Raw genomic sequence first — 226,413 nt, 5'->3', positions numbered from 1 at the left:
AACCGCGCACCGGCGCTCGCTCCGCGCTGCATCACGAGCAGGGCGGAGGTGGGCGGGAGCGCGTGCACCGCCGCGACCTCGTCCGGAGTCAGCCCGACGGGAGCCGATGCCTCGATCTCGACGGGCTCGATCGCCCCGAAGCTCATCGTGGTGTCGGGTCCCCCCGCGAAGCGTCCGACCTGCGGGTCCTCGCCGCTCATGCCACCTCCCGGGCCCATCTCGCACCTCGACGCCCGGGGTTCCTCGGGGTCAGCCACACCCTATGCGGACCGGGCGGGTCGGCGCAGCACGTCGGCACCACGTGGGAGCCCGCGGCACGCTGCGCGGATCGCACAGAACAGGATCAATCGCCCTGCGGAGGCACCGGCGTCGCGAACACGGGATCCGGCACGACACGGATGGCGTCCACCTCCACGAGCTCCTGACGCTCGACGGTCCCTCTGCCTCCGTTGTTGCGCACCTGCGCCATCGCTCCCCCGGGGATCTGCAGCGCCGGGGCGATGATGTCGGGGTCGCCGATCGCGACCCAGCGGTACGGCGCCGTGAGCTCGACGCCGTCGAGGACCACCGCTCCACCCGTGCCCGTGAACGCGCTGCTCGCCGTGACCCGCTGGTCGTTGAGCTGCACCGCCTCCGCGCCCGCGTTCCGCATCTCCTCGAGCATGTTCAGCATCGTGATCGGCTTGATGAAGCCGTCCGGCTCCGTGAGGGTGACCACCACACCAGGGCCCTCCGCGGGCAGACGGCCGGTGAGGATCCCCTGCGTCTCGGCGCTGCGGCGCAGAGCGTCGAGGGCGGCCTGCCGGCGGTCCGAGCCCGAGAGCAGGTCGTCCCGCTCCCGCGCGAGGTCCGCGGACTCCCGGGCGAGGGCGTCCCCGCGGTTCGTCGTCTCGTCGAGGATGCGGACGAGGTCGCCCTGCCGCATCCCGCCGAGGTCGGCCTCACCGGACTGGCGCACCTGCGCCACCAGCGCGAAGCCGAGCACCGCGCACAGGACGCCCGCGACCAGCTGCGCGCGGGTGGACCGCGGCTTGAGGGCACGACCGAGGACCGCCCAGCCGCTCTGCTCGTTCGGCTCGGCCCGGACCGGGTCGTCCACCGGGTCGTCGTCCGCCGGCTCAGGAGGGGGCGTCGGTCCGGCGGGCGCCGGCTCGGGCTCGTCGGCCGCCTCGGGTTCCTCGTCCTGCGGCACCTCGGGCGGCACGGACCTGGTGGGCGCGGTGTCGTCGTCGTCCGGCACCACCGGGGGCAGGGAGTTCTCCTCGTCGTCCGGTACCACCGGCGGCAAGGAGCTGGTCGGCGCAGGTTCCTCGTCCTCCGGCACCACGGGAGGGAGGGAGTTCGGCCGCGTGGGCTCCTCGTCCTCCGGCACGACCGGGGGCAGGGAGTTCTCCACGTCGTCGGGCGGCATCGGACCGTCGGCGTCCCGCTCGTCGCTCGTCGGAGTCACGCTCATGCCTTGAACAGGTGCCGGCGGATCGCCGCGGCGTTGGAGAAGATCCGGATGCCGAGCACGACGACGACGGCGGTCGACAGCTGCGTGCCCACGCCGAGCTGGTCGCCGAGGAACACGATGAGCGCCGCGACCACCACGTTGGACAGGAAGGAGATGAGGAAGACCCGGTCGTCGAAGATCCCGTCGAGCATCGCGCGCAGGCCGCCGAACAGGGCGTCGAGGGCGGCGACGACCGCGATCGGGAGGTAGGGCTGGAGCTCGACGGGCACGGTCGGCTGCAGGAGCAGACCCCCGACGACGCCGATGACCAGACCGATGACTGCGATCACGTGCCGTCCCTCCGTGTCGGACCTGCAGACCCTGCCACAAGGCTCTGTCCAGATGCATCCCTGACCGCGCCGGACTGGGGCTCGGGCGCGGAGGTGGCGTCCGGAACCTCGGCCTCGTGGAGCGTGACCAGGCCGGTCCCCGGAAGCTCGAGCTTGCTCTGCGACGTCATCTGGACACCGATCCCGTACGTCGTCCGGAGCGTCGCCAGGTGCTGACCTGCGCTCGCCCGCGCGAGCTCCGTCTGCATGCTCACCGCATCGCCCACGGCGTCCACCGTGTACGGGCTGCTGAGGGCGACGAGGTCGACGAGCACCGCGTCCCCCGCGCTCCGGATCGCGGTCATCGCGGTGAGGCGCTGCCCGTTCACGGCGACAGCCTCCGCCCCGGCGGCCCACAGGCCGTTCACCACGACCTGGAGGTCGACGTCCTGCACCCGGAGCTCCGGGTCCTCCTCGTCGCGGTTCTCGGCCTGCGCGTCCGTGAGCACGAGCCGCAGACCGGGCCCCGTCACCGCCGTCACACCGGAGTGCACGGAGTCCCCCGCGATCTCGTCGCGCACGGACTGGCCTTCGTCGCCGAGGAGCTCCTCCTGGAGCCTCGCGATCTCGTCGGTCATCGCGGTGATGTCCGCCTGCTGCTCGTCGGCCTCCGCGCGGCGCTGCTCGATCTGCGCCTCCAGGAGCTCGCGCGCGGCCAGCACGGCCCCCGCCGGCTGCCGCAGGGCGAGCGTCGCGGCCGTCGCGCCCAGGCCCAGCCCCATGGCAAGAAGGACCATGCCGGCGGTCGAACGCCAGGTCCGTCTGGGGCCGGTACCCGCGGCGCGACGAGCGGTCGCCTCCGCGTACCCCGGGTCGAGCGGGCGTCGGTAGACCTCGTTGAGCAGCGTCATGGACGCGTCCGGGCTGCGCGGCGGCTCGCTGGACCCGTGCCGCGTGCTCATGAGCGTCCCGCGTCGTCGCGCAGGAGCTGGCGCGCCTGCGCGAGATAGACCACCGCGGAGAACCAGTAGAGCGCGACGCCCCAGAGGGCGCAGGCCCACCCGGCGACCCCGGCGACGGTGCCGACCCACGAGTCCCACTGCGCGAGGAGGAGCAGCGGGAACGCGTAGAGCAGGGCGAAGGTGCCGGCCTTGCCCGCCAGGTGCACCTGCAACGGCGCGTACCCCGCACGCGCGAGGACGATGAGCATGACGGCGAGCACGACGTCGCGCAGGACGAGGACCCCGAGCAGCCACCACGGCACCACGTCGCGCCAGGCGAGGGCGACGAGCGTCACGATGATGAAGAGGCGGTCCGCCGCGGGGTCCAGCAGCTGACCGACCCGGGACACCTGCCCGAGCCGCCGGGCCAGCACCCCGTCGAGCCAGTCGCTGGCGCCGGACACGGCGAGCACGGCGAGGGCCCACCCGTCCTCACCCTGGGCGATGAGCAGCGCGAACACGGGGACCAGGAGCAGACGCACCAGGCTGATGGCGTTCGGCACGGTCAGCACGCGCGTGGAGACGACGTCGTTGCTCGCCACTGCCTCCCCCGTCACCGTCCCGTCCTGGCGGCGTCGATCCTATGCGTCCGCCGGGCTTGCCCTCGACGACGGCGCGCCCTCGGCTGCGGCGCAGGTCAGCGGGTGCGAGAGTTCTGTGATGGTGCACCGCAACGACCCGGACGTGATCGCGCGCCTCCTGACGACCCCGGGACGCTGGGCTGTCGTCGGGCTGTCCACCAACACGTCGCGCGCGGCGTTCGGTGTCGCGCGGTACCTGCAGTCGCACGGCCACGAGATCGTGCCCGTGCATCCGCGAGCCGAGACCGTCCACGGTGCAGCGGGCGTGCGTTCGCTCGCCGACGTGGCCGGCCGTATCGACGTCGTCGACGTGTTCGTGAACAGCACCCTGGCCGGGGCCGTGGTGGACCAGGCGATCGCCGTCGGTGCCCGGGCGGTCTGGCTGCAGCTCGGGGTCGTCGACGAGGACGCCGCGGCGCGCGCACGTGCGGCCGGGCTGGACGTCGTCATGGACACCTGCCCCGCGATCGAGGGTCCGCGCCTCGGCCTGTAGACGCTGTGCGCGAGGTCACCCGCGGGCCGCCTGCCGCTCGGGGCCTCCGCCCGGTAGACTCGTCGATGAATCTGGAGTTCGTCGCGTCCCCCTTCGAGGCGTCGTCACCACCGCTCAGCCGGTCGTGACCCGCCTCGCGTCGTGTGGTCTAGGCATCGCGTGAGCGGTTGCCACTGGGTGGTCCGGGGCTGCGACCCGCTGTTCGCCGTCCCGGTGCACGGTTCAGGGCTCCGCCCCGCGATGATCGGTTCCCCCTTTCAATGAGTTCTGTTGCGCCCTCTTCCATGCCCGAGAACGGCACCTTCGACGAGCTGGGTCTCCCCCCGGCACTCCAGGCCGCCATCGCGGACCTCGGCTTCACGACTCCGTCCGCCATCCAGGCGCAGGCGATCCCCGCGCTCCTCGGCGGCCGCGACATCGTCGGCGTCGCCCAGACCGGCACCGGCAAGACCGCCGCGTTCGGCCTGCCGCTGCTCGCCGCGATCGACTACGACATCCCCGCCGTCCAGGCCATCGTGCTGACCCCGACGCGTGAGCTCGCGATGCAGGTGGCCGATGCCATCCAGTCGTTCGCCACCCACCTGCCCGGCCTGAACGTGCTCGCGGTCTACGGCGGCTCGCCGTTCCTGCCGCAGCAGCGCGCCCTCGCCCGCGGCGCCCAGGTGGTCGTCGGCACCCCCGGTCGCGTGCTCGACCACCTCGAGCGCCGCACGCTGAAGCTGGACCAGGTCCGCTTCCTCGTGCTGGACGAGGCCGACGAGATGCTGCGCATGGGCTTCGCCGAGGACGTCGACAAGGTCCTGTCCGCCGCGCCGCGTGAGCGTCAGGTCGCCCTGTTCTCCGCGACGATGCCCCCGCAGATCCGTCGCGTCGCCGAGCAGCACCTGAACCGCCCGGTCGAGATCACGGTCTCGCGCCAGGCCTCGACCGTCACGAGCGTCCGCCAGACGTACGCCGTCGTGCCGCACCGCCACAAGACCGGCGCGCTCGCTCGCGTGCTCGCCGTGTCCGAGGCCGACGCGGCCATCGTCTTCGTCCGCACCCGCGGTGCCGCCGAGGAGGTCGGCAGCGCGCTGATCGAGCGGGGCATCTCGGCCGCGTACATCTCCGGTGACGTCGCCCAGACCGAGCGCGAGAAGATCGTCGACCGTCTCCGCACCGGCGCGCTCGACGTGCTCGTCGCCACCGACGTCGCGGCCCGCGGCCTGGACGTCGACCGCATCGGCCTCGTCGTCAACTTCGACGTGCCGCGCGAGCCCGAGATCTACGTGCACCGCATCGGCCGGACGGGCCGCGCCGGGCGTGAGGGTGAGGCGCTCTCGTTCGTCACGCCCGCCGAGCAGTCGCGCCTGCGTCAGATCGAGCGGACCACGCGCCAGTCGCTCCTGCAGGTCGACATCCCCTCGCCGGCCGAGGTCTCCGCGCACCGCGTGCAGGCCCTCCTGGCCCGCACCGGCGCCCGCGCCGAGCTCGACCGCCTGGACCTCTACCGCGAGGCCATCGCCGTGCACATGGCGCAGAATCCCGACGTCGACCCGTTCGAGCTGCTCGCCGTGCTGACGGCCCTCTCGGTCGGCGACGAGGGTCCCGTGGCGGTCCAGGGCGACGACCTCGACGACGCCCTCTCGCGTGCGCACCTCACCGGTGGCGGCCGCGAGCGTGACGGCGAGCGCAGCTACGACCGTCCGGAGCGCGGCGAGCGTCGCCGTGCGGACACGCACATCGCCGGGGGCTCGCCGCGCTGGCGCGTCGCCGTCGGCCACCGGGACGGTCTGCAGCCGGGCGCCCTGGTGGGCGCGCTCACCGGTGAGGGCGGCCTGACCGGCAAGGACGTCGGCAAGATCGACATCTTCGGCAGCTTCGCGCTGGTGGACATCCCGGACGGCCTGTCGGCCGACGTGATCGACCGGCTGGCCCGCACCCGGGTCGCCGGACGCCCGCTGCGCATCCGCCTCGACTCGGGCCCCCGCCCGGGCCACGGCGCCTCGCGCCCCACGCACGGCCCGGCCCGCGGCCGCAGCTGATCGCACGCACAGACGCCCCCGTCTCCCGCTCCGGGAGGCGGGGGCGTCGTCGTCCTACCGGAGGACCGATCCCGGGCGGCCCTGCCGAGAGGCTCCCCGGAGCAGGGTGATGTCCGCCTCGCGGAGCACCTCCCCCACGTCGCGGAAGCCTCGGATGCTTCCGAGCACCCCGATGGCGACGCGCGAGCCCAGCTCCTGACGCAGCTGGTCCAGCAACAGCGAGAGGCGGCTCGGCACACCGCCCGGTCCGACGTCGTCGAGGAGCACGACGAAGTCGTCCTCGGAGATGCGCGCGGGCGTGTCCCCCTCCCGCAGCGGTCGGCGCAGGCGGCGGACCAGCTCGCGGTGCAGGTCGAGCCGCGCGTCCCCGTCCGCCTCCACGTGCCCCTGCGTGGGGATCGCCGGCCCGTCGAGCACCCGCACGAGGGCCAGCGCGCAGTCGTACCCGGGCGACCGCCTGGTCCGGAGCACCGCGGCGCCGAGCCGGTCCAGGAAGAGCAGCCGGTTGACCAGCCCGGTCTCCGGGTCACGGAGCGCGTCACGCTGCAGGGCGATCTCCTGCTCCTTGCGCTCCGTGACGTCCACCAGGGCGCCCACCAGCCGTGCGGGGCAGCCGGCGTCGTCGAGCACTGTCACAGCCCGGCAGAGCATCCAGCGGTAGTCGCCGGAGGACGTGCGGACGCGGTGCTCGAGCTCGAGCGGGGAGCCGGCACCGGCCAGCTGCGAGGCGATCGACGCGGACAGCTCGTCGCGGTCGGCGGGGTGAACCCGCTCGAGCCACTCCCCCGGCGAGTCGCCGATGACGTCATCGTCGTACCCCAGGGTCTGCTTCCAGCGCGGCGAGTAGTAGACCGTGCCGGCGGACACGTCCCAGTCCCAGGTGCCGTCGTGCGCGGCCATGGACGCCAGCGCGTAGCGCTCCTCGCTGGCGCGCACGGTGTCCGCCAGGGAGCGTTCCCGCGCGGCGGCCTGTTCCAGCGCGCGACGCTGCTCGCGCAGGTTCGCCAGCAGGCGCTCCTGGTCGAGCGCGACCGCCAGCAGCGCGGCCCAGTGGTTGAACCGGTCCCGGGCGCTCGTCGCCCGCGTCTCCACGGTGCCGTCGATCGCCAGCAGCCCCCAGTCGCTGCCCCCGAACGTCACCGGGACGACGAACGTCAGCTCGTTCGAGCCGACCGTCCCTGCCCTGGTCAGCGCCGCCGGGGGGAACTGGCTGGCGGTCGTCCGGACGCCGACGAGGCGCGACAGGGTGCCCGACGTGTCGTGCACGCCGACGATCTCCATCTCCCGGTCGCCGGGACCCCGGTCGGCGCCGAGCCAGAGCCCGAGGCAGGCATGACCGCGGACCCCGCGCGGCAGCCAGCCGAGGGCACGCGGGCTGGCTCCGTCGCCGCGCAGGAGGTCCATGTCGACCTCGTACTGGTCGACGATGGTGCGCTCGAGCTGCCCGCTCCGGGCCAGCATCGCCCGCGTGCAGCCCCGGGTCAGGGCGAGGAGCACCTCGGTGACCGCGCGCCGCACCGCCACCTCGTGCTCCGGGTGAGAGAGCGCTTCCACCACGTCGGCCTCCACCCCGCGGAGGCAGGTCACCAGCTGCTCGAGCGCCTCGGGGTGCGGCTGCATCGCCGCCGTGACGTCGGCGAGCCGGGCCAGGGTGGCCGTCCCGGGCGTGGTCCCGCGCTCTGCCGCGGTCTCGATCGGCTCGACGACGGCGTGCCACCACGTCTCGCGTGGGGCCACGCCGGTCCGACGGGCACCGCCGACACCCGCAGGGCCGACGAACGCCGTGCCGGCGAGCGCCCGGAGCACCTGGTACCCGCTGCGGCTGCCGGTCCCGGCGCCCGTGGCCGGAGCCGACTGCGCGGACTCGGTGCAGCCGCAGGACTCCCGCAGGACCAGGGTCGACGGCGCCCGGTACTCCCCGCCGGGGACCTCCTCGCCGCGCATGCGGGACAGCAGGAGCGACACCGCGGTCTCGCCGACGCGGTCGTAGTGCGCGTCGACGGTGGACAGCCGGGGCGTCACGCGAGCGCCCGAGTCGGCGTGGTCGAACCCGATCACGGCCTGGTCCCGCGGGAGCACGAGGCCGGCCGCACGCAGGGCGCGCTGGAAGCCGATGGCGTTCCGGTCGGTGGCCGCGATGACGGCCGTGGTGGGTGAGCCGGCGGCGAGCATCCGGGCGGCCGCGTCGGCACCACCCTGCTCGTGGTTGTCCGACGACTCGTAGATCCACGCGTCGGGCGGCTCGATGCCGTGCTCGGCGAGCGTCGCGCGGTAGGCGGCGAAGCGCTCGCGCATGTCCCGCTGCGTGAGGCAGCCGATGAAGCCGATCGCCGTGTGGCCGTGACCGAGCAGGTGCTCGACGGCGGCGCGCACCCCGCCGAGGTTGTCCGGGAGCACGACCGCGTCGTCGGCCGACTGGGGCTCCTCGCTGACGAGCACCACGGGCAGCCCCCACTGCTGGACCGAGGCGAGCCGGTCGCTGCGCAGCGCCTTGCCCACGACGACGAGCCCGTCCACCGCGCCGAGGGCGACGGGCGCGTCGAGGATCGACTCGTCCGGGTACCGCTCCCGGTCCAGCCCAGCCGGGTACGTCTGCACGGCCACGACGCGGTGCCCGGCCGCTCGTGCTGCCCGGGCCACGCCCGCGATCAACGCTCCGAAGTAGAACCCGCCGACCACCGGCGAGAGCACGCCGATCGTCCGCCGTGCCGTCGGTGAGACCGGTCCGCGCCGCACTGTTCCCATGACCCCACATCCCTCGCCCACGTCGTCGGAGCCGAGATGATGCATTTCACCCGCATCGGGCGACACACTAGGTGATCGTGGTCACACCTGCATATGACTCTGGAGCACCCGGCTCTTCCGCGTCGCCGTCGACGCCGTCGTCCGGGCCGTCCTCCCCCAGCCCCTCGTCCGCCCCTGCGCGGCGCCCGACGATCACCGACGTGGCGCGCGCCGCGGGCGTGTCGATCGCCGTCGTCTCGTACGCCCTGAACGGCCGGCCGGGCGTCTCTGCGGCCACCCGGGAGCGCGTGCTGCGCGTCGCCGACGAGTTCGGCTGGCGGCCGAGCGCGGCCGCCCGGTCGATGCGGACGGGGCCGCGCGCCATCGGTCTCGTCTTCGACCGCGGGGCGGCCGGGCCGGTGGCCCAGGCGACCGGCGTGCTCGAGTTCGTGATCTCGCTCCAGGAGGTCCTGGCCACCCGCAACCTCGCGCTCGTGCTCCAGCTCGTCGACGGACCGGAGGCTGCCGTCGCCCTCTACGGCGAGTGGTGGGCGGAGCGTCGCTTCGACGTCATGGTCGTCACCGACGTGCTCCTCGAGGATCCCCGGCTCGACGCCCTGCGCCGCCTGCGCGCCCCCGCGGTGGTCGTCGGTGCAGGTCAGAGCGACGTCGACCTCGCCGCCGTGACCCTGGACGACGCCGAGGCCTTCGGGCGCGTCGGCCGCTACCTGCTCGAGCTGGGCCACCGTCACGTGGCCCTGGTGAGCGGTCCGAAGGAGCTGGTGCGGACGCGGGAGCGGCTCGGGGCGCTCACGGGCGTGCTCGACGCGGCCTCCGGGGTGCTGGTCCACGAGGCCACGGGAGGCACGGCGGAGGAGGCCGCGGTGGCGACCCGCCGGCTGCTGACGGGGGGTCGCGCGCCGACCGCGATCGTCTACGACTCCGACCAGATGGCCGTGGCGGCCCTCGACGTGGCCCGCCGCACGGGCCTCGCGGTGCCCTGGGACCTGTCGATCGTCGCGGGCTCGGACTCGGCCCTCTGCCGCCTCGCCACGCCCTCGATCACGACCCTCCCCTCGGCCCAGCGGGACCTCGGAACAGCGACCGGCGAGGCAGTCCTCGCAGTCCTGGACGGGGACCTCCGCGCCCGCCGCGCCCTGCAGATCGGAGGCCTCGCAGTGCGCGGCAGCACCGGTCCGCGGTCCAGATGAGAACGCTCTCATGCGTGTCACAGTTCGGTAACGGGGACTACCTAAACGATTCGCCCCGTGCCGCCCGGAAAGTCCGCGTGGTGATCTAGCGACCAGTCGCCGTGGACTTCCCCGGACGACTTGCGCCCGGACGGGATGGCCGACCGGGCAGTTCGATCGACACCCGGAGGACTACGTGTCCACACACGGCAAGAGAGCGGTGAGGCAGCGCCTGCGCGCGGCCACGACCGCCGCGGCAGCGATGGCGCTGCTCGCAGCACCCCTGTGCATCACGACGAGCGCCAGCGCCGCGGAGGCGCACGTCGACAACCCCTACGCCGGTGCGACGCAGTACGTGAACCCCACGTACGCGGCAGCGGCTGAGAGCGCTGCCACACGTGCCGGCGACGCCACGCTCGCCGCGAAGATGCGGACCGTGGCCAAGCAGCCCACCGCCGTCTGGATGGACCGGATCAGCGCGATCACCGGCAACGCCGACGGCAACGGCCTGAAGTTCCACCTGGACAACGCCGTCGCCCAGAAGGGCTCCGGCCCGATCGTCTTCAACCTCGTCATCTACGACCTGCCCGGCCGCGACTGCTACGCCCTGGCGTCCAACGGTGAGCTCCCCGCCACCGACGCCGGCCTGGCCCGGTACAAGACCGAGTACATCGACCCGATCGCCGCGCTGCTCAGCGACCCGAAGTACGCGGACATCCGCATCGCGGCGACGATCGAGCCCGACTCGCTGCCCAACCTGGTGACCAACATCTCGGAGGCCACCTGCCAGCAGGCGGCGCCGTACTACAAGGCCGGCGTGAAGTACGCGCTCGACAAGCTGCACGCCATCCCGAACGTCTACAACTACATCGACATCGGCCACTCCGGCTGGCTCGGCTGGGACAGCAACGCCGGTCCGGCCGCCACCCTGTTCGCGGACGTCGCCAAGTCCACGACCGCCGGGTTCGCCTCGATCGACGGCTTCGTCAGCGACGTGGCCAACACGACGCCGCTGAACGAGCCGTTCCTGCCGGACTCGACGATCTCGGTGGGCGGCACCCCGATCCGCTCGAGCTCGTTCTACGAGTGGAACTTCGACTTCGACGAGGCCGACTTCACGGCGCACATGCACCGACTGCTCGTCGCGGCCGGCTTCCCGTCGTCACTCGGCATGCTCGTCGACACCTCGCGCAACGGCTGGGGCGGCCCGGCGCGTCCGACCGCCGTGTCGACCAGCACCAACCACAACACCTACGTCAACGAGTCCAAGGTGGACAAGCGCGTCCACCGCGGCGCCTGGTGCAACCCGCTCGGAGCGGGCATCGGCGAGCTCCCGCAGGCGTCCCCCGCCGGCTACGCCGGCTCGTACATCGACGCGTTCGTCTGGATCAAGCCCCCGGGTGAGTCCGACGGTGCGTCGTCCGACATTCCGAACGACCAGGGCAAGCGGTTCGACCGCATGTGCGACCCGACCTTCGTGTCGCCCAAGCTGTCCAACCAGCTGACGGGCGCCACGCCGAACGCGCCGCTGGCCGGCCAGTGGTTCGAGGACCAGTTCAAGACCCTCGTCGCCAACGCCTACCCCGTCCTCGCGGGTGGCACGACTCCCCCGGTCGACACGACGGCGCCCTCGGTGCCGGCGGGCCTGACGGCCGGCACGCCGACCTCGACGTCGGTCCCGCTGTCCTGGACCGCGTCGACCGACAACGTGGCCGTGACCGGCTACAACGTCTACCGCGGCACCACCCTGGTGGGCACCTCCACCTCGACGAGCTACACCGTGACCGGCCTGACCGCGGCCACCGCGTACTCGTTCACCGTCCGCGCCAAGGACGCCGCCGGGAACCTCTCGGCTGCTTCCACCGCGGTCTCCGCCACGACGGCGACCGGCACGGTCACCGACACGACGGCGCCCTCGGTCCCGACCGGTCTGACGGCCGGCACCACCACCACGACGTCGGTCCCGCTCTCATGGAACGCGTCGACCGACAACACCGGTGGCACCGGCGTCGCCGGCTACGAGGTCTACCGCGGCTCCACGCTCGTGGCGACGACCACCTCGACGAGCTACACCGTGACCGGCCTGAGCGCCGCCACCGCGTACTCGTTCACCGTCCGCGCCAAGGACCTCGCGGGCAACGTCTCGGCGGCGTCCTCGGCCGTCTCGGCGACCACCCAGACCGGCACGGTCACCGACACGACGGCGCCCTCGGTGCCGGCGGGCCTGACGGCCGGCACCACCACGACGACGTCGGTCCCGCTGTCCTGGACCGCGTCCACCGACAACGTGGCCGTCACCGGCTACGACGTCTACCGCGGCACCACGCTCGTGGCGACGACCACCTCGACGAGCTACACCGTGACCGGCCTGTCCGCCGCCACCGCGTACTCGTTCACCGTCCGCGCCAAGGACGCCGCCGGCAACGTCTCGGCACCGTCCGCTGCCGTCTCCGCGACCACGCAGTCGGGGTCGTCGACCGGCACCTGCTCGGTCAAGTACACCGCCAGCAGCTGGAACACGGGCTTCACCGCCTCGGTGAAGGTCACCAACACCGGCACGACGGCGTTGAGCAGCTGGACCCTCGGGTTCACGTTCGCCAACGGCCAGACCGTCACGCAGGGCTGGAGCGCCGACTGGTCGCAGTCGGGCACGGCGGTCACCGCCAAGAACGCGGCGTGGAACGGCACCCTCGGTGCCGGCCAGAGCACCGACATCGGGTTCAACGGCTCCCACTCGGGCACGAACAACGCGCCCACCGCCTTCACGCTCAACGGTGCGACCTGCACCAACGCGTGACCTGACGGCATGACGAGCGGGGGTCCTCCAGCCAGGAGGGCCCCCGCTCGACCGTTCCGACCGACCACCTGAGGAGAACCGTGTCGTCCACCCATCGCCTGCGCGCGCTCGCCACCAGCGTCGCCGCCACCGCCGCCCTGACGGCCCCGCTCGTGCTAGGCGCCGTCCCCGCCCATGCCGCAGCCGGGGACGACTGGCTGCACGTGTCGGGCAACAAGATCGTCGACGAGGCCGGCAAGGAGGTGTGGCTGACGGGCACCAACTGGTTCGGGTTCAACGCGAGCGAGCGCGTCTTCCACGGCCTCTGGTCGGGCAACATCACCACCATCACCAAGGGCATGGCCGACCGCGGCATCAACACCGTCCGCGTGCCCATCTCCACGCAGCTGCTGCTCGAGTGGAAGGCCGGGACGTTCCTGAAGCCGAACGTCAACACGTACGCCAACCCCGAGCTCGAGGGCCTGAACAGCCTGCAGATCTTCGACCACTGGCTGACCCTGTGCGAGAAGTACGGCATCAAGGTCTTCCTCGACGTGCACAGCGCGGAGGCGGACAACGCCGGCCACGTCTACCCGGTGTGGTGGAAGGGGGCGATCACCACCGAGGACGTCTACGCGGGCTGGGAGTGGGTGGCCGAGCGGTACAAGACCAACGACACGATCATCGGCGCGGACGTGAAGAACGAGCCGCACGGCACGCCGGGTGCCACCGAGCGCGCCAAGTGGGACGGGTCCAGCGACAAGGACAACTTCAAGCACTTCGCGCAGACCGCCGGGCGCAGGATCCTCGCGATCAACCCGCACTGGCTGATCTTCGTCGAGGGCATCGAGGTCTACCCGAAGCCGGGAGTGCCGTGGACCTCGACGGGGCTCACCGACTACTACGGCACCTGGTGGGGCGGGAACCTGCGCGGCGTGAAGGACTTCCCGATCGACCTCGGCGCGAACCAGGACCAGCTGGTCTACTCCCCGCACGACTACGGACCGCTGGTGTTCGACCAGCCGTGGTTCCAGGGCACGTGGGACCGGACCACGCTCGAGCGTGACGTGTGGGACCCGAACTGGCTCTACCTGCACAAGCAGAACACCGCGCCGCTGCTCATCGGCGAGTGGGGCGGCTTCATGGACGGCGGCCGCAACGAGAAGTGGATGACCGCGCTGCGCGACCTCATCGTCGAGCGGCGGCTGAGCCACACGTTCTGGGTGCTCAACCCGAACTCCGGCGACACCGGCGGCCTGCTCAACCACGACTGGACCACCTGGGACGAGCCCAAGTACGCGCTCCTGAAGCCCTCGCTGTGGCAGGACGGAGGCAAGTTCGTCAGCCTCGACCACACGGTCAGGCTCGGCGGGGCGGGCAGCACCACGGGCAAGTCCCTCGCCGAGGTCGGCGGTCAGCCGGGCGACGGCACCGCTCCGACGGTGCCGGCCAACCTCGCCGTGGGGACGCCGTCCACCACGAGCGTGCCGCTGACCTGGTCCCCGTCGACGGACGCCGGGTCGGGGGTCGCGGGGTACGAGGTGTACCGCGGGACGACCCTGGTGGGGACGACGACGTCGACCGCCTTCACCGTGACCGGGCTGACGGCGGACACGTCGTACTCGTTCACCGTGCGGGCCAAGGACGTCGCGGGGAACGTGTCCGCCGCGTCGACGATGGTGACCACGCGGACCGCCGTCGGGGGCACCGCCGACACCGTGGCACCGACGGCCCCGACCGGTCTGGAGGCCGGCACGGGGACGACGACCTCGATCCCGCTGCGCTGGACGCCGTCCACGGACAACGTGGCGGTGACCGGGTACGACGTCTACCGGGCGGGCACGCTCGTCGGCAGCAGCACGACGCCGAGCTGGACCGCGACCGGCCTGGCGGCCGGGACGTCCTACGTGTTCACGGTCGTGGCGAAGGACGCCGCCGGCAACCGGTCCGCGTCCTCCTCCGCGCTGACCGCGTACACGGCTCCGGACGTGGCCACCGGCTCGTGCGCGGTGACCTACGCGGCGAACAGCTGGAGCTCGGGGTTCACCGGGTCGATCCGGATCACCAACACCGGGACCACCGCGCTGACCGGGTGGACGCTCGGGTTCGGGTTCGCCGACGGCCAGACCGTGACGCAGGGCTGGAGCGCGGCGTTCACCCAGACCGGGTCGTCGGTGACCGCGACCGGGCTGGCCTGGAACTCGACGCTCGCGCCCGGGGCGAGCACCGAGATCGGGTTCAACGGCTCGCACACCGGTACGAACACGGCCCCGCGCGCGTTCACGGTGAACGGCGCAGCCTGCACCGTGCGATGACGCCCTGAGGCGCCGGGGGTCCGGTCAGGCGGACCCCCGCGCCTCAGGAGACAGCGTCCTTGACCGCGGTGACCAGCTCGTCGACGTCGGCCTCGGTGGTGTCGAACGCGCACATCAGCCGGACCTCGCCCGTCTCGACGATCCAGTCGTAGAACCGCCACCGGCGGCGCAGCACGTCGGCCACCCCGGCGGGGAAGATCACGAAGATGCCGTTCGCCTGCGTGGGCCGCGTCACCTGCACCCCCGGCAGGTGCTCGATCCCGGCGCGCAGCCGGGCAGCCATGGCGTTCGCGTGCCGGGCCGAGCGCAGCCAGAGGTCGCCCTCGAACAGGGCGACGAGCTGCGCGGACGCGAACCGCATCTTGGACGCGAGCTGCATGTCCATCTTGCGCAGGTACGTCAGGCCGCCGTCCGCCGCGGGGTCGAGCACCACCACGGCCTCGCCGAAGAGGAGCCCGTTCTTGGTGCCGCCGAGCGACAGGATGTCGACGCCCGCGTCGGTGGTGAACGCGCGCAGCGGCACGTCGAGGGCGGCGGCCGCGTTGGAGATCCGGGCCCCGTCGAGGTGCAGCCGCATCCCGTGCGCGTGCGCCTGGTCCGCCAGCGCGCGGACCTCGTCGGGCGTGTAGACGGTGCCCAGCTCGGTCGCCTGCGTGATCGAGACCACGCCCGGCTGCGCGCGGTGCTCGTCGCCGAACCCCCACGCCTGCGTCGCCACGAGCTCCGGGGTCAGCTTGCCGTCGGGGGTGGGCACGGTGAGCAGCTTGATGCCGCCCATCCGCTCGGGGGCCCCGTTCTCGTCGGTGTGGATGTGCGCGGTCACGGCGCACACGACGGCGCCCCAGCGCGGGAGCACGGACTGCAGTGACAGCACGTTCGCCCCCGTGCCGTTGAACACGGGGAACGCCGTCGCCTGGTCGCCGAAGTGCTGGGCGACGACCTCCTGCAGCCGGGTCGTGTACACGTCCTCGCCGTACGCGGTCTGGTGGCCACCGTTGGCCTCCGCGATCGCGGCGAGCACCTCGGGGTGCACCCCCGCGTAGTTGTCGGAGGCGAAGTCTCGGCGGTCGGCGTCATGCAGTCGGGTCACGGGTCCATCTTCCCCGACGTCAGGGCCGCACCTGCGCACGACGGGCACGTGCGGCATGATCCGACCAGACCAGAAGGAGGACGACGGTGCACCAGCACGACGCAGCCCCGGACGACGGCCGTCGGGAGACCGACAACGAGCGCGCGGACCGCAACTGGGACGAGCTCATGCAGGAGCTCCGGGTCACCCAGACCGGCACGCAGATCCTCACGGGCTTCCTGCTGACGATCCCGTTCCAGCAGCGGTTCGCGGACCTGGACGCCTACCAGGAGGACCTGTACCTGGTCCTGGTGCTCCTGGCCGTGCTGGCGACCACGCTGATCACCGCCCCCGCGAGCCTGCACCGCGTCCTGTTCCGCCAGCGCCTCAAGCCGGAGCTCGTCTCGGCGGGGAACCGGCTCGCGCGTGCGGGGCTGGTGGTCCTGGCCTTCGTCATGGCCGGCAGCGCGATGCTCGTGTTCGACGTCGTCCTCACCCGGACCGCGGGCTGGACGGTGGGGATCGTCGCGATCCTCGTCATCACCGCGGTGTGGTGGGCGTTCCCGAAGCTGCTCGCCCGGGGCGCCCGGGACTGACGGCGCGTCAGGCCGTCGCGGACTCCTGGCAGCTCGCGCACGTGCCGACCAGCTCGATCGTGTGGTCGACGTCGTCGAACCCGTGCGCCGCGCCCACCTGGGCCGCCCACGCCTCCGCCTGGCCCGCCTCGATCTCGACCGTCCGCCCGCAGGAGCGGCACACGAGGTGGTGGTGGTGGCTGCGCTGCTCGCACCGGCGGTAGACGGACTCCCCGTCCTCGGTGCGCAGCACGTCGACGTCACCGTGCTCGGTGAGGCTCTGCACCGCGCGGTACACGGTGGCCAGGCCGACGCTCGAGCCCCGCGCACGGAGCATCTCGTGCAGCTGCTGGGCGCTGCGGAACTCGTCGACGTCCTCGAGGAGGTCGAGGATCTCGGCGCGCTGACGCGTCTGCCGCGGCACGACCACCATCAGAGCGACCCCCTCTTGCTGAGACTGGTTCCCACTATAACGCGACCGAGCCCCCGATCCCGAAGGATCGAGGGCTCGGTCGAGGTGCTGAGGTCAGCCCTGGACGGCGCGCTTGAGGGCGCTGCCGGCCGTGAGCTTCACGCGGTAGCCCGCGGGGATCTCGAGCTTCTCACCCGTCTGGGGGTTGATGCCCGTGCGGGCACCGCGCTCGGCGCGGGCGACGGCCAGGAAGCCGGGGATCGTGACGGCCTCGCCGGCGCTGAGGTTCTCGACGAGAACCTCCTGGAAGGCCTTGAGGGCCTTGTCCGCGTCGGTGTTGGACAGGCCGGTCTTGGCCGCGACGGCCTGGACGAGCTCGGTGCGGTTCACGCTCACTGGATGTGCTCCTCTGTGTTCACTCGGACATGCAGGCCCACTTCCGGGCCATCCCCCGGGCGCGCGGCAGAACCGCGGCAACCGGGGACGATCGGCTGACACTAACCCGGGACAGGCGTGTTTCCGTGCATCGGGCGTGTCGCGTCACCTGTGCGTTCGCGCCAGGAGCCCCTCGACGGGCAGCGTGGTGATCACCCTGGCGGGGTCCAGGTGGTGCTCCGCGGCGCGTGCGCAGCCCGCCATGAGCCAGTCCAGCTGGCCGGGGGCATGGGCGTCCGTGTCGATGGAGAAGTCGCAGCCGGCGTCGATCGCGACCGCGAGGAGCTCGTGCGGAGGATCGAGCCGGTCGGGGCGGCAGTTGATCTCGACCGCGACCCCGTGCTCCGCGCAGGCGTCGAACACCGCGCGGGCGTCGAACTCGCTCTGCGGGCGGCTCTTGCCCTTGATCTGACGGCCCGTGCAGTGCCCCAGGACGTCCGTGCGCGGGTTGCTCACCGCGGCGATCATCCGGCGCGTCATCGGCCCCGACTCCATGCGGAGCTTCGAGTGCACCGACGCGACGACGACGTCGAGCTGGTCCAGCAGGTCGGGGTCCTGGTCCAGCGCGCCGTCGTCGAGGATGTCGACCTCGATCCCGGTCAGGACGCGGAACGGGCCCACCGCGCGGTTCAGCGCCGCCACCTGGTCGAGCTGGGCGCGCAGCCGCGACGCCGACAGGCCGTTGGCCACCGTCAGCCGCGGCGAGTGGTCCGTGATCGCGAGGTAATCGTGCCCCAGCTCGAGGGCCGCCAGGACCATCTCGTGGATCGGCGTCGCCCCGTCCGACGCCTCGGTGTGGGAGTGCAGGTCGCCGCGCAGCGCCTCGCGCAGGGCGACCGCACCGGGGTCCGCGGCGGCCGCGCGCGCCTCCGCGTACTCGGCCTCGAGACTGTCGAGGTACTCGACGCGCTTGCCACGGAGCACGTGCGTGACGACGTCCGCCGTGCGCGCACCGACCGACGGCAGGTCCGCCAGCGAGCCCGACGCGGCGAGCGCCGTCAGGCGGTCGGCCGCCTGACGTTCGACACTGACGGCGGCCTTGCGGAAGGCCTCGCTGCGGTACGGGCTCGCCTGGGCACGCTCCAGCAGGAAGGCGATCCGTCTCAGTGCGGCGACGGCATCGGCCTGCCGGTCCGCCGCGCTCACGACGCCTTGGCCTTGGCCTTCTTCGCCTTGGCCTTCGGCTTCTCCTCGTCCTTCGCCGGCTCCTCACCACGCGCGCCGCGGGCCTTCTCCACGCTGCGCTGCAGCGCCGCCAGCAGGTCGACCACGTCGCCACCACCGTCGGCGCCGGCCTCCTCACCAGCGGGGACGGGCACCGCACGCGTGCTCCCGGAGGACACCTTGGCCTCGATGAGCTGCTCGAGCGCGCCCGCGTAGCGGTCCTCGTACTGCGACGGGTCGAAGTCCGCCGCGAGCGACTCGACCAGGGACGCCGCCATCGCCAGCTCCTGCGGGCGCACCGACACGTCGTCCTCGAGGATCGGGAAGTCGGCCGCACGGACCTCGTCGGGCCACAGGAGCGTCTGCATGACGATCACGTTGTCGCGTACCCGCAAGATCGCCATCGACTCGCGCTGACGCAGCGCCACCTTCACCACCGCCACGCGGTCGGCCTGCTCGAGCGCCCCCCTCAGCAGCGCGTACGGCTTGGCGGCCGTCTTCTCGGGCTCGAGGTAGTACGTCTTCTGCAGCAGGATCGGGTCCACCTGGTCGACCGGCACGAACTCGAGCACCTCGATCTCGCGCTCCGTGGACAGCGGCAGGGACTTGAAGTCCTCGTCGGTCAGGACGACCAGCTCGCCGTCGTCCGTCTCGTACCCCTTGGCGATGTCCGACATCTCGACGGGCTCGTTGTCGATGCTGCAGAACTTGCGGTACCTGATCCGCCCGCCGTCCTCCTTGTGCACCTGGTGCAGCGTGACCTCGTGCTCCCCCGTCGCCGAGTACAACCGCACCGGGACGTTGACCAGCCCGAACGCGACGGCACCCTTCCAGATCGCTCGCATGGCCGTGTCCTCCGTCGATGGCAGCAGGGCGTGTGGATGTTGACCGCGCCTCGCGCGACCTCCTATGGGCAGGATGGACCCGTGGAGCCCATGCTCGCCACCCCTGCGACCGGTCCGGCGGAGCTTCCGCGCGGGCCGGAGTGGGCGTTCGAGGTGAAGTGGGACGGTGTCCGGGCGCTCGCGGACACCACGTCCGGCCGGCTGCGGCTCTGGAGCCGCAACGAGCGGGAGATCACCGTCGCGTACCCCGAGCTGGCGGGACTCGGTGCGGTCCCGGACGCGATGCTGGACGGCGAGATCGTCCTCATGGCCGACGGGATCCCCTCGTTCACCGCCCTCGCGGAGCGGATGCACGTCCGCGAGACCCGCCGTGCGGAGGCTCTCGCTGCCCATCGTCCGGTGACGTTCCTGCTGTTCGACGCGCCGCGGCTGGGCGGCGTCGATCTCACGGGCCGGACCTACGACGAGCGCCGGGAGGCGCTGAGCGGGCTCCATGTCCCCGAGAACGTGCAGCTCTCCCCCGTGTACCCCGACGGCGCCGAGCTGTGGGAGGTCACGAAGGGACTCGGCCTCGAGGGCGTGGTCGCCAAGCGCCGGACGTCCACCTACGCGCCGGGCCGGCGCTCCCGCGACTGGGTCAAGGCGCCGCACCGCCGCACCCGGGCCGCGCTCGTCGGTGGCTGGCGCGAGGAGACGAACGGGTCGGGCCGGATGGGAGCGGTGCTCTTCGGTGCGCGCGACGCCCACGGGGCCCTGCGCTACCTCGGCCGTGCGGGCAGCGGGCTCACGGGCAGACGCGCGAGCGAGCTGCAGGAGCTCCTCGTGGCCCGAGCGGACTCGCCCTTCGACGACGAGGTGCCCCCGATCGACGCGCGCGGCACCCGCTGGGTCGAGCCGACCGTGGTCGTCGACACGCTCTACCTCGCCAGGAACCCCACGGGTCGGCTGCGGCAGCCGGTCGTGCGGGCCGTGCGCACCGACACCGACGCCGACCCGTGGGAGCAGCCATGACACCCGAACGGCAGATGGTCGACGTCGAGGGCCGCCAGGTCCGGGTCAGCCACCTGGAGAAGGTCATGTACCCGTCCACGGGGATGACCAAGGCCGAGGTGATGAACTACCTGGTCCAGGTGGCGCCGGCGATCCTCCCCCAGCTGAAGGACCGACCGGTGACCCGGATCCGCTGGCCCGGGGGCGTCGACGGCGAGAAGTTCTTCGAGAAGAACACCCCGCGGGGTGCCCCGGACTGGATCCGTCGGCAGACCCTGCGCGCGGCACCCGGTGCCGAGGACGAGGGTGCGGAGCTGGAGCTGCCGTTCCTCGACGACCTCGCGGGCCTGGTGTGGGCGGCCAACCAGGGCGCGCTCGAGCTGCACACGCCGCAGTGGCGCGTGGGTCCGCGCGGGAAGATCCACAAGCCCGACCGGCTGGTGGTGGACCTCGACCCGGGCGCGCCTGCGGGGCTGGCAGAGTGCGCCGCCGTCGCGCACCTCGTGGCGGACCGGCTGCGCGAGGACGGGCTCGGGACCACGGTGCCCGTGACCTCCGGGAGCAAGGGCATGCAGCTGTACGCGCCCCTGCCCGGGAAGCAGACCGTGCTGGAGGTCCGGCAGTACGCGCGTGACATCGCCTACGAGATCGCCGCCGCGCACTCGGAGCTGGTGGTCGCGGTGATGAAGAAGGACATCCGCGGCGGGAAGGTCCTCATCGACTGGTCCCAGAACCACCCTGCGAAGACGACCATCACCCCGTACTCGCTGCGCGGCCGGGAGGTGCCCCACGTCGCGGCGCCTCGGTGGTGGGAGGAGATCGGGCCCGGACTCCAGCAGCTGACGCCCGACGACGTCGCACGTCGCCTGGCCGACCGCGGCGACCCTTTCGCCTGACCCGTTCGGATGGCGGCACCCGCCCACCTTTGACACGGTGGTGGCAGTCGGGCAGAAACCCCGCGCCCTCGACCGAAGGAATGCCCCATGGTCTTGCCGAAGTACACCGTCCCGTCCCTCACCCTCCAGCAGGGAGCCGACGTCGCTGCCGTGCTCCAGCAGCGCCTGGACGCCCTGAACGACCTGGCGCTGACGCTCAAGCACATCCACTGGAACGTGGTCGGCCCCCACTTCATCGCGGTGCACGAGATGCTCGACCCGCAGGTCGACGCGGTGCGGCTGATGGTCGACGCCATCGCGGAGCGGATCGCCACGCTCGGCGTCGCACCGGTGGGCACCCCCGGCGAGCTGGTGAAGAACCGCACGTGGGAGGACTACTCGATCGGTCGCGACAGTGCGATCGCGCACCTCGGCGCCCTCGACGTCGTCTACGTCGGCGTCATCGAGGACCACCGCAAGGCCGCCAAGGACGTCGAGGAGATCGACGACGTCACCAACGACCTGCTCGTGGGGCACCTGCACGAGCTCGAGCTGTTCCACTGGTTCGTCCGGGCCCACCTCGAGTCCGCCGGCGGGGTCCTGACGACCGGCAACGCACAGAGCGAGAAGACCGCCGCGCGGAAGGCGTCCGCGAAGGACACCGCGTGAGTGCATCCCCCAGCGCCCGGCCCGTCGTCGAACCCGGCGGCGGGCCGGTGCTTCGTACCGCCCGACCAGGCGGCCCGTCCGGCGCCTCGACCAACCCGGCGTCGTCCGTGCCGCGCACCCACCTCGCCGCACGGATCGAGAGCGGGTTCGACCGGGCCGTGGCGCACCAGCTGCGCGGCCGGGGCTGGACCGTGCGGATCGAGCCGTACGCGGGGTACGGCGGCACCGGGTGGGTGCGCATCCTCGCCCGCACCCTCCTGGCCGCCCCGCACGTCCGCGACGAGGACCTCCCGGGCGCCGGCGGGAGCGCGCAGGCCGGCTCGCGCTCGGCCACGGCGCTGCGCGGGTGGCGCAGCTTCGCGACCGCCCAGGTCTCGGGCGCCGAGCTCGAGGTGCAGGTCGGCGACCGGACCCACCGCGTGGTGACCGACCGCGGCGGGTACGTCGACACGATCCTCGAGTCCGACCTGGCCCCCGGCTGGCACGACGTCCGGCTCACGACGACCGACGGCGCCACGGCGACGGCGCCCGTCCACGTGATCGGACCTGACGTGCGGCTCGGCATCGTCAGCGACATCGACGACACCGTGATGGTGACCCGTCTGCCCCGCCCCTTCGTCGCCGCGTGGAACGTGTTCATGCGTCACGAGAACGCCCGCGAGGCCGTCCCGGGCATGGCCCGGCTGTACGCGGAGCTGCGCGCGGGCGACCGCGAGGTCCCCGTGGTCTACCTCTCCACCGGCGCCTGGAACGCCGCGCCGACGCTCGCCCGCTTCCTGCGGCGGCACCGCTACCCGGCCGGCCCCCTCCTGCTCACGGACTGGGGGCCCACCAACAGCGGGTGGTTCCGCAGCGGTCCCGCGCACAAGGTCGCCCAGCTGCGGCGGCTCTTCGCCGAGCTGCCGGACGTCCAGTGGGTGCTCGTCGGCGACGACGGCCAGCGGGATCCTCAGATCTACGCCGGTGCGGCCCAGCACTTCCCGGCGCGGGTCCGGGCGATCCTCATCCGGCAGCTGACGTTCGGGGAGCACGTCCTCGCGCACGGCGTGCCCGTGCCGACGACGGACCAGGTCCGGGCCGAGCAGGACGCCGCCCGGCGCCCGGACGGTATCCCGGTGATCCAGGGCGAGGACGGCAAGGCTCTGTTGCAGGGCGTCCGCGAACGCGGCGTCGACCTGTCCTAGGCCGCTAGAGCCGCTCGGGGTCGTCCCACTCGTCGCTGCTGGCGATGGCCTCGTCGTCGGCCTCGAGCTCGACGGCGTGCAACGAGCGCGGGGCGTGGTCGGGGTTGCCGCCGGAGCGGGCGTCGGCGGCATCGAGCTCGGCCTGGGCACGTGCGGGGTCGGCGAGGTGCTCGGCGGAAGGGTCGGACGTCAGGTCGCGGTCGCGGCTCATGCTTCGGTTCTACCGCTCGCGGTCCCCCGGCGCACGCGCGGACCAGCACCTGGTCCGGCGCGTCCCGCGCCTCGCACCCACCGGGACTAAACGATTCACGCTCTGCTGCTCGTTCGAAGCGCTTCGATACGGTCGCGGCGGTCGTCGCTCGGCGTCGATCCCAGGGACCCCCGGCACAGCCGCCGGAGGCCCCTCACCGCCATCACGAAGGAGTGCTGCGGATGTCCGCCCCCTCGCTCGTCGCTCGCACACCCGCCCGGCTCGCGGCCGTCGCCGCCGCCGGCGCCCTGGTCGCCAGCGCACTCGTCGCCGTCGCCACCCAGGAAGCCGCCCACGCCGCCGTCTCCCCCTACACCTGGGGCAACGTCGAGATCGTCGGGGGCGGCTTCGTCCCCGGCATCGTCTACAACCAGTCGGAGAAGGGCCTCGTCTACGCCCGCACCGACATCGGCGGCGCGTACCGCCTCGACCAGACCACGAAGCGGTGGGTCCCGCTGCTCGACCACGTCGGCTGGGACGACTGGGGCCACAACGGGGTCCTGTCGCTGGCCACCGACCCGGTGAACCCGAACAAGGTGTTCGCCGCGGTCGGCACGTACACGAACGGCTGGGACCCGAACAACGGCGCGATCCTGCGCTCGTCCGACCGCGGCGCCACCTGGGCCAAGACGACCCTCCCGTTCAAGGTCGGCGGCAACATGCCCGGCCGCGGCATGGGCGAGCGCCTGCAGGTGGACCCCAACGACAATCGCGTCCTGTACTTCGGCACCGAGGGCGGAAACGGCCTGTGGCGCAGCACCGACTCGGGCGTCACGTGGGGCAAGGTCTCCAGCTTCACCAACGTGGGCAACTACGCGCAGGACCCCAGCGACCCGAACGGGTACCTCACCACCAACCAGGGCGTCGTGTGGGTCACCTTCGACCCCACGAGCGGCACCAAGGGATCGCCGACGAGGACGATCTACGTCGGCGTGGCCGACAAGGAGAACACCGTCTACAGGTCCACGGACGCCGGGGCCACCTGGACGCGGATCGCGGGGCAGCCGACGGGGTACATCGCGCACAAGGGCGTGTTCGACGCGGTCGGCAAGCAGCTCTACATCGCGACGAGCGACACCGGCGGCCCGTACGACGGTGGCCACGGCGACCTCTGGCGGCTGGACGCGGCCACCGGCGTGTGGACCCAGATCAGCCCCGTGCCGTCCTCGAGCACGGACAACTACTTCGGGTACTCGGGTCTGACGATCGACCGGAAGGACCCGGACACGATCCTGGCGGTCACGCAGATCTCGTGGTTCCCGGACATCCAGGTGTTCCGGTCCACCGACCGCGGCGCCACCTGGTCCCGGATCTGGGACTGGAACGGCTACCCCGACCGCACCCTGCGCTACACCCAGGACATCTCCGCCTCCGGGTGGCTCACGTTCGGCAAGCAGTCCGCGCCGCCGGAGACCAGCCCGAAGCTCGGCTGGATGACCGAGTCGTTCGAGATCGACCCCTTCGACTCGAACTCGTTCCTCTACGGCACGGGCGCCACCATCTACGGCGGCTCCAACCTGACCGCGTGGGACACCGGCGGCAAGGTCGCCATCTCCGTGAAGGCGCAGGGTCTGGAGGAGACCGCGGTGCTCGACCTGGCGGCCCCTCCGGGCGCCACGGAGCTGGTCTCCGGCCTCGGGGACATCGGCGGGTTCGTGCACACCGACATCACCAGGGCGCCGTCCGCCTACTCGGCCATCGCGCCGTTCATGGGCTCGGTCAACGGCACCGACTTCGCCGAGAAGACGCCGGCCACGATGGTGCGCGTCGGCTCCGGTGACGCCGGCAGCTCCCACATCAGCGTCTCCACCTCCAGCGGGAGCTCCTGGTGGGCCGGCCAGGAGCCGGGCGGCGTGACGGGCGGCGGGAACGTGGCCATGAGCGCCGACGGCAGCCGCATCGTCTGGAGCGCCGACGGCGCGGGCGTCCACACGTCGTCGACGCTGGGCTCCAGCTGGACGAGGTCGACGGGCCCGGCCACCGGTGCCCGCGTCGAGTCCGACCGGGTCAACCCGTCGAAGTTCTACGCGTTCTCCGGCGGCACGTTCTGGACCTCGACCGACGGCGGCGCCACCTTCACCGCCTCCGCGGCCACGGGGCTGCCGACCGCGGGGAACGTGCGGTTCGCCGCGGTCCCCGGACGGGAGGGCGATGTCTGGCTCACCGGAGGGACGACGACGGGCACCTACGGGATGTGGCACTCGACCAACTCGGGCGCGTCGTTCACCAAGATCGCCGCGGTCGACCAGGGCGACGCCATCGGGTTCGGCAAGGCCGCTCCCGGGGCCGGCTACCCGGCGATCTACACGTCGTCCAAGATCAGCGGGGTCCGCGGGATCTTCCGCTCGATCGACGCGGGCGCCACGTGGGTGCGGATCAACGACGACCAGCACCAGTGGGGCTGGACGGGGTCGGTCGTCATCGGTGACCCCGACGTCTACGGGCGGGTCTACGTGGGCACCAACGGCCGCGGGATCATCGTCGGCAACCTGACGGGCACCGACCCGACGACGTCACCGACGCCGACGCCGACCACCCCGACGCCGACGGCCACTGCGACGGCGACGGCCACCCCGACGGCCACGCCCACCCCGACGGTCACCCCGACTCCCACGCCCACGCCCACGGTCCAGCCCGGCGTGTGCTCGGTCAGGTACACGACCAACGACTGGAACACCGGGTTCACCGCGTCGGTGCGCATCACCAACGGGAGCAGCACGGCGATCACGGGCTGGAGGCTCGGGTTCACGTTCCCCGCGGGCCAGCAGATCACCAACCTGTGGTCGGGCGCCTACACGCAGTCCGGGGCGACCGTGACGGTGACCAACGCCGCGTGGAACGGCTCGATCGCCCCGGGCGGCAGCGTGGAGCTCGGGTTCAACGGGTCCCACACCGGGACCAACACGAAGCCGGCCGCGTTCACGGTGAACGGCGCCACCTGCGCCAACGGATGAGCTGCGGGGTGGGGGGCGCGTGACACGGACCCGCCGCCCACCCCGCTCCCGGGCCCGGCCCGCCGCACCGACCCCGCGGCGGGCCGGGACCTCGGTCCCTTGACGTAAGGAAGATCACACCCTGACGGACGGAAGGTATCTCGACGTCAACATACGATCGAAAACGTGCCAGAACGCGAAGAGACCATCGACGTCGTCCTCGTCGGGGGCGGGATCATGAGCGCGACCCTCGCCGCGCTGATCACCACCCTCGAGCCCACGTGGACGGTCGAGATCCACGAGCGGCGCCCGGCTCTCGCCGAGGAGAGCTCGAACGCGTGGAACAACGCAGGAACGGGCCATGCGGCCCTCTGCGAGCTGAACTACACGCCCGAGCGGCCCGACGGCTCGATCGACATCGCCAAGGCCGTGACGATCAACGAGCAGTTCGAGCTGTCCCGCGAGCTGTGGCACCACCTGGCGACCCACGACCGCCTCCCCGGCGGCGACGGCTTCCTGTCGACCACGCCGCACATGACGTTCGTGCGCGGCGCCGACAACGCGGACTACCTGCGCCGGCGCTTCGAGACGCTGCGCAAGCACCCCCTGTTCTCCGACCTCGAGTTCAGCACCGACCCCGCGCAGATCGCGCAGTGGGCGCCGTTGCTCGTGGACGACCGCGACCCGGCCGAGCCGATCGCGGCGACGCGCGCGGCGGCAGGTACCGACGTCGACTTCGGGCGGCTGACCCGCGCGATGATCGGTGACGCGGTCGACCGCGGCGCGCGGCTGCACCTCGAGAGCGAGATCACCCGGCTGCGCCAGAAGAAGGACGGCACCTGGTCGCTGCGGGTGGCCGACCGGCGCTGGAACGGCCACCTGCGCACCCGCAAGGTCCGCGCGCGGTTCGTGTTCGTGGGCGCCGGCGGTGGCGCCCTGCCGCTGCTGCAGAGCTCGGGGATCCCCGAGGCCAAGGGCTTCGGCGGGTTCCCGATCAGCGGGCAGTTCCTCAAGACCACCAACCCGCAGATCGTCGCCCGGCACCAGGCCAAGGTCTACGGCAAGGCCGACATCGGCGCTCCCCCGATGTCCGTGCCGCACCTGGACACCCGCGTGGTCGACGGCGGCACCGCGCTGCTGTTCGGGCCCTACGCCGGGTGGAGCATGAAGTTCCTCAAGGGCGGCTCGTGGACCGACCTGATCCGGTCGATCCGCCCGGGGAACGTGGTCCCCATGCTCGCCGTGGGCCTGCGGAACCTCGACCTGCTCCAGTACCTGATCGGTGAGGTGACCGCCACGGACACCAGCCGTCTGCGCACGCTGCGCGCGTTCATGCCGACCGCGCACCCGCGCGACTGGGAGCTGGTCACCGCCGGGCAGCGCGTCCAGGTGATCAAGAAGGACAAGGCCAAGGGCGGGGTGCTGGAGTTCGGCACCGAGCTGGTCACGTCCGCGGACGGCTCCATCGCGGGCCTGCTCGGCGCCTCCCCGGGGGCGTCCACGGCGGTCGCGACGATGCTCGACCTGCTCGCGCGGTGCTTCCCGGAGCGCTCCGACGCCTGGCAGCCGCGCCTGCGCGCCATGATGCCGAGCCTGGGTGGCGCCGCGTGGGACGAGTCGTTCGAGCTGGAGCACCTCGCGGACGACGAGCAGGTGGGGTCCGAGCGCTGACCGTGATGCGCGAGGATGGGGCTGTGACCGACCCCGTCGAAGCCGTCAGCGCAGAGATGCGCCACGCCAAGGTCCGCGCGGCCACCGACCACACCACGGTCGGCCAGGTGATCACCACGGACGACGGGCGCGTCACCATCGCCTGCGCGTGCGGCATGGAGCTCACCAACGGCCCCACGTGGTCGCTCGACGAGCACATCCGCCTGCACCGCGCCGAGGCCCGGTTCCTGGCCCTCGCCGCCGTCGCCCCGCAGGGCATCCCCCGTCTGGTGCGCTGGCCGCTCTAGGCGGTCGCGTGCTCGAGCTCGTCCTCGTCCTCGTGCTCGTGGGGCAGCCCGAGCTCGTGCGCCCGTTCGTGGGCCTCCCGCGCGGCGATCCGTGCCTGCACGTCGGCCCGGCGCAGCGGCGGCACCGTGGTGGGCGGCTGGCGGCGCTGCGGCAGCTCGTCGAGCAGGCGGGCGGTGATCGCGGCGACCTCCCGGACGGCGGCCTCGAACGGCTCACGCGTGGCGTCGCTGAGCGACTGGACGCCCGTGACCTTGCGGACGTACTGCCGCGCGGCGGCCTCGATCTCCTCCGAGGTGGCCGGCGGCTCGAGCCCTCGGAGCGTGGTGATGTTCCGGCACATGGGAACGACGCTACGCCGCGACCCCGACACGCGTCTCGAGGTCGAGCAGCGTCAGCTTGGCCGCCGCGCCACCGGCGTACTGCCCGGGCGAGCCGTCGGAGCGCACCACGCGGTGGCACGGAAGCACCACGGGCAGCGGGTTGAGCGCGCACGCGGTGCCGACCGCCCGGACGGCGCGCGGGCTCCCCGCCAGACCGGCCATCTCGGCGTAGCTGGCGGTGTGCCCGTACGCGATGTCGGGCAGATGCAGGACGACGTCGCGCCGGAAGCCGCGCAGCAGCTGCAGGTCGAGCGGCAGGTCGAAGGTGGTGCGCCGCCCGGCGAAGTACTCGTCGAGCTCCCGGGCCACGTCGTCCAGCCGCTCCGGCGCCTCGAGCACCCGCGGGCTCACCGTGGAGGCGAGCGCGGTGAGGACGGCGTCGTGGTCCTGCACGCCGAACGCGACGCGGACCAGTCCGACGGGCGTGCGGGCGAGCAGCAGCGGGCCGACCGGGCTGTCCACGGTGCGGTAGGCCACGTCGAGCAGACCGTCCGCCGCGGCGCGGGCCGCCAGGTCACGGTGCAGCCGGGCGAGGTCGGCGTCGTCCACGTCGAGAAAGTAGGTCATGACTCCTCCTGGTCGATCGCCGGGTAGGTCCTGCGCAGGGTCGCGACGCCGTCGGACGCCGCCCGCCGTGCCGCAGCCGCGGTACCGCCGACGAGGGCGGCGACGTCGTCGTAGGGCAGCCCGCCGAGATGGTGGTAGGCGACCACCTGCCGCTGCTTCGTCGGCAGCGCGGCCAGGGCCGACCACAGGTCCAGGTCGCGCCCCTGCGCGGCGACCGGGCGGTCGGGGACGTCGGCGACCGGGAGGGCGTGCCGGGCGGCGCGCCGGACGATGTCGATCGCCTTGCGGTGCGCGATCGTCACCAGCCAGGCCTCCACGTTGGCGTCGGGCGAGAGGTCCGGGTAGGAGCGCAGGGCAGCGAGGAACGTCTCCGACCACGCGTCGTCGGCGTCGACCGGACCCACCACCGCGCGGCACACACGCAGGACGGTGGCACCGTGGACGGACACCACACGCTCGAAGGGTTCCTTCACGCTCACAGTGTGCAGACGCGCCAGGTCCCCCGCGCGTGAGGTTCGACTTTTACAGTGGGCCCATGACGAACCTCGAGGTGCGGCCCGTGCCCGAGCTCTGCGACCTCGTCCCGTCCCGTGGGCCCGTCGTGGAGCTGCACGAGGCGCGCGACGTCCCGCTCGGTGGCGTGCGTGCCATGCGGGTGCGGCGGACCCTTCCCCAGCGCGCCCTGCCGATGGTCGGCGCCTGGTGCTTCCTCGACGAGTTCGGCCCGCAGCACGTCGACATGCGGGTGCTCCCCCACCCGCACACCGGCCTGCAGACGGTCACCTGGCCGGTGGCCGGCGAGATCCTGCACCGGGACAGCGTCGGGTCCGAGGCTGTGGTCCGCCCCGGGCAGCTCAACCTCATGACGGCCGGGCACGGGGTCTCCCACTCCGAGTTCTCGCTCGGCTCCGAGCCGCTGCTGCACGCGGTCCAGCTGTGGGTGGCGCTGCCGGACGGGGTGGCCGACGGCGCACCGGGGTTCGTGCAGGTGAGCGGGCTGCCCGTGTGGGACGCGCCCCGCGCCCGCGCGACCGTCTTCGTGGGCGACCTCGACGGTTCCTGGTCGCCTGCGCGCGTGCACACGCCCCTGCTCGGCGCGGACGTCGTCGTGGATCCGGGCGCGGACGTCGAGATCCCGCTGGTGCGCGGGTTCGAGCATGCCGTGCTGCTGCTCTCCGGCACCGCCGAGGTGGCCGGGACGCCGCACACCACCAGCGGCCTGCTCTACCTCGGCGACGGACGCGACCACGTGCGGGTCCGGTCGCGCGACGGCGCCCGGCTCCTGCTGCTGGGCGGCGCCCCGTTCGCGCACGACCTGGTGATGTGGTGGAACTTCGTCGGTCGCACCCATGCCGACATCGCCCAGGCGCGCGCCGAGTGGGAGTCCGACGACCGCGCCGAGCGCTTCGGGGTGGTCGCCGGCCACGACGGTGCACGGATTCCCGCCCCCGAGCTGCCCAACATCCGCCTCCAGCCGCGCCGTCGGCTCCCCCGCACCCCGCAGGAGAACCCGTGACCGACCTGTCCCACCTGCCGACCCGCTCCCGCCTGGTGGCCAACGCGCTCGCCGACGCCGGCGTGGTCGGCAGCGTCGTCGCGCTGCCCGACTCCGCCCGGACCGCTGCCGAGGCCGCAGCCGCGCTGGGGATCGAGGTCGGGGCCATCGCCAACAGCCTGGTCTTCTGGGCCGACGAGCGACCGTTGCTGGTCCTGACCAGCGGGCGGCACCGCGTGGACACCGCTGCGCTGGCACGCCAGCTGAGCCGCTCGCACATCGGACGAGCGACCCCCGAGCAGGTGCGAGCCGCCACCGGCCAGGCGATCGGCGGCGTCGCGCCGCTCGGTCACCCGCACCGGATCGAGACGGTGGTGGACGTGGCGCTCGCGGACTACCCGCAGGTGTGGGCGGCCGCAGGGACGCCGCACACCGTCTTCCCGACCACGTTCGACGAGCTGGTCCGCATCACCGGCGGCGCCGCACTGGTGGTGGGCGACTGACCCGGTCGCCCGCACCGCAGCACACTGGGCACGACGAAGGGAACCGCGTGGAAGGCACCTCGACCCGCAAGCCGGCGCTCCTGACCGTGGACGACGACCCGGCGGTCAGCCGCTCCGTGGCACGGGACCTGCGGCGGCGCTACGGCGACGCGTACCGGGTGGTCCGCGCCGACTCCGGCACGCTCGCCCTGGACGCCCTGCGCGAGCTCAAGCTCCGGGGCGACCAGGTGGCGGTCCTGCTGGCGGACCACCGCATGCCGGGGATGACCGGCATCGAGTTCCTCGAGCAGGCCATGGACATCTACCCCCAGGCGCGCCGCGTGCTGCTCACCGCGTACGCCGACACCGACGTCGCGATCGACGCGGTCAACGTGGTGGACCTCGACCACTACCTGCTCAAGCCCTGGGACCCGCCGGAGGAGAAGTTCTACCCGGTGATCGACGCGCAGCTCGAGGCGTGGAACGCGAACCCCCCGAGGACCGTCGCCGAGACGAAGGTGGTGGGGCACCGCTGGTCGGCGCGCTCGTCGGAGGTCCGCGAGTTCCTCGCCCGCAACCAGGTGCCCTACCGCTGGTACTCCTCCAACTCGCCCGAGGGGAGGCGGCTGCTGGACGTGGCGGGAGCCGACGAGAGCCGGCTGCCCGTGCTCGTGACCACCGAGGGGACGGTGCTGCTCTGCCCGACGGACGGCGAGATCGCTGCGCAGGTCGGGCTCGCGGTCAGCCCGGCCGAGCGGTTCTACGACCTCGTCGTCATCGGCGGTGGCCCCGCCGGCCTCAGCGCGGCGCTGTACGGGGCGTCGGAGGGGCTGCGGACCGCACTCGTCGAGCGGAGCGCGACCGGCGGCCAGGCGGGACAGAGCTCGCGGATCGAGAACTACCTCGGGTTCCCCGACGGGGTCTCCGGGGCGCAGCTGACCGACCGGGCCCGCCGGCAGGCGCTCAAGTTCGGGGCGGAGATCGTGATGACCCGGGACGCGGTCGGGCTCGAGGTCAAGGGCGCGGCCCGGTCGGTGCGGTTCGACGACGGCACCTCCGTGGACGCCCACACCGTGATCGTGGCCAGCGGGGTCGCCTACCGGGAGCTCGACGGACCCGGGATCGGCGCCCTGACCGGCCGCGGGGTCTACTACGGGTCGGCCCTCACGGAGGCCACCGCCTGCGAGAACCAGGACATCTACGTGGTCGGCGGCGCCAACTCCGCGGGCCAGGCGGCCATGTACCTGTCCCGGCACGCCCGGTCGGTGACGCTCGTCGTCCGGGCGGCGTCGCTCTCGTTGTCGATGTCCCGGTATCTGGTCGAGCAGGTCGAGTCGAACGAGCGCATCCGCGTGCGGACGCAGAGCGAGGTGGTCGAGGCCGTCGGCGACGACCACCTCGAGCGGATCGTGCTGCGGGACACCGCGACCGGGCAGAAGGAATCTGTGGACACCGGTTGGTTGTTCGTGTTCATCGGGGCCGCTCCACTGACCACGTGGCTCGACGGCACCGTCACCCGCGACGAGCACGGCTTCGTGTGCGCAGGCCATGACCTGCTGGTCGAGGGCAAGGTGCCGGACGCGTGGCCGCTGGACCGACCCCCGTACCACCTGGAGACCAGCGTCCCCGGGGTCTTCGCGGCCGGCGACGTGCGCGCCGAGTCCGCCAAGCGTGTGGCGTCCGCCGTGGGCGAGGGCGCCATGGCCGTGATGCTCGTCCACCGCTACCTGGAGCAGCTGTGACCACCACCGAACCGATCGCGACGACCGTCCGCACGCAGCTGGCGTGCGACATCGACGAGCTGCGCACCCTCTTCCTGTTCGAGCACCTGAGCGACGAGCAGCTGCTCTGGCTGTGCTCACGCGGGCACGTGGAGGTCATCGACCCGGGCGTGCTCTACCGCGAGGGCGATCCCGCGACGGACTTCTACGTCATGCTCGAGGGCTCGCTGGCCATGTACCGGCGCGTGGGGGCCGACGACGTCGAGATCGCGCGGACGAGCCAGGTGGGGGTCTACGCGGGTGCCTGGGCCGCGTACCTGGGCGAGCGGGTCCCCCAGACCTACACGCAGACCCTGCGGGTGCTCGAGCCGTCCCGCTACTACGTGCTCGCCGCGGCCGACTTCGCCTCCTTCATGGACGACTGGTTCCCCATGGCGGTGCACCTGCTCGAGGGGCTGTTCTTCGGTCAGCAGAGCTCGCAGGCGGCGACCGGCCAGCGTGAGCGGCTGCTGGCGCTCGGCTCGCTCTCGGCGGGACTCACCCACGAGCTCAACAACCCGGCGGCCGCCGCGACCAGGGCGACGTCGACCCTGCGCGAGCGCGTCGCGGGGATGCGGCACAAGCTCGCGATGCTCGCGTCCGGGATCTACGACCGGGAGCAGCTGGAGCAGATCATCCACCTGCAGGAGAAGGCCGTGAAGGCTCTGGCGCGTCAGCGCGCGTCCGAGGTCGTCCCGACCGCCCTCGAGGTGTCCGACCTCGAGGACGCGCTGGGCGAGTGGATGGACGAGCACGACATCAGCGGCGGCTGGGAGCTGGCCCCCAACTTCGTCGCCGCCGGCCTGGGACCCGAGTGGCTCGACGCCGTGGCCTCGTGGGTGGGGCCCGACGTGCTCGAGGGCGCCGTGCGGTGGCTCTCGTACACGCTCGAGACCGAGTCGCTGATGAACGAGGTGGAGGACGCCACCTCGCGGATCTCCGCGTTGGTCGGTGCTGCGAAGCAGTACTCGCAGATCGGCCGCGCCCCCGACCAGACCGTGGACGTGCACGAGCTGCTCGACAGCACCGTCACCATGCTCGAGCGGCAGCTGGGCGAGGGCATCACGGTGGTCAGGGACTACGACCGCACGCTGCCGCCCATCCACGTGTTCGCGGCCGAGCTGAACCAGGTGTGGACCAACCTCATCGACAACGCCGCGCAGGCGATGGAGGGCGCCGGCACCCTCACGCTCCGCACGCGCCGGGTCGACGACTGGCTCGAGGTCGAGGTCGGGGACACCGGACCGGGCATCCCGGACGGCGTGGTGGACCGGATCTTCGAGCCGTTCTTCACCACCAAGCCCGTCGGCTCCGGCACGGGGCTCGGGCTGGACATCTCGTGGCGGATCGTCGTGGGCAAGCACCACGGCGACCTGACCGTCACCTCCGTGCCGGGCGACACCCGCTTCCGCGTCCGGCTGCCCTACTCCTCGACGGAAGGACCCACCCCGTGACCGAGACCCTCATCGACCCGACCGTCCCCCCGAGCGGCACCGGCTGCGTGGAGTGCGACGCCACCGACGGCTGGTGGTTCCACCTGCGCCGCTGCGCCACCTGCGGTCACGTGGGCTGCTGCGACACCTCGCCGTCCCAGCACGCCACCGCGCACTTCCGGGAGACCGGCCACCCGGTGATGCGCACGTTCGAGCCCGGCGAGGACTGGTTCTGGTCCTACCCGGCTGACGACTACACCGACGGCCCCGCGCTCGCCGCACCCGAGCACCGCCCGCTGGAGCAGACCGTGCCCGGCCCGTCGGGTCGCGTCCCGGACGACTGGCGCCGCCGCCTGCACTGACGTCCTCGACGGGTAACCCGCGCGATCGTGGCATACGCTGCGGTCGCACCACGGCGGGCGCCAGCGCCCGACCGGCGCACCGGGTTCAGCCTCGAGCCCACGTACCGAGCTTCCGCCCCGCCTGCTGGGGCTTCGCGGAGGATGTCGTGCCCACTCCCACTGCCGCTCGTGCCGAGGTCGGTCGGTTCAGCTACACGGCTCCGACGGGTCGATGGACCTGGTCGGACGGGATGTTCGTGATCCACGGCATGTCACCGGGCGACGTGGTGCCGACCCTCGCGCTCATGTCGAGGCACATCCACCCGGAGGACCGCGGTCAGGTCCTGGACGCCCTCGGCCGGTGCGGTGTCGACGGGGAGCCGTTCGGCTGCCACTACCGGCTGCTCGACCTCGGCGGGGCCGAGCGCTCCGTCACCCTGACCGGCGCCGGCGCCACCGACGACGGCGGCCTGCGGACCGTCACCGGGTTCCTCGTGGACATCACCGCGGCCCAGCGAGACGCGGTCGCGCACCGCGTGAACGAGGAGCTCACGCAGGCGCTCCGCTCCCACGCCGTCATCGACCAGGCCAAGGGCGCCTTCATGCTCGGCTACGGCATCGACAGCGACTCCGCGTTCGAGCTGCTGCGCTGGGGCTCCCAGCAGCGCAACGTCCGGCTGCTGACACTGGCGGAGCGCATCGTCGCCGCGGTCGAGGTGGGCGGCGGCCTCGGCTCGGACACCCGCCAACGGCTCGACGACTTCTTCTTCGCCAGCCTCGACGAGAGTGCCGGCGAACCTGCTGCCCAGCGCACGAGCCCGACCCTCGGGATCACCTTCGACACCGCCGGTGACGTCCCGCTGGTCAAGGTCGAGGGTCCGGTCGACCTGGCGACGGCGCACCAGCTGACCGCGGCCGTCACGCAGCTGATGATCGCCGCTCGCGAGGTCGGCGCGATGGTCGTCGACCTGCGCGACGTGACCCATCTGGGCTCGGTCGGTGTGTCGGCTCTGACCGCCGCCCACCGGCGGAGTGCGTCCGCAGGTGTGAGGATGCGTATCGTGCTCTCCCCCGGGACCAGCCTCGGCCTGGCCGGAGCGCACGGGCTGGACGTCATCAGCGCACCCGCCGACGACGGCGCGAGCACGAACGGACGCGCGATCCCCACGAGCTGAGGAGCGGAGCCGATGGCGCCCGACGCCTACGTCGACCAGGACGCCGTGCTCTCTGCCTTCGACGTCTCCCCCGGCGTCCAGCTGGTGGTCCGTACCGACGACCTGCGGATCGTCGCCGCGAACCAGGGCGCCCGTGACGCCCTCCAGCGTGGCCCCCTGCTCGACGTCAGCCTGTACGACCTGCGCGACCCGGGCCTGGAGGCGCTGGTCGCGGCCCTGACGCAGGTGGCGCGCGGCGGGGAGCCGTTCCACGACGACCAGGTCTCGGTGGTCCCCGACTGGTCGGACCCGGCGTCGGGGATCTGGCTCGACCTGACCGTCACGCCCTGGCGTGACGCCGACGGGACCGTGCTGGGCGCGGTCGCCGCGGGGATCGACATCACCACCGCCGTCCGGGCCGCCACGCTCGAGCGCACGGGAGCCGCGACCGCCGACCGACGTCTGGCGCGTGCGCGCGAGGTCGTCCTCCGGCTGCAGGGTGCGCTGCTCCCGTCCACGGTCCCCCTGCTCCCCCGCGTGGACGTCGCGGCGTCGTACCTGGTCGCGGGCCTGGAGCAGGCGGCCGGTGGCGACTGGTTCGACTCCGCGACGCTGCCCGACGGGCGCGTGTCGCTGACCGTCGGCGACGTGGTGGGCCACGGCGTGGAGGCGTCCGCGATCATGAGCCAGCTCCGGGCGGTGCTGGCGGCCCGCCTCCTGGAGGGCGCCGGGATCCCGAGCGCGCTCGAGGCCGTCGAGGCGTTCGCCGGGCGCGTCTCGGGCGCCTTCGCCGCCACCCTGTGCGTCGCCCTCCTCGATCCGCACACGGGCGACCTCGAGTACGCCACGCGCGGCCACCCCGCCCCCCTGGTCGTCGGCCCGGACGGTGCACACCTGCTGCCCACCACCGGCGACGGGCCGCTCGGCTCCCGGACCAGCGGCAGCGTGCTGACCGCGAACCTGCCGGACGGGCACGCGATCCTCCTGTTCACCGACGGGCTCGTGGAGAACATCCACCGGCCGGTGCGGGACGGGCTCGCAATCCTCGAGCGCACGGCGTTCGACGCGTACCGCGACTCGGCCGGAGGGCAGTCGGTGGCGGGGCGCATCTGCCAGGTGGTGCCCCGCGTGCTGACGGACGACGGGTTCACGGACGACGTCACCGTGCTCGCCGCTCACCGCCGACGCGCCCCCGAGCCGCTCGACCTGAGCGTCCCCGCCGACCCGCGCCAGCTGGCCGGGGCACGCAGCGCGGTGGACGGCTGGGGACTCGGCATCGGTCTGGGCTCCCGCGACCGGTCGGCCCTCGTCCTCGGCGTCAGCGAGGTGATGGCCAACGCGATCGAGCACGCCTACCGCGGGGAGTCAGACGGGACCGTGGACCTGCACGCGACCATCCGGGACGACGCGATGATCGAGGTCGTGGTGCGGGACCACGGGCAGTGGCGGGAGCCCGACCGCGACCCCGGAGACCGGGGCCGCGGCTTCAGCATGATGGCGTCCGCGGGCCTCCAGGTGGACGTGGTGACCAGTCCCGACGGCACCACCGTGACGCTCGAGTGCCCGGCTCGTCGGCCCGCGCCCGTCGACCAGGCGGACGCCGTCGCGGAGTCCGTCCGGTTGGCTGCCGCCCCCCTGGTGATCAGCGCGGACCCGTCCGAGGCGCACGTGGTGCGCGTCGGGGGCGCGGTCGACCACCGAGCGGCAGCGGCGCAGGTCGAGGCCGAGGTGCTACGACGCTCCCGCAACGGGCTCGTGCCGGTGACGGTCGACCTGGAGGGCGTGGTGCACCTCGGCAGTGCCGGGGTCCGCGTCCTCGAGTCGCTCCTGCGGACGACGGACCAGCTCAACGTCGTCGCACCGCCCGGGACCCCGGCGGCGCAGACGCTCGATGTCGCAGGGACACCGTTCCGACCCTCGCTGCCCTGACGGTCCCGCTCGTCACGTCTCCGCGGCCGCCACCGCCGCGTCGGAGCCCTGCACGCGGATCTCCACCCGCTGGATCGTGCCAGTGGGGATGCTCGACGAGGCTCCGAGCCCCCGAGCGCCGCCGTTGAGCGCGCGCCAGGTGGCCACCACGGTGCTCCTCCCGTCCGCGTCCACCAGGACCAGCTCGTACGTGGCGTCGGTACCGTACGGTCCGGGATCGGCGGGGTAGCGGCACTCCCAGTCGATCCGGGTGCCCCAGGCCTTCTGCTGCAGGGTGAGGTTCGCGGTCACGGCCACGGACCCGACGGGTTCCAGCTGCAGGGCGGTGATCTGGCTGGTCGCCGACGGTGACTGCGACGCGACCGGTGCTCCCGCGTCGACGGGCCGACCGAGGAGGACGCCGGCGATCCCGCCGAGCAGCAGCAGGGCCGCGGCTGCTCCGACGAGGCCCGCCGTGCGGCGTCGACGGTCCCGGTGCGCGGCCCGGGCGAGGGTCGCCAGCTCGACCACCTCGGCGTCCGGCGCACCGCCGAGTGCCTCCGCCTCGTCCGGGGTCACCATCCGGAGCAGCCCCGGCAGCCCGACGAGGTCGGCCACGGCCGCCTGACAGGCGTCGCACGTGCGCAGGTGCTCCTCGAAGGTGCGCCGCTCCTGCGGGCCGAGCGCTCCGAGGACGTAGGCGGCGTCCCAGTCACGGAACGGGTCGTCGCCCGGGCCGTACCGCTCGTCCGCGTCCCGGCCGGTCATGCGGACACCCCTCTCTCCTGGAGCGCGAGCCGGAGCGCGCGCAACGCGTAGTGCAGGCGGGACTTGACGGTGCCCTCGGGGATCTCGTGCTCGGCGGCCAGCTCCGCCACGGACCGACCCCGGTAGTAGGCACCCACGACGACCGCCCGGTGCTCCGGCGTCAGCTGCTCGAGGGCGTCCGCGACCAGCCAGCTGTCGAGCACGGCCTGCGACCCGTCGGGCTGGACCGAGTCGGGTGTCTGGTCGGTGGTCCGCTCCCGCACGTGCCGCGCGCTCCTGCGGTCGTCGATGACGAGGTTGCGCACCACGGTGTAGAGCCACGCACGGGTCGCGTCCTGCTCCCTGGCCAGCACCTCGGGGTGCTTCCACGCCCGCACCATCGCCTCCTGCACGACGTCCTGAGCGAGTGCGTGGTCGCCCGTGAGGCGCACGACGTAGTGCTGCAGCGGGCGCGCGTAGGCCTGGTGGAGAGCGCGCAGGAGCGCGTCGGGTTCCTCGGCCACGCCGCCTCCTTCCCCGCTGTCGCGTCGTCCTACCCGGTCAACGATGCACCCGTGCCCGAGGTTCACCGCACGGTGAACCTGCACGCTCCCCGCCTCGTGGTCCCAGGTAGCAGGTCCCGGGGGCGGGACCGGCACCGACCAGAGGAGACCACCGTGCGACGGACCATCACCCTCACGATCACCGCTCTCGTGGCAGCGGCCACCCTGACCGCGTGCGGGGGCTCCGGCGACGACACCGAGGAGCCCGCGAGCGAGGTCACCACCTCGGAGGAGTCCCCCGCCGAGGAGACGCCCGCCGAGGAGATGTCCACCGACCTCGCGACGGCGGAGTCGTCGCTGGGCACCATCGTCGTGGACGGCAACGGCATGACCGCGTACTACTTCCTCAAGGACACCAAGGACTCCGGCACGAGCGCCTGCTCGGGCGACTGCGCGACCGCGTGGCCGGCCATCACCACGGAGTCCGACACTCCCACGGTCACGGGAGTGACGGGTGAGGTGGGGACCATCACCGGCACCGACGGCGCCCAGCAGATCACCATCGACGGGCGGCCGATCTACACGTTCGCCCAGGACACCGCACCGGGCGACGTCAAGGGTCAGGGCGTGAACGACGTCTGGTACGTCATCGCCCCGGACGGGTCGGAGATCGACGACGACTGACACAGGTACCGGGCGGCGACCTCCGCGGTCGTCGCCCGGCGCCCCCGCCGCGGACCCTCAGCCCGCGGCGTCCGCCGGGTGCGTCTCGACGTTGAGGACGTTCCCGTCGGGGTCGGCGAACCAGGCGGCCCGCATCTCTCCGTCGGACAGGACTCCGTCGGTCCAGGTGACGTCGCCGGGCAGGTCGAACGTCTGGAGCTCCACGCCCGCAGCACGCAGCGCGTCCACCTCGGCGTCGAAGGCGTCGGTCGGGAGCTGGAACGAGATCGCGGTCGCCCTGTTGGTGCCGGCGTAGGCGGACGGGTACACGAGGAACCCGCCGTTGGACGTGCCGTAGACGACGCCGTCGGGCACCTCGCCCGCGCTGGTGAAGCTGAGCGTCCCCTCGTAGAACGCGCGTGCTCGCTCCATGTCGGTGACGGCGAGCACGGGCATCGAGGCGTGGTCGGAGAGCATGGGTGTCCTCCCGTGCGGGCCCGCCGTCCGTCGGCGGACCGGCACATCGACGCTAGAACCACGCCGGACATCCGTCCAGGGTCCCTGCACATCTGTGCAGCACCTCACCCACCCGCGGGTCGCCGGCAGGGCTACCGCTGCACACCCTCCGGGCACCACGATCGACGGGTGAGCACCGCGACGCGCGCGGCGGACCTGCCGCCGCAGTGGGGGCTGGCTGCGCTCGGCGCCGTCGGCCTGGCGGTCGCGGCCGCGCTGGCCGGCTACGCCCAGGTGCACCCCGGCGACGGTGCCGCCCTCACCACCCTCGGGTTCAGCGGCATGCTCCAGATGAAGTCGTGGCTCACCACCGCCGCCGCCGCCCTGGTCGTGGTGCAGCTCCTGTCCGCCCTGGCGATGTGGGGCCGGCTGCCGGGCGTGACGGACGCCCCCGGCTGGGTCACCGGCCTGCACCGCTGGAGCGGTACGGTCGCGTTCCTGCTCACGCTGCCGGTGGTGTTCCACTGCGTCTGGTCGCTCGGGTTCGAGGATGAGTCCACCCGCGTGCTGGTGCACTCGGTGGCGGGCTGCGTGTTCTACGGGGTCTTCGCCGCCAAGATGCTGGCGCTGCGCCTGCACCGTCTGCCCTCGGCCGCGGTCCCCGTGCTGGGCGGCCTCCTGGCGGGCGTCCTCGTGGTCCTCTGGTTCAGCTCCGCGCTCTGGTTCTTCGGCCAGAGCGGGTACGTGAGCTACTGACGTGGACACCCCGGAGGTCGGTCGGCGGTCGGTGCTCGAGGGCGCCGGCGTCGCTCTCGCGGCCGGCGCCCTGGGGTACGTGGGGTTCGCCACGCTCGGCCCGGCACCGGGCGCGGACGACGACGACCAGTACTCCACCGGCTCGGACGTCGAGCAGGACGACGACGTCGACTCCCACCGGCTCGCCGCCGTGGACGACATCCCGGACGGCGGCGGCATCGTCATCGCCGACGAGAAGCTCGTGCTCACGCGCGACGGCGACACGGTCCGGTGCTTCTCGGCGGTCTGCACGCACCAGGGGTGCCTGGTCGGCGGCGTGCGCGACGGAGAGATCCGGTGCCCGTGCCACGGCAGCGCGTTCGACGCCGCCACCGGAGCGGTGGTCCAGGGGCCCGCGACCGAGCCGCTCGAGGCCGAGGAGATCGAGGTCACCGACCAGGGCGAGGTGCTGCGCGCATGAGGTCGTTCTGGACGCGGCTGCCCACGCTCGTGTGGATCGCGGGTGCCGGACTCACCGTGGGTGCGCTGCTCGCCGCCCTGCGGGGGTGACGGCCGACCGCCTCCGGGCTACTGGTCCAGGACGAACGTGACCTCGAGGACCACCTGGTAGGCGGTGATCTTCCCGTCGGACACCTCGACCTTCTGGTCCTTGACCCAGGCACCCTGCACGTTGCGCAGCGTGGTCGATGCCCGCTCGATCCCGCCGCGGACGGCGTCCTCGAAGCTCGTGTCGGAACGGGCACTGATGTGCGTGATGCTGGCGACGGTCGTGGACATGGGGTCTCCTCGTCGAGTCCGTGTGCGGACCTCCAGCCTTCACCCGAGCCACCGCCGCCGCAATGGGGATGCGGCCCCTGGACACGCGAAGCCCCGGTGGTACGTTTCCGGAGTATTGGGACTTCGGGCGGCAGCGTCTCTCCCCGCCCCAGCCCCGTGACAGATCTCAGCCGACGATGGCGAGGGGACGGTCATGACAGAGGACCTGGCAGGGTTCGAGGAGATGGGGCCGATCGACTACGTGGTGGTCGCGTTTCCCCGGGCACACTTCACCGGTGAGGCGTTCCCCCTCCTGATCGACCTGGTCGAACGCGGCATCATCCGCATCCTCGACCTCGTGTTCATGCAGAAGGCGGCGGACGGCACGGTCACCGCGCTCGAGCTCTCCGAGCTGCGCGACGGCGGCGTCGACCTGACGATCTTCGAGGGCGCGTCGTCGGGCCTGCTCGATGACGACGACCTGAGCGAGGCGGCGAACGCGCTGGAACCCGGTGACGCGGCCGGGGTGTTCGTCTACGAGAACGTCTGGGCCGCACCGTTCGCGGTCGCCCTCCGTCGCGCCGGCGGCCAGCTGGTCGCCGGCGGACGCATCCCGGTGCAGGCGATCATCGCCTCCCTGGACGCCACCGAACCCGTCGCCTGACCCCGTCGAGGAGGACACCATGCCCGGACTGATCCGAGGCGTCGCACGCACCGCCGCCATCGCGGGGACGGCCACGGCCGTGTCGAACCGGGTGTCCCGGCGCCAGGCCGGACGCTGGGCCGCCCAGGCGGAGCCCGAGCCGCAGTACGCCGCTCCGCCGCCTGCTCCGGCCTACGCGCCGCCCCCGGCCCCCGCGACACCCGACATGGACGAGAAGCTTGCCCAGCTCGCGCAGCTCGGCGCGCTGCGGGACTCGGGCGTGCTCAGCGACACCGAGTTCGAGGTGCAGAAGAACCGCATCCTCACCAGCTGACGCCACGCCCGCGCGGGCGGTCCGACCCGGCGAGCAGGCGGTGCGTCGTCGGGCGTCTGCCCGCGGCGGCTCCTAGCGTGGGGGCATGCCCCGATCCATCGCCACCACACGCACCGTCGACCTCGCCGGACTGCTCGACTTCGTCCGCGACCGCCACAGCTTCGTCCTCGTGACCACCCGCGGCGACGGGCGGCCCCAGGTCTCTCCGGTCTCGGGTGGCGTCGACGACCGCGGCCGGCTGGTGATCTCCACCTACCCGGGACGGGCGAAGGCGGTCAACGCGGAGCGGGACCCGGCGGTGAGCGTGTGCGTCCTGTCCGACGACTTCGGCGGCGCCTGGGTGCAGGTGGACGGGGACGCCGAGGTACTGCACATGCCGGAGGCCGAGGACGCCCTCGTGGACTACTACCGGTGCATCGCCGGGGAGCATCCCGACTGGGAGGAGTACCGCGCCGCCATGCGGGTGCAGGGCAAGTCCCTGATCCGGATCACGCCCACCCGGTGGGGCCCGGTCGCCACCGGCGGGTTCCCCGCCGACGTCGCCGCCCGCCTGGACGGCTGAGCGGCCCTCACCGCGCGAGTCGAGCCCGCCAGCGGTACCACGGCGGGGACACCTGCCAGTTGAGCCGCAGCGTCCGCCACGCCCGGTCGAACCGCCGCACGCGCTGCGCGTGGCCCCGCAACGACCGGGCGGACACGCCCACCCGCAGCGCGGGGTCGAAGCGGATCCGGCGGCCGGGTCCGAGCGCGAAGGCGAGATCCAGGTCGTCGTGCACCTCGGGGTCGTCGCGGCTGACCAGCGTGCGGACCGCCAGCCAGGACGAGCGGCGGATCGCCATCGACGACCCCCACAGGGTCGTGTGGCCGAGCGCCAGGTGCGCGAGCACGTAGTACGAGCCGAGGTAGGCACCGCTGGCCGCCCCGCGCGCCCACGCCGGCAGGTCGACGAACTCCCCCGAGCCGGTCACGGCGTCGAGGTCCGGGCGCTCCGCCATGCACGTCGCGATCCGCTCCACCCAGTCCGGGTCGGGACGCGAGTCCGCGTCGAGCCGCGCGATCACCTCTCCGTCGACGTCGTCGTACCCGGTGGCCGCCGCCGAGGGGATGCCGATCCGGGGCTCGGACACGACGCGGGCGCCCCACGCCACCGCGACTGCCGCGGTCTGGTCCGTCGAGCCGTTGTCCACCACGAGCACCTCCCGCGGGGTGACCGTCTGGCGAGCCAGGAGCGCGAGGCACTCGGCCAGGGCGACCGCGTCGTCACGCGCGGGGATGACCACGGAGACCGTGGGCAGCGTGGGCCCGGTCACGATCGCCGAGCCAGCACGACCGCCGCGACGACGCTGCCCGCGAGCCCGGCAGCGAGGTCGCCGACGGTATCCGCATAGCCGACGTAGATGCTCGGGTCCAGGAACGTGTGACCCGCCCACTCGCCGATCTCCCACAGCACCGCCGCCGTGGCACCGAGCCCCGTCACCAGGACGATCCGGTCCGGTGCGTCCGCGGGGTCGGTGATCACCCGCCAGCGCACCAGCGCGAGAAGGACCATCACGGCGACGAGGCCCGTGGCGACCGCGTGCACCGCCAGGTCGAGCCAGTCCACCGCGGCGTACCACTCCAGCTGGGCCGCCCACGCCGCGAACAGGAGCGTCACGCAGTACGCGACGTCCAGCCCGGCCGGAGCGCCGATCGCGCGCGGGATCAGCGTCCCGCCGAGCACGAGGAGGAAGAGCGCGCACGCGACGAGCCCCGCCCGCCAGGTGCCGACGACGACGCTCGCCACCGCCATCGCCCGGACCACGTCGCCCGCGACCACCAGCCAGTCCCCACGACCGCCGCGCGCCCCCGACGCAGACTGCCGCGGCCCGACGACGCCGTCCACGATCCGCACGGGGAGCTCAGGCCGCGGCCGGGTCGAGCACGACCTTGATGCAGCCGTCGGCCTTCTTCTGGAACATCTCGTAGGCCTCGGGAGCCGTCTCGAGCGGCACCCGATGGGTCCGCAGATCAAGGACGCCCAGGGGGTCCGCGGCATCCGACACGAGAGGCAGCAGGTCGTCGATCCACCGCTTCACGTTGGCCTGTCCCATCCGCAGCGTCAGGCCCTTGTCGAACAGCTGCATCATCGAGATCGGGTCCGCCGCTCCGCCGTAGACACCGACGATCGAGACCGTGCCGCCGCGCCGGACCACGTCGAACGCTGTCTGCAGGGCCGCCAGGCGGTCCACACCGGCCTTCTCGATCATGGTCGCGGCCACTCCGTCCGGCAGGATCCCCGCCAGCCGCTGCGCGCCCGCGGCGACAGGTGATCCGTGCGCCTCCATGCCGACGGCGTCGATCGCGGAGTCGACTCCCCGCCCTCCGGTCAGCGCGCGGACCGCGTCCGTGACGTCGTCGACCTTGCTGACGTCCAGCACGTCGATCCCGTGCCGTGCGGCCATCTGCAGCCGTTCGGGGACCAGGTCGAGGCCGATCACGCGGGAGGCCCCACGGTGCGCGGCGATGCGGGCCGCCATCTGGCCGATCGGACCGAGACCCACGACGGCGACCGTGCCGCCGGCCGGGACGGCGGCGTACTCAACCGCCTGCCACGCGGTCGGCAGGACGTCCGACAGGAACAGGTACCTCTCGTCAGGGCTGCCGTCCTGGGGGACCACGACCGGCCCGAACTGTGCCTGAGGCACCCGCAGGTACTGCGCCTGCCCGCCCGGGACCTGCCCGTAGAGCTTGCTGAACCCGAACAGTGACGCGCCCGTGCCCTGCGAGCGGACCTGCGTGGTCTCGCACTGCGCGAACAGTCCCCGGGAGCACATCCAGCACGTGCCGCAGGAGATGTTGAACGGGATGACCACCCGGTCCCCCGGTCGGAGCGTCCCGCCGCCGGGGCCGACCTCCTCCACCACGCCCATCGCCTCATGGCCGAGCACGTCGCCGGCGTCGAGGTACATGCCGAGCACGGCGTACAGGTGCAGGTCGGAGCCGCAGATCGCGGTCGACGTGACGCGGACGATCGCGTCGGTCGCCTCGACGATGCGGGGATCCGGCACCGTCTCCACGCTCACCTTCTCGTGGCCTTGCCAGGTCAGTGCGCGCATGTCGGGGCCTCGGTCTTCTGCTCGTGGAGGGTGTCGGTCAGGGTGCGGTGAAGCCGATGGCCTTGTGCGTCCCGTCGCAGTACGGCTTGATCGCGGACGCGCCGCAGCGGCAGAGGGCCACGGTCGAGCGACGGCGCGGGATCGGCTGCCCGGTGTCGTCGGTGATCGTCACGTCGCCCCGGACGAGGATCGGACCGTCCGGGCACGCCACGATCGACGGCGTCCGGCCAGGTCGGCGGTCCGCGGGCCGGTCGGAGGCGGTCATGCGGTCCGCAGCGAGGAGACGCCGGCTTCCCAGGCGGTGAGCAGGTGCTCGCCGACCACCTCGTCGAGGTACAGACACGTCGCGGCACCGAACAGGACGTCGTGCAGCAGCTCCGGCTCCTGCTGGACCAGGGCACCCGCCAGGTCGCGCCCGGCGATCTGCTCGTGCACGGCGTCCGCCTCGACGTGCTCGTCGAAGTACTCCGTCGTGCCCTGGTCGAAGCCGTGGCGGCGGAACCCGTCGCCGTAGAGCCTGTTCGGCAGCGAGGACGTCATCTCGAAGGCGGCGAGGTGTCCGGCGGTCGCACCCCGCCACCGCCTGTGCAGCCCGAACAGGGACATCACGTTCACGCCGGCCAGGGTGACCGCGGGGACCTGCTCGATGTAGGCGCCGTACTCCGCGTCCAGCGCCGCGCCCCGCATGGTCCGCGCGAACAGCTCGCAGTGCATCCGCTCGGGGTCGCCACCGCCGTACTCGTCGGCCTGGATCTCCACCAGCGCGGACTTCGGGCGTCCGACGAGGCGCGGGATCGCCCACGTGTGGGGGTCCGCCTCCTTGAGCTGGTAGACCGACCGTTGCACCAGGAGCTCGCGGAGCTGCTCCAGGCTCGCCCGCTTCGCCACGTACCGAGCGACGCTGGGCCCTGGGCTCGGCGCCGTCAGAGCGAACAACGCCTCGGCGACCGCTCCCCGTTCAGGTGCGATCTCCTCAGGGACGTCCACACGCTCGGACAGGTGCTGCTCGAGCGCGGACTCGATGAGTCGCCGGGCACCCAGCACCTCGGGCGCCCACTCCCAGTCGTCGTCGACGCCCTCGAAGCCCCGGTAGAAGAGCTCGTACATGACGTAGAGCGTCAGCTGGACGTCCTCGTCCGACAGCAGGTCGACGGAGTGCGCGAGCACCCGCCGGGTCAGGGGCGCCAGCTCTCCGGCGCCCGCAGCCCCGTCGAGAGGAGTGCTCAGAACCTCCGTCACGGCACGACTCAGAGGCCCTCGCGGGCTGGGTAGTTTCACGGCCGGTCCTTCTCGACGCGGGAGTCCCTCCAGCCCGAGCCTGGAGCGGGGGACGCCTGCGAACAGCCTCACACGTGTCGCGGCAGCCGCAACCGGGGACAGGGGTGGTGGCGGGGGCGCGGGCCTCGGCTCGCCCGCACAAGGCGTGCCCTCGTCGCCCGGTGGTGCTCTCGCACCCGAGCGCCCCCGCCACGACCGTCAGGCGACGGCGTCGCTCCCCGACGTGATCGCGGCCGTGTCACCGGCGTGCTGCACCTCGATGCGCCGCGGCTTGGCGTCCTCGGCGACCGGGATGGTCAGGGTGAGCACCCCGTCGGAGTAGGTCGCCGAGATGGCGTCCAGCGCGAGGCCGCGACTCACGGTGAGCTGTCGCGCGTAGGTGCCGACCGGGCGCTCCTTGGCCAGCCACTGCACGTCCTGCTCGGCGCGAGCAGTGCGCTGCGCGCGGATGGTCAGCGTGCGGTCCTCGACGTTCACGTCGATCGTTCCCGGGTCGGCGCCCGGCAGGTCCACGTGGAGCACGTAGTGGTCGCCCGAGCGGTACAGATCCATCGGCATGGTCGCCGACGCCCGTTCGGCCGTCAGCACCTGGGCGAACAGGCGGTCGAACTCCTGGAACGGGTCGAATCGCGTAGCCATGACCCCACCTCCTCTGCGTCGAGGGCGCCGGACCGTCCGGGCCCCGGGTGTCGTCCGACTCCGTGGCCGGACTGGCTACAACAGAAGAAATAGCACTCTCGCCCTGGGAGTGCCAGTGGTGGGGACGGGTCGTTCGCGCGCGGCGAACGCCCGCCGTCAGGCCTCGCTCACGTCGTGCATGCCGGCCGCGACACGGTCGCGTGCGACCGCCGCCAGTTGCTCCAACAACTCGATCTGGGCGAGCCCGCGCCGGTCGAGCTCCTCGAACCGTGCGCGCTCCAGACCGAGCGCGCCGCTCCAGGACGCGAGCGAGTCCCAGAGGCCTCGCTTGGCATTGACGCCGCCGCGCAGGAGCTCGAGCTCGAGCAGCGCGGACAGGGGCGACGCCGAGGTGAGGCGCCCGTTGGGCTTGAGGCGGCCGACCCGCTCCCCGGCCGCGGCTCCCACGGACTTCCACCGGCTCAGCCGGAGCCCGAGACTCTCCGAGAGCTCGAGCAGGAGCACGCGCTCCCCCTCCAGCTCCTCCGCGAAGCTCCCGATGGGGCCGCCCAGCGGTGTGCTGTCGTATGCCCGCGCCATCCGCCGCGACCTGGCGATCGCCCCGGTCGCGCCGGCGACGTGGTCGGACAGGTAGATCCTCAAGAGCCGGGGGTCGACGTCGACCCGGTGCGGAGCCATCGGTCCTCCTCGGAGTGCGCGCGCTCGGACGGCGATGGGGCCCGACCGTACCCGCGCCAGCACGGGACGCAACCGGCGGGGTCCCGCTCCGCCGAACCAGCAGGAGCTGGACGACTCGGGTGGCGAGCGGGGAACGACGGGCTTAGCGTCCGACGAGCCGGATCGACATCGTCACCGGCACACCGTCACCCGGGACAAGAAGCGTCGCCGGGGCAGGGCACGGGCCCGGGCGCAGGAGCGCAGGCCCGCGCACACGCTTGATCGCGGTTCGGCCGCGATCGGCCTGGACCCATGCGGACGGATGCGCGGCAGAAACCCCGCGCCCCTCAACCCCTCTCGGATCGGTTGCGCCCGGCCACGGCGGCTGGGCTGTCCGCCGTCCGACGACTCGAGATGAGACCGCACCATGACCGACGACTACACCAGCAGCTATCCCCTCCCGGAGAACGGGAGCACCGCGGACACCGCGAAGGAGCAGGCCAGCACCCTCAAGGCGAAGGCAACCGACGCCGGCGGGCACCTGCTCGACGACGCGAAGGGCGAGGCCGCGGCGGTCACCCACGAGGCCCGGCGCCAGCTGGGAGACCTCTGGTCGCAGGCCCGCACCGAGGTGACCGGGCAGGCCGCCACCCAGCAGTCCCGGCTCGCCGGCGGACTGACCTCCGTGGGCGGTCAGCTGTCGCAGATGGCGTCCGCCCCGACCGAGCAGAACCTCGCCACCGACCTCGTGCGCGAGGTGGGCGACAAGGTGGACGCCCTCGGCCGCTGGCTCGAGGGCCACGGGCCGGACGAGGTGCTCGACGAGGTCCGCAGCTTCGCCCGGCGCCGCCCGGGCACGTTCCTCGTCATCGCCGCCGGGGCCGGCGTCGTGCTCGGCCGGCTCACCCGCGGCCTCAAGGACGCGCCGCCCGCCACGCCCGCCCCCGCGCCGGTGCGCACGTCGGTGACCGAGCCCCTGCCTGTCTCGGCGTACTCGGACCCCGTGGAGGAGCGTCCCCGCTTCACCGACGAGCTCGCGACGCCGGTCCCCGGCGCTTCCATGTGGGACCAGCGATGACCGACCCCGTCGGCGCTCCCCCGCGACCGTCCGTCGGCGACCTGCTCGGCGACGTCACACGCGACATCTCGACCCTCCTGCGCCAGGAGGTCGAGCTGGCCAAGGCGGAGATCCGCCAGTCCGCGAAGGCGGCGACCAAGAGCGGCTCGATGTTCGCGGGCGCCGCGGTGGCCGGCCACTTCGTCCTGCTGTTCCTGTCGATCGCCCTGTGGTGGGCGCTCGGCGACGCGATGGAGTCCCTGGGCTGGTCCGCGGTGATCGTCGCGGTGCTCTGGGCGATCGTGGCCGCCGTCCTCGCCGCGCGCGGTCGCGCCGAGACGAAGCGCGTCTCCGGTCTGCCGCAGACCACCGACACCGTCAAGAAGATCCCGAACGCCCTGCAAGGTCACGAGGAGAAGAACGCATGAGCACCGACCCGGACCAGATCCGCGAGGACATCGAGCGCACGCGTGCTGAGCTCAGCTCGGACGTCGACGCCCTGACCGACAAGGTCAGCCCCAGCCAGGTGGCGCAGCGGCAGGCGGACAAGGTCCGCTCCGCGGTGACGGACGTCAAGGACCGCGTCATGGGCGGCGTGTCCAGCGGCGCCGACTCCGCAGGCCACGCGGCCTCGAACGTCGGTGACGCTGCCTCGCAGCTCCCGCACGCCGCCAAGGACAAGACCCGGGGCAACCCGCTCGCCGCCGGTCTGGTGGCGTTCGGCGCGGGGTGGCTGATCTCGTCGCTGCTGCCGAGCACGCGGCAGGAGCAGCAGCTGGCGCAGTCCGCGAAGGAGCAGGCCGCGCCGTTGGTCCAGGAGGCGAAGGACGTCGCCCAGGGCTTCGCCGACACGCTGCGTGAGCCGGCGCAGGAGGCGGCGGCCGCGGTCAAGGACCGTGCCGCGGAGGCCGGGTCGACACTGCGCGACGAGGGCCGCTCGGCCGTCGACGACCTGCGCGCGGACGCCACCGACGCGGCGGACGCCGTGAAGGGCGCCCACGCCGCCGACGACACCCCGCGCGGCTACTAGAGGACCCGCGCGACGGGGCACGGCGTGGTGCCCCGTCGCGCGTCCTGTCCGTCAGCATCGACCGGAGGCCTTCGCGATGACCACGCACGACACGAGCAGCACGACGAGCACCGAGAAGGCCGCGGCGCCCGCTCCGGAGGACCCGCGCAAGCCCGACTCCCCCGACGACATGACCAGGCGGTCGTGGCTCTACGTGCTGCGCAAGACCCTGCGCGAGTTCGGCAAGGACCAGTGCACCGACCTTGCCGCGGCGCTCACGTACTACGCCGTCCTCGCGATCGCACCTGCCCTGCTGGCGATCGTCTCGATCCTCGGCCTGGTCGGGGACCCGCAGAAGATGGTCACGGACGTGCTGAAGATCGCCAGTGATGTCGGTGTGAGCTCGGTCGACGACACCGTGAAGCCGATCCTGACCCAGCTCACCGAGGCACCGGCCGCAGGGTTCGCCCTGGTCCTCGGACTGGTCCTGGCGCTCTGGTCCGCCTCCGGCTACGTCGCCGCGTTCAGCCGTGGCATGAACCGCGTGTACGAGATCGACGAGGGCCGCCCGATCTGGAAGCTCCGGCCCACGCTGCTCCTGGTGACGGTGATCCTCGTCGTGGTCGCCGTCGCCATCGTGACGGCGGTCGTGCTCTCCGGAGGCGTCGCGCGTTCGGTGGGGTCGGCCATCGGGCTGAGTGCCGTGACGGTCACTGTCTGGAGCGTCGTGAAATGGCCGGTCATCGTCGCGCTGGTGGTGGTGGCGATCGCGATCCTCTACTACGCGACCCCGAACGTGCGGCAGCCGACGTTCCGCTGGATCAGCCTCGGCGCGATCGTGGCGCTCGTCGTGTGGGTGCTCGCCTCGCTGGGGTTCGGCTTCTACGTCGCCAACTTCGGCAGCTACGACAAGACCTATGGCTCCCTGGCGGGGGTCATCGTGTTCCTGCTCTGGCTCTGGATCACCAACCTGGCCCTGCTGTTCGGTGCCGAGCTGGATGCCGAGGTCGAGCGTGGGCGGCAGCTGCAGGGCGGCATCGAGGCCGAGAAGACCATCCAGCTCCCGCCGCGGGACACGCGCGCGAGCGAGAAGAAGCAGGCCAAGCAGGAGGAGGACGTGCGGCTCGGCCGCGCCCTGCGCAAGTCGCGCGGCGCGAGCACCCAGGACGACGACGCCTGACGAGGGGAACAGCCATGTACCTGCACGTACAGCGACTCATCAACGACATCGAGGCCGACGAGCCGGACCCGGCAGCCGCCAACGCCCTGCAGGAAGGGCTCGGAGGTCAGTTCGGCGAGATGCGCACGATGATGCAGTACCTGTTCCAGAGCATCAACTTCCGCGGCCCGAAGGGGAAGCCGTACCGGGACCTGCTCCAGGGGATCGGCACCGAGGAGATCAGCCACGTCGAGCTCATCGGCACCACCATCGCGCGCCTGCTGGACGGCTCCCCCCGCTACAACGGCAAGAAGTCGGACCCGCTGGACAAGCCCGGGGCCGGCGGTGCCACTCCCTTGGAGTCCGCGCTGGACCAGGGAAACATCCACCACTACCTGGTGGCGGCCCAGGGCGCGCTGCCCGTGGACTCCGCGGGCAACCCGTGGTCCGGCTCGTACGTCTACAACTCCGGCAACCTCGTGCTCGACCTGCTCTACAACCTGATGCTGGAGTCGACGGGCCGGCTGCAGAAGTGCCGGATCTACGAGATGACCGCGAACAAGACCGCCCGCTCGACCATCTCCTACCTGATCGTGCGCGACCAGGCCCACGAGAACGCCTACGCCCGCGCCCTGGAGACCCTCGGTGTGAACTGGGCGTCGGTCCTGCCGATCCCCAAGACCGACGCGGAGAAGTTCCCCGAGGTCAAGAAGCTCCTCGACCTGGGTCTGCAGAGCAAGCAGTACTCGTTCGACCTCACGGCCGCGTCCGAGGCGGGGAAGATCTTCCAGGGGATGTCACCCTCCAAGGACGGCACCGAGCTGGACGCGACCGAGCAGGCGCCCCCCGGCGTGCCGAGCACCATCGCGGACGAGCGCTTCGAGGAGTTCTCCCCCGGGCTGGACACCGACCTGCTGGCCCTCATCCAGGCGACCGCGGACCTGGAGATGGCCGAGCTGCAGCCGCCGCTGTACGGGCCGGTGACGCCGACGAAGTCGGCGAGCGGGACGAGCTGATCAGCGGTGCGGCTCGTCTCCCCCGGGGGCGACGAGCCGCACCCGCCCGACCCGCACCAGCTCGATCGCGGTCACGTGGATGCCGTCGGGGAGGTCCCGGACGGCGGGGTCCACCCACACCCCCGTGCTGCGGCGCCACGGAAGCAGCTCGAACCGCACGCCATGCTCGGCGACCTCGCTCGCCCACGGGGTGACGTCGACGTCCCAGACGCGCCCGTGCCAGAAGTGGTCGCTGATCAGGACGTCGCCGACGTAGGCCCTGCCGACGTCGCCGGTCCAGGTCATCCGCAGGAGCGCCCGGTCGGCACCCTCGAGCAGGTCGGCCGGTACGTCGACGTGGACGACCGCGGCGCCGCTGAAGTCGGTCGGAGCGCTCAGCCGGTTCATCGGCCCACCGCGCACGGGATCCGGCACCGCGGACGCCTGCGGCCGGAGCTCGGACACGAGCGTCGTGCGTCCGACGTGCCGCGCGTCGAGCGTCCACGTCCGCCAGGGCCCGTCGTCCCTCGGGTCGCTCAGGTCGGCGCCGTCGGCGTCCAGCGACGGCGGGGCCGGGAGGAGCGACACCGTGCGGTGCCTCTCGTCCGGGTGGACGACGAGCTGCCCGCCGAGTGAGTACAGGGGCGCGTCGGAGAGGACCAGGCGCTCCCGGCCCGGCAGGTCCAGGAGGTACAGCCTGTCGGCGCTCGCCGGGTCCAGGACCAGGATGCGCGCGCCCGGCAGCTCGATCACGCACTGCGGTCCCGCCGGTGCGGTGAGCGCGACGACCGTCGCGTCGCCCCGGTGCTCGCCGGCACCGGAACCACGGACGTCGACGTGGCCGTCGAGCACGAGCTCGACGGGGATGCCGTCGTAGGCGCCGAGCACGAGGATCTGACCGTGGTCGTCGCTCACGCGGGTGATCACCTGGGCAGTCGCGCTGCGCAGGACGATCCCGGGCGTGACCGGGTAGCGCAGAGGCCAGACCAGAGAGACGCCGGCGGGGATGTCGATCGGACGCGCCGGGACGGTCACCGTGTCGTCGTCGAGCTCGACCGCGAGCTGGACGCCGCGCTGCTCGGCGAGCGGCTGCTTGGCCGGCTGGTACGTCGAGACGAAGACGTACCCGCTGTGGCCGTCCGACCGGACCGCCCACCTCAGCTCGTCGGGGTCCTCGCTCCCGCCGCCGACGGTCGTCGCCATCGGCGCGATCCGGTGACCGTCCTCGCGCAGCCAGAGGTGCTGGCGACGGAGCTGATGGTGGTGCGGCCGGATCTGTCCGTGCTCCCCGACGGGTGCGGCGAAGTCGTAGGTCACTCGCGGCACGTCGTTGGGGTACCCGGTGGCGTGGGACTCCTGCTCCGAGCCGTGCAGACCCGAGCGCTGCGTGCCGCCGGCGTACATGTAGTAGCCCTGCCAGATCGAGCCGCTGCCCACCTTGGCCAGAGCCAGCGCCTCGATGTCGCGCGGTGCGACGAGGGGCCGCCGGTGGTACGCCACGTGCATCCCCCCGCCGAGCTCGCACGTCACGAACGGCACGGCGTCGTCGTCCTTGAGCGGCAGGGCTGCGGGGTCGACCGTGATCCCGTCCAGCGCCTCACGCACGTCCGCGCCCACGGACAGGTCGTCCCGGACCGGGCTGTAGCGGAAGTGGAACGACGCGAATGCCGGCCATTCCGTCTGCTCGTCGTCCCAGAAGCCGTCCGAGTACGCGCTGTACACCGGCAGCAGCATCTCGGGCACCTGCGCACCGCCCCACCCGGTGGCGGTCCAGATCGGGACGCGCAGCCCCAACCCTTCGGCGATCTCCCGCAGCCGCGCGAGGTGCTCGGGCTGGTCGTACAGCTCGTTGTCCAGCTGGACCGCGACGATCGGGCCACCCTCGGCGTGCGTGAGCCCGACGAGCTGGGCGACCGTCTGGGCGTAGAGCGCCTGCACGAGCTCGAGGTAGCGGGGATCGTTCGTCCGGGTGTCCACACCGCGGTCGACGAGCCAGTCGGGGAAGCCGCCGTAGCGCGCCTCGCCGTGCGCCCACGGGCCCATCCGCACGACGACGTCGAGGCCGTGCTGCGCAGCCAGCTCGATGAACGCACGCAGGTCGAGCGACCCGTCCCACCGGAAGTCCCCGGGCACCGGCTCGTGCGCCTGCCACAGGACGTACGTCGCGACGGACGTCAGACCGCCCGCGCGCGCGTGACCGAGGATCTCGCTCCAACGCTCACGCGGGATACGCGAGTAGTGGATCTCGCCCGTGATCGGGAACCAGGGCACGCCGCCCCGCTCCACCCACCGGCTCGTGACCTCGATGGCGTCGGGCCCGGCTTCGACGTCGCCGACGCGCAGGTGACCCCGGCGAGGCGCGGCAAGTACCGCGGCGGTGATCCGGCGGTGGGCCACGACGGTCATGACTCTCCTCGAGGGGTTGCGGCGATCGCGACGGCGAACGCGTTCAGCGGGTCGCGGACCAGCACGTCGCCGGCGATCGAGACAGCCCGGTCGCCGTCGTCGTCGAGGAGCGCGAGCTGCGCCCGGAGCACGCGGACGCGCGTGTCGTGGGCACATTGGACGTCCTGGGTGAACAGGAGCATCGTCGGCAGGGAGGTGGCGAAGTAGTCGACCTGCGCCCGCACCGTAGCCTGCTCGGCGGCGTACGACGCCAGACCGTCCCGGAGCTCCTGTGCGTCCTGCGTCCTCCCCAGCCGGCGCAGTGCGGTCACCGCCGCTGCGGTCCGCTCGGAGTACCGCTGCACCTGCATCCCCTGGAAGTCACCCTGCTGCGACGCCGCACGCACCCACGCCCACCGCGCGCCATCGGGCCCGTGGGCGGCGGCGAGGGCGTCTCCCAGCACGAGGTACAGGTCCGCGGTGTTGGCCAGGGCGTGCCGGGCCTCGCCGAGGTTCGGTGGCGGGTCGATCGCCGCCTGGGCGTGCGCGACCGCAGTGGCGGGGTCTCCGGACGCCAGCGCGGAGCGCGCGAGGCTGAGATGGGCTTCCTCCCACGCCGCCAGGACGCGGCCCTCGCCACCTTCCCAGGGCTGGAAGGACCGGTCGGTGAGCACGTCCAGCGCGTCCGACGGACGGCCTGCAGCCGTGAGCAGCTCGGCAAGCTGGACCGACAGGTCGTCACGCGACTGCACCAGGTCGGGACGCTCCAGGAGGTCGGCGATGCGCTGTGCCGGGTCGAGCCCCCGCCGACCCGCGAGCTGGTCGGACTCGAACAGGAGCCGGGCGTCGTCCGGGGCGAGCGCGCGCGCCCGGGCGTAGTAGTCGGCCGCGAGCTGCGGCTCGCCCTGGACGTTGTGCGCCGCGACGCCGAGGTTGCGCAGGACCACCGGACCGGCATCCACACCGACCGCCGCGACCTCCCACGCCTCGATCGCCTCGTTGCGCCGGCCGACCGCGTAGAGCAGGTGCCCGTGGAGCTCGGCGAGCAGGGCGTCCTCGGGCATCGCGCGGCGCAGGCGCTCCAGCACGTCGCCGTCCTGCGGCGACGGGAAGCACCAGGTGCGGTCCGTCCGGCGCGCCCTCGCGAGCGTCTGCTCGGCGTCGGCGCGTCGACCCCGACGCAGCTCGAGGTCGGCGCGGTACAGCAGCGCGAGGGGGGCGACGTTCGTCTGGCCGGGCGTGAGCGGCAGGGAGCCGATGCGCTCGAGCAGCTCGACGGCCGCCTCGTCCTCGCCGAGGCTGAGGAACTCCCGGACCACGTCCAGCGCGATGGTGGGATCCGTGGTCGTCGAGAGGTCGAGCCCCACCAGCGTCCCGAGCTCTCGCGCCCAGGCGTCGAGCGGGTTGGCTGCCAGTGTTCCTTCGACGAGGCTGCGCGCACGGCCCAGGTCACCGAGGCGGCGCGCGGCCACCGCGGCGAGGTTCCGGCCCTGGTTGTGGCCAGGGTTCCGGAGCAGCAGCTGCGCCAGGTCGTCCGAGGCCTGCGAGGTGCGGTCCTCCGCGAGGTCGAGCCGTGCCGAGGCGACCGTCGCAGCGTCGAGCCAGGACGCGTCCCACATCGCCGTCGCGAGCGCGGACCTCGCCTCGTCGGCGCGGCCGGTCCGTGCGAGCACGACGCCGAGCCGGTAGTGGGCCTCGCCGTCCCGGGGGTTCGGGTTGCGGACGGTCAACCGCGCGACCGCCGCCCGCAGGTGCTGCTCCGCCTCCTCGAGCCGCCCGTCGTGCTGACGTCGCGCGGCCAGCGCGACACGGGAGCGGGTGTCCCCGGGGTCGCGCCGGAGCGCCTCGGCCCAGTACGGCTCGGGTGACCGGGTGGCGTGGCGGTACTGCGCGAGGTGCACGCCGGTCAGGTACAGCTCGTCGGCCGAGTCGATCTGCGACGGTGGCGCAGGCTCGGTCGCCGCGTCGACCCGGGCCGGCTGGTGAGCGTCGTCGGCCGGGCGTCGAGGACACCACGTCACGAGCGTGTCGCCCTCGTGCTGGACGAGGATCTCGCACGCCTCCGGACGGATCGGCGCCGCGAGCGTCACCTCATGGACGTACGGCGCACCCGGTGCAAGATCGACGCGCTCGTCGAGGAGGACGTCGCCGCCGGCGCGGACGAGCACCCGGGTGCCGGGACGTGCTGAGGTCGTCGCCACACCGACGCGCAGCACCGTGTCGACGACGTCGAGACGCACCGCGGCGTCCCGCGTCGCCTGGTGCACCGGGCCGATGTCCTGGATCGGGTACCAGTACTGGGAGAACGTCTTGGTCTCCCCCGGCTTCAGGAACGCGAAGTCCGGCTGGTTGTCCGTGAACACGCCTGCCATCAGCTCGACGTAGGGCCCGTTGGTGTCGGTCAGCTGCGCGTCCCAGGCCCACCCGAACGGGGCGTTCCCCCACGTCCACTGCTTCTTGCCCGGGGCGAACCGATGGTCCGCCCAGTGCACGAACCCGGCGCGGACACCGTGGTCGTACCCGCCGAAGAAGTCGTCCTGGGTGCCCAGGCACATGTAGGACGTCGGCACCGGGATGTTGCGGTACCAGTCCAGGCGGCCACCGTCGGGGCGCTCCGGGATGCGCTGCCCGGGATAGTCCACGCCGTAGTAGCGACCCGTGGCCTCGGGGAACGTGGTGATCGCGCGCTTGGCGTGGTCCGCCACCACGTGCACGTCCGTCGGGAAGAACGACTGGTAGTCGTCGTTGACCGCGGCGGCGACGTTCGCCCACCACAGGAAGGTCTGGACGTCGTCGGTCCGGTTGACCACGTGTCCCCGCACCTCGATCAGGGCGCTCCCGGGACGCAGCCGCAGACCGTGCATCCCCTGCATCCTGGCGAAGGGGTCGTGGTCGGAGCACCAGACCGTGACCGAGCCGTCGGGCTCCTCCTCGATCGTCGCCTCGCACGGGAGGTAGGTGGAGGGTCGGTGGTGCTGGGGCCAGTTGAACTCGACACCGCCGGACAGCCACGGACCCGTCAGGCCGACGAGCGCCGGCTTGATCACGTCGTTGCGGTAGAAGAAGTCGTAGCCCCGCGTCTTGTCGAACCCCACCTGGATGCGCCCACCGAGCTCGGGCAGGATCATCAGCCGGACGTACTCGTTCTCGAGGTGGACCGCGTCCCACGTCCGCGCGGACTTCACCTCGGCGACGCTCTCGACGAAGGGCAGCGGGTACACGGCGCCCGACGACCCTTGGTACACCCGCTGGTCCAGGTACGCGGGATAGCGGTCGGGGGTGCCGGCCTCGTAGGTGTCGATGGCGATCGCCTCGCGCCATGCGCGCACGGGACGTCCTGCGATACCGGCTGGTGCGTCCGGCAGGACGATCCTGGACTCGTCGCTGAGCATGAGAACGAACCTAGGGCAGGTTGACGCGTACGCCGATGCACGTTCCACTGGCGCCCATGGACGAATCGCCGATCGGCGCCGTGCGCGAAGGGTTCGTCGGCCAACGCATGCTCGTCGTCCCTCGCCCTGCCGTCGAGCGGGCACTGACCCACCGGGTGACCGGCAAGCTCCTCGTCACCGACGCCGGCTTCTTCCCCCACGCTGCCCGCCATGGGCGATCCCGGCCCCAGGGCGCCGCCGAGCACGTCCTGCTGGTCTGCACCGACGGTTCGGGGTGGTGCAGGACCCCCGACGGGACGGCGACCGTCGGTCGCGGAGACGCCGTCCTGCTGCGCGCGGGACGACAGCACGCGTACGGCGCCTCGGAGACCGACCCGTGGACCTTGTGGTGGCTCCACGTCACGGGGTCCGACTCCGGGGACCTCGTCGACGCGGCGCTCGACGCCGCCGGCGGGCCCGTCACGCACCTGCGAGACGCCGCGCCGGTCGCCAGCCTCGTCTCGCAGGTGATCGACGCCCTCGACGGGGGCACCACCACGGCGACGTTCGTCCGGGCGTCCGGGTCGGCCTGGCACGCACTCGCTCTCCTCACGGCGACCGGCCGACGCGCACCCGGCCCGGGGCTCAGCCCGGTCGACCGCGCGGTGGAGCACCTGCGCGCCACCTCCCCCACCCGCACCTCGACCCCGGCGCTCGCCGCGATGGTCGGGCTGAGCCCCTCGCAGCTGAACGCCCTCTTTCGCCGACAGCTCGGAACATCTCCCCTGGAGTACCAGACCCAGCTGCGGATGGCCCGCGCCCGTGAGCTGCTGGACAGCTCGACCATGTCGATCGCGTCCGTGGCGCGGGCGGCGGGGTACGACGACCCGCTGTACTTCTCGCGCCAGTTCACCGGCGTCCACGGCCTCTCGCCGAGGGCCTACCGCGGCCGCGCGACCGGGGCGTGAGCCCGGCGCGGCGGCGTGGCCTTGTCGGGTGGCGGTGCTGCGACCTAGTGTCGAGAGCGGACGGATGGCGGGGGCCAGCGATGACATCCACGACCGGGGTGCAGCCTGCGCGCACAGGCGTGCTGCTCGTCGGGTTGGCGGCACTCCTGTCGGCGTGTGCTCCGACCAGCGCAGGGGGGCCTATTGACGCTCCCGGCGCTCCGCACGTCGACACCGCCCCGTTCGCGGGACTCGCCCAGTGCGGTGACCAGCCGTTCGTCGCCGTGTTCCGGGGCTTCACCGCCGAGGGCGCGCTGGTGGAGCAGCTCGGGTCGTCGCCGTCATCGGACATCTACGGGGTGCGGCCGGACGGCTCCGTGGCACCGGTGACCACGGACCTCGGCTCGTACGAGTTCGGCATCGCCGCCGACGCCGCGACGGTCTACGCCTCGCCGGCCCCGGCCGTCGCGCCGACCGCGGCGCTGACGCCACCGACCGACCCCGTGCTCGCGATCGCCCCCGCCACCGGGGAACAGACGCTCGTGCTCGAGGCAGGCGACGTCGGTGCGGTGGCGCCCGCCCCGGACGGCTCCCAGCTCGCTCTGACCGTCTTCTCGGCAGCAGAGCCACCCGGCACCGGCGCCGAGCTGCCTGTCCTGGTGGACCTGCCCGCCGCGTCGGCCGCACGGAGCCTGGCGCCGACAGCGGCAACGGGCCGTGCCGGACCGGTCGCGGTCGTGACACGGGAGCTCACGTGGAGCCCCGACGGCCGGCAGCTGGCGTTCGTCACGACAATGCCGGATGCGAGCCAGGAGATCCGGATCGCGGACGCGTCGACGGGTGAGACCACGACACGTCACCGGTCCGACGCGATGATCGCGCTGCTCTCGCTGGACTGGTCTCCCGACGGCATGACGCTGCTGGCCGTCGAGGGGCGCGCGCCCACTGACGCCGGGCTGTCACGGGACAGGGCCGTCGAGATCGACGTCGCCTCCGGCCGGTCGTCCGTCGTGCTCCGGGGTGTCCGCGGCGACCTGGTGTACTCGGCCGCCGACGGATCCCGGCTGACGATGCTCGACAACAGCTCCGAGTCCTCCGCCGTCGCCCGCACGTGGTCCCGCGGGCCGGGCGGTCGCTTCGTCGAGATCTCGTCGTCCGAGATCGGGTCCGACCTCGGCGTGACGAGCGCGGATCGTCTGGACATCCCTCGGTGCGCCCTGCCATGAGTGCCCGACGCCCTCGCCGGGAACGCCTGTCGTGGCTGCTGGTGCTCCTCCTGGCACTCGTCGCCTCACTGGCGGCCCAGCCACCAGCCCAGGCTGCGACCCTGCGGACCAAGGTCTTCGACTTCAACGCCTGCGACCAGTACGGGCGCAACGCCGAGTGCGACGCCACCGCAGCTCAACGCGCGGCCGCCATCGCGACGAGCGTGGTGAGCGGCGCGAGCAACGTGGTCACGCTGCAGGAGGTGTGCCGCTATACCTATGACCAGCTGCTGCTGCGTCTCGGCTCGGCCTGGCGCGGCACGTTCTTCCAGACCGTCTCGATCGGCGACAACCGCTGCGCGCCGGGCGCGCGGAGCTGGGGCATCGCGCTGCTCGCCCGCGCCCCGCAACCCACGAACGTGACCGCGACCCTGCTGCCGAACCCGCTCGCCGAGTCCGAACGGCGCTACCTCCTGTGCGGCGATGTCGTCATCGGGGCCGTCTTCCGGGTGTGCAGCTCGCACTTCTCCGTCAAGACGGTGGCGTCCACGGAGCAGGCGACCGCCGTCGGGAGCCAGCTCGCCACGCACGCGGGCAGCGGCGGCGCGGCAGTCCTGGGCGTCGACACCAACGTCGATGTGCGCAGCTGCCCCGCTGCCGCCGCGCTGCGTCCGCTCTACTCGAGCGCCTTTGGCGGCACGTCGAGCGCCACCTGCCAGACGGGGACGGGCGCCATGGTGGAGGCCGACCAGTACCGCCCTGGCGGGGACGGCACGTACAACGCCCCGACCTGCGGACCCAGCAAGTGCGACGACGTCTTCTTCACCGCAGGGCGGTGGCGGCAGAACTACCGCGGCGTCGTGTCGTCGTCGTGGCTGTCCGACCACGAGATCCTCCGCGGCGAGGGCACCCTGAACTGGTAGGGCGACCGGTCCGCGCAGGTGCGGACTACGCCGTGCGCACCGGATAGCGCAGGTGCGTCACCCCGACGCCGTGACTCACGGTCGGGTTCCCGAGGATGGAGGGCGTGCCGACGAGGTGGTCGAAGAGGCGAACCCCGGAACCCAGCAGGACGGCCGCGACGTCGACGCTGATCTCGTCGAGAAGACCGGCGTTCAGGCACTGCTGGATGGTGTCGGCGCCGTGCACCCCGACGGACTTCTCCCCGGCGGCTGCCTTCGCCTGCGCCACCGCGCTCTCGAGGCCGTCCGTCACGAAGTGCACGGTGGAGTCCGGTCGCGGCCACCCGGCGGGCACGTGATGCGTCAGGACGAACGCGGGTCCCCACGCATGGTTGCCGCCCCAGCCCTGTGCGACCTCGAACGTGCGTCGACCGGTGAGCACGGCTCCGAGCCCGGAGGCAAGACCGCGGATGTGCTCGGCGCTCGCCTCGGACACCCGGAACGTCATGGGGTCCGACCCCCCGGTGTGGATCTCGACGTCCCCGGAGCCGAAGTACCAGTCGAACACCTCGGCCACACCGTCGTCGGGGTCGGCGACGTAGCCGTCGACCGACATGGACATGATCGCGACGAGCTGGCCCATCTCGCTCTCCTCGGTGCCGGGCGGTCCCGATGACCAGCCTCCACTCTGTCCACGAAGGGCACCACGCGAGTTCGACAGGCCGATGTGGCTCGTGACTCTTGGCAGACCCACCCCGTAGCAGCCAGAGTCGTGCCATGCCCACGGCCGGAGCGCTCCCCGCCATGTTCGAGGGCGAGGTCCTCGCTCCAGGCTCGCCGGGATACGACCTGGCGCGGGCGGTCTGGAACGGCGCCGTGGACCGCCGCCCGGCGTACGTGGTCCGGTGCGCGGGCGCCGAGGACGTGCGCACCGCGGTCCGGGTCGCGCGAGAGCTCGGCCTCCCCCTGGGTGTGCGGGGCGGCGGGCACAGCGCGGCGGGGTGGGCGGTGCCCGACGGCGGGCTGATGATCGACCTCTCGCGGATGCGGGGCGTCGTCGTCGATCCCGGAGGCCGCACGGCGCAGGTGCAGGGCGGGGCGCTGCTCGGGTCGCTCGACGCGGCCACGCAGCCTTACGGGCTCGCGACGACGGCGGGGATCGTGTCCCACACCGGCATCGGCGGGCTGGCGCTCGGTGGGGGTGTCGGTTGGCTCGCCCGGCAGTTCGGGCTGACCTGCGACAACGCGCTCGGGTACGAGATCGTGACAGCCGACGGCGACCTCGTCCGCGCGACTGCCGACGAGCATCCCGACCTGTTCTGGGCGCTGCGGGGCGGCGGCGGCAACTTCGGCGTCGTCACGCGGTTCGACCTCACGCTGCACGACGTCGGCACGCAGGCCCTCGTCGCCGAGGTGGACCTCGACCCGGCGAGCGGCCTCGACGCGCTCCGGACGTGGCTGGCCGCGTCGGACGCCGCACCGCGGCGCGCGACCCTCGTTGCGGAGGTCCGCGCAGGGGGTCCGCTCACCCTCGGGTTCGTCTGGGTCGGACCACCCGGCGACGCCGCACCGATGGTCGCGCAGCTCGACGGTCTGGGCACCCCTCTGGCCCGACGCGTCGCGCCGATCGGCTACGTCGACCTGCAGCGCCAGTCGGACGTCGGCGCGGCGCACGGCTTCCGGCGCTACGCGAAGAGCCACTACGTCACCGAGCTCCCCGACGCGGCGCTCGACGCGTTCCTCGCACACACCGCGGCGGACGTCGGTGCGGCGAGCCTCACCGCCTACGGCGGCGCCATCACGGACGTCGACCGGGACGCCATGGCGTTCGCACACCGCGACACGCGGTTCGAGTACGACGTCGGGGCCAAGTGGGAGGACCCGGCCGACGACGAGCGCCACGCCGCGACGTGCCGTCGGCTCGCCGCGACGATCGAGCCGTGGAGCGTCGGCGTGTACGTCAACGCGCTCGGGGCCGAGGGCGCCGCGGGCGTGCACCGCGCGTACGGAGCCATGACGTACGCCCGGCTCCAGGAGGTCAAGGGAGCCTGGGACCCGGACAACGTCTTCCGGCTCAACCAGAACATCCCGCCGGTGTGACCGCGACCTGTCCCGGACTGGCCGCCCCACCTGGGCAGAAGGTCCCGGGGTAGGCCCGCGCTGCGGACCTAATGTGCGCCCTGTATCCATCGTCGACGTCGACCGATGGGCATCGTGCCAACGTCGGCACCCGGCCTCCGTTGCACCGAGTCGCACCTCTGGAGGTCTGACGTGCGCGAGGTCACTGACGGCGCCCGGTTCACCGTCACGGTCGACGACCGCGAGATCGAGGTCCTCGACGGGCTGACGATCCTGCAGGCCCTGGCCAACGAGGGGATCGACGTCCCGTCGCTGTGCCACGACATCCGGCTCAAGCGGTCGAACGGCAGCTGTGGCCTGTGCGTCGTCGAGCTCGGGACGTCGACCCCGAGGGACGTGAAGGCGTGCCTCACCCCCGTGACCCCCGGCATGGTGATCACCACCCACTCGCCGCGCCTCGACGCCTACCGCAAGGTGCGCCTCGAGCAGCTGCTGTGCGACCACAACGCCGACTGCGTGGCGCCGTGCGTCGTCGCCTGTCCGGGCAGCATCGACATCCAGACGTACCTGAGCCACGTCGCGGACGGCAACTACGAGGCCGCCATCCGCGTGATCCGGGACCGGAACCCCTTCCCGTCGGTGTGCGGCCGCGTGTGCCCCCACCCGTGCGAGTCGGAGTGCCGGCGCAACCTCACCGACGAGCCGGTCGCCATCAACGCGGTCAAGCGGTTCGCGTCCGACTGGGACATGGCCCGCGAGTCGCCGTGGATCCCGCGGGTCGCCGAGCCCACCGGCAAGCGGATCGCCGTCGTCGGCGCCGGACCGTCCGGCCTGTCGGCTGCCTACTACAGCGCGCTCGCGGGGCACGCCGTGACCGTGTTCGAGAAGCAGGACCACGCCGGCGGAATGACGCGCTACGGCATCCCCGAGTACCGGCTGCCCAAGACCACGCTCGACCAGGAGATCGGCGTCATCCAGAGCATGGGCGTCGAGATCGTCACCGGTCAGGCGCTCGGCACGCACCTGCGGCTGGAGGACCTGCAGCGCGACTTCGACTCGGTCTACCTGGCGATCGGCTCCTGGCGCGCGTCGCCGCTGCGGGTCGACGGCGAGACCCTAGACGGCGTCTGGCTCGGCATCCACTACCTGGAGCAGGTCACCAAGGGCGTCGAGGTCCCGCTCGGCGACGACGTCGTGGTCCTCGGCGGCGGGAACACGGCGATCGACTGCGCGCGCACCGCCCTGCGTCAGGGGGCCACGAACGTCAGGCTCGTCTATCGACGCACCCGCGAGGAGATGCCGGCCGAGCCGTTCGAGGTCGAGGAGGCGCTGCTCGAAGGCATCGAGATGGTCTTCCTCACCGCGCCGACGAGGATCAGCGCGGGCGACGAGGGCCTGCAGCTGCACTGCCTGACGATGGAGCTCGGCGAGCCGGACCGTTCGGGTCGTCGCCGGCCGGTGGCCGTCGAGGGCAGCGACTTCGTCATCGCGGCCGACACCATCATCGGGGCCATCGGTCAGAGCACCGACACCGGCTTCCTGTTCAACGACCTCCCGGTCCGGCTGAACGAGTGGGGGGACGTCGACATCGACGGCCACACCATGCAGACGAGCGAGGGGAAGATCTTCTCCGGCGGCGACTGCGTGACCGGGCCGGCGACCGTGATCCAGGCCGTGGCGGCGGGGCGACGTGCGGCCCACGCGATGGACGAGTTCGTCACCCGCGGATCCGTGCGCCCCAGCCAGGAGGACTACACCTGCAGCCGCGGGTCGCTCGAGGACCTGCCTCGCGCGGAGTTCGAGGACCTCCCCCGGCTCGCCCGCGCCACGATGCCCTCGCTCGTGCCCTCGCAGCGGACCGGCAGCTTCGCGGAGGTCGAGCGGGGCCTGACCGAGGAGCAGGCCCGAGCCGAGGCCGCCCGCTGCCTGCGCTGCGGCTGCGGCACGCAGAACGCCTGCTCGCTGCGTCAGGAAGCCAGCGCCCACCAGGTCGTGTTCGCCACGCCCCTGCACGTGCGCCCGTACGTCCCGCTGACCCAGGACCACCCCTTCATCGTCCGCGACGACAACAAGTGCATCTCGTGCGGGCTGTGCGTCGCCGCCTGCGCCGAGATCGAGGGCCCGGGAGTCCTGGCGTTCCAGTTCCGCGAGGGCCGGCTGACCGTCGGCACGCACGACGGCCAGCCCCTCGGACTGACGGACTGCGTCTCGTGCGGCCAGTGCGTCCGCGCCTGCCCGTGCGGCGCGCTGGACTACGTGCGCGAGCGCGGTGACGTGTTCACGGCCATCAACGACCCGGCGAAGGTCGTCGTCGGGTTCGTCGCCCCGGCCGTCCGCAGCGTCGTCGCCGAGCACTTCGGGCTGCCGTTCGACGAGGCGTCCGCCTACATCGCCGGTCTGATGCGCAGGATCGGCTTCGACAAGGTCTTCGACTTCACCTTCGCCGCCGACCTCACGATCATGGAGGAGACCACGGAGTTCTTGGGCCGGGTCTCGTCCGGTGGCGTGATGCCGCACTTCACGTCGTGCTGCCCCGGCTGGGTCAACCTCGTCGAGCGCCGCTTCCCTGATCTGATCCCCCACCTGTCGAGCTGTAAGTCGCCGCAGCAGATGATGGGGGCGACGGTGAAGAACCACTTCGCCCAGCAGGCCGGCGTGAGTCTCGACGAGCTGTACGTGGTGTCGATCGTCCCGTGCCTGGCCAAGAAGTACGAGGCCGCCCGCCCGGAGTTCGCGCCGGAGGGCGTGCGCGACGTCGACGCCGTGCTCACGACCACCGAGTTCCTCGAGATGGTCGAGATGCTGCGCCTCGAGCCGGCCGACATCACGCCGGCGGAGTTCGACGAGCCGTACAAGCGGGTCACCGGCGCCGGGATCCTGTTCGGCGCCTCGGGCGGAGTGGCGGAGGCCACGCTGCGGATGGCGGTCGAGAAGCTCACGGGCGAGCCGCTGCTCGACAAGCTCGACTTCGAGGAGGTCCGCGGCTTCGAGGGCATCAAGGAGACGACCGTGACCGGCGGCGGCGTGACCGTGCGCGTGGCGGTGGTCTCCGGCCTGAACAACATCGAGCCTCTCGCCCGGCGCATCGCCGCAGGTGAGGACGTGGGCTACGACCTCATCGAGGTCATGGCGTGCCCGGGTGGCTGCATCAACGGTGCCGGACACCCTGTCCCCGGCAGGGCCGGCGAGATGGCGGCCCGGCAGAAGGTGCTGGTCAACATCGACCGCACCTCGAGCCTGCGCAAGTCCCACGAGAACCCGGACGTCCTGCGGTTGTACGACGAGTTCTACGGGGAACCCAACTCCGAGGCCGCCCACCATCTCCTGCACACGAGCTATGCCCCGTTCCGGGACGCAGCAGTCAGTCCCGACCGAGAGGTGATCCGATGAAGCGCGTCGCGGGGGTCGCAGCGGCACTGCTGTGCACGATCGGCCTGCTCGCCGGCTGCAGCGGCATCACACCCGCGGCGGCGCCCCCGGCCGCCACCACGGCTGTGCCCACCGCCGATCCGACGACGATCCGCGTCGCGTCGCTCAAGGGCCCCACGACGATGGGGCTGGTGCACCTGATGAGCGAGGCGGCGTCCGGAGAGGGCACCGGGGACTACCGCGTGACGATGTACGGCACGCCGGACGAGGTCGTGCCACTGGTCGTGCAGGGCGAGGTCGACGTCGCCCTGCTCCCGTCCAACCTGGCCGCCGTCCTGTACAACAAGACGCTCGACGACGACGACGCCCAGATCCAGGCGGCCGCGATCACCACCCTCGGGGTCCTGGACGTCCTCGAGGCCGGAGACACGGTGCACAGCATCGCGGACCTGGCCGGCAAGACCGTCTACGCCTCCGGCAAGGGTGCCTCGCCGCAGTACGTGCTGGAGCACCTGCTGACCAGCAACGGCCTCGACCCGGCGACCGACCTCACGATCGAGTACCGCAGCGAGCACACGGAGGTCGCGGCCCTGCTGGCGACGACGCCGGGCGCGATCGCCCTGCTGCCCCAGCCCTTCGCCACAGTCGTGACGACGCAGAACTCGAGCATCCGCACCGCACTCGACCTCACCGACGAGTGGGCGAAGGTCAGCCCGGACTCCGAGCTGGTCACCGGTGTCGTGGTGGTCCGTGCCGCGTTCGTCGAGGAGCACCCGGATGCCGTCGCGGACTTCCTCACCGACTACGAGGCGTCCACGCGGTTCACCAACGAGCACCCCGCCGAGGCGGCCGTCCTCATCGCTGAGGCCGGCATCGTCCCGGCGGCGCCGATCGCCGAGGCCGCCATCCCCTCGTCCCACATCACCTTCATCGACGGCGCCGGGCTCAAGAGCCTCCTGGGCGGCTACCTCCAGGTGCTGTTCGACGCCGATCCGGCCTCCGTCGGTGGGAGCGTGCCCGGGGATGACTTCTACCTCCGCCGCTGAGAGCACGGCGACGCTCGCCCGGGGGGCCGTGCGCCCCCTGGCGGTCGTCGTGTTCTGGGTCGTCGTCTGGCAGGTCTCGGCCCTGGCCGTCGGGCACGAGGTGCTCCTGGCCTCGCCCGGCAGCGTCGTCGTCCGGCTCGGCGAGCTGAGCCTGACGGCGGACTTCTGGGGCACCGTCTGGTCCTCGTTCGTCCGCATCGCCGGTGGCTTCGCCGCTGCCTCCGTCCTCGGCACGCTCGGGGCGATGTTGGCGGCCTCGTCCCGGGTCGTCGACGCCCTCGTCACCCCGGCGCTCGCCGCCGTCCGCAGCGCTCCGGTGGTGAGCTTCATCATCCTCGTGCTGATCTGGGTGAGCAGCGACCAGCTCGCGCTGGTCATCAGCTTCCTCATGGTCCTGCCGATCATCTACACCAACGTCCTGGAGGGCATCCGGCACCGCGACCGCGCACTCCTGGAGGTCGCCGACGTGTTCCGGGTGCCGCGGCTGCGGCGGCTGCCCGCCGTGGACCTCCCCGCCGTCCTGCCGTTCTTCACCGCCGCCTGCCGCATCGGGGTCGGCCTGGCCTGGAAGAGCGGCATCGCCGCCGAGGTCATCGGCCTCGCCGAGGGCAGCATCGGCGAGCGGCTCTACGAGGCGAAGATCCTGCTCAGCAGTGCCGACCTGTTCGCGTGGACCGCCGTGATCATCACGGTGAGCTTCGCGGTCGAGAAGCTCCTGGTGGCGGCCCTGCGCCACGTCGAGAGGCGCCTCGCGTGATCGCGCTCCGCGGCATCAGCCACCGCTTCGGCGCCCAGCTGGTGCTGGACGACCTCGACCTCGACCTGGACGAGGGCCGAGTCACCGCGCTGACCGGGCCCAACGGGTCCGGCAAGACGACTCTCTCCCGCTTCCTGCTCGGCCTGTCCGTCCCCGACACCGGTGAGGTCCGGGGAATGGGCGGCCGCCGCCGCGCCGCCGTCTTCCAGGAGAACCGGCTCTGCGAGCAGCTCTCGGCCGTCGGCAACGTGCGCCTGGTCCTGCCCCGCTCCACCCCGTCGAGCGCGGTCGCTGCCGACCTGCGCCGCGCCGGCCTGGACGACCCGGACCTCGCCAAGCCGGTACGCGACCTGTCGGGCGGGCAGCGGCGCCGGGTGGCGATCGTCCGGGCGGTGCTGGCCGAGGCCGATCTCCTCGTCCTGGACGAGCCCTTCACGGGCCTCGACGCCCTGGGCAAGGTGCAGGTGATGGCCTGGGTCCGTGACCGTTGCGCCGGGCAGACGACACTCCTGATCACCCACGACCTCGCCGAGGCGCGCTGGTTCGGCGCCCGGGTCGTCACGCTGGCGCGGCTCTGACCTCGCCGGGACTCACGTGGTCTCCGCGGCCCGCTTGATCGAGGCGGCCTCCGTCTCGACGTACCGCTGGGTCAGCGACCGCGTCGCGAGCCAGCCCACCCCGGACAACGGACCCGACACGCTCAGGGCGAGGGTGAGCCGGCTCCCGTCCGGGTGCGGCTCGACGACGTGCGAGGCGGTGATGGTGACGCCCGGCGAGCTCGACTCCCAGGTGTACGACGACCCGCCGACCAGCTCGGTGACCGTCCACACCGCTGGGGACAGCCGTGGCTGCTGCAACCGGGTCCGGGAGCCGACGACGAGCGGTCCGTCGTCCAGCCGCTCCACGGTGTCGACCGTGGGGATCCGCTCGGGCCAGCGCTCGACATCGACGACCACCGCCCAGACCCTCTCGGGCGGGGCCGCGATGGTGACGGCGTGCTCCAGGCCACGCATGCGCCGAGTCTAGTGACGGGGGCCTGCCACTCTGGAGGCCACGGGACTATCTTCGCGGGATGGGCGATCGGGACATCGTGGTCGACGGTTTTCGGATCGAGCCACTCAGTCCTGCGACCTGGGACGCGTTCGCGGACCTGGCCGAACGTCACAACGGCGTGTGGGGCGGCTGCTGGTGCACCTACTTCCATCTCTACCCCGACCCCACGGACGAGCGACGCGCGCTCGGCCACCGTGAGTTCAAGCGACAGCTCGTCGAGGCCGGTCGCGCACACGCGGCACTGGTGCTCGACGGCGACGTCGCGGTGGCGTGGGCCCAGTATGGGACGGTCGACGAGCTGCAGAACATCCACCACCGCAAGGAGTGGGAGCAGGGCGTCCCCCGCAGACCGGACTTCCGGATCACCTGCCTGTTCGTGGACCGCGACTACCGACGCAAGGGGATGGCATCGGTCGCGGTCCGCGGTGCACTCGCGCTGATCTCCGCAGCAGGGGGCGGCCTGGTGGAGTCGTACCCGCACGACCTGCCACCGGGCAAGAAGACGTCGGCGTCATTCCTCTACAACGCGACGCGGACCATGTACGAACAACTCGGCTTCACGTACCAGCGGCCCAAGGGCAAGGGCAACTGCGTGATGACCGCCGATGTCCCGGCCGACACGCAGGACCCGTCCTGACCGTCACCCACCGCACGGTCGACCACGTGGGATCGACGTACCGGATCCGGCACTGATCAGCAGAGCTGCCGTCCGCTCCAGAGGCGGCGGGTGCCAGGTCCTAGCGACGGTGGGATCGGGGTCAACCTCGGCCGCTACAGCGACGTCACGATCGTGCTCTCGCGATTCGAAGCTGTCCCACCAATCGTCGTGCGGGCGTGAGTCAGGCACTGTCCAGAGTTCTCGGAGACAGCGCCTCACCCCGAGACGGCACTCGGATTCTTGTCACGCTCTAGCGCAAGAAACTCACCGTTTGCCTGGTGTCGGGCGTCTACTTGTATCGACCGGACCTGATGGCCCTGCCGATGTCTCGGGTTGCCCGAGGCATACGAAAGCCAGCCGAAGGAGACAACGATGTCCAGGCGCAGAATCAGCTCCCCGCAAGCACGCAGCCTCGGTGGCCGTCGATGGCGCGCCCCCGCCGTCGTGGCGGCGCTCGCCGTCGGCTGCACGATGGCCGGTTCCGGGGTCGCCGTCGCCGGCGACCACCCCCACGGCGCCCCGGACCTGTTCGTCGCCGCGTGGGACCTCACGGCCACCCAAGCCCTCGCCGCCGCGGGGTTCAACCCCGTCGAGAGCCACGTGATGTTCGCCTACGTCGCGATCGCGGAGTACGACGCCGCGGTGGCGGTCCACGGCCACGGCGACCACTTCGCCGTGGACGCCGACGCACCCCGCGGCGCGTCCGCCGAGGCGGCGGTGTCGACCGCTGCGCACCGGGTCCTGGCTCACTACCTGCCCGCCCAGAAGCCGACGATCCTGGACCCGGCGTACCAGACCGCGCTCGCGTCGATCCCCGACGGCAGCGCCGAGACGGCCGGTGTCGCAGTCGGCGAGCGTGTCGCCGCGGCCTTGATCGAGCTGCGCCGCGACGACGGCTTCCGCGCCACGGTGCCCTACACGCCGCCGGTCCCGGCGCCCGTCGGAACCTGGATCCCGACCGCTCCGACCCCACCGTTGGGGACGTTCCTCCCCGGGATGCGCCCGTTCGCGCTGCGCTCGGCCGACCAGTTCCGCCCCGACGGCCCGCCGGACCTCGACAGCCGGCGGTGGGCCAAGGACTACGCCGAGGTGGCAGCGCTCGGTTCAGCCACGAGCACCGTCCGGACGCCGGACCAGACGGCGGCCGCCCGGTTCTGGGGCGAACCGCCGTTCACGCAGGCCCACGCCTCGTTCCGACTCTTCCTCGACCAGCACGACCTTGACCTGGCCGACGCCACGCGCTTCCAGGCCATTATGTCCGTGACCTACGCCGACGCCTTGATCGCCTGCTTCGACGCCAAGTACCGCTACGCGTTCTGGCGCCCGGTGACTGCGATCCCCGCTGGGGACACCGACGGGAACCGCCGCACGATCGCTGACCCGTCCTGGACGCCGCTGATCCCGACGCCGAACCACCCCGAGTACCCGAGCGCGCACAGCTGCATCACACCCGCCTCCGGGATAGTGCTCTCGAGGTTCCTGGGCACCGCGCACATCGACTTCACCGTGCCCAGCGTGACCGGCGGCGCAGCCCGGCACTTCGCGACGAGGCAGGACCTCACGAGCGAGGTCGGAAACGCCAGGATCTGGGGCGGCGTGCACTTCCGCAGCGCCGTCGACGACGGCACCGCGATCGGCGAGCGGACCGCCAAGTACGTCCTGCGCCACCATTTCGACCGGTAGGAACGCTCGGGGCCGGGCCGCGGGAAGCCACACGGTGCGGTTCGACCGGATCCAGTCCCGCGATCTCTCGTCGCACGAGCACGCCGACAGGCTCGGCGGACGCCGCGCGGACCTATCCAAGGCGCGGGCTGGACGGGGAGATCTGGCCCCGCCGAACACAACTCAGGCCTGGTGAGACACCGTCTCACCAGGCCTGATACGTCGGGCTGACAGGATTTGAACCTGCGACCCCTTGACCCCCAGTCAAGTGCGCTACCAAGCTGCGCCACAGCCCGTCGGCTCCCGCAGAAGCCTCGGAAACTCTACCCCACGGGCGAGGTCGTCCGGTCACCGGCGATCACGTCGAGTTCAGCAGCGACGACCGCGAGGATCACCAGGTCGATCGCGAGCCCGATGGTGGCGTCCCACGGCGAGAGCCGGAACAGGAAGATCTGCGTCACCAGCAGCGCGACGAGCGCGGCGCGGCGGAACCAGCGGTAGCCGGACTCGCGGTCGCGCCGGACCCGCACCAGCCCGACCACGGCGAACGCGGTCGACGCGAGCCCGCTGAGCAGCAGGCCGACGACCAGCCACACCGGCTCGTCGTCGGACGCGGACCAGCCGTAGATCCCGCGTCCGAGCGTCACGAATGACGTGGCGACCAATACGGCGACCGTCACCCACGGCACCCAGCGGGCGCGCACCAGCCACCGGGATGCGCCCACGATCCACTGCGACAGAGCACCGATCGGGTCGGGGACCTCGACGGCGTCGTGCTCCACCGCGTCGAGGAGTGCACGGACCTCGTCGGCACCGGGGGCGTCTCCCGCCCGCGACAAGTACCAGCGCGCCCGGGTCCGCTCGCGGGCGCTGAAGCCGCCCGCCAGCCCGGCGACGGCCTGGTCGGCGGCGGCCGCGAGGAACTCGGCCGGGTCGCGCGGGTGCCGGCGCTGCAGCACGTCGGCGAACAGGCCCAGGGCGATGACGACCAGGTAGATGAGGGCCGCCGTCGGCTCCCAGAAGTAGTCGTAGTCGGAGGTGACGAACTTGCCGACCTCGTCGATGAACAGCCCGAAGCCGATGCCGGAGAGCAGGACGGCGAACCGTCGCACCACCGGGCCGATGAAGGTCATCAGCACGATGAACGCCAGCGCCATGAGCAGACCGCCCCACAGCACGTGGGAGATGTGCACTCCCCCGCCGCCGAGCTGCGGGAAGCCGGTGAGGCTGAGCAGGAGTCGCGTCACGATGACCGTGGCCAGCGTGATCACCAGGAAGCCGGTGATGTGGCTGCTCGACGCGGGGTCGCGCGGCAGCCCGAGCCTCAGCAGAGGCCGCCGCCGCTGCACCGGCCCGTCGGGCGTCACCGCTTGCGCTTCTCCCGGACACGTACCGAGATCGAGATGGGCGTGCCCTCGAAGCCGAAGGTCTCGCGCAGGCGGCGCTCGATGTACCGGCGGTAGCCGGGGTCGAGGAAGCCGGTCGCGAAGATGACGAAGCGGGGCGGCCGGGTGGACGCCTGCGTCGCGAACAGGATGCGCGGCTGCTTGCCGCCGCGCAGCGGGTGCGGGTGGGCCGCGACGAGCTCACCCAGGAACGCGTTGAGTCGCCCGGTCGAGATGCGCATGTCCCACGACTCGAGCGCGCGCTCGAGCGCCGGCACCATGCGGTCCGTGTGCCAGCCGGTCTTCGCGGAGATGTTCACGCGGGGCGCCCACTGCACCTGCACGAGGTCCTGCTCGATCTCGCGCTCGAGGAACGGGCGGCGGTCCTCGTCCATGAGGTCCCACTTGTTGTACGCGATGACGAGGGCGCGGCCCGCCTCGATGACCTGCGTGATCACGCGCGTGTCCTGCTCGGTGAGCTTCACGGAGGCGTCGACCAGGACGACGGCGACCTCGGCCTTCTCGATCGCGGCCTGCGTGCGCAGCGAGGCGTAGAAGTCGGCACCGGACGTCTGGTGCACACGACGCCGGATCCCGGCGGTGTCGACGAAGACCCAGGGCTTGCCCTTGAGCGCGACGAGCTCGTCGACCGGGTCGCGCGTGGTGCCGGCGACGGAGTCGACGACGACGCGCTCGGCGCCGAGCACCTTGTTCAGCAGCGAGGACTTGCCGACGTTGGGGCGGCCGACCAGCGCGACGCGGCGGGGTCCGTCGGGGATCGGTGTGCCGTGCGCGGAGACCTCGGGCAGCGCGTCGATGGCGGCGTCCAGCAGGTCGCCGGTGCCGCGGCCGTGCAGCGCGGAGACGGGGAACGGCTCGCCCAGCCCGAGCGACCAGAGGTTGGCGGCATCGGCCTCGCCGGCGGGTCCGTCGACCTTGTTGGCGCAGAGCACCACGGGCTTGCCGGCCTTGCGGAGGAGCTTGACCACCTGGGTGTCGGTCTCGGTGACGCCGACGGTGGCGTCGACGACGAAGATCACGGCGTCAGCCAGCGAGATCGCGACCTCGGCCTGCTGGGCCACGCGCGCCTCGATGCCGGCCACGTCGACCTCCCAGCCGCCCGTGTCGACCAGCGTGAAGCGCGTGCCCGACCAGTCGGCGGGGTAGCTCACACGGTCGCGCGTGACGCCCGGCTTGTCCTCGACGACGGCCTCGCGGCGACCGAGGATGCGGTTGACCAGGGTCGACTTGCCGACGTTCGGGCGGCCGACGACGGCGAGCACCGGGAACACGACGACCGGCTCCTCGCCGATCTCCCCGACGTCGCCCGCGTGCAGGAGGGCAAGGTCCTCGTCCTCGAGCTCGTACTCGGTGAGCCCTGCGCGCAGAGCCCGCTCACGGTCGGCGTCGGCGGTCTCGTCGGGCAGCGCGAGGATCGGATCGGGCTCAGTCATGCGCCCATTGTCCCAGGTGCGACGACCGCAGGACGACTACCAGCAGGAGAGTCCCGTCACGGACGCCAGATCGCGGCCGCCACGTCCCGCGCCTGCTCCGAGAACGGCCCCTCGCCGAGGAGCTCGCGCAGGTCGCTCTCGAAGGAACCGAGCCGCTCGCCGAAGAGGTGCGGGGCGGAGCTGGACAGCGAGAGCACGGCGGCGACGACGTCGTCGGCGGTCCGCTCGACCACCTCACCGCGCGGGACCACGAGGCGCTCCGGTCCCCGGTAGCCGGCGGCGCGCATCACGTCCTCCTCGCCGCCCCGGGTCCCGTCCGGCAGGGTCCCGCGACCGGCACGACGGACCGGGCCGAGATAGTCGGCGACGAGCTGGTCGATGCGGTCCCACGGCGGGCGCGGGTGCGGCAGCGGGAGATCGCCGTCGAGCCCGCGGTGCGTCATCGCGGACACGTGCACCCACGCCCCGCCCGTGTCGAGCATCGTGCGCACGCGGTCGGCGACCAGGGGCTGGTCCATCCAGTGGAAGGACTGGGCGAAGACGACGACGCGGAAGGTCCCGAGGTCGGCGGGGAGCTCCTCCGCGCGTAGCTCGCGCCACTGCACCGGTGCCGACCCGGCGACGCGCGCCGCCTCGCGGAGCATCCCGGGGTCCGGGTCGACCCCGACCGACGTCGCGAACAGGGGGGCGAGCAGCAGCGTCAGTGAGCCCGGTCCGCAGCCGACGTCGAGCAGGCGGCCCGTGCCGTCCAGGCCCAGCGAGTCCCGCAGCGCGTCCGCCAGCTCCGGCGGGTACGGCATGCGGCCGACGACGTAGTGAGCGGCGGTGCCGGCGAACAGCGACCGGTCCCACTCCCACGGGGTCATCGCGGTGAGCGCTCGCGGTTCGGGTCGTCCGTGGGCAGCACCAGGCCGGTGCGGGCGACCGCGCCGTCGACGAGCTCGGCCAGCGCCACCCGGATCGCCTCGTTGGCCTGCTCCAGCGCCACCCGGCCGGACGTCCCCACGGCGCGCTCGAGGACGAGCGGTGCACCGAACTCGATCGCGAGCCGACGCCTCAGCCCGGGCACGTGACCGACGGACTCCCCCGTCCGGCGCGTGCCGAGCACCGCCACGGGCACCACCGGTGCGTGCCCGTTCAGCGCGAGCCAGGTGACCCCCGCCCGCGCGCTCGCCGCGTCGCCCTTGCCGCGGTTGCCCTCCGGGAACACCCCGACCACGCCGCCGCGCCGGAGCACCACGAGCGCGCTGTTCAGGGCGGAGCGACCGCCGTCGTGCTCCACCGGGATCTGACCCGCAGCCCGCAGCACCGCACCGACCGGACCCCAGAACATCTCCGACTTGACCAGCATGTGCGAGGGCCGCGGCGACACACCCAGCACGATCGGGCCGTCGATGATCCCGGTGTGGTTGGCGGCGAACAGGACCGGGCCGTCGGTCGGGACCAGGTGCGAGCCCACGACCTGCGTGTTCCAGACCACGCGCGCGAGGAAGCGGCCGATCCAGCGCGCCCAGCGCGGACCGCTCTCGGACGGACCGGCTGCCGTGCTCATGGGCGGGGGCCGACGACCGACTCGACGACGTCGAGCACGGCCTGCACGGTCTGGTCGAAGTCGAGGTGCGAGGAGTCGACGGTGACCACTCCGTCCGCGGCCTCGTGGAACTGCACCACGGTCGAGTCGTCGGCGTCGCGGCGGAGCACCTGGTCGCGCGTCGCCTCGACCGCGGCGGCGTCGTCGGAGCCGTGCACGTCCCGCGCGCGCCGGGCGAGCCGGGCGTCCTCGCTCGCCGTCAGCAGCACGCGCACGTCCGCGTCGGGGGCGACCACCGTCGTGATGTCCCGGCCCTCGGCGACGATCCCCGCGCGAGTGCGCGCCTCGTCGATGGCAGCCCGCTGGAGCCGGCCGAGCTCGGCACGGACCTCCAGGTTGGTGGCGACCGCGCTGACCGCCGACGAGATCGCCGTCTCGCGGATCGCCAGGCCGACGTCGACACCGCCGACATGGACGGTCGGATTCGCCGGGTCGGTGCCCATGACCAGCGGCAACGCCCGGACCTGCGCCGCGACCGCGTCGACGTCCGTGAGTGGTACGCCCCGGTCGAGGCACCACCACGTCGCCGCGCGGTACATCGCGCCGGTGTCGAGGTAGGCCAATCCCAGTGCGCTCGCCACGCCCCGCGAGACGCTCGACTTGCCGGATCCCGAGGGTCCGTCGATCGCCACGACCATCGCCCTGCTCAACTCACCAGTCTCCATCCGCGGGCCGTCAGCTCCGCCTCGAGGTGCTCCACGCTGCCGGGCAGCACCGAGATCTCCGCCATGCCGACCGGCCGACCTGCCGCGTGCTCGAGGTGCAGGTCCTCCAGGTTGACGCCCGCCTCTCCCACCTCGGTGAGCAGCCGCGCCAGCTCGCCCGGGGCGTCCGGCACCAGCACGGTGACCACACCGTACGTGCGCTGTGCTCCGCCGTGCTTGCCGGGGATCCGCGCGACGCCGGCGTTCCCGTCGGCGATCGCCTGGGCGAGCGTGGCGAGCGCGCCGAGCTCGACCGTCTCCGGACCGTCCGCCGCGGCGGCCTGGCGCAGCGCGTCGATCACGGTGTCGAGGTCGGTGCGCAGCTCCACCAGGACGTCGCGCACGGCCGACGCGTTCGCCGCCAGGATCGAGGTCCACAAGGCCGGGTCCGACGCCGCGAGGCGCGTGACGTCCCGCAGGCCCTGCCCCGCGAGGCCGAGCGCGGCCTCGTCGGTGGCCCGCAGGCGCGCGGCGACGAGGCTCGCGGCCACCTGCGGCACGTGCGAGACGGCCGCGACCGCGGCGTCGTGCGCATCGGCGTCCATCGTCACCGGCACCGCGCCGAGGTCCACGGCGAGCGCGCGCACGGCCAGCACCGCCTCGGGCGTCGACGCACCCGAGTCGGCGATCACCCACGGCCGCCCGAGGAACAGGTCCGGCACCGCGGCCGACGGTCCGGACCGCTCGCGCCCGGCCATCGGGTGAGAACCGACGTACCGCGAGAGGTCCGCGCCCGCCGCCTTGAGCTCCGCGAGCACGTACCCCTTGACGCTCGCCACGTCGGTGACGACGGCGTCCGGGTACGCCGCGAGCTCCGCGCGCACCACGTCCGCCGTGACGTCCGGCGGGGCGGCGACGACGATCAGCGTCGGCGCGGCGTCCTCCGGGCGTGACGGGCGACCGGCACCCACGTCGCGGGCGAGCGCCAGGGCGGTGCGCGACGGGTCGTGCAGGACCACCTCGACGCCGTGCGTGGTGAGAGCGAGCCCCACCGACGTGCCCAGCAGGCCGGTGCCGACGATCCGCACCGGCCCTCGCGTCGCCAGGGTCACATGCCCACCCGCGTCATCAGGGAGCCCACCTCGGTCTTCGAGAGCACGCGGGTGCGACCCGGCTTGAGGTCGCCGAGGCGGATCGGGCCGATCTGCGTGCGGACGAGCTGCGTGACCGGGTAGCCGACCTCGTCGAAGATGCGGCGCACGATGCGGTTGCGACCCTCGTGCAGCTCGATCTCCACGAGGCTGGCCTGCGGGGTCGTCTGGACGATCTGGAACTTGTCCACCTTGGCCAGGCCGTCCTCGAGCTCCACGCCCTTGATCAGCCGCGCGCCGAGCGCGGGCGTGACGCGCCCCTCGAGCTGGACCAGGTACACCTTGGTGACGCCGTGCGACGGGTGCGAGAGCCGGTTGGCCAGGTCGCCGTCGTTGGTCAGCAGGATCAGGCCCTCGGTCTCGGCGTCGAGCCGGCCGACGTGGAACAGCCGCTCCTCGCGGTCGGACACGAACTGACCGATCGACGGCCGTCCCTCGGGGTCGTGCATCGTCGAGACGACGCCCTTCGGCTTGTTCAGCGCGATCGTGATGATCGACGAGTCCAGCTGCACGCGCATGCCGTCCACGTGGATCACGGCCGTGAGCGGGTCGACGCGCACGCCGAGCTCGAGCACCGTGTTGCCGTCGACCGTCACACGGCCCGCCGAGATGAGGTCCTCGCAGGAGCGCCGCGAGCCGAGGCCGGCCGCCGCGAGCACCTTCTGCAGGCGCACGCCGTCGGGGTCGTGGACGTCGATCGTCACCTCGGGCGTGCGGCTCGGCTTCTTCGGCCGGCTCGACGCGCCATCGGTGCGGGGGCGTCCGGTCCCACCGCTGCGCGGGTACCCGGTCCCGCTCTTGGGACGCGGTGCACCGCCCCGCGACGACGATCCCGGTCCGCCTCGCGAGGCCCCGCCCGTGGCACCGCGCGAACCGCCACCCGCACCGCCGCCACTGCTCGGCGCGCCGCCCCGGTAGCCGCCGCCGTCTCGTGCGTCGCCTCCTCGGTAGCCGCCGCTGTCCCGTGAGTCGCCGCCCGAACCGCCGCGGTATCCCCCGCCGTCCCGCGAGCCACCGCCGGTGCTGCCGCCGCGGTACCCGTCGGAGCCGCCGCCTCGGGGGTCGCTGCCGCGCGAGCCCCCGGCGCTTCCGCCGCGGTACCCCTCGCCGCCGCGCGAGCCGCCCGTGCTACCGCCGCGGTAGCCCTCTCCGCCGCGCGAGCCGCCCGTGCTGCCACCCCGGTAGCCCTCGCCGCCGCCCGTGCTCCCGCGGTAGCCCTCGCCGCCACCGGCCCCGCGGTAGCCGCCGCCGGACCCGCCGGTGCTGCCGCCCCGGTAGCCACCGGCGCTGCCGCCGCGGCTCGCGCCGGACCCGCTACCACCGCGCGGTGCGCCCGAGCCGCTGCCGCCCCTGGGCGCGCCGCTCCTGCCGCCGGACTGGCCACCGGACGAACCGGAGCCACCTGACCGTCGTTCCTGCGGGCTCATCTGCTGTCTCCGATCGCCTGGTCGACACCCTCGAAGGAGTCGATGTCCGGCAGGTAGGGCGCGAGCGGGGGCATCTCGTCCAGGCTGGACAGCCCCATCCGCTCCAAGAAGTATCCCGTGGTCTGGTAGAGCACCGCACCGCTGGACGGATCCGTGCCCACCTCGGCCACGAGGCCGCGCGTGGTCAGCGTGCGCACGACACCGTCGACGTTCACGCCGCGGACCGCGGACACCTGACCGCGGGTCACCGGCTGCCGGTAGGCGATGACGGCGAGCGTCTCGAGCGCGGCCTGGGTGAGGCGGGCCGTCTGCCCCTCGAGCACGAACCGGCCGACGACGTCCGCGTACACCGGCGCCGAGTAGATCCGCCAGCCGTCCCCCACCCGACGCACCTCGAACCCGCGCGGCCGACCGCCGTGCTCGCCGCGGTACTCGGCAGCGAGCTCCTCGAGGAGCGCCTCGACCCGGGCGGTCGGCAGCGCCATCACCGTCGCCAGCCGGACGGCCGCGATGGGCTCGTCGGCCACCATGAGCACGGCCTCCAGCGCGGCCAGGGCGCCACCGGGCAGGTCGTCGACGTCGAACGCGAGCTCGTCGGCCGCGGCCGTCTCCGACTCCGTCTGGTCGTCCTCGGGAACCGTCTGCTCGGTCATGCGTCCTCCTCGGCTGCCCCGTCGCGGGCCAGCTCTGCGTCGAGTGTGGTGTCGAGCGTGTCGAAGTCGTCGGACACCTCGATCTCGCCCTCCTCGGATCCCGTCCACCGCACGGTCAGCTCGCCCAGCGGCGTGACCTGGTCGAACGCGACCGCCCCCTCCCGGAAGAGCTCCAGCAGGGCGAGGAACCGCGCGACGACGACCACCGTCGCGCCCGCGTCGGCCGTCAGCGCCCGGAACGACATCGCCCCGCCGTGCCGCAGACGGTCGACCAGGACGGCGGCCTGCTCCCGGACGCTGACGGCAGGAGCGTGCAGGTGGCTGATGTCGACACCGGGCGGGGCCGCCTTGGGCTGCTCCGCCTTCGCCGCCAGCGCCGCCAGCTGCTCCGGGCCGATCTGCCAGATCAGCTCCGGCAGCAGCGCGGCCAGGTGCGGTTCGAGCGAGACCAGCCGCGGGAACCGCCGGCCCTCGGTGGCGAACCGCTCGGCCAGGTCCGCCGCGACCAGCTTGTACGCGCGGTACTGCAGCAGCCGGGCGAAGAGCAGGTCGCGGGCCTCGAGCAGCTCCAGGTCCTCGGCGTCCTCGACGTCGGCGGACGGCAGCAGCCGGGCGGCCTTGAGGTCCAGGAGGGTCGCGGCGATGACCAGGAACTCGCTGGCCTGGCCGAGGTCCCACTGCTTCTCGGCGCCGCGGATGTGGGCGATGAACTCGTCGGTGACCTGCGCGAGCGCGACCTCGGTGATGTCGAGCTTGTGCTTGGCGATCAGGCCGAGCAGGAGGTCGAACGGGCCGCTGAAGTTGGTGAGGTGGACCTCGAACGCACTCGTGCCCACGGGCGCGCTCGCACCCGTCGGACCGGAGGCCGACTGCTCGGGCGGGACCGCGCGCTCGTCAGGCGGCGTCGCCACGGGCGACGAGCTCACGTGCCAGCTGACGGTAGGCCGCCGCACCGGAGTGCGTCGGGGCGTACGTGGTGATCGGCTCGGCGGCGACGGTGGCGTCGGGGAACTTCACCGTGCGGCTGATGACCGTGTGCAGCAGGGTCTCGCCGAACGCCTCGTTGACGCGCGCGACGACTTCGCGGGCGTGCAGCGTGCGCGGGTCGTACATGGTCGCCAGGATGCCGTCGACCTCGAGGCGCGGGTTCAGCCGGTCGCGCACCTTCTCGATGGTCTCCACGAGCAGCGCGACGCCGCGCAGGGCGAAGAACTCGCACTCCAGCGGGATGAGCACGCCGTGCGCGGCGGTGAGCGCGTTGACAGTGAGCAGGCCGAGCGACGGCTGGCAGTCGATCATCACGACGTCGTAGTCGTCGAGGATCGGGCGCAGCGTGCGGGCCAGCACGGACTCGCGGGCCACCTCGCCCACCAGCTGCACCTCGGCGGCCGACAGGTCGATGTTGGCGGGCAGCAGGTCCAGGCCGGGGGTCGCGGTGTGCTGGATGATCGAGCGGATGTCCGCGTCCCGCTCCATGAGCAGGTTGTAGACCGTGCGGTCCAGCTCGTGCGGGCTGATGCCGAGACCCACCGAGGCGGCGCCCTGCGGGTCGAAGTCGACGATGAGCACCTTGCGGCCGTACTCGGCGAGCGCGGCGGCCAGGTTGATGGTGGTCGTCGTCTTGCCGACGCCACCCTTCTGGTTGCACAGCGCGATGACGCGCGCGGGACCGTGGGAGGCGAGAGGCGGGGGGTCGGGGAACGCGGGCATCGGCCGCCCGACGGCGTCGAGCTGCGGGTCGGTCGTCTGCTGGCTCACCACGCGGGACAACCTACCGGAGCACGGACCCCGATGACCGCGCGACAGTCCGAGGGGCGCGTGATGCTCATCGCGCCCGGGGGTGCGACGCCGCGTACACCTCGCGCAGCGTGTCCGCGGTGACCATCGTGTAGATCTGGGTCGTCGTCACGGACGCGTGCCCGAGCAGCTCCTGGACCACCCGGACGTCCGCTCCCCCGGCCAGCAGGTGCGTGGCGAACGAGTGCCGGAGCGTGTGCGGCGAGATGTGCTCGGCACCCGCCAGCCCCGCGCGCTCCGCTGCGACGCGCAGCACTGCCCACGCGCTCTGCCTGCTGAGGCGGGCACCCCGCGTGTTGAGGAAGACCCCCGGCGACCCGCCCCTGCTCCCGACGGACAGCGCGGGCCGCGCCCGGACGAGGTACGCCTCCACCGCGTCGAGCGCGAACGTGCCCAGCGGCACCACGCGCTCCTTGCTGCCCTTGCCGAACAGCCGGACGGACGCGCGTCCGGGCGTCCGGTCGAGGTCGTCGACATCCAGGCCGACCGCCTCGGAGATGCGCGCACCGGTCCCGTACACGAGCTCGAGGAGCGCGCGATCACGCAGCGGCACCGGACCGTCGCCGAGGCCGGCGGCGTCCAGCAGGCGCTCGACGTCCCCGACGGAGATCGCCTTCGGGAGCCGCTTCGGCTGCGCGGGGGGCTTCACGGCGCGGGCGGGGTCCAGTCCGGTGACGCCGTCGAGCAGCAGGAAGCGGTGCCAGCCACGGACCGCGACGACGATGCGGGCGGCCGACGAGGCGGACAGTGCGGTGCGGCCGTCCGAGCCCGTGCGGACCGCGAGCAGGAAGTCCTCGACGTCGAGCTCGGCGACGTCCGAGGGCTCGCGGCAGCCGCGGGTCTCCAGGAAGGCCGTGTACCGCGTCAGGTCGCGGCGGTAGGCCAGCAGCGTGTTGGTCGACAGGCCCCGCTCGACGGTGAGGTGGGCGAGGTAGAGCTCGAGCGCCGAGTCGATCGCGGTGGCAGTCACGCTCAGAGGGGCAGGAACACGTCCACCGCGATCGCGACGGACAGCAGGGTGAGGTAGGTGATCGAGGCGTGGAACACGCGCATCGCGTGCAGCTTGCCCGACTCGGGGTGCTCGGCGCGGCGCAGCAGGCCGATGCACGACCAGAGGAACCAGATCCCCAGGGCCAGGGCGACGACGCCGTACACCCAGGTCATGCCCTGCACGGGGACCAGCAGCAGCGAGCAGGCGATCATCGCGACCGTGTACGCGATCATCTCCCGCGCGACCCGGGTGTCCTTGGCCACGACCGGCAGCATCGGGACGCCCGCCGCGGCGTAGTCCTTGCGGAACTTCATGGACAGCGGCCAGTAGTGCGGCGGCGTCCAGAAGAAGATCACGCCGAACAGGAGCGCGGCCGTCCACGAGACGCCACCGGTGACGGCCGACCAGCCGATGAGCACCGGCATGCAGCCCGCCGCACCACCCCACACGATGTTCTGCGAGGTGCGGCGCTTGAGGATCATGGTGTAGCCGACGACGTAGATGAGGATCGCCGCGGCGGTGAGCCACGCGGACGCCGGGTTGACCATCAGCGCGAGCCAGGTCAGCGAGACCACACCGAGCGCGAGACCGAAGATCAGCGCGGCGCGGGGCGACACCTGCCCCGTGACGATCGGCCGCCGCCTGGTGCGGTTCATGATCTTGTCGATGTCGCGGTCGAGGTAGCAGTTCAGCACGTTGGCCGACCCGGCCGCGGCCGCCCCTCCGACCAGCGTCGCGACCACCAGGCCGAAGCTCGGGAAGCCGCCCTGCGCCAGGATCATCGTCGGCAGCGTGGTGACCAGCAGCAGCTCGATCACGCGCGGCTTGGTCAGCGCGACGTAGGGACCGACCGTCCGGCGCAGGCGGGCCAGCGGGCCGCTCGGTGCGACGGTCACCGTCGTGTCAGCGGGCCCCGGGGTCGACGCGGAGGACGCTCCGGCGTCGTCGACTGACAGGGGGCTGCTGAGGCGCACGCGCTGCGGGTCCGTTCGTGTTCCAGGCGGGGATGGGTCGCGCAGCCATGCTACGGCCTGTGCCTGCGCAGGGGCGCGACGCAGGCGAGGGATCGCCGCCACGGCCGGTGTGAGATCGGTCGCTCGGGCCGGGAGATGGTCACGCCCGGCAGCCTCACCCTGGTGCGCTATAAGGTCGGATCGCACGGTCCGACGACCGCCGCGACGGCGCGACGTCCCACCTGCCCGGCATCCCGACGCGGATGTCGATCTCGTTCGACACGACACCCGGCCCCCTGCTCGGGTGGAAATGAGGTGCGGTGAACGCGAAGGCTCCCTTGGCCCAGACGGTCGGTTGGACCGACGTCGACCTGCGGGCGGTGGACACCGTGCGTGTCCTGGCCGCCGACGCGGTCGAGAAGGTGGGCAACGGCCATCCGGGGACGGCGATCAGCCTTGCTCCCGCGGCCTACCTGCTCTACCAGAACGTGCTGCGGCACGACCCGGCAGACCCGCACTGGCTCGGCCGGGACCGGTTCATCCTGTCCGCCGGGCACTCCAGCCTGACGCAGTACATCCAGCTCTACCTCGCCGGCTTCGGCCTGGAGCTCGAGGACCTGGAGGCGCTGCGCACGTGGGGCTCGAAGACCCCGGGGCACCCCGAGTACAAGCACACCACCGGCGTGGAGATCACCACGGGTCCCCTCGGCCAGGGCCTCGCCTCGGCGGTCGGGTTCGCCATGGCGGCACGGCGCGAGCGCGGTCTGCTCGACCCCGAGGCAGCGCCGGGCACGAGCCCGTTCGACCACTTCGTCTACGTGATCGCCTCCGACGGTGACCTGCAGGAGGGCGTGACGTCCGAGGCGTCGTCCATCGCGGGCACCCAGGAGCTCGGCAACCTCATCGTGCTGTGGGACGACAACCACATCTCGATCGAGGGCGACACCGAGATCGCGTTCACCGAGGACGTCGTCGCGCGCTACGAGGCGTACGGCTGGCACGTGCAGTTCGTCGACTGGACCGGCGGCCCGGACGGCTACCAGGAGGATGTCGACGCCCTGCACGCCGCGATCGAGGCCGCCAAGGCCGTCACCGACCGCCCGTCCTTCATCGGCCTGCGCACCCTCATCGCGTGGCCGACGCCGACCAAGACGAACGACCACTCGTCGCACGGCTCCAAGCTGGGTGGCGACGCGATCCGCGGGCTCAAGGAGCTGCTCGGCTTCGACCCGGAGAAGACCTTCGAGGTCGACCCGGAGGTCATCGCGCACACCCGTGGGCTGTCGGCCCGCACGGCGCCGGCCAAGGCCGAGTGGCAGAGCGCGTTCGACGCCTGGCGCACCACCAACCCCGAGAACGCGACGCTCCTCGACCGGCTCGTCGCGGGAGACCTGCCCGACGGCTGGTCCGAGTCGCTCCCGGTGTTCCCCGCCGGCAAGTCCGTCGCGACGCGCGCGGCCTCCGGCGAGGTGCTCAGCGCGCTCGCCCCCGTGCTGCCGGAGCTCTGGGGCGGCTCGGCCGACCTGGCCGGCTCCAACAACACGACCATGAAGGGCGAGCCGTCCTTCATCCCCGCCAAGCGCTCGACGCACGAGTTCTCGGGCGACGAGTTCGGCCGCACGCTGCACTTCGGCATCCGCGAGCACGCGATGGGCGCGATCCTGTCGGGCATCCGTCTGCACGGTCTCACCCGGCCGTACGGCGGGACGTTCTTCACGTTCAGCGACTACATGCGCGGCTCGGTCCGCCTGGCCTCCCTCATGGGCGTGCCGGCGATCTACGTGTGGACGCACGACTCCATCGGCCTCGGCGAGGACGGCCCGACGCACCAGCCGATCGAGCACCTCGCCGCCGTCCGCGCCATCCCCGGCCTGACGATCGTGCGACCGGCCGACGCCAACGAGACCGCGGCGGCGTGGGGAGCGATCCTCGCGCACACCGACGGTCCGGTCGGCCTGATCCTCACGCGGCAGAACGTCCCGACGTTCCCCCGCGGCGAGGGCGGGTTCGCGACCACGGAGGGCGTCGCCCGCGGCGCCTACGTTCTGCTCGAGGCCAGCTCCGGCACGCCGGACGTGATCCTCATCGGCACAGGGTCCGAGGTCCAGCACGCCGTCGCGGCGCGCGAGACGCTCGAGGCCGCCGGCGTGGCCACCCGCGTGGTGTCCGCACCGTCCCTGGAGTGGTTCGCCGAGCAGGACGAGGACTACCGCGAGTCGGTCCTGCCCTCGTCGGTGAAGGCTCGCGTGTCGGTCGAGGCCGGTATCGCGCTGTCGTGGCACAAGCTCGTCGGCGACGCCGGGCGCTCGGTCTCGATCGAGCACTACGGAGCGTCGGCCGACGCCGACACGCTCTTCCGCGAGTTCGGGTTCACGCCCGAGGCGGTCGTCGCGGCGGCGCACGAGTCGATCGCGGCGGCACGCGGCGGCGCCGGCCCCGCGAGCAGCGCCGGTCTGCCCACCAACGTGGGGCTGACGGGCGACCAGCAGGTCTGAGTCCGAACGGGCACGCCGGCCCCGGTCACGATCGGGGCCGGCGAGCGGGAGAAGGGGATCGACCATGGCACCGAGCAGCACCCCTCTGGCACGACTGGCTGAGGCCGGCGTCGCGATCTGGCTCGACGACCTCTCGCGTGAACGCCTGCGCACGGGGAACCTCGCCGAGCTGGTGGCGGACAAGGGCGTGGTCGGGGTGACCACGAACCCGTCGATCTTCGCGAGCGCCCTCTCGAAGGGCGACGCCTACGACGAGCAGCTGCGCGAGCTCGCCGCGGACGGTGCCGATGTCGACGCGGCGGTCTTCCGGATCACCACCGACGACGTCCGGCAGGCCGCCGACATCCTGCGGCCCGTGTACGACGCCACGGACGGCGTGGACGGTCGCGTCTCGATCGAGGTCGATCCCCGGCTGGCCAAGGACACCGACGGGACGATCGCGTCGGCGAAGTCGCTGTGGTCGACCGTCGACCGCCCGAACGTCTTCATCAAGATCCCCGCCACCCTCGAGGGGCTGCCGGCCATCACCGCGGTGCTCGCCGAGGGGATCAGCGTCAACGTCACCCTGATCTTCTCGCTCGAGCGGTACGGCGCGGTCCTCGACGCGTTCCAGAGCGGGCTCGAGAAGGCGCAGGCGAACGGGCACGACCTGGCTCCGATCGCCTCGGTCGCCTCCTTCTTCGTCTCGCGCGTCGACACCGCGATCGACCCGCGGCTCGACGCGATCGGCACGCCCGAGGCCGCGGCTCTGCGGGGCAAGGCGGCGATCGCGAACGCCCGGCTCGCCTACGGCCTCTACCAGGAGGTCGTCGCGGACGACCGCTGGGCCGCCCTGGCCGCGGCCGGTGCGCACCCGCAGCGACCGCTGTGGGCCTCGACGGGTGTCAAGGACAAGGCTTACCCCGACACGCTCTACGTCGAGGAGCTGGTCGTGGCCGGCGTCGTCAACACGATGCCCGAGGCCACGCTGAACGCGGTCGCGGACCACGGCGGCGACGCCCACGACACGGTCACCGGCACCCGCCAGGAGGCGGAGGCCGTCATCGCAGGTCTGCGCGACCTGGGCATCGACATCGACGAGGTCACCGAGCAGCTGGAGGTCGAAGGCGTGGACAAGTTCACGGCGAGCTGGGGTGACCTCCTGGGCACCGTCTCGGACGGGCTCACGGGCGCCGCTCAGCAGAACCAGGCCGGGGACGCCAGGTGAGCCCGAGCAAGGTGTCCGCGGGTCACAACCCGCTGCGCGACCCCCGCGACCGGCGTCTCCCCCGCATCGCCGGCCCCTGCGGGCTGGTGATCTTCGGTGTCACGGGCGACCTGGCCCGCAAGAAGCTCATGCCGGCCGTGTACGACCTGACCAACCGCGGTCTGCTCCCGCCCGGCTTCGCGCTGACGGGGTTCGCCCGCCGCGACTGGGCGACGCAGGACTTCGCGCAGATCGTGCACGACTCGGTCAAGGAGTACGCCCGCACGCCGTTCCGCGAGGCCACCTGGCGCCAGCTGTCCGAGGGCATCCGGTTCGTGCAGGGGACGTTCGACGACGACGACGCGTTCGACCGGCTGCGTGACACGGTCGAGGAGCTCGACGTGTCCCGCGGGACCGGCGGCAACCACGCGTTCTACCTCTCGGTCCCGCCCAGCTCGTTCCCGGTGGTCTGCAAGCAGCTCGCCCGCTCGGGCCTCTCGCAGCCGTCCCCGGACACGTGGCGCCGCGTCGTCATCGAGAAGCCGTTCGGCCACGACCTGGCCAGCGCCCGCGAGCTGAACGACATCGTGTCGGACGTGTTCCGGCCGGACGACATCTTCCGGATCGACCACTACCTGGGCAAGGAGACGGTCCAGAACCTTCTGGCGCTGCGCTTCGCCAACCAACTGTACGAGCCCATCTGGAACGCCAACTACGTGGACCACGTCCAGATCACCATGGCCGAGGACATCGGCATCGGCGGGCGGGCCGGGTACTACGACGGCATCGGCGCGGCCCGGGACGTCATCCAGAACCACCTCATGCAGCTCCTCGCGCTCACGGCGATGGAGGAGCCGGCGTCGTTCGAGGCGGAGGGCCTGCGGGCCGAGAAGATCAAGGTCCTCTCCGCGGTCAAGCTCCCCCGCGACATCGGCAAGCACACCGCCCGCGGGCAGTACGCGGCCGGGTGGCAGGGTGGCGAGAAGGTCGTCGGCTACCTCGAGGAGGAGGGCTTCAACCCGGAGTCCACCACCGAGACGTTCGCGGCGATCCGCGTCGACATCGACAACCGCCGCTGGGCCGGGGTGCCGTTCTACCTGCGTACCGGCAAGCGCCTGGGCCGTCGCGTCACGGAGATCGCTGTCGTCTTCAAGCGGGCTCCGCACCTGCCGTTCGAGTCGACCGCCACGGAGGAGCTGGGCAAGAACGCCCTGGTCATCCGCGTGCAGCCCGACGAGGGCGTGACGCTGCGGTTCGGCGCCAAGGTGCCCGGCACCGCCATGGAGGTGCGCGACGTCACCATGGACTTCGGGTACGGGCACGCGTTCACGGAGTCCTCCCCGGAGGCCTACGAGCGGCTCATCCTCGACGTCCTTCTGGGCGACCCGCCGCTGTTCCCGCGGCACGAAGAGGTCGAGCTGTCCTGGAAGGTGCTCGACCCGATCACCGCCTACTGGGCCAAGCAGGGCAAGCCCGACGAGTACCGGTCAGGCACGTGGGGACCGGAGTCGGCGGACAAGATGATGGCGCGCGACGGACGAGCCTGGAGGCGGCCATGATCATCGAGATGCCCAGCACCACCACCAGGGACATCAACAAGCGCCTCCTCAAGGAGCGCGACGAGGGCGGCGCGATCGCCCTCGGACGCGTGCTGACGCTCATCATCCCGGTGGGCGACCGCGACCCCGACGAGGCGATCGACGCGGCCAACGACGCCAGCCGCGAGCACCCGTGCCGCGTCATCGTGATCGCCAACGACACCAAGGACCGCGCGTCGAACCTGGACGCGCAGATCCGGCTCGGGGGCGACGCCGGGGCCAGCGAGGTGCTGGTGCTGCGCCCGTCCGGTCAGCTCGAGCGCCACCTGGACACGCTGGTGATCCCGCTGCTCCTGCCCGACGCGCCGATCGTCGCGTGGTGGCCGTACGAGATCCCCGAGAACGTCGCCGAGCACCCGATCGGCAAGATGGCGGCGCGGCGGATCACCGACTCCACGCAGGTGGCACGCCCCAACGCCGCGCTCCGCAAGCTGGCGGCGTCCCACGTCGACGGCAACACCGACCTGGCCTGGACACGCGCGACCCTGTGGCGCGGACTCATCGCGGCGACCCTCGACCAGCCGCCGTTCGAGCCCGTGCACAAGGCCGTCGTCGTGGGCGAGAGCACGCACCCGTCGGTCGACCTCATGGCCGCGTGGCTGGCGTACGCGCTGCGCTGCCCGGTGGAGATCGAGCGCATCAAGGACGCCCCCGCGATCACGCAGGTGCGCCTCGAGCGGTCGTCGGGCGACATCGTGCTGGACCGGCCCGACGGCAAGACGGCGGCGCTGCGTCAGCCCGACCAGCCCGAGCACCGGATCGCCCTGCCCATCCGCCAGCTGCGCGAGTGCCTCGCGGAGGAGCTGCGGCGTCTCGACGCCGACGAGGTCTACGGCGAGGTGCTGCTGAAGGGCCTCGCAAGGATCGACGCGTGAACCGCGACGTCGTCGTCCACCCGGATGCGCGGGTGCTGGCCGAGTCCGTGGCGGCCCGCCTGCTCACGCACCTGGTCGACGTCCAGTCGCACCGCTCCCCCGTCCACGTGGTCCTCACGGGTGGCACGGTGGGCATCGCGTCGCTCGCGGCCGTCGCGGCGAGCCCCGTCCGCGACGCGGTCGACTGGTCCGGCGTGCACCTGTGGTGGGGCGACGAGCGGTTCCTGCCTCAGGGAGATGCGGACCGCAACGAGACGCAGGCGCGCGACGCCCTCCTGGACGCGCTGGGTGACGCCCTGCCGGCCGAGAACGTGCACCCGATGCCGGCGCCCAGCGACGACGTCCCGACGCCCGAGGCGGCCGCCGAGGCCTACGCGGCGGAGCTCGCCGGGGCCGGCTCCCCGGCGTTCGACGTCGTGCTCCTCGGCATGGGACCGGACGGGCACGTCGCCTCGCTGTTCCCGGGGCACGAGGCGCTCGACGTGACCGGCCGCCCCACGGTGGGCGTGCACGGCTCCCCCAAGCCGCCCCCGGAGCGCGTCTCGCTGACGTTCGACGCGATCCGTGCCGCGCGGGAGGTCTGGGTGGTCGCCGCCGGGGCGGAGAAGGCCGACGCGGTCGCCTCGGCACTGCGCGGGGTCCCGGTCTCGACGACGCCCGCAGCCGGTGCCCTGGGCACCGAGCGGACGCTCTGGCTGGTCGACGTCGCCGCCACCGAGCGTCTCGGCACCCCGTCGGCGATCTCCACGACCGCCGCCGCGTTCCCGGCCGCCCCGCAGACTCCGGACGAGCTCTGGACGCAGGTGGACCACTACTTCTCGGCGCTCACGCCCGAGGACGTCGCCCTCGTCGAGACGCGGCACGCGGCCACGGCCGGTGGGCTGCCGGACATCGCCGTCACCCCCCACCAGGGCAAGCTGCTGCACCTGCTCGCCCAGACGGTCGGTGCCCGGAGGATCCTGGAGATCGGCACGCTCGGCGGCTACAGCACCCTGTGGCTCGCGCGCGCCCTGCCCGCGGACGGCCGCCTGACCACCCTGGAGATCGACCCCGAGCACGCGCGCGTCGCCACCGACTCGCTCACGCAGGCGGGGGTCGACGCGCTGGTGGACGTCCTCGTGGGGCCGGCCGCGGACACGCTGGACGGGCTCATCGCGGACGGCACCGAGCCCTACGACCTCGTGTTCATCGACGCCGACAAGCAGTCGATCCCCCGCTACCTCGAGCAGACCCTGGAGCTCACGCACCCAGGCTCGGTGGTCGTCGTCGACAACGTCGTCCGGGGCGGTGCTGTGCTGGACGCGGACCACACCGACGAGCGGGTGCAGGGCGTCCGCCGGATGGTCGACCTGCTCACCGACCACCCGCGCTACGACGCCACGGTCGTCCAGACGGTCGGCAGCAAGGGCTACGACGGCTTCGCGCTCCTCCGCGTCCGCGCCTGACCTGAGGAACGACGAAGGCCCCCCGCAACGCTGCGAGGGGCCTTCGTCGATCTGTGCGAGCTCAGCCGCCGCGCTTGGCGCGGAGGGCGGCCAGCGCCTCGTCGAGGATCGCGGCGCCGTCCTCGTCGGACCGCCGCTCCTTCACGTAGGCGAGGTGCGTCTTGTAGGGCTCGTTCTTGGACGGCGACGGAGGGTTCTCCTGGTCCTGCCCGGCGGGGAACCCGCAGCGGGGGCAGTCCCACGTGACCGGGGCCTCGAGAGCGGCCTCCTCGGCGAAGCTGGGCCGGGTCTCGTGCCCGTTGGCGCACCAGTACGACACCCAGACCCGCGGGGCGGTGTCCCCGCGCTCGGCCTCGCCCATCGGGCCGGCACCGACACGCGACCCCCTGATCGCACTCCCGCTCGCCATCGCCTACCGCCTCAGACCGTGCGCTCGATGAGACCGAGCAGGATGATGATCGCCGTCCACACCAGTGCGGTGCCGACCGTGATCCGGTTCAGGTTGCGCTCCGCGACACCGGAGCTCCCGGCGCTGCTCGTGATGCCGCCACCGAACATGTCGGACAGGCCACCGCCCTTGCCCTTGTGCAGCAGGACGAGCGGGATGAGCAGGAGGCTGGTCAGCACCAGCAGCACCTGGAGGGCGATACGAAGGCCGGTCACGTCGGTGTCAGTTCCTTACTGGGCGGGCACGTCGACGGCGGTAGAGCCAGCGACGCTGCGGTGGACCGCGGTACAGGGTAGGCGACGACGGGGGCGATAAGCCACCACCGTACGCGGGCAGGTCGCAGGGTGGCCCCCACGACCTGCCCGCGGTGGTCTCAGAGACCCACGGCGTGCGACTTGTACCGCGCGATCGCGGCGAACTCCTCGGGGTCCAGGCTCGCGCCGCCGACGAGCGCGCCGTCGACGTCCGGCTTCGCCATGATCGAGGCGACGTTGGACGACTTCACCGAACCGCCGTAGAGCACGCGGACCGCGTCGGCCGTCTCGGCGTCGTACAGCTCGCCGATGCGCGTCCGGATGGCGGCCGCCAGCTCCTGGGCGTCCTCCGGGGTCGCCGTCTCGCCGGTGCCGATGGCCCAGACGGGCTCGTAGGCCACGACGATCGTCTTGACCTGCTCCGCTGTCAGACCGGCGAGGGCGCCGTCCAGCTGCGCGAGCGTGTGCGGCACGTGCTCGCCGGCCTTGCGGACGTCGAGCACCTCGCCGACGCACAGGATCGGGACGATGCCCGCGCTGAGCGCCGACGTGACCTTGGCGTTGATGAGCTCGTCGGACTCGTTGTGGTACTCACGACGCTCCGAGTGGCCGACGGCGACGTACGTGACGCCGAGCTTGGCCAGGAACAGCGGCGAGATCTCGCCGGTGTAGGCGCCCGACGTGTGCGCCGAGACGTCCTGGGCGCCGTAGACGAGCTCGAGCTTGTCCGCGTCCACGAGGGTCTGCACGCTGCGCAGGTCGGTGAACGGCGGCAGGACGCAGACCTCGACGGCCGAGAAGTCGTGCTTCGCGTCCTTGAGAGTCCACGCGAGCTTCTGCACGGTGTGGGTGGCCTGGTGGTGGTCCAGGTTCATCTTCCAGTTGCCCGCCATCAGCGGGGTGCGAGTGGTCAACGCTCAGTCCTCCAGAACCGCGATACCGGGGAGCGTCTTGCCCTCGAGGAACTCGAGGCTCGCGCCACCACCGGTCGAGATGTGTCCGAACCCGGCCTCGTCGAAGCCGAGCGTGCGCACGGCCGCGGCGGAGTCGCCACCGCCGACGATCGTGAAGCCGCCGTGCGTGCCCGCGTCGACGAGCGCCTGCGCGACGGCACGCGTACCGCCCGAGAACGCCTCGAACTCGAAGACGCCCGCCGGACCGTTCCAGACGATCGTCTTGGCGTCCACGATCTTGCTCGCGAACAGCGCGCTGGAGTCAGGGCCGATGTCCAGGCCGATCTTGCCGTCCGGGATGGCGTCGGCCGCGACGACCTGCGCCGGGGAGTCCGCCTTGAACTCGTCGGCGACGACGATGTCGGTGGGCAGGACGATCTCCACACCGGCCTCCTCCGCCTGCGCGAGGTAGCCCTTGACGGTCTCGATCTGGTCCTCCTCGAGGAGCGAGTTGCCCACCGAGTAGCCCTTGGCCGCGAGGAACGTGAAGAGCATGCCGCCACCGATGAGCAGGCGGTCCGCCTTGGTGATCAGGTTGGCGATGACGCCGAGCTTGTCCGACACCTTGGAGCCGCCGAGCACCACCACGTAGGGGCGCGCCGGGTCGTCGGTCGCCTTGCGCAGCGACGCGACCTCCTTCAGGACGAGCTTGCCGACCGCGTGCGGGAGCACCAGCGCCACGTCGTACACGGACGCCTGCTTGCGGTGCACGACGCCGAAGCCGTCGGAGACGAAGACATCGGCCAGCGCGGCGAGCTCGCCGGCCAGCTCGGCGCGCTCGGCGTCGACCTTGGACGTCTCACGCGCGTCGAACCGGATGTTCTCCAGCAGCGCGATCTGACCGTCCTGCAGCGCGGCCACGGCCGCCTTGGCGGAGTCGCCGACGACGTCGGTCGCCAGGGCGACGGGCTGGCCGAGCAGCTCGGAGAGCCGGTCCGCGACGGGCTTGAGGGAGTACTTGTCCTCCGGCGCGCCCTTGGGGCGGCCGAGGTGGGCCATCACGACGACGCGGGCGCCGGCGGACAGGAGCGCCTGCAGCGTCGGGAGCGCCGCGCGCACGCGGCCGTCGTCGGTGATGGTGGTGCCGTCGAGCGGCACGTTGAAGTCGGAGCGGACCAGGACGCGCTTGCCGCGCAGGTCCCCGAGGTCCTCGATGGTCTTCATGGTTTCCTACCTTCGATCGAGCGGGGGCAGACATGGCTGCGTCCGCGTGCGCCGGGGCCGAGAGGCCGGGGCGCACGCGGACGCATGACCGTCACTCGTGGAACGACGAGAGCGTCAGAGACGCTCGCCGACGTACGACGTGAGGGCGACGAGGCTGTTCGAGTAGCCCCACTCGTTGTCGTACCAGGCGATGATCTTCACCAGGTCGCCGCTCACCTTGGTGAGCTTCGAGTCGAAGATGCTCTGGTGCGGGTTCGTGACGATGTCGCTCGACACGATCTCGTCCTCGACGTACTCGAGGATGCCCTTGAGCGGGCCGTCCGCGGCGGCCTTGACCGCAGCGTTGACCTCCTCGACGGTGACCTCGCGCGAGGCCGTGAACGTCAGGTCCGTGGCCGAGCCGGTGATGACCGGGACGCGCAGCGCGAAGCCGTCGAGCTTGCCCTTGAGCTCCGGGAGCACGAGCGCCACGGCCTTGGCCGCGCCGGTCGAGGTCGGGACGATGTTCTGCGCCGCGGCGCGCGCACGACGGAGGTCCTTGTGGGGGCCGTCCTGCAGGTTCTGGTCACCCGTGTAGGCGTGGATCGTGGTCATGAGGCCACGCTCGATGCCGATCGAGTCGTTCAGGGCCTTGGCCACCGGGGCGAGGCAGTTCGTGGTGCACGACGCGTTGGAGATGATGTGCTGCGTCGCGGCGTCGTAGTCGGTGTGGTTGACACCGACGACGAACGTGCCGTCCTCGTTCTTCGCCGGGGCGGAGATGATGACCTTCTTGGCGCCGGCCTCGAGGTGGGCCTTCGCCTTCGTGGCGTCCGTGAAGAAGCCGGTCGACTCGATCACGATGTCCGCACCGAGCTCGGCCCACGGCAGCTTGGCCGGGTCCCGCTCCTCGAGCGCACGGATCTTCTTGCCGTCGACGATGATGTTCTCGTCGTCGAAGTCGACGCTCAGCGGGAACCGGCCCAGCACGGTGTCGTACTTGAGCAGGTGCGCGAGCGTCTTGTTGTCCGTGAGGTCGTTCACGCCGACGATCTCGATGTCGGCACCGGAAGCCAGAATGGCCCGGTAGAAGTTACGCCCGATACGGCCGAAGCCGTTGATACCGACGCGGATGGTCACTTGCCCTCCTCGGCAGCGCCGACGAGGGGCCGGCGCACACATTTTGGTGATGGGGTCACGCACGCCGCTGTGCGCTCCGGACGTCGGCGGCATAGGCGGTTTCTCGTGCCCAACACATGTCCGTCGTGTGACGTTCGGATGACATGAACCCTATACCAGTGACCGGGCTCACGCGGTGACGAAGGTCCCTGATGAGACGCCGTCCCCCGTGATGTCCCAGGTCAGAGGTCGAGCAGGTCGGGGCTCAGGCCCGCCTCGGTGTCCGGGATGCCGAGCTCGGCCGCGCGCTTGTCCGCGGTCGCGAGCAGGCGTCGGATCCGACCGGCCACGGCGTCCTTGGTGAGGGTCGGCACGGCGAGCTTGCCCAGCTCCTCGAGCGAGGCCTCCTTGTGCGCCAGGCGCAGCTCGCCCGCCTCGCGCAGGTGCTCCGGGAGCTCGTCGCCGAGGATCTCGAACGCCCGCTCGACCCGCGCACCCGCGGCCACCGCGGCACGTGCGGATCGGCGCAGGTTGGCGTCGTCGAAGTTGGCGAGCCGGTTGGCGGTGCCGCGGACCTCGCGCCGCACGCGACGCTCCTCCCAGACCAGCATCGTCTCGTGGGCGCCGAGCCGGGCGAGCATCGCGCTGATCGCGTCCCCGTCCCGGATGACGACACGGTCGATGCCGCGCACCTCCCGGGCCTTCGCGGCGATCCCCAGACGTCGCGCGGCACCCACCAGGGCGAGCGCCGCCTCGGGACCGGGGCACGTGACCTCGAGGGCCGACGACCGGCCCGGCTCGGTGAGCGAGCCGTGCGCGAGGAACGCGCCGCGCCAGGCGGACTCGGCCTCGGCGACGCCGGCCGACACGACCTGCGGCGGCAGACCGCGGACCGGTCGTCCCCGGTTGTCCAGGAGCCCGGTCTGGCGTGCCAGCGACTCGCCGTCCTTGACCACGCGGACCACGTACCGGCTCCCCCGGCGCAGTCCGCCGCCGGAGACGACGATGATCTCGCTCTCGTGCCCGTACACCTCGGAGATCGCCTGCCGGAGCCGACGAGCCGCGATGCCCGTGTCCAGCTCCGCCTCGATGACGATCCGGCCGGAGATGATGTGCAGGCCCCCCGCGAACCTCAGGGTGGCCGAGACCTCAGCCTTCCGTGAGGACGTCTTGTCCACCTTCAGCCGGGCGAGCTCGTCCTTCACCTGTGCCGTCAACGCCATGGGGTGCATCCTGCCATTGCAAGACGCGTGTCCGGGACCGGTCCGGTCACCTACTCGGGTGGGTTCTCCCGCGTGCCGACGTCGCCGAGGAACCCCTCGAGCACGTCCGAGTAGGCCCCCGCGAGGCGCAGCGGGTCGTGCCTGGCGGTCCCGTCGCCGCGACTGACCTGACGCAGCAGCAGGCGCGCGCCCAGGTCCGCGCTCCGCGCAGCGAGCACCGACACGTCCTCGACCGCCGTCGGGTCCGCGATGACCGCATCGACCCTCAGCTCCGGAGCATGCGTCTGCAGCACCTCCAGATACTGCTCGGCACGCATGCCGGCGGTCTCGCCCGATTCACCCGACGCGAGGTTGAGCGTGACGATCGTGCGGGCGCGCGTGCGGTGCAGGGCGTCCTTCAGGCCGGGGACCAGGAGGTGCGGCAGCACGGACGTGTACCAGGAGCCCGGACCGAGGACGACCCAGTCGGCCGCCTCGATCGCCGCCACGGCCTCCGGGCATGCCGGGGGGTCGGCCGGTTCCAGCCGGACCTGGGCGACGGTCCCGGTCGTGACCGCCACGGCACTCTGGCCGACCACGCGGTGCGTGCCACCCGTGGCGTCGACGACGTCCGCCTCGATCCGCAGCGGCACCGCCGACATCGGCAGGACCCGGCCGCGGGCACCCAGCAGCTTGCCTACCCAGTCGAGGCCCTCGACGGTGTCCCCCAGCAGCTCCCACAGCGCGACGATGAGCAGGTTGCCCACCGCGTGCTTGTCCAGGTCGCCCGTCGAGCTGAACCGGTGCTGCAGCACGTCCCGCCAGGTCCTGCCCCAGTCGGAGTCGTCGCACAGGGCCGCCAGCGCCATCCGCAGGTCGCCGGGAGGCAGCACGCCCAGCTCCTCGCGGAGCCGCCCGGACGAGCCCCCGTCGTCCGCGACCGTGACGACGGCGGTGATCCGGTCGGTCATCAGCCGCAGCGCGGACAGGGACGCGGACAGGCCGTGACCGCCACCGAGTGCGACGACGGCCGGCGCGGCCGCCCTCATTCCTTGCCGAGGTCGCGGGCCGACACGGAGACGAGGTGCCCCCGGTCCCGCAGCCTGGCGGCGATGGCCTCGCTCACGGCGACCGACCGGTGCTTGCCGCCGGTGCAGCCGACCGCGATGGTCACGTACCGCTTCTCCTCGTTGAGGTAGCCCGCGAGCACCGGCTCCAGCGCGTCGACGTACCGGTCCACGAACGTGATCGCGCCCGGCAGGCCGAGCACGTAGTCCCGTACAGGAGCGTCCCTGCCCGTGAGGTGCCGCAGCTCGGTGATCCAGTAGGGGTTGGACAGGAACCGCATGTCCACCACGTGGTCGGCGTCGAGCGGCAGGCCGTACTTGAACCCGAACGACACGACCGAGATGCGCAGGGCGTCCTCGGCGCCGCTGGCCACGACCGAGCGGACCTCGCGGGCGAGGTCGTGCACGTTGAGCTCGGAGGTGTCGATGAGGGTGTCGGCCCGCTCCCGCAGGTCCGCGAGGATCGCGCGTTCCTCCGCGATGCCGTCGAGGATCCGGCCCTGGCCCTGCAGCGGGTGCGGGCGTCGGACCTGCTCGAACCGCCGGACCAGGACCTCGTCGGAGGCGTCGAGGAAGAGGATCCGGTACTCGACGCCGGACTCGCGCAGGCCCTGCAGCACCGGGGACAGGTCACGGAAGAACTCGCGCCCGCGCACGTCGATCACCGCGGCGAGGCGCTGCGCCCCGGCCCCGGCCGGTCCGCTGGTGAGCATCCCGACGAGGTGCGTGAGCATCTGCGCGGGGAGGTTGTCGATCACGTACCAGTCGAGGTCCTCGAGGACCGCGGCCGCACGCGTGCGACCGGCCCCCGACATGCCGGTGATGATCAGGACCTGCGGCTGGCTCAGGTGGGGCGCCTCGGTGGCCGCCTCGAGGGCGGGGATCCCGGCGGGCACCGTGATCGGCGAAGGCTCGTCGCTCATGCCTCCAGCATGCCAGCCGACTCGGCGACCTGGTCCGACGCCACTCCCGGGGAGGCCAGCGCAGCGACGACCGCCGCCGCCGTGCGCTCCCCCATCCCCTGCACCGACGCGATCTCCTCGACCGACGCCGCCCGCAGCCGCTTGACCGACCCGAAGTGCCGCAGGAGCGCCGCTTGTCGCGCGGGCCCGAGCCCGGGCACCCCGTCCAGCACCGACGTCGTCATGCCCTTGCTCCGCCGCTTGCGGTGCGCCGTGATGGCGAAGCGGTGGGCTTCGTCGCGCAGACGCTGGAGCAGGTACAGACCCTCCGAGCTGCGCTGCAGGATCACCGGGTACGCCTCCCCCGGCAGCCACACCTCCTCCAGCCGCTTGGCCAGCCCGACGAGCGCGACGTCGTCGATGCCGAGCTCCGCCATGGCAGCGGCTGCCGCGGCGACCTGTGGTGGGCCACCGTCCACGACGATGAGGTTCGGCGGGTACGCGAACCGGACCGGCTTGCCCGTGACCTCGTCGATGGGCCCCGACCGCAGCGGCAGGCCGTCGTCGTCCTCGCCGGTCCCCAGCTCGACGTCCCGCGCGTCGGCACGGTCGGCCAGGTAGCGCCGGAACCGGCGCGTGATGACCTCGTGCATCGCGGCGGTGTCGTCGCGCGCGCCCTGCCCCTCGGGGCCACGGATGGTGAACAGGCGGTACTCGCTCTTGCGGGCCAGGCCGTCCTCGAACACCACCATCGACGCCGACTGGTACGTGCCCTGGTTGTGCGAGACGTCGTAGCACTCGATCCGCAGCGGCGCGGACGGCAGGTCGAGTGCCTCCTGGATCTCCTGCAGCGCCTGGCTCCTGGTGGTCAGGTCCCCGGCGCGGCGGGTGCGGTGCAGGACGAGCGCGTGCTCGGCGTTCCGGTGCACCGTCGCCGCCAGCTCGCGCTTGTCGCCCCGCTGCGGGATCCGCACCGACACCCTGCTCCCGCGCAAGCCCGTGAGCCACGCCTGCACCTGGTCGACGTCAGGAGGCAGCACAGGGACGAGCACCTCGCGCGGCACCGCCGACGAGCCGGCCCCGCCGTCGCCGGCCGCCGCCTCGGAGCCGTAGATCTGCTGGAGCAGGTGCTCGACCAGCTCGGCGTCGGTGACGTCCTCCACCTTCTCCACCACCCAGCCGCGCTGACCGCGGATGCGCCCGTCACGCACGTGGAACACCTGCACCGCGGCCTCGAGCTCGTCGCCGGCCAGGGCGAAGATGTCCGCGTCGGTGCCGTCCGCCAGCACGACGGCGTTCTTCTCGGTGGCTCGCTGGAGCGTCGCGATGTCGTCCCGCAGCCGCGCCGCGCGCTCGTAGTCGAGCTCCGCGGCGGCCTCCTTCATGCGCGCCGTCAGCCGCCGCGTGAACTTGGCGGTGTCGCCCGCCATGAAGTCGCAGAAGTCCTGCGCCAGGAGGTGGTGGTCGTCCGGGGAGATGCGTCCGACGCACGGCGCCGAGCACTTGTCGATGTACCCCAGCAGGCACGGCCGGCCCTGCTGGTGCGCGCGCTTGAACACGCCGGCCGAGCAGGTCCGGACCGGGAACACCCGCAGCAGCAGGTCGACCGTCTCCCGGATGGCCCACGCGTGCGCGTACGGACCGAAGTAGCGCGTGCCCTTGCGCTTGGCACCCCGCATCACCTGGATGCGGGGGAACTCGTCCGCCAGCGTCACCGCCAGGTACGGGTAGGACTTGTCGTCCCGGTACTTCACGTTGAACCGCGGGTCGAACTCCTTGATCCACGAGTACTCGAGCGCGAGTGCCTCGACCTCGGTGCCGACGACGGTCCACTGCACCGACGCCGCCGTCGTCACCATCTGCTGCGTGCGCTGGTGCAGGCCGGACAGGTCCTGGAAGTAGCTGGACAAGCGCGACCGCAGGCTCTTGGCCTTGCCGACGTAGATGACTCGGCCGTGCTCGTCACGGAAGCGGTAGACGCCCGGCGAGTCGGGGATCTCCCCCGGCGCGGGACGGTACGTGGCGGGATCAGCCATGCGGTCGAGCGTAGTTCGCGGCACCCACGTCACCGAACGGCAGGACCGCTACCGTGGGCTGATGGGCCCCCTGCACACGTACTCCGTCGACCTCACCTGGACCGGCGCCGGCCGGACCGGCACCTCGAGCTACACCGCGTACAGCCGCGATCACGAGGTGCGGATCGGGTCGAAGCCGCCGCTGCTGGGGTCGTCCGACCCGGCCTTCCGGGGGGACCCGTCGCGGTACAACCCGGAGGAGCTGCTGGTCAGTGCGCTGGCGCAGTGCCACATGCTCTGGTTCCTGCATCTCGCCTCCGCGGCGGGGGTGGTCGTCGTCGGGTACGAGGACCAGGCCGTCGGCACGATGCGCATCGAGGCCGCCGGTCAGGGCCAGTTCCGCGAGGTCGTCCTGCGACCGCGCGTGACGGTCGCCGCCGGGGCGCACCTGCCCACCGGCGCCGCGATCACCGACGGCGTGCTCGCCGGGATCCATCACCAGGCGCACGAGCACTGCTTCATCTCGCGGTCCGTGAACTTCCCCGTGCGGCACGAACCGGTGCCGGTGCGCACGGCGCAGACCGTCCTGCACTGACCGGCTCACGGACGTAGCCGAGCCCACGAACCGGTCGCGTCACGCCGGGACGCGCTGCTTGACCGCGCGGCGCTTGACCGGAGTCGCGACGGGCTCCAGCACCTCGGCCAGGAACCGTCCGGTGTGGCTCGCCTCCACCGAGGCGATGTGCTCGGGCGTGCCCTCGGCGATGACGAGCCCGCCGCCGCTGCCGCCCTCGGGACCCATGTCGATCACCCAGTCGGCGTTCTTGATGACGTCGAGGTTGTGCTCGATCACGATGACCGAGTTCCCCTTGTCGACCAGGGACTGGAGCACGCCGAGCAGCTTGCGGATGTCCTCGAAGTGCAGCCCGGTGGTCGGCTCGTCGAGCACGTAGATCGTCCGGCCCGTCGAGCGGCGCTGGAGCTCCGCCGCGAGCTTGACGCGCTGCGCCTCGCCGCCGGAGAGGGTCGGCGCCGGCTGACCGAGGCGCACGTATCCGAGGCCGACGTCGACGAGGGTGCGCAGGTGCCGGGAGATCGCGGGGACCGCGGCGAAGAACTCGGCGGCCTCCTCGATCGGCATGTTGAGCACGTCGGCGACCGTCTTGCCCTTGAAGTGCACCTCGAGCGTCTCGCGGTTGTACCGCGCGCCGTGGCAGACCTCGCAGGGGACGTACACGTCCGGAAGGAAGTTCATCTCGATCTTCAGCGTGCCGTCGCCGGAGCACGCCTCGCAGCGGCCGCCCTTGACGTTGAACGAGAACCGGCCGGGCGTGTAGCCGCGGACCTTGGCCTCGGTGGTCTCCGCGAACAGTCGGCGGACGTGGTCCCAGACGCCGGTGTACGTCGCCGGGTTGGAGCGCGGCGTGCGGCCGATCGGGCCCTGGTCGACGTGCACGACCTTGTCCAGGTGCTCCAGACCGGTCACGCGCTTGTGCCGGCCCGCCACCTGGCGCGCGCCGTTGAGCTCGTTGGCGAGCACGGTGTAGAGGATCGCGTTCACCAGCGTCGACTTGCCCGACCCGGACACGCCGGTCACCGCGGTGAGCACACCGAGCGGGAACGAGACGTCGATCCCCTGCAGGTTGTGCTCGTGCGCGTTGATCACCGTGAGCTGGCGCTTCGAGTCGACGGGCCTGCGCAGCGGGGGCATGGGGATCGAGCGACGCCCCGACAGGTAGGCACCCGTGACGGACTCCGCCGACGCCAGCAGGCCCGCGAGGTCTCCCGAGTGCACCACGCGCCCGCCGTGCTCGCCGGCACCCGGTCCGATGTCGACGATCCAGTCCGCGGTCCGGATGGTGTCCTCGTCGTGCTCGACGACGATCAGCGTGTTGCCCAGGTCCCGCAGGCGGGTGAGCGTGTCGATCAGGCGACGGTTGTCCCGCTGGTGCAGCCCGATGCTCGGCTCGTCGAGCACGTAGAGCACGCCGACCAGGCCAGAGCCGATCTGAGTGGCCAACCGGATGCGCTGCGCCTCGCCGCCGGACAGCGTCGCGGCCGGGCGGGTCAGTGAGAGGTAGTCGAGGCCGACATCGAGCAGGAAGCCGAGGCGCGCCTGGATCTCCTTGAGCACCTGCGCGGCGATGGCACGCTCGCGCTCGCCCAGCTGGAGCCCGTCGAGGAACTCGCGGGCCTCCCGGATGGGGAGCGTGCAGATCTCGGCGATGGACCTGCCGCCGACCTTGACGGCGAGCACCTCGGGCTTGAGGCGCGCGCCCTCGCACACGGGGCACGGGACCTCGCGCATGTAGGCCTCGTACTTCTCCTTGCTCCAGTCCGAGTCGGTCTCGTTGTGCCGGCGCTCGAGGAACGTGATGACGCCCTCGAACCCGGTCGAGTACTGCCGCTCGCGACCCCAGCGGTTCTTGTACCGGACCTTCACCTCGTGGTTCTGGCCGTGCAGCACCGCGTCCTTGGCCCGCTGCGGCAGCGCGCGCCACGGCACGGACGTGGAGAAGCCCATGTCGGATGCCAACGCGCTGAGCACGCGGGAGAAGTACTCGCTGGAGATCTGCGCCCAGGGCGCGACGGCGCCGTCGTCGAGCGACAGGTCCTCGTCGGGGACCACCAGGTCGGGGTCCACCTCGAGGCGCGAGCCGATCCCGGTGCACTCGGGGCACGCGCCGTACGGGGCGTTGAACGAGAAGGTCCGGGGCTCGATCTCGTCGAGCGTGAGCACGTGGTCGTTCGGGCACGCACGGTGCTCGGAGAACCGCCGCTCGCGCGTCAGGTCGTCGATGTCGGCGTCCACCAGCTCGACGACGAGGAGCCCGCCGGCCAGGCCGAGGGCGGTCTCGACGGAGTCGGTGAGCCGGCGCTGGACGCCCTCGCGGGAGACCAGGCGGTCGATGACGACCTCGATGTCGTGCTTGAGCTTCTTCTCGAGCGCCGGGGGCTCGGTGAGCTGCACGACCTCGCCGTCGACCCGGGCGCGGGCGAAGCCCTTGCTCTGCAGCTCCTTGAACAGGTCCGCGTACTCGCCCTTGCGGCCGCGGACGACCGGCGCCAGCACCTGGTAGCGGGTGCCCTCGGGCAGCTCGAGCAGGCGGTCGACGATCTGCTGCGGGGTCTGCGCGGTCACGCGCTCGCCGCACACCGGGCAGTACTGCGTTCCCGCCCGCGCGAACAGCAGGCGCAGGTAGTCGTACACCTCGGTGATCGTGCCGACCGTGGACCGCGGGTTCCGGTTGGTGGACTTCTGGTCGATCGACACCGCAGGCGAGAGGCCCTCGATGAAGTCGACGTCGGGCTTGTCCATCTGCCCGAGGAACTGACGCGCGTACGCGGACAGGGACTCGACGTACCGGCGCTGCCCCTCCGCGAAGATGGTGTCGAACGCCAACGACGACTTCCCGGAGCCGGACAGACCGGTGAACACGATGAGCTTGTCACGCGGGAGATCGAGGTCGACGTTCCGAAGGTTGTGCTCGCGGGCGCCCTGCACCACCAGTCGTTCATTCACGCGGGGAGTCTACGTGGCCCCACCGACAATCGCACATCTGTTCGACGTGAGTGAAACCACAGCCGGCCGACGTGCCACTCCCCCGGTGCCGGAGGATGCTCACCTCGTGGACAGACCCGACGCCGCCGTCGACCCCCCGCTGGTGCCCATCGGGGACTACGCCGTGCTCGGCGACGGCCGGACCGCCGCCCTCGTCTCCCTGCGCGGCTCGATCGACTGGATGTGCCTGCCGACGTTCGACTCGGCCGCCGCGTTCGCCCGCCTGCTCGGCACCGCGGACAACGGGCGGTGGCTCCTCACGGTCAGGGACGCGACGTCCGTGACCCGGCGGTACCTCGACGACTCGTTCGTGCTGGAGACCACCTACGAGACCGCGCACGGGACCGCCGTCGTGCTCGAGACGATGCCGCTGAACGACGGCCGGTCGGACATCGTGCGCCGGCTCGCCTGCACCCGCGGCACCGTCGAGGTCGAGCACGAGTGGGTGGTCCGGTTCGGCTACGGGGCGGTCGAGCCGTGGGTCCGCCGCCTCACCGACCAGGACGGCAACGAGGCCATCCGCGCGATCGCGGGGCCGGACTCCCTGCTCCTGCGCGGCGACCGGCTCCCCGCCCCGGCGGACCACCGGCACGCGGACCGGTTCACCTTGCACGAGGGCCAGGCCGTCGAGCTGGCCCTGACCTGGACCCGCTCGTGGGACCCCGTCGTGCCCCGGCAGACCATCGAGGACCGGATCGACTCCACCCGGATCGAGTGGGGCCTGTGGGCGCGCAGCTGTGCGTACCAGGGCTCCTACCGCGAGGCCGTCGTGCGCTCGCTGCTGGTCCTGCGCCTGCTCACGGACCACGAGACCGGCGGGATCGTCGCCGCCGCGACGACCTCCCTGCCGGAGGACTTCGGCGGCGAGCGCAACTGGGACTACCGGTACTGCTGGCTGCGGGACGCGGCGATGACGCTCGAGGCGCTCCTGGAGCACGGCTACCGCGACGAGGCGACGGAGTGGCGCGACTGGCTGCTGCGTGCCGTCGCGGGCAACCCCGCCGACCTCCAGATCATGTACCGCGTCGACGGTGGTCGGTACCTACCCGAGGCCGAGCTCGACCACCTGCAGGGCTACGCGGGGTCGCGTCCCGTCCGGGTGGGCAACGCCGCCGTCGGACAGGTGCAGAACGACGTGCTGGGTGAGGTGATGTGCGCCCTGGAGCTGGCGCGCACCGCCGGGCTCCAGGAGACCGCCGACTCCTGGTCCCTGCAGCGCCACCTCGTCGAGGACCTCCTCAGCCGCTGGCGGGAGCCGGACCGCGGGATCTGGGAGGTCCGTGGCGAGCCGCGGCACTTCACGCACTCGAAGGTCATGGCGTGGGCCGCCGTCGACCGCGCGGTGCGTGCGGTCGAGAAGCACGGCCTCGAGGGCCCGGTCGACAGGTGGCGCGCCGAGCGGGACGCGATCCGTGCCGACGTGCTGGCGCACGGCTGGGACGCGGAGCGCAGGACGTTCGTGCAGGCCTACGGCGCCACGCACACCGACGCGGCCCTGCTGCAGATCGCGCAGGTCGACTTCCTGCCGTCGGACGATGCCCGCGTCCTGGCCACGCTCGCGACGATCCGGGACGAGCTCGAGGTCTCCCCCGGGCTGCTGCGCCGGTACCGCACGGAACGGACCGACGACGGCGTCGCGGGCGACGAGCACGCCTTCCTCGCCTGCTCGTTCTGGCTCGCGGACGCCCTCGCGCGGACCGACGACGTCGAGGGCTCGACGGCGGTGCTGGACGTCCTCGTCGGCCTCGCCAACGACGTGGGGCTGCTGGCCGAGCAGTACGACCCGGTCGGGCGGCGGATGGCCGGCAACATGCCTCAGGCCCTGTCGCACCTGGCGCTCGTCCGGGCGGTGCACAGCCACGACCAGGCGCTCGAGCGGAGGAACCGATGACCTACACCGGCGACGTGCGGGCGGGCGGGCCGTCGGCTGTCCGCGTGCTCGACGAGCTCGAGATCCGCAAGGCCGCCGTCGGCCCGATGGACAACAACGCCTACCTGCTGACGTGCCGGTCCGACGGCTCCCAGGTGCTCGTCGACGCGGCGGACGAGCCCGACCGCCTGCTCGAGCTGATCCGCGAGGGATCGTCGACGCTGGACACCGTCGTCACCACCCACCGCCACCCCGACCACCTCCGCGCGCTCGAGTCGCTCGTGGCCGTCACCGGGGCCTCGTCGGCGGCCGGCGCCGACGACGCCGCCGCGATCACCGAGGCGACCGACGTGCCCGTCACCCGCCGCCTGCACGACGGTGACGTCCTGCACGTGGGCCGCGTCGAGCTGGAGGTCGTCGCACTGCGCGGCCACACCCCGGGGTCGATCGCGCTCGCCTACCGCGAACCCGGTGGGCGGACGCACCTGTTCACGGGTGACTCCCTCTTCCCGGGCGGCGTCGGCCGCACGACGAGCCCGGAGGCGTTCGACCAGCTCCTCGGCGACGTGGTCACCCGGGTGTTCGACCGCTTCGACGACGACGCCTGGGTCTACCCCGGCCACGGTCGGGACACCACGCTCGGAGCGGAGCGTCCCCAGCTCGAGGAGTGGCGCGCCCGCCGCTGGTGAGGTCAGCCGGCGAGGACCGACTCCCGCACGACCCGTCGGAGCACCTTGCCGACCTGCGACCGCGGCAGCTCGTCCAGGACGACGAGTCGGCGCGGGAGGGCGTAGCGCGCCAGGTGCCGCTCGCCCCACGCGCGGACGGCGTCCAGGTCGATCCCCCGGGCGCCGGGCTCGAGCACCACGGCGGCGACGACCGTCTCGCCGAGATCTCCGCCGGGCACCCCGACCACCGCGACGTCCGCCACACCGGGCATCCCGCGCAGGTGGTCCTCCACCTGGGAGGGGTACACCTTGAAGCCGCCGCTGACGATGACCTCCTTGATGCGGTCCACCAGGACGACCCAGCCGGTCTCGTCGACGGTGACGATGTCGCCGGTCCGCAGCCAGCCGTCGTCGAGCAGCTGCTCCGCCGTCTCGTCGGCCCGGCCCCAGTAGCCGGCGAACACCTGCGGGCCCCGGATCAGCAGCTCGCCGCGCTCCCCCGGCTCGACCTCGCGCGTGACGTCGGTGGGGTCCACGACCTGGATGCTCGTGCTCGGGAACGGCAGGCCGAGCGTGCCGGGGCGGCGGGCGTCCGTGAGCGGGTTGCCCAGCGCGACGGGTGACGTCTCGGTCATCCCGTACCCCTCGACGACGAGGCCCCCGGTCACGTCTTCCCACTTCTGGGCGGTCGCCGCGGGGAGAGCCATCGCGCCCGAGATCGCGTACCGGAACGACGTGAGGTCGGCTCCCGACGCCGCGGCAGCGACGGCCAGCCGGTCGAGCATCGGCGGGACGGCGGGCAGGAAGGTGCCCGGCAGGCGCTTCTGGGCGGCGAGGACCATCGCGGGGTCGAACGACGGGAACGCGACGAGGGTCGCGCCGACCCGCATCGCGTAGCTCAGGCAGAGCGTCAGTCCGAACGCGTGGAAGAACGGCAGAACCCCGTAGACGACGTCGGTCCCGGGCTCGACGCCCGTCCAGGCGTGGCCCTGCACCGCGTTGGCCACCAGGTTGCGGTGCGTGAGCATCGCGCCCTTGGGCGTCCCCGTGGTGCCGCCGGTGTACTGCAGGAGGGCGACGTCGGACGACGACGGCGCGGGGTGCTCCGGGTCGAGGGGCGCAGCCTTGGCGACGAGCCGGTGCCACATCGGGAACGCCGGCGGCACCGTCCCGCACATGGCGTGACGCGCTCGGCGGGCGCTCGGCAGGGGCAGGCGCAGGGCGAGCTGCTTGGTACGGGGCAGGTCGGCGGACAGGTCCACCGCGACGACGGCCTTGAGCGCCGTCCGGGCGAGCGTCTCGAGGACGCGCGGCACCGCCTTCTCCCACACGAGCGCGACGACGGCCCCGGAGTCGGCCAGCTGGTGCGCGAGCTCGCTCGCCGAGTAGGTGGGGTTGTGCTCGACGACGACCGCGCCGATGCGCAGCGCCGCGTAGAAGGCGATCACGTGCCCGGTGCAGTTCGGGATGACGAGGGCCACGCGGTCTCCCGGCCGGACGCCGAGGTCGAGCAGAACCTGGGCCCCGCGGGCGACGGAGTCGGCCAGCTCCGCGTACGTCGTGGCCGCTCCGAGGAAGTCCACCGCCGTCCGCTCGGGCCACCGCTGGGCCGCGCGGTCGAGCGCCGCGGTGAGCGGTTCGTCGGGGATCGCCACGTCTCGCGGGGCACCCGTCGAGTCGGCGGTCGGTCGGCTGGGTCCCACGGTCGTCATCCCCCGATCGTAACCTACGGGTGCGTAAGTTACTTGAGAGTAGGTTGTGAGTTCGCCCTGCACGACCACCGGGTCACCGACACGCCGTCGGGCTCCACCTCGAGTGGACCACGCCGGTACGACGCCCGCTCGAGCACCCGCTCGCTCGCCACGTTCCCGACCATCGTCCGGGCGTTCACCACGTCGGCGCCGTGCTCCAGGGCCCAGCGCGACAGCGCACGGACGGCCTCCGTGGCGAGTCCCATGCCGCGGCCCGCGGGAAGGAACGCGTAGTAGAGGTGCGGGCCGTCGATGCGCAGGCCCAGCCCGATCGTGCCGACCGCCTCCCCCGACCTCTCGACGACGAACCGCCCACCGCGGCCCTCGGCACGCTGGGTCAGGTTCCGTGCCACCCGCTCGCGCGCCTCGTCCACGCTGACGTCCGCGGGGTAGTACGTCCACTCCGGCACGTCCGCGACCCGGGAGAGGGCGTGGTCGAGCGCCCAGTCGTCCTCCCGCAGGGCGCGCAACCGTGCCCCGTGCAGGTCCAGCACGTCGGGCAGCTCCACGTCACGCCTCGGGCGGACCCAGGACCGACGTGGCGAGGGTGGCGTGCGCCGACTCGTCGTCGGACGGGTGGAACATCCCCGCCAGCACGTCGCGGTACAGCCGTCCCAGCTCGCTCCCCGAGAAGTACGACCCGCCCCCGGAGACGCGGATCGCGTTGTCGACGACCACCCGCGCGGACTCCGTCGCGCGGACCTTGAGCCCGACCAGCTGCGCGAACCAGCGCGACCCGTGGTCCACCTGCTCGTCGACGTCACGCGCGAGGGCGAAGACCTGCAGCTCCGCGCCGTCCTGGGCCAGCACAGCGTCCGCGATGCGCCAGCGGATGTCGGGGTCCTGCGCGTAGGCCCGGCCGTCGTACTTCATCGACGTCCGACGCCGTGCCGCCTCGACTCCCAGCTCGATCGCTCGCCGGCCGATCCCCGTGTAGACCGCGCCGAGCAGGATCTCGAAGACGGCGAAGAGGGCGAAGACGAACGGGTCGGCGCTCGGACCCGGCGGGAGCGACCGGTAGACGCGGTCGGCGGGGGCGAGCGCTCCGTCGAGCACCGTGGTGGCCGACTGGGTGGCGCGCATACCGAGCGTGTCCCAGTCGTCGCGCGCCTCGGTCCCACCGTCGGCGCGGGAGACGACGCCGTGCACGAGCCGGGGGTCGTCGGGGTCGGAGTCGTCCAGACCGAACGTCGCCAGCCGCGTCCACACGGGCGACAGCGACGTGAAGATCTTCGTCCCGCTGTACCGGTAGGAGCCGTCGGGCTGCCCCTCCGCGCGCGTCCGCGAGCCGAACATCACCAGGTCGTTGCCGGGCTCGGAGTTGCCGAACGCGAAGATCTCCCCCGCCGCGGCGTCCCGCAGGATGAACTCGACCGAGTCGTCGCCCCGGGACGCCAGCAGGGCGGCGAGCCCGGTCACCACCAGGTGCATGTTCACCGCCAGCGCCGTGGCCGGTGCTGCCGCGGCCAGTCGTACCTGCTCGCGCGCGACCTCCTCGAGCGTGAGCCCCGCGCCGCCCAGCCCGGTCGGCACGAACGCCGTCAGGTACCCCGCAGCCACGAGGTCCGCGAGGTCGTCGTGCGGGAACGTGTTCTCCCGGTCGTGCAGAGGTGCACGCTCGTGGATCCGGTCCAGCAGGTCCTGGGTGAGCAGCGTGCGCAACGTCCGAGCCATGTCAGCACTCTGCCACCGGCTCGGGCAGGATGACGCCATGCCCACCTATGCCGTCCGCTACACCTACGACGAGCGCACCGACGTGCGCGACCGCGTCCGCCCCGAGCACCGCGCGTACCTGACCGCTCTGGCCGAGCACGGCACCCTGCTCGGCTCCGGCCCGTTCACCGACGGCGACCCCGGCGCGCTCCTGGTCTTCCGCGCGGCGTCACCGGAGGTCGTCGACGCGATCCTCGCGGACGACCCGTTCGTCCGCGAGGGCCTCGTCGCGCACAGCGACGTCCGTGCCTGGGACGTCGTGCTCGGCCCCTGGGCCGCCTGAAGGTCAGTCGGTGGGGTCCGCGACGGGCTCGTCGGGGACCGTCACCGCCCGGCGCTCGTCGCGCCGCACCTTGACGATGCTCGCCACCGCGGTCGTCCCGAGGATCACGACGATCGCACCCAAGGACACCCCGATCGGGATCTCCGGAACCCACGCCACCGGCTCGCCGCCGTTGATGAACGGCACCTCGTTCTCGTGCAGCGCGTGCAGCACCAGCTTGACGCCGATGAAGCCGAGCAGGACCGCGAGCCCGATGTTCAGGTACACCAGGCGCGTGAGCAGGTCACCCAGCAGGAAGTAGAGCTGGCGCAGACCCATGAGCGCGAACAGGTTGGCCATCAGGACCAGGTACGGCTCGCTGGTCAGCCCGAAGATCGCCGGGATCGAGTCGAACGCGAAGAGCAGGTCCGTGGCGCCGAGCGCGACGAGCACCACGAACATCGGGGTGATCAGCCGGCGGCCGCCCTCGACGACCGTGAGCTTGACGCCGTGGTAGTTCGGCGTGGCCGGGAGCCACCGCTGGACGAGCCGCAGGATCAGTGGCGGGTGGAAGTCGTCGTCGCCCGCCTCGCCCTCCCGGCCGACCTTCCAGGCCGTGTACACGAGGAAGGCGCCGAAGAGGTAGAACACCCAGCTGAACGCGTCGATGACCGCGGCGCCCGCCCAGATGAACAGGCCGCGGAACACCAGCGCGAGGATGATCCCGATGAGCAGGGCCGTCTGCTGGTAAGCCTTGGGGACCGCGAACTTGCCCATGATCAGCAGGAACACGAACAGGTTGTCGACCGACAGCGAGTACTCCGTCAGCCAGCCGGCGTAGAACTGACCGGCGTACTCGGCGCCACTCGTCAGCCAGACGCCGATCCCGAAGAGGACGGCCAGGCCGATGTAGAACGCGAGGTAGCGCACGCACTCGGCGGTCGACGGCACGTGCGGCCGGCGGGCCACCACGGCGACGTCGACGAGCAGGAGCGCACCGGCCAGACCGAGCGAGACGGCCCAGACAAGGGGGTCGATGTCCAACGGGTGGTCCTCAGCTCTCAGTCTTCGACGCGATGCTCGCGTCGCTTCGGGTCTTCAGCAGGCTCAGCACCGTGGCCACGACGAGGGTGCCGAGGATGACGGTGAGGGACAGCCAGATGGGGATCTCGGGCGCCCACTCGACGGGCTCGCCGTTGTTGATGAAGGGCAGCTCGTTCACGTGCAACGCGTGGAGCACCAGCTTGATGCCGATGAAGCCCAGGATGACGGCGAGACCCTGCGACAGGTAGATCAGCCGCTCTAGCAGGCCGCCGATGAGGAAGTAGAGCTGGCGCAGGCCCAGGAGCGCGAACGCGTTCGCCGTGAAGACGATGTAGGGCTCCTCCGTAAGTCCGTAGATCGCGGGGATCGAGTCCAGCGCGAAGAGGACGTCCGTGGAGCCGATGGCGACCATGACGACGAGCATCGGCGTGAAGAACCGCTTGCCGTCGATCCGCACCGTGAGGCGGTCGCCGTGGTACTCCTCCACAGTCGGCACCAGCCGCTTGAAGAGGCGCACGGCCATGCCGTCACGCTCCTCGCGCGGGTCCGGGTGCTCGGCGTCGTGGTGCTCTCGGGCGAGCTTGATCGCGGTGTACACGAGGAACCCGCCGAAGATGTAGAACACCCACGAGAACTGCTCGATGGCGGCCGCGCCGGCCAGGATGAAGACCGTCCGCAGGATCAGCGCGATCACGACACCGACCAGGAGCACCTTCTGCTGGTACTCACGCGGCACCGCGAACTTCGTCATGATGATGAGGAAGACGAAGAGGTTGTCGACCGAGAGGCTCTTCTCGGTGATGTACCCGGCGAAGTACTCGGTTCCCGGGCCCCAGCCCCAGGCCATCCCCACCACCACGCCGAACACCATGGCGAGCGCAATGTAGAAGATCGACCAGCGCGCGGACTCCTGGAAGCTCGGAGCGTGCGGCGTCCGCACGTGCGCGAAGAAGTCGAAGAAGATCAGACCGACGACGAAGACCGCCGTCCCTGCCCAGACCCAGCCGGACACATCCATGCAGAAACCTCCGGTACGAGAGATGCATCGGTACCGAAGGTCTCCCCCGCCCGTGCGACACATCCGCAGCGGACCGATCCCACCGGGCACCGCGCGAGCGGGTCCGTGATGACGACGGGATCGTGTGTGGGGTACTCCCCTTCAACGTGCGCCAGCATAAGGCACGCATGTGTCGGGCTCGTGTCCTGTCCACGGCGGTCCGACGTGGCTGACCTCAGGCGGTCGCGGCCTGCATCTGCCGGAGTTCCTTCTTCATCCCCGAGATCTCGTCCCGCAGGCGTGCGGCGAGCTCGAACTGCAGCTCGGCGGCGGCCGCGTGCATCTGGTCCGACAGCTGCTGGATGAGGTCCGCCAGCTCGCCCGCGGCCGCGCCCGTCAGACGCGTCCGCTCGTCGCGGGGTCCGCCCTTCGACCCGAAGCCCGGCACCGGCGCCTTGCCGCGGCTGGACTGCCGGCCCGCGCCCCCGAGCAGCTCCGCCGTGTCGGCGTCCTCGCGCGCGAGCAGGTCGGTGATGTCGCCGATCTTCTTGCGCAGGGGTGTGGGGTCGATGCCGTTCTCGAGGTTGTAGGCCACCTGCTTCTCGCGGCGACGAGACGTCTCCTCGATGGCGAGCGCCATGCCGTCCGTGATCCGGTCCGCGTACATGTGCACCTGGCCGGACACGTTGCGCGCCGCGCGCCCGATGGTCTGGATGAGCGAGCGCCCGGACCGCAGGAAGCCCTCCTTGTCCGCGTCCAGGATCGCGACCAGGGACACCTCGGGCAGGTCGAGGCCCTCGCGCAGCAGGTTGATGCCGACGAGGACGTCGTACTCGCCGAGCCGCAGCTCGCGCAGGAGCTCCACGCGGCGCAGCGTGTCCACCTCCGAGTGCAGGTACCGCACGCGGACGCCCTTCTCCAGGAAGTAGTCCGTCAGGTCCTCGGCCATCTTCTTGGTGAGCGTGGTGACCAGCACGCGCTCGTCCCGCTCCACCCGGTCGTGGATCTCCCCCAGCAGGTCGTCGATCTGCCCGGCCGTGGGCTTCACGATGACCTCGGGGTCGATCAGCCCGGTCGGCCGGATGATCTGCTCCACCACACCGTCGGAGATGGACATCTCGTAGTTGCCGGGCGTCGCGGAGAGGTAGACCGTCTGACCGATCCGCTCGACGAACTCCTCCCACCGCAGCGGCCGGTTGTCCGTGGCGCTCGGCAGCCGGAACCCGTGGTCCACCAGGGCGCGCTTGCGGGACATGTCGCCCTCGAACATCGCGCCGATCTGCGGCACCGTCACGTGCGACTCGTCGATGACCAGCAGGAAGTCCTCGGGGAAGTAGTCGATGAGGGTGTTCGGCGCGCTGCCCGGGCTGCGTCCGTCGATGTGCCGCGAGTAGTTCTCGATGCCCGAGCACGAGCCGATCTGGCGCATCATCTCGATGTCGTAGGTGGTGCGCATGCGCAGCCGCTGCGCCTCGAGCAGCTTGTTCTGCCGCTCCAGCTCCGCCAGGCGGTCCTCGAGCTCCAGCTCGATCCCGTGGATCGCGCGCTCCATGCGCTCCGGGCCGGCGACGTAGTGGGTGGCGGGGAAGATGTGCATCTGCTGCTCGGAGTGGACCACGTCCCCGGTGAGCGGGTGCAGCGTGGCGATCGCCTCGATCTCGTCCCCGAAGAACTCGATCCGGATGGCCAGCTCCTCGTACACCGGGATGATCTCGACGGTGTCCCCGCGCACGCGGAACGTGCCGCGCGTGAACGCCATGTCGTTGCGGGTGTACTGCATGGTGACGAACTTGCGCAGCAGCTGATCCCGGTCCACCTGGTCGCCCACGGAGAGCGTCACCATGCGGTCGACGTACTCCTGCGGCGTGCCGAGGCCGTAGATGCAGCTCACGGACGCGACCACGATGACGTCCCGACGGGTGAGCAGCGAGCTGGTGGCCGAGTGCCGCAGCCGCTCGACCTCGTCGTTGATCGACGAGTCCTTCTCGATGTACGTGTCCGTCTGCGCGATGTACGCCTCGGGCTGGTAGTAGTCGTAGTACGAGACGAAGTACTCGACGGCGTTGTTGGGCAGCAGCTCCCGGAACTCCGTGGCCAGCTGGGCTGCGAGCGTCTTGTTCGGGGCCATGACGAGCGTCGGGCGCTGGACCTGCTCGATGAGCCAGGCGGTCGTCGCGGACTTGCCGGTACCCGTGGCACCGAGCAGTACGACGTCCTTCTCCCCCGCCTTGATGCGCTCGGTCAGCTCCTTGATCGCCTTCGGCTGGTCACCGGACGGCGTGTACTCGGAGATCACCTCGAACGGCGCGACGGTCCGCTGGAGATCGGTGACTGGACGCATGCCACAACCGTACGTGCCACCACCGACACCCGCGTCGACGGGGGCTCAGGCGAGCGTTCCGGCGGACTCCCGCAGGTCCGTGGTGGTCGACAGCGCGGCTCGCAGGAGGGCGTGCAGCGCCGAGGCGGCGTCCCCGACCTCCATCGACGCGCCACCGTCCTCGACCTGGGCCGGCGTGCGCGGCACGTGCACGAAGCCGCTGCGGACCTCGGGCCGTGACGACAGCAGGTGCTGCAGCGCGTAGAACGTCGCGTTGCAGACGTACAGACCGGCGGTGTTCGAGACCTCGACCGGCACACCGGCGTCGCGCACCGCCGCGGCGCACGCCTTGACGGGCAGCGTGGAGAAGAACGCGGCGGGGGCGCCCGCGATCACGGGGACGTCGACCGGCGCCGACCCGTCGACGTCCGCGATCCGGGCGTCGATCACGTTGACGGCGACGCGCTCCACGCCGACTGCCGCGCGTCCGCCCGCCTCGCCGACGCACACGACCAGGTCGGGCACCACCTCCGCGATCGCCACGCGCAGCTGCTGACGAGCGCCCCGGAACGACACCGGGAGCTCGCGCACCACGAGCTCGGGCGGCGCGGCCCACCGCGAGGCGAGCTCCTGGACCGCCAACCACGACGCATTGACGGTCTGCCCGTCGAACGGTCCGAAACCGGTGACCAGGACCCGCGTCACGGGGTCTCGGCAGCGAGCTCGTCCGCCCGCTCGACCGCGAGCCGGTCCCAGAGCTCGTCGACCTGGGCCCGCAGGAAGTCGTCGCTCCCGGTGCCGTCCAGCACGACGTCCGCGACCGCGAGCCGCTCGTCGTCGCTCGCCTGCGCCGACACCCGGGCCTCCGCCTCGCTGCGGTCCATGCCGCGCAGCCGCACCAGCCGCTCGACGCGCAGCACCGCGGGGGCGTGCACCACCACGAGCACGTGGAACGCGTCCGCCTGGCCGGTCTCGACCAGCAGCGGGATGTCGTGCACCACGACGGCTCCGTGGTCGGTCACCGCGGAAGCCGCCTCGCGCTCGGCTGAGAGCCGACGGACCACCGGGTGCACGATCGCGTCCAGCCGCGCCCTGGCCGCCGGGTCGGTGAACACGATCGAGGCGAGCGCTGCCCGGTCGAGCGCGCCGTCGGCTCCGAGCACGCCCGCGCCGAACTCCTCGACCACCGCGTCGAGCCCCGCAGAGCCTGGCGCCACGGCCTCCCGCGCCAGGACGTCGGAGTCGATCACCACCGCCCCGAGCTCAGCCAGTCGCCGTGCCGCGACGGACTTGCCGGCCGCGATCCCGCCTGTCAGTCCGATGCGTTGCATCCGTCCATCCTGCCCTGCCTTCGACGGATACGCCGATGGCCGGCCACCTCGGAAGGTGACCGGCCATCGAGCGGGTGGGTTCAGTTACCCGTGAGCTTCTCGCGCAGAGCGGCGAGCGCCTCGTCGGACGCGAGCGTGCCCGCGGCCTCCTCGGTGGACGACGAGTACGTCGACGGCACCGGGCCGGCGGACGAGCTCGACGAGCTGGAGGACGACGTCGCACCCTCGGCGGCGCCGCTGGCGGCCTCCGCGTCGGCCTTCGCGGCGTCGGCGACCTGCTTGCGGTGCGCCTCCCAGCGCTCGTGGGCCTGCGCGTACTGCGCCTCCCACACCTCGCGCTGCGCCTCGAAGCCCTCGAGCCACTCGTTCGTGGCCGGGTCGAAGCCCTCGGGGTACTTGTAGTTGCCGGCGTCGTCGTACTCGGCCGCCATGCCGTACAGCGCGGGGTCGAAGTCCTCGCTGGCCGGGTCGAAGCCCTCGTTCGCCTGCTTGAGCGACAGCGAGATGCGGCGGCGCTCCAGGTCGATGTCGATGACCTTGACGAAGACGTCGTCGCCGACCTGGACGACCTGCTCCGGGATCTCGACGTGGCGCACGGCCAGCTCCGAGATGTGGACCAAGCCCTCGATGCCGTCCTCGACGCGCACGAACGCGCCGAACGGAACCAGCTTGGTGACCTTGCCGGGGACGACCTGGCCGATGGCGTGCGTCCGGGCGAAGGCCTGCCACGGGTCCTCCTGCGTCGCCTTCAGCGACAGGGAGACACGCTCGCGGTCGAAGTCGACGTCGAGAACCTCGACGGTGACCTCCTGGCCGACCTCGACGACCTCGGACGGGTGGTCGATGTGCTTCCAGGACAGCTCGGAGACGTGCACGAGCCCGTCCACGCCACCCAGGTCCACGAACGCACCGAAGTTGACGATCGAGGACACGACACCGGGGCGGACCTGGCCCTTCTGCAGCGTCTGCAGGAAGGTGGAGCGCACCTCGGACTGCGTCTGCTCGAGCCACGCACGGCGCGACAGGACCACGTTGTTGCGGTTCTTGTCGAGCTCGATGATCTTGGCCTCGATCTCCTTGCCGACGTACGGCTGGAGGTCGCGGACGCGACGCATCTCCACCAGCGACGCGGGCAGGAAGCCGCGCAGACCGATGTCGAGGATGAGGCCGCCCTTGACGACCTCGATGACGGTGCCGGTGACGACGCCGTCCTCCTCCTTGATCTTCTCGATCGTGCCCCAGGCGCGCTCGTACTGTGCGCGCTTCTTGGACAGGATCAGCCGGCCTTCCTTGTCCTCCTTCTGGAGGACGAGGGCCTCGACCACGTCGCCGACCTTGACGACCTCACCGGGGTCCACGTCGTGCTTGATGGACAGCTCACGGGAGGGGATGACGCCCTCGGTCTTGTAACCGATGTCGAGAAGGACCTCGTCGCGGTCGACCTTGACGATGGTGCCCTCGACGATGTCGCCATCGTTGAAGTACTTGATGGTGGCGTCGATCGCGGCGAGGAAGTCCTCGGCCGAGCCGATGTCGTTGATCGCGACCTGCGGGGTGGCGGGCTTCGCGGGGGTGGTGATGCTCATGTAGGGATGGGCTCCGATGCGGACAGGGAAGTTGTACGGACTGAACGTGTGTGCCGGCGGCACGGTGACATGCGTGTGGTGATCGCGATCTGATGGGACGCCCTCGACTCCCCGGAGAGAGCCCTCGCACGAGCAGTACGAGTGAGGACACGCCGACGCAACAAGGCGCGCGGCACCGCCGTCTACCCTATCCGGGTGACGATGGGCAGGTCAAAGCCGATCAGGCGAGCGCGCGCGCGACCGCCAGCAGCTCGTCGGGCACGTACTTGACCTTGCCGGCCACCTCGCTGAGCGGCACCATCACCACGGACTCGCCACGCAGCGCCGTCATGACGTTCGACTGGCCGGCGCTGGCGGCGTCGATGGCCGCGACCCCGAACCGCGAGCCCAGGATCCGGTCGACGTGCGTCGGGATGCCTCCGCGCTGGACGTGACCCAGCACGACGACGCGGGTGTCGAAGCCGGTGCGGTTCTCGATCTCCACCTTGAGCCGCTGACCGATGGCCCCCGCGATGATGTCGCCGAACTTGCCCATCGGCGTCTCGTAGTCCATCGAGGTCCCCTGCGCGGGCACGGCACCCTCGGCGACGACGATGATCGAGAAGCTCGCGTGGGCGCGGTGGCGGTGCTTGAGGAACTTCTCGATCTTGTCGATGTCGAACGGCGCCTCGGGGGCGAGCACGATCTCGGCTCCCCCGGCGATGCCCGACGTCGCGGCGATCCAGCCCGCGTGCCGGCCCATGACCTCGACGATCATCACGCGGTTGTGGCTCTCCGCGGTGGTGTGGATGCGGTCGATCGCCTCGGTCGCGATGGACACGGCGGTGTCGAACCCGATCGACTGATCGGTGCCCCAGACGTCGTTGTCGATCGTCTTGGGGATCGCGACGATGCGGATGCCGGCCTCGGCCACCTTGCTCGCGGCGTGCAGCGTGCCGTCGCCGCCGATGCAGATGAGCGCCTCGATCTTCTCCGACTCGAGCGTGGACAGCACCGCGTCGAGCCCGCCGTTGTCGGCGTGGGGGTGGTACCGAGCGGTCCCGAGCAGGGTGCCGCCGACCGCCAGCTGGTTGCGGATGTGCTCCCGCGTCAGGGGCATGCTGAGCCCGTCGACGACGCCGCGCCACCCGTTGCGGAAGCCGGTGATCGTGTGCCCGTACTCGCCCTCGCCACGCTTGACGACGGCGCGGATCGCGGCGTTGAGGCCGGGGACGTCGCCGCCGCCCGTGAGCAGACCGACTCGCACGCTGGCACTCCTTGATCGCGGGAACTACTGGACGGGTAGCGCGTCATCGGGCTGCCGTACGACAGCGTATCCGCGGTGTCGACGCGGCAGACGTGACACTGGTCCCATGAGCGACGACCAGCTGGCCGAGGCAGGCTACCTCGACGTCCCGTCAGCCTCGGGGGGATCCGCGAGCCGCGGCTGGTGGGACGCCAACGCGCAGGAGTACCTCGACGAGCACGGCACCTTCCTCGGACCCGCCGACTTCTGCTGGTGCCCCGAGGGCGTGCGGGAGAAGGACGCGCACCTGCTGGGCGACCTCACCGGCCGGCGCGTGCTCGAGGTGGGCGCGGGAGCCGCCCAGTGCGCGCGCTGGCTCGTCGGCGAGGGCGTCGACGTCGTCGCGACCGACGTGTCCGGCGGGATGCTCGCGGCGGGAGCCCGGTACGACACCGAGGTCGGGCGGACGACACCGATGGTCCAGGCCGACGCCCGGGCGCTCCCCTTCGCGGACGCCTCGTTCGGCGTCGCGTTCACGGCGTTCGGCGCGCTCCCCTTCGTGCCCGACGCCGACCGGGTCCACGCGGAGGTCGCCCGGGTGCTGCGGCCCGGCGGCCGCTGGGTGTTCGCCGTGACCCACCCGGTCCGGTGGGCGTTCCCCGACGACCCCGGCGAGGCGGGTCTCACGGCCACGCGGTCCTACTTCGACCGGACCCCCTACGCCGAGCTCGGCGAGTCGGGGCGCGTGCTGTACGCCGAGTACCACCGGACCCTGGGCGACCACGTGGCCGAGCTGGCGGCCGCGGGGTTCGTCCTCGAGCGGCTGGTGGAACCGGAGTGGCCCGTGGGCCACGACCGGACGTGGGGCGGCTGGGGACCCGTGCGGGGCGCCAGGCTGCCGGGGACGGCCATCTTCGTCACGCACCGCGGGCGACCGTCCGCGTAGACGGCCGCCCGCGGTCAGTGCGTCAGTGCACCGTCGCCTTCTCGGAGCCGGCGCCGGTCAGCGACCGGACCTCCATCTCCGCGAACTTCTCGGGGTGCGGCGGTTCCTTGCTCAGGTAGGTGCCGACGATCCCGAGGACGAACGCGAGCGGGATCGAGATCAGGCCGGGGTTCTCCAGCGGGATCAGATGGAAGTCGATGTCGGTGTTCTTGATCATCGACAGGCTCGCGCCCGTGACCGGGTCGACCTTGCCGGAGACCACCGGCGAGAACGTGATGAGCACGAGGCAGGAGATGAGTCCCCCGTACATGCTCCACAGGGCGCCCGACGTGTTGAACCTCTTCCAGAAGAGCGAGTAGAGGATCGTCGGCAGGTTGGCGCTGGCGGCGACCGCGAAGGCCAGCGCCACGAGGAACGCCACGTTCTGCCCGTTGGCGAAGATGCCGCCGATGATCGCCAGGATGCCGATGACCACCACGGTGATCCGCGCGACCCGCACCTCACCGTCGGGCTTGACCTCGCCGTGCTTGATCACCGACGCGTAGATGTCGTGCGCGAACGAGGCGGCGGCCGTGATGGTCAGTCCGGCGACCACGGCGAGGATCGTCGCGAACGCCACCGCGGAGATCAGACCCAGCAGGATCGTGCCGCCCAGCTCGTACGCGAGCAGCGGTGCCGCCGAGTTCACGCCTCCCGGGGCTGCCTTGATCACCTCCGGACCGACCAGCGCTGCGGCGCCGTACCCGAGCACGAGCGTGAACAGGTAGAAGATGCCGATCAGCCAGATCGCCCAGACGACCGAGCGACGTGCCTCCTTCGCCGTCGGGACCGTGTAGAAGCGCATCAGCACGTGCGGGAGGCCCGCCGTACCGAGCACCAGCGCGAGGGCGAGCGACAGGAAGTTGAGCTGGCTCATCGCGCTCACGCCGTACTGCCGACCGGGCTCGATGATCGACTCGCCACCCTCGCCGGCCGAGTCGATGGCGCCCTGCAGGAGGTCGGAGAGGTTGAACCCGAACTTGGCCAGCACCCAGAGCGTCATGACGGCAGCGCCGGCGATCAGCAGGATCGCCTTGATGATCTGCACCCAGGTGGTGCCCTTCATCCCGCCGACGAGCACGTACAGGATCATCAGCCCGCCGACGACGGCGATGACGAGGCCCTGCGCCGCCGCACCCTCGACTCCGAGGAGCAGCGCGACGAGGCCGCCGGCGCCGGCCATCTGCGCCAGCAGGTAGAAGAAGACCACCGTCAGGGTCGCCAGCGCGGCGGCCATGCGGACCGGGCGCTGCCTGAGCCGGAACGACAGGACGTCCGCCATGGTGAAGCGGCCGGTGTTCCGGAGCAGCTCGGCCACCAGCAGCAGCGCGACCAGCCACGCCACCAGGAAGCCGATCGAGTACAGGAAGCCGTCGTACCCGTTGATCGCGATGGCGCCGCAGATGCCAAGGAACGACGCCGCCGACAGGTAGTCACCCGCGATCGCGGTGCCGTTCTGCGGGCCGGTGAACGAGCGCCCGGCGGCGTAGTAGTCCGCGGCCGTCTTGTTGTTGCGCGAGGCGCGGAACACGATCACCAGCGTGATGGCGACGAAGCCACCGAAGATCGCGATGTTGACCCACGGGTTGCCGATGTCCTCGGTCTCCGCGGCACGCAGGAGAGAGCTCAGGGAGGTGATCATGCGGGGCCACCGTCCAGCGCATCGCCGTTCTCGATGTGCAGGCGGAGGCGCTCGGCCACCGCGTCCTGCCGGTTGTTGGCCCAGCGCGCGTAGATCATCGTGATCGCGAAGGTGCTGACGAACTGCCCGAGGCCGAGGAGCAGGCCGATGTTGATGTTGCCCCACACCTTCGTCGACATGAAGTCGTGGGCGTAGGCCGCGAGCAGGACGTACAGGAAGTACCAGGCAAGGAAGAAGGCCGTCATGGGGAAGACGAAGCGACGGAACCGGTGCCTGAGGGCCTGGAACTCGTCGCTGGTCTGTACTCGTTGGTAGTCGGTCTCGCGTTCTCCGAAGGTCTCGGTCACCAGCGCCTCCCAGCAAGGGACGTCAGTGGCTCCGTCGCCACTGTGTGCCCGACACTGTGGCGCAGATCACCCCGAAGTGCATCCGATAGTTACGACGAACCTGCCGAAAACCGCCGAATCCCCACGATCGAGGGACAGATCAGTGCCCGGCGTCGTGCCAGGAGCCGCCCGCACCGACCGTCACGTCCAGCGCCACGTCCAGCGGGCCGTCGGCAGCCGCGTCCCCCGCGGCGCCCATCTGCTCGCGCACGAGCGCCTCGACCTCGTCCCGCTCCCCTGCCACGACCTCGAGCACCAGCTCGTCGTGCACCTGCAGGAGCATCCGCGAGCCGAGCCCGCGGCGGGTGAGCTCCCGGTCGACGCCGAGCATCGCCACCTTGATCAGGTCGGCGGCGCTGCCCTGGATCGGCGCGTTGAGCGCCATCCGCTCGGCCACCTCCCGTCGCTGGCGGTTGTCGCTCGTCAGGTCCGGGAGATACCGGCGGCGGCCGAGGATCGTGGCGGTGTAGCCGGTCTGCCGGGCGACGTCGACCACGCCCGTCAGGTAGTCGCGCACCCCGCCGAACCGCGAGAAGTAGTCCTGCATGAGCGCCGCGGCCTCGGACACCTCGATCGAGAGCTGCTGGGAGAGGCCGTAGGACGACAGCCCGTACGCCAGGCCGTAGCTCATGGCCTTGATCTTCGACCGCATGGCGGGCGTGACCTCGTCGGTCGGCACGCCGAACACGCGGGAGCCGACATAGCTGTGCAGGTCCTCGCCGGAGCGGAAGGCGTCGATCAGGCCCTCGTCGCCCGACAGGTGCGCCATGATCCGCATCTCGATCTGCGAGTAGTCGGCGGTCAGGAGCGTCTCGTACCCGTCGCCGACCACGAACGCGCGCCGGATCTGCCGGCCCGCCTCCGTGCGGATGGGGATGTTCTGGAGGTTGGGGTCCGCCGAGGACAGCCGGCCCGTGGCGGCGATGGTCTGCTGGAACGTGGTGTGGATGCGTCCGTCCGCGGCGATGGACCGCAGGAGGCCCTCGACGGTCTGCCGCAGCCGGATGGCGTCCCGGTGGGCCAGCAGGTGCTCGAGGAACGGGTGCTGCGTGCGTGCGAACAGGTCGGTGAGCGCGTTCGCGTCCGTGGTGTACCCGGTCTTGATCTTCTTGGTCTTCGGCATGCCCAGCTGGTCGAACAGGACCTCCTGGAGCTGCTTGGGCGACCCGAGGTTCACCTCGCGCCCGATGACCGCGTACGCCTCGGCAGCGGCGTTCTGCACCTGGCTGTCGAACGACTTCTCGAGTCCCGACAGGTAGCCGGAGTCGATCGCGATCCCGGTCCGCTCCATCCGCGCCAGCACGTCGACCAGGGGCAGCTCGAGCGTGTCGAGGAGGCTGGTGGCGCCCCGGTCGGCCACCTCGCCGCCCAGCACGTCGGCCAGGTCCCGGACCGCGGCGGCACGGACGGCTGCACGGCGGCCCTCGTCGGTGCCGTCCAGCTCGAGGTCCAGCGCACCCTGCGCACCGTCCGCGGCCTCGTCGGCGCCCAGCTCGCGATGCAGGTAGCCGATCGCGAGGTCGGTGAGGTCGTACGCGCGGCGGTCGGGCTGGCACAGGTAGGCCGCGAGCTCGGTGTCGAACACCACGCCGGCGAGCGGCAGACCGCGGCCGGCCAGCGCGTGCCAGGCCTCCTTCGAGGCGTGCACGATCTTCGGTGCCGCGGGGTCGGCGAGCCACGCCGCCAGCGCGGTCTCGTCCGGGGGCTGGATCTCGGCCAGGTCGAACGCGGCCGCCTGGCCGTCCGGGTCCGCCAGCGCGATCCCCCAGGCGTCGCCACCGGCGGGGGCACCCGAGCCGCGGACGTCCACGCCGAGGGGCTTCCCGGCCCGGGCGGCGAGCCAGTCGGCGAGCTCGCCGGAGCCGAGGACCGTGAGGTCGAGCTGGGCGGCGGCGACCGTCCCCGGTCCGTCGCCGGCCTCGTCGGGCAGCATGGCGAAGAGCCGGTCGCGGATCGCGCGGAACTCGAGCTCCTCGAGCACGGCGTGCAGGGCGGGCCGGTCCCAGGGCCGCGCCGCGAGGTCCTCCGGGCCCAGCGGCAGCTCGATGTCGGTGAGCAGCGCGTTGAGCTGGCGGTTCAGGCGCACCTGGTCGAGGTTGTCCCGCAGCGACTCCCCCGCCTTGCCGGGCACCTGGTCCGCGGCGGCGAGGATCCCGTCGAGCCCGTCGTACTGAACGATCCACTTCGCGGCCGTCTTCGGGCCGACCCCGGGGATACCGGGCAGGTTGTCGCTGCTCTCCCCGACGAGCGCGGCGAGGTCCGGGTAGCGCGCGGGCGGCACCCCGTACTTCGTCTCGACTGCCGCCGGCGTCATCCGGGCCAGCTCCGAGACGCCCTTGACCGGGTAGAGGACCGTGACGTCCTCGTTCACCAGCTGGAGCGCGTCGCGGTCGCCGGTGCAGATCAGCACCTGCATGCCCTGCGCCCGCGCCTGGACGGACAGCGTGGCCAGGATGTCGTCGGCCTCGAACTGGGGCTTGGACAGGTACGGGATGTGCATGGTCTCGAGGACCCGCTGGATGACTTCCACCTGCCCCTTGAACGGGGCGGGTGTGGCATCCCGGTTGCCCTTGTACGCCTCGTACACCTCGGTCCGGAACGTCGTGCGGCCCGCGTCGAACGCGACCGCCACGTGCGTCGGCGCCTCGTCCCGCAGCAGGTTGGCGATCATCGAGAAGAACCCGAACACCGCGTTGGTGGGCTCGCCGGACGACGTCGCGAACTTGTCCACCGGGAGTGCGAAGAACGCCCGGTAGGCCATCGAGTGACCGTCGATCAGGAGGAGTCGGGCAGGCGTTCCGGGAGTGGCCGGCGGAACCGCTGGCAGTGCGTCGCTCACGGGTGCCAACCTATCTGCCATGTCCGACACGACAACGCCATCGCCAGCCCTGCTCTCCACGTTCACAGGCACCCTCATCGAGCGCATGGGCATCGTGGTGACCGAGGCCTCCGCACAGCGCACCGTGGCCACCATGCCGGTCGCCGGCAACACGCAGCCCTACGGCCTGCTGCACGGCGGCGCGTCCGCGGTTCTGGCCGAGACGCTGGGCTCCATCTCCGCCATGGCGCACGCGGGCGAGGGACGCGCGGCCGTCGGGATCGAGCTCAACGCCACGCACCACCGGTCCGCACGGACGGGCCTGGTCACCGGGACCGCGACGGCGCTGCACCTGGGCAGGACCCTCGCCACCTACCAGGTGGTGGTCGAGGACGACGGCGGTCGGCTGGTCTGCACGGCCCGGCTCACCTGCATGCTGATCGACGCGCGGCCCTGATCCGCGCCTGACGCGCGCGCGGGCTGGACCGGGTCCTCGACGGGCTGCCGTGCGGCGCGTGCCTGCCGACGACGGGCGATGAGGTCCTCGAGCCCGCGCGGGCCGGAGCGCCGTGTGGCACCCGCTGCGCCGACGTGGCCCTGGTCGTGCGCGAGCTTGCGCTGCAGAGCCGCGGCCGTCACCACCCGGTGCGACGCCGCCGGCGCGAACCCGAGCCGGGCGAGGAAGCGCTGCATCCCGCGGGAACCCGGCAGCGGCGACGAGTACAGCTCGGTCGCGCCGGCCTCCTCCGCGACCGTCGTCGCGCCGACCAGCAGGGCGTGCCCGAGGCCGCGACGGCGCGCGGCGGGCAGCACGTACACCGCCTCGATGTCGAGGCTCACGACGTCGGTGAACGGTCCGGGACCGACGACGCGGGCGAGCAGCAGCCCGGCCGGGTCGTCATCGAGCAGAGCCAGCAGCACGCGTCCGCCGGGGACGGCGAGGAGCGCTCCCAGCTGGTCGCGGAGTCGGTCGGCGTCGTCGGTGCAGAGCTGGGAACCCACACCGGCCTCCTGGCGCGCGGCGAGGCAGAGCTCGACAAGGCTCTCCAGGTCGCCCGGCAGGGCTTCGCGGACTTGCACTCCAAGACGCACGACAGTGGTACCTCCAGACGGGACGAGGGGGATCCGGTCGGGGTGACGCCACCTCTGCCCACGACGGCGCCGTCATCGATCATGGCGCAGCCTCCACCGTATGCCTAGCCCCCGGGAGAGGGGCACCGCACTCGGTGGTGGGTCAAACTGGACGTCCGACCACAAAACCCGACACGCTCAGGCCCGCACGGCCCCGACACTCGCCATCGCGAAATGAACAAGACACAATCCCTGCCTATCGTCCTGCCACACGGCAGGCGTCGCGCTGGTTCGACAATGCCGTCGGACCCGTGCACGAGCCCGGCCCCCTAGAACCTGGACGGAGACCCACCGTGCCGCATGTTGCGACGACGGACAGGCCCCGCAGAACTCGATTGTTGATCGCGCTGAGCATGCTCGCGGCAGCACTCGTCGGCGTCATCGGCCTGCAAGCCGAGTCTGCCTCCGCCACCGCGGCGGTCACCTGCGTCGCCGACGCCGAGACCGGGTGCATCGGCGGGACGCTGCAGAACACCGCCGGACCCGTGGAAGGCGTCACCATCACGGTGTCGAACGAGGACGACGAGTTCGAGGAGTCGGCCACCACGGCCGCCAACGGCACGTGGGCCGTCGCGATCCCCGGACGGGCGCGCTACACGGTCGAGCTCGACGAGTCGACGCTCCCCTCGACCGCGGCCCTCGCGGACTCGGCGGAGAACCCGGTCGAGCAGCTCGCCGTCGTCGGCGCCTCGTCGACCGTCGACTTCAACCTCGTGCTGGACGCCACGCCGAGCACCGGCGGCAGCTCGTCCACCACGACGGGCACGGTCACCCCCACGCGGCTCCTCCAGCAGTTCGCGCTCGGCATCCGGTACGGCCTGATCCTCGCCCTCGCCGCGGTCGGGCTCTCCCTGATCTACGGCACCACCGGGATGTCGAGCTTCTCGCACGGCGAGCAGGTCACCCTGGGCGCCCTGCTGACGTTCGTGTTCTCCATCCAGCTGCACTGGCCGATCGTCCTGTCGGTGCTGGCCGCGGTGGTCCTCTCGGCCGCCAGCGGCTGGCTCCAGGACGTCGGCATATGGCAACCATTGCGGCGACGCAGAGTGGGCCTGGTCCAGCTGATGATCGTCAGCATCGGGCTGTCGCTGGCTCTCCAGTACGCGTTCCAGTTCCGCTTCGGCGGCAGCACCCTGCAGGTCCTGCCCTCGATCGCCAAGTCCTGGAGCATCGGCCCGATCCGGCTGTCGATCCCGTCGTACATCGCGATGGGGTGCGCCACCATCGTGCTCGTCGGCGTCGCGCTCTTCCTGCAGCGCACCCGCACCGGCCGCGCTACCCGGGCCATCTCGGACAACCCCGCCCTCGCGGCCGCCTCGGGCATCGACGTGGACAAGATCATCCGGCTCGTGTGGATCCTGGCCACCGGCCTCGCCGGCCTGGGCGGCGCACTGCTCGCGCTGGCCTTCAACGGAGCAGCCTGGGACCTCGGCCTGCAGATGCTGCTGCTGATGTTCGCCGCGGTCACCCTCGGTGGTCTGGGCACCGCCTACGGCGCGCTCATCGGCTCGCTCATCATCGGTGTCGTCGTGGAGATGTCGACCCTCTGGCTGCCGTCGAGCCTCAAGTTCGCCGTCGCGCTGCTGATCCTGATCCTCGTCCTGCTCATCAGACCTCAAGGCATCCTCGGCCGCGCCGAGCGGGTCGGCTAGGAGACTCCCATGAACTGGTCGGACCTGCTGTCCCTCACTGCGGGCGAGCTGATCGCCCCCACCACCGCGGCCTACGCGCTCGCGGCCATCGGCCTGAACATCCACTTCGGCTTCACGGGTCTGCTCAACATGGGGCAGGCGGGCTTCATGCTCGTCGGCGCCTACGGGTTCGCCGCCACCGCGCAGGCCGGCCAGGGCTTCCCGCTCTCGGCGCTGGTCGGGGTGGGTTGCTCGGTCGTCTTCGCGCTCATCCTCGGCATACCCACGCTGAAGCTGCGCGGCGACTATCTCGCGATCGTCACCATCTCCGCGGCGGAGATCGTCCGGCTCATCGGGCGGTCGTCCGTGCTCTCCGACATCACCAACGGCGCGGCCGGCATCCCCGCCAGCAGGTTCAACAAGGACTTCCTCGGCCTCTCGGTGCTCCCGGACGGGAGGACCGCGCTCGGGCCGTTCGCGTACGCCAACAACGTCGGTGACGGCTGGTGGACGCGCATCGTCGCGTGGGCCGCCGTCCTGCTCGCCGTGCTGCTGGTCTGGCGCCTCATGTCCAGCCCGTGGGGGCGTGTGCTCAAGGGCATCCGCGAGGACGAGGACGCCGTGCGCTCGCTCGGCAAGAGCGTCTACGGCTACAAGATGCAGGCGCTCGTGCTCGGTGGCGCGATGGCCGGCTTCGCGGGCGTCCTGTTCGTGATGCCCGCCAGCGTCCAGCCCGACGCGATGGGCCGGTCGATGACCTTCTTCATCTGGACGATCCTGCTGCTCGGTGGCGCCGCCACCCTGTGGGGTCCGGTGATCGGGTCGATGATCTTCTTCGTCGCGCTCATGTTCATCAAGACGGTCATGCGCGACGTGCTGCCGTCCGTCCTGCGGCCCGAGCAGCTCGAGCCGCTCGCGGGCATCCTGGTGGGCATCACGTTGATGCTCCTGGTGATCTTCCGGCCGCAGGGCATCTTCGGTGACAAGAAGGAGCTGATGCTCGATGTCCGCTGAGCTGTCCTCCCCCGCACCGCTCGCGAAGACGGCGGCTCAGGCGCTCGCGGGCGTGGCCCCCGAGCCCGGCGTCGCCAAGCCGGACCCGATCATCGTCGCCGACGACGTCGTGCGCCGGTTCGGTGGCATGACCGCGGTCGACGTCCGTCACCTCGAGGTGCAGCGCGGCGCGATCACCGCGCTGATCGGCCCCAACGGTGCCGGCAAGACGACGCTGTTCAACCTGCTCACCGGCTTCGACAAGCCCAACTCCGGCACCTGGGAGTTCGACGGTCGTCGTCTGAACGGCGTCTCCGCGGGCCGCGTCGCCCGGGCCGGCATGGTGCGCACCTTCCAGCTGACCAAGGCGCTCTCCCGGCTCACCGTCCTGCAGAACATGCAGCTCGGCGCCACCAAGCAACCGGGCGAGGGCTTCTTCACCTCGCTGGTCAAGCCGCTCTGGGCGGCCCGTGAGCGCGAGATCACCGCGCAGGCCGAAGAGCTGCTGATCCGGTTCAAGCTCGACGCCAAGAGCGAGGACTTCGCGGGGTCGCTCTCCGGCGGACAGCGCAAGCTCCTGGAGATGGCCCGGGCACTCATGGCCAAGCCCGAGCTGGTCATGCTCGACGAGCCGATGGCCGGCGTGAACCCCGCGCTCACGCAGTCTCTGCTCGGGCACATCCAGACCGTGCGCGACGAGGGCACCACGGTGCTGTTCGTCGAGCACGACATGCAGATGGTCCGCCGGATCGCCGACTGGGTGGTGGTCATGGCGGAGGGCAAGATCGTCGCCGAGGGGCCGCCGTCCGCCGTCATGGAGAACCCGGCCGTCGTCGACGCCTACCTCGGCGCCCACCACGACACCGACCTCGGCGACGAGAGCGTCATGGCCGAGGGTGTGCTCGAACAGCTCGAGGCCGAGGAGGCCACGGAATGACCGTCACCGAATCCGCCGCAGCACCGTCCCCCGTGGACCGGGGAGAGCCCCTGCTGCGCGCCGACGAGCTCGTCGCGGGCTACATCCCCGGGGTGAACATCCTCAACGGGTGCAACCTCGACCTGTACCCGGGCGAGCTGGTCGGCATCATCGGCCCCAACGGCGCCGGCAAGTCGACCCTGCTCAAGGCGATCTTCGGCCTGGTGCACGTGCGTACCGGCTCGGTGACCCTGGGCGGCGAGGACATCACCAACCTCAAGGCGAACGACCTGGTCGCCCGCGGCGTCGGGTGCGTCCCGCAGAACAACAACGTCTTCCCGTCCCTGTCGGTCGAGGAGAACCTCCAGATGGGGGGCTTCCTCAAGCCGGGCAAGTTCGCCGAGCGGCTCGACTTCATCATCGACCTGTTCCCGAACCTCAAGGACCGCCGCGGTCAGCGCGCCGGTTCGCTGTCCGGCGGTGAGCGTCAGATGGTGGCCATGGGCCGCGCGCTCATGATGGACCCGAAGGTGCTGCTCCTCGACGAGCCCTCCGCCGGCCTGTCCCCCGTGCGGCAGGACGAGACGTTCATCCGCACCCGCAAGATCAACCGCGCGGGCGTCTCGATCATCATCGTCGAGCAGAACGCCCGGCGCGCCCTGCAGATCTGCGACCGGGGATACGTCCTCGACCAGGGACGCAACGCCTACACCGCCACGGGACGTGAGCTCATGCACGACCCCAAGGTGATCGAGCTGTACCTCGGCACGCTGGCGGCGGACGAGATCGCCCCCGAGGACTGAGAGCACGCACACAGAGGCCCGGCCGGAGAACATCCCGGCCGGGCCTCTTTCTGCTCGTCGCCACAACGACGAAGGCCCGGCAGGGGATCACTCCCCTGCCGGGCCTCGCGTCATGCGGGGCTGACTGTCGTCAGCTGCCCTTGACCTCGCCGAACTCCGCCTTCTGCCACACGGGCACGTTCTCGGCGTCGTACTTGTAGATGCCGACGAACGCCGACGACGGGTCGTTGTTGTCGTTGAACGGGCCGACGCCGGAGACAGCCTGGTAGGTGATCTCCTTGCCGTCCTTGATCAGCTCGACGCAGTCCGCGAACGTCGCGCACTCCTCGCCGTCCGTCGTGCCGGACACGGCAGCCATGTTGGCCTGCACGGTCGGGCCGTCGTTCTGGCCGCCCTTGACCGCCGCGAGGGCGGCAAGGATGGTCGCGTCGTAGGACTCGGGACCGTAGTTGAAGTCCTTCAGGTCCGGGTTGACCTCAAGCAGGCGAGCCTTGAAGTCGTCAGTCGGGTTGGCGCCCGGGTTGGTGCCCTGCGCGCCCTCCATCGTGCCCGGGTCGAAGAAGAACTTGGCGCTGTCGGCCGGGTCCTGCTTGAAGCTGGCCACGTTGCCGTCGACGAGGTACACGTTCGACATGTCGTAGCCGGCCTGGACCAGCTGAGGAACGATGACACGGACCTCGTCGAACGTGATGATCACGATCGCGTCGGGGTTCGTGGCGACGACCTCGCCGACCTCGGTGGAGTAGTCCTGCAGCTCGGGCGGGAAGTCCTGACCCGCGCCCTCGGCGCCGTAGGTCACGTTGACGCCCGCGGGCTCGAGGTTCTGCTGGACGAAGCCGCGCAGACCCGTGCCGTAGGGGTCGTCGAACACGAGGATGCCGACGTTCTTCTTGCCGTCCGCGATGATCTGCGTCGCGAGGGCCTGGCCCTGGACCTCGTCCGGCGGGGCGGTGCGGAAGTAGTACGGGCTGATGCCGGACAGGTCCGCCGCCGTGTTGGCGGGCGAGATCTGCACGATCTCGGCGTCCGTGATCGGGCCGACGACGCCGAGCGACAGGCCGGAGGACGCGGCGCCGATGATGACGTGCACACCCTCCTCGATCAGCGCCTTGGCGGACGGGGTGCCGATGGTCGCGAGGTCGGACGTGGGGCCCGAGTCCTTGTGCGAGACCGTCACCGGGACGCCGTTGACGCCACCGGCGTCGTTGATGTCCTTGATGGCCAGGTCGACGCCGGCGATCTCGGGCGGGCCGAGGTACGCGAGGTTGCCCGTGACGGGGAGCAGGGAGCCGATCTTGAGCGGGCCCGAAGCGGTGGGCGCTGCGGAGCTCTCGCTGTCGGCCGGCTCGTCCGAGCCGCTGCACGCGGTCAGGGCGAGGGCGACAGCGCCGGCCAAGGCGGCGGCGCGGACTACGTGGGTCGAACGAATCATGCCTGGTACCCCTCTGTGAGTACTGCGATCCACTGGAACCCGGTAGGGATCCTGCAGGTGTGGCGCGAAGGTACTCATTGTTTGTGTCCGCGATGTGAATCTGGGTGTCTCACGACGGGTTGTTGCCGAGTTGTGACCAACCAGTAACAAGGGGAACTGGACGCGCGACCGGCCTCAGGACGCCGGTGCGGCCGCCCCGGGGGCTACGTCCGACGACGTCGACGCACCGTCCGCGTCGGTGATGCCGAGCTCGTCGGCCAGGAAGAGGAACGCCCGCGCGTAGGGGTGCCCGACCGCGTCCGCGCGGATCCGCGGCCAGTCGAGCTGCTCGCGCAGCGCCCGCACGATGGCGAGGAGCCGCCCGAAGTCGCACGCGTGCTCCCCCAGCACCCGCAGCTTCGCCGAGACGATGTCGGTCGCCTGCAGCACGGGCATCCGCACCGCCAGCACCTCGAGCACGTCGCTGCGCGCCAGGAGCTCGCTCGTGATCGGCTCACCGACCATGCGGAACAGGACGTCGACCAGCTGACCGTGGTGGAACGCCTTGAACAGCCAGTTCTCGGCAGGCTGCTCCACGTCCAGCCCGGCGGCCGCGATCGCCTCCTTGGCGCGCTCGACGTCCTCGGGCGTCACGGCGAAGTCCGCGTCGTGGCTCGGTTCGGGGGCGCCCCGGGCCCAGGCCGCGTACCCGCCGACGAGGGCGAAGGGGATCTCGGCGTCGGTCAGCGCCACCGCGACCAGCCGCAGGCCGTCCTGGAGGGCGGTGCGGTCGTCGGGCGGGTCGACCAGGGCGCCTTGCTGCGTCATGGAACGACTGTCTACACGCCGACGCGCGGGCTCGCAGGTCGGCCGGGACAATCGGCAGGGTGCGCCTGGCCACCTTCAACATCCTGCACGGTCGCTCGCTGGTCGACGGCGAGGTCCACGTGGGGCGGTTCGCCGACGCCGTGCGCGAGCTGGACGCCGACGTGCTCGCGCTCCAGGAGGTGGATCGTGACCAGCCGCGGTCCCACGGCGCCGACCTGACGGTCGTGGCCGCCGAGGCGATGGGCGCCCCCGCGCACCGCTTCGTCGCGACACTGCACGGCGAGCCCGGCGTGTGGACCGCCGCGACCGGCGACCACCAGCCCGCCGTCGCGAGCTACGGGATCGCACTCCTGAGCCGGCACCCGGTGCGGTCCTGGCACGTCCTGCAGCTCCCCGTCCTGCGCCGCCGCGCCCCGGTGCGCTGGCCGGACGCGCGCTGGCCCACGCTCGTGCGCGACGAGCCCCGCGCGGCCCTCGTCGCCGTCGTCGAGCACCCCGACGGCCCCCTCACCGTCGTCGCCACGCATCTGACGTACATCCCCGGCTGGAACCGGCGGCAGCTGCGGCAGCTCGTCGAACTCCTGCGTCCGTACCCCCGCCCGCTGGCGCTCATGGGTGACCTGAACATCGAGCGGGATACCGCGGTCCGGACGTCGGGCCTGCGCGCACTGGCCGCGGCCGACACGTTCCCGGTCGCCGAGCCGGACCGCCAGCTCGACCACATCCTCGGCGACGGGTCGATCCAGCCCACCGGCCCCGCCCGCTCGGTCGACACGGGGCTGTCCGACCACCGCGCCCTCGTCGTCGAGGTGACCCGCCACTGAACGACGAGGGGCCGGTCGGATGTTCTCCGACCGGCCCCTCGTCACGCTCGCGTCAGGAGGACGCGCCACCCACCTGCTCGATGACCGCGTCGGCCACCTCGCGCATGGTGAGCCGACGGTCCATCGACGTCTTCTGGATCCACCGGAACGACTCCGGCTCGGTCAGGCCCATCTTCGTCATGAGCAGACCCTTGGCACGGTCCACGCGCTTGCGCGTCTCGAACCGCTCCGCCAGGTCCGCGACCTCCGACTCCAGGGCGCTGATCTGCGCATACCGCGAGATCGCGATCTCCACCGCGGGCAGCAGGTCGGCCGGGCTGAACGGCTTGATCACGTAGGCCATGGCACCGGCGTCGCGCGCCCGCTCCACGAGCTCCTTCTGCGAGAAGGCCGTGAGGAGCACCACCGGGGCCAGGTGCGCCTTGCCGATGCGCTCCGCCGCCGAGATCCCGTCGAGCACGGGCATCTTCACGTCCATGACGACGACGTCGGGCTTGAGATCGGTGACCAGCTGGACCGCCTGCTCGCCGTCGCCGGCCTCACCGACCACGTCGAAACCGGCGTCGCGCAGCGTCTCGACGACGTCCATCCGGATGAGCGCCTCGTCCTCGGCCACGACCGCGCGCCGCGCCGGACGGGCGGCGGGAGCCGTGGGCTCAGCCGTCGGAGCCGGGGTGCTCAGGTCGAAGGCGTCAGGGGCCGCCTCGGTGGGTTCGGGGGTCGCGTCAGTGCTCACGTGCTCAGAGTAGTGGTCGCCGCCGCTCGCTTCGCAGTGGTTGCACCTGTGAGGCAGCCCACGCGCTGCCCATCGGCGCGCAGCGGACGTAGCCTCGAGGAGACCCGACTCGTCCGAGGAGGCCCGATGATGCGCACCCACCGATCCGTCCGCGCGGCCCTCGCAGCCGCCACAGCCCTGCTCCTGCTCGGCGTCGCCAGCCCGGCGGCCCTCGCCCACGACCGGCCGGACAGCTACCTGCTCGACCCGGCCGGACCCGCGGCCGACGACATCTACCCGGAGGGCATCGCCGCGCGCGGCGACACGTTCTACGTCGGCAGCACGACCGACGGGACGGTCTACCGCGGCACGCTGCACTCCCCCACCGCGACGACGTTCCTGCTCGGGGGCGTCGACGGCCGGACGTCCGCGGTCGGCATGAAGGTCGACGGGCGCACCCTGTTCGTGGCCGGCGGCGCCACCGGACGCGTCTTCGCGTACGACGTGCGGACGCGCGAGCTCACCGGGACGTGGCAGGTGGAGCAGACCGGCGCCCCGACGTTCCTCAACGACATCGCCATCGGTCCGCGCGGAGACGTGTACGTCACCGACTCCCTGCGGCCCGTGCTCTACCGCATCGACGCCGCCGACCGCCGCGCCCCCGGTGTGACGCTGCTGCCGACCTTCCTCGACTTCACCGGGACGGCGCTGCAGTACACGACCGGGTTCAACGTCAACGGGATCGTCGTGTCGCCCGACGGCCGGCACGCGGTGGTCGCGCAGTCGAACACCGCCACCCTGTTCCGGATCGGCCTGCGCGACCGGAGCGTCACCGCGGTCGACCTCGGCGGCGCGACCGTCGCCGGCGACGGGCTCGTCCTGAGCGGTCGCACGCTCTACGCCGTCGAACGCCAGGGACCGGTGGGGTACGTGGTGACCATCGCGCTCGATCGTCAGCTGCTCAGCGGCACCGTCGTCTCGCGGACCACCGATCCGGGGTTCGACGACCCCACGACGGCCGCGCTCGTCGGCCGGTCGCTGCTCGTGGTGAACAGTCAGTTCGGCGAGCGGGCCGCCGGTGAGCAGCCCGACCCGTTCACCGTGAGCCGGATACGCGCGCCGAGGTGATCGTGCGGTCGGGCTATCCTGCTGCACGGCCCCGATAGCCCAACCGGCAGAGGCGTTCGGCTCAAACCCGATCCAGTGTGGGTTCGAATCCCACTCGGGGCACCCATCTGAACTGCGGCAACGTGTTCCCGTGGAACGTACGTGGAACAAGGAACAGGACCGCGTCCCGTCGCGGGGTCCTGTCACCGCTCCCCCGTACCGTCCGGGCCATGGACTTCCAGCGGTACATCCGCACCCTCGGGGACCCCACCGGAGCGACGCCCGTGGAGCCGTACCGGTCCGCCGTGGTCCGTTCGGACCTGTACTCCGGGGTGGTCACCGGGGTCCCCGTCGTGGTGGTGTCCCGGGCTCCAGCTCCACCCGCCCCGGCGGACTGGCTGTGTGTCCGGCAGACGCTGGGACCGAACCGGCACTGGTTGGCGTGGGTCCCCGCGGACCGGGTCAGCGCACACAGGTGAACCACCTGGGCACGCGACAGAACCAGCCTCAGCGCCGCCCGGGCCCTGCCATGCTCCGCCCATGAACACGCCGCGCCGCGTCCTCTACGCCGCTGTCGATCTAGCCGCCGGGACCGTGCTGGTGGTCCTGTCGGCCGCCCTGCTCCTGACCTCCTGGTACTTCGGAGTTCAGACCCCGGCATCCATGCAGGGCAAGGGGCCGTCAGTCCCGTTCGCCATCGCTGGCTGGGCGGCACTGGCCGGGGGCCTGCCGATGCTGGGCATGGGCGTCTACCGGCTGGCTGACCACGCTGACACGTGGGCGCACCACCGGGCGCACCGCCAGACGAACGGCTGACGCCCTGGTCGGAGCCTCAGCCCCCCGCCAGCAACTGGAACACCAGGCCGATGGCCACCAGACCCACGCCCACCGTCTGCTCCCGCAATCCTTCGCTGGCCGCCTGGTGCACCTCTGCCCGCAGGTCTGCCGCCGTGGTGTCCAGGGCGGCCTGGACCGCGGCCACCTCCTGCTCCCGCGCCCTCTTCTCAGCAGCCAGGGTGTTGGTGTGCCCGACACTTTCTAGGGTCAGGCGCGACAGGTGGGCGTTGACCGCCCGGTGGAACGCCGCCGGGTCGATGGGCAGGGCGGGCCAGACGGTGGCGCTGGCCGTCCCAGTGAAGGTCACGGTCAGGTTCGCGGTGGCGGCGTTCAGGGTGCCGTGAACTGGCCGCCGGACACCCGCCGGGCCGTCTGCTCCACGCGGGTCGTGGTGGCCTTCCACGCGGCCTCCGCGGGGGCCAGGAACGGTTGCCCGGTGGGGTGCGCCACCCATGTGGTCCGGATGCCCCAGGCGGTCACGATTAGGCCCAGCACCTGCACGGCCAAGGCGGCTATCTGCCATCCGTTCATGGCCGCCATGCTGGCGTGGCAAGGCGGCCACGGCGGCAGACGCGCCGGGACCCGGGGCGGTGCTGGCACCGTCAAACGGTGGCCAGCTCCCGTGACACCTGCGCGGCATGCGCGGGACCGCACGCGGCCACGGTTATGGCCACGACGTCCAGATGGTCACCGCGTCGGACGACTTCGTGACGGATGGCCGCCGTGCCGGTGGCGGGCTGGTTGCAGATGCTGCACGTTCTTGTCATGCCCGGCACCATTCCACCGGCCACTGACATGCCCGGCGCGGGGTACGACTCTGCCCTTCCATGCTGCGGCCCCGCACAGACGCCTTCTTCCGTCGCGGCACTCCCCGGTGCAGGGACGCACACGGCCACGAGCCAACCCACGCGGCCGCTCTAGGCGAAGTCACTTCTCATTAAGGCGATTCATCCACCACGCGGTTGGGCTCGGCCGTCTCTCGACACCGTCCCAGCCCGACCGACGCCACCAACGGTTGCCGGAATCCCGAAACACCACGCGGGGCAGGATCCGCGGTACGTCGCCGCCGCCGTACGAGCAGTACAACTCGACCACGCCGTAGTTGTGCGGCTCGACGAATCCGAGCGGCACGCTGAAGTTCCACGTTTGACCGTCGTCGCGGTCGAACGCCTTGACCCAGATTGGTCCGATGAGTTCATCGCTCCCGTTGTGAACGGCGACAGACACGAGCACGAACGGCGTCTCCGCGATGTCCAGCGGGGGACCGTTGCGCGTGGTCATCGTCCCGAACGTCACATCACCGTCGCCCGCCTGCGCCCCGTGGGCGAGCAGTGGAAAGGCCTCCGCCGGGCCGTACGGCGTGGCCTCCAGCACCGTGCTGTAGATCAGCCGCGCTTGTGCCCATCGACGTGCCTTCACGTCACGCGTGTATGCCACCGCGGCCACGGCGAACGCTGCTGTTGTTCCGACAGCGGCGAACCAGTCTGGCCAGCTCCCCGGTGTGATCGTGCTGATGAACCCGGCAACATCTACGGTCACAAGGGCCGAACTTATCGGGAGCTGAGCGCCAAGTGTCGCGACTCGCGGGAATTGCTCCGCGGAGCGGCGGCCCGACCCTCCAGGAATCAGTCCCTCCCTGCGTCCCGCACAGACCCCGTGGGCCGCAAGACCGATGACGCCCCCCAATAACGCTTCTGGGGCCGTTCTGCGACTGCGATGCTGGGAGCCGTGAATGACCCCGCCCGGCTGGACATCCGTCCTGCGGACCCAGATGAGATTCTCAGCGCGTTGGCCCTGCTGCGCAGTGAGTTCCCCCGGGCCGCGGACGACTACGTCGCATACCTGCCCCCGCAGGTAATGGTCCTTGTGGCCATGCTTGACGGTTCGCGACCACCCGTTGGCGTGGTGTTTGGGCGGCCTTCCACGTCGTCCGGCAGTGAACGCGCCGGTTTGCTCCAGTTCCTCGTCGTCGACCAGGCCCAACGGCGCACCGGCGTGGGCGAAGCGTTGGTGGACGCCTTCTGTCAGAAGTCCCGGAACTGCGGCAGCGTAAAGGTGCAGTTGCACTACGGGGCCGTCACCTTCGGGTCGGAGCGGGGACAGCAACTGACCGCGTTCTACGTGCGGTGCGGTTTCGCACGGGCAGGCTCCTACATGGAACGTCGCGTAGACCTGCTGTGACCCCATCGGTCCTGCACCGGCCATCCACGCGCACGCGCCAGGGCCACCAGCTCCACGGACGGACGCGTCACGGCCCGGCAGGCGCACCGGTCCCAGACCCACCGCGCGTACCCCACATCCCCACGGACCAGGACCAGCCACCGCACCTGGTGGGACCAGAACGGCTCACCAGAGACCTGGTCCTCCGGCTCCAGCGGTAGGCCCCCTGGGCACCGGGGTGCACACCAGGCAACGGCTTCGGGCGCGTGTCCACCCACGTGTCCGCCACCGTGTCCGCCAGCGGCCCCACACCACTGACCCCGTAGTCCACACCCCGGTCCGCGTCCCTGGCCTTCCGGCGGCGCACCTGCGACCGCTTCCGGCATCGCTCCGAACAAAACCGCGCCCGAACATGAGCACCCAGGACGTCCAGGTCCCGAGAACACTCACCGCACAGGCGCGGGACGACTTCCCCACCAGGGCCAGAACCGGACGCGCCAGGTCCGGGCCGATGGGGACCGATGCCGAACGATTCGAAGCCATCTCATCGCGCTCTGAGCGCGAGTCGCGGGGTGGCGCAGCTCACCGCGCCTGCGCACCGAGCTGCTGCCGACCTACGACCGCGAGCAGCTGGAGCCGCGCCGCGCTCTCGCTGCCCGGGACCGCCGTGTAGACCAGCAGCAGGTGCGACTGCGTCGGGTCGACAAGCGTCTGACAGCTGAGTTCCAGCGCGCCGACCTCGGGGTGCACGAACCGCTTCGTCTCACTCGGACGAAGGCCGACCTCGTGCCGCTCCCACAGATCGCGGAACTCGGCGCTCCGGTCGAGCAGCAGCTCGGCGTACCGCGCCGCGCGCGAGTCCGGCCCGCGTCGGGTGAGGACCTCTCGCAGCCCCGACGCGTACAGCCGGGACAGGAACCCGTGGTCCTCGGGCTCGTACAGTGCGCGGGCGCCCGGGTCGGCGAACCACCGATACCCGAGACTGCGCGACGGGCCGGTGAACCGCGTGGTGTCGCCCGTGAGCGCCACGCCGGGCGGGGTCTGGCGCAGGGTCTCGCCGGTCTCGGTGACGACCTCGGCGGGCGTGTCCTGCAGCCGGTCGAGGATCCGGAGCAGGCCTGGGCCGACGTGCTCGCCGCTGGCGCCGCGGGCCGGCGGGCGGTGCCCGGCGAGCAGGAACAGATGGTCGCGCTCGCCGAGAGACAGGTGGAGGCCCTGCGCGATCGAGGCGATCATCTGCTCGGATGGTTGCGGCCCCCGCTCACGCTCCAGCCGCGAGTAGTAGTCGCTCGACATGTGGCAGAGCACGGCGACCTCCTCGCGGCGCAGGCCGTCGGTGCGGCGGCGGGGGCCTCGCGGCAAGCCGACGTCCTCCGGCTGCAGCGATTGGCGCCGCCGGCGGAGGAACTCCGCGAGCCCTGCCCTGTCGATGTCCATGCGCCACCCTCCCCCGGCCGGGCCGGTCGGCCATCGCCACGGTCCCGCCGTCGTTTCTACCCGCCACGCTGCAGTGGATCCACGGCCTGACGATCCCCGGATGAGCGCGCCCTGGATAGGTCCGGCCGCCTCGGCGACGGTGGAGCCCCACCCCACCACGAGGAGCCACCGTGTCCCGAGCAGACATCGACATCACCGTGCCTGACCAGTCTGGCCGCAGGGCCGTCGTCACCGGCGGCAGCGACGGGATCGGACTCGGCATCGCGACCCGATTGGCGGCCGCCGGGGCCGAGGTCGTCCTGCCCGTGCGGAACCCTCGCAAGGGCGAGGCCGCCCTCGCCAGCATCCGCGCGGCGGTCCCCGGGGCTGACGTGTCCCTGCGCAGCCTCGACCTGTCGTCGCTCGCCTCCGTCGCGGCCCTGAGCCGGACGCTGCTCGACGAGGACCGGCCCGTGCACCTGTTGATCGGCAACGCCGGCGTCATGACGCCGCCCGACCGGCGCACGACCGCCGATGGGTTCGAGCTACAGCTCGGCACCAACTATCTCGGCCACGCCGCCCTCGTCCTGCACCTGCTGCCGCTGCTGCGTGCTGGCCACGCGACGGTCACGTCGCAGGTGAGCGTCGCCGCGGCACGCGGCGCGGTGCACTGGGACGACCTGAGCTGGGAGCGCTCGTACGACGGGATGGCGGCATACCGCTCGTCGAAGATCGCGTACGGGCTGTTCGGCCTCGAGCTCGCCCGGCGCAGCGCGGCAGCGGGCTGGAGGATCACCAGCACCCTGTCCCACCCGGGCGTCGCCCCGACGAGCCTGCTCGCCGCACGCCCCGAGGTCGGCCGGACGGAGGACACCCGGGAGATCCGGCTGATCCGATGGCTGTCGGCGCGCGGTATCGCCGGCACGGCCCGGACCGCCGGGCTGCCCGCTCTGTATGCCGCCACGTCCCCTGACGCCCGCAGCGGGCGGCTCTACGGGCCGCGGGGGCCTGGGCACCTGGCCGGCGCGCCGGCCGAGCAGCGGATGTACCGGCCACTGCGCAGCGCCGACGAGGCGAGGCGGGTGTGGGATACGACGGAGCGGCTGCTGGAGGGCGTGGTGCGCGGGGCGTGACCGCTGGGGCCGGCCCGAGAGATCCGTGCTCGCTGCCCTCGAGGTCTTCGGAGCCGCAGGAGCGATCCTCCCGCTCTCGTCTCCGCGACGATCTCGATCAGCACCGCGATCATCGGCTTCCGCACCGTCAGACCGACGGAGGGACGGTCGGAGCCGACGAGCTCCGACCGTCCCTGCCGACGTGCCCGAGGTTCCGCGTCACTCCCCCACCGGACGCGCGGCCTCGGCGACCAGCGCGGTGTCGACGAACTGCTCGAACCGCACGATCAGGCCCCCGCGCACGATGAAGTGGTGGGCGACCCGCACGTTCAGCGCCTTGCGGCTGGTCCGGTGGGTGGCGGTGTACCGGGCGAGCACGACGACGTTCTCCCCCTCGACCACGTACGTGTCGTCGTGAGCCGTCCATGCGTCCCAGTCCCGCCCGAGCACCTCCATGACGTGCGAGGTGACACCGTCCGGGGTGCGATACGTGCCGGCCAGCGGGAAGCCGGCCATCTCGGTCCATTCGACATCGGGGGCCAACGTCGCCCGCAGCGCGTCGAGGTCACCGGCGGCGGACGCGAGGTACTGCCGGCGCACGACGTCGCGGGGCGAGATCGAGGTCACCGGATCGGAGGTGTCCGTCAACCCCATGTCATCTCCCCCTTCGCGACCTTCGGTCCGAGCTGGGCGGCGATCAGCATCCCGGAGCTCGGATACGCGGCGACCAGCGCGGCGGTCGCCGCTGCGCCGTCGGCAGCCTCGGCCAGGATCCGCTCGAAGTCCTGCAGGTAGGTGCGCGTGTAGTCCAGGGCGCTCGGGTCGTTCGCGGCGCCGGGCAGCCGGTGGCCGGGGACGACGAGCCGCGGGTCGAGCGCCTGCATCTGGTCGAGCAGGTCGATCCACGCCGCGCGCTGCGGCTGGGTCGCGGTGTCGGCCGTCCACACGTGCTCCTGCTGGAAGACGAGCACACCGCCGAGGATGGCCCGGTCGTCGGAGCCCCAGAGGTAGTGCCGGTCCGGCAGCAGGGCCGATCCCCCGCGCAGCTCGAGCCGGTGCCCGTCGACCTCCAGGAACTCGGCGGTCAGCGGGGTGAGCGGGACCAGGCGCGTGGGCAGGTTGGCGCCGAGGGCGGCCCAGGCCTTGAGCTTTCCCTCGAACGACGCCTGGATGTGCTCGATGACGATCGGGGTGGCCAGGAGCACGGCGTCCGGGAACGCGTCGGCCACGACCTCGAGGCCGAAGTAGAAGTCGGGGTCGGCGTGGCTGACGAAGACGGTGGTCAGGGTCTTGCCGGAGTCCAGGATCGCCGCGACCAGGCGGTGGCCGTCAGCGCGGGTGAAGCCGGCATCGACCAGGAGCGCCTCGCTGGGACCGGTGACCAGGACCGCCGACTTGTTCGGCGAGCCTGCTGGGAAGTCGAGATCGAACACCTCGAAGTCGAGCGACATGGCGGGAGTTCCTTCCTCGTCGGCACCCGGTGGACCGGAGGCCAGCAGCGCGTCGCGCCGCATGCGCATCGCAACATTGGCTGACTAGTCAGCTATTCCCGACGAGGACGCTGATCACGGCATGACCGGCAGTGCCGTCGCCGCGCTCTTGCTCAGCGTCCGTATCGCCTCAGCAAACACCGCAGCCTGATCGGGTGTCAGCACATCGATGAGGTACCGCTCGATGTTGCGCGCGTGCAGGGCGCTCGCCGCAACGACGAGCTCCTCGCCGCGGCGGGTGAGCTCGACGAGCTGCACCCGCCCATCGTCAGGAGACGCGTGACGCGTGACCAGACCCTGCGCGGACGCGCGATCGACCAGCCGGGTGGCTCCGCCGGAGGTCAGGACCCTCGCCTGAGCGATGTCCCGGACGGCGATGCCACCCGGACCTGCCCGCCCGACCACCAGCAGGAGCTCGAACAAGGAATGGCTCAGTCCCGTGCCCTCCGCCAGCGCGCGGCCGAGGAGGAACTCCAGCCGGTTCGCAGCTCCGAGCAACCGGCCGAACACCAGGATGCGCGGATCGTTGGCGGCCTCCCGGGCCGTGGCGAACTCTCTGTCTGCGGTCACGCCCCAACCCTAGAGACGCGGCATCGACGACTTGTGATCCCGCCGCGGCCCATGGCGCGACGTCCCCGGCGCGTGGCTCGTTCGTACCGGTCCCGATGCCGACTGTGTGCCCAAGGAGCGGTCGCCGCCCGGTCGACACCTCCGGGTGAGGGAGACCTCTGCCCTAGCATCGCTCCCGTGCTCACGCACGCAGCACTCTGGGGTCAGAGGGGATGTCGGATGCCGCTGAGGATGCTGAGGGTCTGGGTCGCCGCGGTTCTTGGCGCGTCGGGTGCGCTGATGATCGCCGCGTCACGGCAGCGATGGGCGTGCTCAGGCGTCGAGGCGTGCGAGCGGCGGCAGGACCACCTCTTCGACTTCCTGCCGCCGGCCGAGCCCTGGGAGCAGGCCGGCAGCGCCGCGCTGCTGGGCGGCGTGTCGTTGCTGGTACTCGCGATCGCGTTGCCGCTCCTGCCGTGGGCACTGACCGGGCGCCGTCCCGGGCTCGTCTCCGCGATCGGTCTGCTCGCCTCCGAGCCCGCGCTCGTGGCGGTCGCCGTGGCGACGCTCCGGTCCGGGCTCTCCGGTGCGGTGGTCGCCCCCACGCTCGGTGCGTGGTCGGTCGCGATCTGGATGGTCGGACCGCCGGTCCTCCTCGCACGGTTCGCCGTCGGCGCCCGCGGGTGGGCGCGCGCTTCCGCAGTCCTCCTGATCCTGGCGACACCGCTCGTCGCTGCCGTCACCTACGCCATCGGGGAGTACGACGCCCGGCCCTGGTGGGAAGCGACCTCCGGGTCGATCACCGTTGCCGCCGCGCTGTGCTTGCTCGTCGCAGCTGCGTGGCAGGCTCCCCGCTCCCTCGAACCGGATGCGGCGCCCTTGCGGGCCGACGTCGGGTCCACCACTCAGCCTCGGTAGAGCACCGGAAGGCCAGAGCGCCCAGGCAGCAGCTCCCGACGCGGTCAGGACCGCTCGTCCTCCTTCGCCTTCTTCTCCTTCTTCACCTTCTTCGCCTTCGTTGCTGAGTCCTCGGGGTCCTGGGTGGGCGGCGGCGTGGCGATCGGTGGAAGGGCCGTGGACGGGGCCGGCACCGGGAGGGGCGGTGCCGACTCGATCGACGCCGGCGGCGGTGTGGTCTCGGGCGCGTTCGTTGAGCCTGGTGAGGTGGGCGCAGCCCCGCCCCTGCCGTCGCCGGAGCGAGGTGTCCCTGTGGACACGTCGCCGCCAGGGACGGAGGTGGCCGACTCGGGCGAGAGCGGGACGTCGGCGAGCGCGATCCCCGCGGCGGTCGCTGTGGACACCGACAGCATGAGGCCGATCGCTCCGGTGCTCTTGAGCGCGCCCGCGGTGGTGACCCTCTGCACGACGGACGGCAGGTCGGTGGCGAAGGAGGGCAGGCCGGGCAGGACCGAGAGAACGCTCAGAGGTCCGGCGACGCGGCGCAGGCTGCCGAGCCCGATGGCGAGGAAGGCCCGGACGACCTGCGGGTCGAACTGCTCACCTGCGCACCGCGCCAGCTCTGCGCGGGCAGCCGACGCGGGCAGCGCGCGCTTGTAGGACCGCGCCGAGGTGATCACGTCGTATGCGTCGGCGACAGCAACGATGCGCGCACCCCTGTTGATGGCCTCACCCGCCAACCCGGCGGGGTAGCCGGCACCGTCCCAGCGCTCGTGGTGCTGGCCGATCACGTCCAGCCACGGGCCGAGCCACTCACCGAGCGGCTGGACGATCTCCATGCCGGCCTCGGGATGGCCCGCCAGGACGTCCCACTCCTTCGTCGTGGGCTCACCCGGCTTGCTCAGGAGACTCGCGGGAACGCTCAGCTTGCCGATGTCGTGCAAGAGCGCGGCCCAGCTCAGCTTGGCGGCGTCCTGGCCCGAGAGACCCAGCTCCTTGCCGATCAGCGCCGAGTAGGCCTGGACCCGCTCGCTGTGACCGCGGGTGAGCTGGTCGTGATCACTGATGGCCGCGACGAGGCCCAGGATGCGCGCGGCGTGCTCGTCGTCGGGACGCAGCTCGCGGGGGTGCCGGAGGGCGACCAGCCTCGCCTGGAGCGCGTTCGGCGAGTAGTGGCTCATGGCCACGGCGAGCCGGGACGGCGCACGGTCCGGGAAGTACAGCGTGAGGCGCAGCAACGTCGTCAACGGCAGGAACCTGCGGCCCAACCGCGACGCGAGCACCAGGACCACCGTCGCGCAGCAGATCTCGACGAGCATCCAGATCCACGGGTTGACCCCGAGCCGGCGCGGCGGGAACCAGTGCACGGCAGCCAGGCCCAGCCCGATCGAGAGGACGACGGGAACGGCGGCGATCAGCGTCCGGATGGCCCCCGCCAGGATCGGCCGGCCTTTCCAGACCCCGAGACTCGCGTCGTCGTAGTTCTGCGTGGGACCGAAGGCCATCTGCTGACTTCGACATTCCGGACGCCGACCTTGACACCACGTTCGGGTGACCGTCCGTCACACTTACTTGCAGGTCAGTAAGAGTTGTCGTTACTGTCGGCCCAAATCGGACAAGTCGCCCCCTCGCCGTGCGCAGCGTAGTGACACGTGTCATCGGGCGATGCCGACCACGGCCCGTCCGATCGACGACCGGTTCCAGGAGGCAACGATGCATCCCGTACGCCCACGCACCGCCACCCACCGAGCACGAGGGCTCGCCGCGGCACTCGGCGCCGCCGCTCTCGTCGCCGCCGGGCTCGTCGCCTCGACGGCTGCACCCGCAGAGGCCGCGATCGGCGACGTCATCTGGTCGCAGGAGTTCAACGGCTCCGCCGGCAGCGCCCCCGACTCCGCCGTCTGGAGCTACGACACCGGTGCCGGCGGCTGGGGCAACGCCGAGCTGCAGAACTACACGACGTCCCGCAACAACTCCGCGCTCGACGGGCAGGGCAACCTCGTCATCACCGCCCGGCGCGAGGGCGACGGGTCGTACACGTCCGCGCGGCTGCAGAGCAACAACAAGGTCGAGCTGACGTACGGCCGCGTCGAGGCCCGCATGCAGATCCCCCGCGGTCAGGGCATCTGGCCGGCGTTCTGGATGCTCGGCGCCGACTTCCCCCAGACGTCGTGGCCCTCGTCGGGCGAGATCGACATCATGGAGAACATCGGCAAGGAGCCGCATCGCATCTACGGCACGGTGCACGGCCCCGGCTACTCGGGCGGCAGCGGCATCACCGGCGTGTACCAGCACCCGCAGAACTGGTCGTTCGCGGACACCTTCCACACCTTCGCCGTGGACTGGAAGCCCGGCTCGATCACGTGGTCCGTCGACGGCAACGTCTTCCACCAGGTGACGAGGGCCAGCGTCGGCGGCAACGCGTGGGTGTTCGACAAGGCGTACTTCCTCATCCTCAACGTCGCCGTCGGCGGCCAGTGGCCCGGCTACCCCGACGGGACGACCCAGCTCCCGCAGCAGATGAAGGTCGACTACGTCCGCGTCTACGACAACGGCTCGGGCTCCGGTGGCGGCGGGGGCGGCGGCTCCCTCCCGACGGGCACCGGCACCATCCGCGTCGCGAACACCCTGTGCCTGGACGTCCCCTGGGCGCAGACGCACGACGGCAACCCGATCCAGGTCGTCGGCTGCAACGGCAACGCCGCCCAGCAGTGGACCCGCGGGTCCGACGGCACCGTCCGGGCGCTCGGCAAGTGCCTTGACGTCAGCGGCGGCGGGACCGCCAACGGGAGCGTCGTGCAGCTGTGGACGTGCAACGGCACCGGCGCCCAGAAGTGGACCTACGACTCCGCGACGCGTGCGCTGAAGAACCCGCAGTCGGGTCGCTGCCTCGACGCCGTCGGCGGCACGCCCGTGCACGACGGGCAGCGCGTGAACCTGTGGGACTGCCACGGGGGCGCGAACCAGCAGTGGTTCCTCTGACGCGGTGACCGCGGTCCGGCAGCCTGGTCGATCCAGGCTGCCGGACCGGGGGATGCGCGGAACGCGCTTTCGGCGTAGAACGGGTCGCATGTTCGAAGAAGGACAGCTCTACGCCCCCGTCACCGCCGACGAGGACGGCAAGGTCACCGTGCACCTGGCGGACGACCACCCCGGTGCGAACGACCCGGAGTACCGCCGTCGCCGCGAGGAGATCGCTGGTCCTGCACTGGGGTGGCAGCCCGGCGACCCTGTGCCACGCGTGCAGTACACCGACTCCGAGAACGAGATCTGGCGCACGGTGTGCCGCGAGCTCGCGCCGAAGCACGAGCGGCTCGCGATCCGCGGCTATCTCGAGGGCAAGGAAGCCCTCGCGCTGCCGACCGACCACGTGCCCCAGCTCGACGAGGTCAGCGCCGGCCTCGATCCGCTGAGCGGGTTCCGGCTGCACCCGGCGGCCGGTCTGGTGCCGCTCGACGTGTTCTACGGGTCGCTCGCCGACGGGGTGTTCCACTCCACCCAGTACCTGCGCCACCCGTCGCAGCCGCTGTACACGCCCGAGCCGGACGTCATCCACGAGGTCGTCGGCCACTGCAACCTGCTCGCCAACCCCGCGATCGCCGAGGTCAAGCGGCGCGCCGGCGAGGCCGCGCGACGGTGCGAGACGCCCGAGGGGCTGCAGTACGTGGCGGACGTCTTCTGGTTCACCATCGAGTTCGGGGTGATGTACGAGCACGGCGAGCTCCGCGCGTACGGTGCCGGGCTGCTGTCGTCGTACGGCGAGATCGAGGAGTTCCGGGGCGCCGACATCCGGCCCGTCGACTTCCACCAGATGGCCACGCTGGCGTACGACATCAGCCACTACCAGCCGATCCTGTTCGCCTGCGACGGCATGGGCGAGCTCACGGACCGGGTGGGCGGGTTCTTCGCCGAGTTCGACGACGAGACACCGGCCCGGCTCGCGCGCGGCGCCGCCTAGCCGACCGGCTGCGTGCTCGACTCGAGCAGGTGCTGCGCGAAGAACGCCGAGAGCTCGTCCGTGGCATGGAGCGGCAGGACGGCCGCGACGTACTGGTCCGGCCGGACGACGACGACGCACCCGGCACGGTCGACGCCCCGCAGCTCGAAGATGTCGTCGTCCGGGTGCGTGGCGAACACCCTCTCGTAGTCGACGAGCTCGAACGGCCCGGTGCGGGGCAGGAAGACCTGCGGCACGGCCGCGACGTCGACATCGACGTGCCGCTGCTGGTAGACGACCTTGAGGTCGACGACGTCCCCGCTCACCGGTGAACCGACCATCCACGTGGCCCAGGTGGTGAGCGCGTCGGCGCCGCGGTCGGCGAACACGTAGACGCGCCAGCGGCCGTCGGCCCGGTGCTGGTGCCCGAGGTGCAACGGGTTCGCGTCGGCGACCCGGACGACGGGTGCGGACTTGAACCGCTTGCCGACCGGGAACCCCGTGGCGAGCGCCTGGTGGGTGGGCTCGGCGACGACCATCGACGGCGCGTACTGCGTCATGAACCCGAAGAGGAACTCGGTGGTGCGCACGTAGAACTCGGCGAGCCGGCCGGGGTCCCCCAGCTCCTCGGGCGTCTTCGCCATGAGCGTGGACCACTCCTTGTCGAAGTCGATGAGGTTCTGCGCGACCACCTGGCGCTCGGCGGAGTACGTGGCGAGCAGGCTCTCCGGGCTCCGGCCCGAGAGCACGTACCCGAGCTTCCACGCGAGGTTGAAGCCGTCCTGCATCGAGACGTTCATGCCCTGGCCGGCCTTGGCGCTGTGGGTGTGGCACGCGTCACCGGCGATGAAGACGCGCGGTGTGCGCGTGCCGATCTCCGCGACGGGCACGTCGTCGAACCGGTCGGTCAGCCGGTGCCCCACCTCGTACACGCTGTGCCAGGCGACGTGCCGCACGTCGAGCATGTAGGGCTGCAGGATCGCCTGCGCCCGCGCGATGATCTGCTCGATCGTCGTGCTGCGTACCTCGTGGTGGGAGTCGGGGTCGATCTCACCCAGGTCGACGTACATGCGGAACAGGTGACCGCCCTCGCGCGGGATGAGCAGGATGCTGCCCCCCGCACCCGACTGGATCGCGCACTTCAGGCGGATGTCCGGGAAGTCGGTGACGGCGAGGACGTCCATGACGCCCCACGCGTGGAACGCCGAGTTCCCCTGCATGGTGCAGCCGATCGCGGACCGCACCCCGCTCCGGGCACCGTCGGCGCCCAGGACGTACTTGGCCCGCACCACCTTCTCCTGCCCGGCCCGCTCGCCCGCGGTCCGCACCAGCGTGACGGTGACGTGGTCGTCGGACCGCTCGAGACCGCGGAACTCGTAGCCGTAGTCCGGCGCCATCCGGCTCGGGGAGTTCGCCATGTACTCGGCGAAGTAGTCGAGCACCCGTGCCTGGTTGACGATGAGGTGCGGGAACTCGCTGATGCCGTGCGGGTCATCGGGCGGCCGTTCGCCGCGCACGATCCGCGACGGCTCCGCCGGGTCCGGGTGCCAGAAGCACATCTCGGTGATGCGGTAGGCCTCCTCGGCGATCCGGCCGGCGAACCCGAACGCCTGGAACGTCTCGACGCTGCGCGCCTGGATGCCGTCCGCCTGCCCGATCGCGAGCCGGCCGTCGCGGCGGTCGACGATCCGGGTGACGACGTCGGGGAAGTGGGAGAGCTGCGCGGCCGCGATCATCCCCGCCGGGCCGGCGCCGACGATGAGGACGTCCACCTCGTCGGGGAGCTCGTCGGGCCGGTCGAGGCCCACGCCGGCGGCGGGCTGGACCCGCGGGTCGCCGGAGACGTAGCCGTGGTGGTGGAACTGCATGGGACTCGCTCCCCTGACGCCGGTGTCGAGGTGTGACGGATCGTATATTATCCCTTCCACGCCGCAACGACGCGGTCGCCCCGGCCCGAAAGGCCTTGACCCATGCCGACGGTTTCCGCGCACGTCGCGGTCACGCTCGCCGCCCACGTCGACCACGTCTTCGGGGTCATGGGCAACGGCAACGCGTACTTCCTCGACGCCCTGACGTGCCAGACCGACGCCCGCTTCGTCGCGGTGCGGCACGAGGCGGGCGCCGTCGTCGCCGCTGACGCCTTCCACCGGTCCTCCGGCCGGCTCGCCGCGGCGACGACGACGTACGGCGCCGGGTTCACCAACACCCTCACCGCCCTGGCCGAGGCGGTGCAGGCCCACGTGCCGCTCGTCCTCGTCGTCGGGGACGAGCCGACGTCCGGACCGCGACCCTGGGACGTCGACCAGATCGCGATGGCCTCGGCCGTCGGCGCCCGGACCTACACGGTGGGCCGCACGGACGCCGCCGCCACCACCGTCATCGCCGTCGAGCACGCGCTGACCTACCGGGTGCCGACCGTGCTCGCGATCCCCTACGACGTCGCGACCCTGGACACGGGCCCGGTGCCCGAGACGCCGACCCCGCGCCTGCCCCCGCCGCTCGCCGTGCGCGGGGCGTTCGCCGACGGTGTCGTGCGGGAGATCGCGACTGCCCTGTCCGCCGCACGGCGGCCGCTGCTCCTCGCGGGACGCGGCGCCTGGGAGGCCGGTGCGGGCGAGGCGCTGGGCGCACTCGCCGACGCGACCGGCGCGCTGACCACGACGACCGCGCTCGGTCGAGGGGTCTTCCCCCGGCCCGAGTTCGACCTCGGCGTCTCCGGCGGGTTCGGGGCCCAGGGGGCGATGGAGCTCGTCCGTGAGGCCGACGTCGCGGTGGTCGTCGGCGCCTCCCTCAACCAGTTCACGATGCGGTTCGGCGACCTGTTCGCCCCCGGGTGCCGCGTCTTCCAGGTCGACGTCGCGCCCGCGGCGACGCACCCGCACGTCGGGGGCTACGTCCGGGGTGACGCGGCGGTCGTCACCGAGGCGATCCTCAAGGAGCTCGACGGAGCCACACCCAGCGGGTGGCGCGAGTCCGTCGACCTCGCGGCCGCACGACGGCAGGAGCCCGGGGACGGCACCGCCGCAGACGGCCGGCTCGACCCGCGCACCGCGGCAGCCCGCCTCGCCGAGCTGCTCCCGGAGGACCGCGTGGTCGTGTCCGACGGCGGGCACTTCCTGGGCTGGTCGAACATGTACTGGCCCGTGGCCGCACCCGACCGGATGGTGATGGTGGGCACCGCGTTCCAGGCCATCGGGCTCGGATTCCCCAGCGTGGTGGGCGCGGCGCTCGCCCGGCCCGAGGCCACGGTGGTCCTGACCACCGGCGACGGCGGCGGGCTGATGGCCCTGTCCGACCTCGAGTCGGCGGTGCGCGTGGCGGGCGGCCGCGGGATCGCGGTGGTGTGGAACGACGGGGCGTACAGCGCGGAGATGCACCTCTACGGGCGCAAGGGGCTGGCGCGCGAGCCGATGCTCATCCCCGACGTCGACTTCGCCGGCGTGGCCACCGCGCTCGGCGCGCAGGGCGTGGCCGTCCGGACGGTCGAGGACCTCGACGCGCTGACGCACTGGCGCACCCGCCCGGAGACCGACCGCCCGTTCCTGCTCCTCGACCTGCGGGTGTCCGGCACGGTGGTCGCACCCTTCTGGGAGGAGATCTCCCGGGCGAGCGGCTGACGACGCAGGACCTCTCCACGACCGGCAAGGGAGCTCATGACCGACGACAGCACGGACCGCAGGTTCTCCGCCCTGCCCGGACGGCCGGGCAAGATCGTGGCGGTCCACCTCAGCTACGCGTCGCGCGCCGACCAGCGCGGCCGCCGCCCTGCGCACCCGTCGTACTTCTTCAAGCCCTCCAGCTCCGTCGCGCCCTCCGGCGGCACCGTCGAGCGTCCGCTCGGCACCGAGCTGCTCGCCTTCGAGGGCGAGATCGCGCTCGTCATCGGCACCGCCGCCCGGCGTGTGCCCCTGGCCCGGGCGTGGGACCACGTCGCGTGGGTCACGGCGGCGAACGATCTCGGGCTGTACGACCTGCGCGCGAACGACAAGGGCTCCAACGTCCGGTCCAAGGGCGGCGACGGCTTCACCCCGATCGGACCCGGCCTCCTCGACGCCCGCACGGTCGACCCGGGCGCGCTCCGGCTGCGGGCCTGGGTCAACGGCGAGCTCCGTCAGGACGACACGACCGCCGGGCTCCTCTTCCCCCTGGCCCAGCTCGTGGCCGACCTCTCCCAGCACCTCACGCTCGAACCCGGCGACGTCATCCTCGCGGGCACCCCGGCCGGCTCGTCCGTCGTCGTGCCCGGGGACGTCGTCGAGGTCGAGGTCGACGTGGCCGGTGGCCCCACCTCCGGACGGCTCGTCACGACCGTCACCCAGGGCGCGCACGGGTTCGACGACGCCCTCGGGTCCCTGCCCGCCGTCGACGACGTCCAGCGCGCGGAGGCGTGGGGCTCACGGGCTGCCGCCGGGCTGGCGCCGGAAGGCCTCCCCCCCGCGCTGCGCGAGAAGCTCATGCAGGCGCCGGTCGCCGCGCTCAGCGCCCAGCTGCGCAAGCGCGGCCTGGACGAGGTGACGATCGACGGGGTCCGGCCGATGCACCCCGGTGCCAAGCTCGTCGGCACCGCGCGCACCGTGCGGTTCCTGCCCGGCCGCGAGGACCTGGTCGCCCGCCACGGCGGTGGCCACAACGCCCAGAAGCGCGCGTTCGACGCAGTCGGCGAGGGCGAGGTCCTCGTCGTCGAGGCACGCGGTGAGACCGGGTCCGGCACGCTCGGCGACATCCTCGCCCTGCGCGCCCACGCGCGGGGCGCGGCCGGCATCGTCACCGACGGCGGCGTCCGTGACTACGCCGCCGTCGCCGCCGTCGGCATCCCCGTCTACTCGGCGGGCGCCCACCCTGCCGTCCTCGGCCGCCGGCACGTGCCGTGGGACGTCGACGTCGCCGTCGCGTGCGGTGGGACCACCGTCGAGCCCGGCGACATCCTCGTCGGCGACGGCGACGGCGTGGTCGTCATCCCGCCCGCGCTCGTCGAGGAGGTCGTCGACGCCGCCCTGGCCCAGGAGGAGGAGGACAGCTGGATCGCCGGGCAGGTGGCCGCCGGTCACCCCGTGGACGGGCTCTTCCCGATGGACGCGCGGTGGAGAGCGAGGTTCGACGCATGGCGCGCGAGCAGATGAGCGAGGCGGCGGAGCGCAGCAAGTCGCAGCTCGCCTACCACTGGCTCAAGGAGCGGATCGCGAGCGAGGAGCTCACCCCGGGGTACCGCCTGGTGCTCGGGTCCATCGCCGACCAGCTGGGGATGAGCGTCGTGCCGGTGCGCGAGGCCATCCGCCGGCTCGAGGCCGAGGGGCTGGTGACGTTCGAGCGGAACGTCGGGGCGCGCGTGTCGATGATCGACGACACCCAGTACCGGCACAGCATGGAGGCGCTGGCCATCCTCGAGGGGGCCGCCACCGCGCTCGCGGCCAGGCACCTGACCGATGACGACCTCCGGCAGGCACGCGACCTCAACCGCCGCCTCGTCGAGTCGCTCGACGACTTCGACCCGCACCGGTTCACCGCGGTGAACCACAGCTTCCACGCGGTGCTCTTCGCCGCCTGTCCCAACCCCCGCATGCGAGCCCTGGTCGACGCGGAGTGGACCCGGCTCGGCCACCTGCGCGACTCGACCTTCAGCTTCGTGCCCGGCCGTGCGCAGGAGTCGGTGCGGGAGCACGAGGTGCTCCTCGACCTGATCGAGACCGGCGCACCCCTGCCCGACATCGAGCGAGCGGCCCGCGGGCACCGGTCCGCCACGCTCGCCGCCTACCTCAGCCACGAGCACCCCGACGGCGTCACGACCTCACTCTGAGAGGCACACCCCATGCCCACCGACCTCCCCGAACGCCTCCGGCACTACATCGGCGGCGAGCACGTCGACTCCGCCGACGGCGCGACGTTCGAGGTCCTCGACCCGGTGTCGAACGAGACGTACCTGCACGCCGCGGCCGGCAAGGAGGCGGACGTCGACCGGGCCGTCGCGGCAGCGCGTCGGGCGTTCGAGGAGGGGCCGTGGCCGCGGATGCTGCCGCGGGAGCGGTCGCGGGTCCTGCACCGCGTCGCCGACATCGTCGAGTCGCGCGACGCCCGGCTCGCCGAGCTCGAGAGCTTCGACTCGGGCCTGCCGATCACGCAGGCACTCGGCCAGGCGCGTCGGGCCGCCGAGAACTTCCGCTTCTTCGCCGACCTGGTGGTCGCCCAGACCGACGACGCCTACAAGGTGCCCGGCCGGCAGATCAACTACGTCAACCGCAAGCCGATCGGCGTCGCCGGGCTCATCACGCCCTGGAACACCCCGTTCATGCTCGAGTCGTGGAAGCTCGGCCCCGCGCTGGCCACGGGGAACACGGTGGTGCTCAAGCCCGCCGAGTTCACGCCCCTGTCCGCCTCGCTGTGGGCCGGGATCTTCGAGGAGGCCGGACTGCCCGTCGGCGTGTTCAACCTCGTGCACGGGATCGGCGAGGAGGCCGGCGACGCGCTGGTCAAGCACCCGGACGTCCCCCTCATCTCGTTCACCGGCGAGAGCCGGACCGGGCAGCTCATCTTCGCGAACGCGGCGACGCACCTGAAGGGCCTCTCGATGGAGCTCGGGGGCAAGTCCCCCGCCGTGGTCTTCGCCGACGCCGACCTCGAGGCCGCGATCGACGCGACGATTTTCGGGGTGTTCTCGCTCAACGGCGAGCGGTGCACGGCGGGCAGCCGGATCCTGGTCCAGCGCGAGATCTACGACGAGTTCGTCGAGCGCTACGCCGCCCAGGCGGAGCGGATCGTCGTCGGGCCCCCGCACGAGGCGGCGACCGAGGTCGGTGCGCTCGTGCACCCGGAGCACTACGAGAAGGTCATGGGCTACATCGAGCTCGGCAGGACCGAGGCCCGTCTCGTCGCCGGGGGCGGGCGACCTGAGGGCTTCCCGACCGGCAACTACGTGGCCCCGACCGTCTTCGCCGACGTCCCGGCGGACGCCCGGATCTTCCAGGAGGAGATCTTCGGCCCGGTCGTCGCGATCACGCCGTTCGACACCGACGAGGAGGCGCTCGCGCTGGCGAACGGCGTGAAGTACGGGCTCGCGGCCTATGTGTGGACCAACGACCTGCGGCGGGCGCACACCTTCGCCCAGGCGGTCGAGTCGGGCATGGTCTGGCTCAACAGCAACAACGTCCGTGACCTGCGCACCCCGTTCGGGGGCGTCAAGGCCTCCGGCCTCGGGCACGAGGGCGGGTACCGCTCGATCGACTTCTACACGCACCAGCAGGCCGTGCACGTCACGCTCGGCGAGGCGCACCACCCGACCTTCGGCAAAGGACACTGACGTGAGCACGACGCCGCTGACCCCCGACGGGCCCGAGCCCGTCGTGACCGTCGAGGACCCGATCCGGGCAGCCGACCCGATCCCGACTCCGTCGTCCCCGCCGCCGGACATCCTGCGCGCCGCGTCCATGGAGCTCGTCGTCACCGACCTCGCCGCGTCACGGCACTTCTACGCCGACGTCCTCGGGCTGGTCGTGACCGAGGAGGACGCGGAGACGATCTCCCTGCGCACCTACGAGGAGTTCATCCACCACAACCTCGTCCTGCGCAGGGGTCCGGTGGCGGCGGCCGCCGCGCTCTCCTACCGGGTCCGCTCCCCCGGGGACCTCGACAAGGCGGTCGCGTTCTACCGCGAGCTCGGGTGCCGGGTCGAGCGGCGGGCAGACGGCTTCGCGACGGGCGTCGGGGACTCGGTCCGGGTGCAGGACCCTCTCGGGTTCCCGTACGAGTTCTTCCACGAGGTCCAGCACGTCGAGCGGCTCGCGTGGCGCTACGACCTCTACACGCCGGGCACCCTCGTGCGCCTCGACCACTTCAACCAGGTCACCCCCGACGTCCCGCGTGCCGTGCGGTACATGGAGGACCTCGGGTTCCGGGTGACCGAGGACATCCAGGACGAGGCGGGGACCACCTATGCCGCGTGGATGCGCCGCAAGCCCACGGTCCACGACACGGCGATGACCGGCGGGAACGGTCCGCGGATGCACCACGTCGCCTTCGCGACCCACGAGAAGCACAACATCCTGGCGATCTGCGACAAGCTCGGCGCGCTGCGGATGTCGGACCGCATCGAGCGCGGCCCCGGCCGGCACGGCGTGTCCAACGCGTTCTACCTGTACCTGCGCGACCCCGACGGGCACCGGATCGAGATCTACACGCAGGACTACTACACGGGAGACCCGGACAACCCGGTGGTCACCTGGGACGTCCACGACAACCAGCGCCGCGACTGGTGGGGCAACCCGGTCGTCCCGTCCTGGTACACCGAGGCGTCCCTGGTGCTCGACCTGGACGGCAACCCGCAGCCGGTCGTCGCCCGCACGGACACGAGCGAGATGGCGGTGACGATCGGGGCGGACGGGTTCTCGTACACCCGCAAGGGGGACGCTCCCGACGAGCTCCCGAGCTGGAAGCAGGGCGAGTACAAGCTGGGGCACCAGCTGTGACCGGCCTGCCGACCGAGACGATCGCAGCGATCGCCGACGAGCTGGCCGGCGCCGAGCGGGACCGGACCACCATCCCGCTTCTCACGGCGCGCCACCCCGGCATGACGGTCGACGACGCATACGCGGTGCAGGGCGAGTGGCGCCGGCGGGCGGTGGCCGCCGGGCGGCGACCCGTCGGCCGCAAGATCGGTCTGACGTCGAAGGTCATGCAGGCGGCGACCGGCATCGACGAGCCCGACTACGGGGCGATCTTCGCCGACATGGTCTACGAGAACGGCTCGGTGATCGAGCACGGCCGGTTCTCGAACGTCCGCATCGAGGTCGAGCTGGCGTTCCGGCTGGCGGAGCCCCTCGACGGGCCCGACGCGACGATCTTCGACGCCCTGCGGGCCACCGAGTACGTGGTTCCTGCGCTGGAGATCCTGTCCTCGCGCATCGAGCTCGCCGGCCGGACGATCGTCGACACGATCAGCGACAACGCCGCGATGGGTGCGATGGTCCTCGGGGGCACCCCGGTCAGGCCCGACGACGTGGACCTGCGCTGGGTGGCTGCGATGCTGCACCGGAACGAGACCATCGAGGAGTCCGGCGTCGCGGGAGCGGTGCTCGGCCACCCTGCTCTGGGGGTGGCCTGGCTGGCGAACAAGCTGGCCCAGCACGGTGACCGGCTCGAGGCCGGCGACCTCGTGCTCGCGGGCTCGTTCACCCGACCGATCTGGGTGCAGCCGGGCGACACCGTGCTGGCCGACTACCGCGACCTGGGGACGATCACATGCCGCTTCGTCTGATGCCGACGTTCCGTGACGCGCTCGGGACGGCCCAGCGGCCGCTCGCGGGCATGTGGGTGTGCACGGGCAGCCCGCTCGTCGCCGAGATCTGCGCGGGCTCCGGGCTGGAGTGGCTGCTCGTCGACATGGAGCACTCGCCGAACGGGCTGGAGTCCGTGCTCGCGCAGCTCCAGGCGGTCGCCGCCTACCCGGTGACCCCGGTCGTGCGGGTCCCGGTCGGCGACGTCGTCACCATCAAGCAAGTCCTGGACCTCGGGGCGCAGAACCTGCTCGTGCCCATGGTGTCGTCGGCGCAGGACGCGCAGGCGGCGGTCGAGGCCGTGCGCTACCCGCCGCGCGGCCGGCGGGGCGTCGGCTCGGCGCTCTCCCGTTCGGCCCGGTGGAACCGGGTCGACGGGTACCTCGACGACGCCGACCAGCACGTGTCGTTGTTCGTGCAGATCGAGACGATCGAGGGTGTGGCAGCCGCCGGAGCGATCGCGGCGGTGGACGGCGTCGACGGCGTGTTCGTCGGGCCGTCCGACCTCGCCGCCTCGATGGGGCTGCTCGGCCAGCAGAGCCACCGGGACGTCGTCGCCGCGGTCCACCGGACGTTCGAGGCCGTGCGTGCTGCGGGCACGCCGGTCGGGGTCAACGCGTTCGACCCGACCCTGGCGCGCTCGTACACGGACGCCGGCGCCTCCTTCGTGCTCGTCGGTGCCGACGTGACGCTCCTCGCGCACGGGTCCGAGGAGCTCGCCCACCGGTTCGCCCCCGCGACCGTCGACCCGGGCCGGGATCCCGCCGCCACGTGATCCCGGCCGCGGGCCGCGTCAGTCGGTCGCCGACTCCGTCGGCTCCGGCGTCTCGGCCGGTGGCTCCGGCGCTCGGGCGGTCGCGAGTGCGGCCTGGAACGCCGCGACCGTGGCAGCGTCGACCGTCCCCGTCACCGGGACACCGAGGGTCGTCTGCGCAGCACCGAGCGCAGCGGTGAGCTCGTCGGTCCACCTGCCGTCCACGGGACCGTCCCAGTAGCCCACGAGCTTGAGCGTCTGCTGGAGGGCGGCCGTCGACGCCAGCGACTCGTCGGCCGCGGCGCCACCCTTGGCATCCAGCGCAGACTGCAGCGCCGCATCCGTCGCCCTGTCCATGGTGCCGGTCTGCGGCAGCCCGTTCGCCTCCTGCAACGCCGCGACCGCCGCCGCCGTCTCGGGTCCGTAGATGCCGTCGACCGCTCCGGCGTAGTAGCCGATCGCCGCCAACGACTGCTGGAGCGCGGCGGTGTAGGCGCTCGCCGCGGCCGCGGCCTCGGCCCGCTGGTCGTCCGAGAGGCACCCGGACTGGGCGACGAGCTGGAGCCAGGCCATCTCCAGGGCGACCGCCGCGGCGTTGAACTGCTCCGCGGCCTCCCTCAGCGGGGTCTGGTCCGTGATGCCCGCCTGCGCGGTCTCGAACTCGGTCTCGGCCTGCTGGACGCGGAGCACCGTCGCCGGAGGCTGCGACGGCTCGCTGCTCGGCGGGTCCTCGGTCGGCGTCGGGGGTGGCTGGTTGGCGGCCACGGCCTGGGCGGTCGCGAGCGTGTCCTGCGCGTCGGCGAGCTCGCCCTCGGCGGTGGCGACGGCCTCGCGCGCGTCGACCGCGTCCTGGGCCGCGTCCCGGGTCTTCTCCGCCGGCTTGGTGAGGTCGCTGCCGGCATCCTTGACGTCGCCCACGGTCGGCGCCGTGTCGTGGAGCACGTCGCCGTACCGGTCGAGCGCGGTGAGGTACGTGGCGCTCGCGGTGCAGAACTGCGCCGAGGCCTCGGCCGCGTCCGCCTGGGCGTCGGCCAGTGCCTCCTGCTTCTCGGCGACGTTCTGCTGGGCCGCAGCAACCGGCGACTCGGCGGTGCACCCGCTCGCCACCGCCACGAGGCACGCGGCCCCGACCAGTGCCCCGACGCGCGCCAGACGGGTCGCGCGCCCGCGCTCAGCTGACGACGTCACGGCCGTGGACCGTCAGCGCCCAGATCACGAAGACGTCGATCGCGATGATCACGGCCGCCCACACGGGGTAGTACGGGAGCCACGCGAAGTTGACCACTGCGCTGAAGACCGCCACGGCCACGCCGATGGTGCGGGCCCACACCGCCCCGCCGAGGACGAAGATGCCGGCCGCGGCCACGAGGATGCCCACGATCAGGTGGATCCAGCCCCACGTCGTGACGTCGAAGGAGAAGATCCACTCCTGGCCGACGACGTAGAAGGAGTCGTCGAAGATCGCCACCAGCCCCTGGATGGCCTGGAAGACGCCGGTCACCATCAACATCGTCGCGGCGAAGACCGTCACGCCGACGGCAAACCCGCTGCGGTGCTCACTCATGGTCGAACCTCTCACTCGTCGTGGTCGTGGTACGGGTGGTCGAGCCGTTCACTGTCGCCGAAGACCTTCCTGCGCTGCCGCTCGAACTCGTCGGGGGTGGCCAGACCGCGCTCGACCAGGTCGGCGAGCTCGGCCAGCTGGGCGGCCGGATCGACGAGCAGGGCCGCCCACGGGTCCTCCGGCGGGTTCGCCGGCCGGGTGCGGTTGAGCAGGTCGGGGTGCTCCGTGCGCGAGCCGGGTACTCGGTGCATGCGCGATCACCGGTCCGTCCCGCGCGAGGACGTGTCGGGCGCCAGCGCCGCCTCGACGCGCCGCCGGGCGATCCGCTCGCCCCCCACGATGCGCCCACCGGCGAGCCTGGCCGCCGCCGAGAGACGCGCCGCCCAGCGACCCTCGATCAGGAGGACCACCGCGGACGAGCCAGGACCGACCGCGAGCGACGCGGTCGCGATGTCGTGGGCGCTGAGCAGCCCCCCGACCTGACCTTCGACGTCGCGCAGACCCGACAGGCTCTCCACGTCCTCGAGCTCGAGCACCGTCAACCCGCCACCGTGCGCGCTCCTGGTGACGCAGACGAGATCGATGATCCGGATCGCCGAGGCCTCGACCAGCTCTCCGAGAGCGGGGACCAGTCGGTCCAGCGACCCGAGGTCGGGGACCACGATCACGAGGTACTCGACCAGGTCGGCGTCGGGTGCCTCGTGCACCGGGCGCCGGCCGGCCGCGTCACTCATCGGCTCGTCCTGGGCGAAGGAGAGGGGATCACCGTGTCATCGTCCGGGCGGGCAAGGTGGGCTGACACCACCCTGCACGGGGTGATCGCGACCCGTCAGCGCTGGTGCACGCCCCCGCTCACCCGCGCTCGGCTCTCGCTGTGGAGGTGACGGGCGACCTCGGCCGCCTCGAGCCGCGAGCCGACACCCAGCTTGCGGTAGATGACCCGGAGGTGGAACTTCAGCGTGTTCACGCTGATGTACAGCTCGTCGGCGATCTCGGGCAGCGTGAGCCGGCTCGGCAGCATCCGCAGCACCCCGATCTCGCGCTCCGTGAGGTGCTCCCCCGGCGGGCTGGGGTCCACCACGGACGTCGTCGCGTGAGGTGAGGCGGCCCGTCGCACCCGGTCGAGCCACGCCTGCGGAGCCACCACGGCCTGGACCTCGAGCAGCTCGAGGATCTCAGCGCCCTCGGATGCGACCGTCTGCACCAGCCCGACGCCGGTCGCCAGCCCGATCGCGCGGGCGGCCCGCTCCAGGGCGAGCGGACGGGATCCCGCGGCCCGGGCGCGCAGCAGGTCACGCACCACCTCGTGGCGCGGGCAGCGTGGCACCACCGCCTCGAGCAGGGCCTCCGCCTCGGCCCGACCACCCTCTGCGAGCCGCACGCGAGCCAGCCCCACCCCACCCCAGAAGGGGTCGTCCACACGCTCGGCCCAGTTCTGGGCCTCCGCGATCCGGCCGGCGGCGAGGCACAGGACGGTCCCCGTCCGCGCCAACCACATCAGCCCGCCCGGTCCGGCGAACTCGCTGCGCACGAACTCGTGGGCGAGCTCGAAGCACTCGTCGGCAGCGGCGACGTCACCGTCGTCGAGCCGCAGCTCCGTCAGCTGGAGCATCGCGAGGCACTGCGCGTGCGTGACCGGGTCGCGCCACGGCGGGGAGGCCGACGTCAGCTCGGTCAACGCGCGGGCGCGGTCGCCGAGCTCGCGGTGGGCGAGCGCCTCGGCGATGCCCAGCTCGGCGGACAGGATGGTCATCGAGCCCACCGCGACGACGTCCCGGACGCCGGCGGCGATGCGCAGCGCGTCCAGCGGACGTCCCGCGAGCGCCTCGCCCAGCGCATGGATGCCCTCGTACCTGAGCCGACGCTCCGGGTCCGTACCGAGCTCCAGGCGGATCTGCTCCAGCTGCCCGGAGTCGTCGTCCCAGCGTTCGCTGAGCGCCGCCTCGCGCGCGAGCAGGTTCCAGCCGAACCGCCCCAGCTCGTCGGTGCGGAGGTCCTCCCCCAGCAGCGCCATCGACTCCGTCGTCAGCTCGCGGCTCCTGCTCCAGTCGCCCGTCACCGTGGCGGCGACGGACTGCAGCATCGTCAGCCGCCCGGTCTGCGTGCGGTTCTCCCCGTCGGGGCGCTCCCGGGCCGCGCCGGCCCGGACCGTCTCGAGGAAGCGGCGCTTGTCGACGAGCAGGTGGCACCAGGCGAACTCGATCAGGGCCTGCAGGTCCGTCGAGGCGAGGTTGAGCGGGATCAGGGCGAGCGTGCGTGCGATCGTCGCCTCGCGCCCCGAGTCGTAGAGACCCTCGACGCGGCCGGCGAGCAGCCGCAGTGCGTCGCGCGGCCGGCCGGCGAGGATCCAGTGCTCGAGGGCAGTGGCCACCTCGCCGGCATCCTCGAACCACCGGGCGGCGCGCGCGTGCTGGGCTGCCACCCGCTGCGGCGAGCGGCGAGTCGCCTCGGCGAGGAGCTCGTCCCGGACCACGGCGTGCACCTCGAACCACCCCGACGGGCCGAGCCTGGTGACGAACAGGCCGCGCGCCTCGGCCTCCAGGAGGAGCTCGCCGGCATCGCTGCGCCCGGTGAGCGCGGTGGCCAGGGAGGCGTCGGTCCGCTTGGCGACGCACGTGTCGAGGAGGACCTGGACGACGTCGGGACGCTCGGCGCCCAGCACCTCGCGCCAGACATAGTCGGCGAAGAGGAGCCCGCGCGTGTCGGCGCGAGGCATGGCCGCGGGCTGCGCCCTGTCGGACCGCGACGCGAGCGCCGAGAGCTGGAGACCCGCGGCCCAGCCCCCGGCTCGATCGACCACCTCGCCGACCTCGTCCTGCGCGAGGGAGGCGTCCAAGCGGGCGAGCATGCACTCGGCCTCCTCGGGAGAGAACCGCAGCTCGGCGAACTGGACCTCCGAGAGCTGCCCGCGGACGCGGAGCCGGTCGATGGGCAGCTTCGGCGTCCGGCGCGACAGCAGCACGACGTGGAGCCACGAGGGGACGGACGTCAGGAAGAGCGCCATCGACCGGACGATGCCGTCGTCGTCGTCGACCAGGTGGACGTCGTCGATGATCAGCACGGCGGAGTCGGGATGGTCCGCGTGCTCCAGCCCGGAGAGGAGGACGGCCACCGCCGCGGCGGGCGTGCCGGGACGACGTGCGCCGCGCGCACCGGTCGTCAGCCCGTCGACGAGCTCCCCCAGCGCGACGGTGACGCCCGCCCAGAGCTGCCCGCCGTCCCGGTCCGTCTCGTCGACGGACACCCACGCGGTCGGGACGGCGGCCGACGAGAGCCAGTCGGCGAGCAACGACGTCTTGCCCGACCCCGCCGGCGCGACCACGACGGTGATCGGCGCGGAGGTGGCCTGGTCGAGGAGATCGACCAGGCGGGGCCGGCGCAGGTAGCGGGCCGGGGTGGGCGGAGCATGGAGCCGCGACCCATAGAACGAGGTCGCTGCGTCGGCGGGGTCGTGCCCGCCCGATCCGCTGCGCGTCACGGGACCCCCCCTTGACCAGCACGAGCAATCGCTCGAACTCGATCATTGCGGACATGTCGGTCGATGACCAGCATCGACGTCCTCGGCGCGTCCACCGTCCTCCCCACCCGGTCGAGGATGGGGACCACCTACCCGGGCGGCTGCCATCCTCGCGCTATGTCTACGGTGCTGCAGCACGGCGTCGATCGGGAGCGACTCCTGCGCACCTTCCTGGACCTGGTCGCGATCGACAGCCCCACCGGTCAGGAAGAGGCGATCGGGCTCGACCTGGAAGCCCGCTTCACGGACCTGGGCTGCGCGGTGCGGCGCGACCGTGTCGGGAACCTCGTCGCCGTCCGGGCCGGTGACCCCGCCCGCACGATCCTCGTGTCGACGCACATGGACACCGCGGGGACCGATCGCGGCATCGTGCCGATCGTGGGGGCCGACGGCACCATCCGGACCGACGGCTCGACGATCCTCGGTGCCGACGACAAGTCCGGGATCGCCGGGTGCCTCGAGGTCCTGACGCTCCTGCGCGAGCACCCCGACGAGACCGTGCCGACGATCGAGTTCGTCGTCACCGTGGGCGAGGAACGCGGACTGGTCGGCTCCCGGCAGCTCGACGTGGAGCTGCTGGAGGCGAGCCACGGGTTCGTGCTGGACACCGCCGGAGTCATGGGCTCGATCACCTACTGGTCGCCCACGTCGGTGTACCTGACGATCACCTTCGTCGGCAGGAAGGCCCATGCCGGCGTCGAGCCGGAGAAGGGCATCAATGCCGTGCAGGTGGCCGCCGAGGCGGTCGCGGGGATGCCGCTGGGGCGGATCGACGAGGAGACGGTCGCGAACATCGGGACGTTCACGGGCGGGGAGGCACGCAACATCGTGCCCGGCACGGCCGTCCTCGAGGGGATGGCCCGCAGCCACGACCAGGGCAAGCTCGACCGCCAGCTCCAGGCCATGCGCTACGCGTGCCAGCTGGCCGCCGATCGCCACGACGCGACGGTCGACTTCGGCGTCGAGACCATCTACCAGACCTACAAGATCGCCGAGGACGCCGTGCCCTACCGGGAGGCGGCCGCAGCGATCCGCTCGGTCGGGCTCGACGTGGTGCCCCGCAAGTCCGGCGGCGGGACCGACGGCAACTTCTTCAACGCCAAGGGCATCCCGTGCGTGGCGCTGCCGACCGGGATGGTCGACGAGCACGCGACCAGCGAGCACATCGCCATCGACGACATGGTCCTCGCCTGCCGGGTGCTGCTGGCCATCGTCACCGGAGCCCCCCGATGAGGCGGCCCGTCGCCTGGATCGCTCTCGTCGTGGTCGCCGGCGGGACGCTCGCCGCGTGCGCCGACCCCGCCGACCAGGACCCGTGCGTGAGCTACGCCGCGCTCACCGCCACCGTCGACGACCTGCGCGAGCTGGCGCAGACCGAGGGCGGGTCCGCGAGCGTGGCGGCCAAGGCCGTCGCCGCGAAGGCGCAGCTCAACCAGCTCGAGGCGCTCTCCGAGGACCGCCTCGACGCCGCCGCCTCCCGACTCCGCACCGCGGTCGACGACCTCCAGCTCGCGGCGGGCTCGGAGGCTCAGGATCCCGCTGCGCCGCTGGTCTCGGCGGCGGTCGACGACGTGCGGGACGCCTTCGCGGCCCTGGCGGAGTCGCTCGACACGCAGTGCACCACCGGATGACCGCGCTGAGGACTGGAACGGAGGATTCGGCATGAGCGTGAGCTTCGTACTCGAGGCCCTGGTGGTGCTCGGCGCCATCGTGATGGGCACCCGGGCCGGCGGTGTCGGCGTCGGGCTCTGGGGCGGCCTCGGCACGTTCGTCCTCGTCTTCGTCTTCGGCGAGGCACCGGGCGAGCCCCCCGCCGCCGCGATGGCGATCATCCTCGCCGTCGTCACGAGCGCCGCCCTGATGCAGGCCGCCGGAGGGATCGACTGGATGGTCAGCGTCGCGGCGCGGGTCATCGAGCGGCGTCCGAAGCAGATCACCCTCATCGCACCCCTGACCGCCTTCGCGTTCTCCGTGGGCGCCGGGACCAGCAACATCATCTATCCGCTGCTCCCGGTGATCTACGACGTCTCCTACAAGAACCACATCCGACCGTCCCGCCCGCTGACCGTCACCGTGGTGCAGTCGGGCATCGCGCTCGCGGCCTCGCCCGTCTCCGCGGCGATGGCCGCGATGCTGACGTTGACGGACGTCGAGCCGTACAACCTGGGGCTGACCCAGATCCTCGCCATCACGATCCCGGCGTGCGTGGTCGGCATCATCGTCACGTCCCTCGTGGTCAACCGGATGTGGAAGGACCTGGACGACGACCCCGAGGTCCAGGCCAAGATCGCGTCCGGGGAGCTCGTCGCGCCCCCGGCCGTGGCCGTCGGGGTCCCCGCCGGAGCGGTGTCGTCCGGCAGCGCGGGCCTCGGTCCGGACGTCACCGGTCCGTCGGGGGTCGCCGAGCCGGCACCCGCCTCCGCGCAGCTCACCTACACGCGTGCCGGCCGCAACTCCGCGCTCGTGTTCTTCGCGGGGGTCGTCGCGATCGTGATCCTCGGCCTGTTCCCCGGGCTGCGCCCCTCGTTCGAGGTCCCCGACGTGGGCACGGTGTCGCTCGACATGACCAACACCATCGTCCTGGTGATGTTCGTCGTGGGCGTCATCATCCTGTTCGTCGGGCGGCCGGACGTGAGGACGGTGCCGGACCAGTCGGTGTTCAAGGCCGGCATGATCTCGGCGATCGCCCTCTTCGGCATCGCCTGGCTCACGGCCACGTTCATCGCCGCGCACGAGGAGTTCATCATCAGCACGGTCGGGGCCTGGGTCACCGACTGGCGGTTCCTCTTCGCGCTCGCCGTGTTCCTCGTCGCCGCGCTCACCACCAGCCAGTCGACGGCCACGCGGACCATGGTGCCGATCGGTCTCGCTGTCGGCCTGCCACCCGGTGTCGTGACCGGCATGTGGGCCGGTGCGCTGGGCGGCGTCTACACCCTCCCGGCCAACGGCACGCAGATCGCCGCCGCGAACTTCGACCTCACGGGCACGACGAAGCTGGGCACCAAGCTGATCGACCACAGCTTCTTCATCCCGATGCTCGTGCTCTCGGTCACGACGATCATCGTCGGCTCGGTCATCGGGGCCGTCTTCTTCTGACCTCGCAGTTAGGCATCCACGCGGTGTCGAGCAGAGAACGGAGCACGTCGTGCAGACCAAGGAACAGATCGCGGGCAAGACGGCCGACCTGATGCCGGGCCTCCTCGAGGACCTGGGCACGCTCGTCGCCATCCCGTCCGTCGCGTTCCCCGGCTACCCCGCCGAGCCCGTGCAGCGGATGGGCGAGGAGACGCTCCGACTGTTCCAGGCGGCCGGCTTCGCGGACGCGCGCCTCATGGACGTGCCGACCGGGTACTCCCCCATCTACGGGCAGATCGACGGACCCGAGGGCTCGCCGGTGGTGGTGCTCTACGCGCACTACGACGTCCAGCCGGCCCCGGCCGAGCAGGGTTGGACCAGCGACCCGTGGACGGCCACGCGCAAGGACGACGGACGGATCTACGGGCGGGGGGCTGCCGACGACATCGGTGGCCTGATCATCCACCTCGGCACCCTGGGCGTCTTCGACGGGAAGCCCCCGTGCACGGTCAAGCTGATCCTGGAGGGGATGGAGGAGACCGAGAGCAACCTCGAGGCCTTCGTCGAGGCGCACCCGGACCTGTTCGACTGCGACCTGTTCATCATCTGCGACATGGGCAACCTGCGCGTCGGTGAACCGGTCCTGACCACCGCGCTGCGCGGTGACGTCGCGTGCGTGGTCACCGTCAGCACGCTCGAGCACCCGCTGCACTCCGGGGTCTTCGGCGGCCCTGCGCCCGACGCCATGATGGCGCTCGCCCGTCTCCTGGCCACGTTGCACGACGACGCCGGCGACGTGGCCGTCGACGGGGTCACGTCCACCACCTGGGCGGGCGAGGACCTGAGCGCCGACGACCTGCGTGCCAGCGCCGACGTCCTGGACGGGGTCAGCCTCACCGGGACGGGTCCCATCAGCGCCCGGCTCTGGGCGCGGCCCTCGGTGAACGCGATCGGGCTCGACATGACGAGCATCGCCGGTTCGTCGAACGTGCTCATCCCGCAGGCCAGCGCCAAGATCTCCATGCGCATCGTGCCGGGGTCGGACCCGCAGCAGGAGCTCGACGCCCTGGTGACGCACCTGGAGTCGCACGTCCCCTGGGGTGCGAAGGTCGAGGTCCAGCGCACCAAGGCCGCCCCGGCGTTCACCTGTGCGACCGACGGGCCCGCGTACGCCGCAGCACGCGAGGCCATGACCGAGGCCTTCGGCACGTCGGTCGGCGAGGCCGGCTGCGGCGGTTCCATCCCGCTGCTGCGCACTCTCGAGTCGGTGGCCCCGCGCGCGGAGTTCATCCTCTGGGGCCCCGAGGACGTCGCGCTGTCCCGGATCCACGCGTCCGACGAGAGCGTCGACCCCGCCGAGATCGAGACGATGATCGTCGCGCAGGCACTCCTCCTGCAGAACCTGGGTCGGCGCTTGTGACCCAAGCATCGTCGGGGCGGTCGACAGCACGCGGTGTCCTGGTCGCCGCGTGCCTGTCCACGCTGGTCGTCAACGCCAACACCTCCGCGGTGAGCATCCTGCTGCCCGCCATCTCCGCCGACACGGGCATGTCGGTCGAGACCCTGCAGTGGGCGGTCACCGGGTACTCGTTGGTGGGCGCGGCGACGATCGTCACGTCCGGGTCGCTCGGCGACGTGTTCGGACGAAAGCGGGTCTTCCAGATCGGCCTGCTCCTCTTCATCGCCTCCTGCGTGCTCATCGCGCTGTCGAGCTCGGGCGGCATGGTGATTGCGGGGCGCGCGATCCAGGGTGCGGCCGGCGCGACGATCCTGGCCTGCGGGCTCAGCCTGCTGTCGGTGGCGAACACCGGTGCCGCACAGCTCCGGGCCGTCTCGCTGTGGGGTGCCGCCGCCGCCGTCGGAGCCGCCGCAGGTCCGCTGCTGGGCGGTGTCCTGGTGGAGGTCACCGGCTGGCACGCGCTCTTCTGGGTCGACGCGGTCGTCGCCCTCGGCGTCATGGTCCTGACGGCCATCACGGTGTCGGAGTCACGAGACACCGCCCGGTCCCGCTCCATCGACCTCGGCGGGAGCGTGCTCGTGGCCCTGACGCTGACGCCCTTCATCCTCGCGCTGAGCAAGGGCAGCGCGTGGGGCTGGACGTCACTGGCGACCCTCGGCTGCTTCGCGCTGGCCGTCGCAGCAGGGGTCGGGTTCGTCGCCGTCGAGCGACGGGTGGCTGTGCCGATGCTCGACCTGGCGCTCCTGCGCAACCGGATCCTCGTCGGCTCCACGCTCGCGATCCTCATCGGGGCGGGCACGATCAACGCCCTGATGTACCTGGTCAGCCTGTACTTCCAGGATCCCAGCACGCTCGGGCTCAGCCCGTTGCAGGCCGGCCTGGCGACGCTGCCTGCCACGGTCGGGCTCGTGCTCGTCGCGCCCTTCGTGCCTCGCCTCGCCGCCCGGTTCGGGGGACGCCAGGTGGTCGGCGCCGGCTTCGCCATCACCGCCGGCGGGTTCGCGATGCTCGGCTTCGCCGAGGGCTCCTGGCTCTACGGGGCGTTCGTCCTTCCCCTCATCGCCGTCGCCATCGGCATGGGACTGTCCAACGGCCCGGCCTCGGCGGCCGCCACCGCGTCGGTCGACGCCACGGACGTCGGCGCAGCGTCCGGCGTCTCCAACATGGCCCGCTACGTGGGTGCCGCTGTCGCGACGGCCCTCGCTGCCACGGTCTACGGGAGCGTCATCGCCGACGGGACCGCCGCAGGTCTGCCCCGGGCGGACGCCCTGTCGGACGGGCTCGCCGCGGCCTCGTGGCTGATGGCCGCGTTCAGCGCCCTGGGCGTCGCCATGGCCGTCGTCATGGGCCGCCGTGCACGCGCAGCACGGGGCACGCTGGCCGACTCGGCCGCGTCCGCCGCCGCCGGTTCCTTCACCCTGCCGACGTCCGCCACGCCCGTCGCGTCGACCCCGGTCGCACCGTGAGCCGCCGTCCGCCGTCCGCGCGACCTGCGCGGCCGCGACCACCCCACAAGGAGGCACAGTGAACCTGTCCGCGTCGTTCGGCAGCGGGGACATCCTGCTCTGGATGCTCGAGCTCTTCCTGTTCATCATCTGGTTCTGGCTGCTCATCGCCATCTTCGGCGACCTCTTCCGCGACCCGGACACCAGCGGCGGCGTGAAAGCGCTGTGGGTGGTCCTGCTCGTCATCCTCCCGTTCCTCGGGATCCTGCTGTACCTCATCGTGCGCGGGAAGAGCATGGGTGCCCGGCAGGCCGCGCAGATGCAGGCCGCACAGTCCGCGTTCGACGACCGCATCCGCAGCGCCACCGCGTCGTCGTCCCCCACCGACCAGATCGCCCAGGCCAAGGCGCTCCTCGACTCCGGCGCGATCGACCAGACCGAGTTCGCCAAGCTCAAGGCCACCGCCCTCGGATCGTGAGGGTGGACCGCACGTCCCACTCGAAGGAGCACCGCCATGTCCGATGACCAGTCCACCCTCAGCGCCGCCGCTCTCGTCTCGGACGGCGCCTACACCTTGTTCGTCGCCGACTTCACCGACACCGACACCGCATGGGAGGCGTACGAGGCGATCAAGGGCGCCGAGGACGGGACGACCCTGAACGTCGAGGGCGTCCTCGTCGTCAAGCGGGATGCCGACGGCACGCTGGAGATCCTCAAGTCGACCGATCACAGCACCCGCAAGGGCTTGACGTGGGGAGTCGTCGGGGGCGTCGCGCTCGGCCTCCTCTTCCCTCCGACCATCCTCGGCAGCGCGGCCGCGCTCGGCCTCGTCGGCGCGGCGGCCGGCAAGGGCGTCGCGCTGCACAACCGCAAGGAGCTGGCCGAGGACCTGCAGGACTCGATCGTGGCTGGGCACTCCGGGATCGTCGCCCTGGTCTCCGACCCCAGCGCCGTGGCGCTCCGCAAGGCGCTGGACAAGGCGGACGCCATCCTCGAGAAGGCCATCGAGAAGGCCGAGGCCGACGCGATCAAGGCAGCGGCCGACGAGGTCCAGGCGGAGGCGAGGTAGCGCCGCGGGCAGGATCGGCCCCGGAGACCCGTAGCCTCCGGGGATGAGCACCCTTGACGAGGTCGGTTCGCGCGACGGCTGGCGATGCTGGCTGTGCGACGAGCCGGTCGACCCCGACGCGTCCGTCAACTCCGACCGCGGCCCGAGCATCGACGGCGGCGCGACTCCGAAGGGGAAGAAGGCTGCACCGGGTTCCGAGCGGCTCGCGCACCGCGCGTGCAACACCCGCAAGGGCGCAGTGAAGCCCGTCGTGGCCTGGTCGCCGGCGCTGTTCGTGGTGGAGCCGGCACCGATCGTGTCGACCGTCGAGCGGCTGACCCGCAAGGGCGGCCGTGAGGTCGTCGGCCGCTGCCCCACCAAGGCGGACGGCGAGGAGGCGGCCGCCTGGCTCGTCGACCGGCTCTCGCGGTTCGCTCCGGACCTCCCGGTGACCGCCACCGTCGAGCCGGGCGGTGGACAGTTCCTCCTCGTGGTGCAGACCGACCGTCGCTGACGGGAAGCCACTAGCTCGTGGGAGACCTGCCGCGCATCGGCCGCACCGTCCCAGGTCAGTCGTCATCGCCAGGAGGCTCGATGGCCGTCAGCACGGACCGGGCTCGCGACGGCGGGTTGGTCCGGATCTGGTCGTCTGCGGCCGACGCCCCACGGCTGCGTCGTCCGACGGACGTCATCCTGCTCGTCGCCTCGGTCCTCACCCTCGGGTTGCTCGCCCTGGCGGCACCGGGGCCGACCGGAGCCGACGATGCACTCGACACGGTGCTGGCGCGCCTGGAACCGCTGTTCGGCTGGCTGTGGAGCATCGTCTACGCCGTCCTGACCCTCTGGGCCGTGGGCGTCGTCCTGCTCGCCGCCCTGAGCCGAGGACGTCGCCGGCTGCTCCTCGACCAGGCGACCGCGGCTGCCCTGGCCTTCGGTGCCGCGCTCGTGGCCGGAGCCCTCGCCGGGACCGACGCGTTCACCATCGTCCAGGGTCTGGTGTCCTCCGGACCCCCGGTCGTCTACGTCGCGACCCGGGTCGCGATGGTCACCGCCGTCGTCGTCACCGCGTCGCCGCACCTCGCCCGACCCTGGAGGTACGCGAGTCGTGTCGTCCTCGGCCTGGGTGCCGTGGCCGCGATCGGCCTGGGTGCGACGAACCTCATCGGGGCTAGTGCCGCCCTCGCCGTCGGGATCGGCGCGGCCGCCGTCGCGCACCTCGTCCTCGGGTCGCCCCAGGGGCGGCTGACCGACGCCCAGGTCCTGGTCGCGCTGGCAGACCTCGGTGTGCCCGCGACCCGGGTGACGGCGGCCCCGGGACGGCTCGCCGCGGAGAACCTGCTCGTCGCGCGCACCGATCGCGGGACGAACCTCCTGGTCAAGGTCTACGGGCGCGACGCGTGGGACAGCCAGGTCGTCGGATCGTTGTGGGCGGCACTGACGCGGCGGGGTGAACGGGCGCACGTCTGGGGCACCCGCCGGTCCCGCGTCGAGCACGAGGCGCTGGTCACGGTGCTGGCCGCCCAGGCGGGTGTGCCGACGCTCGACGTCGTCGCCGTCGGGGTGGCGGACCAGGGCGACGCCCTGCTGGTGACGAGCACACCCCGCGCGTCCCTGAGGCTCCTCGACGCCGAGGCTGTGGACGACGAGCTGCTCGGCGCCATGTGGCGTGCGGTGGTGACGCTGAACGGCGCCGGGATCGCCCACGGACGGATCGAGAGCAGCAGCGTCGTCATCCGCGCGGACGGCTCGGTCGCCCTGGCGGACTTCGACGGCGCGGCCCTCGCCTCGGACGGCGGCGAGCCGCGCGCCGACCAGGCCCGGCTCCTCGTCGTCACGGCGATCGCGGTCGGCCTGGAACGGGCGCTGTCGGCAGCGGTCGAGGCCATCGGGCCCGACGGACTCGCTGCGGTGCTGCCCTACGTGCAGCCGGCCGCTCTCGGCAGCCGGACCCGTGCCGAGGTGCGCGGAGCCGCCTGGACGCTCGACGAGCTGCGCGCGGCGGCCGTCGCCGTCGCCGGGGTCGAGGAGCCGCCGCTGGAGCGCCTGCGGCGGGTGACCCCGCGGTCGATCGGGACGCTCCTCGTCGTCGGGCTCCTGGTCTACGTGCTCGTCACGCTGCTGGCCGGCGTCGACCTCGCCAGCGTCGCGGCAGCGCTCGCCTCGGCGGACTGGGCCTGGCTGGTCGCCGCCCTGGTCCTGTCCCCGTGCATCCAGATGGCGCTCGCGGGCGCGACCCTCGGAGCGGCGACCGCGCGGCTGCGCTACCTCCCGGTGCTCATGCTGCAGTACGCCATCCAGTTCATCTCCCTCGTGCTGCCCGCGACCGCCGCCCGACTGACGCTCGAGGTCCGCTTCTTCCAGAAGTTCGGGATCCCCGCCGCGACCGCCCTCGCGTTCGGCCTCATCGACAGCGTCAGCGGGTTCGTCGTGCAGGTCGCGCTGATCCTGCTGATCCTGGTCAGCGGCCTGCCCGGCTTCACGTCGGCGCTCGCGTCGGGGTCGAGCACCACGGGATCCGACTCGAGCAGTCCCTCACTGATCGTCGCGCTGGTGGTTCTGATCGCGATCGGCGGCGTGGTCACCCTGGCCGTCCCCCGGCTCCGTCACAGCCTCGCTGCGACGGTTCCGCGAGCCCGCGCCGCCCTCGTCGGCCAGGCGCGTTCGGCGCGCTCCGCGCTGGGGGTGCTCCGCAAGCCCGCGAAGGTGTCCGCGATGCTCGGAGGCAACCTGGTCGCGCAGCTCCTGCAGGCCGGCGTCCTCGCTCTCTGCCTGCACGCGTTCGGCCAGACCGCCTCGTTCTCCCAGCTGATCCTCGTCAACACCGCCGTGAGCCTGTTCTCCGGCCTCATGCCCGTCCCCGGAGGCATGGGGGTCGCCGAGCTCGGCCTGACGGTCGGGCTGCAGGCCGTCGGGATCCCCAGCGACATCGCCGTCTCGACGGCCATCACCTACCGGCTCGTGACGTTCTACCTGCCGCCGATCTGGGGAGCGGCAGCGATGCGCTGGCTGCACCGCCACGAGTACGCGTGACCGTCGGACGCACCGACCTCACCGCGCCGGGCGCAGCTCGAGAATGAACCTCCGCACCCGGTCCGCCATGGCCTCCGGCACCTCGGCGACCGTGAAGTGGCCGCCCTGGGGCAGCACCTCGAACACCCGAAGGTCTCGGTAGAACCGCCGCGCCACCGACTCCGGGTTGTCGTGCTCGTGCCGCTGGATGAACACGGCGGCAGGGACCTCGACGGGCGGGATCACGGCGTCGGCCCCGTCGTAGTAGGTCCGGAACGACGTGGCGATGGTCTGCGTCACCCAGTACAGGGTCGCCTCGGTGAGGATCCGGTCGCGCGAGAGGCGCCGCTCCACAGCTGCGGGGTCGCCCGCGGGGGTGTCGCTCCACTCGACGAGCTTCTCGGTGAGCCACGCGAGCAGTCCGACCGGCGAGTCGTTCAGCCCGGCGGCAAGGGTGTCCGGTCGGGTGCCCTGGACGTGCGCGTACCCCGCCTGCTCGTACCAGCCCGCCGACATCCGGTCGTAGAAAGCCCGCTCGCCCGGGTCGCTCGTGGCCTCGCGCTCGTCCTGGGACAGGAAGTGCGCGTGCGTGACGACGATCCCGGCGACCGCCTCCGGGTGCGTCGCGGCGATCAGGTCGCTCACGTTCGCGGTGACGTCCTCGCCGTAGGTGAGGTAGCTGGAGTACCCGAGGACCTCTGTCATCAGCGCGTGCCCCAGCTCGGCGAGCCGCCGCTCGGTGGTGGGCTCGTCGAGCGGTGGCGAGAACGCGAAGCCGGGCAGGCTCATCACCACCACGTCGACGTCGGGCAGCAGGTCGGCGACGTCCAGCTGCAGCGCGAACGTGTGCGGCCACCCGTGCATCACCAGGAGCGCCGGGGCGTCCGGTGTCTCCGAGCGCCGGTGGGCGAAGTGCAGCGTGCTGCCGTCGACGTCGGCGAGGAACTGGGGGTGCCCGTTCAGCCATGCCTCACGGGCGCGCCAGTCGAACGCCTGCCACGACGCGACGAGCTCCCGCAGGTAGGCCGAGGTCATGCCGGACGCGGGCCGGCGGGGCGAGTCCTCGAGGAAGCGCGTGCGGTCGAGCCGGTCGCGCAGGTCGTCGAGAACCGGCTGCGGCACGTCGATGGCGAACGGTCGGACGGTCATCGGGCCACCGTACGAAGACCCTCCGACATCCCGACCGCCGCGTCGCAGCAGGACCGCGGTCGGGACCTCGGACCCTACGACCGGCACGCACGACCGTCGCAGGGTGAGGGGGAAGGCACCGATCTGTCGGAGGTGCGAGATGAGCCGCGCGATCGTGGTGGGCTACGACGGGTCCGCGCACGCCGCGGACGCGCTGACGTGGGCAGCTCGGGAGGCCGCACGCGCGCGACTGCCGCTGCGGATCGTCTACGTCGCGCGGACCGTCGTGGACGGGTACGTCGTGAGCGACCGCCCGCTCGACCTGTCCACCCAGGTGGGCGGTCAGGTGCTCGGGGACGCGGTGGAGCGGGTCCACGCGGTCGCCCCCGCGATCGAGGTGGCCACGCAGGTCGACGAGCGCGAGAGCGTGGCCGCGGCCCTGACGGACGCGAGCGAGCACGCCCACCTGCTGGTCGTCGGGTCACGGGGACGAGGCGGCGTCGCGGGACTGCTGCTCGGGTCCGTGAGCGTCACCGTCGTCGCGCACGCGCACTGCCCCGTCGTCGTGGTCCGCCGGCACGCCGAGGCGGCCGCGCCCTCGTCGCCCCGGCCGGTCGTGGTGGGCGTGGACGGGTCTGCGACCAGCGCGCGGGCGGTGGACGTCGCGTTCGACCAGGCCTCCCGGCGCGGTGCGCCCCTCGTCGCCGTGCACGCGTGGGAGCTGCCCTCGGTCATCGGCCCCGTCCCGCCCTGGATGCCGGAGGAGGTCGAGGAGCTTCGCGTCGCGGAGCGGGTCGTGCTCTCCGAGAGCCTCGCGGGACACGCGGAGCGGTATCCCGACGTGCAGGTCCGCGCGATCGTGCGACGCGGCGCCCCCGCCTACGTCGTCCTCACCGCGGCCGACGACGCCGAGCTGCTCGTCGTCGGGTCCCGGGGGCGAGGCGGGTTCCGTGGCCTGCTGCTCGGCTCCGTCAGCCAGGCGGTGCTGCACCACGCCACGTGCCCCGTGATGGTCGTGCACCCCGCCGGCTGACCGCGTGCCCGGGCCTCACCGGACGAGCTGCAGCCGTCCCGCGTCCCGCGGCAGCACCGCCACCGGACAGTCGGCGTGATGCAGCACGGCCTGACTCACCGAGCCGAGCAGCAGCCCGGCGAACCCCCCGCGGCCGCGGGAGCCGACGACGACGAGGCTCGCCGAGCGACTCTCCGCGATCAGCGTCTGGCGGGCGTCACCGTGCTGGACCACGCGCTCCACGGTCACGCCGTGCGCGTCGAAACCGCGCAGGGCTCCGTCGACCCGGTCCAGCTCGGCGGGGCCGTCGTCGGACGGTGCGACCGTGACCACCCGCAGGGTGGAACCGTGGGCGGCCGCGTAGACGAGCGCGAGCTCTGCTGCGGGCAGGGCGCCGTCGCTTCCGTCGAACCCGACGACGACAGGTCCGGCCGGCGCGGTCCGCCCGCGAAGGACGAGCACCGGACTGCGTCCGTGCGTGACGAGGGCGACCGCGACCGAGCCGACGAGCAACCCGGTGAACCCGCCGAGCCCCCGGTCCCCGACCACCACGAGCGCGGCGTCCACGCTCGCGCGCAGGAGCACCGGCGCAGGAGCGCCCGTGACCACACGCCCGGCGACGGCGACGTCGGGTGCGGCGCGACGGGCCAGCTCCACCGCCTCCGCCACGATGCGGTCGGCCTCGTGACGGAGCCCGGCCCCACCCGACCCGCCGACGAGCGAACCCTCGGGCACCCGCAGCTCCGGCCAGACGAACGCGTGGACGATCTCGAGCCGGCACCCGAGGGCGCGCGCCTCCGCGGCAGCCGTCTCGACCGCCCGGAGTGCGCAGTCCGATCCATCCGCTCCCACGACGATCGTCGGCGTCGGGTCGGGTGCTGCCACGGCTGCCACCACCTCTCGGTGCGCTCCGGCACGCGAGGCCCGCGCGCTGTCGTACCGATCGTCGAACCGGCGTCGCGGCCGGGTCTAGAGCCGTTCGGCCCTGGACCCGACGAGCGGGGACCTTGTGCCCTACGCCCGAGCCGACGCGCCGACGGACGCTGAGAGGGAAGGACGCCCGCCGCACGGGTGGGCCACCCACGGGCGGAAGGGAGCAGTGCGATGACACGCACCTGGAAGGTTCGGATCGACCTGTTCGAGACCGACGATCTGCGGGGCGACGGTGACGTCACGACGGCGCACGCCGAGCTCACCACCTCCAGCGGCACCCGCCTGGACGGTCGAGGACGTGCTCGCCGGGCACCCCAGGACCGCGACGTCCCGGAGATCGGCGACGAGCTGGCCGCGGCCCGGGCCCTGCGCGATCTTGCCGACCGCCTGCTGCGGGCCACGTCGGAGGACATCTCGGCGCTCGAGCACGAGGACGTGCAGATCGTGCGGTGACCTGGCACCCCGTGACGAGTCGCGGCCCGGCACGCCACGATGGTGCTGTCGCCGGCGTGCAGCGTCACCGGCGCCGGTGAGGAGACGCGATGACGGTGCACGGCCCGAACGAGCCCGACGCGACGGCGCACGTGCGGCGCGCCCTACCGACGGACCTGCCCGCGATCCGTGCCGTGCTGGCGCGCGCGCTCGCGCCGGACCCGCTGATGGACTGGATCTTCGGACCTCATCCCCGCCGCGAGGCGGCCGTCGCGGCGTTCCTGTGGGCCCCCGTCGAGGCGTACACCCACGCCGGCAGCGTGTGGCTGTCCGTGGAGGACGAGCGGGCCGTCGGGGCCGCCGCGTGGTCCGTGCCCGGCCCGCAGCCGCCGACCGCCGACGGTGGGACTGACCTGCCAGGACGCTCGATGCTGGACCTGCTGCTGCCCGAGGACCACGTCGCGCTCGTCCGTGCCGGCTTCGAGTCCATGCACGGGCAGCTGCCCGACGAGCCGCACGCCCTGCTGCACCTCCTGGGCGTCGATGCCGACCGGCGCGGCCAGGGCATCGGGGGCGCGCTCATCGAGGCCGGGCTCGCCGCGATCCCCGCGGACCTGCCGGCGCACGTCAACACCACCGTGGAGACGAACGCGCGCCTGTACGAGGCTCACGGGTTCGTCCGTGTCGGCTCCGTGCGGCTCGGCGACACCGGCCCGCACATGCACGCCCTCCGCCACCCCTGACGGGGCCTGCTCCACCGGGTCAGAACCGGTAGGCCGTCTGGCCGTGCCCGCCGCCGAAGGCGAGGACCTTCCCCGGGACCACCCGATAGACCCACGCACCGTCCGAGCCGCCACCGGTGTCACCTGCTTCGACGAACCCCTGGCCGCGGACCTCGAACTTCCAGTCGTCGCCGTACTTCGCGAACCACGCGTCCGCCAGCCGCTGAAGTGCGTCCGGCTCGGTCACCCGCGTCGCGGTGCCCTCGACCACCAGCTCGGTGCCGCTGTCCCAGCCGCCCGCACCCGTGCTGCCGGTGGTCACCGCGACGCGCGCGTTGCCGTCGAGGTTGCGCGTCTTCTGCTCCTCGGGCCCGGTGCAGAACGCGAACGCGCCGTCCGCCCAGACGCCCACGAGAGGCACGGCGTGCGGACGGCCGTCCGCACGCACCGTGACGATCCAGTAGAGCTGCGCGTCCGCGAGCCGTCGTTCGATGGCGGCCCAGGTGGGTGCCGTGGCCGACGGGTCGCCGTACCGCGGGTCGATCACGCCGGTCGTCACACCCTGGTCCCGGCCCGTGAGCTGCTCGTTCACCGTGGTGGCCCTTCCCTCGAGGACAACTCCGCCGGACGCGTCGTCAGCTGGGGCGACCCTCGACCGGCCGCTCGCGACGATACTCGGCTGCCGCCGCGACGTCCTCGGGTCGTGACCGGGACCGCCACGGCGCGGCCGCGACCGCACCGAGCGCCGCGAGAACCGTCAGGACGACGCTCACGACGGCCTCCGTGTCGTCGGGCCCGCTGTCCGCTCGCGCGACGTCGCCGGGCTCGGCCGGGTTGACGAGCACGTCGAGGGACTCCCCCACCGCCAGCACGGGGTCGTCGTCGCCCGACAGGACCTCTCCGGTCCTCGGGGCGCCGCGGGGGGCGGAGTACCGGACGACGTAGCCGTCGACGACGTCCGCCCACCTGCCGCCGTAGGTGTGCTCGACCACCGTGCCCGTGGTGACCACACCGTCACGCCGGAGCGCCGCGTTGTCGACGAGGTAGCCGGCGGCCGCCGCCCCGATCGCCAGGGCGGCCACCGAGAGGACCGCGACCGCGAAGATCCGGACGCGGCCGCGGTAGGTGTCGCGCACCCGCAGCACCCCGTGATCCCTCATGGCGCACAGTGTGCCCACCGCTGGGCGGCGCGGCGAGGGCCTCCTGATCGCGGTGCACGATTGACGGCACCCGCGGGGCCGTGGGCAGACTCGGCGCATGGGCACGGATGAGGCGTGGGTGCTGCACGTCGACCTCGACCAGTTCGTCGCGGCGGTCGAGGTGCTGCGGCGCCCGGAGCTGGCCGGCCTTCCGGTGGTCGTCGGCGGCCGCGGGGATCCGACCGAGCGGGGCGTCGTCTCGACCGCGTCCTACGAGGCGCGCGCGTTCGGGGTCCACTCCGGGATGCCCCTGCGGGTCGCGGCCCGCAAGCTCCCCGACGGCGTGTTCCTGCCCGTGGACGGAGCCGAGTACGAGGCCGTGTCGGAGCGGGTGATGGCGACGCTGCGGTCGCTGGGCGTCGTCGTCGAGGTGCTCGGCTGGGACGAGGCCTTCCTCGGTGCCCGGACCGACGACCCCGAGGCGCTGGCCCGGCGCGCACAGGCGGCGGTCCTGGCCGAGACGCAGCTGCACTGCTCCGTGGGGATCGGCGACAACAAGGTGCGCGCGAAGATCGCCACGGAGTTCGGCAAGCCCGCCGGGCTGTTCCGGCTCACCGCCGAGAACTGGTTCGAGGTGATGGGCGACCGGCCGACGATCGCCCTGTGGGGCATCGGGACCAAGGTGTCGCGCCGGCTCACGGCCCTCGGAGTCACCACGGTGCACGAGCTCGCCGCCGCGCCGGTCGACGCCCTGACGGCCGAGTTCGGACCGAGGATGGGCGTCTGGTACCACGAGCTCGGGGCGGGGCTCGGCCCGACCACCGTGGACGACAGCCCCTGGATCCCGCGCGGTCACAGCCGGGAGACCACGTTCCAGCAGAACCTCACCACCCCCGACCAGGTGCGCGAGGCCGTGCTCCGGCTCGCGCACGACGTGGTCGAGGATGCCGCCGAGGACGGCCGGTCGGTCGAGCGTGTGGCGGTGAAGGTGCGCTACGCGCCGTTCGTCACCAAGAGCACGAGCCGCAAGCTCCCGGCGCCCACCCGCGACGCGCAGACCATCGTCGACGCGGTCATGGCGCTGGCCGACACGATCGAGGACCGCGAGGTCCGGCTGCTCGGGGTGCGCGCCGAGATGACGATGCCCCAGGACGCGGACCCGACGGACCGGACGCCGGTCCGCGGCCGGATCTGACCACGGACCGGCGTGCTCGCGGGCCTCAGGGGCGGACGCGCACCGCGCCCGCCAGCTCGACGTCGACGGCCGAGCGTCCGATGTACACGGGAACCTGGCCCACGGGGGTCACCCACTGGTCGGCGTCGGCGTCCCAGTACGAGAAGTCGCGCCGGTCGAGCTCGATCCGGACCTGCTGGCGGTCGCCGGCGCCGAGCTCCACCTTGGCGAACCCCGCGAGCTTGAGCGGCGGCGAGTCCACGCCGGGGAGCGGGCCCAGGTAGACCTGGACGACCTCGGTGCCGTCGCGGTCGCCGACGTTGCGCAGCCGCACCCGCGCGTCGACGGTGTCCTGGCCGCCGGTGGCGCGGATGTTGTTGCCGACCCGGAGCCGGTCGATGACGAACTCGGTGTAGGACAGGCCGTGCCCGAACGCGAACTGCGGGTCGACGCCGGAGGCGAGGTAGCCCCGGTAGCCGACGTTCAGCCCTTCGGTGAACTCCACGTTCGGGTCGTCGAGCCACGGGTTCTGCACGCCGACGGGCAGTGCGTCCTCACTGACCGGGTAGGAGACCGGCAGGTGACCGGACGGGTCCTCGTCCCCGAAGAGGATCGAGGCCAGCGCGTGGCCCTCCTCCTGGCCGCCGAAGTAGTTCATCAGCACCGCGGGAACGGCGTCGGCCCACGGCATGATCACGCCCGAGCCGGCGGAGACCACGACGACGGTGTTCGGGTTGGCTCCCACGACCGCGCGGATGAGCTGCTCGGCGTTCTGCGGCAGCTTGAGCGAGACCATGTCCCGCTCCTCGCTCTCGTAGGTGCGCACGTAGACCACCGCGACGTCGCTCGCAGCCGCCGCCTCCACGGCGTCGGCCACCGACGGGGGCACCGCGTCGGCCGGTGCGGACCACTGCAGCAGGAAGGTCCCCGGCTGCAGGCCCACGAGCGGACGGGTCTGGGTGTACTCGACGCGGAGGTCGTACTCCTGCCCGGCCGTGAGCTGCAACGGTGCGGAACGGACGTCGCGGCGACCGTCGGTGCCCGTCATGTCGACGACCAGGGTGCCGTCGAGGTACACGCGAGCGTCCCCCCACCCGGTGGCGCCGAGGACGTACGCCCCGGTGCTCGGTGCGACGAGGTCGCCGGTGTAGCGCACGGACTGGTCGCCGTTGCCGGCTGGTCCCGCGCCGGACAGAGTGGGCGTCGGCTGCACCTGCGAGCCGTACAGGCTGGCGAAGGCCGGCTGACCACCGATGAAGCCGACGTCGTAGGCGACCTGCCGCTCGGTGCGGGTCAGGCCCGGTGCTCCGGTCCAGTCCGCGTTCGGGTAGTAGCGCGCGGTGAGCCCGTCACCGATCCCGCGCTCGGGGCGCAGCACCGACGACGGCACGGCCGTCATGTCGAGCGTCTCGATCATGTTCGCGCCGTTGACGGGGTCGTTGCCCTGGGCGTAACGCACCGACGCTCCGGTCTCCCGGCCCCGCTCCCGCATCGCGTCGAGCAGGGACACCTCGTACGTCGGCTGGACGTACGCCGAGCCGCCGAGCGCGGACGGGATGGTGGCGTCGGCACCGACGACGGCGATCGAGTCGATCGCCGTGCCGTCCAGAGGCAGCGCCGGCCCGTCGTTCTTGAGCAGGGTGATCGCGTCCTCCTGCACCTCGCGGGCCACGGCGCCGTGCTCCTCGACCGGGAGGGCGGACGGGGTGTAGTCGTTGTCGAAGATGCCGATGGCGAACATGGTGCGCAGGATGCGCAGCACGGCGCGGTCCACGAGCTCGACGCTCACCCGGCCGTCGTTCACCGCCGCGAGCAGCGCGTCGCCGTAGAACGACCGCGTGCCCGTCTCCAGGTCGGTCCCGGCGACGATCGACGCCTCCGTCGAGTGGATCGCCCCGAAGTCCGTGAGCACGAACCCTTGGAACCCCAGCTGCTCGCGCAGGATGTCGTTCAGCGTGGACTCGTTCTCGCACGAGTACACCCCGTTGATCTTGTTGAACGAGCACATCACCGAGCCGAGGCCGGCCTGCGCGATCGCGGCCTCGTAGGCGGCGGTGTGCACCTCGCGCAGGGTGCGCTCGTCGACGATGGCGTTCTGGTCACCGCCGCGGTACGTCTCCTGGGTGTAGGCCGTGTAGTGCTTGAGGTCGGCGATGACGTTGCGCGCCTGCACCTCCTGGACGTACGGGACGACGATCGCGGAGTTGAGCTGCGGGTCCTCGCTCGCCGACTCCGCCTGCCGGCCCCAGAACGGGTTGCGCGTGGGGTCGGAGTTGGGGCCGAGCAGGACCTCGTGCCCGGTCTGCCGCGCTTCGTCGGCGACCACGCCGGCGTAGTCGCGTGCCCGGGCAGGGTCCCAGGTCGCGGCCAGCGCCAGGTTGGCCGGCATCGCCGTCGCGGTGTCCGCGGTGTCGGGGAGCACCCAGCCGCGGGAGGCGATGCCCGGGGTCGCGTCCGCCATGCTCAGCTCGGGGATGCCGAGCCGCTCGATCGGCGCGTTGTAGAACGCCGCGGGGGCGGCGCCCTGGTCGCCGGACATGAGCTCGACCTTCTCCTCCAGCGTCATCGCCTGCAGCAGCAGGATCGCGCGCTGGTCGGGAGTCAACGACGTGTTCATCCATGGGTCGCCGACAGCCGCGACCGACGGAGACGCCGTCAGCGCGGTGACGACCAGCGCAGCTGCGCCCACCCCCGCCGCGATGCGTCGTCCCTTGCGTCCCACCCGAGCACTGCGCACCGCGGTCATCTCTGGCCCTCCCCCTCGAGGACGGTCCGCGCACCCCAGGGCCCGGGCGGGTCCATCGGTCACGGTCCGGATACCTGCCGATGACACTCCGCTCACCGCGCGGGCGTCGACCCCCGAGGGGGGACCAACTGTGGTCCCCCTGCCCACCGCTGGCCCGTCGCGCCGACGCGGTTAGCATCGAGTGTGCGCAACGAAGCGCTGCGCCAGTTCCTCATGGTGCGCCGGGCTCGCATCACGCCGGACAGAGCTGGCCTCACGACGCCCCGCGGTCCGCGACGGGTCACCGGCCTGCGACGCGCCGAGGTGGCCTCCCTCGCGGGGATCAGCACCGGGTACTACAAGCGCGTCGAACGCGGGGTGGTCACCGGGGTCTCCGCGTCGGTGCTGGCCAACCTCGCGCACGCGCTGCAGCTCAACGACGCCGAGCACGACTACCTCGCCGACCTGCTGCGCGGGGGGCCCTCGTCGAGCCACCCCGCACACCCGTTGCCGTCCGCCCAGACCGTGCGGCCATTCGTCCAGCAGCTGCTCGCAGCCACGAACCTGCCCTGCTGCGTGCTCGACGACCGGCTCGACGTCCTCGCCGCCAACGATCTGGCCCGTGCCCTCTACCTGCCCCTGTACGAGAGTCCGACCCGGCCCGTGAACCAGGCGCGGTTCACGTTCTGCGACGCGGCGTCCCACGACTACTGGGGCGACTGGGACACGATGGCCGACCTCGTCGTCTCCCTCCTGCGGGGAAGCTCGGGACGTGACCCCGTCGACCCCGGTCTCGCTCAGCTCATCACCGAGCTGAGGGCGCGCAGCGCCGACTTCCGGACCCGGTGGGCGGCGTTCGACGTCGCCTCCGACACGTGCGGCGTCCGGGAGATCAACCATCCGCTCGTCGGTCGCCTCACGCTCGAGACGCACTCGATCCCCCTGCCCGAGGACCCCGGCCAGCGCGTCGTGGTGCACACCCCCCATCCGGCGGCGTGCACCCAGCAGCAGCTCGCGCGGCTCGCGGCGTGCGGCTCGGCGGTCGACGAACCGACGTCGGAGAGCGGCCGCTGACGTCGGAGGCAGTGCGGACCATCTGTGCCTCGACCGGACGTCAGCGCTCCTGGGCGGCCCGGACCACGTTCTGCGCCACCTGGGCGAGGGTCGACCCGTTCACCGACGACCGCGCGACCAGCTCGTCGTAGGCGTCCGCCATGTCGAGCCCCAGCTGGAACGCGAGCACGCCCTTGGCCTGCTCCACCACGACGCGCCCCTCGAGCGCCTCGGTCACGCGCTGCGCGAGGTCCTCGTCCCCCAGGGCCGCCGGCTGCACGATCGCGAGCGTCGCGAAGTCGGCGAAGCTCTGCGCGAGGACGAACGAGGGCTCGGAGAGCTCGGCCGCCGTGACGGAGAACAGGTTGAGCCCGCCGATCGCGTGCCCACGCCAGTGCATCGGGAAGGCGTGGACCGCCTGGAAGCCGGCCTCCACGATCTCGGTGCCGACATCGCCCCAGCGCGCCACGATCGCCTCGCCGCCGACGGCGCTCGCGGGTGCGCCCGTGCGCGCCGCCTCGACGGCAGGCCCGGACTCCCGCTGCGCGTGGTACAGCTCCAGCTCGTCGACGCGGTGCGACGTCGCGCTGAGCAGCTCGAACCCCCCGTCCGCGGTCCGCACCAGGAGAGCCGCGGCGTCCGCGGGGACGAGTGCCGCGCAGTCGGACACCAGCCGGGCGAGCAGGCCGGTGATCTCGTGGTCCTCGACCAACGCGCTCGCCACGTCCGCGAGGGCCTGCGCCGACGTCCGTGCGGTCATCGTCCACCACTTCCCGTGCTGTCGTCCGAGGCTGCCGCGTCGTGGGAGACGCCGTGGTCCGTGTGCGTGAAGGTCAGCCGTCGATCGACCACCTCGCGGGCGATCGCGTCGAGCGTCCCACTGCTCGCGTAGGCGTGCGCGCGCAGGATCGCGAGCGCGTCGTCGGGGGTGATCGCCAGCTGGGCGACGATCATGCCGGTCGCCTGGTGCACGCGAGCCCGGTCGGACCAGGTGGCGAACGGCGCCATGCCTGCGGTCATCCGGTCGTCGAGCAGCGCGGCACCGACGGCGTCCGCGAGGAACTGCGCGTCGTCGAGGCCCTCGGTCAGCGCGCCCGCCACGCGGTAGAGCGTGATCACCCCGATCGTCGTGCCTCCCGGGTGCATCGGGATCGCCCAGACGGTGACAGGCCCGGCGATGTCTCCGGCCATCTCGGTGAACATCGGGAACGGGCCGCCGTGGTCTCCGTCGACGTGGGTGACCACCGCCCGGCCCTCGCGGAAGGCCTGCTGGCCCGGGCCCTCGCCGAGGACGTCCTGCAGGTCCTCGATCCGCGCCGACGTCCCGTCGGACGTGCTCACGGTGAGCCGCTCGGGGCGGGTCGACGCGAGGGTGATCGCTCCCCCGTCGGCGCCGAGGATCGTCACGCACGCGGCGCACAGCCGGACCGCGAGCGACTGGTCACGCGGTGCGGCTGCGACCAGGCTCGCGAGACGAGCCAGAACCGCGCTGCGGTTGGTCACGGCTCCTCCCCGCTCGCACTCATGTCCCCATCCTCCACCCACTCTTCGGGGTCGAGGCCCTCACGACCGGCGCATACTGAGGCGGAGGACGCATGCCGGGCGCTCGTCGCTCGGCCTAGTCTCGAAAGAACAGCCTTGGCGGCGGGGCGAGCGTCCCCAGGGTTCAGAGGGAGCCCTCGGAGGAGTTCGCCCGACACCAGTCTGGGGGTCCCGATGCCCGCGACCACGCTCGTGGGGCGCTTCCGGTTCGCGTCGGCCACCGACCGGTGGTGGTGGTCCGACCACATGTTCCTCATCCACGGGATGCAGCCGGGCGACGTCGTCCCGACCCGCGAGCTCCTGCTCGCCCACGTCCAGCACGACGACCGCCCCGCGGTCGCCGACGCGCTCGACCGCTCCTTCGAGGGCTCCGACCCCGGGGGGTGCGAGTACGCGCTGCTCGACCTGTCCGGCAAGGCCCACCGCGTCGTGCTCGCGGTCGCGGGCGACGGTGGCGGGGACGTGACCGGGTTCCTCGTCGACGTCACTGCTGCACGGGATGCTCTGCTCGCCGAGCGCGTCAACGCGGACCTGGCGCTGGCCCTCGAGTCCCACGCGGCGATCGACCAGGCCAAGGGCATCCTCATGCTCATCTACGGGGTCGACGAGGAGGCGGCGTTCGCCCTGCTCAAGCAGAGCTCCCAGCGGCACAACGTGCGCCTGCGGACGCTCGCCGGTCGCGTGATCGACGCCGCTGCCGACGGACTGGACGCCGGTGCGCGCGAGCGTCTCGACGAGGCGCTGTGCACCGTGTTCGCCGAGGACGCCCTGCCGGCGCAGGCCCGTCGCGGCCCGCAGCTCGAGCTCTGTGCCGAGGTCGTGGACGACCGGTCGATCCTCCACGTGTCCGGCCGGGTGGACCTGTCCAACCGGGACGACCTGTCGTCGGCGATCACGCTGGCCATGCTGCGCGCCACCGAGGCGTGCACCGTGACGATCGACCTGCGTGGTGTGGTGCGCGTCGGCGCGGCCGCCGCCGACGTCCTGACGACCGCGCTGCGCCAGAGCGCCGCCCACGGCATCACGATGACGATCATCGGCGGCGGCGTCCCGGTCGACTCGCCGGTCCCCGCGGACCGCCCCCAGGTCCCCTCTCACGGCTGACGTGGCAGTGAGTGGGTTGAGGAGTTGCTAAACTCCTCAACCGAGGAGGTCCCGTGCCCACCACCGCAACGACCGCGCCCCTGTACGCCATCAAGGCGGAGCTGTTCCGCTCGCTCGCGCACCCCACCCGGATCCAGGTCCTCGAGGTGCTCAGTGCCGACGCGAACCACGCGGCGTCCGTGAGCAGGCTCCTGACCGCCACGGGCGCGGAGGCCTCGGCCCTGTCGCAGCACCTCGCGGTCCTCAAGCGCGCGGGGGTCGTGACGTCCACGCGGACCGGGAACGCGGTCGTCTACCGCCTCAGCCGTCCGCTCGTCGCGGAGCTGCTGGTCGTGGCGCGCGCCTTCCTGCGGGAGACGCTCAGCGCGTCCGGCGCGCAGCTGGCCGCGACGGACGACCTGCCGCCGCTCTCCGAAGGTCACCCGGGGGGTGGCGGATCCTGAGCGCGTCACTGCGCGGGCTGCTCCCCGGCCGCGCCGACCTCGACCTGCGCCCGCGCACGGTCCGCGCCGACCTCGTCGCCGGGGTCACGGTGGGCATCGTCGCCCTGCCGCTGGCCCTCGCGTTCGGCGTCAGCGCTGGCGTGGGTCCTGCACCCGGGCTGGTCACCGCCGTGGTCGCCGGCGTCGTGGCGGCCGTCTTCGGGGGCTCGCGCGTCCAGGTCTCCGGACCCACCGGCGCGATGGCGGTGGTGCTCGCACCGATCGTCGCGACGCACGGACCGACCGCCGTCCCGCTCGTCGCGATCCTCGCGGGCGTGATCGTCCTCCTGGCGGGCGTGACCCGGCTGGGACGCGTGGTGACGTTCATCCCGTGGCCGGTGGTCGAGGGGTTCACCCTCGGCATCGCGACGATCATCTTCCTGCAGCAGGTCCCCGCCGCCGTCGGCGTCCACGCGTCGGTCGGGGGCAACCCCCTCGTCGTCGCGATCGACGCGGTCACCCACGCCGGTCCGACGGTGTGGTGGGCCCTCGGGACCGTGGCGGTCGTCGCCGCGATCATGCTCGTGCTCCCCCGGTTCGCCCCCGGCCTGCCGGCGTCGCTCGTCGCGGTCGTCGTGGTCACGACCGTCGCCCAGCTCACCCAGGCGCCGCTCGCCCGCATCGGCGCCCTGCCCGACTCGTTGCCTCTGCCCGTCCTCCCGACGGTCGACCTGGGGCTGCTCCGCTCGCTCGTCGGACCCGCCGTCGCGGTGGCCGCGCTCGCCGCGATCGAGTCGCTGCTGTCGGCCCGGGTGGCCGCCGCGATGCCTGACCCGACCCCCGGGCGCACGGCCGCACCGCCGAGCGCGGACGACGACGCCCGTCGGTACGACCCCGACCGTGAGCTCGTCGGCCAGGGACTGGCGTCGATCGCGTCCGGCGCGTTCGGCGGCATGCCCGCGACAGGCGCCATCGCCCGGACCGCGGTGAACGTGCGCGCCGGCGCCCAGACACGACTGGCCGCGATCACCCACTCCGTGATGATCCTGGGGGTCATCTACCTCGCGACGGGCGCGGTCTCGGCGATCCCCCTCGCGGCTCTCGCCGGTGTCCTGATGGTCACCGCGACGCGGATGGTCTCGGTCGCGGCGGTCAAGGTCGTCCTGACCTCCACCCGGTCCGACGCGCTCGTGCTCGTGGTCACCGCGGTCATCACCATCGCGGTCGACCTCATCGAGGCCGTGCAGATCGGCCTGCTGGTCGCGGCGTTCTTCGCGCTGCGGGCGGTCTCGCGTGCCACCTCGGTCCGCCGTGAGCCCCTGCCCGGCCCCGCGCACCCCGGCGACGAGCACATCGCCCTGTACCGGCTGGACGGCGCCATGTTCTTCGGTGCCGCCGACCGCATCGGCGCCCAGATCCGCTCGAGCACCGACGCGCTCGTCGTCGTCCTGCGCCTCTCGCAGCTCCGCCTGGTCGACGCCACCGGCGCGCACGCCCTGGCCGAGCTGGTGGCCGCCCTGGAGCGCGCCGGCGTCACCGTGCTGGTCAAGGGCGTCCAGCCCCAGCACCTGCAGCTCCTCACCCGTGTCGGCGTGCTCGACGAGCTGCGGCACGAGAACCATCTGTTCGACGACCTCGAGCCCGCGCTCGAGCACGCACGCTCGCACGTCGCCCGCAGCATGGCCGAACAGCTCGCGAACAACCCGGCTGCCTGACCCGGAGCCCGCCGGCGACGCCGGGTTCAGACTGGGTCGATGGAGGGGGGCTCCGAGCCTGCCCTGCGGGTCGAGCTGGAGCAACGGTTCCAGCTCACCGGCACGGCACAGCAGCTCATCGCGATGCTGGCCTCGCGCCAGACGGACGTCGATGCGGCGGTGGATGCGCACGTCGACGCCAACCCGGCGCTCGTCCGGCGGGCACCCCGGCGGTGCCGGTGGTGCGCCGCTGCGCTGGAGCGCGGCCGGTGCCCGGCGTGCAGCGGGACCGGTGCGGACGTGCGCGAGCTGGACCCCGCCGCGCCCGTGGACGCGCGCGATCAGGTGCTGCAGGAGGCCCGCGCCCTCGTCCCCGCCGGGCACGAGGGTGACGTCGACCTGGTCATGGCTCTGCTGGACGGCCGGGGGCTCCTTCCCGCCGGTGTCGCGGGGATCGGCGGTCCCCAGGGCGAGCGCCTCCGCGTGGCGCTCGACGCGGTGCGCGCGGTCGCGCCACCCGGGACCGCCGAGCCCGACCTGCGCGCGTGCCTGCTCGCACAGGCCCGGTGGCACGCCGAGCACGGCGGACCGGCCCTCCTGGTGACCCTCGTGCGGGACCACCTGGAGGACCTCGGCGATGACGACCTCGCCGGACGGCTCGGGGTGACTCCCAGCGAGCTGAGCGACGCCCGGGCGGTCCTGCGGACGCGGCTGACCGTCGCGCCGCTGCCGCTCGGGCGCGACGACGCCGGGCTCGCGCCGCCCGACGTCGTGGTGCGCGAGGTGCAGGGCCGCCTCGTGGTCGAGGCCCTGGACGCGGGCGACCTCGGGCTGACCGTCGACGACGAGCTCGCCACGCTCCCGCTCGGGGCCGAGGCGGCGCAGTGGCGGGACGCGCACGTCGCCGACGCCCGGCGGCTGCTGTACCTGCTCGACCGCCGCGCGGACACCCTCCGTCGCGTGACCGCCGCCGCCCTGGAGGTGCAGGAGGACTTCGTCCGGCACGGGCGCGCGGCGCACCGCCCGCTGACGCGCGCCCAGGTGGCCGAGCGCCTGGGCCTGCACCCGTCGACCGTGTCGCGGGTGGTCCACGGCGCGGTCGTGGCGGTGCCCGACCGGCGGGTGCTGCCGCTGGCGGCCTTCTTCGGCACGGCGGAGGCTCCGCGCGAGGCGGTCGCCCGGCTGTTCGCGTCGGACGACCCGCCGCACAGCGACGACGAGGCGCGCGCCCGGCTGGCCGCGCAGGGCGTCCACCTGGCGCGCCGCACGGTCGCCAAGTACCGGGCGGCAGAACGCCGCCACGGGGCCGGCGCCACCTGATCCCGCGAAGCGCGCTTCTCACCGACCCGTCCCGGCACGACGCCCGGACGAAGCGGGCTTCCACCGAGTCCTCGGCCACCCCCTCCCCGAGAGCACGCACCACCTGAGCGGATGCACCGCAGGGCCGATCGCGGCACGGCGTGGCACGGAACGTGCATGTGGTGAGGCACAGCGAGTTCACACGTCGGGGAAGGGATCCGCCCATGCATGACATCGACCGAGCCCTGTTCGAGATGGGCCAGGAGACCGCCTGGGAGGGCGAGTCGGAGGACGAGTTCGCGGGACAGGCCGAGATGGAGCTGGCGACCGAGCTGCTCGAGATCACCAACGAGGAGGAGCTCGACCGGTTCCTCGGGGACGTGCTGCGCGGTGCCGTGCGCGCCGGGTCCGCCTTCGCGAGATCGAGCGCCGGCCGGGCGGTCGGCGGACTGCTGAAGTCCGCGGCGAAGCAGGCACTCCCCCACGTCGGACGCGCACTCGGCGGGCTGGTGCCCGGCGGTGGTGACATCGGAGGCAAGCTCGGCAGCTTCGTCGCCAGCCGGCTCGAGGCCGAGCTCGAGGGCCTGTCGCAGGAGGATCGCGAGCTCGAGATCAGCCGCGCCTTCGTGCGCTTCGCGGACGCGACGGCACGCGAGGCGGCCGCCGCGCCGCGTGGCGTGCCCCCGCAGGTGGCCGCGCAGCGCTCCGCCATGGCGGCCGCGCGCCGCTACCTGCCGGCCCTCACCCCGGTGATCAGCCGTCTTGCCCCGCCGTCGGGCGGGCCCGGATCGCGCCGACCGCGGTCCACGTCGGGGCGCTGGGTGCGCCGCGGTCCGAACATCGTCCTGCTCAACGCGTAGGGAGACAGCCATGACGTACCAGACCGAGTGGGCCGCAGAGGGTCCGCTGCAGGAGTGGGAGATCACCGGCGAGAGCGAGTGGTCCGGGGAAGGGGAGAGCGAGTGGGCCGGGGAGGGCGAGAGCGAGTGGTCCGGCGAGGCTGAGGGCGAGTGGTCCGGCGAGGGCGAGGGCGAGTGGTCCGGCGAAGGTGAGGGCGAGTGGTCCGGCGAGAGCGAGGACGAGCTCGTCCAGGAGCTGTTCGAGATCACGTCGGAGGACGAGCTCGACCAGTTCCTCGGCAAGTTGGTCAAGGGTGCCGGCAAGTTCCTCAAGTCCGGTGTGGGCAAGGCCGTCACGGGCGTGCTGAAGAAGGTGGCCAAGACCGCGCTGCCCATGGTCGGCGGCGCCCTCGGCAGCCTGGTCGCACCCGGGATCGGCACCGCCATCGGCGGCAAGCTCGGTTCCATGGCCTCGAGCCTGCTCGAGGCGGAGGAGGCCGAGGTCCTCGGTGAGGAGGAGGCCGAGTACGAGGCCGCCCGGCGCTTCGTGCAGTTCGGTCGCGCCACGGCGAGGTACGCCGCGGCTGCTCCGTCGTCGCTGCCCCCGCAGGTCGTCGCGCGCAGCTCCGCCGTGAGCGCGGCCCGGCGCTACGCGCCGTCCCTCCTGCGCCCGTCGACGCCCGGCTGGCGCAGTCGGCGCCAGCAGCGGCTCGGCACCTCCGGCGGCCGTCCGAGCGCTGCCCGCTCCGGATACGGCAGCGCCTACGGCGGCCGGACCCCGAGCTACGGCGGCACCTCACGCAGCCGCTACCGCTCCTCGGCGGGCGGCTACCGCACGCAGCCACGAGGTTCCTCCGGCTACGGCGGCTCGTCCTGGCCGTCCCGACGCCGACCCCGCGGTGGCGTCTGGGGTGGCGGGTACTGGCCGGTCTACAACCCCTGGGACGCCGGGTGGGACGAGCCGCAGGGCGGCGACTGGTTCGGTGACGACACCGGACCCGACACGGAGCTGGGGTTCGAGTTCGCATGATCACGCACGTCGAGCGGCGCGGAGCGGTGCCCACCGTCCTGGACGGCGAGGCACTGGCTCCCGCGCTCATCGCCCAGGAGGCCCAGGCGCTCCTCGTGCGGCTCGGGAGCCTGCGCCCCTTCGTCATGACCGAGACGATGGTGCTGGCCGCCGCCCTGCCGTACGAGGCGCACCGGGCGATCGAGCACTTCCTGCACTCCGGCCGGACGACCCTCCGCGAGCAGGTAGGGACGTTCCTCGAGTGGCTCGACGGCCCCGGCCGGGAGGCCCCCGCGTGGGAGCAGCAGCGCAGGTTCGTCGCGATCCGCATGCGGTTCAACGACGTGCTCTCGCAGCTCGACCTCTTCGCGGAGGTCGTCACGCAGCGCAGCGAGCAGGGCACCGGCGTCTGGCTGTCCGGTCTCGACGGGCTCGCCCGCGACGCGGTCCAGGTGCCGGGCTCCCCCGTGCCTCCGCCTCCGCTCGTGTGCTACCTGGCGCGCGGTCCCGGTGCGGCCATCCGCCGTGCACGGACCCGGCTCCCCGGGGGGCGACTGTCGCCCGTCGCGATCATCCGGGTGCCCCGCGAGCGCATGGTCGGGCACGGCGTCGCGTCCTCCCTCGTGCACGAGGTGGGCCACCAGGTGGCCGCCCAGCTCGATCTCGTGCCGTCGCTGCAGGCCGAGATCGACCGGCGTGCGGCGCGCGGGGACAGCCGGGCGTGGGCCGGCTGGCGGTCGACCGTGTCCGAGTGCATCGCGGACCTGTGGTCCGTCGGCAAGCTCGGGATCTCCTCGACCCTCGGCCTGCTCGCGGTCGTGAGCCTGCCGCGCGCCCTGACGTTCCGCCCACCGCGCGGCGACCCGCACCCCATGCCCTACGTGCGAGTCCTCCTGTCGGCGGCCGTCGGGATGACCCTCTACCCGCACCCCCAGTGGGCGGCCCTGGTCGCGGCGTGGAAGGCCTGCTACCCGGTCGGTGACGTCACGCCCGAGGTGCAGGAGGACATCGTCCGGCTCGAGCGCACCGCACCGGCGATGGCGGAGCTCATGGCCGCCCACCGACCGCCCGCGCTCGGCGGACGCAGCATCGCCGACGTCCTTCCCCTCAGGTCACGCACGCCCGAGAGCCTCGTGGCGCGGTTCCAGGCCTGGGGCGACGACCTCGGGGTGCTGGCCCGCCAGCCGCCGAGCCTCGTGTTCGCCGTCATGGGCCAGGCCCGGGCGGCCGGACTCGTGGCTCCGCGCGCCGAGTCGGCTCTGCTCACCGACGTGCTGTCCGCCTGGGCGGTCCGCTCGAGCATCGACGTCATGCAACGCCCGCACACCACCGACGAACCCCTGCGCCCCGCGACGCCGGTCGCGGACAGCGCCCAGCCCTGAAGGGAACACCATGGTCCAGATCAGTAACCCGCAGCTGAAGTCCAAGGGCCGGGTCGTCATCGACGTCGCCGGCCTCGACCCGAAGGCCGTCTACCGCATGGTCCTGAGCGGCCCGGCAGGGTTCGTCCCGCTCGACAGGGACCCGGATCGGGGCAAGACGTCGACGCAGCTGAGGTTCGAGCTGGCGACCGCGCCCACCGGGGCGTACCAGCTCGTCGCGCTCGAGCGCGACGGCGAGGAGGAGATCGAGGTCGCCGAACGCGCCTTCCACCTGCTCGGCGCCTCGGACCCGGTGGTGAACGACCCGCCGGCCACGCGCGTCCAGCTCGACCGGACGCGGACGGTCCCCACCGAGGACCAGGTGCTCACCGACGAGATCCTGCGGGTGACGTCCGCGCGAAGCTTCCCGGAGTACCAGGACTTCGTGGACGCGGCGCTGCTGCGCGAGACGGGCGGGGCGTTCTCTCCGCAGGCCTACGACATCATCATCCGGGCGACGCGGGAGTTCCTCGAGCTCGACACCACGGACATCATCGACGTCGGCGGACGCTTCCTCGTCAACGGTGCCCTGCCGTACCTGAACAACGTCGCCTCCCGGTTCCGGGACGTGCGCGGTGGCCTCGAGAGCACGGAGCGCGTCTCCGACATCGACGAGACCCTCCTGACGGCACCCGCCCCGGTGGAGCTCATCTGGTCCTACTGGAACGAGGAGGCCGGGGTGCCGCAAGCGTTGAACCACATCCTCGCCCGGTTCCAGAACCGGCGGCTGCCGGGGGGCATCGAGCCTCTGGCACGGTTCTCGCTGAGCTACCTGCGACCGCTGCGCAACCTGCTCTTCACCTGGGGCGACCGGGAGATCGACCGTCTGACCGTCCGCCGGCGCGCCGCCGAGTACCAGTACGAGTACGGGCTCGACCTCATCGGACGTGCCGTGCCCGACTCGGCCCGCTACGTCGAGCGGCGCAGCCGGTTCCTCGAGTCGTTCCACACGCTGCTCCACGAGGCGCTCGTCTTCTACCGGCTGGACGACGACACGACGGTCGTGGCCAACGCGTTCCCGGTGCTCAACGCGCTGCGGGACACGCACCTGGTGCTCGCAGAGGGGGCGGAGAACCAGTTCGACGGCGTGCCCCTGCAGTCGCGCATCGAGATCCTGGCGATGCAGTACATCCTGGCCCAGTCCGAGATGCGGGACTTCCTCGGCGGCCGGCCGATGGTCCCCTACGAGGAGGCGTGGATGGACCGCGTCGACACCATGCGGTCCCTGTACGGCTGGGGCGACACCAGCGTCACGCACTTCCACGAGCTGGCGGTCCACGGTGAGGCGCTGGTGATGAGCGTGCGCTGGGGCGACTGGAACGCGATCGGTCTCAAGGCCGACTCGGCCGCCAACTGGGCACGGCTGATGCGCGACGCGGTCCAGCGCTACGTCCACGCGTACCGCTCGGTCACCGGGGTCGACCTGCAGCTGGGGGTCGACGCGACGATGCCGGCCGTGCTGCTCGCGCGGCGCAACCGGACCCGCGCCCGGGCCTGAGGCGGTGCGCGGTGCTCGACCTGACGTCGTCGCTGTTCCTCGGCCTGCACCACGGGTCCGACGAGCTCGGCGGGTGGGCGACCCTCACCACCGGGCGCGCAGCGGCGCTCGATGAGCCGGATCTCGCCCGCCGGGTGGCGGCACGGGTGGCGGCGAGCCAGGGCGCGGCAGCGGGCGTCGTGCACCGCTCGGCCCTGCACGCGCTGGTCGACGTCGTGGACGTGCTCGCCCCCTCGGCGGTCGTCGTCGACGCGCACGCGTACCCGCTCGCCGGGCTCGCGGCCGGGTCGGCGGCGGCTCGCCGGGGGGCGACCGTCCGGACGTTCGCCCACCACGACGTCGGTGACGCCCGCCGGGTCCTGACGGCAACCGGCGCGCGACGTCCCGTCCTGGTGACCGACGGGTGGTGCGTCGGCTGCAACCGGCCCGCCCCGCTGGCCGAGCTGGAGCGGGTCGTCCTGGCGCACGGGGGCACGCTCGTCGTCGACGACACCCAGGCGTACGGCGTGCTCGGCCACCGCTCCGGGCACGGCGGCTTCGGGCTCGACGGGGGCGGCACCTGGCGCTGGTCGGGCGGTCGTCCGGTGTCCGCCGTGCAGGTGGTGTCGCTCGCCAAGGGGCTCGGCACGCCGGTCGCGGTGACCACCGGGCCGCGGCCGCTCGTCGAGCAGCTGACGACGCACGGGACGCGGTGGCACTCCAGTGCGCCCACCTCCGCCGATCTGCTCGCCGCCGAGCGAGCGACGGCACCGCGACTCCGTGACGAGCTGGCCGGGCGCCGCCGACGCCTCTGGAGGGTGGTGCAGGCGCTGCGCGACGGGCTGCGACGGCTCGGGCTCCGGGTAGCTGGCCTGCCGTTCCCGCTCGTCCACGTCCGTGCTCCGTCGGTCGACCCGGTGCGGCTCGTGCACGGCCTGGGCGCCCTGGGCATCCGCGGGCTGGCCCTCGCACCGGCGTGCCGCGCGGCACCGACCCTCACCTTCGCGCTCCGGGCCGACCTCACGGACGGCGACGTGCGCACCGTGCTCGCCGCGCTCCGCGAGGTGCTGGCGCGGGAGGTGGCGGCGTGATCATCGACGCGCACTGCCACGCGGGCCTCGGGGACGTCATGCCCGACCCGCTCGGAGGGCGGTCCACCGACGCACCCCTGCGTCGGTACGCCGCCCGGGCCGCGCGCGCCGGCATCAGCCACACGCTCCTGATGGCTCCGCCGTCGGACGACTACACGGTGGCGAACCGGGCGGTCGCGCGGCTGGTCCGGGCCGCGCCGCACCGGTGGACCGGGATCGTGTTCGTCGGCACCCGCGCGGACGCGGGCCGGGTCGCGACGATGGTCGGCACCGCCGTCGACCGGTGGGGCTTCCGCGCGATCAAGGTGCACTGGCGCGACGGGGACATGACCGACGAGGTCGCCCGGGTCGCGCAGGCCCGCCGCCTGCCGGTCGTCCACGACCCCGGCGGCGACGTGCAGCAGGTCGACCACTTCTCGGCGCGCTACCCCGACGTCGCCTGGGTCATACCCCACCTGTCCTCGTTCGCCGACGACTGGCGCGCGCAGGTCCGGCTGACCGACCTGCTGGAGTCCCGACCCAACGTGTTCACCGACACCTCGGGGGTCCGGTACATCGACGTCCTCGTCGACGCCGTGCGTCGTGCCGGCGCGCACAAGGTCCTGTTCGGCACCGACGGGCCGTACCTGCACCCGGCCGTCGAGCTGGCGAAGGTGCAGGTCATGCAGCTCGCGCCCGCCGCACGGCACCTCGTGCTCGCGGGCAACGTCCAGCGCCTGGTCGCCCGTGTCCGCCGCAGCACACCCATCCCGCACTGAGCACCCCGGAGGAACCGATGTCCACCGTCGCCGCCTGGACCGTCCCCGCGTCGCCGTCGCCGTCGACCGCGCACCAGATGCTCCCCCACCCGGCCATCCCCGCCGGCACACCGCAGCACGCGTACTCCGGCCCGGGCATCGCCGAGATCAAGCCGCACAACCCGTCGGGCATCCGCGACGGTCTGCGGCAGCTGCACTCCCGGCGCAGGACGTTCCGCCGGGCGCACGGCAAGGACCCGGACATGTACCTGATCACGTACTGGCACCGCCCCGGCGCTGCCCCCACCCGGGTCACGTTCTTCCTGCTCAAGCCGCTGAAGAAGCACCTGCCGGACGCGCCGCGCCGGACCGGCGACGCGCGGTCCTGGCTGGCGTCGCTCGGCGTGTGGAACCGGCTCGGCAGCCCCGTGGACCTGCCTGGGCACTCCGCCCGGGCGTGGGCGCGCGCGATCGGGCCGGCCGCGCGCGGCCTGCTGGTGGAACCGCTCGCCCGCCGGGCGTTCTTCGCCCACCCGGGGTTCCGCGGACGCGCCACCGACCTGGCCCCGGCCAAGCAGTCGCAGATGCAGGGTCCGGACGTCTACTGGCGCGAGCTCGCCGAGTACCTCTACGAGCTCGCCTCGGAGCTGGGGTCCGTCGACCGCGCGGCATGATCCCGCTCCAGCGCCGCCGTCCGGTAGTCGAGCGCGCGGCGGCTCACGCCGAGCAGGTGTGCCGCCGCCCCGCTGCCGCCGGCGATGTCGAGGGCGGCGCGGGTCGCGACGTCGGCCGTGCGCGCCTTGAGCTCCTTGAGGCCGACCCCGGCTCGTAGCGCGTCACGCACCGCCCCCTCCAGGCCCCGCTCCCACCGATCGGCGGGGTCGGGCGAGCCGTCCGTCGACCCGACGGGCCTGTCCTCGGGGGGCAGGTCACCAGGTGTCACCGGCCCCTCTCCCACATGGCGCGCGGCCACCCGCGCGGCGACCTGACGCAGCTCGCGGACGTTCCCGGGGAACTCCCGCTCCTCGAGCGCCGCCGCCACCTCGGGCACCACGTCGGGCGCCCGGCCGTCGGCGCACTGCTCCGCGAGGAAGTACCGGAACAGCGGCACCACGTCCTCGCGCCTCGCCCGCAGCGGAGGGACGTGCAGGTGGGAGGCCGCCAGGCGGTGGTACAGGTCGGCCCGAAAGCCGTCCGCCTGCAGGTCCCGGTGCGTGGCGGCGACCAGGCGGAAGTCGGTGCGGCGCCGGTGCGTGCCGCCGACCGTCTGGTACGTCCCCTCCTGGACCACCCGGAGCAGCGCGGCCTGCAGACCCGTGGGCAGCTCGCCGACCTCGTCGAGGAACAGGGTGCCCCCGTCGGCGCGCGCGAAGGCGCCCTCGTGCGCGGCCGTCGCTCCGGTGAACGCGCCGCGCTCGTGCCCGAAGAACTCGCTGCCCGCCAGCGTCGGGACCACGGTCGTGCAGTCGACGAGCACCAGATCACCACCGGACCGGCGGGGGTCCAGGCGGTGCACCAGCCGGGCGGCGACCTCCTTGCCGACCCCGGTCTCCCCGGTGAGCAGCACCGGCGAGCGGGAGAACCGCGCGACCTCCACCAGCTCGCGCAGGAAGTCGCGCCACCGTGTCGACGTGCCGACCGAGGTCGCGGTGACCTCGCCGGAGGTCACCAGCCGGTCGACGGCCTCCCAGCGGGTGAGACGCTCGAGGACGGGGGCAAGGTCGTCGTCGCCGTCGAGGTGCACCACGTCCGCGGCGCCCCTGGCGAGCAGCCCCCAGGGATCGACCCGCACCCCGGGCAGGGCAGCGACGAGGACTCGACCCGACCCGCCGGGCGGCCACACCGGCCCCCCGAGGGCGGACGGCTCTGCGAGGACCACGACACCGGGCGCGCCCTCGGTCGAGGCCTCCGGCGTGCGGGCGTCCGCGTCGCGGAGCCCGGCCGCGAGCAGCCGGGCGCGCAACGGTGCAGATCGCGGCGAGGAGGCGAGCCGGAACCAAGCCATGGTGCCCCCCGTCTGCACCCACGGACACGGGCAGCGCCGCGGGCAGCACGCCGGACTGGCCCCCGGGACAACACCACGACACCGTGGCCACGGCGATCACGCACCTGTCCGGCCCACGGCCCGCGACGCCCACTGCGCCGGACCCGCCCGCGATGCCGACCGTCTGCAGCACCACCGAGCCGGGTCCGAATTGTCCTGCTCGACGAGTCTGTTTGCCCGACACACCACCGTCAAGGATCCGCGGTCCAGCGGTCCGCTCAACGCCAGATCGAGTCGAGGGGCCAGTAGGTGAGGCTGCGCAGCCGGGGTCGGCCGCCCTCGGAGACCAGCGACAGTCCCTGCCCGTCCCCCGCGGGGAACGCCAGCATCGTGCCGGTCAGCGCGCCGTCGTCGACGAACACCTCCACCGAGGACGCGTCGACCAGGAGGTGCAACCGGACGGTCCCGTCTGTCGGACGGTAGGCCGCCGAGCGCCGCACGGCGAAGCCGGCGAGCACACCACCCGTGCGCTCCAGGTAGACCTGGCCACCGTCGGCGGCGGTGTACCCGACCTCGACAGACTCCTCGACGATCCCGTCCGCCCCACGGCTCTCGAGCACGCGCAGCCCCACGCGCCCCGCGTCACCCGTCTCGATCTCGGCCTCGAGCTCGTAGGGCGGACCTCCCAGCGGGAGCGGTGTGTCGCGCTCGATCGCTCGGGAGCCGATCCGCACGGGCTGCCCGCGAAGGGACGCGAGCTCCGGCGCGGGAGACTGCACCAGGCGGACCTGCCCGCCGACGGTGCGCAGGTCGAGGTCACGCGGCACGCTCATCGCATTCGTCCACGGTCGGGTCGGGGCCTCGTACGGATACCGCCAGTTCCCCATCCACCCGATCCACACACGGCGGCCGTCGGGCGCCTGCTCGTAGGACTGCGCGGCGTAGAAGTCCTGACCCACATCGGTCAGCTGGACCGTGTCGTCAGGCACGGACGGGTCCCGGGTGAAGGTGGTCCCGTCGAAGTCGCCGACGAAGTACTGCGCCGTCGACCCGCCCGTGGCGTCGCTCGCCCCGACGGAGACCGTCAGCACCCACCGCACCCGCTCGGGGTCCCCGTCGACCTGCAGGGGAAACAGGTCAGGGCACTCCCAGACCGCCGAGTGCAGGCCCTGGCCGCGGCCGAAGCTGCTGAGCTCCACCCACCGGAGGAGGTCGGTCGACCCGAAGAGCCCGATCTGGTCGCCCGTGCTCACCACCATGACCCAACGCCTGGTCGGCTCGTGCCAGAACACCTTCGGGTCGCGGAAGTCGGTGCGGCCCTCGTTGGCGATCACCGGGTTGTCCACGTACCGCCGCCAGGTCAGCCCGCCGTCCGACGAGTACGCCAGGCTCTGCGCCTCGCCGCCCACCGTGCTGGTGTACACGGCGACCAGGCCTCCCGGCGGGCCATCGAACAGTCCGCTCGTGTCCGCGCCGTCGACCACGACGCTGCCCGAGAGCGCCTGCCCGAGCTCGTCGTGCTCCAGCGCGGTCGGCAGCGTCGTCCAGTGCACCGCATCCGGGCTCACCGCGTGCGCCCACGTGCCGTCCTGCTGGTGGAACAGGTGCCACTGCCGACCGTCGTGGACGAGTCCGTTCGGGTCCGCCAGGCGTCCTTCGGGCGGGGTGTAGTGGAGCTGCGGACGCCAGCGCTCGGTGTACGGGGGCGACGGTGCCGGGGAAGGGCGCTCGTCGTCGGCCGGGGTGCACGCGCACAGCCCGAGACCGACCGCGACCACCGCCGCCACGACGCGTCGCCCGCGCGCACGCCAGGTGACCCCCGCCGCCGGGGCGGGGGTCACCTGCGAGCTCGACTCCGGTCGGTTCAGGGGACCGGCCTGGGGTCGGGCGCCGGATCGACCGGCTGTGCCTTGTTCGCCGGGATGTCCCCGTAGGCGCCCAGCCCACCGTCGCCGTAGCTCCGGTCGACCACCGCGGACGTCCCCGCGATCGACAGGTGCACGGTCGGGGCCAGCGTCCCGCCACGCCGCACGTCCGGGTTGCCGATGGCGTCGATGAACGACTCCACGAGCCCGTTCGGCATGACGTAGTGCGAGTAGGCCTGGAACGTATACGGCGACTGCCCCTCGGCCGGCATGGCCGAGGTGCCGATCCCGTAGTTCAGGTTGGTCGGGTTGCCGAGCGCGAGACCGCTGCCCTCGTTCAGCGGCTGGAAGTCCGAGCGGATCCCGTTGCCGACGAACCCGTAGACGCCGTCCGGGCCGTCCATGTACCAGAACCGCGGATCGGTCGAGTCCACCCCGGGCCCCCGAGCGAAGGTGCTGCGGTGGCTGATGGTGAACAGGTAGTACTTCCCGTTCTGCAGGTAGATCTGCGGCCGTTCTGTCTGGTCGTTGACGCAGTTGCCGGACAGGATCGGCGGGAGGAACCGCCACTGGGTCAGCGCCTTGTTCTCGGCGACCGCCAGCCCGACGTTGGCCATCTGGAAGTTGGCGCCGTTCGCCGTGACCGTCGCCGGGTCCTCGGCGTACGGGTCACCCTCGCGGTACCCCAGATCCGCGGCTGTGCAGGTCACGGCACCGCGCTGCCCTCCGGTGTTGCCCTCGAAGACCATGTACGTCTTGCCCGGGTGGGCGGGATCCTCGAAGGTGAACGGGTCACGGAAGTTGACGAACGGGTTCTGCTCCTTGGTCTGGTAGTACGTGCCGTCGGGGACGAGGAGCTGGTGCTGGTCGCGGAAGCCCGTCATCCAGACACCGTTCTCGTCGGCGAACAGCCGGCCCTCCGTCTGCACGATCCGCGGGTCCGCCGGCTTGATGTCCTGGTCGTTGGCGTCCCGGTAGAACGCGACCGCGGTGTAGAAGAGCCGCAGCTTGTTGCCCTCCATCAGCCGCGTCGATCCCGACCACTCGGTCACCGTGGTGAACGACTGGTCCTCGAAGATGGCGCCGGCAGCACCGTCCGGGAACACGTACCCCCCGTAGATCCAGCCGCCGTTCTCGGGCCGCTGCTCCGGGGGCACGTCCGCCTTGCGGTAGAAGAAGCCGAGACGTGCGTGGGTGTGCCGGGCGTCGAACGTGTAGCCCGCGTTCGGGTCGGCGGTCAGCGAGAAGATGACCTCCCAGCCCTTGAAGCTGATCTGGTCGGCCGCGCCGTCAGTCAGCGTCCAGGTGTCCCACACCCAGACCTGGGTGCCGTCGGGCTCCGTGAGGATCGGGAAGTCCTGCGGGATCGGCGGCATGGAGTACTCGGGAGGCATCGAGCTCTCCCCGGCGGGAGCCTCGGGGTCGGACATCGCGCGCAGCTGGAGCGCGTCCGCACGGGTCCATCTGGCGGTGAAGCTGTCCTCGGGGTCGTAGGCCCGCTGGCTGTGGATCGACGGCGCCGGATACCCCGGCAACCGCAGCACGGAGGCGTCGCCGTCCTCCGGCGCGGGCGCTGCCACCTCGGGGGCAGGCGTCGTGGGCTCCGCGGTCGTCGCAGGCTCCGGCGTCGGCGTCGGGTCCTGGCTCGTGGTCGGTGTGCTGGTCGGCGAGCTGGTGGCCGCCGGGTCGTCTGCGAGCGCAGCGGGTGCGCCCAGCAGACCTGTCGCGACGAGTACGGACGCGGTCACGACGGCAGTCGCCGTCCTGCCGGCCGCACGCCGCCGGGGTGTGCTGGTCGAAGCATTCACGTCGGTTCGCTTCCTCGAGTGGTCGTGCAGGTGCTCGAGTGACGGCCCGTTCCTCCCCCATCGGCGACAGGGTAGGCACCGCGGATTCGCCGCTGTCAAGGCCGCATCACAGTTCGCCGTGACAATCGTCACCTACGGGTTGACGACCTTCCCGACGGGGTGTACGCCTGAGGTTTCACGGTCCGCAGGACGGCAGAGCAGCCGCCTCCCGGGCCCTCCGCGGCCGCCATCGCGGCCGCCACGAGCGCTCCGCGCTCCCCGTGCAGCGCGCACCGACGCGCGCCCCGGACCGGTGGAAGGAGAGCAGCGAACGTGCCGCCGACGGCCGGTGGCGCGAGCTCCGGGTGTGCGCCCCTGCGCGGCGCGCACCACCTCGGGTTGACGACCGATGAACCCCCATCGCGACCTGGCGCGCTCTGCGTGCCCGCGCCGGCGAGGCACTCTCTGCCGACGCACCCGACGAGGACCTGGAGCATCATGAAGCCTCCGACGACAGGACGCGGTGCGCGAAGGGGCGCACGCGCAGCGATCCTCGGGATCGCACTGACAGCACTGACCGCCGGCTCGTTCGCGGGCGCGGCGCAAGCGTCTCCCGGCCAGAGCGTGACGACGTTGCGTGACACGAACGCGATCACGCTCGCCAGCACGTTGACCGGTCGCAACGTCACCGTCCGCGCGGCATCTTTCACCGGCGCGGCCGTCCAGGCCGGCCTCTTCGCGGACGCCGGGTTCGGCGCCTTCCCGACGACGGGTGTGGCGCTCACGTCGGGCTCGCTCATCGACGCGGACCCTGCCTCCGACGAGGACGTGGACTTCACGAGGTCCGCGATCCTCGGGCCGAACAGCTCGCTGACGACGACGGGCGATCTCGGCGGGAGCGGTGACGAGCCGCTCAGCGCCCTCGTCGGTGCGACGACGTACGACGCGGCGACCCTCTCGGTCGAGGTCGTCCCGCAGGGCCGCCGACTCCTGCTGACCTACGTGCTCGGTTCGGAGGAGTACGCCACCTGGGCCGCGACGGGGTACCGAGACGCGTTCGCCGTCTGGGTCGGCGGCACGCCGTGCTCGTTCGTCCCGGGCTCGGACACGCTGGTGGGCACGGACACGGTCAACGCCGCGACGAACAGCGCCTACTACGTGGCCAACTTCGAGCCGAACGATCCCGGCGCCGTCGGCCACGACACGGAGATGAACGCCTTCACCGTGCCGCTGACCTGCACCGCCGACGTGACGCCGCGACAGCCCGTCACGGTGCGCATCGCGGTCGCGGACACCCGTGACGGGCAGCTCGACACCACCACCCTGCTGCAGTCGTCCTCGTTGCGGTCCACGCAGCTGCCCAGCCAGCTCGGCACGTTCCTGTGCCGGCTGCTCCCCTGGCTGCCGTGGTGCTCGGGCGAGGAAGGCACCGCTCCGGGGATCGCCGGCCCACGGGGCGGGATCCCGTTCTGATCGGACACGAGCCCCTCCCGTGGATCGCTCCACGGGAGGGGCTCGTCACGGTTCGGCCACGGGCACTTGACGTCGGGCGGATCTGGGGGCATCCTCACTCCAGGTGTTTAATCGATTTAGCAGGTGACTGATCGGGCAACTCACGAGGGAGTGAGGTGTGACATGGCGCGAGTACGGATCTCGGACGTCGCCGCCGCGGCCGGTGTCTCCACCGCCACGGTGTCGCTGGCGCTCAACGACCAGGACGCCCGGATCCCCGAGGCAACCCGGGAACGGGTGCGGCGCGCGGCCGCGGAGGTCGGCTACACCCCCAACTCGGTGGCACGCGGTCTGCGGACCCAGCGCACCCGCACCATCGGCCTGATCTCCGACCGGATCGCGACCACGCCGTTCGCCGGTCGCATGCTCTCAGGCGCCCAGGACGTCGCCCGGGAGCACGGCTACCTGGTGTTCCTCGTGGACACGGACGCGGACCCGACGGTGGAGCGCGAGGCCATCCGCGCCCTCGCCGACCAGCAGGTCGACGCCATGATCTACGCCTGCATGTGGCACCGGGTGGTGGATGTCCCGGCGTCGTTGCCTCGTCGCAGCGTCTTCCTCGACTGCCGGCCGGCCCAGGGCGACTTCCCGGCCGTCGTACCTGACGACCGGGCCGGGGGTGTCGCGGCCGTGCGTGAGCTCGTCGCCGCCGGGCACCGTCGGATCGCGTACGTGGACGTCGACGAACCGCACCCGCCCGTCGCGTCCGGCCTGCGGCACGACGGGTACCTGGAGGTGCTCGCCGAGGCCGGGATCGAGCCCGACCCCGCGCTGCACGTCCGCGGTGACACCTCGTCCGCGGGCGGACGACGAGCCGCGGACCAGCTGCTCGACCTGCCCGAGGACCGCCGTCCCACGGCCTTGTTCTGCTTCAACGACCGCATCGCCGCCGGGGCCTACGTCGCGGCGCACCGCCGGGGCCTGCGCATCCCGCAGGACCTGTCCATCGTCGGGTACGACGACCAGCAGCTCGTCGCGGCGGACCTCGACCCTCCGCTGACCACCGTCGCGCTGCCGCACTACGAGATGGGCCGGTGGGCGATGGAGGTCGCCCTCGGTATCAGGACGCCGGACGACACCGGCGCTGCTCACCTCATGCCCTGCCCGATCGTCGATCGGGACTCGGTGGGTCCGCCGCCGGCCACAGCTGCGAGCGACAGCCGGCGACGGACCTGACACGCAACCCCCAGCGGCCACCGTCGGTGGTCGTGGAGCGGTGACCCGACTTGCCGGTCGGGCACCAAGAGAGGAACCCCCGATGAAGCGCAGGTCCCTTGTCACGATCGTATCGGTGTCGGCGGCGTCAGCCCTGGCACTCTCCGCCTGCGGACAGGCAGGCCAGGGCGACGACGGCTCCGGTGACGGACCCCAGGAGCTCACCATGTGGACCCACTCGGCGGGCAACCCGGCCGAGCTGGAGGTCTACAGCAAGATCATCGACGACTTCAACGCGTCGCAGGACACGTACACGGTGGTCGAGGAGTCCTTCCCCCAGGGCGCCTACAACGACGCCATCGTCGCCGCGGCCGCCGCGGGCGACCTGCCGTGCCTGCTCGACATGGACGGCCCGATCGTCCCCAACTGGGCCTGGGCGGAGTACATCCAGCCGCTCGACCTGCCCACCAGCATCACGGACAACCTGCTGCCGACCGCGGTGGGCACCTACCAGGACAAGATCTACGCGGCCGGCTACTGGGACGCGGCGCTGTCGATCTTCGCCCGCAAGTCGGTGCTCGACGCCAACGGCATCCGGATCCCGACCATCGAGGAGCCGTGGACCGTCGACGAGTTCGACGACGCGCTGGCCACGCTGAAGGCCGCGGGCTACGAGACGCCGCTGGACATCGGCGCGGAGGACAAGGGCGAGTGGTGGTCGTACGCCTACTCCCCCATGCTCCAGAGCGCGGGCGGCGACCTCATCGACCGCGACACCATGCTCACGGCGGACGGCGCCCTCAACGGGCCGGAGGCGGTCACCTTCTTCACGTGGTTCCAGGACGCCTTCGCCAACGGCTGGGCCAGCAACTCCGGCACCATCGGCAACCAGGAGTTCAACGACGACGTCGTCGCGCTCAGCTACACCGGCGTCTGGAACGCGATGGACTCCCTCGAGGCCGCCGGTGACGACCTGCTGATCCTCCCGCCGCCGGACTTCGGCGACGGCCCGAAGATCGGTGGCGGGTCCTGGCAGTGGGGCATCTCGTCCACCTGCGACGCCGCGGAGGGTGCGCGCGAGTACCTGGAGTTCAGCTTCCAGGACAAGTACATCGCCGAGTTCAGCGACAAGCAGGTGGTCATCCCCGCGACCGCGGCCGCCGAGGAGCTCTCCGCCAACTTCGGTGAGGGTGACCCGCTGCGCCCGTTCGTCGAGCTCTCCCAGGAGTTCGCGCTCGCCCGTCCCGCCACGCCGGCCTACCCCGTCATCTCGAGCACGTTTGAGAAGGCGGCCAAGGACATCATGAGCGGCGCCGACGTGCAGTCGACCCTCGACGGAGCGGTCCAGGAGATCGACACCAACATCTCGTCCAACGACGGCTACGGCTTCTGAGCCGTCCTGACCGGCGGGGGCAGCACCGCTGCTGCCCCCGCCCGATCGGACACGCGCCATGACCTCTTCCACCACGTCCGTCGCGCCTCCGCGACCGCCTGACGCCCCCGTTCGGCGGCGTCGGACCTCCGCCGGCGCCCGCGGCGAACGCCGCTCCGGGCTCGCGATGGCCGCACCGGCTGCCGTCCTGCTCGGCCTGTTCCTCATCGTCCCCGTGCTGCTGGCGTTCGGCCTGTCGTTCACCAACGCACGGCTCATCTCCCCCAACCCGCCCCGGCTCGTGGGGCTCGACAACTTCGTCCGGGCGTTCACGCAGGACCCAGTCTTCCTGCGGTCGGTGCTCAACACCTTCCTGTTCGCGATCGTCGTCGTCCCCGTGCAGGCCGGGCTGGGACTGCTCCTCGCGGTGCTGGTCAACCAGAAGCTGCGCGGTGTGACGTTCTTCCGGATCGTCTACTTCATCCCGGTGGTCACGTCGATCGTCGTGGTGTCGATCCTCTGGAAGTTCATGTACCAGCCGAGCGGGCTGATCAACTCGTTCATCGACACGGTCACCCTCGGGGCGCTGCAGGGCGCGGACTGGCTGAACAACCCCAGCACCGCGCTGCCGGCGATCATCGTGCTGTCGATCTGGCAGGCCGTCGGCTTCCACATGCTCATCTGGCTGTCGGGGCTGCAGACCATCCCCGACGAGCTCTACGAGGCCGCCCGCATGGACGGCGCGGACGCCTGGGGCCAGTTCAAGAACGTCACCTGGCCGGGTCTGCGCTCGACCATGATCTTCGTCCTGGTCACCATCACGATCGCGGCCCTGGGCCTGTTCGTGCAGATCGACGTGATGACGCAGGGCGGCCCGCAGGACTCGACGACGACGATCGTCTACCACGCGGTCCGCAAGGGGTACCGGGAACAGGAGACCGGCTACGGCGCCGCGATCTCGCTCATCTTCTTCGTGCTGGTGCTCCTGATCGCCCTGGTACAGCGCTTCGTGACCCGAGAGAAGGACTGAGCCATGACCACCGTCACCGTCTCCCGGCTCGACCGGACGGAGCACCAGCAGCGTCGTCGGCGCCGCATCTTCTCCTACGTCGCGCTGGCGTTCTTCGCCGTCGTCTTCCTCTTCCCGCTCGTGTTCATGTTCGTGTCCAGCCTGAAGCCGGACGCGCAGATCTTGACCGATGCCCGATCCCTGGACGCGTTCCTGCCCGTGGGTGACATCAGCCTGGACAACTACCGGGACGTGTTCGACCGGGTGCCGGTCGCCCGGTTCATGCTCAACTCCGTGCTGATCACCACGCTGATCGTGCTGCTCGGGCTGGTGGTGAACAGCATGTGCGGGTTCGCGCTGTCCCGGCTGGAGTGGAAGGGCCGCGGGGCTGTGCTCGCCGTCGTCATCGCGACGCTCATCGTGCCCTTCGAGACCATCGCGATCCCGATGGTCTACTGGGTGTCCAAGCTGCCCACCCTGGTGTTCGAGGGCGGCGTCCCGAAGTACGACTTCGGCTGGCTGAACACCTACCAGGTGCAGATCATCCCGTTCATCGCGAACGCGTTCTCGATCTTCCTGTTCACCCAGTACTTCTCGACGATCCCGAAGTCCCTCGACGAGGCCGCGCGGATCGACGGCGCCGGCTGGTTCACCATCTACCGCAAGATCGTCGTCCCGCTGGCCGGCCCGGCGTTCGCCACGGTCGCCATCCTCACGTTCCTGCCCGCCTGGAACTCCTACCTGTGGCCGCTGATGGTCGTGCAGGAGGAGAGCCTGCGCCCGGTCATGGTGGGGATGCAGTACTTCTTCCAGCTGAACCCCGCCTGGGGCGAGGTGATGGCCTACACGACCCTCATCACGCTGCCGGTGCTCATCGTGTTCCTCTCGTTCCAGCGGGCCTTCGTCAGCAGCGTCGCCGCCAGCGGCGTCAAGGGCTGACCCCTCGTACCCTCGAACCCCCGCCGGAAACGGCGTGAAAGGCAGACATGTTCACCCTTCCCGAGTCCTGGGTGTGGGACTTCTGGCTCGCCGACGACGGCGACCAGTACCACCTCTTCTTCCTCTACGCGTCGCGTGCGCTGCACGAGCCGGACCGTCGTCACTACCGGGCCTCCATCGGGCACGCGGTGTCGTCGGACCTGCAGGACTGGACCCGCGTGACGGACGCGCTGGTGCGCAGCGACGCTCCGGCCTTCGACGACCTGGCCACGTGGACCGGCTCGGTCGTGCGGCACCCCGACGGCACGTGGTTCCTCTTCTACACCGGCTCGACACTCACGCCGGCGGGCAACGTGCAGACGATCGGGTACGCCACGTCGGACGACCTGATGACGTGGGACAAGTCCCCGAGCAACCCCGTGCTGCGCGCCGACGGCGAGTGGTACGAGGTGCTGGCGGACGGTCAGTGGCACGACGAGGCGTTCCGCGACCCGTGGGTGTTCGCGGACCCGGACGGCGACGGCTGGCACATGCTCGTCACCGCCCGCGCACGGACAGGTCCGGCCGACGACCGCGGTGTGGTCGGCCACGCCTGGTCGCCGGACCTGCGCACCTGGGAGCTGCGACCACCGCTGTCCGAGCCCGGGCAGGGCTTCGGTCAGCTCGAGGTGATGCAGGTCGAGATCGTCGACGGCACCCCCGTGCTGCTCTTCTCGTGCCTGGCGACGGACATGTCCGCGGCCGCCGTCGCCACCGGTGCGACGGGAGGCGTGTGGGCCACCCCGGCGGCGAGCCTGCTCGGCCCGTACGACGTGGCCGACTCGCACCAGGCGACCGACGACACGCTCTACAGCGGGCGGCTGGTCCGCCGCCGAGCCGACGGCCAGTGGGTCCTGCTGGCCTTCCACCACACCGGAGCCGGCGGCGGCTTCGTCGGCGGCGTCAGCGACCCCCTGCCCGTGAGGTGGGACGGCCGCCGGCTGGAGGTGCTGGACCCGGTGCCCACCGACGTGCGGTGACCGGTACCCCGACACGGATCGACGAGAGGCGAGTCGATGACGACTCACGACCGAGCTCGACGGACACCCGGCCACCACGCGCGGCGGCGAGCAGCGATCGGACTTCTCGCCGCCGTCGTCGCGTGCGCGGGTGCGGCCGGCCCCCGGCAGGCCGCACCCGCGCAGGCGGCCGACGTGGCTGACACGTACCGGGCTCGGTACCACTTCACGGTGCCGGACCACTGGAAGAACGACCCGCAGCGACCGGTGGTGATCGACGGCACCACGCACTACTACTACCTGTACAACGCCGACTACGACGACGCCGTCGGCACCGCCTGGCGCCTGGCGACGACCACCGACAACGTGGTGTTCCACGACCAGGGGGTCGCCGCGCCCAAGGCGACCAACGCCAACTACGACCTGTGGTCCGGGTCGGCTGTGGTGGACACCGCCGGGACGGCGGGGTTCGGCGCGGGCGCCGTGATCATGCTCGTCACGCAGATGGACCACCCCACGCCGGCGCAGATCCTCGACGCCTCCGGCCCGCAGGCGCAATTCCTCTGGTACTCCACCGACGGCGGCCGGAACTTCCGGCCGCACGGCGAAGCACCGGTGATCCCGAACGGGGGTCGCCGGGACTTCCGCGACCCGAAGATCGTGTGGGACGCCGACCGCGGGCGGTGGGTGGCGCTGATCGCCGAGGGCCAGAGGATCGGCTTCTGGACGTCCCCGAACCTGAAGGACTGGACGCGGGTCTCGGAGTACGTCAACACCGGCCTGGGGATCCTCGAGTGCCCCGACCTGTTCCAGATCCGGGCGGACGACGGCGCACTTCGCTGGGTCATGGGCCTGAGCGGCAACGGCTACCTCACCGACTCCCCGAGCACGTACGCGTACTGGACCGGATCGTTCGACGGCACGAGCTTCGTGCCCGACCAGGCCGACCCCCAGTGGCTCGACCACGGGTTCGACTGGTACGGCGCGGTCACCTGGCCCGACCCCGCGAGCGCCCAGCTGGACCGTCGGTTCGCCGTCGGCTGGATGAACAGCTGGTCGTACCCGTACACGACCCCGACCTGGGCCGCCGACGGGTTCAACGGCACCGACTCGATCGTGCGCGAGATCCGGCTGGCCCGGACCGGGAGCGGCTACGCCCTGCTCTCCCAGCCGGTAGCGGCGCTGGACAGCCTGGCGACGTCCGTCACCGAGCTCGGCACGGTCCACGTGGACGGGCACGTGCCGCTCGACTACCAGGGGGACGCCTACCAGGTGGAGACCGACATCAGCTGGACCGACCTGGAGAACGTCGGGCTGCAGCTGCGCCGGTCCGCCGACGGCCGCCGGCACGCCGACGTGGGCGTGTTCGGAGACGTCACCTACCTGAATCGTGGCGGGACCGGGAACCCTGACCCGTCCGGCGAGAAGTGGGAGAGCCACGCGCCCTTCGACCCCGCCGCCGACCGCGTGCACCTGCGCATCCTCGTGGACCGCACGACCATCGAGGTGTTCGTCGACGACGGGCGCTACGTGCACTCCAGCCAGGTGTTCGCCGAGCCCGCGGACACGGGGATCGCCCTGTACTCCGCCGGGGGCGCCGCCACGTTCTCGAACCTCACGATCACCGCGCTCGACGCCCCCGACCAACGGCCCGCGCGCGTGCTCGCCGGCTTCGAGGGCTCCGACTGGGGGTCGGGCTGGACCGCGACGGGCAGCTTCGTCGACGCCGGTCCGACCACCGGGTCGCTCCCCGGCCAGGTCGGCCGGCAGGTGCTCGACACGTTCGTCGGTGGGGGCGACCCCGCGACGGGAACGATCACCTCTCCCCCGTTCACGATCGACCGGCGGTACCTGCACCTGCTCCTCGGGGGCGGCGACCACCCGCTGGGCGTGGAGCCGGCGACGTCGGTCAACCTGCTGGTCGACGGCCGGCCGGTGCGGACCGCGACAGGCCGCGACGAGGGGACCTTGCGACCTGTCCGCTGGGACCTGGGCGACCTCGCCGGCCGGCAGGCCCAGGTGCAGGTGCTCGACGACGCCACGGGCGGCTGGGGGCACCTGATGGTGGACCAGATCGTGCTCAGCGACTAGCCGTCAGGCGGACTCGGCGCGGCGGTCGAGCGGGTCGAGGACGTCCAGCTCGTCGCCGGGGCGGGCAGGGGGGTGGTGCTCCGACGGTGCTCCTCCCCGGGCCGCCAGCAGCACCTCCGCCGCGTGGTCCGCGAGCGCGAAGCCGGCCGAGCCGTACAGGTGGAACACCGCGTCCGCGCCGTGCCGCTGGAGCTCGGCGACGTCGTCGTCGTACCGCGCGACGGCGGCCACCTTGCCGGTGAAGCCTGCGGCCTGCAGCCGGGCCAGGGCGATGAGGTTGGCGTTGTGGAACGGCATGGCGAGGACGGCGACCCTGACGCGGCCGGCGCGCTGCACCCGGTTCCAGAACTCGAGGTCGGTGGCGTCGGCACGCACGACGTCGTAGCCCTCGTCGTCCAGGGCGAGCACCCGGGTCTGGTCGTGCTCGACACCGACGACGGAGAGGCCGTACTCGTCGCGCAGCCTGGCGTAGGTGGCGGCTCCGACGCGGCCGAGGCCGAGGACGAGGGCGTCGGCCTCGCCGATGTCCACCAGGCGGTCGTCGGGGTGCAACCGGTCGCTGTCGCGTGCCGGGAGCAGGCGCGAGAGCCGGGAGGCGAGCTCGACGCCACGCCGGTTGACGATCGCGGACAGCCCGAAGCTGAACGCGACGGCGAGCGAGAAGACCACCACCCACTGGTCGTCGAGCAGGCCCGTGCTCGCTCCGACGGCCACGACGATGATCCCGAACTCGGAGTAGTTGGAGAGCACGAGGCCGGCCAGGAACGACGTGCGGCGACGCAGCCGCATCAGCCACAGGACCCCCGCGTAGGCAGCGACCTGGAACGGCAGCAGCAGGAGCAGCAGCAGCGCCAGCCCGATCTCGAACAGGTGCGGCGTGCCGTGCAGCCCGATCTGCACGAAGAACGCGACCAGCATGAGGTCCTTGAACGTCATGAGCGACCGCGACAGCTCGCCGGCCTGCGGGTGCGACGACAGGAGCACACCGACGACGAGCGCCCCGACGTCCCCGGCGATGCCGACCAGCTCGAACAGCCCGTAGCCGAGCACGACCGCCACCGCGACGCCGAACAGCGCCTGCAGCTCGCCGTGGCCGACGCGGTCCCAGATCCGGTGCAGCACCCAGCGACCCGGGATCAGCAGGAACAGCAGCAGGGCCCACGGGCTGGGCGGCTCGCCGCTGGACAGCGACAGGAACACCACCGCGGCGACGTCCTGCATGACCAGCACACCGACGGCGATGCGCCCGTACAGCGAGGTGGTGTCGGAGCGGTCGTCCAGGACCTTGACGACGAACACCGTCGAGGAGAACGACAGGGCGAACCCGACCAGGGCGAGCGCACCGAACGACTCGTCGGCGAGGAACCCGAAACCGATCACGGCGAGCAGGCCGAGGAAGCCGAGCGCCATCGCGACGCTGATCCCCAGGTGCACGACGGTGGTCAGCCAGATCTCGCGGCGCAGGAGGGTGCGGACGTCGAGCTTCAGACCGATGGCGAACAGCAGCAGCACGACCCCGAAGTTCGCGATCGGCTCCAGGTACGGCAGCGTGGGAGCTCCCCCGGCACCCAGCGCGAAGCCGGCCGCGAGGAACCCGACGAGCGGCGGCAGGCGCAGCAGCACCGCGAGCAGCCCGCCGAGCAGCGCGGCGCCGAGGTACAGGGCAGCAACTGCCATGAGTTCCCTCTCGCGCCGGCGGTGGGTGGTGAGTCCCTATCTTGCCCGCTCGGCCGGGCGCGCTCGTCCGGCGACCGCTCAGGAGAGCAGGCGCGCGAGGTCCTCCGGGTGCGTCGTCGGCCGGTCGCACACGAACCCCCGGCACACGTACGCGGCCGGGACACCCCCGACGAGCGGCCGGTCGTGCAGGAGCGGCGGGCCGCCGCCGAGCCCGCCGGGGTCCCCGACCGCGACCACCAGGCCAGGTGCGGTCGACGCCAGCGCGCGGTGGTGCAGCGCCACCGTGCGCGGGTCGTCACGGGGGCCGACGACGGCCGCCTCCCGGGGACCGTCGAGGACGGCCTCCACCACGCCCAGCGCCGAGCCCGCCGCTCGGGGGTACCGGGTGGCGAGAGACAAGGGGCCCCGCAGCGCGCTCAGCGCAGCCTCCCGGTGCCGGAGGGATCCGGTCAGTGCGGCGTAGGTGAGCAGGGCGCCCGCCGCGCTCGACTGGCCCGAGGGCGTCGGGCCGTCGGCCGGGTCCTGCGGGCGGCCGATCCGGGCGACGACGGCGTCCGACTCGTCCTGCGCGGTGTCGTGGAACCCACCGGCCGGCGCCGCGAAGTGCCGGAGCACGGTGTCCAGCAGGCGGCCCGCAACCTCGAACCACCGGGCGTCGCCGGTGACTGCCGCGAGGGCGAGCAGGCCCTCGGCGAGGTTGCCGTAGTCCTCGAGCACCCCGGGCGCGTCGCCGGGCGCACCGTCTCGCGACGCGCGCACCACCCGGGTCGAGCCGTCCGCGGACCGCCGGAGGTGCGTGGCGACGACGAGATCGGCTGCCCGGACGGCCGCGTCGAGGAGCTCGGGACGGTCGAGCAGCACGGCCGACTCCGCGAGGGCCGCGACGGCCAGGCCGTTCCACCCGGTCACCACCTTGTCGTCCCGAGCGGGCCGCGGCCGCCGTGCGCGCGCCAGTCGGAGCTGCTCACGCACCCTCGCGAGGCGTGCCTCGTCGGCCGGGTCGCTGCGCCGCTGGAGCACCGACGTCCCGTGCTCGAACGTGCCGTCCTCCGTCACCCCGAACATTCCGGCCGCCCACGCCCCGTCCTCCGCCCCGAGGACGTCGCGCAGCTGCTCGGGCGTCCAGGCGTAGAACGCGCCCTCCCGCCCCTCACTGTCCGCGTCGAGCGACGAGGCGAAGCCGCCCTCGGGCGTGGCCAGCTCCTCGACCATCCAGGTCGCGGTCTCGGAGGCGACGCGACGCATCAGCGGCGCGTCCGTCGTGCGCCAGGCGTGCAGGTACACCCGCAGCAGGAGGGCGTTGTCGTAGAGCATCTTCTCGAAGTGCGGCACGGTCCAGGTCGGGTCCACCGCGTACCGCGCGAAGCCACCCGCGAGCTGGTCGTACATGCCCCCACGCGCCATCGCGTCGAGCGTCCGGACCGCCATGTCGAGCGCTCCCGGATCACCGGTCCGCGCGTGATGACGCAGCAGCCACTCGAGCACCATCGACGGCGGGAACTTGGGCGCGCCACCGAAGCCGCCGCGCGCGGCGTCGAACGTCGTCGCGATGGCGGCCAGAGCCGCCTCGACCAGGCCGTCGTCGGAACCCTCCGCCGCCCGACCCGCCGTGGGCCGCCCGGCGAGGGCCTCGACGACCGCCCCGGCGGTGGACAGCACCTCCTCCCGGCGCGCCGACCACGCCGCCGCGACGGCGGCGAGCACCTCGGAGAACGACGCCATCTGCTGCACCCGACGCGGGGGGAAGTACGTCCCGCAGAAGAACGGCTCCCCCGACGGCGTGGTGAACACGGTCATCGGCCAGCCGCCCGAGCCCGTCATCGCCTGCGTGGCCGCCATGTAGACCGCGTCGACGTCGGGCCGCTCCTCGCGGTCCACCTTCACGCACACGAAGTGCTCGTTCAGGAAGGCAGCGACCCCCGGGTCCTCGAACGACTCGTGGGCCATCACGTGGCACCAGTGGCACGCGGCGTAGCCGACCGAGACGAGCACGGGGACGTCCCGCGTGACCGCTTCGGCGAACGGCGCGTCACCCCACTCCTGCCAGTCCACCGGGTTGTCGGCGTGCTGCAGGAGGTAGGGGCTCGTCGCGTTCACCAGACGGTTGGGCACGCCTCCCAGGTTCCGCCACTGCCCGCCCCGGCGCGACCTCGGCTCGCCCACCACGGCACGCGGCGGGAGACTCGCAGGGTGGCGCAGGAGCGGAGCGAGCGGCGGGGCTGGGCGCGTGCCGCGCTCGCCCTCTGGCGCGCGCAGAGCGTCCGCGCACTGCGCTGGCGCCGGGCCCGCTGACGACCTCGGACTACCGCGCACCCACCCGCAGCGCGTTGAGCGTCACCATCTGGTGCGCCACGTCGCCCCAGTCGACCGCCTCCACCCCGCTCCCGGTGGACCCCTGTGGCCGCCACCAGCGCCTGGCCGCCCGCCACCGACGGTCGGGCCGACGTCGGTCGACCAGGAGCTGCCGGGCGCGGCCGGTGCGCGGGTCGGCGCCGACGCCGACGCGTTCGAGGACGAGGAGCGCCTGGAGCACGTCGTAGTGCCAGAACGGCGGGTAGTGCGGGAACACGAACGACTCGTGGATCGGCTCCCCCGTGCTCGTCGCGTACAGGACCTCGTGCAAGAGCAGCAGCTCGGCGGCCGAGCCGACCGCGTCCAGGGCTGTCCGGTCGCCGCTGGCCGCGCCGTACTCCGCGAGCCCCCACAGAGCAGGCAGGGTCTCGTGGAACGACGAGTGCGAGGCCGTCGGCCGCAGGTCGCAGTTCCAGCCGCCGTCGGGCCACTGCCACGACAGCCGGTGCTCGGCCAGCGTGACGGCGCGATCGTCCCGCCAGAGACCGAGGCGGCACGCGACCGCCAGCGCGTTTCCCTCCTGCGAGGCGCACCGTCGCGCTCGCCCGTCGACGACCGGCACTGCGGCCAGCCGCTGCGGCCGCGACCAGTAGCCGAGCAGAGCGTCGGCGGCGTGCATGACCGCCGGCTCGTCCTCGGCGACGCCGAGCTCCACCAGGGAGACCAGTCGCCAGTGGGCGCCGGTCCACTTCACGTAGGGGGCGCGCACGGAGTCGTCGAGGCCGGTCAGCAGGCGCTGGACGACGCGGCTCGCGGGTGCGTCCCCGACGGGCTCGCCCAGCAGGTCGCGGTGGGCCAGCCGGGCCACGGCCGGGTCGGCCTGCTCGACGAGCCAGGTGACGGCAGGGTCGGGACCGATCTCCGTGCGGGCCTCCGGCACCCGGGCGACCATCGTGACCTCCTGCTCCTGGGACGTCCTCGTCCCTCGACCGAAGCACACGGTCCCGCTCCGGCGGTAGGGACCACAGCCCCGGGTCGGGCCAGCGCGCCCGTTCGGGAGCGCCGACCTACGATCGGGCCGTGACCGAGGCACGTGACCGGCGAGGGCGCCTGACGCGAGGCGTCCTGCTGGTCGTCGTCGGGGTGGCCCTGACCGGCTGCGTGCCCGCCCGCCCGACGTCGGGCTCGGCGGTCGAGGTCGCCTCGGCGTTCTACGACGCCGTCGGCCGCCAGGACGGTGCAGCCGCCTGCGACCTCCTGGCGCCCGTCACCGTCGAGACCCTCGAGGGCGACGCCGACGAGGCGTGCGCCGACGCGGTCCTCCACGGTGACGTGGGCGACACGCTCGCCGCACGGACGGGCTCGACGTCGGGTTCGGCGTCCGTCGCGGGCCGCCAGGCGCAGGTCGTGCTGACGGGTGACGTCGTGTTCCTCACCGTGTCCGGCACGACCTGGCGGATCACCGCGGCCGGGTGCGACCCGCGCCCGGACCGGCCCTACGACTGCGCCCTCGAAGGGGCCTGACGATGCGCGCGCTCTTCTGGATGTGCCTCGGCGGCGTCCTGCTCGGGCTCGCGTACTGCTTCGTGCTCGGGGTGCTGCACCGATGACCGCGCTGCGCACCGACCTCCGGCGGAACAGCCTGACCCTGTTCTTCGGCGCGCTCTTCGTCGCCGCGCTCGTCGGGCAGGCGATCTCCGGCGTCGCCCTGTTCAACGAGGAGCAGCGCAGCGCCGGCCTCGATCCGATCGGCATCGGCGAGTACGTGACGACCTCGGCGTTCGCCGTCGACGTCACCGAGAACTGGCAGTCCGAGTTCCTGCAGTTCCTGCTCTTCGTCGTGGCCACCGTGTTCTTCCTGCAGCGCGGGTCGCCCGAGTCCAAGCCGCTGGACGACGCCGGCCGGGAGACCGACCAGGAGCAGAAGGTGGCCGAGTTCTCGACCGCGGAGTCCCCCTCCTGGGCCCGCGTGCGCGGGTGGCGACTGAGCCTCTACTCGCGGTCGCTGAGCCTGGTGATGGGCACGATCTTCGCCCTGTCGTGGCTCGCCCAGTCGGTGACCGGCGCCGTCGCGTACAGCGAGCAGCAGATGCACGACCTGCAGGACCCGGTGACGTGGACCGAGTACCTGCTGCTGCCCGACTTCTGGAGCCGCACGCTGCAGAACTGGCAGTCGGAGTTCCTGGCGGTGGCCAGCATGGTCGTCCTGTCGATCTACCTGCGCGAACGGGGGTCCCCGGAGTCCAAGCCGGTCGGCACACCGCACACGGCCACGGGGGTCGAGGGCTGAGATGGGCACCGCGCACGACTGGCTCAGGGCCGCCCGCGAGCTCGCGGCCCGGGACGTCGGGCGTGCGGACGTCGAGCTCCTCCACTCGACCGACGACCACGCCGTCCTGCACCTTCGCGCGGACGCGGCCGCGTACGTGCTGAAGCTGGCGTCATCCGCGACGCGGCCCGCGCTCGACTACACGCGGACGGCCACCGCCCAGCGCCTGGCAGAGACGGCCGGGGTCCCCGTCGCGCGGGTCGTGGCGGCCGGCGACGACGGCGCGCTCCAGCACCTGCTCCAGGAGCACGTCGACGGCGCCGAGTGGCGGGAGGTGCGCCCTCGACTGGGCGCGGCAGAGCTCGCCACCGCGTCAGCGTGCATCGCCCGAGCCGTCCTCCGGATCCAGTCCGTCGCACTCCCCTCGTTCGGGGGTCTCGACGAACCGCCGGGCGGCACGCTGGTGGACGCCCTGCACTCGCGGATCGCTCTGCGCGTCCGCGACGAAGAACGGCGGGCGCTCGCCCACGGCGTGCTGGATCGCCATGCCGGACTCTTCGCCGAGCCGGTCCGGCCGACGCTCACCCACGACGACCTGCACCACGCCAACCTCCTCGTCCGCCGCGCCCCCGACGGGTGGTGCCTGGCGGCGGTCCTCGACTGGGACAAGGCGTGGGCCGGTCCCGCGGAGTCGGACGTGGCCCGGATGGCCTTCTGGGACGACATGACCGATCCCGTGTTCTGGTCGGTCTACCGCCGCGGCGAGCCGGCGGCGGACGGGTGGGCGGAACGCGAGTCGGTGTACCAGCTGCTGTGGTGCCTCGAGTACGACGTCCCGACACCCCGGCACGAGCGGGACACCGCCGCCCTGGTGGCCCGCCTCGCCTGAGCCAGACCTACTCCGCGTCCTCCGGACGGCCCGCGCCGAGCCACGTCCCCAGACCGCGGAGCCCCACGGCGTACCGGCCGAGGTCGGTGACGTCGGCGTGGTCCGTGATCACCGCGAGCAGCTGGGCCACGGCGGCGTCGGTGCTGCCCGCCTCGGCGAGCGAGAGAGCGAGGAACACGCGGACGGCGTCGGACTGCGGGAACTGCGCACGGGCCCGCTCCAGCACCGCGACCGACTCCTCGAGCCGGCCGAGCCACCGCAGCGTGCTGCCGTACTGGCACAGGCACCGGCGGAGGTCGTCCCCGTCGAGACCCAGGTCGAGGGCCCGCTCGTACCTGACGGCGGCGTCGGCCTCCCGACCGGCGGTGTCGTACGCGCCGGCCACCTCGAGGACGAGGACGGGGTGCTCGGGGTGCTCGGCCAGGAGTCCTTCGAAGTACGCGATCGTGGGGGCCATGTCGTCGCGGTCCCGCCGGGCGTACCCCGTCGCGATGGCGTCCTTCAGATCCTCCGTCAGCTCCACGCGGCGATCCTGTCACGGGCTCAGCGCGCGACGTCTCGTTCCTGCAGGGCCGGCGACCCGGCCCGTCGAGCACGGTAGGCGGCGACGTGGGCCCGGTTGGCGCAGCCGTTCACGTCGCAGAACCGGCGCGAGCGGTTGCGGGAGAGGTCGACGAGCAGCGCGTCGCAGTCGTCGGCCTCGCAACGCTGCAGCCGGTCCCACTCGTCGGAGCGCACCACGTCGGCCATCGCCATCGCGGTCTCGACGAGCACGACCGTGCCCAACGGAGCGTCCGGTGCGGTGCCGTGCAGGTGCCAGTCGACGTCGCCGTGCCGGACGAGGAACGGGACGGCTCCCCCGCGCGCGAGGAGCTCGTTGAGCACGGCGGCAGCGGTGTCCCGGTCGACGTCCCAGAGCGCGGCGATCTGGTCGCGCGCGTCGCGCACCGCGGCGAGCTCGTCGGCGTCCCCGTCGTGCCGGACCGTGTAGCCCCACCGCGTGTAGAACTCGTCGACGTCCGCGACCGTCGCCATGGCGTCGTGCCCGTCCCGGCGACGAGCGGTGTTCACCAGCTCGACGGCCGCGGCGATGCTCATCTCGGTGTCAGGTGCGAAAACCACTTTGACTCCTGTCGGCGGGATGGGCTAGCGTCACGAGCGTAACGCCATTTCACCCATGACATCCCTGGCAGGGGCTCCCTATGTCCACGACCGCCGCGCCGGGTCGCGCCGCCGGAATCGTCGCCGGCCTCGTTGCCGCCGTCGCCTTCGCGACCAGCGGTCCCGTGGTCAAGCCCCTGCTCGCGGCCGGCTGGTCCCCCGGGTCCGCGATCCTCGTGCGGCTGTCGGTCGCGGCGCTGCTGCTGGCCGGGCCTGCCGCGTGGGCCCTGCGCGGTCGCTGGCACGTGCTCCGCGACGAGTGGCGCACCGTCCTCGGCTTCGGGGTCCTGGGGGTCGCCACCGCCTCGACCATGTACTACCTCGCGGTCGACCGGCTGCCCGTGGCCATCGCCCTGCTCATCGAGTACACCGGCCCGCTCCTGCTGGTCGCCTGGCGGTGGGCCCGCGAGCGTCGGGCACCCACGAGCGCCACGCTCGCCGGGGCGGCGCTCGCCACCGGCGGACTGGTCCTGGTGCTCGATCTCACCGGCTCGCTCGAGCTGGACCCGGTCGGGCTGGCGTTCGCGCTGGTCTCCGCGGTGGGCAACGCCGCCTACTTCGCGTTCACGGGCCGCCGCACGGAGCTGCCGTCGATCAGCCTGGCCGGTGCCGGCATGGCGGTCGGCGCGCTCACGGTCGCCCTCGTCGCCGCCGTCGGGGTGCTCCCCCTGGCCGCGCCGGACGTCCGCGTCGACCTGCTCGGCGCGCGGGTGCACTGGATCGTCCCGCTGCTCGTCGTCGCCACCGTGCCGACCGCGTTCGCGTACGGCGTGAGCGCGCTGTCCGTCCGCCTGCTCGGCGAGCGGCTCGCGTCGTTCCTCGCCCTGTCGGAGGTGCTCGTCGCCGTCCTGCTCGCGTGGGCGCTGGTCGCTGAGGTGCCCGTGCCGCTGCAGGTCGCCGGGATGGTGCTCGTCGTCGCCGGGATCGCGCTGGTCCGCCGCGGGACCGACGTGCCCGAACCGGCCGTCGTGCAGGCCGAGGCCCGGCTCCCCGTCGAGACCCGCGCCTGACCCGACGTCCAGCATCCGAGAGCTCCCGCCGAACCCTTGACCGGCCGCACGGCTGCATGCTGCTCTGTGCCCCGCCACGACCCGACCGAGAGGAGCACCCGATGACCGCCACCCGCGTCACCGCGCTCCCGTCGCGTCGCGCCTCACTCCTCTCGCTGCGTTCCTGTCCCGCCTGCTGTCAGCACTGACGCACCCCCGGCTCATCCCGGACGCAGGCCCCGCCGACCCACGCCCTCCGGGACGCCGTGGAGATCGGCCCACAGACGCACCCCGAGAGGCACCACCATGAGCATCGACCTGTCCCCACGCCCCGCCCTCACCCCGCTGGGCGTCGACGAGCTGAGCGCACTGACCCGCTCCATCGCCGCACGCCCCGAGCTCTGGCGACCGCTGGTCCGGTTCCAGGAGAGCGGGCGCTGGTGGACCCGGCTCGACGGACCGCCCGACGTCGACGTGTGGCTCCTCACGTGGCTGCCGTCGCAGGGCACCGAGCTGCACGACCACGGCGCCTCCGCGGCCGCGTTCACCATCGCGGCGGGCACCCTGACGGAGATCCGCCCGCACAGCGACGGACGCCTCGTGCCGCAGGACTTCGCCGCCGGGCAGACCCAGACCGTGGACCCGGGCGACCTCCACGACGTGCTGAACACCGGCACGGAGCCCGCGGTGAGCATCCATGCGTACTCCACGCGGCTCACCCGCATGACGTACTGGGCGACCACCGCCGACGGCCGGCTCGTCCCCACCCGCACCGTCGAGACCGACGAGCCGGAGACGGACACGTGAGCGCCGCCCGCCGTCGGACCATCGACGACGTGCTGGCCGACGCCCGCGCGGGGCTCCACCGCCTCGCGCCGCCGGCCGCGTGGGAAGCCGTGCGTCGCGGCGCGCTGCTCGTCGACATCCGCCCCGCCGCGCAGCGGGCGGCCGAGGGCGAGGTGCCGCAGGCGGTCGTCATCGAGCGGAACGTCCTCGAGTGGCGGCTCGACCCGGCCAGCGACCACCGGATCCCGGCGGCCACGGGCTACGACCTGCAGGTCGTCGTCCTGTGCTCGGAGGGGTACACGTCCAGCCTGGCCGCGGCCGCGCTGGCCGACCTGGGCCTGCACCGCGCGACCGACGTGGTGGGCGGGTTCCACGCGTGGGCGGCGGCAGGCCTCCCGACGACGGGGCGGGCGGACGCGGCACGCGGCGCCCTCGTGGGTGCGGGAGCGCACCCCCCTCGGAGCTAGTCACAGGCCTGGGCGCGGGCGTCGTGGGGTGGTAGACCGGAACTCACCCGCCCACTCGCCCGAGGAGATCCCATGCGATCGTCCAGGCACTCCGGACCCGTTCTCGCCGTCGTCGTCGCGGCAGCCCTCGCGGTCACCACCGGCATCGCCCCGGCGGCCGCCCATCCCCGTCCGGGGGACAAGGTGCCCGTCGCCGTCGGCACCGGCGGGGCGGTCGCCACGGTGGACGCCGACGCCACCCGCGTCGGGATCGAGGTGCTGCGCAAGGGCGGGAACGCGGTCGACGCCGCCGTGGCGGCCGCCGCGACGCTCGGGGTGACCGAGCCGTTCTCCTCCGGCATCGGCGGCGGCGGGTTCTTCGTGTACTACGACGCGGCGACCCGCACCGTGCACACCATCGACGGGCGCGAGACCGCACCGATGACGATGCGGAGCGACTCGTTCGTGGAGGGCGGTGTGCCGATCCCGTTCGCCGACGCCGTGACCTCCGGGCTGTCCGTGGGAGTCCCCGGGACCCCTGCGACGTGGCAGACGGCGCTGGACCAGTGGGGATCGATCAGCCTGCACAAGGCGCTGAGCGGCGCGACCGAGGTGGCGCGGCGCGGCTTCGTGGTCGACCAGACGTTCGTGGACCAGACGACCGCCAACGTGGCCCGGTTCTCGGCGTTCCGGTCCTCGGCCGACCTGTTCCTGCGCCGGGGCGCACCGCCGGCGGTCGGTTCGGTGTTCCGCAACCGGGACCTGGCCGACACCTACGACCTGCTCGGCCGCAAGGGCGTCGGCGAGCTCTACACCGGGCGCCTCGCCCGGGAGATCGTCCAGACGGTCCAGCGCCCACCCGTGCGGCGGCACAGCCCTCTGGTCGTCCGGCCGGGCCTCCTGGAGCGCGCTGACCTGGCGTCCTACACGGCACTCCTGCGCCAGCCGACGCTGGTCTCGTACCGCGGGCTCGACGTGTACGGGATGGCACCGCCGTCGTCGGGAGGCTCGACCGTGGGCGAGGCCCTCAACATCCTGGAGGCGCTCCCCGCGACGACCGACCGGACGCAGACGCTGCACCGCTACCTGGAGGCGAGCGCTCTGGCCTTCGCGGACCGCAACCGGTACGTCGGCGACCCCGCCGTCGTCCAGGTGCCCCTGCAGGAGCTGCTCTCGGACGGGTTCGCCGGTGAGCGCGCATGCCAGATCAGTGCCACGAGCGCGCTGACCAAGCCGGTGGCAGCTGGCTCCCCGGACGGTGTCTACGGTCCGTGCCCCGCGCCTGCGACGGTCGGCACCGAGGGCTCCGACGGCCAGTCGACCACGCACCTGACCACCGCGGACCGCTGGGGCAACGTCGTGGCGTACACGCTCACCATCGAGTCGCTCGGCGGCAACGGCATCGTCGTGCCCGGTCGGGGCTTCCTGCTGAACAACGAGCTGACGGACTTCAACTTCACCGACACCCAGGGTGGGAACGACCCGAACCTGCCCGGCCCCGGGAAGCGCCCGCGCAGCTCCATGGCGCCGACGATCGTCCTGGCCGAGGGCACGCCGCTCCTCGCGCTGGGGTCGCCGGGCGGGTCGACGATCATCACCACGGTCCTGCAGATCCTGGTCAACCGGCTCGACCTCGGGATGACCCTCGACGCGGCCGTCGCGGCCCCGCGCGCCACCCAGCGGAACACCGCTGCCGTGCAGGCCGAACCCGGGTTCGACCGCGCCCCGCTGCAGGCGCTCGGGCACACCTTCGCGGACAACCCGGAGATCGGCGCAGCCACGGCGATCGAGTTCCGCGACGACGGCTCCGTGCTCGCCGTCGCGGAGCCGACGCGCCGCGGCGGAGGCAGCGCCGGAGTCGTGGAACGGCCCTGAGGACGCGCCCGGGCGCCCACGAACCCACGTAAAATCCCCGTAAACTTGCCCCGGTCAATTCGGGCAAAACACGGTCATTGTGGCAACAATGCCGGTGACAACAGTCACATCTGGACGGGCGTCCGTCTGATTCCTCCGTTACCGCCTGGTACGTTCGATTCATCGAGTTCACCCACGACCTCCTGACGAGGAGGGCGCGCGGTCGTTTCTCGCCCAGTGCGCCTCCGGGGGGAGGGGCAGACGCCCACGTCCGGCAGTGCCCTCAGGGCACAGCCGTGACCATCGATGCGGGGAAAGCGCCTACCTTCGGGCGCTCCTCGACGTCCTCGCTGCATCGCCGACGGCGCCGGTCAGCTACACAGTTCCGTTGACCGAATGAGCGGGGTACCGCCATGTTCGTCTTTGTCTTGCAGTTGCGGCAAATGTTCGAAGGCCAGTCCGAGTTCTATCTATTTGCATTCTTCTCGACGATCATCTGGGCGTTGTGGCTGCTCAAGGTGCTGTTGTCACGGCGCTACAAGCCCTACACCGGCGAGTTCCACGGCACGACGAGCGTGGTCATTCCCGTCGTCGACGAGCCCCTCGACCTGTTCCGGGACGTCCTCACCCGCATCGTCGACCAGCGCCCCGACGAGGTGATCGTCGTCATCAACGGCGCGGTCAACGTCCCCCTCCAGGAGATCAGCGACGAGTTCGCTCCCCTGGTCCGCTGGGTGCACACGCCGATCCCCGGCAAGCGCAACGCCGTGAAGATCGGCACCGAGATGTCGCGCGGCGAGATCACCGTGCTGGTCGACTCCGACACGGTCTGGACCGACGGCACGCTCTCCGAGCTGGTCAAGCCGTTCGCCGACCCGTCGGTCGGCGGCGCCACCACGCGTCAGCGCATCCTCGACCCCGAGCGGTCCTGGATCACCCGCTGGGCCGACTGGCTGGAGAACACGCGGGCGCTGTACTCGATGCCCGCGCAGTCCGCGCTCGGTCAGGTCGGCTGCCTGCCGGGACGCACCATCGCGTTCCGCCGGCACATCCTCGTGTCCGTCATGGACGACTTCATGCACCAGAAGTTCATGGGCGTGTTCCTCGAGGTCTCCGACGACCGCACGCTGACCAACCTCACGCTCAAGGCCGGCTACCGGTCCGTGTACCAGTACACGAGCCTCGTCTACACCGACGCTCCGCTGCAGGTGAAGAAGCTGGCCAAGCAGCAGCTGCGCTGGGCCCGCGGGAGCCAGTACAACACCCTGCGGATGCTGCCCTGGATGGTCGGGCACGCCCCGGTCCTGGCGATCTTCTTCATCGCCGACATCATCTTGCCGTTCCTGCTGTTCGGGACCATCGCCGGGTGGGTCTACCGGGCCGTCTCCGGCACCGGCATCAACCTCTACCAGGCCATCCTCGAGACCTACACGGGGCTGAGCGGCTGGGCGTGGGTCGTCGCGACCATGGTCGTCTCGTCCGTCCTGTCGATGGCCATCCGGCAGATCCGGCACCTGCACGAGAAGCCGTCCGACTTCCTGCGGCTGCCCGTGTTCATCATCGTCTCGACGCTCTTCCTCATGCCCATCCGGCTGCTCGGGTTCCTGCGCATGGCCCACGCCAGCGGCTGGGGGACGCGTGCCGGCGCCTACGCGGGCGGCGGCGACGACCTGATCGCCGAGCTCGAGAGCGCGCCCGCCGGGCCTGCCGACCTCGTCGACCGCACTCCCCCGGGCACGCTGCCGACCCAACGCACCGCGCCCGACGGCCACACGCTCCTCACCGACGCCCCGGCCACGGCCCCCGTCCGCGCTCGCCGCGCGGTGGCCACGGCACCCGTGGCGCCCTCGCGGCGCCGGCTCAACCCGCTGGCCGCGATCCCGTACCTGATCGCGCTGGCCATCTTCGCTCTGGAGGCCCTTGTCTATGTCTGAGCACATCGAGCCCGCAGGCTGGTGGTCCCGCGCCATCCGCCCCTCACCCCGCAAGCGGATCGGCGCCGCCGGCGTCGCACTCGCCCTCGTCGCCGTGACGGCCGGCGTGTGGCTGTCCCCGTCGGTCGCCACGACCACCTCAGCGAAGTCCAGCGCCGCGGAGATCCGGCTGGCCGCCGAGAACGAGAAGCTCCGCAACTCCCTCGAGGCGCGTGAGGACGAGGTCGCCTCCCTCGAACGGTCGCAGGCCAAGGCCGCTGCCGAGCGCAAGGCCGCCGCCGAGAACGGCAAGGCCAAGGCTGCCGCCGAGCAGCAGGCGGCCGCAGCCGAAGGGGCGCAGAAGGCCGCGGCAGAACAGGCCGAGGCCGCCGCCCGCACCCAGGCCAAGGTGGCTGCCGAGAAGACCGCCGCGGCCGCCCGCGGCAAGGCTCGCGACGCCGCCACCCGGGCGGACCAGGCCGAGGCCGACGCGGCACGCGCACGGGCGAGCGCCCAGGGCACCGCACCGCAGCCCGTGAGCCCCGCCCCTGCGGTCAAGCCGACCGCGCCACCGCTGTCCGAGCTGCTCGCCCCCGAGAGGCGCCAGTTCGGCCTGTACACACCGCAGTCGCCGTTCAACTGGGCGGAGCTCGACAGCGTCGCCGCGAAGGTGGGATCCACCCCGACCGTCGCGGGCTACTTCCAGGGCTGGGACGGACCGTTCCGACCCGACGCCGTCACGCGCTCCTGGGAGAAGGGCATGCTCCCGCTCCTGACGTGGGAGTCGCGTCCGCTCAAGGCCGCGAACAACGAGTCCGTGGACCCGGCGTACTCGCTGCCGACCATCATCGGCGGCGCCTACGACGACTACCTGCGGCAGTACGCGAAGGACATCACCGCCCTGGGCCTGCCCATGGCGATCCGGCTCGACCACGAGATGAACGGCGACTGGTACCCGTGGGGTGAGCGCACCTGGGGCGGCGACTCGCTCAACGGGAACGGCGAGGGCGACTACGTGACGATGTGGCGCCACGTGCACGACATCTTCGAGGCCGAGGGCGCCAACCAGTACGTCCTGTGGGTGTGGGCCCCGAACATCGTCAACTCGCTGGCGGACTACGCCAAGACCGACGCGACGTACATGCGGAGCCTGTACCCGGGCGACGAGTACGTGGACTGGGTCGGCCTGTCGGGCTACTACCGGCCGCCGTTCAAGGCCGACCAGACGCCGACGTTCTCGTACACCTTCGACCGCTCGCTCGACCAGCTCCGGTCGATCACCTCCAAGCCCATCTTCCTCGCGGAGATCGGGGCCTCGGAGGTCGGCGGCAACAAGCCGGCCTGGATCGCCGACCTGTTCGACTCCCTGGCCGAGCCGGAGAACGCGGACGTCGTCGGGTTCGCCTGGTTCAACCACACCGTCACCAGCACCACCGGCGGGCAGCTCGTCACCAACGACTGGCGCATCGAGTCCCGCGCGGACTCGCTCCAGGCCTTCGTCGACGGCGTGCAGGACCCCGCAGCCGGATTCGCCCCCACCACCACCCAGGAGCCGTGATGACCGACAACCAGATCGACCTGACCGACCTGTTCCCCCGCTCGACCTTCGACCCCGAGGCCCCGGCTCCGCGGATCGCGGTGCTCGGCACCGGCTACCTCGGCGCCACCCACGCGGTCGCCATGGCCCAGCTGGGCATGGAGGTGGTGGGCGTGGACACCGACCCGAACAAGGTCGCGATGCTGA

Annotated in this window: 212 protein-coding genes and 2 tRNA genes (2 of these 214 running past the window's edge); 115 read left to right on the top strand and 99 right to left on the bottom strand. The window is 72.3% G+C overall.

Annotated elements, in window-relative coordinates:
• The 5 genes from ASD18_RS16910 to ASD18_RS16890 all read right to left on the bottom strand — a co-directional run.
• Positions 1–200 carry the beginning of an FHA domain-containing protein gene (locus tag ASD18_RS16910; RefSeq protein ID WP_056094798.1) on the bottom strand. Its footprint begins 265 nt before the window's first position, so the window shows 200 of its 465 coding nt (coding positions 1–200); its start codon is at positions 198–200; the stop codon falls past the left edge of the window.
• Between the two features lie 143 nt (positions 201–343).
• A complete protein-coding gene (locus ASD18_RS16905) occupies positions 344–1,456 on the bottom strand; it encodes a DUF881 domain-containing protein (protein WP_156388055.1) in 1,113 nt (370 codons plus the stop codon).
• Entirely contained in the window at positions 1,453–1,785 is a 333-nt protein-coding gene (locus ASD18_RS16900) for a small basic family protein (protein ID WP_056094794.1), read from the bottom strand. The genes ASD18_RS16905 and ASD18_RS16900 overlap by 4 nt, the downstream gene beginning before the upstream one ends.
• Positions 1,782–2,726 carry a DUF881 domain-containing protein gene (locus tag ASD18_RS16895; RefSeq protein ID WP_056094791.1) on the bottom strand — a complete coding sequence of 315 codons (945 nt, stop codon included), beginning with the start codon at positions 2,724–2,726 and terminating at the stop codon, positions 1,782–1,784. The genes ASD18_RS16900 and ASD18_RS16895 overlap by 4 nt, the downstream gene beginning before the upstream one ends.
• Entirely contained in the window at positions 2,723–3,307 is a 585-nt protein-coding gene (locus ASD18_RS16890) for a CDP-alcohol phosphatidyltransferase family protein (RefSeq protein WP_056094788.1), read from the bottom strand. Before ASD18_RS16890 ends, ASD18_RS16895 begins: the two co-directional genes overlap by 4 nt.
• A 118-nt stretch (positions 3,308–3,425) precedes the next feature.
• On the opposite strand from ASD18_RS16890, the gene ASD18_RS16885 reads away from it, so the two are divergent.
• Positions 3,426–3,839: a CoA-binding protein gene (locus tag ASD18_RS16885; protein WP_056094785.1), complete on the top strand. Its 414-nt coding sequence runs from the start codon at positions 3,426–3,428 to the stop codon at positions 3,837–3,839.
• 284 nt (positions 3,840–4,123) lie between these two features.
• A complete protein-coding gene (locus ASD18_RS16880) occupies positions 4,124–5,863 on the top strand; it encodes a DEAD/DEAH box helicase (RefSeq protein ID WP_235522442.1) in 1,740 nt (579 codons plus the stop codon).
• Between the two features lie 54 nt (positions 5,864–5,917).
• On the opposite strand, the gene ASD18_RS16875 is transcribed toward ASD18_RS16880, so the two are convergent.
• The gene (locus tag ASD18_RS16875; RefSeq protein WP_056094779.1) at positions 5,918–8,608 is read right to left on the bottom strand and encodes a substrate-binding domain-containing protein; all 2,691 of its coding nucleotides are present in this window, start codon (positions 8,606–8,608) and stop codon (positions 5,918–5,920) included.
• 200 nt (positions 8,609–8,808) lie between these two features.
• Here ASD18_RS16875 and ASD18_RS16870 point away from each other — a divergent pair, with 200 nt between their 5' ends.
• The 3 genes from ASD18_RS16870 to ASD18_RS16860 all read left to right on the top strand — a co-directional run bounded on the left by ASD18_RS16870 (position 8,809) and on the right by ASD18_RS16860 (position 14,868).
• Positions 8,809–9,798, top strand: a complete 990-nt coding sequence (locus tag ASD18_RS16870) for a LacI family DNA-binding transcriptional regulator (protein WP_235522441.1) — start codon at positions 8,809–8,811, stop codon at positions 9,796–9,798.
• Between the two features lie 175 nt (positions 9,799–9,973).
• Positions 9,974–12,574, top strand: a complete 2,601-nt coding sequence (locus ASD18_RS16865) for a glycoside hydrolase family 6 protein (protein ID WP_056094776.1) — start codon at positions 9,974–9,976, stop codon at positions 12,572–12,574.
• 80 nt (positions 12,575–12,654) lie between these two features.
• Positions 12,655–14,868 carry a cellulase family glycosylhydrolase gene (locus tag ASD18_RS16860; RefSeq protein WP_082574167.1) on the top strand — a complete coding sequence of 738 codons (2,214 nt, stop codon included), beginning with the start codon at positions 12,655–12,657 and terminating at the stop codon, positions 14,866–14,868.
• A gap of 43 nt (positions 14,869–14,911) precedes the next feature.
• Here ASD18_RS16860 and ASD18_RS16855 read toward each other — a convergent pair whose 3' ends face one another.
• On the bottom strand, positions 14,912–15,958 hold the full coding sequence (locus ASD18_RS16855; RefSeq protein WP_056094772.1) for a low specificity L-threonine aldolase: 1,047 nt from the start codon (positions 15,956–15,958) through the stop codon (positions 14,912–14,914).
• Positions 15,959–16,044: 86 nt separating this feature from the next.
• Here ASD18_RS16855 and ASD18_RS16850 point away from each other — a divergent pair, with 86 nt between their 5' ends.
• On the top strand, positions 16,045–16,533 hold the full coding sequence (locus tag ASD18_RS16850; RefSeq protein WP_056094771.1) for a DUF6328 family protein: 489 nt from the start codon (positions 16,045–16,047) through the stop codon (positions 16,531–16,533).
• Positions 16,534–16,540: 7 nt separating this feature from the next.
• Here the strand turns inward: ASD18_RS16850 and ASD18_RS16845 are convergent, their stop codons facing one another.
• The 4 genes from ASD18_RS16845 to ASD18_RS16830 all read right to left on the bottom strand — a co-directional run bounded on the left by ASD18_RS16845 (position 16,541) and on the right by ASD18_RS16830 (position 19,368).
• Positions 16,541–16,945 (bottom strand): Fur family transcriptional regulator, encoded by a 405-nt coding sequence (locus ASD18_RS16845; RefSeq protein WP_056094768.1) that lies wholly within the window; start codon positions 16,943–16,945, stop codon positions 16,541–16,543.
• Between the two features lie 93 nt (positions 16,946–17,038).
• Positions 17,039–17,320 carry an HU family DNA-binding protein gene (locus ASD18_RS16840; RefSeq protein ID WP_056094765.1) on the bottom strand — a complete coding sequence of 94 codons (282 nt, stop codon included), beginning with the start codon at positions 17,318–17,320 and terminating at the stop codon, positions 17,039–17,041.
• Positions 17,321–17,464: 144 nt separating this feature from the next.
• Positions 17,465–18,505, bottom strand: coding sequence for a PHP domain-containing protein (locus tag ASD18_RS16835; RefSeq protein ID WP_056094762.1), 1,041 nt, complete (start codon positions 18,503–18,505; stop codon positions 17,465–17,467).
• On the bottom strand, positions 18,502–19,368 hold the full coding sequence (locus tag ASD18_RS16830; protein WP_056094759.1) for a Ku protein: 867 nt from the start codon (positions 19,366–19,368) through the stop codon (positions 18,502–18,504). Before ASD18_RS16830 ends, ASD18_RS16835 begins: the two co-directional genes overlap by 4 nt.
• A 90-nt stretch (positions 19,369–19,458) precedes the next feature.
• On the opposite strand from ASD18_RS16830, the gene ASD18_RS16825 reads away from it, so the two are divergent.
• The 4 genes from ASD18_RS16825 (at position 19,459) to ASD18_RS16810 (ending at position 23,086) form a co-directional block, all read left to right on the top strand.
• Entirely contained in the window at positions 19,459–20,379 is a 921-nt protein-coding gene (locus ASD18_RS16825; RefSeq protein WP_369817313.1) for a DNA ligase, read from the top strand.
• Positions 20,376–21,254 (top strand): non-homologous end-joining DNA ligase, encoded by an 879-nt coding sequence (ligD, locus tag ASD18_RS16820; RefSeq protein WP_056094751.1) that lies wholly within the window; start codon positions 20,376–20,378, stop codon positions 21,252–21,254. The genes ASD18_RS16825 and ligD overlap by 4 nt, the downstream gene beginning before the upstream one ends.
• 87 nt (positions 21,255–21,341) lie before the next feature.
• A complete protein-coding gene (locus ASD18_RS16815; protein ID WP_056094748.1) occupies positions 21,342–21,902 on the top strand; it encodes a Dps family protein in 561 nt (186 codons plus the stop codon).
• On the top strand, positions 21,899–23,086 hold the full coding sequence (locus tag ASD18_RS16810; RefSeq protein ID WP_235522440.1) for an App1 family protein: 1,188 nt from the start codon (positions 21,899–21,901) through the stop codon (positions 23,084–23,086). Before ASD18_RS16815 ends, ASD18_RS16810 begins: the two co-directional genes overlap by 4 nt.
• 4 nt (positions 23,087–23,090) lie before the next feature.
• Here the strand turns inward: ASD18_RS16810 and ASD18_RS16805 are convergent, their stop codons facing one another.
• On the bottom strand, positions 23,091–23,297 hold the full coding sequence (locus tag ASD18_RS16805) for a hypothetical protein (protein WP_056094742.1): 207 nt from the start codon (positions 23,295–23,297) through the stop codon (positions 23,091–23,093).
• A gap of 221 nt (positions 23,298–23,518) precedes the next feature.
• Here ASD18_RS16805 and ASD18_RS16800 point away from each other — a divergent pair, with 221 nt between their 5' ends.
• The 3 genes from ASD18_RS16800 to ASD18_RS16790 all read left to right on the top strand — a co-directional run bounded on the left by ASD18_RS16800 (position 23,519) and on the right by ASD18_RS16790 (position 28,227).
• Entirely contained in the window at positions 23,519–26,290 is a 2,772-nt protein-coding gene (locus tag ASD18_RS16800; protein ID WP_056094739.1) for a cellulose-binding domain-containing protein, read from the top strand.
• Positions 26,291–26,455: 165 nt separating this feature from the next.
• Entirely contained in the window at positions 26,456–27,940 is a 1,485-nt protein-coding gene (gene mqo / locus ASD18_RS16795; RefSeq protein WP_255355451.1) for a malate dehydrogenase (quinone), read from the top strand.
• A 23-nt stretch (positions 27,941–27,963) separates the two neighbouring features.
• Complete coding sequence (locus ASD18_RS16790; RefSeq protein WP_369817308.1) at positions 27,964–28,227, top strand: hypothetical protein; 264 nt, start codon at positions 27,964–27,966, stop codon at positions 28,225–28,227.
• Here the strand turns inward: ASD18_RS16790 and ASD18_RS16785 are convergent.
• The 3 genes from ASD18_RS16785 to ASD18_RS16775 are packed head-to-tail and all read right to left on the bottom strand — an operon-like array spanning position 28,224 to position 29,648.
• Entirely contained in the window at positions 28,224–28,568 is a 345-nt protein-coding gene (locus ASD18_RS16785; RefSeq protein ID WP_056094734.1) for a DUF2277 domain-containing protein, read from the bottom strand. The two genes, ASD18_RS16790 and ASD18_RS16785, sit on opposite strands and share 4 nt — an antisense overlap.
• A 10-nt stretch (positions 28,569–28,578) precedes the next feature.
• Positions 28,579–29,175 carry a methylated-DNA--[protein]-cysteine S-methyltransferase gene (locus ASD18_RS16780; protein WP_056094731.1) on the bottom strand — a complete coding sequence of 199 codons (597 nt, stop codon included), beginning with the start codon at positions 29,173–29,175 and terminating at the stop codon, positions 28,579–28,581.
• Positions 29,172–29,648, bottom strand: coding sequence for an RNA polymerase sigma factor (locus ASD18_RS16775; protein ID WP_200938630.1), 477 nt, complete (start codon positions 29,646–29,648; stop codon positions 29,172–29,174). Before ASD18_RS16775 ends, ASD18_RS16780 begins: the two co-directional genes overlap by 4 nt.
• A 62-nt stretch (positions 29,649–29,710) precedes the next feature.
• Here ASD18_RS16775 and ASD18_RS16770 point away from each other — a divergent pair, with 62 nt between their 5' ends.
• The 7 genes from ASD18_RS16770 to ASD18_RS16740 all read left to right on the top strand — a co-directional run bounded on the left by ASD18_RS16770 (position 29,711) and on the right by ASD18_RS16740 (position 37,769).
• Entirely contained in the window at positions 29,711–30,691 is a 981-nt protein-coding gene (locus tag ASD18_RS16770; protein ID WP_056094726.1) for a pirin family protein, read from the top strand.
• Positions 30,688–31,173, top strand: coding sequence for a YbaK/EbsC family protein (locus ASD18_RS16765; protein ID WP_369817307.1), 486 nt, complete (start codon positions 30,688–30,690; stop codon positions 31,171–31,173). Before ASD18_RS16770 ends, ASD18_RS16765 begins: the two co-directional genes overlap by 4 nt.
• Before the next feature lie 47 nt (positions 31,174–31,220).
• Positions 31,221–32,894: an FAD-dependent oxidoreductase gene (locus ASD18_RS16760; protein WP_056094723.1), complete on the top strand. Its 1,674-nt coding sequence runs from the start codon at positions 31,221–31,223 to the stop codon at positions 32,892–32,894.
• The gene (locus ASD18_RS16755; protein WP_082574163.1) at positions 32,891–34,366 is read left to right on the top strand and encodes an ATP-binding protein; all 1,476 of its coding nucleotides are present in this window, start codon (positions 32,891–32,893) and stop codon (positions 34,364–34,366) included. Before ASD18_RS16760 ends, ASD18_RS16755 begins: the two co-directional genes overlap by 4 nt.
• Positions 34,363–34,707, top strand: coding sequence for a UBP-type zinc finger domain-containing protein (locus ASD18_RS16750; RefSeq protein ID WP_056094719.1), 345 nt, complete (start codon positions 34,363–34,365; stop codon positions 34,705–34,707). Before ASD18_RS16755 ends, ASD18_RS16750 begins: the two co-directional genes overlap by 4 nt.
• A gap of 146 nt (positions 34,708–34,853) precedes the next feature.
• Positions 34,854–35,861, top strand: a complete 1,008-nt coding sequence (locus ASD18_RS16745) for an ANTAR domain-containing protein (protein ID WP_156388054.1) — start codon at positions 34,854–34,856, stop codon at positions 35,859–35,861.
• A gap of 12 nt (positions 35,862–35,873) precedes the next feature.
• Positions 35,874–37,769 (top strand): SpoIIE family protein phosphatase, encoded by a 1,896-nt coding sequence (locus ASD18_RS16740; protein ID WP_056094714.1) that lies wholly within the window; start codon positions 35,874–35,876, stop codon positions 37,767–37,769.
• Positions 37,770–37,781: 12 nt separating this feature from the next.
• Here the strand turns inward: ASD18_RS16740 and ASD18_RS16735 are convergent, their stop codons facing one another.
• The gene (locus ASD18_RS16735) at positions 37,782–38,516 is read right to left on the bottom strand and encodes an anti-sigma factor (RefSeq protein ID WP_056094711.1); all 735 of its coding nucleotides are present in this window, start codon (positions 38,514–38,516) and stop codon (positions 37,782–37,784) included.
• Positions 38,513–39,019 (bottom strand): sigma-70 family RNA polymerase sigma factor, encoded by a 507-nt coding sequence (locus ASD18_RS16730; RefSeq protein ID WP_082574161.1) that lies wholly within the window; start codon positions 39,017–39,019, stop codon positions 38,513–38,515. The genes ASD18_RS16735 and ASD18_RS16730 overlap by 4 nt, the downstream gene beginning before the upstream one ends.
• A gap of 153 nt (positions 39,020–39,172) precedes the next feature.
• On the opposite strand from ASD18_RS16730, the gene ASD18_RS16725 reads away from it, so the two are divergent.
• Positions 39,173–39,682 (top strand): hypothetical protein, encoded by a 510-nt coding sequence (locus tag ASD18_RS16725; protein WP_056094709.1) that lies wholly within the window; start codon positions 39,173–39,175, stop codon positions 39,680–39,682.
• A 57-nt stretch (positions 39,683–39,739) separates the two neighbouring features.
• Here the strand turns inward: ASD18_RS16725 and ASD18_RS16720 are convergent, their stop codons facing one another.
• Entirely contained in the window at positions 39,740–40,138 is a 399-nt protein-coding gene (locus ASD18_RS16720; protein ID WP_056094706.1) for a VOC family protein, read from the bottom strand.
• Between the two features lie 168 nt (positions 40,139–40,306).
• Here ASD18_RS16720 and ASD18_RS16715 point away from each other — a divergent pair, with 168 nt between their 5' ends.
• On the top strand, positions 40,307–40,873 hold the full coding sequence (locus ASD18_RS16715; RefSeq protein WP_056094703.1) for a DUF6529 family protein: 567 nt from the start codon (positions 40,307–40,309) through the stop codon (positions 40,871–40,873).
• A 1-nt stretch (position 40,874) separates the two neighbouring features.
• Positions 40,875–41,333: a Rieske (2Fe-2S) protein gene (locus ASD18_RS16710; RefSeq protein WP_056094700.1), complete on the top strand. Its 459-nt coding sequence runs from the start codon at positions 40,875–40,877 to the stop codon at positions 41,331–41,333.
• A gap of 107 nt (positions 41,334–41,440) precedes the next feature.
• Here the strand turns inward: ASD18_RS16710 and ASD18_RS16705 are convergent, their stop codons facing one another.
• Positions 41,441–41,650 carry a dodecin family protein gene (locus ASD18_RS16705; protein WP_056094697.1) on the bottom strand — a complete coding sequence of 70 codons (210 nt, stop codon included), beginning with the start codon at positions 41,648–41,650 and terminating at the stop codon, positions 41,441–41,443.
• A 193-nt stretch (positions 41,651–41,843) separates the two neighbouring features.
• Here ASD18_RS16705 and ASD18_RS16700 point away from each other — a divergent pair, with 193 nt between their 5' ends.
• From ASD18_RS16700 to ASD18_RS16690, 3 genes are all read left to right on the top strand, one after another.
• The gene (locus ASD18_RS16700) at positions 41,844–42,293 is read left to right on the top strand and encodes a DUF6325 family protein (protein WP_200938629.1); all 450 of its coding nucleotides are present in this window, start codon (positions 41,844–41,846) and stop codon (positions 42,291–42,293) included.
• 19 nt (positions 42,294–42,312) lie between these two features.
• Positions 42,313–42,606 carry an SHOCT domain-containing protein gene (locus ASD18_RS16695; RefSeq protein WP_056094694.1) on the top strand — a complete coding sequence of 98 codons (294 nt, stop codon included), beginning with the start codon at positions 42,313–42,315 and terminating at the stop codon, positions 42,604–42,606.
• A gap of 85 nt (positions 42,607–42,691) precedes the next feature.
• Positions 42,692–43,168, top strand: a complete 477-nt coding sequence (locus tag ASD18_RS16690; RefSeq protein ID WP_056094691.1) for a PPOX class F420-dependent oxidoreductase — start codon at positions 42,692–42,694, stop codon at positions 43,166–43,168.
• Between the two features lie 7 nt (positions 43,169–43,175).
• Here the strand turns inward: ASD18_RS16690 and ASD18_RS16685 are convergent, their stop codons facing one another.
• From ASD18_RS16685 to ASD18_RS16655, 7 genes are all read right to left on the bottom strand, one after another.
• A complete protein-coding gene (locus ASD18_RS16685; protein ID WP_056094688.1) occupies positions 43,176–43,916 on the bottom strand; it encodes a glycosyltransferase family 2 protein in 741 nt (246 codons plus the stop codon).
• Positions 43,913–44,497: a hypothetical protein gene (locus ASD18_RS16680; RefSeq protein WP_235522439.1), complete on the bottom strand. Its 585-nt coding sequence runs from the start codon at positions 44,495–44,497 to the stop codon at positions 43,913–43,915. Before ASD18_RS16680 ends, ASD18_RS16685 begins: the two co-directional genes overlap by 4 nt.
• Before the next feature lie 7 nt (positions 44,498–44,504).
• Complete coding sequence (locus ASD18_RS16675) at positions 44,505–45,701, bottom strand: zinc-dependent alcohol dehydrogenase (protein ID WP_056094685.1); 1,197 nt, start codon at positions 45,699–45,701, stop codon at positions 44,505–44,507.
• Between the two features lie 37 nt (positions 45,702–45,738).
• Positions 45,739–45,966, bottom strand: a complete 228-nt coding sequence (locus tag ASD18_RS16670) for a CDGSH iron-sulfur domain-containing protein (RefSeq protein WP_056094681.1) — start codon at positions 45,964–45,966, stop codon at positions 45,739–45,741.
• A complete protein-coding gene (locus ASD18_RS16665; protein WP_235522438.1) occupies positions 45,963–46,940 on the bottom strand; it encodes an iron-containing redox enzyme family protein in 978 nt (325 codons plus the stop codon). The genes ASD18_RS16670 and ASD18_RS16665 overlap by 4 nt, the downstream gene beginning before the upstream one ends.
• Before the next feature lie 237 nt (positions 46,941–47,177).
• Positions 47,178–47,618, bottom strand: coding sequence for an Hsp20/alpha crystallin family protein (locus ASD18_RS16660; protein ID WP_056094675.1), 441 nt, complete (start codon positions 47,616–47,618; stop codon positions 47,178–47,180).
• Between the two features lie 156 nt (positions 47,619–47,774).
• Complete coding sequence (locus ASD18_RS16655) at positions 47,775–48,296, bottom strand: hypothetical protein (RefSeq protein ID WP_056094674.1); 522 nt, start codon at positions 48,294–48,296, stop codon at positions 47,775–47,777.
• A gap of 406 nt (positions 48,297–48,702) precedes the next feature.
• On the opposite strand from ASD18_RS16655, the gene ASD18_RS16650 reads away from it, so the two are divergent.
• The 5 genes from ASD18_RS16650 (at position 48,703) to ASD18_RS16630 (ending at position 52,516) form a co-directional block, all read left to right on the top strand.
• The gene (locus ASD18_RS16650) at positions 48,703–49,353 is read left to right on the top strand and encodes a hypothetical protein (protein WP_056094671.1); all 651 of its coding nucleotides are present in this window, start codon (positions 48,703–48,705) and stop codon (positions 49,351–49,353) included.
• On the top strand, positions 49,350–49,760 hold the full coding sequence (locus ASD18_RS16645; RefSeq protein ID WP_056094668.1) for a phage holin family protein: 411 nt from the start codon (positions 49,350–49,352) through the stop codon (positions 49,758–49,760). The genes ASD18_RS16650 and ASD18_RS16645 overlap by 4 nt, the downstream gene beginning before the upstream one ends.
• Positions 49,757–50,362: a DUF3618 domain-containing protein gene (locus tag ASD18_RS16640; protein WP_056094666.1), complete on the top strand. Its 606-nt coding sequence runs from the start codon at positions 49,757–49,759 to the stop codon at positions 50,360–50,362. The genes ASD18_RS16645 and ASD18_RS16640 overlap by 4 nt, the downstream gene beginning before the upstream one ends.
• Before the next feature lie 76 nt (positions 50,363–50,438).
• Positions 50,439–51,521 (top strand): YihY/virulence factor BrkB family protein, encoded by a 1,083-nt coding sequence (locus ASD18_RS16635; protein WP_056094663.1) that lies wholly within the window; start codon positions 50,439–50,441, stop codon positions 51,519–51,521.
• Between the two features lie 14 nt (positions 51,522–51,535).
• The gene (locus ASD18_RS16630; protein ID WP_056094660.1) at positions 51,536–52,516 is read left to right on the top strand and encodes a manganese catalase family protein; all 981 of its coding nucleotides are present in this window, start codon (positions 51,536–51,538) and stop codon (positions 52,514–52,516) included.
• Here ASD18_RS16630 and ASD18_RS16625 read toward each other — a convergent pair whose 3' ends face one another.
• On the bottom strand, positions 52,517–54,901 hold the full coding sequence (locus ASD18_RS16625) for a beta-galactosidase (RefSeq protein WP_056094657.1): 2,385 nt from the start codon (positions 54,899–54,901) through the stop codon (positions 52,517–52,519).
• Positions 54,898–58,209 (bottom strand): DUF5107 domain-containing protein, encoded by a 3,312-nt coding sequence (locus tag ASD18_RS16620; RefSeq protein ID WP_200938628.1) that lies wholly within the window; start codon positions 58,207–58,209, stop codon positions 54,898–54,900. The genes ASD18_RS16625 and ASD18_RS16620 overlap by 4 nt, the downstream gene beginning before the upstream one ends.
• 119 nt (positions 58,210–58,328) lie before the next feature.
• On the opposite strand from ASD18_RS16620, the gene ASD18_RS16615 reads away from it, so the two are divergent.
• The 3 genes from ASD18_RS16615 to ASD18_RS16605 all read left to right on the top strand — a co-directional run bounded on the left by ASD18_RS16615 (position 58,329) and on the right by ASD18_RS16605 (position 61,326).
• Positions 58,329–59,219: an AraC family transcriptional regulator gene (locus ASD18_RS16615; protein WP_056094650.1), complete on the top strand. Its 891-nt coding sequence runs from the start codon at positions 58,329–58,331 to the stop codon at positions 59,217–59,219.
• A gap of 80 nt (positions 59,220–59,299) precedes the next feature.
• The gene (locus ASD18_RS16610) at positions 59,300–60,424 is read left to right on the top strand and encodes a PD40 domain-containing protein (protein ID WP_156388053.1); all 1,125 of its coding nucleotides are present in this window, start codon (positions 59,300–59,302) and stop codon (positions 60,422–60,424) included.
• Positions 60,421–61,326, top strand: coding sequence for an endonuclease/exonuclease/phosphatase family protein (locus ASD18_RS16605; protein WP_156388052.1), 906 nt, complete (start codon positions 60,421–60,423; stop codon positions 61,324–61,326). Before ASD18_RS16610 ends, ASD18_RS16605 begins: the two co-directional genes overlap by 4 nt.
• Before the next feature lie 25 nt (positions 61,327–61,351).
• Here ASD18_RS16605 and ASD18_RS16600 read toward each other — a convergent pair whose 3' ends face one another.
• A complete protein-coding gene (locus ASD18_RS16600) occupies positions 61,352–61,948 on the bottom strand; it encodes a dihydrofolate reductase family protein (protein ID WP_056094640.1) in 597 nt (198 codons plus the stop codon).
• Between the two features lie 134 nt (positions 61,949–62,082).
• Here ASD18_RS16600 and ASD18_RS16595 point away from each other — a divergent pair, with 134 nt between their 5' ends.
• The 5 genes from ASD18_RS16595 to ASD18_RS16575 all read left to right on the top strand — a co-directional run bounded on the left by ASD18_RS16595 (position 62,083) and on the right by ASD18_RS16575 (position 69,134).
• Positions 62,083–63,405: an FAD-binding oxidoreductase gene (locus ASD18_RS16595; protein ID WP_056094635.1), complete on the top strand. Its 1,323-nt coding sequence runs from the start codon at positions 62,083–62,085 to the stop codon at positions 63,403–63,405.
• Positions 63,406–63,576: 171 nt separating this feature from the next.
• On the top strand, positions 63,577–66,774 hold the full coding sequence (locus ASD18_RS16590; protein WP_056094632.1) for an NAD(P)-binding protein: 3,198 nt from the start codon (positions 63,577–63,579) through the stop codon (positions 66,772–66,774).
• On the top strand, positions 66,771–67,799 hold the full coding sequence (locus ASD18_RS16585) for an ABC transporter substrate-binding protein (protein ID WP_056094629.1): 1,029 nt from the start codon (positions 66,771–66,773) through the stop codon (positions 67,797–67,799). The genes ASD18_RS16590 and ASD18_RS16585 overlap by 4 nt, the downstream gene beginning before the upstream one ends.
• Positions 67,777–68,556 (top strand): ABC transporter permease, encoded by a 780-nt coding sequence (locus tag ASD18_RS16580; protein WP_056094625.1) that lies wholly within the window; start codon positions 67,777–67,779, stop codon positions 68,554–68,556. Before ASD18_RS16585 ends, ASD18_RS16580 begins: the two co-directional genes overlap by 23 nt.
• Positions 68,553–69,134, top strand: a complete 582-nt coding sequence (locus ASD18_RS16575; RefSeq protein WP_056094622.1) for an ATP-binding cassette domain-containing protein — start codon at positions 68,553–68,555, stop codon at positions 69,132–69,134. Before ASD18_RS16580 ends, ASD18_RS16575 begins: the two co-directional genes overlap by 4 nt.
• Positions 69,135–69,146: 12 nt before the next feature.
• Here the strand turns inward: ASD18_RS16575 and ASD18_RS16570 are convergent, their stop codons facing one another.
• Positions 69,147–69,569, bottom strand: a complete 423-nt coding sequence (locus tag ASD18_RS16570; protein WP_056094619.1) for an SRPBCC family protein — start codon at positions 69,567–69,569, stop codon at positions 69,147–69,149.
• Positions 69,570–69,628: 59 nt separating this feature from the next.
• Here ASD18_RS16570 and ASD18_RS16565 point away from each other — a divergent pair, with 59 nt between their 5' ends.
• Positions 69,629–70,246 carry a GNAT family N-acetyltransferase gene (locus tag ASD18_RS16565; RefSeq protein ID WP_056094615.1) on the top strand — a complete coding sequence of 206 codons (618 nt, stop codon included), beginning with the start codon at positions 69,629–69,631 and terminating at the stop codon, positions 70,244–70,246.
• A 393-nt stretch (positions 70,247–70,639) separates the two neighbouring features.
• Positions 70,640–71,950 carry a vanadium-dependent haloperoxidase gene (locus tag ASD18_RS16560; protein ID WP_082574159.1) on the top strand — a complete coding sequence of 437 codons (1,311 nt, stop codon included), beginning with the start codon at positions 70,640–70,642 and terminating at the stop codon, positions 71,948–71,950.
• A 201-nt stretch (positions 71,951–72,151) separates the two neighbouring features.
• Here the strand turns inward: ASD18_RS16560 and ASD18_RS16555 are convergent.
• From ASD18_RS16555 to ASD18_RS16495, 13 genes are all read right to left on the bottom strand, one after another.
• Positions 72,152–72,225: transfer RNA gene (locus ASD18_RS16555), tRNA-Pro, on the bottom strand.
• A 27-nt stretch (positions 72,226–72,252) separates the two neighbouring features.
• On the bottom strand, positions 72,253–73,296 hold the full coding sequence (locus tag ASD18_RS16550; RefSeq protein ID WP_056094610.1) for a hypothetical protein: 1,044 nt from the start codon (positions 73,294–73,296) through the stop codon (positions 72,253–72,255).
• Positions 73,293–74,768 (bottom strand): ribosome biogenesis GTPase Der, encoded by a 1,476-nt coding sequence (gene der, locus ASD18_RS16545; RefSeq protein WP_056094607.1) that lies wholly within the window; start codon positions 74,766–74,768, stop codon positions 73,293–73,295. Before der ends, ASD18_RS16550 begins: the two co-directional genes overlap by 4 nt.
• A 56-nt stretch (positions 74,769–74,824) precedes the next feature.
• A complete protein-coding gene (locus tag ASD18_RS16540; protein ID WP_056094604.1) occupies positions 74,825–75,634 on the bottom strand; it encodes a bifunctional 2-polyprenyl-6-hydroxyphenol methylase/3-demethylubiquinol 3-O-methyltransferase UbiG in 810 nt (269 codons plus the stop codon).
• Positions 75,631–76,320: a 1-acyl-sn-glycerol-3-phosphate acyltransferase gene (locus tag ASD18_RS16535; RefSeq protein ID WP_056094602.1), complete on the bottom strand. Its 690-nt coding sequence runs from the start codon at positions 76,318–76,320 to the stop codon at positions 75,631–75,633. Before ASD18_RS16535 ends, ASD18_RS16540 begins: the two co-directional genes overlap by 4 nt.
• The gene (gene cmk / locus ASD18_RS16530) at positions 76,317–77,024 is read right to left on the bottom strand and encodes a (d)CMP kinase (RefSeq protein WP_056094599.1); all 708 of its coding nucleotides are present in this window, start codon (positions 77,022–77,024) and stop codon (positions 76,317–76,319) included. The genes ASD18_RS16535 and cmk overlap by 4 nt, the downstream gene beginning before the upstream one ends.
• Positions 77,006–78,115, bottom strand: coding sequence for a prephenate dehydrogenase (locus ASD18_RS16525; RefSeq protein ID WP_056094597.1), 1,110 nt, complete (start codon positions 78,113–78,115; stop codon positions 77,006–77,008). The genes cmk and ASD18_RS16525 overlap by 19 nt, the downstream gene beginning before the upstream one ends.
• Positions 78,112–79,581 carry a pseudouridine synthase gene (locus tag ASD18_RS21785; RefSeq protein ID WP_304438223.1) on the bottom strand — a complete coding sequence of 490 codons (1,470 nt, stop codon included), beginning with the start codon at positions 79,579–79,581 and terminating at the stop codon, positions 78,112–78,114. Before ASD18_RS21785 ends, ASD18_RS16525 begins: the two co-directional genes overlap by 4 nt.
• Positions 79,578–80,234 carry an SMC-Scp complex subunit ScpB gene (scpB, locus tag ASD18_RS16515; RefSeq protein ID WP_056094593.1) on the bottom strand — a complete coding sequence of 219 codons (657 nt, stop codon included), beginning with the start codon at positions 80,232–80,234 and terminating at the stop codon, positions 79,578–79,580. The genes ASD18_RS21785 and scpB overlap by 4 nt, the downstream gene beginning before the upstream one ends.
• The gene (locus ASD18_RS16510) at positions 80,231–81,145 is read right to left on the bottom strand and encodes a ScpA family protein (RefSeq protein ID WP_056094590.1); all 915 of its coding nucleotides are present in this window, start codon (positions 81,143–81,145) and stop codon (positions 80,231–80,233) included. The genes scpB and ASD18_RS16510 overlap by 4 nt, the downstream gene beginning before the upstream one ends.
• Positions 81,129–81,944, bottom strand: coding sequence for a ParA family protein (locus ASD18_RS16505; protein ID WP_235522452.1), 816 nt, complete (start codon positions 81,942–81,944; stop codon positions 81,129–81,131). Before ASD18_RS16505 ends, ASD18_RS16510 begins: the two co-directional genes overlap by 17 nt.
• 115 nt (positions 81,945–82,059) lie before the next feature.
• Complete coding sequence (locus ASD18_RS16500; RefSeq protein WP_156388050.1) at positions 82,060–83,001, bottom strand: site-specific tyrosine recombinase XerD; 942 nt, start codon at positions 82,999–83,001, stop codon at positions 82,060–82,062.
• Between the two features lie 2 nt (positions 83,002–83,003).
• Entirely contained in the window at positions 83,004–83,918 is a 915-nt protein-coding gene (locus tag ASD18_RS16495) for a heme o synthase (RefSeq protein ID WP_056095246.1), read from the bottom strand.
• A 377-nt stretch (positions 83,919–84,295) separates the two neighbouring features.
• On the opposite strand from ASD18_RS16495, the gene tkt reads away from it, so the two are divergent.
• The 5 genes from tkt to pgl all read left to right on the top strand — a co-directional run bounded on the left by tkt (position 84,296) and on the right by pgl (position 91,574).
• Positions 84,296–86,470, top strand: a complete 2,175-nt coding sequence (gene tkt, locus ASD18_RS16490; RefSeq protein ID WP_056094584.1) for a transketolase — start codon at positions 84,296–84,298, stop codon at positions 86,468–86,470.
• A gap of 64 nt (positions 86,471–86,534) precedes the next feature.
• The gene (tal, locus tag ASD18_RS16485) at positions 86,535–87,677 is read left to right on the top strand and encodes a transaldolase (RefSeq protein ID WP_056094581.1); all 1,143 of its coding nucleotides are present in this window, start codon (positions 86,535–86,537) and stop codon (positions 87,675–87,677) included.
• Entirely contained in the window at positions 87,674–89,215 is a 1,542-nt protein-coding gene (zwf, locus tag ASD18_RS16480; RefSeq protein WP_056094576.1) for a glucose-6-phosphate dehydrogenase, read from the top strand. The genes tal and zwf overlap by 4 nt, the downstream gene beginning before the upstream one ends.
• On the top strand, positions 89,212–90,129 hold the full coding sequence (locus ASD18_RS16475; RefSeq protein ID WP_056094573.1) for a glucose-6-phosphate dehydrogenase assembly protein OpcA: 918 nt from the start codon (positions 89,212–89,214) through the stop codon (positions 90,127–90,129). The genes zwf and ASD18_RS16475 overlap by 4 nt, the downstream gene beginning before the upstream one ends.
• A complete protein-coding gene (gene pgl / locus ASD18_RS21870) occupies positions 90,126–91,574 on the top strand; it encodes a 6-phosphogluconolactonase (RefSeq protein WP_056094570.1) in 1,449 nt (482 codons plus the stop codon). The genes ASD18_RS16475 and pgl overlap by 4 nt, the downstream gene beginning before the upstream one ends.
• Positions 91,575–91,635: 61 nt before the next feature.
• On the opposite strand, the gene ASD18_RS16465 is transcribed toward pgl, so the two are convergent.
• The 9 genes from ASD18_RS16465 to uvrC form a co-directional block, all read right to left on the bottom strand.
• Positions 91,636–91,983: an RNA polymerase-binding protein RbpA gene (locus tag ASD18_RS16465; RefSeq protein WP_056094567.1), complete on the bottom strand. Its 348-nt coding sequence runs from the start codon at positions 91,981–91,983 to the stop codon at positions 91,636–91,638.
• Between the two features lie 11 nt (positions 91,984–91,994).
• Complete coding sequence (secG, locus tag ASD18_RS16460; RefSeq protein WP_056094564.1) at positions 91,995–92,237, bottom strand: preprotein translocase subunit SecG; 243 nt, start codon at positions 92,235–92,237, stop codon at positions 91,995–91,997.
• Between the two features lie 158 nt (positions 92,238–92,395).
• A complete protein-coding gene (tpiA, locus tag ASD18_RS16455) occupies positions 92,396–93,190 on the bottom strand; it encodes a triose-phosphate isomerase (RefSeq protein ID WP_082574155.1) in 795 nt (264 codons plus the stop codon).
• A 3-nt stretch (positions 93,191–93,193) separates the two neighbouring features.
• Positions 93,194–94,393: a phosphoglycerate kinase gene (pgk, locus tag ASD18_RS16450; protein ID WP_056094558.1), complete on the bottom strand. Its 1,200-nt coding sequence runs from the start codon at positions 94,391–94,393 to the stop codon at positions 93,194–93,196.
• A 114-nt stretch (positions 94,394–94,507) separates the two neighbouring features.
• Positions 94,508–95,512, bottom strand: coding sequence for a type I glyceraldehyde-3-phosphate dehydrogenase (gene gap / locus ASD18_RS16445; RefSeq protein WP_056094555.1), 1,005 nt, complete (start codon positions 95,510–95,512; stop codon positions 94,508–94,510).
• A 221-nt stretch (positions 95,513–95,733) separates the two neighbouring features.
• Complete coding sequence (gene whiA / locus ASD18_RS16440) at positions 95,734–96,714, bottom strand: DNA-binding protein WhiA (protein ID WP_056094552.1); 981 nt, start codon at positions 96,712–96,714, stop codon at positions 95,734–95,736.
• A gap of 50 nt (positions 96,715–96,764) precedes the next feature.
• Positions 96,765–97,742 (bottom strand): uridine diphosphate-N-acetylglucosamine-binding protein YvcK, encoded by a 978-nt coding sequence (yvcK, locus tag ASD18_RS16435; protein WP_056094549.1) that lies wholly within the window; start codon positions 97,740–97,742, stop codon positions 96,765–96,767.
• Positions 97,739–98,683: an RNase adapter RapZ gene (rapZ, locus tag ASD18_RS16430; RefSeq protein ID WP_056094547.1), complete on the bottom strand. Its 945-nt coding sequence runs from the start codon at positions 98,681–98,683 to the stop codon at positions 97,739–97,741. Before rapZ ends, yvcK begins: the two co-directional genes overlap by 4 nt.
• On the bottom strand, positions 98,680–100,698 hold the full coding sequence (uvrC, locus tag ASD18_RS16425) for an excinuclease ABC subunit UvrC (protein WP_056094544.1): 2,019 nt from the start codon (positions 100,696–100,698) through the stop codon (positions 98,680–98,682). The genes rapZ and uvrC overlap by 4 nt, the downstream gene beginning before the upstream one ends.
• 61 nt (positions 100,699–100,759) lie before the next feature.
• On the opposite strand from uvrC, the gene ASD18_RS16420 reads away from it, so the two are divergent.
• A complete protein-coding gene (locus ASD18_RS16420) occupies positions 100,760–101,272 on the top strand; it encodes an OsmC family protein (protein ID WP_056094542.1) in 513 nt (170 codons plus the stop codon).
• Between the two features lie 39 nt (positions 101,273–101,311).
• Here the strand turns inward: ASD18_RS16420 and uvrA are convergent, their stop codons facing one another.
• Positions 101,312–104,200 carry an excinuclease ABC subunit UvrA gene (uvrA, locus tag ASD18_RS16415; protein ID WP_056094539.1) on the bottom strand — a complete coding sequence of 963 codons (2,889 nt, stop codon included), beginning with the start codon at positions 104,198–104,200 and terminating at the stop codon, positions 101,312–101,314.
• A gap of 106 nt (positions 104,201–104,306) precedes the next feature.
• Between uvrA and ASD18_RS16410 the strand changes: the two genes are divergently transcribed.
• A complete protein-coding gene (locus tag ASD18_RS16410) occupies positions 104,307–106,130 on the top strand; it encodes a glycoside hydrolase family 15 protein (RefSeq protein WP_056094536.1) in 1,824 nt (607 codons plus the stop codon).
• Complete coding sequence (locus ASD18_RS16405) at positions 106,127–106,798, top strand: MBL fold metallo-hydrolase (RefSeq protein ID WP_056094534.1); 672 nt, start codon at positions 106,127–106,129, stop codon at positions 106,796–106,798. Before ASD18_RS16410 ends, ASD18_RS16405 begins: the two co-directional genes overlap by 4 nt.
• Before the next feature lie 2 nt (positions 106,799–106,800).
• On the opposite strand, the gene ASD18_RS16400 is transcribed toward ASD18_RS16405, so the two are convergent.
• The 3 genes from ASD18_RS16400 to ASD18_RS16390 are packed head-to-tail and all read right to left on the bottom strand — an operon-like array spanning position 106,801 to position 110,202.
• Positions 106,801–108,489 (bottom strand): AMP-binding protein, encoded by a 1,689-nt coding sequence (locus tag ASD18_RS16400; protein WP_056094532.1) that lies wholly within the window; start codon positions 108,487–108,489, stop codon positions 106,801–106,803.
• Between the two features lie 29 nt (positions 108,490–108,518).
• Positions 108,519–109,037, bottom strand: coding sequence for a GNAT family N-acetyltransferase (locus tag ASD18_RS16395; protein ID WP_056094530.1), 519 nt, complete (start codon positions 109,035–109,037; stop codon positions 108,519–108,521).
• Between the two features lies 1 nt (position 109,038).
• Positions 109,039–110,202, bottom strand: a complete 1,164-nt coding sequence (locus ASD18_RS16390) for an acyl-CoA dehydrogenase family protein (RefSeq protein ID WP_056094527.1) — start codon at positions 110,200–110,202, stop codon at positions 109,039–109,041.
• A gap of 37 nt (positions 110,203–110,239) precedes the next feature.
• Here ASD18_RS16390 and ASD18_RS16385 point away from each other — a divergent pair, with 37 nt between their 5' ends.
• On the top strand, positions 110,240–110,524 hold the full coding sequence (locus ASD18_RS16385) for a YciI family protein (RefSeq protein ID WP_056094522.1): 285 nt from the start codon (positions 110,240–110,242) through the stop codon (positions 110,522–110,524).
• A gap of 3 nt (positions 110,525–110,527) precedes the next feature.
• Here the strand turns inward: ASD18_RS16385 and ASD18_RS16380 are convergent, their stop codons facing one another.
• The 7 genes from ASD18_RS16380 to ASD18_RS16350 all read right to left on the bottom strand — a co-directional run bounded on the left by ASD18_RS16380 (position 110,528) and on the right by ASD18_RS16350 (position 119,027).
• The gene (locus ASD18_RS16380) at positions 110,528–111,547 is read right to left on the bottom strand and encodes a TerC family protein (RefSeq protein ID WP_056094519.1); all 1,020 of its coding nucleotides are present in this window, start codon (positions 111,545–111,547) and stop codon (positions 110,528–110,530) included.
• 10 nt (positions 111,548–111,557) lie between these two features.
• On the bottom strand, positions 111,558–112,565 hold the full coding sequence (locus ASD18_RS16375; protein WP_056094516.1) for a TerC family protein: 1,008 nt from the start codon (positions 112,563–112,565) through the stop codon (positions 111,558–111,560).
• Positions 112,566–112,779: 214 nt separating this feature from the next.
• Positions 112,780–114,885, bottom strand: a complete 2,106-nt coding sequence (uvrB, locus tag ASD18_RS16370) for an excinuclease ABC subunit UvrB (RefSeq protein ID WP_056094513.1) — start codon at positions 114,883–114,885, stop codon at positions 112,780–112,782.
• Positions 114,886–114,930: 45 nt separating this feature from the next.
• The gene (gene pcp, locus ASD18_RS16365) at positions 114,931–115,569 is read right to left on the bottom strand and encodes a pyroglutamyl-peptidase I (RefSeq protein ID WP_056094511.1); all 639 of its coding nucleotides are present in this window, start codon (positions 115,567–115,569) and stop codon (positions 114,931–114,933) included.
• Positions 115,566–116,195 carry a dephospho-CoA kinase gene (coaE, locus tag ASD18_RS16360; RefSeq protein WP_056094508.1) on the bottom strand — a complete coding sequence of 210 codons (630 nt, stop codon included), beginning with the start codon at positions 116,193–116,195 and terminating at the stop codon, positions 115,566–115,568. The genes pcp and coaE overlap by 4 nt, the downstream gene beginning before the upstream one ends.
• Positions 116,196–116,275: 80 nt before the next feature.
• Positions 116,276–117,781, bottom strand: a complete 1,506-nt coding sequence (rpsA, locus tag ASD18_RS16355; protein ID WP_056094506.1) for a 30S ribosomal protein S1 — start codon at positions 117,779–117,781, stop codon at positions 116,276–116,278.
• A 220-nt stretch (positions 117,782–118,001) separates the two neighbouring features.
• On the bottom strand, positions 118,002–119,027 hold the full coding sequence (locus ASD18_RS16350; protein ID WP_056094504.1) for a 6-phosphofructokinase: 1,026 nt from the start codon (positions 119,025–119,027) through the stop codon (positions 118,002–118,004).
• A 106-nt stretch (positions 119,028–119,133) separates the two neighbouring features.
• On the opposite strand from ASD18_RS16350, the gene ASD18_RS16345 reads away from it, so the two are divergent.
• Entirely contained in the window at positions 119,134–119,952 is an 819-nt protein-coding gene (locus ASD18_RS16345) for a class I SAM-dependent methyltransferase (RefSeq protein ID WP_056094501.1), read from the top strand.
• Between the two features lie 22 nt (positions 119,953–119,974).
• On the opposite strand, the gene ASD18_RS16340 is transcribed toward ASD18_RS16345, so the two are convergent.
• From ASD18_RS16340 to polA, 3 genes are all read right to left on the bottom strand, one after another.
• Positions 119,975–121,633 (bottom strand): cation acetate symporter, encoded by a 1,659-nt coding sequence (locus tag ASD18_RS16340; protein ID WP_056094497.1) that lies wholly within the window; start codon positions 121,631–121,633, stop codon positions 119,975–119,977.
• On the bottom strand, positions 121,630–121,980 hold the full coding sequence (locus ASD18_RS16335) for a DUF485 domain-containing protein (RefSeq protein WP_056094494.1): 351 nt from the start codon (positions 121,978–121,980) through the stop codon (positions 121,630–121,632). Before ASD18_RS16335 ends, ASD18_RS16340 begins: the two co-directional genes overlap by 4 nt.
• 139 nt (positions 121,981–122,119) lie before the next feature.
• On the bottom strand, positions 122,120–124,879 hold the full coding sequence (gene polA / locus ASD18_RS16330) for a DNA polymerase I (protein WP_056094490.1): 2,760 nt from the start codon (positions 124,877–124,879) through the stop codon (positions 122,120–122,122).
• Here polA and ASD18_RS16325 point away from each other — a divergent pair.
• Positions 124,878–125,294 (top strand): PaaI family thioesterase, encoded by a 417-nt coding sequence (locus ASD18_RS16325; RefSeq protein ID WP_056094488.1) that lies wholly within the window; start codon positions 124,878–124,880, stop codon positions 125,292–125,294. The two genes, polA and ASD18_RS16325, sit on opposite strands and share 2 nt — an antisense overlap.
• On the opposite strand, the gene ASD18_RS16320 is transcribed toward ASD18_RS16325, so the two are convergent.
• Complete coding sequence (locus ASD18_RS16320) at positions 125,210–125,917, bottom strand: GNAT family N-acetyltransferase (protein ID WP_235522436.1); 708 nt, start codon at positions 125,915–125,917, stop codon at positions 125,210–125,212. The two genes, ASD18_RS16325 and ASD18_RS16320, sit on opposite strands and share 85 nt — an antisense overlap.
• Before the next feature lie 389 nt (positions 125,918–126,306).
• Between ASD18_RS16320 and ASD18_RS16315 the strand changes: the two genes are divergently transcribed.
• The 4 genes from ASD18_RS16315 to ASD18_RS16300 are packed head-to-tail and all read left to right on the top strand — an operon-like array spanning position 126,307 to position 130,311.
• Positions 126,307–127,620 carry a branched-chain amino acid ABC transporter permease gene (locus ASD18_RS16315; RefSeq protein WP_235522435.1) on the top strand — a complete coding sequence of 438 codons (1,314 nt, stop codon included), beginning with the start codon at positions 126,307–126,309 and terminating at the stop codon, positions 127,618–127,620.
• A gap of 9 nt (positions 127,621–127,629) precedes the next feature.
• Positions 127,630–128,613 (top strand): branched-chain amino acid ABC transporter permease, encoded by a 984-nt coding sequence (locus ASD18_RS16310; protein WP_056094479.1) that lies wholly within the window; start codon positions 127,630–127,632, stop codon positions 128,611–128,613.
• Complete coding sequence (locus ASD18_RS16305) at positions 128,603–129,529, top strand: ABC transporter ATP-binding protein (protein ID WP_056094475.1); 927 nt, start codon at positions 128,603–128,605, stop codon at positions 129,527–129,529. Before ASD18_RS16310 ends, ASD18_RS16305 begins: the two co-directional genes overlap by 11 nt.
• Positions 129,526–130,311 carry an ABC transporter ATP-binding protein gene (locus ASD18_RS16300; protein WP_056094472.1) on the top strand — a complete coding sequence of 262 codons (786 nt, stop codon included), beginning with the start codon at positions 129,526–129,528 and terminating at the stop codon, positions 130,309–130,311. The genes ASD18_RS16305 and ASD18_RS16300 overlap by 4 nt, the downstream gene beginning before the upstream one ends.
• Before the next feature lie 130 nt (positions 130,312–130,441).
• Here the strand turns inward: ASD18_RS16300 and ASD18_RS16295 are convergent, their stop codons facing one another.
• Both ASD18_RS16295 and ASD18_RS16290 read right to left on the bottom strand, forming a co-directional pair.
• The gene (locus ASD18_RS16295; RefSeq protein WP_056094469.1) at positions 130,442–131,743 is read right to left on the bottom strand and encodes an ABC transporter substrate-binding protein; all 1,302 of its coding nucleotides are present in this window, start codon (positions 131,741–131,743) and stop codon (positions 130,442–130,444) included.
• Positions 131,744–131,917: 174 nt separating this feature from the next.
• Entirely contained in the window at positions 131,918–132,550 is a 633-nt protein-coding gene (locus ASD18_RS16290) for a nucleotidyltransferase family protein (protein ID WP_056094466.1), read from the bottom strand.
• 59 nt (positions 132,551–132,609) lie between these two features.
• On the opposite strand from ASD18_RS16290, the gene ASD18_RS16285 reads away from it, so the two are divergent.
• Positions 132,610–133,374: an endonuclease/exonuclease/phosphatase family protein gene (locus ASD18_RS16285; RefSeq protein ID WP_056094463.1), complete on the top strand. Its 765-nt coding sequence runs from the start codon at positions 132,610–132,612 to the stop codon at positions 133,372–133,374.
• Positions 133,375–133,426: 52 nt separating this feature from the next.
• Here ASD18_RS16285 and ASD18_RS16280 read toward each other — a convergent pair whose 3' ends face one another.
• Positions 133,427–134,110: an ANTAR domain-containing response regulator gene (locus ASD18_RS16280; protein WP_056094460.1), complete on the bottom strand. Its 684-nt coding sequence runs from the start codon at positions 134,108–134,110 to the stop codon at positions 133,427–133,429.
• Between the two features lie 126 nt (positions 134,111–134,236).
• Here ASD18_RS16280 and ASD18_RS16275 point away from each other — a divergent pair, with 126 nt between their 5' ends.
• The 4 genes from ASD18_RS16275 (at position 134,237) to ASD18_RS16260 (ending at position 136,012) form a co-directional block, all read left to right on the top strand.
• Positions 134,237–135,217: an SMP-30/gluconolactonase/LRE family protein gene (locus ASD18_RS16275; RefSeq protein ID WP_056094457.1), complete on the top strand. Its 981-nt coding sequence runs from the start codon at positions 134,237–134,239 to the stop codon at positions 135,215–135,217.
• A gap of 28 nt (positions 135,218–135,245) precedes the next feature.
• Positions 135,246–135,319: transfer RNA gene (locus ASD18_RS16270), tRNA-Leu, on the top strand.
• Positions 135,320–135,426: 107 nt separating this feature from the next.
• Positions 135,427–135,675 (top strand): hypothetical protein, encoded by a 249-nt coding sequence (locus ASD18_RS16265; protein WP_056094454.1) that lies wholly within the window; start codon positions 135,427–135,429, stop codon positions 135,673–135,675.
• A gap of 61 nt (positions 135,676–135,736) precedes the next feature.
• Positions 135,737–136,012, top strand: coding sequence for a hypothetical protein (locus ASD18_RS16260; RefSeq protein WP_156388049.1), 276 nt, complete (start codon positions 135,737–135,739; stop codon positions 136,010–136,012).
• Positions 136,013–136,028: 16 nt separating this feature from the next.
• Here ASD18_RS16260 and ASD18_RS16255 read toward each other — a convergent pair whose 3' ends face one another.
• The 3 genes from ASD18_RS16255 to ASD18_RS16245 all read right to left on the bottom strand — a co-directional run bounded on the left by ASD18_RS16255 (position 136,029) and on the right by ASD18_RS16245 (position 137,479).
• A complete protein-coding gene (locus tag ASD18_RS16255) occupies positions 136,029–136,340 on the bottom strand; it encodes a hypothetical protein (RefSeq protein ID WP_056094449.1) in 312 nt (103 codons plus the stop codon).
• Positions 136,341–136,363: 23 nt separating this feature from the next.
• Positions 136,364–136,564, bottom strand: coding sequence for a hypothetical protein (locus tag ASD18_RS16250; RefSeq protein WP_156388048.1), 201 nt, complete (start codon positions 136,562–136,564; stop codon positions 136,364–136,366).
• A gap of 396 nt (positions 136,565–136,960) precedes the next feature.
• Positions 136,961–137,479 carry a hypothetical protein gene (locus tag ASD18_RS16245; protein WP_156388047.1) on the bottom strand — a complete coding sequence of 173 codons (519 nt, stop codon included), beginning with the start codon at positions 137,477–137,479 and terminating at the stop codon, positions 136,961–136,963.
• 282 nt (positions 137,480–137,761) lie between these two features.
• On the opposite strand from ASD18_RS16245, the gene ASD18_RS16240 reads away from it, so the two are divergent.
• Positions 137,762–138,214: a GNAT family N-acetyltransferase gene (locus tag ASD18_RS16240; RefSeq protein ID WP_162251759.1), complete on the top strand. Its 453-nt coding sequence runs from the start codon at positions 137,762–137,764 to the stop codon at positions 138,212–138,214.
• Positions 138,215–138,775: 561 nt separating this feature from the next.
• Here ASD18_RS16240 and ASD18_RS16235 read toward each other — a convergent pair.
• On the bottom strand, positions 138,776–139,630 hold the full coding sequence (locus ASD18_RS16235; RefSeq protein ID WP_056094432.1) for a helix-turn-helix transcriptional regulator: 855 nt from the start codon (positions 139,628–139,630) through the stop codon (positions 138,776–138,778).
• A gap of 170 nt (positions 139,631–139,800) precedes the next feature.
• On the opposite strand from ASD18_RS16235, the gene ASD18_RS16230 reads away from it, so the two are divergent.
• Positions 139,801–140,742: an SDR family oxidoreductase gene (locus ASD18_RS16230; protein ID WP_056094430.1), complete on the top strand. Its 942-nt coding sequence runs from the start codon at positions 139,801–139,803 to the stop codon at positions 140,740–140,742.
• 198 nt (positions 140,743–140,940) lie between these two features.
• Here ASD18_RS16230 and ASD18_RS16225 read toward each other — a convergent pair whose 3' ends face one another.
• From ASD18_RS16225 to ASD18_RS16215, 3 genes are read right to left on the bottom strand one after another with little or no spacing between them, the layout of a single operon-like run.
• Positions 140,941–141,375, bottom strand: a complete 435-nt coding sequence (locus tag ASD18_RS16225) for a nuclear transport factor 2 family protein (protein ID WP_056094427.1) — start codon at positions 141,373–141,375, stop codon at positions 140,941–140,943.
• Positions 141,366–142,241, bottom strand: a complete 876-nt coding sequence (locus tag ASD18_RS16220) for an MBL fold metallo-hydrolase (protein ID WP_235522434.1) — start codon at positions 142,239–142,241, stop codon at positions 141,366–141,368. Before ASD18_RS16220 ends, ASD18_RS16225 begins: the two co-directional genes overlap by 10 nt.
• A 45-nt stretch (positions 142,242–142,286) precedes the next feature.
• Positions 142,287–142,781: a MarR family winged helix-turn-helix transcriptional regulator gene (locus ASD18_RS16215; RefSeq protein ID WP_056094421.1), complete on the bottom strand. Its 495-nt coding sequence runs from the start codon at positions 142,779–142,781 to the stop codon at positions 142,287–142,289.
• A 279-nt stretch (positions 142,782–143,060) separates the two neighbouring features.
• Between ASD18_RS16215 and ASD18_RS16210 the strand changes: the two genes are divergently transcribed.
• A complete protein-coding gene (locus ASD18_RS16210; protein WP_156388046.1) occupies positions 143,061–143,678 on the top strand; it encodes a hypothetical protein in 618 nt (205 codons plus the stop codon).
• 44 nt (positions 143,679–143,722) lie between these two features.
• Here the strand turns inward: ASD18_RS16210 and ASD18_RS16205 are convergent, their stop codons facing one another.
• On the bottom strand, positions 143,723–145,162 hold the full coding sequence (locus tag ASD18_RS16205; RefSeq protein ID WP_056094415.1) for an HD-GYP domain-containing protein: 1,440 nt from the start codon (positions 145,160–145,162) through the stop codon (positions 143,723–143,725).
• 208 nt (positions 145,163–145,370) lie between these two features.
• Here ASD18_RS16205 and ASD18_RS16200 point away from each other — a divergent pair, with 208 nt between their 5' ends.
• Complete coding sequence (locus ASD18_RS16200) at positions 145,371–146,639, top strand: glycoside hydrolase family 16 protein (protein ID WP_056095244.1); 1,269 nt, start codon at positions 145,371–145,373, stop codon at positions 146,637–146,639.
• Positions 146,640–146,727: 88 nt separating this feature from the next.
• Positions 146,728–147,615 carry a phenylalanine 4-monooxygenase gene (locus ASD18_RS16195; RefSeq protein ID WP_056094412.1) on the top strand — a complete coding sequence of 296 codons (888 nt, stop codon included), beginning with the start codon at positions 146,728–146,730 and terminating at the stop codon, positions 147,613–147,615.
• On the opposite strand, the gene ASD18_RS16190 is transcribed toward ASD18_RS16195, so the two are convergent.
• Positions 147,612–149,462, bottom strand: coding sequence for an FAD-binding monooxygenase (locus ASD18_RS16190; protein ID WP_056094410.1), 1,851 nt, complete (start codon positions 149,460–149,462; stop codon positions 147,612–147,614). The genes ASD18_RS16195 and ASD18_RS16190 overlap by 4 nt on opposite strands.
• 102 nt (positions 149,463–149,564) lie before the next feature.
• Between ASD18_RS16190 and ASD18_RS16185 the strand changes: the two genes are divergently transcribed.
• From ASD18_RS16185 to ASD18_RS16155, 7 genes are read left to right on the top strand one after another with little or no spacing between them, the layout of a single operon-like run.
• On the top strand, positions 149,565–151,211 hold the full coding sequence (locus ASD18_RS16185) for a thiamine pyrophosphate-binding protein (RefSeq protein WP_056094406.1): 1,647 nt from the start codon (positions 149,565–149,567) through the stop codon (positions 151,209–151,211).
• A 36-nt stretch (positions 151,212–151,247) separates the two neighbouring features.
• Positions 151,248–152,714 carry a fumarylacetoacetate hydrolase family protein gene (locus ASD18_RS16180; protein ID WP_056094403.1) on the top strand — a complete coding sequence of 489 codons (1,467 nt, stop codon included), beginning with the start codon at positions 151,248–151,250 and terminating at the stop codon, positions 152,712–152,714.
• A complete protein-coding gene (locus tag ASD18_RS16175) occupies positions 152,696–153,388 on the top strand; it encodes a GntR family transcriptional regulator (protein ID WP_369817305.1) in 693 nt (230 codons plus the stop codon). Before ASD18_RS16180 ends, ASD18_RS16175 begins: the two co-directional genes overlap by 19 nt.
• 12 nt (positions 153,389–153,400) lie before the next feature.
• A complete protein-coding gene (hpaE, locus tag ASD18_RS16170) occupies positions 153,401–154,885 on the top strand; it encodes a 5-carboxymethyl-2-hydroxymuconate semialdehyde dehydrogenase (RefSeq protein WP_056094401.1) in 1,485 nt (494 codons plus the stop codon).
• Position 154,886: 1 nt separating this feature from the next.
• Positions 154,887–156,050 carry a 3,4-dihydroxyphenylacetate 2,3-dioxygenase gene (gene hpaD, locus ASD18_RS16165; protein WP_056094399.1) on the top strand — a complete coding sequence of 388 codons (1,164 nt, stop codon included), beginning with the start codon at positions 154,887–154,889 and terminating at the stop codon, positions 156,048–156,050.
• Positions 156,047–156,838, top strand: coding sequence for a 2-keto-4-pentenoate hydratase (locus tag ASD18_RS16160; protein ID WP_235522433.1), 792 nt, complete (start codon positions 156,047–156,049; stop codon positions 156,836–156,838). Before hpaD ends, ASD18_RS16160 begins: the two co-directional genes overlap by 4 nt.
• Entirely contained in the window at positions 156,823–157,632 is an 810-nt protein-coding gene (locus ASD18_RS16155) for an aldolase/citrate lyase family protein (protein ID WP_056094396.1), read from the top strand. Before ASD18_RS16160 ends, ASD18_RS16155 begins: the two co-directional genes overlap by 16 nt.
• Positions 157,633–157,650: 18 nt before the next feature.
• Here the strand turns inward: ASD18_RS16155 and ASD18_RS16150 are convergent, their stop codons facing one another.
• From ASD18_RS16150 to ASD18_RS16130, 5 genes are all read right to left on the bottom strand, one after another.
• Positions 157,651–158,799 carry a peptidoglycan-binding protein gene (locus ASD18_RS16150; protein WP_082574153.1) on the bottom strand — a complete coding sequence of 383 codons (1,149 nt, stop codon included), beginning with the start codon at positions 158,797–158,799 and terminating at the stop codon, positions 157,651–157,653.
• Positions 158,783–159,175, bottom strand: coding sequence for a hypothetical protein (locus ASD18_RS16145; protein ID WP_056094393.1), 393 nt, complete (start codon positions 159,173–159,175; stop codon positions 158,783–158,785). The genes ASD18_RS16150 and ASD18_RS16145 overlap by 17 nt, the downstream gene beginning before the upstream one ends.
• A gap of 11 nt (positions 159,176–159,186) precedes the next feature.
• Entirely contained in the window at positions 159,187–159,426 is a 240-nt protein-coding gene (locus tag ASD18_RS16140; RefSeq protein WP_056094390.1) for an SHOCT domain-containing protein, read from the bottom strand.
• Positions 159,427–159,432: 6 nt separating this feature from the next.
• Positions 159,433–159,909 (bottom strand): DUF6325 family protein, encoded by a 477-nt coding sequence (locus ASD18_RS16135; RefSeq protein ID WP_056094386.1) that lies wholly within the window; start codon positions 159,907–159,909, stop codon positions 159,433–159,435.
• Between the two features lie 95 nt (positions 159,910–160,004).
• Positions 160,005–162,653: a LuxR C-terminal-related transcriptional regulator gene (locus tag ASD18_RS16130; RefSeq protein WP_056094383.1), complete on the bottom strand. Its 2,649-nt coding sequence runs from the start codon at positions 162,651–162,653 to the stop codon at positions 160,005–160,007.
• 156 nt (positions 162,654–162,809) lie between these two features.
• Between ASD18_RS16130 and ASD18_RS16125 the strand changes: the two genes are divergently transcribed.
• The 9 genes from ASD18_RS16125 to ASD18_RS16085 all read left to right on the top strand — a co-directional run bounded on the left by ASD18_RS16125 (position 162,810) and on the right by ASD18_RS16085 (position 172,749).
• Positions 162,810–163,925 (top strand): M20/M25/M40 family metallo-hydrolase, encoded by a 1,116-nt coding sequence (locus ASD18_RS16125; protein ID WP_057211409.1) that lies wholly within the window; start codon positions 162,810–162,812, stop codon positions 163,923–163,925.
• Positions 163,922–164,323, top strand: a complete 402-nt coding sequence (locus ASD18_RS16120) for a hypothetical protein (protein ID WP_056094377.1) — start codon at positions 163,922–163,924, stop codon at positions 164,321–164,323. Before ASD18_RS16125 ends, ASD18_RS16120 begins: the two co-directional genes overlap by 4 nt.
• 31 nt (positions 164,324–164,354) lie before the next feature.
• A complete protein-coding gene (locus tag ASD18_RS16115) occupies positions 164,355–165,788 on the top strand; it encodes an anaerobic C4-dicarboxylate transporter (RefSeq protein ID WP_056094373.1) in 1,434 nt (477 codons plus the stop codon).
• Between the two features lie 49 nt (positions 165,789–165,837).
• The gene (locus tag ASD18_RS16110; RefSeq protein WP_056094370.1) at positions 165,838–167,187 is read left to right on the top strand and encodes a M20/M25/M40 family metallo-hydrolase; all 1,350 of its coding nucleotides are present in this window, start codon (positions 165,838–165,840) and stop codon (positions 167,185–167,187) included.
• Complete coding sequence (locus tag ASD18_RS16105) at positions 167,184–168,692, top strand: MFS transporter (protein WP_056094367.1); 1,509 nt, start codon at positions 167,184–167,186, stop codon at positions 168,690–168,692. The genes ASD18_RS16110 and ASD18_RS16105 overlap by 4 nt, the downstream gene beginning before the upstream one ends.
• A 58-nt stretch (positions 168,693–168,750) precedes the next feature.
• Entirely contained in the window at positions 168,751–169,149 is a 399-nt protein-coding gene (locus tag ASD18_RS16100) for an SHOCT domain-containing protein (protein WP_235522432.1), read from the top strand.
• Between the two features lie 36 nt (positions 169,150–169,185).
• Positions 169,186–169,740, top strand: coding sequence for a DUF1269 domain-containing protein (locus tag ASD18_RS16095; protein ID WP_056094364.1), 555 nt, complete (start codon positions 169,186–169,188; stop codon positions 169,738–169,740).
• Between the two features lie 43 nt (positions 169,741–169,783).
• Positions 169,784–170,233, top strand: coding sequence for a hypothetical protein (locus ASD18_RS16090; RefSeq protein WP_056094361.1), 450 nt, complete (start codon positions 169,784–169,786; stop codon positions 170,231–170,233).
• Between the two features lie 80 nt (positions 170,234–170,313).
• On the top strand, positions 170,314–172,749 hold the full coding sequence (locus ASD18_RS16085) for a lysylphosphatidylglycerol synthase transmembrane domain-containing protein (protein ID WP_056094358.1): 2,436 nt from the start codon (positions 170,314–170,316) through the stop codon (positions 172,747–172,749).
• An 18-nt stretch (positions 172,750–172,767) separates the two neighbouring features.
• Here ASD18_RS16085 and ASD18_RS16080 read toward each other — a convergent pair whose 3' ends face one another.
• Positions 172,768–173,877 (bottom strand): epoxide hydrolase family protein, encoded by a 1,110-nt coding sequence (locus ASD18_RS16080; protein ID WP_056094355.1) that lies wholly within the window; start codon positions 173,875–173,877, stop codon positions 172,768–172,770.
• Positions 173,878–174,016: 139 nt separating this feature from the next.
• Here ASD18_RS16080 and ASD18_RS16075 point away from each other — a divergent pair, with 139 nt between their 5' ends.
• The gene (locus ASD18_RS16075) at positions 174,017–174,889 is read left to right on the top strand and encodes a universal stress protein (RefSeq protein ID WP_056094352.1); all 873 of its coding nucleotides are present in this window, start codon (positions 174,017–174,019) and stop codon (positions 174,887–174,889) included.
• Positions 174,890–174,904: 15 nt separating this feature from the next.
• Here the strand turns inward: ASD18_RS16075 and ASD18_RS16070 are convergent, their stop codons facing one another.
• The gene (locus ASD18_RS16070; RefSeq protein ID WP_235522431.1) at positions 174,905–175,753 is read right to left on the bottom strand and encodes a universal stress protein; all 849 of its coding nucleotides are present in this window, start codon (positions 175,751–175,753) and stop codon (positions 174,905–174,907) included.
• Positions 175,754–175,972: 219 nt separating this feature from the next.
• Between ASD18_RS16070 and ASD18_RS16065 the strand changes: the two genes are divergently transcribed.
• Together ASD18_RS16065 and ASD18_RS16060 are read left to right on the top strand one after the other, a co-directional pair.
• Entirely contained in the window at positions 175,973–176,254 is a 282-nt protein-coding gene (locus ASD18_RS16065; RefSeq protein WP_056094349.1) for a dsRBD fold-containing protein, read from the top strand.
• An 89-nt stretch (positions 176,255–176,343) separates the two neighbouring features.
• Positions 176,344–176,976, top strand: coding sequence for a GNAT family N-acetyltransferase (locus tag ASD18_RS16060; protein WP_056094346.1), 633 nt, complete (start codon positions 176,344–176,346; stop codon positions 176,974–176,976).
• A gap of 19 nt (positions 176,977–176,995) precedes the next feature.
• Here the strand turns inward: ASD18_RS16060 and ASD18_RS16055 are convergent, their stop codons facing one another.
• Positions 176,996–177,547, bottom strand: a complete 552-nt coding sequence (locus ASD18_RS16055; RefSeq protein ID WP_200938627.1) for a pyridoxamine 5'-phosphate oxidase family protein — start codon at positions 177,545–177,547, stop codon at positions 176,996–176,998.
• A 43-nt stretch (positions 177,548–177,590) separates the two neighbouring features.
• Positions 177,591–178,115 (bottom strand): DUF3592 domain-containing protein, encoded by a 525-nt coding sequence (locus tag ASD18_RS16050; protein ID WP_156388045.1) that lies wholly within the window; start codon positions 178,113–178,115, stop codon positions 177,591–177,593.
• A 97-nt stretch (positions 178,116–178,212) separates the two neighbouring features.
• Between ASD18_RS16050 and ASD18_RS16045 the strand changes: the two genes are divergently transcribed.
• Positions 178,213–179,289: a DNA polymerase IV gene (locus ASD18_RS16045; RefSeq protein ID WP_056094339.1), complete on the top strand. Its 1,077-nt coding sequence runs from the start codon at positions 178,213–178,215 to the stop codon at positions 179,287–179,289.
• Between the two features lie 25 nt (positions 179,290–179,314).
• On the opposite strand, the gene ASD18_RS16040 is transcribed toward ASD18_RS16045, so the two are convergent.
• On the bottom strand, positions 179,315–182,014 hold the full coding sequence (locus ASD18_RS16040; protein WP_082610866.1) for a glycoside hydrolase family 3 C-terminal domain-containing protein: 2,700 nt from the start codon (positions 182,012–182,014) through the stop codon (positions 179,315–179,317).
• A gap of 183 nt (positions 182,015–182,197) precedes the next feature.
• On the opposite strand from ASD18_RS16040, the gene ASD18_RS16035 reads away from it, so the two are divergent.
• Positions 182,198–183,067, top strand: a complete 870-nt coding sequence (locus ASD18_RS16035; protein WP_200938626.1) for a helix-turn-helix domain-containing protein — start codon at positions 182,198–182,200, stop codon at positions 183,065–183,067.
• Positions 183,068–183,107: 40 nt separating this feature from the next.
• On the opposite strand, the gene ASD18_RS16030 is transcribed toward ASD18_RS16035, so the two are convergent.
• On the bottom strand, positions 183,108–183,806 hold the full coding sequence (locus ASD18_RS16030) for an ANTAR domain-containing protein (RefSeq protein WP_056094333.1): 699 nt from the start codon (positions 183,804–183,806) through the stop codon (positions 183,108–183,110).
• Entirely contained in the window at positions 183,803–184,549 is a 747-nt protein-coding gene (locus ASD18_RS16025) for a GAF and ANTAR domain-containing protein (protein WP_056094329.1), read from the bottom strand. Before ASD18_RS16025 ends, ASD18_RS16030 begins: the two co-directional genes overlap by 4 nt.
• Before the next feature lie 213 nt (positions 184,550–184,762).
• Between ASD18_RS16025 and ASD18_RS16020 the strand changes: the two genes are divergently transcribed.
• The 11 genes from ASD18_RS16020 (at position 184,763) to ASD18_RS15970 (ending at position 196,355) form a co-directional block, all read left to right on the top strand.
• On the top strand, positions 184,763–185,692 hold the full coding sequence (locus ASD18_RS16020; protein WP_056094326.1) for an ANTAR domain-containing protein: 930 nt from the start codon (positions 184,763–184,765) through the stop codon (positions 185,690–185,692).
• A 53-nt stretch (positions 185,693–185,745) separates the two neighbouring features.
• Positions 185,746–186,135, top strand: coding sequence for a metalloregulator ArsR/SmtB family transcription factor (locus ASD18_RS16015; RefSeq protein WP_056094323.1), 390 nt, complete (start codon positions 185,746–185,748; stop codon positions 186,133–186,135).
• A complete protein-coding gene (locus ASD18_RS16010) occupies positions 186,132–187,829 on the top strand; it encodes a SulP family inorganic anion transporter (RefSeq protein WP_082574147.1) in 1,698 nt (565 codons plus the stop codon). The genes ASD18_RS16015 and ASD18_RS16010 overlap by 4 nt, the downstream gene beginning before the upstream one ends.
• A 39-nt stretch (positions 187,830–187,868) precedes the next feature.
• Positions 187,869–189,128 (top strand): hypothetical protein, encoded by a 1,260-nt coding sequence (locus tag ASD18_RS16005; protein WP_056094317.1) that lies wholly within the window; start codon positions 187,869–187,871, stop codon positions 189,126–189,128.
• 203 nt (positions 189,129–189,331) lie between these two features.
• Positions 189,332–189,967 carry a hypothetical protein gene (locus tag ASD18_RS16000; RefSeq protein ID WP_056094314.1) on the top strand — a complete coding sequence of 212 codons (636 nt, stop codon included), beginning with the start codon at positions 189,332–189,334 and terminating at the stop codon, positions 189,965–189,967.
• A gap of 10 nt (positions 189,968–189,977) precedes the next feature.
• Positions 189,978–190,976: a hypothetical protein gene (locus ASD18_RS15995; protein WP_056094310.1), complete on the top strand. Its 999-nt coding sequence runs from the start codon at positions 189,978–189,980 to the stop codon at positions 190,974–190,976.
• Positions 190,973–192,337 (top strand): hypothetical protein, encoded by a 1,365-nt coding sequence (locus tag ASD18_RS15990; protein ID WP_200938625.1) that lies wholly within the window; start codon positions 190,973–190,975, stop codon positions 192,335–192,337. Before ASD18_RS15995 ends, ASD18_RS15990 begins: the two co-directional genes overlap by 4 nt.
• Before the next feature lie 10 nt (positions 192,338–192,347).
• Complete coding sequence (locus tag ASD18_RS21205; protein WP_056094308.1) at positions 192,348–193,874, top strand: hypothetical protein; 1,527 nt, start codon at positions 192,348–192,350, stop codon at positions 193,872–193,874.
• A gap of 11 nt (positions 193,875–193,885) precedes the next feature.
• On the top strand, positions 193,886–194,944 hold the full coding sequence (locus ASD18_RS15980) for an aminotransferase class I/II-fold pyridoxal phosphate-dependent enzyme (RefSeq protein ID WP_056094305.1): 1,059 nt from the start codon (positions 193,886–193,888) through the stop codon (positions 194,942–194,944).
• Positions 194,941–195,702 (top strand): amidohydrolase family protein, encoded by a 762-nt coding sequence (locus ASD18_RS15975; RefSeq protein ID WP_056094303.1) that lies wholly within the window; start codon positions 194,941–194,943, stop codon positions 195,700–195,702. The genes ASD18_RS15980 and ASD18_RS15975 overlap by 4 nt, the downstream gene beginning before the upstream one ends.
• A 17-nt stretch (positions 195,703–195,719) precedes the next feature.
• A complete protein-coding gene (locus ASD18_RS15970) occupies positions 195,720–196,355 on the top strand; it encodes a hypothetical protein (protein WP_056094301.1) in 636 nt (211 codons plus the stop codon).
• Here ASD18_RS15970 and ASD18_RS15965 read toward each other — a convergent pair.
• The 3 genes from ASD18_RS15965 to ASD18_RS15955 form a co-directional block, all read right to left on the bottom strand.
• Complete coding sequence (locus ASD18_RS15965) at positions 196,310–197,686, bottom strand: sigma 54-interacting transcriptional regulator (protein ID WP_156388043.1); 1,377 nt, start codon at positions 197,684–197,686, stop codon at positions 196,310–196,312. The two genes, ASD18_RS15970 and ASD18_RS15965, sit on opposite strands and share 46 nt — an antisense overlap.
• A 257-nt stretch (positions 197,687–197,943) precedes the next feature.
• Positions 197,944–199,506, bottom strand: a complete 1,563-nt coding sequence (locus tag ASD18_RS15960) for a glycoside hydrolase family 32 protein (RefSeq protein ID WP_056094296.1) — start codon at positions 199,504–199,506, stop codon at positions 197,944–197,946.
• 23 nt (positions 199,507–199,529) lie between these two features.
• On the bottom strand, positions 199,530–201,278 hold the full coding sequence (locus ASD18_RS15955; RefSeq protein ID WP_056094293.1) for a glycoside hydrolase family 68 protein: 1,749 nt from the start codon (positions 201,276–201,278) through the stop codon (positions 199,530–199,532).
• A gap of 672 nt (positions 201,279–201,950) precedes the next feature.
• Between ASD18_RS15955 and ASD18_RS15950 the strand changes: the two genes are divergently transcribed.
• The 7 genes from ASD18_RS15950 (at position 201,951) to ASD18_RS15920 (ending at position 210,393) form a co-directional block, all read left to right on the top strand.
• On the top strand, positions 201,951–202,790 hold the full coding sequence (locus ASD18_RS15950) for a choice-of-anchor L domain-containing protein (RefSeq protein WP_156388042.1): 840 nt from the start codon (positions 201,951–201,953) through the stop codon (positions 202,788–202,790).
• Positions 202,791–202,952: 162 nt separating this feature from the next.
• Positions 202,953–204,005, top strand: a complete 1,053-nt coding sequence (locus tag ASD18_RS15945) for a LacI family DNA-binding transcriptional regulator (RefSeq protein ID WP_056094287.1) — start codon at positions 202,953–202,955, stop codon at positions 204,003–204,005.
• 205 nt (positions 204,006–204,210) lie between these two features.
• Entirely contained in the window at positions 204,211–205,377 is a 1,167-nt protein-coding gene (locus tag ASD18_RS15940) for an extracellular solute-binding protein (protein ID WP_235522430.1), read from the top strand.
• Positions 205,378–205,435: 58 nt separating this feature from the next.
• Complete coding sequence (locus ASD18_RS15935; RefSeq protein ID WP_056094280.1) at positions 205,436–206,386, top strand: carbohydrate ABC transporter permease; 951 nt, start codon at positions 205,436–205,438, stop codon at positions 206,384–206,386.
• A 3-nt stretch (positions 206,387–206,389) separates the two neighbouring features.
• Positions 206,390–207,304: a carbohydrate ABC transporter permease gene (locus ASD18_RS15930; protein ID WP_056094277.1), complete on the top strand. Its 915-nt coding sequence runs from the start codon at positions 206,390–206,392 to the stop codon at positions 207,302–207,304.
• Between the two features lie 47 nt (positions 207,305–207,351).
• Positions 207,352–208,323 carry a family 43 glycosylhydrolase gene (locus tag ASD18_RS15925; protein WP_056094275.1) on the top strand — a complete coding sequence of 324 codons (972 nt, stop codon included), beginning with the start codon at positions 207,352–207,354 and terminating at the stop codon, positions 208,321–208,323.
• A gap of 36 nt (positions 208,324–208,359) precedes the next feature.
• On the top strand, positions 208,360–210,393 hold the full coding sequence (locus ASD18_RS15920) for a GH32 C-terminal domain-containing protein (protein WP_082574143.1): 2,034 nt from the start codon (positions 208,360–208,362) through the stop codon (positions 210,391–210,393).
• Positions 210,394–210,396: 3 nt separating this feature from the next.
• Here the strand turns inward: ASD18_RS15920 and ASD18_RS15915 are convergent, their stop codons facing one another.
• The 3 genes from ASD18_RS15915 to ASD18_RS15905 all read right to left on the bottom strand — a co-directional run bounded on the left by ASD18_RS15915 (position 210,397) and on the right by ASD18_RS15905 (position 215,314).
• The gene (locus tag ASD18_RS15915; RefSeq protein ID WP_056094272.1) at positions 210,397–212,070 is read right to left on the bottom strand and encodes a cation:proton antiporter family protein; all 1,674 of its coding nucleotides are present in this window, start codon (positions 212,068–212,070) and stop codon (positions 210,397–210,399) included.
• A 78-nt stretch (positions 212,071–212,148) separates the two neighbouring features.
• A complete protein-coding gene (locus ASD18_RS15910; RefSeq protein ID WP_056094270.1) occupies positions 212,149–214,182 on the bottom strand; it encodes a thioredoxin domain-containing protein in 2,034 nt (677 codons plus the stop codon).
• Between the two features lie 190 nt (positions 214,183–214,372).
• Positions 214,373–215,314: a hypothetical protein gene (locus ASD18_RS15905; RefSeq protein WP_056094265.1), complete on the bottom strand. Its 942-nt coding sequence runs from the start codon at positions 215,312–215,314 to the stop codon at positions 214,373–214,375.
• Between the two features lie 128 nt (positions 215,315–215,442).
• Between ASD18_RS15905 and ASD18_RS15900 the strand changes: the two genes are divergently transcribed.
• The 3 genes from ASD18_RS15900 to ASD18_RS15890 all read left to right on the top strand — a co-directional run bounded on the left by ASD18_RS15900 (position 215,443) and on the right by ASD18_RS15890 (position 217,520).
• Positions 215,443–215,886, top strand: a complete 444-nt coding sequence (locus tag ASD18_RS15900; protein ID WP_056094262.1) for a hypothetical protein — start codon at positions 215,443–215,445, stop codon at positions 215,884–215,886.
• An 82-nt stretch (positions 215,887–215,968) separates the two neighbouring features.
• Positions 215,969–216,652: a DUF6766 family protein gene (locus ASD18_RS15895; RefSeq protein ID WP_056094259.1), complete on the top strand. Its 684-nt coding sequence runs from the start codon at positions 215,969–215,971 to the stop codon at positions 216,650–216,652.
• 1 nt (position 216,653) lies between these two features.
• Positions 216,654–217,520, top strand: coding sequence for a phosphotransferase family protein (locus tag ASD18_RS15890; RefSeq protein ID WP_056094256.1), 867 nt, complete (start codon positions 216,654–216,656; stop codon positions 217,518–217,520).
• Positions 217,521–217,527: 7 nt separating this feature from the next.
• Here ASD18_RS15890 and ASD18_RS15885 read toward each other — a convergent pair whose 3' ends face one another.
• Positions 217,528–218,043, bottom strand: a complete 516-nt coding sequence (locus ASD18_RS15885) for a tetratricopeptide repeat protein (protein WP_235522429.1) — start codon at positions 218,041–218,043, stop codon at positions 217,528–217,530.
• A gap of 20 nt (positions 218,044–218,063) precedes the next feature.
• Positions 218,064–218,642 carry a CGNR zinc finger domain-containing protein gene (locus ASD18_RS15880; RefSeq protein ID WP_056094254.1) on the bottom strand — a complete coding sequence of 193 codons (579 nt, stop codon included), beginning with the start codon at positions 218,640–218,642 and terminating at the stop codon, positions 218,064–218,066.
• A gap of 80 nt (positions 218,643–218,722) precedes the next feature.
• Here ASD18_RS15880 and ASD18_RS15875 point away from each other — a divergent pair, with 80 nt between their 5' ends.
• From ASD18_RS15875 to ASD18_RS15845, 7 genes are all read left to right on the top strand, one after another.
• Positions 218,723–219,691 carry a DMT family transporter gene (locus tag ASD18_RS15875; RefSeq protein ID WP_056094250.1) on the top strand — a complete coding sequence of 323 codons (969 nt, stop codon included), beginning with the start codon at positions 218,723–218,725 and terminating at the stop codon, positions 219,689–219,691.
• Positions 219,692–219,976: 285 nt separating this feature from the next.
• Entirely contained in the window at positions 219,977–220,477 is a 501-nt protein-coding gene (locus ASD18_RS15870) for a hypothetical protein (RefSeq protein ID WP_056094247.1), read from the top strand.
• Positions 220,474–220,923: a rhodanese-like domain-containing protein gene (locus tag ASD18_RS15865; RefSeq protein WP_056094243.1), complete on the top strand. Its 450-nt coding sequence runs from the start codon at positions 220,474–220,476 to the stop codon at positions 220,921–220,923. Before ASD18_RS15870 ends, ASD18_RS15865 begins: the two co-directional genes overlap by 4 nt.
• 72 nt (positions 220,924–220,995) lie before the next feature.
• The gene (gene ggt / locus ASD18_RS15860) at positions 220,996–222,777 is read left to right on the top strand and encodes a gamma-glutamyltransferase (protein ID WP_056094240.1); all 1,782 of its coding nucleotides are present in this window, start codon (positions 220,996–220,998) and stop codon (positions 222,775–222,777) included.
• A 392-nt stretch (positions 222,778–223,169) separates the two neighbouring features.
• Positions 223,170–224,690, top strand: a complete 1,521-nt coding sequence (locus ASD18_RS15855; RefSeq protein WP_056094239.1) for a glycosyltransferase — start codon at positions 223,170–223,172, stop codon at positions 224,688–224,690.
• Positions 224,683–226,227, top strand: a complete 1,545-nt coding sequence (locus ASD18_RS15850) for a glycoside hydrolase family 26 protein (RefSeq protein WP_056094236.1) — start codon at positions 224,683–224,685, stop codon at positions 226,225–226,227. The genes ASD18_RS15855 and ASD18_RS15850 overlap by 8 nt, the downstream gene beginning before the upstream one ends.
• Positions 226,227–226,413, top strand: partial view of a UDP-glucose/GDP-mannose dehydrogenase family protein gene (locus ASD18_RS15845; protein WP_082574141.1) — the 5' portion only. It continues 1,202 nt past the right edge of the window; only the first 187 of its 1,389 coding nucleotides appear in the window; the start codon lies at positions 226,227–226,229; its stop codon lies off the right edge, out of view. Before ASD18_RS15850 ends, ASD18_RS15845 begins: the two co-directional genes overlap by 1 nt.

It is taken from the genome of Cellulomonas sp. Root137, assembly GCF_001426725.1.
GTDB lineage: Bacteria > Actinomycetota > Actinomycetes > Actinomycetales > Cellulomonadaceae > Cellulomonas.
The sequence above is the reverse complement of the archived record's forward strand: the minus strand, read 5'-3'. Positions and strand labels throughout refer to the sequence as shown.

What these genes read in the sequence shown, in the direction of transcription:
- ASD18_RS16905 (WP_156388055.1), bottom strand. Translation starts at nt 1,456, where the DNA reads ATGAGCGTGACTCCGACGAGCGACGAGCGGGACGCCGACGGTCCGATG.
- ASD18_RS16895 (WP_056094791.1), bottom strand. Translation starts at nt 2,726, where the DNA reads ATGAGCACGCGGCACGGGTCCAGCGAGCCGCCGCGCAGCCCGGACGCG.
- ASD18_RS16885 (WP_056094785.1), top strand. Translation starts at nt 3,426, where the DNA reads ATGGTGCACCGCAACGACCCGGACGTGATCGCGCGCCTCCTGACGACC.
- ASD18_RS16880 (WP_235522442.1), top strand. Translation starts at nt 4,124, where the DNA reads ATGCCCGAGAACGGCACCTTCGACGAGCTGGGTCTCCCCCCGGCACTC.
- ASD18_RS16875 (WP_056094779.1), bottom strand. Translation starts at nt 8,608, where the DNA reads ATGGGAACAGTGCGGCGCGGACCGGTCTCACCGACGGCACGGCGGACG.
- ASD18_RS16845 (WP_056094768.1), bottom strand. Translation starts at nt 16,945, where the DNA reads ATGGTGGTCGTGCCGCGGCAGACGCGTCAGCGCGCCGAGATCCTCGAC.
- ASD18_RS16830 (WP_056094759.1), bottom strand. Translation starts at nt 19,368, where the DNA reads ATGCGAGCGATCTGGAAGGGTGCCGTCGCGTTCGGGCTGGTCAACGTC.
- ASD18_RS16825 (WP_369817313.1), top strand. Translation starts at nt 19,459, where the DNA reads ATGCTCGCCACCCCTGCGACCGGTCCGGCGGAGCTTCCGCGCGGGCCG.
- ligD (WP_056094751.1), top strand. Translation starts at nt 20,376, where the DNA reads ATGACACCCGAACGGCAGATGGTCGACGTCGAGGGCCGCCAGGTCCGG.
- ASD18_RS16815 (WP_056094748.1), top strand. Translation starts at nt 21,342, where the DNA reads ATGGTCTTGCCGAAGTACACCGTCCCGTCCCTCACCCTCCAGCAGGGA.
- ASD18_RS16805 (WP_056094742.1), bottom strand. Translation starts at nt 23,297, where the DNA reads ATGAGCCGCGACCGCGACCTGACGTCCGACCCTTCCGCCGAGCACCTC.
- ASD18_RS16800 (WP_056094739.1), top strand. Translation starts at nt 23,519, where the DNA reads ATGTCCGCCCCCTCGCTCGTCGCTCGCACACCCGCCCGGCTCGCGGCC.
- ASD18_RS16785 (WP_056094734.1), bottom strand. Translation starts at nt 28,568, where the DNA reads ATGTGCCGGAACATCACCACGCTCCGAGGGCTCGAGCCGCCGGCCACC.
- ASD18_RS16780 (WP_056094731.1), bottom strand. Translation starts at nt 29,175, where the DNA reads ATGACCTACTTTCTCGACGTGGACGACGCCGACCTCGCCCGGCTGCAC.
- ASD18_RS16770 (WP_056094726.1), top strand. Translation starts at nt 29,711, where the DNA reads ATGACGAACCTCGAGGTGCGGCCCGTGCCCGAGCTCTGCGACCTCGTC.
- ASD18_RS16740 (WP_056094714.1), top strand. Translation starts at nt 35,874, where the DNA reads ATGGCGCCCGACGCCTACGTCGACCAGGACGCCGTGCTCTCTGCCTTC.
- ASD18_RS16735 (WP_056094711.1), bottom strand. Translation starts at nt 38,516, where the DNA reads ATGACCGGCCGGGACGCGGACGAGCGGTACGGCCCGGGCGACGACCCG.
- ASD18_RS16720 (WP_056094706.1), bottom strand. Translation starts at nt 40,138, where the DNA reads ATGCTCTCCGACCACGCCTCGATGCCCGTGCTCGCCGTCACCGACATG.
- ASD18_RS16705 (WP_056094697.1), bottom strand. Translation starts at nt 41,650, where the DNA reads ATGTCCACGACCGTCGCCAGCATCACGCACATCAGTGCCCGTTCCGAC.
- ASD18_RS16700 (WP_200938629.1), top strand. Translation starts at nt 41,844, where the DNA reads ATGACAGAGGACCTGGCAGGGTTCGAGGAGATGGGGCCGATCGACTAC.
- ASD18_RS16695 (WP_056094694.1), top strand. Translation starts at nt 42,313, where the DNA reads ATGCCCGGACTGATCCGAGGCGTCGCACGCACCGCCGCCATCGCGGGG.
- ASD18_RS16690 (WP_056094691.1), top strand. Translation starts at nt 42,692, where the DNA reads ATGCCCCGATCCATCGCCACCACACGCACCGTCGACCTCGCCGGACTG.
- ASD18_RS16675 (WP_056094685.1), bottom strand. Translation starts at nt 45,701, where the DNA reads ATGCGCGCACTGACCTGGCAAGGCCACGAGAAGGTGAGCGTGGAGACG.
- ASD18_RS16670 (WP_056094681.1), bottom strand. Translation starts at nt 45,966, where the DNA reads ATGACCGCCTCCGACCGGCCCGCGGACCGCCGACCTGGCCGGACGCCG.
- ASD18_RS16660 (WP_056094675.1), bottom strand. Translation starts at nt 47,618, where the DNA reads ATGGCTACGCGATTCGACCCGTTCCAGGAGTTCGACCGCCTGTTCGCC.
- ASD18_RS16655 (WP_056094674.1), bottom strand. Translation starts at nt 48,296, where the DNA reads ATGGCTCCGCACCGGGTCGACGTCGACCCCCGGCTCTTGAGGATCTAC.
- ASD18_RS16650 (WP_056094671.1), top strand. Translation starts at nt 48,703, where the DNA reads ATGACCGACGACTACACCAGCAGCTATCCCCTCCCGGAGAACGGGAGC.
- ASD18_RS16645 (WP_056094668.1), top strand. Translation starts at nt 49,350, where the DNA reads ATGACCGACCCCGTCGGCGCTCCCCCGCGACCGTCCGTCGGCGACCTG.
- ASD18_RS16640 (WP_056094666.1), top strand. Translation starts at nt 49,757, where the DNA reads ATGAGCACCGACCCGGACCAGATCCGCGAGGACATCGAGCGCACGCGT.
- ASD18_RS16635 (WP_056094663.1), top strand. Translation starts at nt 50,439, where the DNA reads ATGACCACGCACGACACGAGCAGCACGACGAGCACCGAGAAGGCCGCG.
- ASD18_RS16630 (WP_056094660.1), top strand. Translation starts at nt 51,536, where the DNA reads ATGTACCTGCACGTACAGCGACTCATCAACGACATCGAGGCCGACGAG.
- ASD18_RS16625 (WP_056094657.1), bottom strand. Translation starts at nt 54,901, where the DNA reads ATGACCGTCGTGGCCCACCGCCGGATCACCGCCGCGGTACTTGCCGCG.
- ASD18_RS16615 (WP_056094650.1), top strand. Translation starts at nt 58,329, where the DNA reads ATGGACGAATCGCCGATCGGCGCCGTGCGCGAAGGGTTCGTCGGCCAA.
- ASD18_RS16610 (WP_156388053.1), top strand. Translation starts at nt 59,300, where the DNA reads ATGACATCCACGACCGGGGTGCAGCCTGCGCGCACAGGCGTGCTGCTC.
- ASD18_RS16605 (WP_156388052.1), top strand. Translation starts at nt 60,421, where the DNA reads ATGAGTGCCCGACGCCCTCGCCGGGAACGCCTGTCGTGGCTGCTGGTG.
- ASD18_RS16600 (WP_056094640.1), bottom strand. Translation starts at nt 61,948, where the DNA reads ATGGGCCAGCTCGTCGCGATCATGTCCATGTCGGTCGACGGCTACGTC.
- ASD18_RS16595 (WP_056094635.1), top strand. Translation starts at nt 62,083, where the DNA reads ATGCCCACGGCCGGAGCGCTCCCCGCCATGTTCGAGGGCGAGGTCCTC.
- ASD18_RS16585 (WP_056094629.1), top strand. Translation starts at nt 66,771, where the DNA reads ATGAAGCGCGTCGCGGGGGTCGCAGCGGCACTGCTGTGCACGATCGGC.
- ASD18_RS16580 (WP_056094625.1), top strand. Translation starts at nt 67,777, where the DNA reads ATGACTTCTACCTCCGCCGCTGAGAGCACGGCGACGCTCGCCCGGGGG.
- ASD18_RS16570 (WP_056094619.1), bottom strand. Translation starts at nt 69,569, where the DNA reads ATGCGTGGCCTGGAGCACGCCGTCACCATCGCGGCCCCGCCCGAGAGG.
- ASD18_RS16565 (WP_056094615.1), top strand. Translation starts at nt 69,629, where the DNA reads ATGGGCGATCGGGACATCGTGGTCGACGGTTTTCGGATCGAGCCACTC.
- ASD18_RS16560 (WP_082574159.1), top strand. Translation starts at nt 70,640, where the DNA reads ATGTCCAGGCGCAGAATCAGCTCCCCGCAAGCACGCAGCCTCGGTGGC.
- der (WP_056094607.1), bottom strand. Translation starts at nt 74,768, where the DNA reads ATGACTGAGCCCGATCCGATCCTCGCGCTGCCCGACGAGACCGCCGAC.
- ASD18_RS16540 (WP_056094604.1), bottom strand. Translation starts at nt 75,634, where the DNA reads ATGACCCCGTGGGAGTGGGACCGGTCGCTGTTCGCCGGCACCGCCGCT.
- ASD18_RS16535 (WP_056094602.1), bottom strand. Translation starts at nt 76,320, where the DNA reads ATGAGCACGGCAGCCGGTCCGTCCGAGAGCGGTCCGCGCTGGGCGCGC.
- cmk (WP_056094599.1), bottom strand. Translation starts at nt 77,024, where the DNA reads ATGGAGACTGGTGAGTTGAGCAGGGCGATGGTCGTGGCGATCGACGGA.
- ASD18_RS21785 (WP_304438223.1), bottom strand. Translation starts at nt 79,581, where the DNA reads ATGAGCCCGCAGGAACGACGGTCAGGTGGCTCCGGTTCGTCCGGTGGC.
- scpB (WP_056094593.1), bottom strand. Translation starts at nt 80,234, where the DNA reads ATGACCGAGCAGACGGTTCCCGAGGACGACCAGACGGAGTCGGAGACG.
- ASD18_RS16505 (WP_235522452.1), bottom strand. Translation starts at nt 81,944, where the DNA reads ATGCCCGCGTTCCCCGACCCCCCGCCTCTCGCCTCCCACGGTCCCGCG.
- tal (WP_056094581.1), top strand. Translation starts at nt 86,535, where the DNA reads ATGGCACCGAGCAGCACCCCTCTGGCACGACTGGCTGAGGCCGGCGTC.
- ASD18_RS16475 (WP_056094573.1), top strand. Translation starts at nt 89,212, where the DNA reads ATGATCATCGAGATGCCCAGCACCACCACCAGGGACATCAACAAGCGC.
- ASD18_RS16465 (WP_056094567.1), bottom strand. Translation starts at nt 91,983, where the DNA reads ATGGCGAGCGGGAGTGCGATCAGGGGGTCGCGTGTCGGTGCCGGCCCG.
- pgk (WP_056094558.1), bottom strand. Translation starts at nt 94,393, where the DNA reads ATGAAGACCATCGAGGACCTCGGGGACCTGCGCGGCAAGCGCGTCCTG.
- whiA (WP_056094552.1), bottom strand. Translation starts at nt 96,714, where the DNA reads ATGGCGTTGACGGCACAGGTGAAGGACGAGCTCGCCCGGCTGAAGGTG.
- yvcK (WP_056094549.1), bottom strand. Translation starts at nt 97,742, where the DNA reads ATGAGGGCGGCCGCGCCGGCCGTCGTCGCACTCGGTGGCGGTCACGGC.
- rapZ (WP_056094547.1), bottom strand. Translation starts at nt 98,683, where the DNA reads ATGAGCGACGAGCCTTCGCCGATCACGGTGCCCGCCGGGATCCCCGCC.
- uvrC (WP_056094544.1), bottom strand. Translation starts at nt 100,698, where the DNA reads ATGGCTGATCCCGCCACGTACCGTCCCGCGCCGGGGGAGATCCCCGAC.
- ASD18_RS16420 (WP_056094542.1), top strand. Translation starts at nt 100,760, where the DNA reads ATGGGCCCCCTGCACACGTACTCCGTCGACCTCACCTGGACCGGCGCC.
- ASD18_RS16405 (WP_056094534.1), top strand. Translation starts at nt 106,127, where the DNA reads ATGACCTACACCGGCGACGTGCGGGCGGGCGGGCCGTCGGCTGTCCGC.
- ASD18_RS16400 (WP_056094532.1), bottom strand. Translation starts at nt 108,489, where the DNA reads ATGACGACCGTGGGACCCAGCCGACCGACCGCCGACTCGACGGGTGCC.
- ASD18_RS16390 (WP_056094527.1), bottom strand. Translation starts at nt 110,202, where the DNA reads ATGGCTCGGACGTTGCGCACGCTGCTCACCCAGGACCTGCTGGACCGG.
- ASD18_RS16385 (WP_056094522.1), top strand. Translation starts at nt 110,240, where the DNA reads ATGCCCACCTATGCCGTCCGCTACACCTACGACGAGCGCACCGACGTG.
- ASD18_RS16375 (WP_056094516.1), bottom strand. Translation starts at nt 112,565, where the DNA reads ATGGATGTGTCCGGCTGGGTCTGGGCAGGGACGGCGGTCTTCGTCGTC.
- uvrB (WP_056094513.1), bottom strand. Translation starts at nt 114,885, where the DNA reads ATGCGTCCAGTCACCGATCTCCAGCGGACCGTCGCGCCGTTCGAGGTG.
- coaE (WP_056094508.1), bottom strand. Translation starts at nt 116,195, where the DNA reads ATGCAACGCATCGGACTGACAGGCGGGATCGCGGCCGGCAAGTCCGTC.
- rpsA (WP_056094506.1), bottom strand. Translation starts at nt 117,781, where the DNA reads ATGAGCATCACCACCCCCGCGAAGCCCGCCACCCCGCAGGTCGCGATC.
- ASD18_RS16345 (WP_056094501.1), top strand. Translation starts at nt 119,134, where the DNA reads ATGAGCGACGACCAGCTGGCCGAGGCAGGCTACCTCGACGTCCCGTCA.
- ASD18_RS16340 (WP_056094497.1), bottom strand. Translation starts at nt 121,633, where the DNA reads ATGATCACCTCCCTGAGCTCTCTCCTGCGTGCCGCGGAGACCGAGGAC.
- ASD18_RS16325 (WP_056094488.1), top strand. Translation starts at nt 124,878, where the DNA reads ATGTCCGACACGACAACGCCATCGCCAGCCCTGCTCTCCACGTTCACA.
- polA (WP_056094490.1), bottom strand. Translation starts at nt 124,879, where the DNA reads ATGGCAGATAGGTTGGCACCCGTGAGCGACGCACTGCCAGCGGTTCCG.
- ASD18_RS16310 (WP_056094479.1), top strand. Translation starts at nt 127,630, where the DNA reads ATGAACTGGTCGGACCTGCTGTCCCTCACTGCGGGCGAGCTGATCGCC.
- ASD18_RS16305 (WP_056094475.1), top strand. Translation starts at nt 128,603, where the DNA reads ATGTCCGCTGAGCTGTCCTCCCCCGCACCGCTCGCGAAGACGGCGGCT.
- ASD18_RS16300 (WP_056094472.1), top strand. Translation starts at nt 129,526, where the DNA reads ATGACCGTCACCGAATCCGCCGCAGCACCGTCCCCCGTGGACCGGGGA.
- ASD18_RS16295 (WP_056094469.1), bottom strand. Translation starts at nt 131,743, where the DNA reads ATGATTCGTTCGACCCACGTAGTCCGCGCCGCCGCCTTGGCCGGCGCT.
- ASD18_RS16290 (WP_056094466.1), bottom strand. Translation starts at nt 132,550, where the DNA reads ATGACGCAGCAAGGCGCCCTGGTCGACCCGCCCGACGACCGCACCGCC.
- ASD18_RS16275 (WP_056094457.1), top strand. Translation starts at nt 134,237, where the DNA reads ATGATGCGCACCCACCGATCCGTCCGCGCGGCCCTCGCAGCCGCCACA.
- ASD18_RS16265 (WP_056094454.1), top strand. Translation starts at nt 135,427, where the DNA reads ATGGACTTCCAGCGGTACATCCGCACCCTCGGGGACCCCACCGGAGCG.
- ASD18_RS16260 (WP_156388049.1), top strand. Translation starts at nt 135,737, where the DNA reads ATGAACACGCCGCGCCGCGTCCTCTACGCCGCTGTCGATCTAGCCGCC.
- ASD18_RS16250 (WP_156388048.1), bottom strand. Translation starts at nt 136,564, where the DNA reads ATGAACGGATGGCAGATAGCCGCCTTGGCCGTGCAGGTGCTGGGCCTA.
- ASD18_RS16235 (WP_056094432.1), bottom strand. Translation starts at nt 139,630, where the DNA reads ATGGACATCGACAGGGCAGGGCTCGCGGAGTTCCTCCGCCGGCGGCGC.
- ASD18_RS16225 (WP_056094427.1), bottom strand. Translation starts at nt 141,375, where the DNA reads ATGGGGTTGACGGACACCTCCGATCCGGTGACCTCGATCTCGCCCCGC.
- ASD18_RS16220 (WP_235522434.1), bottom strand. Translation starts at nt 142,241, where the DNA reads ATGCGCATGCGGCGCGACGCGCTGCTGGCCTCCGGTCCACCGGGTGCC.
- ASD18_RS16210 (WP_156388046.1), top strand. Translation starts at nt 143,061, where the DNA reads ATGATCGCCGCGTCACGGCAGCGATGGGCGTGCTCAGGCGTCGAGGCG.
- ASD18_RS16205 (WP_056094415.1), bottom strand. Translation starts at nt 145,162, where the DNA reads ATGGCCTTCGGTCCCACGCAGAACTACGACGACGCGAGTCTCGGGGTC.
- ASD18_RS16200 (WP_056095244.1), top strand. Translation starts at nt 145,371, where the DNA reads ATGCATCCCGTACGCCCACGCACCGCCACCCACCGAGCACGAGGGCTC.
- ASD18_RS16195 (WP_056094412.1), top strand. Translation starts at nt 146,728, where the DNA reads ATGTTCGAAGAAGGACAGCTCTACGCCCCCGTCACCGCCGACGAGGAC.
- ASD18_RS16190 (WP_056094410.1), bottom strand. Translation starts at nt 149,462, where the DNA reads ATGCAGTTCCACCACCACGGCTACGTCTCCGGCGACCCGCGGGTCCAG.
- ASD18_RS16185 (WP_056094406.1), top strand. Translation starts at nt 149,565, where the DNA reads ATGCCGACGGTTTCCGCGCACGTCGCGGTCACGCTCGCCGCCCACGTC.
- ASD18_RS16180 (WP_056094403.1), top strand. Translation starts at nt 151,248, where the DNA reads ATGACCGACGACAGCACGGACCGCAGGTTCTCCGCCCTGCCCGGACGG.
- ASD18_RS16175 (WP_369817305.1), top strand. Translation starts at nt 152,696, where the DNA reads ATGGCGCGCGAGCAGATGAGCGAGGCGGCGGAGCGCAGCAAGTCGCAG.
- hpaE (WP_056094401.1), top strand. Translation starts at nt 153,401, where the DNA reads ATGCCCACCGACCTCCCCGAACGCCTCCGGCACTACATCGGCGGCGAG.
- ASD18_RS16155 (WP_056094396.1), top strand. Translation starts at nt 156,823, where the DNA reads ATGCCGCTTCGTCTGATGCCGACGTTCCGTGACGCGCTCGGGACGGCC.
- ASD18_RS16145 (WP_056094393.1), bottom strand. Translation starts at nt 159,175, where the DNA reads ATGAGTGAGCACCGCAGCGGGTTTGCCGTCGGCGTGACGGTCTTCGCC.
- ASD18_RS16140 (WP_056094390.1), bottom strand. Translation starts at nt 159,426, where the DNA reads ATGCACCGAGTACCCGGCTCGCGCACGGAGCACCCCGACCTGCTCAAC.
- ASD18_RS16135 (WP_056094386.1), bottom strand. Translation starts at nt 159,909, where the DNA reads ATGAGTGACGCGGCCGGCCGGCGCCCGGTGCACGAGGCACCCGACGCC.
- ASD18_RS16125 (WP_057211409.1), top strand. Translation starts at nt 162,810, where the DNA reads ATGTCTACGGTGCTGCAGCACGGCGTCGATCGGGAGCGACTCCTGCGC.
- ASD18_RS16120 (WP_056094377.1), top strand. Translation starts at nt 163,922, where the DNA reads ATGAGGCGGCCCGTCGCCTGGATCGCTCTCGTCGTGGTCGCCGGCGGG.
- ASD18_RS16115 (WP_056094373.1), top strand. Translation starts at nt 164,355, where the DNA reads ATGAGCGTGAGCTTCGTACTCGAGGCCCTGGTGGTGCTCGGCGCCATC.
- ASD18_RS16095 (WP_056094364.1), top strand. Translation starts at nt 169,186, where the DNA reads ATGTCCGATGACCAGTCCACCCTCAGCGCCGCCGCTCTCGTCTCGGAC.
- ASD18_RS16090 (WP_056094361.1), top strand. Translation starts at nt 169,784, where the DNA reads ATGAGCACCCTTGACGAGGTCGGTTCGCGCGACGGCTGGCGATGCTGG.
- ASD18_RS16085 (WP_056094358.1), top strand. Translation starts at nt 170,314, where the DNA reads ATGGCCGTCAGCACGGACCGGGCTCGCGACGGCGGGTTGGTCCGGATC.
- ASD18_RS16080 (WP_056094355.1), bottom strand. Translation starts at nt 173,877, where the DNA reads ATGACCGTCCGACCGTTCGCCATCGACGTGCCGCAGCCGGTTCTCGAC.
- ASD18_RS16075 (WP_056094352.1), top strand. Translation starts at nt 174,017, where the DNA reads ATGAGCCGCGCGATCGTGGTGGGCTACGACGGGTCCGCGCACGCCGCG.
- ASD18_RS16065 (WP_056094349.1), top strand. Translation starts at nt 175,973, where the DNA reads ATGACACGCACCTGGAAGGTTCGGATCGACCTGTTCGAGACCGACGAT.
- ASD18_RS16060 (WP_056094346.1), top strand. Translation starts at nt 176,344, where the DNA reads ATGACGGTGCACGGCCCGAACGAGCCCGACGCGACGGCGCACGTGCGG.
- ASD18_RS16050 (WP_156388045.1), bottom strand. Translation starts at nt 178,115, where the DNA reads ATGAGGGATCACGGGGTGCTGCGGGTGCGCGACACCTACCGCGGCCGC.
- ASD18_RS16045 (WP_056094339.1), top strand. Translation starts at nt 178,213, where the DNA reads ATGGGCACGGATGAGGCGTGGGTGCTGCACGTCGACCTCGACCAGTTC.
- ASD18_RS16040 (WP_082610866.1), bottom strand. Translation starts at nt 182,014, where the DNA reads ATGACCGCGGTGCGCAGTGCTCGGGTGGGACGCAAGGGACGACGCATC.
- ASD18_RS16030 (WP_056094333.1), bottom strand. Translation starts at nt 183,806, where the DNA reads ATGACCGCACGGACGTCGGCGCAGGCCCTCGCGGACGTGGCGAGCGCG.
- ASD18_RS16020 (WP_056094326.1), top strand. Translation starts at nt 184,763, where the DNA reads ATGCCCGCGACCACGCTCGTGGGGCGCTTCCGGTTCGCGTCGGCCACC.
- ASD18_RS16005 (WP_056094317.1), top strand. Translation starts at nt 187,869, where the DNA reads ATGGAGGGGGGCTCCGAGCCTGCCCTGCGGGTCGAGCTGGAGCAACGG.
- ASD18_RS16000 (WP_056094314.1), top strand. Translation starts at nt 189,332, where the DNA reads ATGCATGACATCGACCGAGCCCTGTTCGAGATGGGCCAGGAGACCGCC.
- ASD18_RS15995 (WP_056094310.1), top strand. Translation starts at nt 189,978, where the DNA reads ATGACGTACCAGACCGAGTGGGCCGCAGAGGGTCCGCTGCAGGAGTGG.
- ASD18_RS15990 (WP_200938625.1), top strand. Translation starts at nt 190,973, where the DNA reads ATGATCACGCACGTCGAGCGGCGCGGAGCGGTGCCCACCGTCCTGGAC.
- ASD18_RS21205 (WP_056094308.1), top strand. Translation starts at nt 192,348, where the DNA reads ATGGTCCAGATCAGTAACCCGCAGCTGAAGTCCAAGGGCCGGGTCGTC.
- ASD18_RS15970 (WP_056094301.1), top strand. Translation starts at nt 195,720, where the DNA reads ATGTCCACCGTCGCCGCCTGGACCGTCCCCGCGTCGCCGTCGCCGTCG.
- ASD18_RS15965 (WP_156388043.1), bottom strand. Translation starts at nt 197,686, where the DNA reads ATGGCTTGGTTCCGGCTCGCCTCCTCGCCGCGATCTGCACCGTTGCGC.
- ASD18_RS15945 (WP_056094287.1), top strand. Translation starts at nt 202,953, where the DNA reads ATGGCGCGAGTACGGATCTCGGACGTCGCCGCCGCGGCCGGTGTCTCC.
- ASD18_RS15940 (WP_235522430.1), top strand. Translation starts at nt 204,211, where the DNA reads ATGTGGACCCACTCGGCGGGCAACCCGGCCGAGCTGGAGGTCTACAGC.
- ASD18_RS15935 (WP_056094280.1), top strand. Translation starts at nt 205,436, where the DNA reads ATGACCTCTTCCACCACGTCCGTCGCGCCTCCGCGACCGCCTGACGCC.
- ASD18_RS15930 (WP_056094277.1), top strand. Translation starts at nt 206,390, where the DNA reads ATGACCACCGTCACCGTCTCCCGGCTCGACCGGACGGAGCACCAGCAG.
- ASD18_RS15925 (WP_056094275.1), top strand. Translation starts at nt 207,352, where the DNA reads ATGTTCACCCTTCCCGAGTCCTGGGTGTGGGACTTCTGGCTCGCCGAC.
- ASD18_RS15920 (WP_082574143.1), top strand. Translation starts at nt 208,360, where the DNA reads ATGACGACTCACGACCGAGCTCGACGGACACCCGGCCACCACGCGCGG.
- ASD18_RS15915 (WP_056094272.1), bottom strand. Translation starts at nt 212,070, where the DNA reads ATGGCAGTTGCTGCCCTGTACCTCGGCGCCGCGCTGCTCGGCGGGCTG.
- ASD18_RS15905 (WP_056094265.1), bottom strand. Translation starts at nt 215,314, where the DNA reads ATGGTCGCCCGGGTGCCGGAGGCCCGCACGGAGATCGGTCCCGACCCT.
- ASD18_RS15895 (WP_056094259.1), top strand. Translation starts at nt 215,969, where the DNA reads ATGACCGCGCTGCGCACCGACCTCCGGCGGAACAGCCTGACCCTGTTC.
- ASD18_RS15890 (WP_056094256.1), top strand. Translation starts at nt 216,654, where the DNA reads ATGGGCACCGCGCACGACTGGCTCAGGGCCGCCCGCGAGCTCGCGGCC.
- ASD18_RS15875 (WP_056094250.1), top strand. Translation starts at nt 218,723, where the DNA reads ATGTCCACGACCGCCGCGCCGGGTCGCGCCGCCGGAATCGTCGCCGGC.
- ASD18_RS15870 (WP_056094247.1), top strand. Translation starts at nt 219,977, where the DNA reads ATGAGCATCGACCTGTCCCCACGCCCCGCCCTCACCCCGCTGGGCGTC.
- ggt (WP_056094240.1), top strand. Translation starts at nt 220,996, where the DNA reads ATGCGATCGTCCAGGCACTCCGGACCCGTTCTCGCCGTCGTCGTCGCG.
- ASD18_RS15855 (WP_056094239.1), top strand. Translation starts at nt 223,170, where the DNA reads ATGTTCGTCTTTGTCTTGCAGTTGCGGCAAATGTTCGAAGGCCAGTCC.
- ASD18_RS15850 (WP_056094236.1), top strand. Translation starts at nt 224,683, where the DNA reads ATGTCTGAGCACATCGAGCCCGCAGGCTGGTGGTCCCGCGCCATCCGC.